The 230,686-nt window shown below is 28.4% G+C and carries 170 protein-coding genes, 2 pseudogenes and 3 riboswitches; of the genes and pseudogenes, 28 read left to right on the plus strand and 144 right to left on the minus strand.

From position 1 onward, the window contains the following. Positions 1 to 110: 110 nt before the first annotated feature. The 20 genes from BN2920_RS19765 to BN2920_RS19860 form a co-directional block, all read right to left on the minus strand. On the minus strand, positions 111 to 1,307 hold the full coding sequence (locus BN2920_RS19765) for a DHHW family protein (protein WP_058296679.1): 1,197 nt from the start codon (positions 1,305 to 1,307) through the stop codon (positions 111 to 113). Between the two features lie 17 nt (positions 1,308 to 1,324). Further along, positions 1,325 to 2,575, minus strand: a complete 1,251-nt coding sequence (locus BN2920_RS19770; RefSeq protein WP_338132750.1) for an MBOAT family O-acyltransferase — start codon at positions 2,573 to 2,575, stop codon at positions 1,325 to 1,327. 180 nt (positions 2,576 to 2,755) lie between these two features. Next, on the minus strand, positions 2,756 to 3,232 hold the full coding sequence (locus BN2920_RS19775) for a DUF4358 domain-containing protein (protein WP_058296681.1): 477 nt from the start codon (positions 3,230 to 3,232) through the stop codon (positions 2,756 to 2,758). 5 nt (positions 3,233 to 3,237) lie between these two features. Beyond that, entirely contained in the window at positions 3,238 to 4,023 is a 786-nt protein-coding gene (locus BN2920_RS19780) for a GDSL-type esterase/lipase family protein (RefSeq protein WP_058296682.1), read from the minus strand. A gap of 711 nt (positions 4,024 to 4,734) precedes the next feature. After that, entirely contained in the window at positions 4,735 to 5,787 is a 1,053-nt protein-coding gene (locus tag BN2920_RS19785; protein ID WP_058296683.1) for a 3D domain-containing protein, read from the minus strand. A gap of 166 nt (positions 5,788 to 5,953) precedes the next feature. Further along, a complete protein-coding gene (locus BN2920_RS19790; RefSeq protein WP_058296684.1) occupies positions 5,954 to 6,370 on the minus strand; it encodes a 3D domain-containing protein in 417 nt (138 codons plus the stop codon). Positions 6,371 to 6,865: 495 nt separating this feature from the next. Beyond that, on the minus strand, positions 6,866 to 9,124 hold the full coding sequence (locus BN2920_RS19795) for an N-acetylmuramoyl-L-alanine amidase family protein (RefSeq protein ID WP_058296685.1): 2,259 nt from the start codon (positions 9,122 to 9,124) through the stop codon (positions 6,866 to 6,868). A gap of 198 nt (positions 9,125 to 9,322) precedes the next feature. Then, positions 9,323 to 10,768, minus strand: a complete 1,446-nt coding sequence (locus BN2920_RS19800) for a cadherin-like beta sandwich domain-containing protein (protein ID WP_058296686.1) — start codon at positions 10,766 to 10,768, stop codon at positions 9,323 to 9,325. 350 nt (positions 10,769 to 11,118) lie between these two features. Beyond that, positions 11,119 to 12,924 (minus strand): PspC-like choline-binding domain-containing protein, encoded by a 1,806-nt coding sequence (locus tag BN2920_RS19805; RefSeq protein ID WP_058296687.1) that lies wholly within the window; start codon positions 12,922 to 12,924, stop codon positions 11,119 to 11,121. Positions 12,925 to 13,344: 420 nt separating this feature from the next. Then, a complete protein-coding gene (locus BN2920_RS19810) occupies positions 13,345 to 15,033 on the minus strand; it encodes an N-acetylmuramoyl-L-alanine amidase family protein (protein WP_058296688.1) in 1,689 nt (562 codons plus the stop codon). Positions 15,034 to 15,366: 333 nt separating this feature from the next. Beyond that, the gene (locus BN2920_RS22450; protein WP_058296689.1) at positions 15,367 to 17,085 is read right to left on the minus strand and encodes an N-acetylmuramoyl-L-alanine amidase family protein; all 1,719 of its coding nucleotides are present in this window, start codon (positions 17,083 to 17,085) and stop codon (positions 15,367 to 15,369) included. Positions 17,086 to 17,334: 249 nt separating this feature from the next. Then, on the minus strand, positions 17,335 to 19,083 hold the full coding sequence (locus tag BN2920_RS19820; RefSeq protein WP_058296690.1) for an N-acetylmuramoyl-L-alanine amidase family protein: 1,749 nt from the start codon (positions 19,081 to 19,083) through the stop codon (positions 17,335 to 17,337). 222 nt (positions 19,084 to 19,305) lie between these two features. Beyond that, positions 19,306 to 19,545 (minus strand): hypothetical protein, encoded by a 240-nt coding sequence (locus BN2920_RS19825; RefSeq protein ID WP_058296691.1) that lies wholly within the window; start codon positions 19,543 to 19,545, stop codon positions 19,306 to 19,308. 262 nt (positions 19,546 to 19,807) lie between these two features. Then, positions 19,808 to 21,604 carry an N-acetylmuramoyl-L-alanine amidase family protein gene (locus tag BN2920_RS19830; protein WP_058296692.1) on the minus strand — a complete coding sequence of 599 codons (1,797 nt, stop codon included), beginning with the start codon at positions 21,602 to 21,604 and terminating at the stop codon, positions 19,808 to 19,810. Between the two features lie 692 nt (positions 21,605 to 22,296). Beyond that, on the minus strand, positions 22,297 to 24,102 hold the full coding sequence (locus tag BN2920_RS19835) for an N-acetylmuramoyl-L-alanine amidase family protein (protein WP_058296693.1): 1,806 nt from the start codon (positions 24,100 to 24,102) through the stop codon (positions 22,297 to 22,299). A 449-nt stretch (positions 24,103 to 24,551) separates the two neighbouring features. Continuing rightward, the gene (locus BN2920_RS19840) at positions 24,552 to 29,348 is read right to left on the minus strand and encodes a starch-binding protein (RefSeq protein ID WP_058296694.1); all 4,797 of its coding nucleotides are present in this window, start codon (positions 29,346 to 29,348) and stop codon (positions 24,552 to 24,554) included. 827 nt (positions 29,349 to 30,175) lie between these two features. Beyond that, complete coding sequence (locus BN2920_RS19845) at positions 30,176 to 30,988, minus strand: Cof-type HAD-IIB family hydrolase (protein WP_058296695.1); 813 nt, start codon at positions 30,986 to 30,988, stop codon at positions 30,176 to 30,178. A 424-nt stretch (positions 30,989 to 31,412) separates the two neighbouring features. Continuing rightward, complete coding sequence (locus BN2920_RS19850) at positions 31,413 to 34,583, minus strand: DEAD/DEAH box helicase (RefSeq protein WP_058296696.1); 3,171 nt, start codon at positions 34,581 to 34,583, stop codon at positions 31,413 to 31,415. A 48-nt stretch (positions 34,584 to 34,631) separates the two neighbouring features. Further along, positions 34,632 to 35,192: a Uma2 family endonuclease gene (locus BN2920_RS19855; protein WP_058296697.1), complete on the minus strand. Its 561-nt coding sequence runs from the start codon at positions 35,190 to 35,192 to the stop codon at positions 34,632 to 34,634. An 846-nt stretch (positions 35,193 to 36,038) separates the two neighbouring features. After that, a complete protein-coding gene (locus BN2920_RS19860) occupies positions 36,039 to 38,075 on the minus strand; it encodes a M13 family metallopeptidase (RefSeq protein WP_058296698.1) in 2,037 nt (678 codons plus the stop codon). A gap of 261 nt (positions 38,076 to 38,336) precedes the next feature. On the opposite strand from BN2920_RS19860, the gene rbr reads away from it, so the two are divergent. After that, positions 38,337 to 38,927, plus strand: a complete 591-nt coding sequence (gene rbr, locus BN2920_RS19865; protein WP_058296699.1) for a rubrerythrin — start codon at positions 38,337 to 38,339, stop codon at positions 38,925 to 38,927. Positions 38,928 to 39,118: 191 nt separating this feature from the next. On the opposite strand, the gene BN2920_RS19870 is transcribed toward rbr, so the two are convergent. From BN2920_RS19870 to BN2920_RS19930, 13 genes are all read right to left on the minus strand, one after another. Then, positions 39,119 to 40,522 (minus strand): glycoside hydrolase family 1 protein, encoded by a 1,404-nt coding sequence (locus BN2920_RS19870; protein ID WP_058296700.1) that lies wholly within the window; start codon positions 40,520 to 40,522, stop codon positions 39,119 to 39,121. 331 nt (positions 40,523 to 40,853) lie between these two features. Further along, on the minus strand, positions 40,854 to 42,230 hold the full coding sequence (locus BN2920_RS19875; RefSeq protein ID WP_083498872.1) for a PTS transporter subunit EIIC: 1,377 nt from the start codon (positions 42,228 to 42,230) through the stop codon (positions 40,854 to 40,856). Positions 42,231 to 42,882: 652 nt separating this feature from the next. Next, entirely contained in the window at positions 42,883 to 43,806 is a 924-nt protein-coding gene (locus BN2920_RS19880) for an ABC transporter ATP-binding protein (RefSeq protein WP_058296701.1), read from the minus strand. 1 nt (position 43,807) lies between these two features. Beyond that, positions 43,808 to 44,875, minus strand: coding sequence for an ABC transporter ATP-binding protein (locus tag BN2920_RS19885; protein WP_058296702.1), 1,068 nt, complete (start codon positions 44,873 to 44,875; stop codon positions 43,808 to 43,810). Positions 44,876 to 44,892: 17 nt separating this feature from the next. Then, a complete protein-coding gene (gene opp3C / locus BN2920_RS19890) occupies positions 44,893 to 45,960 on the minus strand; it encodes an oligopeptide ABC transporter permease (protein WP_058296703.1) in 1,068 nt (355 codons plus the stop codon). After that, a complete protein-coding gene (locus tag BN2920_RS19895) occupies positions 45,953 to 46,894 on the minus strand; it encodes an ABC transporter permease (protein WP_058296704.1) in 942 nt (313 codons plus the stop codon). The genes opp3C and BN2920_RS19895 overlap by 8 nt, the downstream gene beginning before the upstream one ends. Before the next feature lie 139 nt (positions 46,895 to 47,033). Then, complete coding sequence (locus BN2920_RS19900; protein ID WP_058296705.1) at positions 47,034 to 48,689, minus strand: peptide ABC transporter substrate-binding protein; 1,656 nt, start codon at positions 48,687 to 48,689, stop codon at positions 47,034 to 47,036. Between the two features lie 455 nt (positions 48,690 to 49,144). Then, positions 49,145 to 50,809, minus strand: coding sequence for a peptide ABC transporter substrate-binding protein (locus BN2920_RS19905; RefSeq protein ID WP_058296706.1), 1,665 nt, complete (start codon positions 50,807 to 50,809; stop codon positions 49,145 to 49,147). A gap of 234 nt (positions 50,810 to 51,043) precedes the next feature. Further along, positions 51,044 to 51,829 (minus strand): ATP-binding protein, encoded by a 786-nt coding sequence (locus BN2920_RS22220; protein ID WP_410745177.1) that lies wholly within the window; start codon positions 51,827 to 51,829, stop codon positions 51,044 to 51,046. Then, positions 51,720 to 53,387: a phage replisome organizer N-terminal domain-containing protein gene (locus tag BN2920_RS19915; protein WP_058296707.1), complete on the minus strand. Its 1,668-nt coding sequence runs from the start codon at positions 53,385 to 53,387 to the stop codon at positions 51,720 to 51,722. The genes BN2920_RS22220 and BN2920_RS19915 overlap by 110 nt, the downstream gene beginning before the upstream one ends. Positions 53,388 to 53,507: 120 nt before the next feature. Further along, on the minus strand, positions 53,508 to 53,738 hold the full coding sequence (locus BN2920_RS19920) for a transcriptional regulator (RefSeq protein WP_058296708.1): 231 nt from the start codon (positions 53,736 to 53,738) through the stop codon (positions 53,508 to 53,510). A gap of 539 nt (positions 53,739 to 54,277) precedes the next feature. Continuing rightward, positions 54,278 to 54,847, minus strand: a complete 570-nt coding sequence (locus BN2920_RS19925; RefSeq protein ID WP_058296709.1) for a Uma2 family endonuclease — start codon at positions 54,845 to 54,847, stop codon at positions 54,278 to 54,280. A 118-nt stretch (positions 54,848 to 54,965) separates the two neighbouring features. Beyond that, on the minus strand, positions 54,966 to 55,859 hold the full coding sequence (locus BN2920_RS19930) for an N-acetylmuramoyl-L-alanine amidase (protein WP_058296710.1): 894 nt from the start codon (positions 55,857 to 55,859) through the stop codon (positions 54,966 to 54,968). A gap of 155 nt (positions 55,860 to 56,014) precedes the next feature. Between BN2920_RS19930 and BN2920_RS19935 the strand changes: the two genes are divergently transcribed. From BN2920_RS19935 to BN2920_RS19950, 4 genes are all read left to right on the plus strand, one after another. Beyond that, positions 56,015 to 56,587, plus strand: coding sequence for a sigma-70 family RNA polymerase sigma factor (locus BN2920_RS19935; protein WP_058296711.1), 573 nt, complete (start codon positions 56,015 to 56,017; stop codon positions 56,585 to 56,587). A 119-nt stretch (positions 56,588 to 56,706) separates the two neighbouring features. Then, the gene (locus BN2920_RS19940; protein ID WP_058296712.1) at positions 56,707 to 56,886 is read left to right on the plus strand and encodes a YvrJ family protein; all 180 of its coding nucleotides are present in this window, start codon (positions 56,707 to 56,709) and stop codon (positions 56,884 to 56,886) included. Between the two features lie 57 nt (positions 56,887 to 56,943). Further along, positions 56,944 to 57,168 carry a DUF1659 domain-containing protein gene (locus tag BN2920_RS19945; RefSeq protein WP_058296713.1) on the plus strand — a complete coding sequence of 75 codons (225 nt, stop codon included), beginning with the start codon at positions 56,944 to 56,946 and terminating at the stop codon, positions 57,166 to 57,168. Between the two features lie 197 nt (positions 57,169 to 57,365). Next, a complete protein-coding gene (locus BN2920_RS19950; RefSeq protein WP_058296714.1) occupies positions 57,366 to 57,584 on the plus strand; it encodes a DUF2922 domain-containing protein in 219 nt (72 codons plus the stop codon). 68 nt (positions 57,585 to 57,652) lie between these two features. On the opposite strand, the gene BN2920_RS19955 is transcribed toward BN2920_RS19950, so the two are convergent. From BN2920_RS19955 to BN2920_RS19980, 6 genes are all read right to left on the minus strand, one after another. Beyond that, positions 57,653 to 58,123 (minus strand): hypothetical protein, encoded by a 471-nt coding sequence (locus tag BN2920_RS19955; protein WP_058296715.1) that lies wholly within the window; start codon positions 58,121 to 58,123, stop codon positions 57,653 to 57,655. A 10-nt stretch (positions 58,124 to 58,133) separates the two neighbouring features. Then, the gene (locus BN2920_RS19960; protein ID WP_058296716.1) at positions 58,134 to 58,499 is read right to left on the minus strand and encodes a nucleotidyltransferase family protein; all 366 of its coding nucleotides are present in this window, start codon (positions 58,497 to 58,499) and stop codon (positions 58,134 to 58,136) included. A 206-nt stretch (positions 58,500 to 58,705) separates the two neighbouring features. Next, entirely contained in the window at positions 58,706 to 60,118 is a 1,413-nt protein-coding gene (locus tag BN2920_RS19965; RefSeq protein WP_058296717.1) for a glycoside hydrolase family 1 protein, read from the minus strand. Next, positions 60,105 to 61,418 (minus strand): PTS sugar transporter subunit IIC, encoded by a 1,314-nt coding sequence (locus BN2920_RS19970; protein ID WP_058296718.1) that lies wholly within the window; start codon positions 61,416 to 61,418, stop codon positions 60,105 to 60,107. Before BN2920_RS19970 ends, BN2920_RS19965 begins: the two co-directional genes overlap by 14 nt. A 22-nt stretch (positions 61,419 to 61,440) precedes the next feature. Then, positions 61,441 to 62,862: a sucrose phosphorylase gene (gtfA, locus tag BN2920_RS19975; RefSeq protein WP_058296719.1), complete on the minus strand. Its 1,422-nt coding sequence runs from the start codon at positions 62,860 to 62,862 to the stop codon at positions 61,441 to 61,443. A 184-nt stretch (positions 62,863 to 63,046) separates the two neighbouring features. After that, entirely contained in the window at positions 63,047 to 63,775 is a 729-nt protein-coding gene (locus tag BN2920_RS19980) for a MurR/RpiR family transcriptional regulator (protein ID WP_058296720.1), read from the minus strand. Between the two features lie 271 nt (positions 63,776 to 64,046). On the opposite strand from BN2920_RS19980, the gene BN2920_RS19985 reads away from it, so the two are divergent. Beyond that, positions 64,047 to 64,271 carry a DUF1659 domain-containing protein gene (locus BN2920_RS19985; protein WP_058296721.1) on the plus strand — a complete coding sequence of 75 codons (225 nt, stop codon included), beginning with the start codon at positions 64,047 to 64,049 and terminating at the stop codon, positions 64,269 to 64,271. A 31-nt stretch (positions 64,272 to 64,302) separates the two neighbouring features. On the opposite strand, the gene BN2920_RS19990 is transcribed toward BN2920_RS19985, so the two are convergent. From BN2920_RS19990 to BN2920_RS20000, 3 genes are read right to left on the minus strand one after another with little or no spacing between them, the layout of a single operon-like run. Continuing rightward, a complete protein-coding gene (locus tag BN2920_RS19990) occupies positions 64,303 to 64,698 on the minus strand; it encodes an HI0074 family nucleotidyltransferase substrate-binding subunit (RefSeq protein WP_058296722.1) in 396 nt (131 codons plus the stop codon). Further along, positions 64,685 to 64,981, minus strand: coding sequence for a nucleotidyltransferase domain-containing protein (locus BN2920_RS19995; protein WP_242868440.1), 297 nt, complete (start codon positions 64,979 to 64,981; stop codon positions 64,685 to 64,687). Before BN2920_RS19995 ends, BN2920_RS19990 begins: the two co-directional genes overlap by 14 nt. A gap of 48 nt (positions 64,982 to 65,029) precedes the next feature. Then, positions 65,030 to 65,461, minus strand: a complete 432-nt coding sequence (locus tag BN2920_RS20000) for a nucleotidyltransferase domain-containing protein (RefSeq protein ID WP_058296724.1) — start codon at positions 65,459 to 65,461, stop codon at positions 65,030 to 65,032. 1,046 nt (positions 65,462 to 66,507) lie between these two features. Here BN2920_RS20000 and BN2920_RS20005 point away from each other — a divergent pair. Beyond that, complete coding sequence (locus BN2920_RS20005) at positions 66,508 to 67,950, plus strand: DUF2334 domain-containing protein (RefSeq protein WP_058296725.1); 1,443 nt, start codon at positions 66,508 to 66,510, stop codon at positions 67,948 to 67,950. Positions 67,951 to 68,154: 204 nt separating this feature from the next. Here the strand turns inward: BN2920_RS20005 and galU are convergent, their stop codons facing one another. The 18 genes from galU to rfbA form a co-directional block, all read right to left on the minus strand. Then, the gene (gene galU, locus BN2920_RS20010; RefSeq protein WP_058296726.1) at positions 68,155 to 69,030 is read right to left on the minus strand and encodes a UTP--glucose-1-phosphate uridylyltransferase GalU; all 876 of its coding nucleotides are present in this window, start codon (positions 69,028 to 69,030) and stop codon (positions 68,155 to 68,157) included. A 41-nt stretch (positions 69,031 to 69,071) separates the two neighbouring features. Continuing rightward, positions 69,072 to 69,401: an EamA family transporter gene (locus tag BN2920_RS20015; protein WP_083498878.1), complete on the minus strand. Its 330-nt coding sequence runs from the start codon at positions 69,399 to 69,401 to the stop codon at positions 69,072 to 69,074. 1 nt (position 69,402) lies between these two features. After that, the gene (locus BN2920_RS20020; RefSeq protein ID WP_058296727.1) at positions 69,403 to 69,741 is read right to left on the minus strand and encodes an EamA family transporter; all 339 of its coding nucleotides are present in this window, start codon (positions 69,739 to 69,741) and stop codon (positions 69,403 to 69,405) included. An 8-nt stretch (positions 69,742 to 69,749) separates the two neighbouring features. Continuing rightward, positions 69,750 to 70,685, minus strand: coding sequence for a glycosyltransferase (locus tag BN2920_RS20025; RefSeq protein WP_058296728.1), 936 nt, complete (start codon positions 70,683 to 70,685; stop codon positions 69,750 to 69,752). Beyond that, positions 70,672 to 71,802, minus strand: a complete 1,131-nt coding sequence (locus tag BN2920_RS20030) for an FAD-dependent oxidoreductase (RefSeq protein WP_058296729.1) — start codon at positions 71,800 to 71,802, stop codon at positions 70,672 to 70,674. The genes BN2920_RS20025 and BN2920_RS20030 overlap by 14 nt, the downstream gene beginning before the upstream one ends. Positions 71,803 to 71,831: 29 nt before the next feature. Continuing rightward, a complete protein-coding gene (locus BN2920_RS20035; protein WP_058296730.1) occupies positions 71,832 to 72,626 on the minus strand; it encodes a glycosyltransferase family 2 protein in 795 nt (264 codons plus the stop codon). After that, entirely contained in the window at positions 72,623 to 73,411 is a 789-nt protein-coding gene (locus BN2920_RS20040) for a sugar phosphate isomerase/epimerase family protein (protein ID WP_058296731.1), read from the minus strand. Before BN2920_RS20040 ends, BN2920_RS20035 begins: the two co-directional genes overlap by 4 nt. A 32-nt stretch (positions 73,412 to 73,443) precedes the next feature. Continuing rightward, complete coding sequence (locus tag BN2920_RS20045; RefSeq protein WP_058296732.1) at positions 73,444 to 74,364, minus strand: NAD-dependent epimerase/dehydratase family protein; 921 nt, start codon at positions 74,362 to 74,364, stop codon at positions 73,444 to 73,446. Between the two features lie 108 nt (positions 74,365 to 74,472). After that, positions 74,473 to 75,471 carry an acyltransferase family protein gene (locus tag BN2920_RS20050; RefSeq protein ID WP_058296733.1) on the minus strand — a complete coding sequence of 333 codons (999 nt, stop codon included), beginning with the start codon at positions 75,469 to 75,471 and terminating at the stop codon, positions 74,473 to 74,475. A gap of 111 nt (positions 75,472 to 75,582) precedes the next feature. After that, positions 75,583 to 76,977, minus strand: coding sequence for a DUF2142 domain-containing protein (locus tag BN2920_RS20055; RefSeq protein ID WP_058296734.1), 1,395 nt, complete (start codon positions 76,975 to 76,977; stop codon positions 75,583 to 75,585). A gap of 32 nt (positions 76,978 to 77,009) precedes the next feature. Next, positions 77,010 to 79,262: a glycosyltransferase gene (locus tag BN2920_RS20060; protein WP_058296735.1), complete on the minus strand. Its 2,253-nt coding sequence runs from the start codon at positions 79,260 to 79,262 to the stop codon at positions 77,010 to 77,012. A gap of 34 nt (positions 79,263 to 79,296) precedes the next feature. Next, complete coding sequence (locus BN2920_RS21890) at positions 79,297 to 80,016, minus strand: ABC transporter ATP-binding protein (RefSeq protein WP_058296736.1); 720 nt, start codon at positions 80,014 to 80,016, stop codon at positions 79,297 to 79,299. A 12-nt stretch (positions 80,017 to 80,028) separates the two neighbouring features. After that, on the minus strand, positions 80,029 to 81,453 hold the full coding sequence (locus BN2920_RS21895) for an ABC transporter permease (RefSeq protein WP_198157504.1): 1,425 nt from the start codon (positions 81,451 to 81,453) through the stop codon (positions 80,029 to 80,031). Between the two features lie 4 nt (positions 81,454 to 81,457). Then, positions 81,458 to 82,300: a dTDP-4-dehydrorhamnose reductase gene (gene rfbD / locus BN2920_RS20075; RefSeq protein WP_058296737.1), complete on the minus strand. Its 843-nt coding sequence runs from the start codon at positions 82,298 to 82,300 to the stop codon at positions 81,458 to 81,460. Positions 82,301 to 82,312: 12 nt separating this feature from the next. Continuing rightward, positions 82,313 to 83,293 carry a glycosyltransferase gene (locus BN2920_RS20080; protein WP_242868442.1) on the minus strand — a complete coding sequence of 327 codons (981 nt, stop codon included), beginning with the start codon at positions 83,291 to 83,293 and terminating at the stop codon, positions 82,313 to 82,315. Beyond that, positions 83,268 to 84,287, minus strand: a complete 1,020-nt coding sequence (gene rfbB, locus BN2920_RS20085) for a dTDP-glucose 4,6-dehydratase (RefSeq protein ID WP_058296738.1) — start codon at positions 84,285 to 84,287, stop codon at positions 83,268 to 83,270. The genes BN2920_RS20080 and rfbB overlap by 26 nt, the downstream gene beginning before the upstream one ends. A 23-nt stretch (positions 84,288 to 84,310) precedes the next feature. Continuing rightward, positions 84,311 to 84,859 (minus strand): dTDP-4-dehydrorhamnose 3,5-epimerase, encoded by a 549-nt coding sequence (gene rfbC, locus BN2920_RS20090; protein WP_058296739.1) that lies wholly within the window; start codon positions 84,857 to 84,859, stop codon positions 84,311 to 84,313. A gap of 200 nt (positions 84,860 to 85,059) precedes the next feature. Further along, positions 85,060 to 85,941, minus strand: coding sequence for a glucose-1-phosphate thymidylyltransferase RfbA (gene rfbA / locus BN2920_RS20095; protein ID WP_058296740.1), 882 nt, complete (start codon positions 85,939 to 85,941; stop codon positions 85,060 to 85,062). Positions 85,942 to 86,175: 234 nt separating this feature from the next. Here rfbA and BN2920_RS20100 point away from each other — a divergent pair, with 234 nt between their 5' ends. The 3 genes from BN2920_RS20100 to BN2920_RS20110 all read left to right on the plus strand — a co-directional run bounded on the left by BN2920_RS20100 (position 86,176) and on the right by BN2920_RS20110 (position 90,483). Next, positions 86,176 to 87,309 (plus strand): glycosyltransferase, encoded by a 1,134-nt coding sequence (locus BN2920_RS20100; protein WP_058296741.1) that lies wholly within the window; start codon positions 86,176 to 86,178, stop codon positions 87,307 to 87,309. A gap of 68 nt (positions 87,310 to 87,377) precedes the next feature. Next, positions 87,378 to 88,805, plus strand: coding sequence for an undecaprenyl-phosphate glucose phosphotransferase (locus BN2920_RS20105; RefSeq protein WP_058296742.1), 1,428 nt, complete (start codon positions 87,378 to 87,380; stop codon positions 88,803 to 88,805). A 307-nt stretch (positions 88,806 to 89,112) separates the two neighbouring features. Continuing rightward, complete coding sequence (locus tag BN2920_RS20110; protein WP_058296743.1) at positions 89,113 to 90,483, plus strand: amino acid permease; 1,371 nt, start codon at positions 89,113 to 89,115, stop codon at positions 90,481 to 90,483. 223 nt (positions 90,484 to 90,706) lie between these two features. Here BN2920_RS20110 and BN2920_RS21590 read toward each other — a convergent pair whose 3' ends face one another. Beyond that, positions 90,707 to 90,853 carry a hypothetical protein gene (locus BN2920_RS21590; protein ID WP_157065799.1) on the minus strand — a complete coding sequence of 49 codons (147 nt, stop codon included), beginning with the start codon at positions 90,851 to 90,853 and terminating at the stop codon, positions 90,707 to 90,709. A gap of 415 nt (positions 90,854 to 91,268) precedes the next feature. On the opposite strand from BN2920_RS21590, the gene BN2920_RS22225 reads away from it, so the two are divergent. The 3 genes from BN2920_RS22225 (at position 91,269) to BN2920_RS20125 (ending at position 94,210) form a co-directional block, all read left to right on the plus strand. After that, the gene (locus tag BN2920_RS22225; protein WP_479680409.1) at positions 91,269 to 91,670 is read left to right on the plus strand and encodes a sugar transferase; all 402 of its coding nucleotides are present in this window, start codon (positions 91,269 to 91,271) and stop codon (positions 91,668 to 91,670) included. A gap of 128 nt (positions 91,671 to 91,798) precedes the next feature. Then, complete coding sequence (locus BN2920_RS20120) at positions 91,799 to 92,122, plus strand: coiled-coil domain-containing protein (RefSeq protein ID WP_058296744.1); 324 nt, start codon at positions 91,799 to 91,801, stop codon at positions 92,120 to 92,122. Positions 92,123 to 92,368: 246 nt separating this feature from the next. Continuing rightward, positions 92,369 to 94,210, plus strand: a complete 1,842-nt coding sequence (locus BN2920_RS20125) for an O-antigen ligase family protein (RefSeq protein WP_058296745.1) — start codon at positions 92,369 to 92,371, stop codon at positions 94,208 to 94,210. A 152-nt stretch (positions 94,211 to 94,362) separates the two neighbouring features. Here BN2920_RS20125 and BN2920_RS20130 read toward each other — a convergent pair whose 3' ends face one another. The 7 genes from BN2920_RS20130 to BN2920_RS20160 form a co-directional block, all read right to left on the minus strand. Further along, the gene (locus BN2920_RS20130; protein ID WP_058296746.1) at positions 94,363 to 95,541 is read right to left on the minus strand and encodes an N-acetylmuramoyl-L-alanine amidase family protein; all 1,179 of its coding nucleotides are present in this window, start codon (positions 95,539 to 95,541) and stop codon (positions 94,363 to 94,365) included. A gap of 158 nt (positions 95,542 to 95,699) precedes the next feature. Next, positions 95,700 to 96,815, minus strand: a complete 1,116-nt coding sequence (locus BN2920_RS20135; RefSeq protein ID WP_058296747.1) for a cadherin-like beta sandwich domain-containing protein — start codon at positions 96,813 to 96,815, stop codon at positions 95,700 to 95,702. Between the two features lie 131 nt (positions 96,816 to 96,946). Next, positions 96,947 to 98,173, minus strand: a complete 1,227-nt coding sequence (locus BN2920_RS20140) for an N-acetylmuramoyl-L-alanine amidase family protein (RefSeq protein ID WP_058296748.1) — start codon at positions 98,171 to 98,173, stop codon at positions 96,947 to 96,949. A gap of 141 nt (positions 98,174 to 98,314) precedes the next feature. Beyond that, entirely contained in the window at positions 98,315 to 99,124 is an 810-nt protein-coding gene (locus BN2920_RS20145) for a transglutaminase domain-containing protein (RefSeq protein ID WP_058296749.1), read from the minus strand. Between the two features lie 246 nt (positions 99,125 to 99,370). Then, positions 99,371 to 100,651: a cadherin-like beta sandwich domain-containing protein gene (locus tag BN2920_RS20150; protein ID WP_058296750.1), complete on the minus strand. Its 1,281-nt coding sequence runs from the start codon at positions 100,649 to 100,651 to the stop codon at positions 99,371 to 99,373. Positions 100,652 to 100,788: 137 nt separating this feature from the next. Further along, positions 100,789 to 101,721 (minus strand): hypothetical protein, encoded by a 933-nt coding sequence (locus tag BN2920_RS20155; RefSeq protein WP_058296751.1) that lies wholly within the window; start codon positions 101,719 to 101,721, stop codon positions 100,789 to 100,791. Positions 101,722 to 102,395: 674 nt separating this feature from the next. Beyond that, positions 102,396 to 103,646 (minus strand): N-acetylmuramoyl-L-alanine amidase family protein, encoded by a 1,251-nt coding sequence (locus BN2920_RS20160; RefSeq protein WP_058296752.1) that lies wholly within the window; start codon positions 103,644 to 103,646, stop codon positions 102,396 to 102,398. Positions 103,647 to 103,932: 286 nt separating this feature from the next. Between BN2920_RS20160 and BN2920_RS20165 the strand changes: the two genes are divergently transcribed. Then, complete coding sequence (locus BN2920_RS20165; protein WP_058296753.1) at positions 103,933 to 104,172, plus strand: hypothetical protein; 240 nt, start codon at positions 103,933 to 103,935, stop codon at positions 104,170 to 104,172. A 266-nt stretch (positions 104,173 to 104,438) separates the two neighbouring features. Here the strand turns inward: BN2920_RS20165 and BN2920_RS20170 are convergent, their stop codons facing one another. The 5 genes from BN2920_RS20170 to BN2920_RS20190 form a co-directional block, all read right to left on the minus strand. After that, positions 104,439 to 104,741 (minus strand): nucleotidyltransferase family protein, encoded by a 303-nt coding sequence (locus tag BN2920_RS20170; RefSeq protein WP_058296754.1) that lies wholly within the window; start codon positions 104,739 to 104,741, stop codon positions 104,439 to 104,441. Between the two features lie 4 nt (positions 104,742 to 104,745). After that, positions 104,746 to 105,147: a nucleotidyltransferase substrate binding protein gene (locus BN2920_RS20175; protein WP_058296755.1), complete on the minus strand. Its 402-nt coding sequence runs from the start codon at positions 105,145 to 105,147 to the stop codon at positions 104,746 to 104,748. Between the two features lie 868 nt (positions 105,148 to 106,015). Continuing rightward, complete coding sequence (locus tag BN2920_RS20180; RefSeq protein WP_058296756.1) at positions 106,016 to 107,788, minus strand: MBL fold metallo-hydrolase; 1,773 nt, start codon at positions 107,786 to 107,788, stop codon at positions 106,016 to 106,018. A 993-nt stretch (positions 107,789 to 108,781) separates the two neighbouring features. Further along, complete coding sequence (locus BN2920_RS20185) at positions 108,782 to 118,039, minus strand: GH36-type glycosyl hydrolase domain-containing protein (protein WP_058296757.1); 9,258 nt, start codon at positions 118,037 to 118,039, stop codon at positions 108,782 to 108,784. A 575-nt stretch (positions 118,040 to 118,614) separates the two neighbouring features. Next, on the minus strand, positions 118,615 to 119,937 hold the full coding sequence (locus BN2920_RS20190; RefSeq protein WP_058296758.1) for a M18 family aminopeptidase: 1,323 nt from the start codon (positions 119,935 to 119,937) through the stop codon (positions 118,615 to 118,617). A 370-nt stretch (positions 119,938 to 120,307) separates the two neighbouring features. Between BN2920_RS20190 and BN2920_RS21900 the strand changes: the two genes are divergently transcribed. The 4 genes from BN2920_RS21900 to BN2920_RS20210 all read left to right on the plus strand — a co-directional run bounded on the left by BN2920_RS21900 (position 120,308) and on the right by BN2920_RS20210 (position 123,575). Beyond that, complete coding sequence (locus BN2920_RS21900; protein ID WP_159136685.1) at positions 120,308 to 120,493, plus strand: PepSY domain-containing protein; 186 nt, start codon at positions 120,308 to 120,310, stop codon at positions 120,491 to 120,493. Between the two features lie 34 nt (positions 120,494 to 120,527). Next, positions 120,528 to 121,196 (plus strand): response regulator transcription factor, encoded by a 669-nt coding sequence (locus BN2920_RS20200; protein WP_058296760.1) that lies wholly within the window; start codon positions 120,528 to 120,530, stop codon positions 121,194 to 121,196. Between the two features lie 4 nt (positions 121,197 to 121,200). Then, positions 121,201 to 122,553 carry a sensor histidine kinase gene (locus tag BN2920_RS20205; RefSeq protein ID WP_058296761.1) on the plus strand — a complete coding sequence of 451 codons (1,353 nt, stop codon included), beginning with the start codon at positions 121,201 to 121,203 and terminating at the stop codon, positions 122,551 to 122,553. Positions 122,554 to 122,843: 290 nt separating this feature from the next. Next, complete coding sequence (locus BN2920_RS20210) at positions 122,844 to 123,575, plus strand: PepSY domain-containing protein (RefSeq protein WP_058296762.1); 732 nt, start codon at positions 122,844 to 122,846, stop codon at positions 123,573 to 123,575. Between the two features lie 306 nt (positions 123,576 to 123,881). On the opposite strand, the gene dapA is transcribed toward BN2920_RS20210, so the two are convergent. Next, positions 123,882 to 124,766: a 4-hydroxy-tetrahydrodipicolinate synthase gene (gene dapA / locus BN2920_RS20215; RefSeq protein ID WP_058296763.1), complete on the minus strand. Its 885-nt coding sequence runs from the start codon at positions 124,764 to 124,766 to the stop codon at positions 123,882 to 123,884. Between the two features lie 703 nt (positions 124,767 to 125,469). On the opposite strand from dapA, the gene BN2920_RS20220 reads away from it, so the two are divergent. Further along, complete coding sequence (locus tag BN2920_RS20220) at positions 125,470 to 126,645, plus strand: cation diffusion facilitator family transporter (protein WP_058296764.1); 1,176 nt, start codon at positions 125,470 to 125,472, stop codon at positions 126,643 to 126,645. Between the two features lie 884 nt (positions 126,646 to 127,529). Here BN2920_RS20220 and BN2920_RS20225 read toward each other — a convergent pair. The 19 genes from BN2920_RS20225 to BN2920_RS20315 form a co-directional block, all read right to left on the minus strand. Continuing rightward, positions 127,530 to 129,698, minus strand: coding sequence for a M13-type metalloendopeptidase (locus tag BN2920_RS20225; protein ID WP_058296765.1), 2,169 nt, complete (start codon positions 129,696 to 129,698; stop codon positions 127,530 to 127,532). A gap of 295 nt (positions 129,699 to 129,993) precedes the next feature. Next, a complete protein-coding gene (locus BN2920_RS20230; RefSeq protein ID WP_058296766.1) occupies positions 129,994 to 130,311 on the minus strand; it encodes a hypothetical protein in 318 nt (105 codons plus the stop codon). A gap of 199 nt (positions 130,312 to 130,510) precedes the next feature. Next, positions 130,511 to 131,233 carry an amino acid ABC transporter ATP-binding protein gene (locus BN2920_RS20235; RefSeq protein WP_058296767.1) on the minus strand — a complete coding sequence of 241 codons (723 nt, stop codon included), beginning with the start codon at positions 131,231 to 131,233 and terminating at the stop codon, positions 130,511 to 130,513. Beyond that, positions 131,220 to 131,879, minus strand: coding sequence for an amino acid ABC transporter permease (locus BN2920_RS20240; RefSeq protein WP_058296768.1), 660 nt, complete (start codon positions 131,877 to 131,879; stop codon positions 131,220 to 131,222). Before BN2920_RS20240 ends, BN2920_RS20235 begins: the two co-directional genes overlap by 14 nt. A 70-nt stretch (positions 131,880 to 131,949) precedes the next feature. Continuing rightward, a complete protein-coding gene (locus tag BN2920_RS20245; RefSeq protein WP_058296769.1) occupies positions 131,950 to 132,810 on the minus strand; it encodes an ABC transporter substrate-binding protein in 861 nt (286 codons plus the stop codon). Between the two features lie 360 nt (positions 132,811 to 133,170). Further along, a complete protein-coding gene (locus BN2920_RS20250) occupies positions 133,171 to 133,968 on the minus strand; it encodes a sugar phosphate isomerase/epimerase family protein (protein ID WP_058296770.1) in 798 nt (265 codons plus the stop codon). A 2-nt stretch (positions 133,969 to 133,970) separates the two neighbouring features. Beyond that, positions 133,971 to 135,059: an ABC transporter ATP-binding protein gene (locus BN2920_RS20255; RefSeq protein WP_058296771.1), complete on the minus strand. Its 1,089-nt coding sequence runs from the start codon at positions 135,057 to 135,059 to the stop codon at positions 133,971 to 133,973. 9 nt (positions 135,060 to 135,068) lie between these two features. Continuing rightward, positions 135,069 to 135,896: a carbohydrate ABC transporter permease gene (locus BN2920_RS20260; protein WP_058296772.1), complete on the minus strand. Its 828-nt coding sequence runs from the start codon at positions 135,894 to 135,896 to the stop codon at positions 135,069 to 135,071. Next, on the minus strand, positions 135,886 to 136,794 hold the full coding sequence (locus BN2920_RS20265; RefSeq protein WP_058296773.1) for a carbohydrate ABC transporter permease: 909 nt from the start codon (positions 136,792 to 136,794) through the stop codon (positions 135,886 to 135,888). The genes BN2920_RS20260 and BN2920_RS20265 overlap by 11 nt, the downstream gene beginning before the upstream one ends. A 243-nt stretch (positions 136,795 to 137,037) precedes the next feature. Then, the gene (locus BN2920_RS20270) at positions 137,038 to 138,348 is read right to left on the minus strand and encodes an ABC transporter substrate-binding protein (protein WP_058296774.1); all 1,311 of its coding nucleotides are present in this window, start codon (positions 138,346 to 138,348) and stop codon (positions 137,038 to 137,040) included. Next, positions 138,349 to 139,158 (minus strand): Cof-type HAD-IIB family hydrolase, encoded by an 810-nt coding sequence (locus BN2920_RS20275; RefSeq protein ID WP_058296775.1) that lies wholly within the window; start codon positions 139,156 to 139,158, stop codon positions 138,349 to 138,351. Positions 139,159 to 139,402: 244 nt separating this feature from the next. After that, positions 139,403 to 139,966: a glycerol-3-phosphate responsive antiterminator gene (locus tag BN2920_RS20280; RefSeq protein ID WP_058296776.1), complete on the minus strand. Its 564-nt coding sequence runs from the start codon at positions 139,964 to 139,966 to the stop codon at positions 139,403 to 139,405. Positions 139,967 to 140,101: 135 nt separating this feature from the next. Continuing rightward, positions 140,102 to 142,213: a HelD family protein gene (locus tag BN2920_RS20285; protein WP_058296777.1), complete on the minus strand. Its 2,112-nt coding sequence runs from the start codon at positions 142,211 to 142,213 to the stop codon at positions 140,102 to 140,104. A 77-nt stretch (positions 142,214 to 142,290) separates the two neighbouring features. Continuing rightward, the gene (gene ftsH, locus BN2920_RS20290; protein WP_058296778.1) at positions 142,291 to 144,414 is read right to left on the minus strand and encodes an ATP-dependent zinc metalloprotease FtsH; all 2,124 of its coding nucleotides are present in this window, start codon (positions 144,412 to 144,414) and stop codon (positions 142,291 to 142,293) included. 22 nt (positions 144,415 to 144,436) lie between these two features. Continuing rightward, positions 144,437 to 144,652, minus strand: a complete 216-nt coding sequence (locus tag BN2920_RS20295; RefSeq protein ID WP_230132227.1) for a DUF3006 domain-containing protein — start codon at positions 144,650 to 144,652, stop codon at positions 144,437 to 144,439. A gap of 65 nt (positions 144,653 to 144,717) precedes the next feature. Next, positions 144,718 to 145,296, minus strand: coding sequence for a signal peptidase I (lepB, locus tag BN2920_RS20300; RefSeq protein ID WP_083498884.1), 579 nt, complete (start codon positions 145,294 to 145,296; stop codon positions 144,718 to 144,720). A 65-nt stretch (positions 145,297 to 145,361) separates the two neighbouring features. Then, positions 145,362 to 145,910: a signal peptidase I gene (lepB, locus tag BN2920_RS20305; RefSeq protein WP_058296779.1), complete on the minus strand. Its 549-nt coding sequence runs from the start codon at positions 145,908 to 145,910 to the stop codon at positions 145,362 to 145,364. 446 nt (positions 145,911 to 146,356) lie between these two features. Next, positions 146,357 to 147,652: a diaminopimelate decarboxylase gene (lysA, locus tag BN2920_RS20310; RefSeq protein WP_058296780.1), complete on the minus strand. Its 1,296-nt coding sequence runs from the start codon at positions 147,650 to 147,652 to the stop codon at positions 146,357 to 146,359. Between the two features lie 168 nt (positions 147,653 to 147,820). Continuing rightward, a riboswitch (Lysine riboswitch) is annotated at positions 147,821 to 147,989 on the minus strand. A gap of 79 nt (positions 147,990 to 148,068) precedes the next feature. Beyond that, positions 148,069 to 148,746: a hypothetical protein gene (locus tag BN2920_RS20315; RefSeq protein WP_058296781.1), complete on the minus strand. Its 678-nt coding sequence runs from the start codon at positions 148,744 to 148,746 to the stop codon at positions 148,069 to 148,071. A gap of 540 nt (positions 148,747 to 149,286) precedes the next feature. On the opposite strand from BN2920_RS20315, the gene BN2920_RS20320 reads away from it, so the two are divergent. Together BN2920_RS20320 and BN2920_RS20325 are read left to right on the plus strand one after the other, a co-directional pair. Beyond that, positions 149,287 to 150,018, plus strand: coding sequence for an HAAS signaling domain-containing protein (locus BN2920_RS20320; RefSeq protein WP_058296782.1), 732 nt, complete (start codon positions 149,287 to 149,289; stop codon positions 150,016 to 150,018). 14 nt (positions 150,019 to 150,032) lie between these two features. Beyond that, complete coding sequence (locus BN2920_RS20325; protein WP_058296783.1) at positions 150,033 to 150,935, plus strand: DUF4097 family beta strand repeat-containing protein; 903 nt, start codon at positions 150,033 to 150,035, stop codon at positions 150,933 to 150,935. Between the two features lie 233 nt (positions 150,936 to 151,168). On the opposite strand, the gene BN2920_RS20330 is transcribed toward BN2920_RS20325, so the two are convergent. Together BN2920_RS20330 and BN2920_RS20335 are read right to left on the minus strand one after the other, a co-directional pair. Then, positions 151,169 to 152,368, minus strand: a complete 1,200-nt coding sequence (locus tag BN2920_RS20330; protein WP_058293047.1) for an IS110 family RNA-guided transposase — start codon at positions 152,366 to 152,368, stop codon at positions 151,169 to 151,171. A 1,045-nt stretch (positions 152,369 to 153,413) separates the two neighbouring features. Further along, on the minus strand, positions 153,414 to 154,676 hold the full coding sequence (locus BN2920_RS20335) for a methyl-accepting chemotaxis protein (protein ID WP_058296784.1): 1,263 nt from the start codon (positions 154,674 to 154,676) through the stop codon (positions 153,414 to 153,416). Between the two features lie 271 nt (positions 154,677 to 154,947). Here BN2920_RS20335 and BN2920_RS20340 point away from each other — a divergent pair, with 271 nt between their 5' ends. Continuing rightward, positions 154,948 to 156,138 (plus strand): pyridoxal phosphate-dependent aminotransferase, encoded by a 1,191-nt coding sequence (locus tag BN2920_RS20340; protein ID WP_058296785.1) that lies wholly within the window; start codon positions 154,948 to 154,950, stop codon positions 156,136 to 156,138. A gap of 27 nt (positions 156,139 to 156,165) precedes the next feature. On the opposite strand, the gene BN2920_RS20345 is transcribed toward BN2920_RS20340, so the two are convergent. Continuing rightward, positions 156,166 to 156,687 carry a putative ABC transporter permease gene (locus BN2920_RS20345; protein WP_058296786.1) on the minus strand — a complete coding sequence of 174 codons (522 nt, stop codon included), beginning with the start codon at positions 156,685 to 156,687 and terminating at the stop codon, positions 156,166 to 156,168. 130 nt (positions 156,688 to 156,817) lie between these two features. Between BN2920_RS20345 and BN2920_RS20350 the strand changes: the two genes are divergently transcribed. Continuing rightward, complete coding sequence (locus BN2920_RS20350) at positions 156,818 to 158,014, plus strand: alanyl-tRNA editing protein (RefSeq protein WP_058296787.1); 1,197 nt, start codon at positions 156,818 to 156,820, stop codon at positions 158,012 to 158,014. 193 nt (positions 158,015 to 158,207) lie between these two features. On the opposite strand, the gene BN2920_RS20355 is transcribed toward BN2920_RS20350, so the two are convergent. The 5 genes from BN2920_RS20355 to BN2920_RS21905 form a co-directional block, all read right to left on the minus strand. After that, complete coding sequence (locus BN2920_RS20355; protein WP_058296974.1) at positions 158,208 to 158,420, minus strand: heavy-metal-associated domain-containing protein; 213 nt, start codon at positions 158,418 to 158,420, stop codon at positions 158,208 to 158,210. Positions 158,421 to 158,479: 59 nt separating this feature from the next. Next, entirely contained in the window at positions 158,480 to 160,909 is a 2,430-nt protein-coding gene (locus tag BN2920_RS20360; protein ID WP_058296788.1) for a heavy metal translocating P-type ATPase, read from the minus strand. Positions 160,910 to 160,949: 40 nt separating this feature from the next. Next, entirely contained in the window at positions 160,950 to 161,216 is a 267-nt protein-coding gene (locus tag BN2920_RS20365) for a metal-sensing transcriptional repressor (protein ID WP_058296789.1), read from the minus strand. 194 nt (positions 161,217 to 161,410) lie between these two features. Beyond that, the gene (locus BN2920_RS20370) at positions 161,411 to 163,144 is read right to left on the minus strand and encodes a sensor domain-containing diguanylate cyclase/phosphohydrolase (protein WP_058296790.1); all 1,734 of its coding nucleotides are present in this window, start codon (positions 163,142 to 163,144) and stop codon (positions 161,411 to 161,413) included. A 237-nt stretch (positions 163,145 to 163,381) separates the two neighbouring features. Further along, positions 163,382 to 163,549, minus strand: a complete 168-nt coding sequence (locus tag BN2920_RS21905; protein ID WP_172437923.1) for a hypothetical protein — start codon at positions 163,547 to 163,549, stop codon at positions 163,382 to 163,384. Positions 163,550 to 163,845: 296 nt separating this feature from the next. After that, a riboswitch (SAM riboswitch) is annotated at positions 163,846 to 163,956 on the plus strand. Positions 163,957 to 164,064: 108 nt separating this feature from the next. Between BN2920_RS21905 and BN2920_RS20375 the strand changes: the two genes are divergently transcribed. Both BN2920_RS20375 and BN2920_RS20380 read left to right on the plus strand, forming a co-directional pair. Further along, the gene (locus BN2920_RS20375; protein WP_058296791.1) at positions 164,065 to 165,201 is read left to right on the plus strand and encodes a trans-sulfuration enzyme family protein; all 1,137 of its coding nucleotides are present in this window, start codon (positions 164,065 to 164,067) and stop codon (positions 165,199 to 165,201) included. Positions 165,202 to 165,412: 211 nt separating this feature from the next. Beyond that, positions 165,413 to 166,546 (plus strand): trans-sulfuration enzyme family protein, encoded by a 1,134-nt coding sequence (locus BN2920_RS20380; RefSeq protein ID WP_058296792.1) that lies wholly within the window; start codon positions 165,413 to 165,415, stop codon positions 166,544 to 166,546. Positions 166,547 to 167,293: 747 nt separating this feature from the next. Here the strand turns inward: BN2920_RS20380 and BN2920_RS20385 are convergent. The 12 genes from BN2920_RS20385 to BN2920_RS20440 form a co-directional block, all read right to left on the minus strand. Next, a complete protein-coding gene (locus BN2920_RS20385) occupies positions 167,294 to 168,286 on the minus strand; it encodes a CPBP family intramembrane glutamic endopeptidase (protein WP_058296793.1) in 993 nt (330 codons plus the stop codon). Positions 168,287 to 168,476: 190 nt separating this feature from the next. After that, a complete protein-coding gene (locus BN2920_RS20390; RefSeq protein ID WP_058296794.1) occupies positions 168,477 to 171,959 on the minus strand; it encodes an NEAT domain-containing protein in 3,483 nt (1,160 codons plus the stop codon). A gap of 42 nt (positions 171,960 to 172,001) precedes the next feature. Continuing rightward, complete coding sequence (locus BN2920_RS20395) at positions 172,002 to 172,409, minus strand: DUF4405 domain-containing protein (protein ID WP_230132183.1); 408 nt, start codon at positions 172,407 to 172,409, stop codon at positions 172,002 to 172,004. 81 nt (positions 172,410 to 172,490) lie between these two features. After that, positions 172,491 to 172,874: a YbaN family protein gene (locus BN2920_RS20400; RefSeq protein ID WP_058296796.1), complete on the minus strand. Its 384-nt coding sequence runs from the start codon at positions 172,872 to 172,874 to the stop codon at positions 172,491 to 172,493. Positions 172,875 to 172,909: 35 nt separating this feature from the next. Continuing rightward, complete coding sequence (locus BN2920_RS20405; protein ID WP_058296797.1) at positions 172,910 to 173,212, minus strand: nitrous oxide-stimulated promoter family protein; 303 nt, start codon at positions 173,210 to 173,212, stop codon at positions 172,910 to 172,912. A 95-nt stretch (positions 173,213 to 173,307) separates the two neighbouring features. Beyond that, positions 173,308 to 174,978, minus strand: a complete 1,671-nt coding sequence (cydC, locus tag BN2920_RS20410) for a thiol reductant ABC exporter subunit CydC (RefSeq protein ID WP_058296798.1) — start codon at positions 174,976 to 174,978, stop codon at positions 173,308 to 173,310. Between the two features lie 3 nt (positions 174,979 to 174,981). Further along, positions 174,982 to 176,775, minus strand: coding sequence for an ABC transporter ATP-binding protein/permease (locus BN2920_RS20415; protein WP_058296799.1), 1,794 nt, complete (start codon positions 176,773 to 176,775; stop codon positions 174,982 to 174,984). A gap of 312 nt (positions 176,776 to 177,087) precedes the next feature. Next, positions 177,088 to 179,190 (minus strand): methyl-accepting chemotaxis protein, encoded by a 2,103-nt coding sequence (locus BN2920_RS20420; RefSeq protein ID WP_058296800.1) that lies wholly within the window; start codon positions 179,188 to 179,190, stop codon positions 177,088 to 177,090. Positions 179,191 to 179,225: 35 nt separating this feature from the next. Further along, positions 179,226 to 179,957 carry an acyltransferase gene (locus tag BN2920_RS20425; RefSeq protein WP_058296801.1) on the minus strand — a complete coding sequence of 244 codons (732 nt, stop codon included), beginning with the start codon at positions 179,955 to 179,957 and terminating at the stop codon, positions 179,226 to 179,228. 124 nt (positions 179,958 to 180,081) lie between these two features. Further along, positions 180,082 to 180,164, minus strand: a riboswitch (cyclic di-GMP riboswitch). A gap of 205 nt (positions 180,165 to 180,369) precedes the next feature. Next, the gene (locus tag BN2920_RS20430; RefSeq protein ID WP_058296802.1) at positions 180,370 to 180,714 is read right to left on the minus strand and encodes a phenylpyruvate tautomerase MIF-related protein; all 345 of its coding nucleotides are present in this window, start codon (positions 180,712 to 180,714) and stop codon (positions 180,370 to 180,372) included. Between the two features lie 198 nt (positions 180,715 to 180,912). Continuing rightward, positions 180,913 to 181,494: a GNAT family N-acetyltransferase gene (locus tag BN2920_RS20435; RefSeq protein ID WP_058296803.1), complete on the minus strand. Its 582-nt coding sequence runs from the start codon at positions 181,492 to 181,494 to the stop codon at positions 180,913 to 180,915. A 5-nt stretch (positions 181,495 to 181,499) separates the two neighbouring features. Continuing rightward, positions 181,500 to 182,282, minus strand: a complete 783-nt coding sequence (locus tag BN2920_RS20440; RefSeq protein WP_058296804.1) for a nitrilase-related carbon-nitrogen hydrolase — start codon at positions 182,280 to 182,282, stop codon at positions 181,500 to 181,502. Positions 182,283 to 182,691: 409 nt separating this feature from the next. Between BN2920_RS20440 and BN2920_RS20445 the strand changes: the two genes are divergently transcribed. The 3 genes from BN2920_RS20445 to BN2920_RS20455 all read left to right on the plus strand — a co-directional run bounded on the left by BN2920_RS20445 (position 182,692) and on the right by BN2920_RS20455 (position 184,894). After that, positions 182,692 to 183,588, plus strand: a complete 897-nt coding sequence (locus BN2920_RS20445; RefSeq protein WP_058296805.1) for a helix-turn-helix transcriptional regulator — start codon at positions 182,692 to 182,694, stop codon at positions 183,586 to 183,588. An 88-nt stretch (positions 183,589 to 183,676) separates the two neighbouring features. After that, positions 183,677 to 183,940, plus strand: coding sequence for a zinc ribbon domain-containing protein (locus BN2920_RS20450; RefSeq protein WP_058296806.1), 264 nt, complete (start codon positions 183,677 to 183,679; stop codon positions 183,938 to 183,940). A 72-nt stretch (positions 183,941 to 184,012) separates the two neighbouring features. Further along, positions 184,013 to 184,894, plus strand: coding sequence for an SPL family radical SAM protein (locus tag BN2920_RS20455; RefSeq protein ID WP_058296807.1), 882 nt, complete (start codon positions 184,013 to 184,015; stop codon positions 184,892 to 184,894). A gap of 536 nt (positions 184,895 to 185,430) precedes the next feature. Here BN2920_RS20455 and BN2920_RS20460 read toward each other — a convergent pair. The 31 genes and pseudogenes from BN2920_RS20460 to ftsE form a co-directional block, all read right to left on the minus strand. Further along, on the minus strand, positions 185,431 to 186,105 hold the full coding sequence (locus BN2920_RS20460; RefSeq protein WP_058296808.1) for a YoaK family protein: 675 nt from the start codon (positions 186,103 to 186,105) through the stop codon (positions 185,431 to 185,433). A gap of 128 nt (positions 186,106 to 186,233) precedes the next feature. Further along, positions 186,234 to 188,198 (minus strand): type I pullulanase, encoded by a 1,965-nt coding sequence (gene pulA, locus BN2920_RS20465; RefSeq protein ID WP_058296809.1) that lies wholly within the window; start codon positions 188,196 to 188,198, stop codon positions 186,234 to 186,236. A gap of 1 nt (position 188,199) precedes the next feature. Further along, positions 188,200 to 190,152, minus strand: a complete 1,953-nt coding sequence (locus tag BN2920_RS20470; RefSeq protein ID WP_058296810.1) for an amylo-alpha-1,6-glucosidase — start codon at positions 190,150 to 190,152, stop codon at positions 188,200 to 188,202. Between the two features lie 18 nt (positions 190,153 to 190,170). Continuing rightward, a complete protein-coding gene (locus tag BN2920_RS20475) occupies positions 190,171 to 191,871 on the minus strand; it encodes an extracellular solute-binding protein (RefSeq protein ID WP_058296811.1) in 1,701 nt (566 codons plus the stop codon). Between the two features lie 159 nt (positions 191,872 to 192,030). Further along, positions 192,031 to 192,876 carry a sugar ABC transporter permease gene (locus BN2920_RS20480; RefSeq protein WP_058296812.1) on the minus strand — a complete coding sequence of 282 codons (846 nt, stop codon included), beginning with the start codon at positions 192,874 to 192,876 and terminating at the stop codon, positions 192,031 to 192,033. Beyond that, positions 192,876 to 194,276, minus strand: a complete 1,401-nt coding sequence (locus BN2920_RS20485) for a carbohydrate ABC transporter permease (protein WP_338132751.1) — start codon at positions 194,274 to 194,276, stop codon at positions 192,876 to 192,878. Before BN2920_RS20485 ends, BN2920_RS20480 begins: the two co-directional genes overlap by 1 nt. 67 nt (positions 194,277 to 194,343) lie before the next feature. Further along, positions 194,344 to 195,621, minus strand: a complete 1,278-nt coding sequence (locus BN2920_RS20490; protein WP_058296813.1) for an extracellular solute-binding protein — start codon at positions 195,619 to 195,621, stop codon at positions 194,344 to 194,346. Positions 195,622 to 195,848: 227 nt separating this feature from the next. Further along, positions 195,849 to 197,549, minus strand: coding sequence for a sensor histidine kinase (locus BN2920_RS20495; protein ID WP_058296814.1), 1,701 nt, complete (start codon positions 197,547 to 197,549; stop codon positions 195,849 to 195,851). Beyond that, positions 197,533 to 199,071 (minus strand): response regulator transcription factor, encoded by a 1,539-nt coding sequence (locus BN2920_RS20500; RefSeq protein ID WP_058296815.1) that lies wholly within the window; start codon positions 199,069 to 199,071, stop codon positions 197,533 to 197,535. The genes BN2920_RS20495 and BN2920_RS20500 overlap by 17 nt, the downstream gene beginning before the upstream one ends. Before the next feature lie 197 nt (positions 199,072 to 199,268). Next, a complete protein-coding gene (locus BN2920_RS20505) occupies positions 199,269 to 200,177 on the minus strand; it encodes a DMT family transporter (protein ID WP_230140719.1) in 909 nt (302 codons plus the stop codon). A 248-nt stretch (positions 200,178 to 200,425) separates the two neighbouring features. Beyond that, positions 200,426 to 201,238, minus strand: a complete 813-nt coding sequence (gene ygiD, locus BN2920_RS20510) for a 4,5-DOPA-extradiol-dioxygenase (protein ID WP_083498886.1) — start codon at positions 201,236 to 201,238, stop codon at positions 200,426 to 200,428. 146 nt (positions 201,239 to 201,384) lie between these two features. Beyond that, complete coding sequence (gene rlmD / locus BN2920_RS20515; protein ID WP_058296816.1) at positions 201,385 to 202,773, minus strand: 23S rRNA (uracil(1939)-C(5))-methyltransferase RlmD; 1,389 nt, start codon at positions 202,771 to 202,773, stop codon at positions 201,385 to 201,387. Positions 202,774 to 203,195: 422 nt separating this feature from the next. Then, positions 203,196 to 204,617, minus strand: a complete 1,422-nt coding sequence (gene pyk, locus BN2920_RS20520; protein WP_058296817.1) for a pyruvate kinase — start codon at positions 204,615 to 204,617, stop codon at positions 203,196 to 203,198. Positions 204,618 to 204,685: 68 nt separating this feature from the next. Next, the gene (gene pfkA, locus BN2920_RS20525; RefSeq protein WP_058296818.1) at positions 204,686 to 205,645 is read right to left on the minus strand and encodes a 6-phosphofructokinase; all 960 of its coding nucleotides are present in this window, start codon (positions 205,643 to 205,645) and stop codon (positions 204,686 to 204,688) included. A gap of 648 nt (positions 205,646 to 206,293) precedes the next feature. Beyond that, a complete protein-coding gene (locus BN2920_RS20530; protein WP_058296819.1) occupies positions 206,294 to 209,878 on the minus strand; it encodes a DNA polymerase III subunit alpha in 3,585 nt (1,194 codons plus the stop codon). Between the two features lie 769 nt (positions 209,879 to 210,647). Continuing rightward, on the minus strand, positions 210,648 to 210,932 hold the full coding sequence (locus BN2920_RS20535; RefSeq protein ID WP_058296820.1) for a Dabb family protein: 285 nt from the start codon (positions 210,930 to 210,932) through the stop codon (positions 210,648 to 210,650). Positions 210,933 to 211,024: 92 nt separating this feature from the next. Further along, positions 211,025 to 211,972, minus strand: a complete 948-nt coding sequence (whiA, locus tag BN2920_RS20540; protein WP_058296821.1) for a DNA-binding protein WhiA — start codon at positions 211,970 to 211,972, stop codon at positions 211,025 to 211,027. Positions 211,973 to 212,000: 28 nt separating this feature from the next. After that, positions 212,001 to 213,353, minus strand: a complete 1,353-nt coding sequence (locus BN2920_RS20545) for a gluconeogenesis factor YvcK family protein (protein ID WP_058296822.1) — start codon at positions 213,351 to 213,353, stop codon at positions 212,001 to 212,003. After that, positions 213,350 to 214,234 carry an RNase adapter RapZ gene (gene rapZ / locus BN2920_RS20550; protein ID WP_058296823.1) on the minus strand — a complete coding sequence of 295 codons (885 nt, stop codon included), beginning with the start codon at positions 214,232 to 214,234 and terminating at the stop codon, positions 213,350 to 213,352. The genes BN2920_RS20545 and rapZ overlap by 4 nt, the downstream gene beginning before the upstream one ends. A 140-nt stretch (positions 214,235 to 214,374) precedes the next feature. Continuing rightward, on the minus strand, positions 214,375 to 215,289 hold the full coding sequence (murB, locus tag BN2920_RS20555; RefSeq protein ID WP_058296824.1) for a UDP-N-acetylmuramate dehydrogenase: 915 nt from the start codon (positions 215,287 to 215,289) through the stop codon (positions 214,375 to 214,377). Positions 215,290 to 215,401: 112 nt separating this feature from the next. After that, complete coding sequence (gene uvrC / locus BN2920_RS20560) at positions 215,402 to 217,276, minus strand: excinuclease ABC subunit UvrC (RefSeq protein WP_058296825.1); 1,875 nt, start codon at positions 217,274 to 217,276, stop codon at positions 215,402 to 215,404. Between the two features lie 215 nt (positions 217,277 to 217,491). Further along, positions 217,492 to 218,970 carry a peptidoglycan D,D-transpeptidase FtsI family protein gene (locus tag BN2920_RS20565; RefSeq protein WP_058296826.1) on the minus strand — a complete coding sequence of 493 codons (1,479 nt, stop codon included), beginning with the start codon at positions 218,968 to 218,970 and terminating at the stop codon, positions 217,492 to 217,494. A gap of 3 nt (positions 218,971 to 218,973) precedes the next feature. After that, positions 218,974 to 219,516 (minus strand): annotated as a pseudogene (locus BN2920_RS20570) (FtsW/RodA/SpoVE family cell cycle protein); the annotation flags it as partial. A 16-nt stretch (positions 219,517 to 219,532) separates the two neighbouring features. Next, positions 219,533 to 220,384 (minus strand): annotated as a pseudogene (locus tag BN2920_RS20575) (FtsW/RodA/SpoVE family cell cycle protein); the annotation flags it as partial. A gap of 191 nt (positions 220,385 to 220,575) precedes the next feature. Continuing rightward, a complete protein-coding gene (locus tag BN2920_RS20580) occupies positions 220,576 to 221,019 on the minus strand; it encodes an FHA domain-containing protein (RefSeq protein ID WP_058296827.1) in 444 nt (147 codons plus the stop codon). Between the two features lie 252 nt (positions 221,020 to 221,271). Further along, positions 221,272 to 224,097, minus strand: coding sequence for an excinuclease ABC subunit UvrA (gene uvrA, locus BN2920_RS20585; protein WP_058296828.1), 2,826 nt, complete (start codon positions 224,095 to 224,097; stop codon positions 221,272 to 221,274). A 98-nt stretch (positions 224,098 to 224,195) separates the two neighbouring features. After that, positions 224,196 to 226,172, minus strand: a complete 1,977-nt coding sequence (uvrB, locus tag BN2920_RS20590; RefSeq protein WP_058296829.1) for an excinuclease ABC subunit UvrB — start codon at positions 226,170 to 226,172, stop codon at positions 224,196 to 224,198. 215 nt (positions 226,173 to 226,387) lie between these two features. After that, positions 226,388 to 227,680, minus strand: a complete 1,293-nt coding sequence (locus tag BN2920_RS20595; protein WP_058296830.1) for a hypothetical protein — start codon at positions 227,678 to 227,680, stop codon at positions 226,388 to 226,390. 16 nt (positions 227,681 to 227,696) lie between these two features. Beyond that, a complete protein-coding gene (locus BN2920_RS20600; RefSeq protein ID WP_058296831.1) occupies positions 227,697 to 228,956 on the minus strand; it encodes a S41 family peptidase in 1,260 nt (419 codons plus the stop codon). Positions 228,957 to 229,077: 121 nt separating this feature from the next. Continuing rightward, positions 229,078 to 229,968: a permease-like cell division protein FtsX gene (gene ftsX, locus BN2920_RS20605; protein WP_058296832.1), complete on the minus strand. Its 891-nt coding sequence runs from the start codon at positions 229,966 to 229,968 to the stop codon at positions 229,078 to 229,080. Further along, positions 229,958 to 230,644, minus strand: a complete 687-nt coding sequence (gene ftsE / locus BN2920_RS20610; RefSeq protein WP_058296833.1) for a cell division ATP-binding protein FtsE — start codon at positions 230,642 to 230,644, stop codon at positions 229,958 to 229,960. Before ftsE ends, ftsX begins: the two co-directional genes overlap by 11 nt. Positions 230,645 to 230,686: the final 42 nt, after the last annotated feature.

Here is a 230,686-nt window from a genome sequence, read left to right on the forward strand (position 1 = left end):
TAGATTTGTAATACAAATCTAATAAGATTCATTTTATCATATCAACATCTAGTCATTTCTTAATTATAATCTCCTTTATATAATTAAGATTAATCATTCTATATATTTTATTACTCTGAAATATTTAAAATTGAATTATCCTCATCAAATGTATTAACATTAAATAGGAACAACACATCAGTAATACCATCATTCTCTATAAGATAATCTAAATTATCTACATAATATCTTAAGTCTACTACATCTATCTCTCCATAATGAGTTGTTAAAAAAGGAATAAAACTATTTGCATATGAGTCTTTTATAACAAGTAATTTCTTTTTATAATCTCCATCGGTTCTAATATTTATAAGAGGGTGATTTCCATCTGTAAATACTTCATATTTTTCTTTTCCATCTAGCTTTGAATTATTATATAAACTTGCTACTTTTTTTTCTTCATTTACATAATTGACAACTATATTATTTTCATATTTTGGAGCATAAATTTTAATTGTATCTGGCTTTCCTATTCCAGTCCCCATTTTATAATATAAACTTCCATAAAAATCATTAGTAACATCTTCTACATCAAATTTATCTTCAGTTAAATATTTAATTCCTAACTGCTTACACATATGAACATATGCTATATATGCACCTTTAGTGGTCCAATGATGATCTGTCTTATAATAGAGGTCTTCATTTTTATGTTCCTTAAAATCATCAACTACATCAATAAAATTAATATTAGCTGTTAGATTTTTTTTCACATTATTAATATATTCTATTTGACTATCTACTGGTGCATACTTTGGCAATTTATCTTTCAATATCTCAGAGGCTGTAGGTACCAGCATAAAGGATACATTTAAACCATTATTTTTATTTGCAAAATTATTAATGTTATTTATTTTCTCAGTTAATATACTATTATCATTCTTTTTAAAATCTTCAATTAAATAATTGTCCTCTCCTAGGTATACATTATTTATCTTATTTTCACCAACCATAATTTCAGTTTTTGCTTTAAGCTTTATCCAAAAGTCTCTGCCTGGAAATTGATCAGATATATAATTTTCAAATTTACTAGAAAAATCTCCTTCAAAAAAACTACTCATTGAAAACTTTGGCATTTGTTGTAATGTTCTATTTTCCAGTACTGATATTTGTTTATTTTTATGTATAATGTTCATAATTGATATTTGGCTAATTAAAAATAAAAATGTCAAACTCAATGTAATACAATATTTACTCTTCTTTCTTTTCCTTTTTATTACCTTTTTTCTCTTTTTCCTTACAGTTCTTCTTTCATTTGTATATTCCACTTATTAGCCCTCCTTTATTAAAACTTAAAATACAAGAAAGGATTATAACTTGCACCTACTAAATAAGCAGTTGCAATAATTACAATTAATATATAAAAAATAATAGTAATTATTTTTCCAATTCTATTTCTTTTAAAAAGCTTAATAAATACCCCAATTATTGGTGTAGAGCAAATAAAAGCTAATATTAAAAATGTTTTATTAGTACCCAATAAGTATAGTGATAAACTATCATACCACCCTGTCGTATTTGCACCAAACATGGCTCTGATATATGTAAATGCATCTTTTACATTAGTAAATTCAAAAAATACCCAGCCTATTATTACTAAAAACATTGTATAGATATTTCTTATTAATCCCGGAAGTTTTTTTAATATTTTAAGAAAGCCACTCTTTTCTATAAATAAAATTATTCCAAAGTATAACCCCCATATTATATAATTCCAACTAGCACCATGCCAAAGTCCTGTTATTAGCCAAACTATAAATATATTCCTGATTTGTTTTGCCTTGCCAGTCCTATTTCCTCCTAAAGGAATATATATATAATCCTTGAACCAAGTGCCTAAAGATATGTGCCATCTCCTCCAAAAATCAGTAATGCTTTTAGATATATATGGATAATTAAAATTTTCATAAAAATCAAATCCAAACATTTTTCCAAGACCTATAGCCATATCAGAATAACCACTAAAATCAAAATATATCTGAAAGGTGAAAGAAATTATTCCAATCCATGCTGTCAAAATTGAAATTTCAGAAATAGAATTACCTATAACTTGATCCCAAATTAAACCTATGTTATTAGCAATAATAACTTTTTTTCCAAGACCACTTATAAATTTTTCAACCCCATCAGAAAATTTTTGTATTGATTCTTTTCTATTAGTCAATTGATTCTCAATAGTTGAATATTGAACTATTGGTCCTGATAACAGTTGAGGAAACATTGAAACATAGGTCGCAAAATTTATAAAATTCTTTTGAACTTTTACCTTTCTTGTATATACATCAACAACATATGAAATAAGTTTAAATGTATAAAATGAAATTCCTAATGGTAATGGCAATGTCCTAATTTTCAAATTTAATCCAAAAATCAAATTAATATTATCTATCAAAAATCCGTAATATTTGAAAAATATAAGTGTACTTAAAATAATGACAATTGTCGTTACTAATATACATCTCGATTTCTCTTTATCTTCTTTATATTTATCAATAAAAATTGTTCCTATATATCCTATTAAAATTGAAGCCAACATTAGATTAATATATATAGGTTCTCCCCAACTATAAAACAGTAAACTCACTAACAATATTACAAAGTTTCTCATTTTCCTAGGAGAAAAATAATATATAATTAATGTGAATGGGAAAAATACATACATAAATAATAAATTACTAAATACCAAATATAATCACTCCAAAAACACACTTTTACTTTACTTAAATACATAATCTAATGATTGTTTAATTTTTTCATTATCTTTAGAAATCAATAGTATTATATACCCATCTTTTTTTTCTAAAATATGATTTGATAGTATTTCATACTGCTCTTTATTATAATTTCTAAAACTATCCGATTGTGTATTTATTCTATTTGTTATAGCCTTTTCAATTTTTTCTGTATCTGAATCATTTTTAGGTTTTATAATAAGTATTTCATTAGCTTCCATATTACTTTTAGGTCCGTAATAAATAAATTGATCTAAATCATACTTATTTACACCATAAAGTTTCCTTAATTTTGTTCCATCATCTTCATCCATAACACTTACATCAGTTGAATTAATTATTGCATTTCTGATCTCAGATATATTTATATCTTTAACTTCCAAAACTTTATATAAACCCACAAATACAACAACAACCAGAACTGCTAATAAACGATAATATATCTTATATTTAAATTTCATAGTTATCAGCTTTTCTCCTCCTTATTTATTATGGTAGTTAAGTCTTTAAATAATAGCTCATAAAAATTTCTTTTAAAATGTATTCCATCTGTTTCAAAACAATCATTATTTGAAACAATGCCAGTCAAATCTATATAAGTTGAATAAGTTTCATCAGATACTTCTTTAGCAATCTCTCTAAATTGTGATAATCTTTCATTAGTAAATCCATCATTCTTTCTTTCAGCCTTTACTTGAATTGGTGTCGGAGACTCTATATATATTTTTGCATTTGGAACTACTTTCTTCAACTTGTCTATTAATTTTAAATAATTACTTCTAAAATCCTCTTTGTTTTGGAAATATATAACATCATTCATTCCAAATAATAAAATAATTCTTTCTGGATTAGCATATTTAAGCCTCTCAATATCATTGTCTACATCAATAACTGTCTTCCCTTTTTCAGCGTAGACATTATTTTCAGGTAACATTTCAACTACTTTCAGATATTCTGTTATTGAATCTCCAATGAAAACAGTATTTTTAAAAAACTTCTTATAATCAATTTCACCATTATCATTGATATATTCTTGAGATTTCCTAAGTTTATCTGCTTCATTCAATTTATTTTCTACTTCAGTGACATCAATCTGCTCACATTTTATAAGATAATTCCTATTAACATGTCCATCATCAGTCATTGCATGTACAACACCAATATCATTAGTAAATATATTTACCTTATTAAATATACTAGCAGATATATAACTTATAATTAAAAATATCAGTAACTGCCTTCTTTTTATCATGATAATTATATCCCTCCTATTAGTTTTTCCAATACTAATATTTAATCCCTCTATCGTCAATAAATATATCAAAATTTTTATTTATATATTTTTCAATTAATTTTCTACATTGTTATATTCTCATATTTACTTAAACAGCGAATATCTTAAATAATTTCATTCTTGCAACACATATATCATGATAAGTTGAATTTAATCATATTATACAATAATTTAGTTGAGATTATCGACAACTAGATTAAATACGCTATTAAAAAACAATCTTTGCGTATTTTACCATCATTTCTTAGTTCATATTATTTCTTAATTTTATTTTATGAAAAAATTAATCAGTTGAGCTAGGTGCTATACTAACCATCTCACCATTTAACTGCCATTTTATGTTTATTATTTTTTATTTTCATAAAATCACATCATTATTCTTTAATGTTCTGCTAATTTCCCACAAAAAAATAAGTTCCATTATATAGACGATATTCATTTTAAAAAAGTTTGTATTAAAATAAAAAAATAAATATATTTTACAGGCTATATGTCTCTGCTACTTTCAAAAGTTATCCACAGATTTGACTTTATTATAATTTGATAAAAAATAAAAAACGCCCCTCCTTACGATAGACATCTTTATTATTTCATGTCTCTATCATAAGGAAGAGGCTATTACCACTAATCCTACAATCCTTTTTACTGTTTTTTCAATCAGTATTTATTTTACCATTCCCCAGGACCAGCAATTATTGTTACATTTACTTGCTTCAATCCCCAATCACACGACTCTTTATAAGAGTTAAAATAAAGATCTACTTTATTTCCCTTAATTGCTGTCCCAGTATCTGCTGCAACAGCATAACCATAGCCCTCAACATATACTTTACTTCCCATAGGAATAACTGATGGATCTACAGCTATTGTGCTCAATCCACCTTCTACACGCGCAGGCTTTCTTCCAGACGATGTTCCCCATCCTCCACTATATGCAGTAGCAGAACATGAAATTACTCTTCCAGAACTAATTCCTCCTCTGCTAACAGAAAAATTAGTGGTTCCTTTTATAATAACTTCATTTTTTGGATTCACCAATACCTTTGCGCTTTTTTCAGTTCTTGAATATTCTTGTCCATCTTTATATATTACCTCGTATGTCACTTGCTTTTCACCATTTATTCCAGCAGATTTGACTACTTTATAATTAACATCCAAACCGGAATTTTCTTCAATTACCGTGTCATATGCAATGGGCTCATTTTCAGTGACAATACTTTTTTTTACTTTCACTATTTGAACAATTTGATTTTTTTCCAATTTAGAGTCTAAGGCTGGAGTTATTTCATCCATATCTTTGTCAAATTCAATTCCATTAGCATTTAAATCTTTCTTATTATATTCTAACATTTCAAGTACTGATCCTTCCAAAGCGTCAATATTGAATGTTTTACCATTTCCTTTAATTGTAATCGGAATTGATCTTTTTATCTCTATATTTTCATTATTTGATAGTTGTGAATCTAACGATGGTTGCACTTTATCTTTCTTTGACAATTCTATGTTATTTGATTGAAGAACATCTTTGACGGTATTTTTATATGTTACAACGACTTTTTGTTTACCATCTACACTAATTGTTATTCTCTTTCGCATACATCCAATTGTAATTATAGTTGCAACTATAATTGAAAAAGTAATCACAATTATAATCGTTTTATACTTTACCATTTTACTGTTGTGGAAAATCTGTTTAGCAATGTCTTTTAATCTGCTTACCAAAATTTATCCTCCCTTATAAATAGTTTTAGTACATATTATATTTATGATTTAAAATTCTGTCAAATTACTAAAACTTTATGCACAATAATAAATTTAAAATTTTAAAATATCTAGATATCTATACAAGATATTTATTTTGAATAAGTTTAAAACCAACATGAAGTATTTATAAATTAGTAGAGTCACCTAAAATTATAACCTTTACATCCTTTTTCCCCCAGTTGCAGGCTTCACTATAACTATTAAAAAACAAATCAAGTTTATAACCTTTAATAGCAACACCAGTATCTGCTGCAACAGCATATCCATAATCCTCAATATATAAATATGTTCCATACGGAATCATTCTAGGATCTACAGCCACTGTGCTAATGCCATTTTCATTCCTAACTGATTTTATTCCACTAGCTGTCATAGTTCCTGCTGCATAAGCTGTAGCTGAACAAACTATTTCTTTATTCGCTGTAGCAGCTTCTGCCTTGTAACTTGAAAAATTCATAATTAAGATTCCAAATATGCTTAAAGCACCTATGGAAACTCCTAGCTTTTTCATCACTCTTTTCCATTTATAACTTTTTGACATTAAATCTCTCCTTTTCAATTTGCAAACCATCCATGATATTATAGCATAAAAATTATATTATTGGAAATTTATATAACTTTTTATAATTTGACTTAACTTTTTTATAAAAAAATCGCCAAGGCGACTATGATATAGTCTTCTATAAAAATGCAAATCCAATAGAATACAATAGCTTTTATAAAACGTAATCCTTTAAGCCGTCGATTTTTTTACTCATCTGCCCTTTCGAACGCATGTGAGGAAAACCTGGCAGGCGACTAATTTTTATTAGAAAAATAACTATTCACTACATATTTGGTATCCCCTCAATACATCAAGCACTTAAGTAAATAAACGTTAATAATACTTATCGTTGCCACTTTGGTATGGTATTTATAAATAAAATCTCCAAAATATCATTTGATACTTGGGAATATAAGATAAAATGGTTCAAATGCTTATGCATTTGAACCATTTTGTAAACAATCTGAATGAACATACATTATGTCCATTCTACTATACATTATTTAAATTTATCCATCTACCATCTAAGAATATCATTCCTGTTTTCATAGCACCTTTAGCATCAAAATAATATCTCTTACCATTTATAGTCTGCCATCCTCTAACCATTTTTCCTGTAGAATCTAAATAATACCATGTAGTTCCTGTAAATATCCATCCATTTCTCATAGTACCATCATCATTTAAATAATACTTGTTCTTATCATAAGTTATCCAACCCTTTTGCATAACTCCTTTTTCATTTAAGAAATACCATTTTCCTCCGAATAATGTCCATCCTGTTTGCATTTCTCCAAGATCATTAAATAAATACCAATTTCCATTTAGAGTTATCCATGAATTTCTAGCCATAGATCCATCACCATATAGATAATACCAGTATCCTTTTTCATATAGCCAGCCTGTTTGCATGATTCCATATTCATTTAAGAAATACCACTTATCACCTATTTTTAGCCAGCCTTTTTCCATATGACCATTTATATCCAGATGATACCATTTGTTGTCATATTTAACCCATTGATTTTTTACTTGTTGACCATATCCATTATAGAATGTCCATTCCCCAGCAACTAAAATCCAATCATTCTTACCTTCAATATCGCCTCTAATTACACTTATCTTATAAGTAGTTGTTGTCTTATTATCTTCTGCAACAACTTTAACTGTTACTAAGTTTGCTCCAATATCTAGTTTTATAGCATCAGACTCTTGTCCACTTACATATTCCTTACCATTAATAGTAATCTTAGCTTTATCATTTTGGCATGTAAACTTAACTCTTACCTTATCTACGCCTCTGTCTACAGTTGCACTATATGCATATGTTTCCGGATCAAATTTAGGTGAGAGCTTCCCTTCTGTAAGAGATAATGAACTTAAATTTACATTATCCTTACCATACCTTCTACTTACGTTTAATATATATGTAGAAGAATTATCTTTGTCATCAGTTACTTTTATTGTTATTTTATTTGCTCCTTCATCTAAATTAATGTACTTTGAAGGAACCCCACTTGATACTTTTTTATCATTAACTTTAATTGTTGCATTTGCATCTTCAGCAGTTGGAGTAACATAAATTGAAGTAACGCTATTTTCAACAGTTACACTATACTCCAAAAGTTCTTTATTAAAACCTGGATTTAAAGTTCCACTGCTTAAAGTTAATGCACTTAAATATGAACTTCTATTTTTTGGCGTTCTTGTTACCGCAACAGTATAAGTTGAAACTTCACCTTCTTTAGTAGTTACCATTATGTCTATTTTATTCATTCCTTCATCTAAAGAAATATCTTGACTTTTCTTTCCGCTTTTAACTACTATGCCATCTACTTTTATTGTTGAAGAGTTGTCCACTGAAACTGGAGTAAATGCTATCTTTTCTACTGTTGTTGGAACTGTAATATCATAATCATATACATCCTTACTAAATGATGGCGATAGTGTTCCTGTTGACGGAGTTAATGATTGTAAGAACGCTTCACCTCTTTTAGTAACTACTAAATTATAGATTGTTTGTATAGATCCCTTTGTTATAGTAATTTTAATTTGATTATCTCCACCAGTTACATTAACAGTATTACTAGATGAACCATTATAAGTAATTCCTTGGCTTACAATGTATCCATCATTATCATAAACTTCAATCTTTACTTTTGAGGTATCTTTTCCAACTGATGTTTGATAATACCCACCTTCATTAATTGAATCATATTCTACTTTAGTATAATCAGTAATGTTATCTGCATCACTTACTATAATCTTGCTAAATTTCACAGTATTATCTACTTGATAATACATATTTACAACATATTTTTTAGAATCGACAACAGTTCCTGAACTATCTTTCTTTTCAAGCTCTATAGTTAGTGTAAATCCGTTTGCCTTATCAGTTCCCGCATTATATTGATATGATATATTTTCACCACTACCAGTAGTTTTTTGTACCATACTTGAATCTGAACTTATTACATTTTTTATTGACCATGCACCATTATCATAGGTTTTATCCGGCTTAATTGTAAAAGTTTCTGTTCCCATATTAATGTATTGAACCATATGCTTTCCATTGACATAATCTACAGTTAATTCCTTACTATCTGCCATTAATACAACTTCTGGCATAAGTGTTGAGTCTCCATCATCCGCATAAGATGCACTCATATTCCCAAATTGGAAAGTTGAAAATATTAATGCGAACATTAATAAGTATGATATAACCTTCCTTACGTTTGCTTTACCTTTCATTACACTATGTCCTCCCCTTGCTTATATCATAAGTAATCTCGCCTTTAGACAAGCTTTACTTATATAATATCATTTTTTATATGTATTTTCACTATATAGTACAAATTTTGCTTTTCTTCTTAGTACTTTTTCGTAAAAGACCCAAAAGAACTTTATGTTTTCTTTTGGGTCTTTTTATTTTTTATTATTTAATAATTTTTAATCAACATCTACTGAACCATCTTTATTAAATCTACATATATAACCATCTATAATTTTAGTATCTGTATTCATTGTTCCATCACTATTAAGATAATATAATTTATCATCTTTAGATAACCAGCCAGTTCTCATTGTTCCTGAATAGTTTATATAATACCAATTACCTTGATTAAATATCCACTCACCATTTTTCATAGCCCCGTTTTTATTATCCATATAGTACCATTCATTATTATATCTTAACCAGCCTGTCTGCATAGCTCCATCATTATTTAAATAATAATATTCATCATCATATATGATCCATCCAGTTTTCATGCTTCCATCTTTATTTAAAAAGTACCAAGTGCCTCTATCCTGCATCCATCCTGTTTTCATTTCGCCTTTATTACCTAGGAAATACCACTTATTCTTATCTTTAATCCATCCTTTTCGCATTACGCCATTTTCATCTAAGTAATACCATTTACCATTGTCAATAACCCAACCTGTCTGCATAGCTCCATGGTTATCTAGATAGTATGTATTACCATCATCATACTCTAGCCAGCCTGTATGCATATATCCTCTTGAATTTAAATAAAACCATTTGCAGTACTGATTATCATAAAACCATGTGTCTCTTAAATAATCCCCTTTATAATCATTATATCTCCATCGTCCATTTACAAGTATCCATTGATTAGGTTTTAGTATAGCATTAATTGAGCCTGTAACATCTGGTGATATAGGTATTCCCAAATAAAAATTCAAGACATACTTACTTTCTTTTTTTGTGTCATTATCAATTAATGTAACATTTATTACATACTTATTTATGCCATCAAATTTTAATCTTATGGTATTTTTTTCACCCAATAAAGTATTGTTTACTTTTACTGAATAATTTCCTTCTTTAGGAATACAATTTAATCTAATTATTTCTTCATCTTCATCAAGCTCTATATTATAAAATCTTTTATTAGGCTTGAATCCAATATTTCTATCATCTATATTTATATCATCCAAAGTTATATAATCTGATCCACCTCTATATACATACAACACATATCTATAAGTTGTCCCATCATATGAATCCTTAACATCGATATTAAGTATATTTTTCCCATATTCTAAATTTGCAAATATTCTGTACTTGTCCTCTTTAAGAACTTCTACTCCATTAAGATATACTTTATCACTTCGATATTTAGGCTCTAATTTTAATAATATATCTTCATCGTATGCCGAAACATCTAAAGAATAGGTAAATACATCCGGACTAAAATTAATGGAATAATCACCAGCTATATAAATATCTTTTAATAAATAATCAACTTCATCCGTTTCATCTGCGTACACTGTAGAAATAAATAACCCACTTTCATCAAGATATTGGATACTACTAATGGTCAGACCAAGTGTAAAGAATAATATAAATATTTTCAATATTTTTCTCCTCATTTACTTCCCCCTTTACACATTTACAAGTTATATTTTCTCTCATTATATTTATGTTAACACTTTAAAATTTTAGTGTAAACTTTAATTATCTTAAATTTATGTGAAATTTTTAACTTGAATTAATCTAAAATTTATAGAAATGAGCACCCAATATAAATAATGGACGTAGAATCAAAGATTAGTGGATAAAAACCGAAATTCAATATATTATAGGCTCGATTATAGGAAAATTTCAGCAAAAAATATAGCCCTATCAGGAATTTATCCCAATAAGGCTATATATATTATATCATTCTGTCATTACTCTAATGTCAATTATGTCATTACTCTAATGTCATCTATGTTATAGATTATCTGATCCAAGCTCCGTTAGATCCTAATCTGTAACCATCTATTGTAGTGTTTTTAGCCATTGCTCCGTTTGATTGTAAGTAGTACCAAGTTCCGTTATCATTTAACCAACCAGTCTTCATAGCTCCATTTGATTGTAAGTAGTACCAAGTACCATTATCATTTAACCAACCAGTCTTCATAGCTCCGTTTGATTGTAAGTAGTACCAAGTTCCGTTGTCATTTAACCAGCCAGTTTTCATAGCTCCGTTTGATTGTAGGTAGTACCAAGTTCCGTTGTCATTTAACCAACCAGTTTTCATAGCTCCGTTTGATTGTAAGTAGTACCAAGTTCCATTATCTTTGTACCAACCAGTAGCCATGATTCCATCAGCTTTGATGTAGTACCAAACTCCACCTAAGTTTAACCATTGTCCTTTAACTTGGCTTCCATCGTTATTGAAGTAACTCCAAGTTCCATCAGCATTTTGTACCCAACCTGCTTTTACAGTTTCGTCTGCATCATCTTCATCTGTAGCTGATTTTCCTGAAATGATTGAGTAAACTTCATCATCTTCATTCCAAACAACCATGTTGTCAGCATCGTAAACATTTAATTTTTCCATAGCTCCGTCTACTTTGTATGCTTTTACGAATTCTTCATCATTGTTGAATTTGTAAACAAATCCGCTCTTTAATACCCAAAGGTTTCCGTTAGCATCTACATCATAAGCAGAGATATTTTCTAATTCATCTGCATCATTAGTTTCAACAATGTAATTTCCTTTTGTTGTTTTGAATTCAATTGTTTGAGCTGTTACAGTTTCACCTGTTACATCGTAAACTACAACTTTGTTTCCGAATGCACTAACACCTTCAGCATCTTCAAATAATTTTACTTGATCTGCTTCTAATGCATATGTAGTTACAGTTTTTGCATATTTAGCTCCATCTACATCTCCTGAAGCTTGTGCTTTAGATATTTTTTGAATAACTGTTATAGTGTTATCAGAATTTACTTCAACACCATTTACTGTGTTAAATACAACATCACTAGTTGAAGTTAATTGGATAGTTGCAATTCTGTAGATATAGCTAGCATCTTGAGCTACTACTTCTGCAGATTTAACTTCTGCACCTACTTTTGCATCACTCTTCTTAAGTTTTTCTGTATCTTCAGTGTTTGTTAATGTAACACTTTCAGCTGTTGTATCAGCTCCTACTTCTAACTTAAGTTTTCCTAAGTTATAATCAGCATCTATGTAGTTTCCTTTTACATCTGTGTAAACTCTAGATATAGCATCTTCTTTATCTGCTAAGTTATATGAAGTTTCATACCAAGTTTCTGCGAACTTGTTTCCTTTTAATTCTGAAATTGAGTCAGCATCTAATTTAGCGTGATCAGAATATCTGTCATCAGCATTGTTTCTTATAGCTTTTCTTAAAGCTAAAGCAACATCATCTTTTGCATCTGATTCTAAATCTTCGTCTGTTACTTTTCCAGTTGATAAATCTAAGAAGTAATCTCCATTATCAACGTTTAAGTATCTGTCTCCATATACTTTAACGTCAGCACCTGTATCAACATCATCAATTTCAGTGTACTTACCGTTGCTTAATACATAAGCTCCATCAGTTTCACCATCTTTTAAGTTACCATCTATGTAGAAGTTACCATCTTTGTAAGCAACTGCTTCATAAATTATTCCGTCTTTTGATTCTACTCTCTTGTAATCAGCAGCCATAACACCTGTTGCTGGTACTAATGAACTTACAGCAGCAGCAGCTACTAAAAGAGAAGTTACTTTGTTTAATCTTTTTATCATATTCTTTTCCCCCTGTGTAATTATCTTTTGTAAAATTAGAACATAATAGTTTTTACATAAATTACTTATTATGTTTTTTATTAACTTTTCGACCACATTTTTGATTCTAACACACGAGTCGAATTTTGTAAATAGTTTTTTTACTTTAAATTTGTTTTTGTATCAAAACTACTAATATCAATTTATCAGTAGTTTCTTAATATTTGCTTAATGAACTAATTTTTTATAATTAATTTTCTTAAGCTTGAATACATCATATAATACAAAAGCTTTTCTATAACTTGGTACCTTTTTTAAAAAAAATATTATTTTTTTAAATTAAATTAAATTTATTTTATATCAAATTCATATAGCCAAAAATTCCTCATTAAAATACGACAAAAAAGACGAGGTATTTACCTCGTCTAATTTTAAATATTACTATTTGATCCAAGCTCCGTTAGCACCTAAAACATAACCACCAACAGTTGTGTTAGAAAGCATAGCTCCTGAAGCATTTAAGTAGTACCAAGTACCGTTGTCATTTAACCAACCAGTCTTCATAGCACCATTAGCTTGTAAGTAGTACCAAGTTCCTCTATCGTTTAACCAACCAGTTTTCATTGCACCAGTTGAAGTTAAGTAGTACCAAGTACCATTATCGTTGATCCATCCGTTTGACATCATAACACCGTTAGCATCCATGTAGTACCATAATCCTGAAGCTGGGCTTTGTAACCAACCAGTTACTTTGTTTCCTTCAGCATTTAAGTAGTTCCAAGTTCCATCAGCATTTTGAACCCAACCTGTTGAAGTAGTAGTTTCTTCTTCTTTATCTTCTTCATCTGTAGCAGATTTTCCAGTGATTATTGAGTAAACTTCATCATCTTCATTCCAAAGAACCATGTTGTTTGAATCATAAACACTTAATTCTTCCATAGATCCGTCTACTTTATATAGCTTATCCCAGTCATCAGTGTTATCGAATTTGTAAACATATCCGCCATCTAATCTATAAACATTTCCGTTTACATCTGTATCGTAAGCTACTGCGTCTTCTGTTGATTGCTTTTCAGCATCTACATAGTAGAAACCATTCTTAGATTTTAATGTAGCAGCTTGAGCTGTTACTGTACCATCTTCATTATCAATGCTAACTATTATTTTTCCGCCAACAACGCTGAAGTTTGCTTTTTCTTCTTGTGCTAATTTTACTAATTTTTCTGCATCTTCAGATACTTTTCCATCTTCGTCAGCTATAACATAGTTTGTTACAGTCTTAGCATATTTAGCATCATCAATATCATCTGAAGCTTGAGCTTTAGATATCTTTTGGATAACTGTAACTTTAGCTGCTTCACCTGTAGTTATAGCATTTCCATCTTTTCCATATACTTTTGCTATGTTAGCACCTGTAAAGTTGATTGTAGCTAATCTGTAGATGTTGCTGCTATCTTGTCCTAAATATTCTACATCTGATAATGAAGCTTTAACTTTTACTGAACCACTTAATTTTTCTTCATCTTCAGTATTTTTTATAGTAACAGAGTCACCAGTTGTATCAGTAACTTTGATTTTTCCTAAGTTATAGTCAGCATCAATGTAATTACCTTTAGCATCTGTGTAAACATCATATCCATAGAAATCAGTTGAATACCATGTTTCAGCAAACTTAGTTCCTTTGATTTCTGTTAATGTTGGTAAACCAGTTTTGCTATCATATCTATCAACATCTTTTGCTTTCTTTCTTAAAGCAACTTCAGCATCATCTTGAGCATCTTCAGCAACATCATCATCAGTTACTTTTCCAGTTGTTAAATCAACATAATAATCTGCATCATCAACTGATACATATTTATCTCCATATACTTCAAATTCAGCACCTGAATCAATATCTTCTAATTCAGTATATTTTCCATTTGATAAATAATATACTGCATCTGTATCTTCATCTACAATGCTTCCATCAATAATGAAACCATCTTTGTGAGCAACTGCGCTGTATATTACACCGTCTTCTGATTGTATTCTTTTATAATCAGCAGCCATAGCTCCTGTAGCAGGTACTAATGAAGCAACTGCAGCAGCCGCAACTACTAATGATGTAACTTTATTTAATCTTTTTATCATTCTTATATCCTCCTCAAGTCTACCTTTTAAGTTATTGCTAGTTCATTATAACAGGCTTGTCATTACTTGTCCAAACTTGTTATGCTATTTTTGTATTTTTTTGTCATTATTCGTAATGTTTTTTTATTCTATTATATTTATTTTTAAAATTCTTGGGTTTGTTAGTATTTTTCAACATATTTTTATTTTATTTTCATATAATCAAATTTTATTTTAAATATATTAAATTTTTAATATATTTATGAAATTTGAACAAAAAAAGTTATTTTAAAGAGGTCTTTTATCAATCTCTTTAAAATAACTTTAAATTACATAATTTTATATTTATTATTTTTATTTAATCCAAGCTCCTGTAGGACCTAATTTATATCCATTAACTGTAGTATTAGATAGCATAGCACCTGAAGCATTTAAATAATACCATGTACCACCATCATTGATCCATCCAATTGCCATAGCTCCTGATTCTTTTAGATAGTACCAAGCTCCATTAGAATATAACCATCCAGTCTTCATATCACCATTTGCATTTAAATAGTACCATGTAGCTCCATCTTTATACCATCCAACGGCCTTAGTTCCATCTTCTTTATAGTAATACCATTTAGCATCTTGTCCAAATACCCAGCCTTTTAATGCTGTTGTGTTGTTATTATTATTATCAGCATTGGAATTATTATTGCTATCACTATTGTTATTGTCTTTATCTGTAGTAGATTCTTTAGAAGAAACTATAGAATAAACTTCATCATCTTCACTCCATGCAACTATATTGTTCTCATCATATACACTTAATGATACAAAATCTTCATTAACTTTATATACTTTTTTCCATTCATCTTTATTATCAAACTTATATATGTAGTCTTCTGAAATTCCCCAAAGGTTGCCATAACAGTCTTTATCAAAAGATGTTTCTCCATCATTAAGTTCTAAGTCTTCTCCATCTTCAACTTCTACATAATATGTAGATCCTCTAGACTTTAAATTAATAACTTGAACAGATACATTATCACCATCTATTTTATAATTAAGAATCTTATCTTTTCCTACTACAGAAAAACTATTTTCCTCTTCATTTAATAACTTTTCTGCATCTCCATCTTTATCTGCTAAAAAATAATTATTTACTGTCTTAGCATACTTTATTCCATCTATATCACCTGATGCTTGATCCTTTGAAATTGCTTGAATCACTTTAAAGTCAACCTTTTTTCCGCTATCCTCTATCTGGAATAATTCTGTATTACCTGCAACCTCTATTCCATTTACCTCTTCAATTTCTTTACCTGCTTCTGATGAATCTACACACATCATAGCAATTCTATAAATGTATGAAGAGTCTTGTCCTATTTCTTTAGTATCATATACATTTACTCGTACATCATCATCGTCATCACTTGTATTTGCTATTTTTGCAGTAATTCCATCCTTTAATTTTACTTTTACACTTCCTAAATTATGATCAGCATCAACATACTTGCCATTTGCATTAGTGTAAACAGTAAAACTATTTGCATCACCATTGATTGAATTCTTAGCTTTTGATGTTTCATACTCTGTTTTATAATACACTTCTCCAAACTTTGATGTTGGTATTGTAGTTAAAGTCTTATAATTCTTACTATCAGTACTTTGATATCTTCCATCATTATCATCCTTAACTTTTTTTCTTAATGCTTCAGATGCATCATCTGCATTGTCTTCCTCAAGATCATCCTCAGTAAGTTTTCCTGATGATAAATCCAGATAATATTCACCATCTTCAATATTTATATATTTATCTCCATATAAAGATATGTCACTTTCATTATCAATCTTTTTCAATTCAGTATACTTATCATTTTCTAAATAGTAAACAGCTTCATCTTTTTTCTTTGGCTCTCCATCTATATAAAACTTACCATCTTTATAAGCAACTGCATTATAAATAATTCCTTCTACATCATCAATTTTTGTATAACTTGCAGCTGATGCACTAACTGGCATTATTGAAACTACAGATGCTGCCAAAATTAAAAGTGATGTTGCTTTTTTGACTCTTCTAAACATTTTTTCCCTCCATATTTACATGATTATTTATATTATAAGATAATTATACCATATCTTTCATTATAGTATGAACACTTGTTTGATTGAATAATTAAAATTAAGATTATTTTAATTATTCAATTACCAATGTTTAATGATCAATGGTGATTGAAATTCTTTCGGAATTTCTTTAATATATTTTTTTTAATTTTTTCCTATCAAAATTATCACGCATCATCCATTTATATTTTGCACTTTATAATTAGAAGATTATCGCGTCCATGCGCCATTATCTCCTAAATAATATCCATTAACAAATGTATTATGGAGCATTGCTCCACTTTCACTACAATAATACCATGTGCCTTTATCATTGATCCATCCTGTTTTCATTGCTCCACTTTGTTCTAAGCAGTACCAGTTGTTATCAATATAATTCCATCCAGTCTGCATTGCTCCATTTTCATTGAAGTGATACCATTTATCATTATCTTTAATCCAGCAATTAGATACCATAACTCCATCTGCATTCATATAATACCAAAGCTTACTTGATAAACTTTGGACCCATCCAACTTTTTTTGTTCCATCATCATTTAAATAATTCCAGGTTCCATCATCATTTTGAATCCAGTTATCAGTTACTTTATTTTCTTCTTTAATTTCTTCACTTTTATTTAATATATCTTTTGTTATTATTGAATAAATCTCATTATCTTCATTCCAAACTAAGATATTTTCTTTATCATATACTGAAAGTTCATTCATTGACCCATCAACTTTATATACTTTTTCAAAATCATCATCATTATTAAATTTTTTTATGAATCCTGATTCTAAAATCCAAAGCTCACCGTCTGTACTTACATCCATGTCTTTTACATCATCTGAATCAATATCAGCCCCGTCACTAAAATCAGTATAATAATATCCATTTTTTGATTTCAGGGAAATAGAATAAGCTTTTAATTTATCATTTTCAAAACCATAAGTAATTATTTTTCCATCATTAACAGTATAGTTTTCTAATAATTTATCAGTTTCAAGGTTTCCGCCTTCATCTCCAGTAAGAAAATATATCTCTACACTTTTAGGATATTTAGCTCCATCAATATCATCTTCTGCTTGTTCTTTTGATATTTTTTGAATCACTGGAATAGCATAGAGTTCTTCTCCTGCATTTTCTATTTTTACAGTATTTACTTTATTATTGTTTTTATATCCTCCAAAAGTAATACTTGAATCAGTTGTAACGTTACTTATTACATTATTATCATTATATATTATAGATAAATATGCTAATCTATAGATGTAATTTTTATCTTGGCATAAAACTTTTTCATTGTATATATTAACCTTTAAATCTTCTTTTTCATCTTTAGTATTTTCAAAAGATACTCTCCCATTATTCTTACTTATTAATTTCTTAGAATATAATGAAACTTTTCCAATGTTATAGTCAGCATCTATGTAGTTTCCTTCTTTATCTGTAAATACCATAACTTCTTTAGAGTTAGTATCTTTTAAATAAGTATAATACCAAGATTCCAAAAATTTATTGTTTTCAATAATATATATATCATTATTTCTTACATCTTCATCTTCTGAATATCTGCCATCATTATCTTTTCTTATTTCTTTTCTCAAATTTGTTAATGCATCGTCTTTTTCATCTTCTTCTATATTATCATCAATTATTTTTCCTGTATTTAAGTCAACATAATAATCCCCATTTTCAATTTCTAAGTACTTTTCCCCATATAGATTGAAGTTATCCCCAGAATTTATTTTTTTCAATTTTATGTATTTACCATCTGATAAATGGAAGTTTCCTTCCCCTAATTGATTTACTTCACCATCAATATAAAATATTCCATCTTTATAGGCTAGTCCATCATATACTATTCCTTCATTATCTTGTATTCTTTTATAGCTTTCTGCCTCTGCCGGAATTGCTGAAAATACAGATGCAATTACAACTAATGAGCTAGCAGCTTTTGCAGTTTTTTCGTAATTCATTAATTTCCCTCCATCTATAATTATATTAAGTAAATTATACCATATAATAATAATCAATTATAAATATTCAATGCTTAATGCCAATCAAAAGTTCTTTGTAATTTTTAATTTTTTTATCATTACATTCTGTAACTGATAATTAACGATTAAATAAACCTATGATTTATGCAATAAAAAAGAGTACTTTTTTTCAAAATACCCTGTATATAATCAAAATATTATTTATTTTATTGCTTTTAATTTAGTTATATCCTGCCAATTTTTAGCTGTAATTGTTTCAACTGTATTTAAATCAGATTTTATGCCTGTAATATCTTCAGCTGTTCTTGCTACTTTCTCATACGTTATATCAATTTTCTTTTCTATTCTCTTTTGGCCACCTTCTAGTCTTTGTTGACCATTTTCTAGATTATCTACTTTATTTTCTAATCTTTTTAAAATTTCTAAAATTTCTTTATCCAATTATTTCACCTGACATAATAATATTGAGTAGTTAATTATATCATATTTTTTAACTTAATAAAGTCTCTTTCAATGTATATTATTCTTTGTTCATTCACAAGAGACATCAATTAGATATTGTAAATTTCACATACAATCTTTGGTTAACAATATTCTATATATAGAAATTCTATATTTTTCTGTACAAAAAAGGCGAGACATAAGTCTCACCTTTTATATCGCATCTACAACAGATGCTTGTACATATTAATCTTAATTAATACTATTTAATCCAAGCTCCATCTGCTCCTAAAACATAACCACCTACAGTTGTGTTAGAAAGCATAGCTCCTGAAGCGTTGCAGTAGTACCATTTTCCACCAGTTTGAATCCATCCAGTTTGCATAGCACCTAAGTTTCCAGCTGTGTTCTTTAAGAAGTACCAAGCTCCTCCAGTGTAAACCCATCCAGTCTTCATAGCACCAGTTGAATCTAAGAAGTACCAAGAACCACCGTCTTGAATCCATCCGTTTGCTTGCATAACTCCGTTAGCATCCATGTAGTACCATAATCCTGATGTTGGGCTTTGGAACCAACCGATAGCTTTTGTTCCATCAGCTTTTGTATAAGACCATGCTCCAGTTGTAGCATCTTGTACCCAACCAGCTGTTGCAGTTGTTGTATCATCAGTTGTAGTATCATCATTGTCTGCTGCTTCTCCAGATATAATTGAATAAACTTCATCATCTTCACACCAAGCAACTATGTTGTCTTTATCATATACTGATAATTGAGTAAATGACCCATCTACTTTATATACTTTATCCCATGATTCATCATTATCCCATTTTTTTATATATCCGCCATCTAAAGCCCATAGGTTTCCTTCGGCATCTATTGAGATTGCTTGTGTACCATTTTCTTCTTCTATATCTGTATCATCTGAATCACCAATATCAGTATAATAATATCCATTCTTTGATTTTAATGTAATTGTTTCTGCCTTTATGTTATTATCATCAATATTATAGCTAATTATTTTACCATCAGCAATTGTAAAGCCACCATTTCCTTGTAGACCTAATAGATTTTCTGCATTTCCATCATCATCTGTTATCATATAAGTGTTAACAGTTTTTGCAAATTTAGCTCCATCTACATCATCAGAATCTTGTTCTTTTGAAATTTTTTGGATTACAGGCACTACTGTTTTTTCTGTAAATGATACTGATTCTCCTGTAGTTATAGATACACCGTCTGTAGTTGTAGCTTCAAAATTTTTGCTCTTACTTCCAAAAGTTGCATCATTTGCATTTATAGTTAATAAAGCAATTCTGTATATATAATCCTTATCTTGTCCAATTGTTTGAACGTGTCTTATTGCTGCTCTTACATCATCATCATCGTCATTAGTATTTTTTAGATTATAAGTTTTTCCATCAATTACAACATTCACTTTTCCTAAATTGTAATCTGCATCAATATATTTTCCATCTTTATCAGTATATACTGTAAAATGACTAGCACCACCGTTCACTTCAGAATCTGTTCCATCAGCTTCACATTGTGCTTCATAATAAGTTTCTATAAATGAATTTCTATAATCCATATAATCATTATCATCATATATGGCTTTTAAAGAATCATTTAAATCACTTTCTTCATTTTCACTATATCTTCCATCATTATCTTTTTTTATTTTCTTTTTTAATGCAGTTTGTGCATCATCTAAATCATCATCGGCGATTTCATCATCAGTTACTTTTCCTGTTTCTAAATCAAGATAATAATCTCCACTGTCTACTTCAACATATTTTTCTCCATAAGTATTAATAGTATCACCAGAATCAATATCATCTAATTCTGTATATTTACCATTGCTTAAATAATATGCTGCTTCGCTATTATCATCTATTTCTCCATCGATGTAAAATTTTCCATCTTTATAAGCAACAGCATTATAGATAGTTCCATCTTTTGAGTCTATTTTTTCATAATCAGCAGCCATCGCTGGAACCATTGAAGATAGTGAAGCTGCTGTTACTATTAAACTTGTAATCTTAGTCATTCTTTTTATCATATTTTTCCACTTCCTCCTAAATATTTGGGTATAGGATAATTATAGCAATGTGTTTTTTTAGGGTCAACCTGTATCCGCTTCAATGTTAACTAGTAAAAAATACACTTTATCAATATGTATTCGCATCATAAATATAGCCATATTAAATGTTTTCATATATTATCTTGTCTAGTCTAATTTTTAATAATTTGTTAATTTGTTCATATTTATAATTAAGTTGTAACTCAGCTATAATTGTTTGTTCTCAAACATATTTACATAAAAAAAAATAATATATTAACTTTTTATTAACTTATTTAACTTTTTATTATATTTATTAATTCTTATATACTAAATTACTAGATATTATATAATTATATGCTATATTTTAGTTTTTTCTATGATATTATGTTGTATAAAGTTGAATTCTAAATACTTATTAAATTGTATTTAGAATTTTAATCAAGTACGATTTATAATATAACATCTGCTTACTCTTAACTAAGCAATCATAAATAACCATTTAGTATATGACATAAAAATTCACTTATTTTTTAAATGTATCTCTCAAGCTTTTTTAAATAAAAATATTTACTGTTACCCATTAACACACATTTATACTGAGTACACTACGCAAAAAAGGCGAGGTATAAAACCTCACCTTTTTATATTACATCATTACAGATGCTTGTACATATTAACCCTAGTTAATACTATTTAATCCAAGCTCCATCTGCTCCTAAAACATAACCACCTACAGTTGTGTTAGAAAGCATAGCTCCTGAAGCGTTGCAGTAGTACCATTTTCCACCAGTTTGAATCCATCCAGTTTGCATAGCACCTAAGTTTCCAGCTGTGTTCTTTAAGAAGTACCAAGCTCCACCAGTGTAAACCCAGCCAGTCTTCATAGCACCAGTTGAATCTAAGAAGTACCAAGAACCACCATCTTGAATCCATCCGTTTGCTTGCATAACTCCGTTAGCATCCATGTAGTACCATAATCCTGATGTTGGGCTTTGGAACCAACCGATAGCTTTTGTTCCATCAGCTTTTGTATAAGACCATGCTCCAGTTGTAGCATCTTGTACCCATCCTGCTGCTGCAGTAGTTGTATCATCAGTTGTAGTATCATCTTCTGTAGCTTTACCAGCTATTATAGAATAAACTTCATCATCTTCATCCCAAGCAATCATATTATCTTTGTCATAAACTGATAATTGAGTAAATGATCCATCTACCTTATAAACTTTATCCCAATCTTCATCACCATCAAATTTCTTGATATAGCCTCCATCTAAAGCCCATAAATTACCATTCACATCTACTGCATAAGCTGCATCTGAATCTTCAATGTCTGTGTCTCCACCATCGCTTACATCTGTATAGTAATATCCGTTTTTAGATTTTAATGATATAGCTTCAGCTTTAATGTTACCACCTGATTTATTTCCTGTAACTCTATAACTGATAATCTTACCATCTGCTATAGTAAATCCATTATGCGTATCATTTGCTAATCCTAATAAATCTATCTTATCACCATCATCTTCTGATATAACATAAGTATTTACAGTTTTAGCAAATTTAGCTCCGTCAACATCATCTGAATCTTGAGCCTTAGAGATTTTTTGTATTACTGGAATTGAAGTTGTTTTAACATCAGTACCTGCAAATGTAACTGTTGCACCAGTTGTTTCATCTATTAATGCTGCATCTGGTGTTGTTGCTGTAATATCATTTTTAACACTACCAAATTTAGCATTTTCAACATTAACTGTTAATACAGCTACTCTATAAATATAATCTTTATCTTGTCCAATTGTTTTTACGTGTCTTATTGCTGCTCTTACACCATCATCATCATCACTAGTATTTTTTAGGTTATAAGTTTTTCCATTGAATACAACATTTAATTTTCCTAAATTATAGTCTGCATCAATGTAATTTCCATTTTTATCAGTATATACTGTAAAATCTGTTGCTTTACCATTTACGTCAGCATCTCCAGCAGTATCTTCTGATTTGAAAGTTCCTTCATACCACTCTTCATTGAAAGGATTTGATGCAATAGCTTTTAATGAATCATTTATTTCAGTTTCTTCAACTTCTGCATATCTTCCATCATTATCTTTCTTTATTTTCTTTCTTACAGCTGATTTAGCATCATCAAGATTATCATCTGCAACATCATCATCAGTTACTTTACCTGTATCAAGATCTAAATAATAATCTCCATTGTCTACGTTAACGTATTTTTCTCCGTAAACTTCTACTTCATCTCCTGAGTCTATATCATCTAAATCAGAATATTTATCCCCAGTTACATAATAAGCAGCTTCATCTTTATCTTCTAATTCACCATCGATATAGAATTTTCCGTCTTTATATGATACAGCATTATAAACAGTACCATCTTGTGAATCTACTTTTTTAACGTCTGCAGCCATAGCTGGGACCATAGTTGCTACAGAAGCAGCAGCTACTATTAAACTTGTTATTTTTGTTGATCTTCTAAACATAAGTTTTCTTTCCCTCCTAATTTTTCATAATCCAGATAAATTATAACATGCTTGTACTTTTATGTAAACATGTAATATTTATATCTTATATGGATTTAAATAACTTTTATTGAAATCACTATACTATACAAACGTAATTTCTTTTTTGGGTACCTTTTATTAATTTTTATTTAAATTAACTTTAATACCTTAATTATCTAAATCACGTTATATTATACAATATCAAAATAATATTCTGGTACTTTTTTAGAAAATTTATAAAAAATATTTTTATTTGCCTAAAATATTTTTTTATACCTAAAATACCTTTATTAACTAATTACGCTATATAATACAAAGTATATTTTGTTTTTTGGTACTTTTTAACTATTTTTTTATTTACTCTCAAAAATTAAAATGAATTTATTATATAAAAAAGAGAGATTTTTTTAATCCCTCTTTTCATATGACTATTTAATCCATACTCCATCATTTCCAAGTATATATCCATTTATTGTTGTATTAGATAACATCACCCCATTATTAGCCAAATAATACCACTTATCATTAATACATAACCACCCTGTTTCCATTGCACCAGACCCATTTAAGTAATACCATTTAGAATTTATTAAATTCCATCCAGTTCTCATTATCCCATTGGCATCCATAAGATACCATTTATTATCTACTAGTTTCCACCCCTTAACAAGATCACTATTTTCAATAAATATCCATGCATTATTTTCATTTAGATTCCATCCTGATTTGATAACCCCAGGTATTTTTGTTTTGCTTAAAATATAATCTGCACCTCTAAGTACTTCAATATTTATATTATTATTTTTCACTTCTATATTTTCAGATAGCAACTCTAATTTATTTAACTTTTCATTATAAATATATAAATTCATTATTGAATCATTATATTTAGAATCTACATTTATTTGAACACTAGCCTTACCTGGTAATAATCCTTCATAGTCAAAATGTAAAGTTAAAATGTCATTACCTTTTGCCAATTTATTTATTGATTCTTGTTTTGGCGAAACATTACTTATTGTTGTAACAATATCTTCAGACAAAACCATAGAAGAATTGATATCACTACCTTTAAATGTCCACGAATATCCATTCCCTATTAAAGTTATTGTCTTATTTGGATTTTTAGCTAAGAAATCAAATACATCTTTTTCAATATACGGTTTCTTAGAATCTATATTTATATTTCCTTTTATTGCATTTGATAGTGCATCTTCTACTCTAGATATTGTTATAGGCTTTGATGTTTTCTTCTTTGAGCTAGAGCTTGAAGTTGATCCTGAACTACTTGATGAAGATTTCTTTTTAACTGTAACTTCAATTGAAGCTGGTTCTTTGTCTTCTTCGGTAGCAGTTATTGTTATAACAGTACCTTTTTCTTGTTTAGAGATATTAGCTGACCATCTTCCATTTTCATCAGCTTTTGCAGAACCAATTTCTTTCTTTTCTACATCTTTTATAGTCTTTAAGGTAACTCCATCTGATGTTGTAGTTTCCACTATTTCATCTACAGTTAAAATCATCTCTGCATTTGCACCAGCTGTACCAGTTACATTTGTAGTTGTTGTATAAATATCACCATTTATCTTAGGTGCTTTTGATACTTCTTTATTGTCATTATCACCATCATCCGGATCTTCTGGATCTGGATTTGGTTTAACATAATCTCTCCAGATTCCATCTTCAAATATTATTGAACTTCCAAGTTTGACAGGAAACTCACTCTTACCTTCTGAATCTGTTAATTTATTCTTTCCATCATTAATAATTATGCTAACATCTCCAAATGATTCAGGAATTTCACAGCTATATATTCCATTTCCTTCATCTTTCATAGCTTTTCCAGGCCATTCAGTTTGTCCACCTACTACATTCCAATAATGCATATTAGGAATTCCACTCCATCCTTCTGGAAGTTTAACATAGACTGTTGATCCTACTTCCTCATCAGTATCTGGTTCATCTTGATCTGGATTTGTACTTGAATTTGGAATATCACTTTTTTCAAAAACTCTCCATTCACCTTCACGATTATCATCTGAACCAGTTAAAGACGGTATAAAAATTAAAGTTTCTCCTTCTTTAATATTTACAGTTTCACTTTGCATTCCATTATTATTGTTATTAAATATAACGTTAACATTTTGAAAATCATCAGGTAATGTATAGCTATATAAATCATTGCCTTCATACGTCATAGACATACCCGGCCAGGTAGTACTTTCTCCACCATCTATCCAATAATGAACTTTTACTTTATCCCATTTTTCGGTGTTTTTAAAATAAACCTTACTTAAACTCTTTAAAACATCATTTTCTGCATCATATATCATTGTATGACCAGCTTCAGTTTTTAAGTTTTCTGTTTGATTGCCTTCTCCGCCACTGCCATTGTTGAAAATAACTGTAGCAGCTTCAAATCCTTTTGGTAAAGTATAACTATAAAGATTATCACCTTCATCCTTTGCATTTACTCCAGGCCATGCTTTAACCTCATCTGAAGTTCCATCATTATAAGCATATACTTTTACTTTATCCCAGCCAAATGTATTTTCAAAATAGACCTTTGTTACTCCTTCTTCCTCATCATCACTTGGTTGTTCTGGCTCTTCTAAATCATCTAAAGTAAAATCTCTTAATCCATCATTATCATAGATTTTAACATCACCTACTGATAATGCATATCCTTCCTTTGATGGGTATTTATTAGAACCATCATTAAATATTACATTACAATCGCCAAAGTTTTCTGGCAAAGTATAAGAATATAAAGTTTCAGTGGCAGAGACCTTTTCCATCTTTGCACCTGGCCATTTTTCATTTTCTCCACCTGAACTTTTGTAAGCATATACATTAGGTTCTCCCCATTCAGCTGGTTTCCTAAAATAAACCTTTGATGAATTTTCTGTATATTCTTTCCAGCTTTCATCATATATCATTGTAGTATTAGCGGGCGCTTTAAAACCAGTGTCTTTTGGCACTTGAACAGAACCACCATCACAATTAAATAAAACCATTGCACCTTCAAGACCCTTAGGTAAAGTATAAGTATATAAATCATCTTTTCCTTCTACTTTTTCCATTGGTATACCTGGCCAAGCTGGTCCACTTGCACCATTTTTATAGAAGTAAATATATATATCATCTTTTTCCCAGTCTGCTGGTTTTTTTAAATATACTTTTGAAGTACTTTTTTCTTCTACATCAGGTTTAACATTCGGATTAGCTTCTATATCTTCTGTTGCACTCCATTTATCAGATTTACTAGAATCATAAAGCATCTTTCCTGTAGCTGTTAAATCTAGCTCTTCGGTTTTATTTCCACCATAGAACCAATCATTGAACATTACTTTTGAATCCGTAAATCCTTTTAGTTCATATTTATATAAATCATCATCAATCTTTGTCATCTTATTTCCTGGCCATGCACAATCTTCTTCATCAAGTTCATTATAAATATAAACATATGGTGCCATCCATCCATCTGGCTTTCTAAAATAAAGTGTAGCCACAGAATTACTATCTTTCTTTATATAATTATATTCCTCACTAGCTTTTCTATCTTCATTTACTGCTTTAACTACAACTTTTATTTTATCTCCTGCCTCAGCATCTTGCCCTATTGTTATTTGTTGTCCATTTGTGTAGACTATCTCTTGACCATCATTTATTGAATAAGTTGCATTAGTAGAATTTGTTACATTTAAAGTTAAATCTAAAGTTCCTTCAAATGAACAATCTTCTTCAGATATAGAAACTTTAGGAGATGTGGAAGGCTTTTCTGGTACTCCATCTTTGTATAGAACTGTAATCCCTTTTGATAAAGTTCCTGATATTTTTCCACCCTTTACAGAAAAAGTTCCACCAGAAGTAGCACAGTTGTCGTAAATTCCATCTTCTAGATTGATATCTTGATTGATTGAGCAATCGTTTGCAAGATTTACAATAACAACACCATTATTTCCACGTTCTATCATCAAAATTTCTTTGCTTACTTTAACTAAATTTTCATCTTCATCTGCCATATCATTATGGAACTTATTTACTGCTACTACATCTGGGTCCTTCCAATCATCATTACCTGCATCACCAATATTACCTTGAAGTTTTTTTCTGCCTGCAGTTCTGTTAAAATATAATGGTGTTGAGTCAGCACGTGCAGCAATTATTGCCCATCCATCTTTTATCTGCTCACTTGTCATGCCAGTTGATTCTTCTGAATCATTTGCATAAGTATCATGAGATTCTACCCATGTAACTAATCTTGATGGATTCACTTCTGGTGGTACATCATAATCAATAGCATTAGAAACGTTTGCACTGGTTCCCAAACCAACAGCTTTTCTTATATTGTTTCCATAATTACTTGTAGTTACATGCATTATTTTAGTGTATTCAGCATAATTATCAGCTCCACCTTGTAATACTTCACCATATATATAAGGATTAGTTCCATCTGTAGTTTTTAGGCCATCTAATACACTTGGCCAAAAATCACTACTAATACCTTCTTTATCTGTTGGAAGCTCTATATGCTTAGCTGCATCAAATCTAAATCCATCTGCTCCATCCTTTAAACATTCTTCTAAATAATTTCTAACCATTTTTTGAACATCTTTATTTGAAGTATTTAAATCTGGAAGTCCAATTCCACCATGTGTTACTTCTTTTCTATCATCCCAATCTGTAACTCCATGAAGTGGATTATGCCAATAGTCTTCAAACCCCGCCCCTTGGAATTTGACTTGTGGGGCTATAGTAGTATTTCCATCCCCTTCATTATTTCCAGTATGATTTGCTACAACATCTACTATTATTTTAATCCCATATTTATCAGCTTCATCACACATCGCCTTAAATTCTTCTTCTGTTCCAAGCTGCTTATTTCCAATTTCAAATGCAATTGGCTGATATAAAATATACCATTTAGAATTTGTTGTATAATTATCATTTTTGCTTGGTTGTATTGGTGATACTTGCACTGATGTATAGCCTGCTTTAGCTATATCCTCTAGATTATCTTTTACTGTATTAAAAGACCAATCCCATGCATGAAGTATTACCCCATCTTCTGTATTACCAGCAAGTCCATAGTTGCTTGTAACTGTATTATTTACAGTTTCGGCATTCGCTACTATTTTAAAGTTAAGTCCACTTGTTATTATGGTAGTAACAACTAATGTCATTGCAATAATACTTTTAATACGTTTTCTTATTTTTCCCATTTAAATTCATTCCCCCTATTAGATTAGTATAAGTACTTTATAAATATGAAATTCACCTCTTTTCATAAATGTAATCTTTTCAATTTTTGCTTAATAAAGTAATTTATTAAATCTATATTAATCTTTAATGAAATCCATTTCAATACTCTTTCAAAACATCTTTAAATATTGATATGATTCTGAGAAATTTAATATGTTTCAAATAATAAAGAATGTCTCTCATAACATAAATAAGGGACGTACTGAGTTTAAGGAAATACCTACTCACATAAATTCGTAGGTATAAGCGATTCGCAGCAAATATAAAATTGGGGCTCTCTGCTTACGAATGTACACTTATAAGAAGAGCAGCTATGCTGCAATTCGTATCTTTTCTTATTTATTGGTGGATACCGGTGTTTTATAAGTAGCTTCCCAAATTATTACAAATGATTGAAAACTATATTTTTAGACTCGTAATATTCCTAAAAACATAAATTATAACTAAAAAAAGTTAGACATCTATGATTTTAGAGCAAAATAAAGAAATTCAATATATGAATACCCGACTCATATTCATTCGCTAGTTAAGCGATTCACACCAAATCACAGATTTGGGTTCTCTGCTTAGGCGTAGTATTGTATTAAGAAATTTAAACTTTTAACTTCTTAGAGATAGGCTGTTCCAAAATACTTTGTCCAACACTTGCTGTTGGAGCAAATTGTTTTGATCACAGCCTGTGTCTTTAAAAGTTTTAGCTGAAATTTCCTTACAATCGAGCATATCATATATTGAATTTCGGTTATTTCCCACTAAACTCTGATTCTACACAATATATTTATATTGTCTAAATCCATTTAAAATACTTGCATGCATATTCAATTCCTTCTTCTACATCTTTTTTAGTTATAAAAGAAGCTCTATTCTTTATCTCTTTTCTTGCATTTCCCATCGCAATAGAGTTTTTTGCATAATCAAACATCCCTATATCATTTCTTCCATCTCCAAATACAACAATATCATCTAGCTTCAAATTATATTTGTTTCTTATGTATTCTATACCATTTTCCTTAAACTCAAATTCAATTGAGGTACAAAAAATATTATTGTAAATAGTAAAATTTCTAATAGATTCTACCTTTTTAATTTTTCTGTAATTATAAAACATAAGCTTTTGTGTTGGTTTATTTAAAAAACTTTCTTCATCTATATGACTAATGTTTTTATAACTATTAAGTACATTTCCATCTACTGATCCAACTTTAAAAAATCTTGTTTTTTGCAATAACTTCATTAATAAAATGTATGGCTTTAGTTTCAAGCCATTGTATGATGTATAACATTTTTCATTTGAAAGACTAACCATTATTATATTATATTTCTTACATTCATCTAAAATATTCTTCAATTTATATCTATGAAAAAATATCTCTTTTTCTATATTATTATTAATAACAATTGTCCCTCCACCTGAACATACAGCATCAGCTATTTCTAATTCCTTCATTATATTAATAATTTCACTATATCTTCTACCTGTCGCTAAAAATACTTTGTGTCCATTTTCTTTAAGCTTTCTTATAGTATTCTTTGTTGTATCAGATATATGACGTCCATATGGCTTTAGTGTTCCATCAATATCAAAGAAAAAGTATTTCATAGTAACAGCTCCCTTAATTTAACTATCAATTATCAATTTTTAATTATCAATCAATGTAGAAATTCTTTTATAATTTCTTAAAAATTATTTTTAGGGACTGTCACACAAAGAATAAAAACTACAATATATTGTATTCGAACTTTGAATTCTACAACAAAATGTTGTAGCTACATTTCTTAATGCGACAAACCATCCTTCATTGAAAATTGCTTTCCTGTATTTTTTCGAATTCGTCTAAAGATATAAAATGATCAAAGCGTAAATCCATCTTCTCACCTTACCATTATTAATTTATATTAAAATTATACCCCACTTTTAGGTACTCTAAAACAAAATACATATAAAAAATAACCATAAGAATTAAATAATACTCAAAATATTATTTAAATTCCTATGGTTAGATAATCGATAATTAATTAAATTTTTATTCAAACAGCTCAATCAACTCTTCTTTAGAAAGTGACCCTAAAATATTATCATGTTTATAATCACTATCAAGAACATCCTTTATAAGTTGTTTTTTCTTTTCTTGAAGGCTTAGTATTTTATCTTCAACTGTTCCTTCTGAAATAAGTTTAAATACCTGAACAACATTTTCCTGCCCAATTCTATGTGCTCTATCTGTTGCCTGATCTTCTACTGCTGGATTCCACCATGGATCAAAATGTATTACTATATCTGCACTTGTTAGATTTAAACCTGTTCCCCCTGCTTTTAATGATATTAAAAACACTTTAGTTTCATCATTATTGTTAAACTGCTCTACAAGCTCCATTCTTTTACCTGCATTTGTACTTCCATCTAAATAAAAATGTTTAATATTCTTTTCACATAATCTTTTTGAAATATTTTTAAGAACTGATGTAAACTGTGAAAATAACAGTATTTTATGATTATCTAAAACATTATTTTCTATAATAGAAACAGCCTCTTCAATCTTTCCGCTTTTCCCATTATAATCATCCAATACTACAAAAGGATCTAAGCACAATTGTCTAAGCTTTGTTAAGTAAGAGAATATTGTTATTTTATCGTCACTAAATTCATCATTCTCCATTTTTTCTTTTATATCCTTCACATATGATGCATATACTTTTTTCTGCTCTTTAGTAAGCTCAACATAATAATTTTTTTCAATCTTTTCTGGAAGCTCTCTAATTACATCTTTCTTTAATCTTCTAAGCATAAATGGCTTTATATATTTTTGAAGCTCAATTGCTGTATTCTCTTTATTTATAAATCTATTTTTAAAATTATGTACATTGTCTAAATATCCTGGCATTATGAAATCAAAAATACTCCACAATTCTATTAAATTATTTTCAATTGGAGTTCCTGTAAGTATAAATTTATTTTCAGCCTTAATATTCTTAACACTTTTTGTACTTTGAGCTAATGGATTTTTTATATTCTGCCCTTCATCTAATATACAGTAGTCAAATTTTAATTTTTCATATTTGTCTTCATCATTTTTTAATGTTCCATATGTTGTTAAAATAACATCATAAGTTTTCACATCATTTAACATTTCCTGTCTTTCATCTTTATCTCCATGAAGAACGCATATTTTCATAGTTGGAGCAAACTTCTTAAACTCATTTTTCCAATTGTAAATAAGTGAAGTTGGTGCTACTATAAGAGATTTTTTCTTCTTCTCTGAAAGTAAAAATGCTATTGTCTGAACCGTCTTTCCAAGTCCCATCTCATCTGCAAGAACTCCACCAAATCCAAGATAGCTTAAATTTTTAAACCATCTGAATCCAGTAATCTGATAAGGTCTTAATTCTGCCTTTAACTCTTTTGGCAGCTCATAATTTACTTTATCAATATTAATGATTTTTTTTGATATATCATCGATTATTTCCTTACCTTTAACAAATGAAAGCTCTTTTTCTTTTAAATAATCACTTACAATTACAGCTTTATTTTTGCTCAATTTAATATTTCCATCTTTATTTTTAGGATCAATACTGTCAACAAGTTCAAGGAAATCATTAATTTCTTTTTCTTCCAAATTTACAAAACTGTTATTTTTGAGTTTATAATATTTTCTCTTATTTCTTACTGCTTCTAAAATCTGCTTATATTCTGATGGGCTTATATCTTCAATATTAAAGTTAAATTCTAAATAATTATTATCTGTTTCATTTATTCCTGCAGTTATTTTAGGACTATTATAAACTTTTCTTTCTTTGAATTTATCAGAATAATACACTTCTCCAAGTTCTTCAAGATGTTTATATTTTTCTTTCAAAAATAAATATAATTCATCATCATTTCCATTAAATATAAACTTATCTTTATCATAAGAAAAATTTAATTCATTTAATGTATCTAGAATTTTATTTTCCTTTTTAATGTCACGAATAATTATTTTCTCTGTTTTATCAATATTTGAATAGAGTTTTACAGTTTCATTTCCATATTTTAAATATGCATTTAAGATAACAAAATTTTTTCTTACGTCAAGGAAAAACTCTGCCTGCAATTCTTCTTTTACTAAATTTTCTATGCTTTCATCTATTTTAACCTGTGATACAGCACTTTCTAGTTTTGATATTGCAGTATTAAACATTTCGACTTCATTTTCTTTTTTAAATTCTATTCTATTATATTTAGCTATATATCTAAAAAAAATCTCCAATATCTTCATTTGTTTTTTTGATGGAAGATATATCGCTCCATTATATACAAATACATCATTTCTCTGTGTTAATACTACAATATGTTTATCCATCATATCCAAGAGATACTTATCTTCATTCTGCTTTAATTGAAAATTTAATGGAATATCTTCTTCAATAATTTTAAATTTTTCATCATTTAAGATTATTTCCCTGCCTTTTAGGAGTAATAGAAATCTTCTCAAAGACACATCAGAAATAAACAATAATTTTCCTTTTACAAAACTTTTTCTATAGCTTTCAGAATGCTCCTCATTAATTAAACACTCTTCCATGTAATCACATAATGCTTCATCTACTGCATCAAAACAATTTTTATATGGTGAATATGTAAATGCTTTTCCAAAAGTCAAATCATGATAATTGTTTCTAGAATTTATAAAATCTTGTATGCTTTTTAACACATACATTTTTTTATTTCCTATTTTAAAGCTGACTTCGATAAAATCATCATGTTCATATTTTGTTAAATTAGCTTCAAGCTTTATTTTTTCCTTAGGCCTATCCAAATCATTAAGCTCTTTAAGAAGATTCTTCCCCATATTTTCGTATGCTTCTTTTTCTTCTTTTTGTCTTCTTCTTACCTCAGAAATATATAATGTTACTAATGCAGCCACATGCTCACAAATCTGCTCTTTTATTGTTTTCTTGTAAATACTATATGGCTGACATCTGCAATCACATTCTTTTATTTTACTAGTTCTGGAATCCACCAATATACTTGCATAAGTTGGATATCCATATTCTGATAAAACCTTCCCCTCTATTCTAATAAGTTTAGAATTTTCATTATATCTCACATCAGAAATTACTGCCCTATGATTTTTAATAAACTTTTCTGCAACCTTTGCATTAGCTCCTTTTATTTTGCTATTAAGATCTTTTTCTAAAACATCTACGTTAAAAGCCACTTTTTCCTCCATATTTATGTTAAAAATTCTATTTTATTAAACTCATCTCTAGAATAACTCCTCTAGACTTACCGAGAAATCTTCCAAAACTTTTGATTTAATTTTTCCATTCAATGTTTTCATGTCAAACTGCTCATACATTCCATCATTATTTAATGTATATACTATGATAGAATTTAGCATCGGATTTACTATCCAATATTCCTCTACCCCATATTTCATATATAAATTAAATTTAGTTATTAAATCATGGGACTGATTTGATGGACTTAATATTTCTACAATTAATTTTGGAACACCAACATATTTATTTTCTTCAAATCCGCTTTTATCACATATGACACTTAAATCTGGAATTACTATTTTATTTCCTTCTATGTTATCCTTTTTCAATTGTATATCATATGGTGCATCAAATACTTCACATTCTTTCCCATCTAAATATATTCCTATCTTTATTTGAAGCCTGCTTGATATTCTTTGATGCTTTGTTGATGGAGAAGGTGGCATATATACTATTCCATCAATATATTCAATTATATTATTGTTTTCTTTCCTCATATTCTCATATTGCTCTAATGAAATAAATATATTTTCTGCAACTGCCACATCAATTCCACCTTTCAATTAATTTATATCAATATTATACCCTATTTATATCTGGTCTTAAACAATACGATTATTAAAAAATAAGACTTTATATTTTTCATAAATACTTCTAAAGTATCAAAAGCATATTTATTATAATAGGAACTCTGATATCTATATAATTATGTTTTAAATAAATGTTCTTAGGTAAAGTAATATAATACTAATACTTGTTAAAACATTTAATAACAACATTTTCTTAAAACATCTATATATGTATTAAAAAGAATATACTATAATTTATATGAAAATTCATATTACATAAGATAAATAAGGAAAGTAGTAAGTTTATAGTGAAATAACCGAAATCAAGAACTTATGTGGACTCGCTTGCTACAAAAATGAAGCTAAAAATTTAAAAGGTGTAATTTTATAAATGAAGGAAATACCTACTCATATAAATTTATAGGTATAATCGATTCGCACCAAATATAAAATTTTGGCTCTCTACTTACGAATGTGCACTTATAAGAAGAGCATCTATGCTGCAATTAGGATTTTTTCTTATTCTATGCTGGTTAAGGTGATTTTTATAAGTAACTTCATAAGTTACATCTATTTATTAGAAGATATACTTTAAGGCATAGAATATAAAAAAACATTAATCATAATTAAAATAAATTTAGTATATATGATTTTAGAGAAAAACAAAGAAATTCAATATATGAATATGCGTAGTATTGTATTGGAAATTTCAGCTGAAAATTCCCTACAATCGAGCATATCATATATTGAATTTCGGTTGTTATCCACTAAACTCTGATTCTACACACTATATTTATGTTGTAAAACAATTCCTATTTTATATTACCAAATCTGTAATCTCTCTTCTGGCTTTACATACATTTTATCGCCTTCTTTTACCCCATATGTATTATAAAACTCATCAAATTGTGGTAATACTGCATTTACTCTTACCTTATTGGGAGAATGTACATCACTTTGTAATTTTAGTTCCTCATATTCTTTTGTACATATTTCTCTCCATATATTAGCATTCGTTTCAAAGAAAGCTTTATAGTCAACACTCTGAGTATCCTTTAATATGTCTAATACACAAGCCATACCACCAATATCTGATATATTCTCCCCTACAGTAAGTGATCCATTAACATTTTCTCCATTACCTAACTTTACATTATTATAAAATTCTCTAACCTTATTAGTCTTTTCTTCAAACTTTTTATAGTCCTCATCAGTCCACCAATTATTAAAATTACCGTCTCCATCAAATTGTGATCCAGTATTATCAAAAGCATGGCTTATTTCATGGCCTATTACTGCTCCTATTCCACCTAATATCTTTTCTTTATTACCACTTTCATCATAAAAAGGTTTTTGAAGAATTCCTGCTGGAACAGTTATGGTATTTGTTGTTGGATTATAAAAAGCATTTATTGTTTGAGGAGGACATAAAAATTCATTTTTATCTACAGTTTTATTTATTTTTTCTATTTGTTTATTTTCCTCAAACTCAGCTATATTAATTACATTTTCTAATAATGATCCACCTTCTTCAAAAGATCTTATTTCTAATTTTGAATAATCTTCCCACTTATCTGGATATCCTATTTGAACTCCAAGCTTATCTAATTTTTCTTTTGCCTTTGTTTTAGTTTCATTACTCATCCAATCTAGCTTATCTATTCTTTTTTCATAAGTCTTTATTATTTCTTTTGTTATTTCTTCTACATTTTCTTTAGTTTTATCTGAGAAATATTTTTGTATATATATTTCACCAAAAGGCTCTGCTAATAATGAATTAACTGCATTTACAGCTTTTTCTTCCTTAGATATATCCCCGCTTGTTCCTAAATATTGCTTGGAAAACTCTTCCTGAGCTTTTTGAAAATCCTCACCTAAACATCCTGCAATTCCAGCAATATTATTAATTTCAATATAGTCTTTAATTAGTTGTAAATTTTCTTCCTTATATATATCATTTAAAGCTTTTAGCCACTTAGGATCACTTAATATTATTGTATTAGCATTATCTAATTTAGCATCCTTCATTATATCTTTAATCTTTACTTTAGGTGCTAATTCATCTAGCTTGTCTAGTTTATATACATTATATTCATGCTCTATAATGTCTGAATCCTTTGAAGCCTCTTCCTGACCTGTTATATACGGAGCTATCATATTTTCAAGCTTAAATAAATTATCTACTTTTATTTTTGAATCTGCTTCACTGTATCCTGATAATTTCAACATTTTAATATAATAGTCATTAACTAAGCCCTTAACTCTTTTGCTATATTCTGTTGGCTTTGTGTATTTATCTGAATCTCCTAAAGAAAGAGTGCTTGAATTAATATATGCTGCATATCTTGTTGCATCTTTTAAATCCACATCACATCCTACATTTATAAGTGGATTAGCTATATCATCTTCATTTAATTTAGTAAGATCATCTATACTCTTAACTTCATTAACTGCTTTTATTATTTTTTTTATAGGTTCTATTCCCTGTTTATTTCTTGCTGCTGTATTTAGATAGTTTTTATATAAATTGATTATTTTCTTTTCATCACTATTTGATGCATAATTCTTTTCATTTGCTAATAGTTCTGTAATAATTTCTTTCTTTTGCCCATCTAATGCCTTATCAGCTTCATCAAAAGCAGAATTAGAAACTTTCCCGTTTTCAATCTTAGCGCTATTTATCCATGATTTATTGACTGCATCATAAAAATCATCCTGAAGTCTCACATTATCTTGTACTATTTTACTTTGTGAATTTGAAGTTTTTACATCTGCCGCTTTAACCGATACTGATGGTAATAATGTCAATGATACTGCTAATGCACAAGCTAAAGCTTTAATTCTTTTTATTTTTATCAATTTTCCTCACTCCCCAATGCATAATCATAAATACAATTTTACCATTTTATGCCTAAAAATCAAGTTGATTATTGCTTAAATATTTTAAGAGTCTTTGTAATAACGTTGATGGCTAGCGCTGGTGACAGTCACCTATCGAATATGTAGAATAAAGTGAATATGAAAACTTCTATTAAGTATAAAAACTTCTATATTGTATAAAATAATTTTGAGTATTTACTATTACCATTATTAAAAGCACAATGAAAGGATGATATCTTAATGGTTGAATTTAATACAAGTAAAACAAAAGAAAATTTGATGAGAGCTTTTGCTGGAGAAAGCCAAGCTAGAAATAGATATACATTTGCGGCCTCAGCTGCCAAAAAAGAAGGTTATTCAATACTAGAAGATTTATTTAACTATACTGCTAATCAAGAAAAAGCGCATGCTAAACAGTTTATGGGAAAACTAAAAGAATTCTCTGGTGAAGATATAGTTATAAATGCAGGCTATCCAGTTGAAGTTGAAACAAATACACTAAAATTACTAAGATTGGCCGAAAAGCATGAAAATGATGAATTCAGTGCTATTTATGATGAATTTGCAAAAATAGCAAGAGAAGAAGGCTTTAATGATGTTGCTATATTATTTGAGAATATAGGCTCTATTGAAAAAGTACATTCTGATAGATTTAAAAAATATGCTGATAGATTAGAAAATGGTACATTGTTTAAAGATAATACTCAAACTTTGTGGATGTGTACAAATTGTGGATTCATTTATGAAGGTACTGAAGCCCTTAAAGCTTGCCCTGTATGTGCACATCCACAAGGATACTTTATAAAATTTGAAGAATCACCATTTGAATAAACCTAAATTTATAATTCCATCTTGGTAATTAAATTTCTTTAATTTACTCGCTTTTTCTTAGAATATCGTATGCATCTAAATTAAAGTTAATTATTTCTTAAATTTAAGAGCAGATAGGCCCCTATGTCCTACCTGCTCTTACTTATTTGTATAATTAATAAATCTAATAATAAATTATTCCATTTAAAACTTTATAATCCATTATTTTTTATTACATTTTGATACCAATAAAAGCTATCTTTTTTAATTCTTTTTAAATCTAATAATTCATCATCTGTCCTATTTGTATAAACTAATCCATAACGCTTTCTAAAGCCTTGTGCTGAACTTAATAGATCCATAAATGACCAAGGACAATATCCAATCATCTCAACTCCATCTTCTATTGCTAAAGCACATGCTTCAATATGGCTTCTTAAATAATCAATACGATATTCATCATGAACCTTACCATCTTCAGTTAAAATATCTGGTGTTCCAAGTCCATTTTCAGTAATTATAAGTGGAAGATGATATCTCTGCCAATATTCATTAAGTGCAACTCTAAGCCCAGATGGATCTATTGCTGCTCCATATTCTGTTGCTTTTAAATTATGATTCATTGACATCTTAAATAATCCATACATATTAAAATCAACAGTACCTTCTCTACTTCCAAAAGGATGCTCATCATTCGCCTTAAGTGCTTCTGCACAATTAGTTCTATAATAATTTACTGCAATAAAGTCCATTTTAGCTTTCTTTAATATTGACTTATCGCCTTCTTCCATTACTGGCATTATGTTTCTTTCTTTTAAATAGTTCATATAATATCCTGGATATTCTCCATATTGATGCATATCAAGCATATAGTAAACTTTAAAATTATCATTCATGCGTGCTGCATAAACATCTTCTGGCTTGCAAGTTAATGGATATGTTACTGAAGACGATACAGCAGGACCTATTTTGCTATCTGGTATCATTTCATGACATGCATTAACAGCAAGTGCATGTGCAAGGCACATATTGTAATCCATTTGTGCTCTCATTTTATCTATCTTATATTCATCATTCTCATCATAAATATTAATTCTTTCATTAACTCTTACAATTAAGTTTTGCTCATTATGCGGCTGCCAGTACTTTACTCTGTCTCCAAACTCCTTAAAACAGATTTTTGCAAATCTTTCAAAGGCATATACTGTTTCCCTGCCTTCCCATCCATTATATTTTTCAACTAATGCAAATGGCAAATCAAAATGATATAGTGTGACAAATGGCTCAATATTATTTTCAACTAATTTATTTATTACATTATTATAAAAATCTATTCCTTTTTGATTTATTTCACCATCCCCATCAGGAATTATACGTGTCCATGCAATTGAAAATCTATAAGTTTTCATACCAAGCTCTTTCATTAAATCAATATCTTCTTCAAAATTATGATAAAAGTCAGCTGCTACCTTTGTGTCTGCTTGGATATGTGATTTTTTAAATGAATTAAAATCAGCAACGCTTAATCCCTTATTATCTTCATCATAAGCACCTTCAATTTGAAATGCAGAGGAAGAAGCTCCCCATAAAAAGTCATCTGGAAATACTTTTTTCATATATATTCTCCTATCTTTTATCTGTCAGTAATTTTATATCTAATTGAAAATTGGCTCAACATTAAAAACTATTCTCGACAAAATCATGTTCATATATTTAGGACTTAATATGATCGATGTTTATTGGATTCAAAAGTGTCAAGTGCACATTTTGATTATGAGCCTAAAACTTTATATATTAATATCTTAATTATATTCTCTTTTCAATATCTTAATTATATTCTCTTTATAATATAAAATGTTTTATTCACAAATTAAATAAATTATATTTAGTTAGTTTATTGTATCTTTAGTTAAACTATTAACCTACAACCTTTTAAAAAATTATATACTACTCAATTATATCTTCAAATCCAATAATATAAGTCAAAATTGCTGATCCAAAAAATGCAATAGCGCATCCTCCCAAGTAACTTAAAAAGGCAGTCATACCTGCTTCTGCATAAACAGGTATTGTTAAAATTCCTTGGTTAGCAAAAGCATTACCATAAGCTCCACCAAATCCCATTATTCCTCCACCTATTGCTCCACATATTACAGCACATATCATTGGCTTCTTCAATCTAAGATTTGTACCATAAATAGCCGGCTCAGTTATACCAAATAATGCAGTAATAGATGCAGACATAGCTATTGTCTTAAGTGATTTATTTTTTGTTTTAAAGAATACTCCAAGTGCTGATCCTGCTTGAGAGAAGTTAGCCGCACCAGCAAAAGCTAATAAATTTTGTCTTCCTGTTTGTGCTACATCATTAATGCCAATAGGTAGTAATGCCCTATGAGCTCCAAATATAACTAATACACACCAAAGCCCTCCAATAAATGCTCCACATAATGTCGGACTAAATCCATAAATAGATTTATATAACCAGCTTATTGTGTCTCCTAAATATATTCCTATTGGTCCAAATATAAATAATGTTGCTGGAAGCATTATTAATAAACTTAGTGTTGGTACTACAATTATCTTTATTACTTCCGGAATATATTTTATTAAAAATCTTTCTACATATGATAATACCCAAACTGCAATAATAATTGGAATTACAGATGAAGTATATGTAGCTTTTGTCACATTAATTCCTAAGAAACTTACAAGCTCTTCACCTGTCATAAGTGCAGTAAATGCTGGATAGCATAAAGTTCCTCCAATTATCATAGCTATTATTTCATTTGTCTTAAATACTTTTGCAGCTGTATATCCCAAAATAATAGGCATAAAGTAAAATACTGCATCTGAAAGTGCATTTAATATAATGTAGCTTTGAGTTTCTTTTATATTAATCCCATGTTTATTCATATAATACATTGCAAGAACTGATAAAATACCTTTTATCATACCAGAACCTGCTATTGCTGGAATAACTGGTGTAAAGATACCTGCTATTGTTGATAATATCTTATTTCCTAAGTTTGTATTATCTTTCTTATTAGAACTTTTATTTAATTCATTATTTCCTTCTTGTGGTGCAAGCTTTATTATTTCTTCATAAACCTTAGTAACCTTATTTCCAATAACAACTTGAATCTGCCCCATACTTTCAACTACAGTTATTACGCTTTTAATTTTTGATAATTTATCTTTATTTACTTTTGAAGAATCAATTACTTTGATTCTTAATCTTGTCATACAATGTGTTAATTCATTAATATTCTCTTTTCCGCCAAGGTTTTTAAGAATATCTTCTGCTATTCTCTTATAATCCATAAGTTTCTCCTTTCTAGATCAATTAATTACCTATTGTTAACTAATAATCATTATCTATTAAATCATTTTACTAAATAAAAAAAATTAAATCAACTAGATCCAATAAATCTACTAAATCTAATTACACAATTATATAATTAATCCAAAAAGATATCACTATAATAAAATGGTTGGCAAGTCCGATTTAATTACATTATTACATAATTAAACTTGGTTAAATAAATGTTGTTATATATATTCAGTCATAATATCCATGTTGATGTCACACAAATTAGAATTTGAACACTATTAACTGTGAAATATTAACTAACTACAAATTATTATCTACAAAAACCTCATATTTAATAACAACATTTTATTAAAACATTTACATATGTATAAAAAACAAATTAGATGTCTATGATTTTAGATAAAACAAAGAAATTCAATATATGAATAGGCGTAGTATTGTATTAAGAAATTTAAGCTTTTAACTTCTTAGAGATAGGCTGTTCCAAAATAATTTGTCCAATATTTGCTGTTGGAGCAAATTGTTTTGGGCACAGCCTATCTCTTTAGAAGTTTTAGCTTAAATTTCCCTACAATCGAGCCTATCATATATTGAATTTCGGTTGTTATCCACTAAATTCTAATTCTACGTCCCTTATTTATATTATTTCCACTTTTTCAATTCTTCATCAGTAGCCAAAACATAATGTGTTCCATCCACATGCTGTTTTATTCCATCTTCATATTTAATTCCACTTGTAAAATAATCATAGGTTTCTGATTTTCTTGTTTTTTCAACTTTAGGATTTGGATGTGGAATTGCTGATATTAATGATTTTGTATATGGATGAATTGGATTTGAGAATATTTCTTCTGTAGTACCTGTTTCAAGTAAATATCCTAAATGTAATACTCCAATTCTATCTGAAATATACTTAACCATTGATAAATCATGAGCAATAAACAAAAATGCCGTATTAGTCTCTTTTTGAATATCCTTCATTAAGTTTACAACCTGCGCTTGAATTGAAACATCAAGTGCACTTATTGCTTCATCAGCTATAATTAATTTAGGATTCATTATAAGCGCTCTCGCAATACCAATACGTTGTCTTTGTCCACCTGAAAATTGATGAGGATATCTATTTGCATGTTCTTTTGATAATCCTACCTTTTCTAATATATTATATACCTTTTCTTCTCGTTCTTCCTTAGTCTTATATAATTTATGAATATCTAACCCTTGAGCTATAATATCTAAAACTTTCTTACGTGGATTTAAACATGCCATTGGATCTTGGAAAATCATCTGCATATTTGTTCTTAAATGTTTCTTATCCTTTTCTGATAACTTTCCTGATATATCTGAACCATCGAAAATCATCTTTCCAGCAGTTGGATCATAAAGTCTTATTATTGAACGTCCAATTGTAGATTTACCACTACCTGATTCTCCAACTAAACCATATGTTTCTCCTGGATATATTTGAAATGAAACTCCATTTACTGCTTTTACAGTAAACTTTCTGCTCACTTTAAAATGTTGTTTTAAATCTTTGACATCTAATAAAGGCTCTCTATTTTCCATTTTACTCAGCCTCCTTTAACATTCTGTCTATTCTTTGTTTTAATTCAGCAGGCATTTCTACCTTTGGCGCATTTTCATGTAAAAGCCAAGTTGCTGCATAGTGAGTATCACTTATTTTAAACATTGGAGGCTCAAGTCTATTATCTATATTTAAAGCATAGATATTTCTTGGTGCGAAAGCATCTCCTTCTACCTTATTTGCAAGGTTTGGAGGACTTCCTGGTATTGTATAAAGTTTATCATCATTAGTATCTAAATCAGGCATAGCTGATAATAAGCCCCATGTATACGGATGTCTTGGATCATAAAATATTTCATTTATTGTTCCTTTTTCAACTATTTTACCTGCATACATTACAGTAACATAATCAGCAACTTTTGCGACAACACCAAGGTCATGAGTAATATAAATAACTGATATATTTAATTTCTTTTGAATATCTTTTATTAATTCTAATATTTTAGCTTGTATTGTTACATCTAAAGCTGTTGTTGGCTCATCACAAATTAAAAGATCTGGATTACATGCAAGTGCAATAGCTATAACAACTCTTTGTCTCATACCACCTGAAAGCTGATGAGGATAATTCTTCATACGATTTTCAGCATCAGTAATTCCAACAAGTTTTAAAAGTTCAACTGCTTTATCATGTGCTTCCTTTTTAGGTGTCTTATAATGCCATATCATTCCTTCCATTATTTGAGCACCTATTGTCATTGTTGGATTAAGTGATGTCATTGGATCTTGGAATATCATAGCTATTCTCTTTCCATTAATCCTTTGTCTCATTTCCTTCTTTGAAAGCTTTAATATATCAACATCAACCTTTTCTTTATCCCTATAATATGAGAATTTAATATTTCCAGAATTAATTTCTCCATTGCTGCTTAGTATTCCCATAACAGCTTTCATTGTTACTGATTTACCACTTCCACTTTCTCCTACTATCGCAAGTGTTTCACCTTTGTATAAATCCAGGTTTACGCCTCTTATTGTATTTACCTTTCCAGCTGATGTAGTGAAGGATATTGATAAATCTCTTACTTCTAGTACTTTTTCTTTTTTCATCTATCTTAAACCTCCTTCTACATTTCTTTCATCTTAGGATCAAATGCATCACGAAGACCATCTGCAAGCATATTAAATCCAAGCATTAATAGCGCAAGAACCACTACTGGTGGAATTATCATATATGGATGAGTTGTGAAAGATTTAAATGCATCACTTATTAATGTTCCGAGTGATGCCATAGGTGCTGGCACTCCAAGACCTATAAATGCTAAAAATGCTTCAGTGAATATTGCATTAGGTATAGAAAACATTGTATTTGTTATTATCTGTCCAAAAATATTAGGAAGTATCTCTCTAAATATAATGAAGAAATCTTTTGCACCTAATGTTTTTGATGCTAATACAAATTCCTGCTCTTTAAGCTTAAGCACTTGTGCCCTTGCTATACGGCTCATTCCAATCCAGCCTGTAATCATAAGTGAAAAAGTTATTGTAAGTAATCCTGGTTTTAATACTATTATTAATAATGTAACAATTACCAGACTTGGTATACCATTTAATATTTCGGCAAAACGCTGCATTGCATTATCAATTGCTCCGCCAAAATATCCTGATATTAGTCCATAACTTAATCCAAATAAAATATCAATTGCAACCGCAACTAATGATATATATAATGATATTCTTGTTCCCATCCATGTTCTTGTAAAGATATCTCTTCCAAGTACATCTGTTCCAAACCAATAATATGTATCTTCAAGGCCTGTTGTTTTTCCTTCTTGTACATATTTATTTGTTTCTACAGGACCAGCTGTTGTATTCATTGTTTCTGAACCATCCAATATTCCTATGTTCTCTAAACCTGGAACTCTTGGTGCTAAATTTTGATGTGATATTATCTGTGAATCATATGTATGTCCATTTAAATGAATGCCGATCACTGCCATTATTGTGATTAATATTATGAATATTAATCCTATTATTGCACCCTTGTTTTTTATAAATCTAGTTAAAACATCTTTCCAATATGATTGACTAGCATAGTTTTTATCTACATGAGATACATTTTCTTCACCAACTAACTTAAAATCATCAGCTAAGAAATCATAGTGAACATCTTTTTCTACAATATTACTACTCATGGTCATCCCCCTTTGCTAATCTTATTCTTGGATCTATAATTCCATATAATATATCTACAACAAGCATTATTCCTATATACATAGCACTATATATAAATGCTATTGCAACAATAACGTTATAATCATTTGACTGAATTGCAGTAACTAACAAACTACCTATACCTGGAATTGAGAAAATCTTTTCTATTACAAGGCTTCCTGTCATAAGCCCAACAATTAATGGTGCCAAAACTGTTATTATAGGTATCAAAGCATTTCTTAATTGGTGTTTTACTATTAATTGAACACCGCTTATTCCCTTACTTTCTGCAAGAAGTATATAATCAGAACCTAAAACATCAATCATCTCTGTTCGTGTAAAACGTGCTATTGTTGCAATAGTAAACATACATAATGCTATTGTTGGAAGCACTGATGATTTAAACGGAGTGTCCGCTGAATAAAGAAGTGGAAATAATGTTAACTTAAATCCTAATGAATATGATAATGCTAATGCAAATACATATGAAGGCAAGCTTACACCTAAAACTGAAATTATAGTAGTTAATGTATCCCAAATTGTATTATGTTTTAAAGCTGCAATTATTCCTAAAACCAATCCAACTACTGTTCCAAGAAGTACAGCCTGGCCACCTATTCTTATTGATATTGGCAGACGTGTTTGAAGCAAAGTGGAAATTGGTGTATTTTTCGAAATTGTATAAGAAACCCCAAAGTCTCCTGTAAGCATATTTTTCACATAGTTAAAAAATCTTATTAAAATAGGTTTATCTAACCCATATTTTGCATTTAATAATGCAATTTGATCCGCCGTTAACTTCTCATCATTAAATGGAGAACCAGGCATAAACTCTAACATTAAAAATAATATTAATAAAATTGCTAATAATGTCGCGATAGATATTGCTATTCTTTTAAGTAGATATTTTTTCATTCATAATCGCTCCTTATATAATTAACAATTGACAATGAACAATTAACAATTAAGAATTTCTTCCTTCATTGCACTTTGTGTACCCACAATGGGCATCAATTGTTCATCGTCAATTATAATTTAAAAAATTTATATTTTCCTAGTTTTTAGTTGCATTTTTATAAACTCTGTTAATTGCAACTGAGTGGAATTCAATTCCTGAAACATTCTTCTTAATCATAACTGCATTACCCTTTTGATAAACTGGGAATATAACAGCTTCATCCATTACCATTTTTTCTGCTTTCTTTAAAGCATCCCATCTTGCATTTACATCTAACGCAAGTTCACCCTTTTTAGCTGATTGAATAATTTGATCAAATTCAGCATTTGACCAGAAACCATAGTTGTTAGGACTATCAGTTGTCCACATATCTAAGTATGTCATTGGATCTGCATAGTCAGGTCCCCATCTAGTTAATCCAAGTTCAAATGTACCTTCTTGCATTCTTTCAACTCTGTTCTTCTTTGGCATTGTTTCAATATTAATTGTTACACCTGGAAGAGTTTTTTGAATTTCTGCTTGAATAAATTGTGCTACATTTTGAGCTGATTCTGTATCTTCAACAATCATTGTGTATGAGAAAGAATCTTTTCCAAGTTCTTCTTTTGCTTTATCATAATATTCTAAAGCTTTTGCTTTATCTGTTGAAAGATAAGTATCTGTACCGTCTCTAAAGTCTTTTCCATCTGGTCCTGTTGCAAGTAATGTTGGTACTGCAAAATCAGCTTTAATTGAACCATCTTTTAGGATGTTATTTACAATAGCATCTTTATCATATGAAAGTGCTAAAGCCTTACGTAAGTTTTCATTTTCTAAACCTGGTGTTTTTAAGTTTGGTGAAATGTACCATAAGTATCCTGCCATGATGCTTTGGAATTCAGGATCAGCTTGGAATTGTTCTACTTGTTCTCCTGAAAGTGTAGCTACATCTAAATCACCATTTTGGTATGCAAGCATTGCTTGTTGAGAATCTTTAATTACTTGATATTGAATACCTGATAATTGTACTTTATCGGCATCCCAGTAATCTGGATTCTTTTCTAGGTTTATTGTAGTTGCTGCTGGTTCATATGAAGTAACTTTAAATGCCCCATTACAAAGAATTGTATCAACAGTTGTTGCAAACTTGTCCCCACATTTATTATAGAACTCTTCATTAACTGGGAAGAATGAAGGGAACGCCATTAGTGATTCAAAGAATGGAACTGGAGTATCTAATTCAATTACTAAAGTTTTATCATCTTTAGCTGTAACTCCTAATTGGTCTGGTGATACTTTACCTGCTGAAATATCATCGGCATTTTTAAGTCCAGCTATTCCACCCATAAATGCATATTCACTTGCTGTTTTAGGATCAACAAGTCTTCTCCATGCAAATACGAAGTCATTAGCTGTTACTGGTGTACTATTTGACCATTTTGCATCTTTTAAAGTAACAGTATAAGTTAACCCATCTTCGCTTTTCTCAACCTTATCAGCCATAGCTGGGATTGCAGAACCATCTGCATCTAAAGAGTATAACCCTTCTGTAACTGCTGCTAATACTTCAAAAGAAGTACCATCAACTGCTACTTGTGGATCCATTGATGCTACTTCAACATCAATATGAACTTTTAACGAATCCCCAGCTGCTGAAGTGTTTTCTGCAGTAGCTCCCGCATTAGGAGTACTTGTCCCACCACCACAGGCAGTAAAACTAAAAGCTAAAGTCGTTATTGATAACATTGCTAGTATTTTTTTTATGCTTTTCATTAATTATGCCCCCTATATTTTTATAAAAAATGACGAGGCTATAACTTAAGTGATTAATTAAGTTATAACCTCGTTGTTATATTATATATTATAAAGAAATAAATAAATTTGTCAACAAAAGTTATATTTTTATTTCATTTTTATAATATTTTTATCAAAATATTATCTTTTTGTTATATTAATTATGATATTTCTGCATCCATATTGTCATTTTACTAATTACAATATTGCGATTAATACAGTGACAGTCACCTACCGTCTTATGTAGAAAATCATTATTGGCTTTCTTCCATATATATCCTTATAATATTGAAAATAATCTATTGTAGCTCTATAGAAAATCCTATTCATATAGATAGTCATAATGCAGCTTAATTTAAACAACCCCATGAATAATTCATCATTATTCATGGGGTATAAGTAATTTTTTTTATTAATTTTTCTAGAAATATTATTTAATTTTTAGTTGTATTTTTATAAACTCTGTTAATCCCAACTGAGTGGAATTCAATTCCCGAAACATTTTTTTTAATCATTACAGCATTTCCTTGCTGATAAACTGGACAAATAACAGCATCATCCATTACCATTTTTTCTGCTTTCTTTAAAGCTTCCCATCTTTTCTCTGAATCTAATGCAAGTTCTCCCTTTTTAGCAGATTGAATTAATGAATCATATTCAGTATTTGACCAAGCACCATAGTTATTGGGACTACCTGTGATCCACATATCTAAATAAGTCATTGGATCTGCATAGTCAGGTCCCCATCTAGTTAATCCTAGTTCAAAATCATCTGCCCTTAGTCTTTCTAATCTATTTTTCTTTGGTAAAGTTTCAATATTAATCTTCATTCCTGGAAGATTAGTTTGAATTTCTGCTTGAATAAATTGTGCTACATTTTGAGCTGATTCTGCATCATCAATTAACATAGTGTATTCAAATGAGTCTTTTCCAAGTTCAGTTTTTGCTTTATCATAATATTCTAAAGCTTTAGCTTTATCTGTTGAAAGATACGTATCTGTGCCATCTCTAAAATCTTTTCCATCTGGACCTGTCGCAAGTAATGTTGGTACCAAAAAGTCAGCCTTTATAGAACCATCTTTTAATATGTTGTTTACGATAGCTTCTTTATCATAAGAAAGTGATATAGCCTTACGTAAATTTTCATTATCTAAACCTGCAACTTTTTTATTTGATGCAATATACCATAAATATCCTGACATAATATTTTTGAATTCAGGATCAGATTGGAATTGTTCCACTTGTTCTCCTGAAAGGGTAGCTACATCTAAATCACCATTTTGGTATGAAAGCATAGTTTGCTGAGAATCTTTAATTACTTGATATTGAATACCTGATAATTGCACTTTATCAGCATCCCAATAGTTCGTATTCTTTTCTAGGTTGATTGTAGTTGCTGCTGGCTCATATGAAGCAACTTTAAATGCTCCATTACAAAGAATTGTATCAACAGTTGTTGCAAACTTGTCCCCACATTTATTATAAAATTCCTCATTAACTGGGAAGAATGAAGGGAATGCCATTAATGATTCAAAGAATGGCACTGGAGTATCTAGCTCTATAACTAAAGTTTTATCATCTTTAGCTGTAATCCCTAATTGATCTGGAGTCATTTCTCCATTTACAATGGCATCTGCATTTTTTATTCCTGCTATTCCTGCAATAAATGAATATTCGCTTGCAGTTGCTGGATCAACAAGCCTTCTCCACGCAAATACAAAATCTTTCGCTGTTACTGGAGTACCATTCGACCATTTTGTATCTTTTAGTGTTACAGTATAAGTTAAACCATCTTCGCTTTTTTCAACTTTATCTGCTATAGCTTCAACTGCTGAACCATCATCACTTAAAGAATAGAGTCCTTCTGTAACTGCTGCTAATACTTCAAAAGAAATACCATCTGTTGCTATTTGTGGATCCATTGATGCAACCTCCGCATCAATTTGAACCTTTAATAGGCTTCCAGATGTGGATGTATCTTCTACTGATTCATTATTTCCCTCTGCCTTAGAATCTTTTGTTCCTCCACCACAAGCAGTTAAACTAAAAGTTAAAGCTATTATTGATATTATTGCTAATATTTTTCTTGTGATTTTCATTATTTCCCCTCCTACATTTTTATAAAAAAATAACGAGGTTATAACTTAATCACTTAAGTTATAACCTCGTCGTTATGTTATCTATTCTATACTAATCAACAAATTTGTCAATAATATAAATAATAAGTATTTATATTACTTTATTGTATAAAATCTTATTTTTACCATATACTTAGTAAGTTTCTAGGTTACTTGTATAATTTCGCTAAAGTTTTAAAAGCATTTTCTATTCCCTCATTTTAATCTATAATTATTCCTCATATCCTTCTTAATCTCAACAACATAATCCTTACATATTTCATATATTCTTGAACCAACACCTTCATCAAAAGTAAGAAGCTTTTCTATGGTAAATTCACTGCTTACTATTATAGGTAGATAATTTAAGTATCTATAATTTATTATTTCAAAAATTATATTCACATCACTTTCATTTACTCTTCCTTTAAATAGGTCATCAATTAAAAGAACTTCACATGTCTGATACTTTGAAATCATTCTCTGATAATATTCTTCATCAATCATGTTTTGTTTAATTTTAGTTACTATATCTCTATATGGCATATAAAGAACCCTTATATTTTTATTTAATAAGTTTAATGCCAGAGCAATGCTTAAATGACTTTTTCCACTGCCAACTTGTCCACAAAGCAGAATGCTGTTTTTTCTAGTGTTTTTTACTTTCTCAAAATAATTATAATAAGCAATAGCTGTACTTTTAGCCATTTTAGATGATTCATTCCATACTAGATAATTAGAAAACTTATAATTCACCATTTCTGAATTTAAGCCACATGATTTCCATTGCTTCTTTATTCTGCCCATTTTAGTACATTCACAATATAAAGCTAAAGGCTGTGCATTATCTTGTTTTACTAAAATCCATCCTGTATCATGGCATTTTTCACATTTATATGAGATTTTTTTCTGCAGACTTTCGTTCTTCTTCAGTAAGCTTTCTTGGTTCCTTTGGTTTGAATCCTTCAAATTTTCCTGTATCCTGGATATTACCTTTTCCATAGCTGTTTGTTCCATTTATACTTTCCCCCTTACTATCTTCATTTGGATACCCCTCTCTTTTCCAATTCTTAAGTATGCCATTAATATATGCCATATTAAATTTACCTGCTTCCATTGATTTATCTATAGCCATTTTTACATACTTTTCAGTATACGTATTAATAGCATATTTTAATGAATTAAGTGTAATATTTTCTGGGAAATTCTCTGAAACAGTATTGCAATATTTAAAAAGTAATTTGGCACTTTCTTCACTCTTGTATGCAGAATCAGAAGTCTTAAAACCACTTACAGACCCCTCACTGTTATTTACATCATAAAAACCCTCAAATCTATCTACTTCTTGTCCACTATCACTCTTTACATTATAATTATAAAATTCAAGACATTTTATTGACTGTTCCTCTTCACTGCAACTAATACCAGTAATTTTAAACGATGTTACAGACTGCTCATTAATTTCATCACTTTCTGAAGTATCAAAATCATTTACAACTCGTTCATTATTGTCATAGTTTTCTGAAACATCAAAAAAGATTGTTACATTACTATCTGCATCATCATCATTTTCCATATGACCCTCAAAACCTGAGTCTTCACTTATGAAGCTTTCACAAAACAAATCTTCACCATTATCATCACTAATCTCAAAATTATTACTATCACATGAAAATTCTATTAAACTGCTATTATCTTTTTTCTTACTCTCTCTCTTATCTTTTTTCTTACTTCTTTTCTTTCCTCTTCTCTTATTCTGCTGCGTTACTGTAACGTTACATTTTGAATCATTATCATTTGTATTTTCTGCTTTATCTTTACTAAGCATTTGATTATTTGAATCAATATTATCTATTACACTACTTAAATCTCTTATTTCATTTATGTAATGTACTTCATTTTCTGAGTTATTATTATTTATTATGTTGTCTTCTATATTATTAAGCTCCTCACCATTACAAGAAGCATTACTTTCAACATTATTATCACATCCATAATTAAGTTCATCTATACAATCCAATTGATCATCAAGCGTATCTTTTTCGTCCAAACAGCCTTGGTCTTTTATTAATTTCTGTTTACTTCCTTCATAATTTCCTTTACTATCTTCTTTAGATCTTTTAGGAAGTTCAGGTTTCTTTTCTTCTTCAACTAGCTTATTATATTCATTAGCTTTCTTTGCAGCCCTATGTCTTGCTACTCTTTCACTAGTCTGCTTTCTTATTCTTTCAAGTCCCTCAATATTTTGATCTATTTCCCAATCGCTAATTTTTAATACTCTATCTTCTGTTATTTCAATAACTTCAAGACTTTTTAATACCTTGACTGCTTCTTTTACCACTTCAAAATCCCTGTTAAATTCTATTGCTAGAGTTTTAATTGTATATGGCTTTGTTTCTGTCATATATAATTCGCCATTTCTGTTAACCTTTCCAGCAAGTGCATTAAGCCTTCCTCTAATATAATGAATAACATCTCTATCATCACGTGCATCTATCATCTTACTTGGTGTATCATCATAACTATTTACATATGTTTTTATCCACTTACCTTCTCCCATTATTCCCACACTCCCACAAATAGAATTTTCTGAATTTATCTAAGCCTTCAAATGAAGGCTTAGTGTTTAGTTCAATGCATATAATTTTATAAGCTCTAAAAATCTTAAAATTCATATCCTTTAGGCCATAATTTGAGATTTATATCCCATTTTAAATACCATATATACTGTACTTTGCAATGCAAAAGCTATTCTTTCCATTACAGAAAAACTAGGATTTTTTCTTTTGCCTTTAGCTAACTGGCATATATATGCTACAGATACTTTTGCTATCTCTGCTATTTCCCTATACGTCATTTCATTTCTCATTTTTAATTCTTCAATGTTGTTTTTCACAATAATTTTTTTCATATATTATCTTTACCTCCTAAATATTTATGTTATTTAATTTATCTCATATTTGGGAAATATTTTCAATTTGTTTTTCAGCCATATCTGATTATTTTGTTGTATTTTTTACCTTTTTTTCCTTATTCTCTTCAAATATCATAACTATTTATCGTCATTTTTTTACTGTCAGCAAACAAAAGTCTTAAAAGCCTTATATATTCTTTGTTTTCAAAAAAAGTTCACTATAAAAAAATCGCCAAGGCGACTATGATATAACCCCATATAAAATATAAATCCAATAGAATATGGTAACTTAAATTCAAAAAAATCCTTTAGCCGTCGATTTTTTTCAGCGCATTCTGAATTTTCTGAGCTTGCCGAAGAAAAGGTCAGGCGCATATATTTTCTTTTTTATTCTTTAGGTTAAATGATATTAGTTTATTGCAATATTTTTAAAAACAGTTTATACACAGATTGTCCATAAATATAATTTCCTAAAGAATAAAAAATAACCTCTAGTTTAATTCCTAGAGGTTATTTTTTATATCTATAATTATTACTTAATAATTAAATACATCTGATAAATTTATTTCTAAATTTTTTAGTACTTGAACCTTAACTTTATCAACTTCACTATATAACTCTGGTCTTCCATACCTATCGTCTTTATTTAATGTAAAAACACTAAGTAATTTTATATCAGGTTCTATTATCCAATATTCTTTTATTCCAAACTTTTCATACATATTAAATTTATAAAATTTATCACTTCTAGCCGTAGACGGTGATACAATTTCAATCACTAAATCTGGAATTCCACTATACCCTGTTCCTATCAATTTACTGGAATCACAAACTACTAATAAATCTGGTTGAAATACATTTTTGCCATCCATCTTGTCTTCCTCATCAGTTAGTATTAAATCAAAAGGTGACGAAAAAACACTACACTTTTTCCCTTTTAAATAATTTCCAAATTGAATTATTAATTCCCTTGAGATAGCTTGATGTTGCCATGATGGTGCCGCCTGCATATACGGAATTCCTTCTATAAGTTCATATCTTTCATCTTCTGGCCACTGTAAATATTCTCTATAAGTATATTTTTTTTCTTCACTAGGTAATAGCATATATAATCACCTCTCTCATTCTATATAAAATCCTATCTTCATTATATCCCATTTATGTTTATCTTAAAAGAAATAGTAATTAAATCTCATTACAAATCTTAACTTATTAATCTATTAATCACTTAATCCATGCCCCATTTTTATCAACTTCAAATCCATCAGATGTTATGCAGTCATAATACATCTTTCCTTCTTCATCAAATGCATAACAAAATCCATCAATCCAAAGCCATAATGGTTTATCCTTAGTACCTGTAACTCTTTTACATCTTTTATCTAAGTAATACCAAGATTTCTTATTTTCATCAAAATACCACGATAAACATAAAGCATAACCATCTTTATCAAATGTATACCATTCATTATCAATATGCTGCCATCCATTCTTTGATGTGTAATAATATTTATTATTTAAATCTGTGCAGTACCACCATCCAATATTATTTTCATTCCAGCCAAGCTTCCACTCTTTTGTGGTATCATTTGTATTACATAATGCATCACATATAGCATTTGCAATCTTGTCTGGATTGTATTTTGCTGCATCATCACTATCTGCAAAAAGACATTCTACTAAAATTGCTGGAATGATTGTTCTATTTAATACAATAAGACTTCTTATCTTTACACCTCTATTTCTTATTCCTAATGAATTTGATACTCTGCTGCTTACTTTTTCTGCATAAGCTTTAGCATAATCTGACTTTCCACTTATACATACTTCCGTTCCAGTACCTCCCCCTGCATTAATATGGATTTCTACGTAAAGATTAATTTCTTTTGTTTTAAATATTTTATTTGCTTCATTTACTCTGACATAGCAGTCTTCATAATTATAAGTATTCCCATAATCAACTCTTAAAAGATATACATTATGTCCCTTCATCTTCAGATTTTTAAATAAAAGAGCGCAGATTTCTCTTGTACAGTTACTTTCATTAAGCCTTGAAATAATGCCGCACCCCTTAGTTCCACTTACAGTATGACCAACAGCTATAATAAAGTTTTTCATTAAAAATCACCTCCATAAGAGATATACGCGCAAATAAATTTAAACACTAAAAACTTTCACACTAAAATTTTACAGTTTTTTCTATTTCGCGCGTATATACTATATGTAGGGTATTATTTATGTTCTCTACAATATTTTGTATTGGAGGTTTTTATATGGACTATGACTATATTGAAATGTTGGTATTACAGGCAAAAAATCAAGATTATAATGCAAAAGAAAAGTTAGTTGATGAATTTACACCTTTTATTGTAAATCACGCTCTAAAATCATTCATTTATGGATATGAATTTGAAGATATTAAAAGTGAGTGTTATAAAATTTTATTAAAATGTATATCTTCATATAATTCAGAAACACATAGATTTATATCATATGCAACTAATAGCATAAAAAATGGTATCTGCACTATTGCAAGAAAGAGTAAAAGGCGGTGTGTTTGTGATGGAATTGAAGCTCTTTCAATACATGATGATGGTATGGAAAATATGGATTCAAAAGAATTAAACCTTGAAGAGGTTGTTTGCAACAATGCTGAATATGAAGCCTTGAATACTATTATTAACAAACTTAGCTCTGAGGAAAAAGAATTAATTAATTTCATTTTTTTTAATGAAAATACAACCAAAGAGTATGCAAGCCTAAAAAATATTTGTTATTCAACTGCACTTCAAAGAAAAAGTACTGTTTTAAATAAACTTTCTAAAAATTTAAAAATTTATTTTTAACCCGAATCTCCAACTCATATAGGTTTACACAATATCTAAAAATTTTTCCAAAAAATTTTTTAAAAAAATTATGTGTTTTTTTCATTTCGCGCGTATATCTCTAATGGGAGGTGAAATTCATGGAATTTAATGAACTGATTGGGATAATAGGCAATGTTGGTTTTCCTGTTGCAGTAAGCAGCTATCTTTTGATAAAACTTGAAAAACAAATTATTACACTATCCAATTCAATCAATAAATTAAACACTATAATTTCTACTAAAGTAGGTATGGTCATTGATACAAATGATGATCTTTAACTTCTACTAATCCTAAATCTTAAATTAAAATTATAAAAAATGAAGGAGGATTTTATTATGGCAGTAAACAAAATCATCGACTCAACATCACTAAGCATTGAGGTACAAAACGGGACAGATAAGGCAGGAGACGCCACATTCACTAAAAAGACTTTTTCTAATGTAAAAAATGATGCTGATCCAGAAGGAATATATGCAGTAGCTTCAGCTATAAAAGACCTTATGGATACACAGACTCGTGAAATCTTTGTTAATGTAAGCTCAGTCCTTAATAACAATTAACCTTTAACAATTATCAATTGTCAATTTTCAATGAAGGAAAAAAGTCTTCGACTTTTAATTATATTATTGCATCGTTATGGCTCTTAGCCATAACATTCGCCGCTCATTGCACTCTGTATACCTTACAAGGGCAAAAATTGATCATTGATAACAGATAATTTCTAGGCAAATAAATATTTATGAAAGAGGTGTAATTTATGGAGTATATTTTAGCAATGACATTTACAACTGAAGGTGGTAAAAATACAACTTTAAGCATAAGCGGAGTAAAAAGTGACATAACTCCTACTGATGCAAACAGTCTTATGGACTTAATAATTTCAAAAAATATCTTTTCTGTTGATGCTGGTGCTCTTATTGGCAAAGATAGTGCTAAGTTTACTGAAAGAAAAGTTACTAAATTTGATGTAGCTTAAACTAAAAAAATCACCTTAGAGGTAATCTCTTTGGTGATTTTTTAGTTATTCAATAAGTACTTTAACATTTACCTCATTATATTATTGTCAGTTTTTGTTGAATTAATTATTTTTTCTAAATCTTCAATTATAAACTCAATATTAATCTTCTTATTTTCGTAAAAGTTTTTTATATCTTCAACACTTGGCTGCTTATATCTATGACATGCTGAATTTCTATATTTATTAAGTATTATAAAAAATGAATCATCAGTTTTAGTAAAAACCCCATTCTTTCTGCACTCATTTATCATGTCCATATTATTTGAAAACTTATTAACAGATATTCCTGAGCTTTTCAGAATACTTGATACAGCAGAAAAAACTTCTTCTCTTATTTGCACAAAGCTCATTCTTATACCATTGGCTATAATATCTTCAAAACCTGAATCATTTAATGTATCATAAGCTTTAAGTGCCTTCTCCATATCATTTATGCTTTCCTTTAAATTTGCAATTATTCCTTTAAGTCTTCCAAAATTATAATACTCATTAACCATAACTGCCCTCCTACATCATTGAAATCAAATCAGCCGAAATATACATTATTTCATCAATATTGTTATCAAACCATTGACAAAAATGTTTTGATAATCTTCCTATTGGTTTTCCTGCAAGTATTTCATTTAAAATTAGTATTTTGTTTTTATTAGGAAATACAAGATCAACTTCTCTTCCTATTTTTTGTTCTAATTCATATTCTAGAAGTACGCGTTCTTCTTCACTTACATTATTACAAAACCATCCTATATCAATATCAGAATCATCGTGAAAAAACTGAGTATTATAGCTTCCAAAAATATATATAGCTTCTGTTTTATCTTGTGGCAAAGTTTCTAATATGATTTTTTCTATTTTTTCTTTTTCCAAAAACATCACCAGCCTTCTAATACCCTTATCAATTTATTGTTACCTTTATTATACAAGAATATACGCTATTTAACAATAACAGGACTATGGCTTAAAATCTTATACGGTTCTCTTTCTTCTCTATGAATACATCTTTTATTAGCTTCTTTTTCTTTTAATGTAAAATAATCCACAATTCATCAATGAATTGTGGATTATTTCTATTTTAAAATTTATAGTTCTTTTCCATTTGTTTTTATAACATTTTGATACCAGTAAAAACTTTTTTTCTTAATTCTACTCATATCCTTTAAATCAAAATCTTCACGATTTACGTATATAAATCCATAACGCTTTTTAAATCCAGAATGTGTACTTACTAAATCAATAGCTGCCCATGGACAGAATCCAAACAGATCAACACCATCTGTAATAGCCAATTGAGCTTGTTCTATTTGCTTTCTTAAATACTCAATTCTATAATCATCATTTATATTACCTTCTTCATCCATTTCATCATAAACACCTAATCCATTTTCTGTTATGATTATTGGTAAATGATATCTTTCATATACACTTCTTAATGTACTTCTAAATCCTACAGGATCAATTTCCCAATTAAATGGAGTTCTTTCTAAATATTCATTATATACTGCTTTATAGACACCTTTTTCTCCAAGTTCAATTTGTTGATCACCATCATCTGGTCCTACTTTTGCATCTGTAATCAAACTTTCTGCAACTGTAGATGTATTATAATAATTAAATGCTATAAAATCTGGTTTTCCTTCTTTTAATATTTCAAAGTCTCCTTTTTCAATTTCAGGAATTACGCCTTTTTCCTCCATATAGCTCCAAGCAATTGGATTATATCTTCCATAAACTGCAATGTCTAAATACAGCCAATTTCTAATTGCATTTAAATTTTGTGCTGCAATAAAATCTTCTGGACGAGATGTTGCTGGATATACTTCACTAATGTTAGGAGCTGGCCCTATCTTAGCATTTGGACACATTTCATGGCACATTTTCATTACTTTAGCTTGAGCTACAAGCATATAATGGTTTTGCTGATAAAGTTCTTTTTTTATGTTGCTTACCTTAGTATTAACAGTTCCTATTGCTGCTCCATGCAATGTCATCATGTTTTGCTCGTTGATTGTCAGCCAGTACTTTACACGATCTCCATAGCTTTCAAATAATACTTTTGCATATCTGCAAAATGCATTTGCTGTTTCTTTATTTCCCCATCCACCTATCTTATTTAATGTATCTGGTAAATCAAAATGATACATAGTTACTAATGGTTCAATACCGTATTTTAAACATTCATCTATAAGATTGCTGTAAAATTGAACTCCTAACGGATTTACATCCCCAGTACCATCTGGAATTATTCTAGTCCATGCAATTGAAAATCTATATGTTTTAAATCCCATTTCTGCAAATAGTTTTATATCTTCTTTATAACGATGATAATGATCACTTGCTATCTTAAAATCAGTTGTACCTTCAGTAATTTTTTTTGTATCTTGAACTGATAATCCCTTACCATCTTCATTATATGCGCCTTCAACTTGATATGCTGAAGTAGATGCTCCCCATAAAAAATTCTCAGGGAAAGCTTTAAGTTTATTGTAATGCATTTGCGTTCTCCTTCTCTTTTTCTAAATTAATTAAGTCTACTTTTCTTACAAATGGAAAATAAATACAGAATGATATTACTAAAATAACTGCTTGTGATAATGCCATTTTCCATCCACCTAATAAAAATCCTGAAATAATAGCAGGGCATGTCCATGGTACAACTATTCCGCTAAATGGTGGTACAAGGCCACTTCCAACAACTAGATACATTAGTACTCCGACTACTGTTGGTGTTAATACAAATGGTGCTAAAAGGAATGGATTCATAACAATTGGTGTTCCAAAAATAACTGGTTCATTTATATTAAATATTCCTGGTATTAATGCTAATTTACCCATTTGCTTAAACTGTTGACATTTCGCAAAAAACACCATATAAATAACAAGTCCTAATGTTATTCCTGTACCTGTAAGATTAATATAAGCTGATGTAAATTGGTCTGTTACAATATGTGCGCCGTTTTGAATAGTTAATGCATTTCCACTATCTACTATAGCTTGGTTTGTAGATATATTTGATAATAATATTGGTAGCATAATTCCTGTTACAATAGTTCCTCCATGCACTCCAAACCACCAAAGTATAGTTGCAATTAAACAATAAGCAATAACTCCATAAATAGAATCGGTCATTCCTTGTAATGGTGTTTGTATTATTTTATAAATAAATTCAACCATAGTTGTATCCATTACATTTTTAAAGAATATATAAATTATTAAAGCTCCAGTAATTAAAAATGCTCCTGGTATTAAAGATGCAAATGAATTTGCAACGCTAGATGGTACTCCCTCAGGCATTTTTATTGTTATTTCCTTTTTCATGAACCAAGAATATATACTACCAACAACTAATCCAATTATTATAGCAGTAATCATTCCTTGCCCTGATGTCCAGTCTTTTGATATTACATTTTCTACAATTGCTCCATCTGCATTTGTTGCATATGAATTAGTTGTAATTAAAAATACAGCAAAAGCAATAAAACCTGCTGACATTGGTTCATAACCTTCATTTTTAACATAACAATAAGTAACACCAATAACTGCTACTAATGCTATAATTGAGAAAGTAGCACCATTTACTTGTGCTAATGGACCTGTTAAGCCTTTGTCAGAAAGAAATTCTGTAAAAGGAGCATATGGGAAATTGGCTATTAATAAAAATATTGATCCAATCATAAGTAGAGGAAGGGTAAATAATATTCCATCTTTTAAAGCTACTATTGGCTTTATATTAACAAATTTCATCATATTAGGTATTATAATTTCATTCATTATTTTATTAATTTTATCTTTCATAATAAAAACATATCCTTTCTTTTTATGAATGTTCTATTGTAAAATCAAATGTCTTTAAGTTTGCATGTAATATAGCATAATCTTCTTTATATTCTCTTATAATTTTTAATTCATTACTATTTTCTAATTCTACCTTAAATGATCCATCTAAATTAAATGCTGGATGATTATTTCTAAATCTCATTAATTCTAGCAATTTATGAACAACAGGTCTTTTGATTTCCATCTCTACTTCCTCTTTAGTATAGTAGTGACGGTTAATATTTCTTCCAACCTTTGTTTCTTCTAATAGCTCTAAATCATTTTTACCAGCCAACATTCCGACATAATAAACTTGTGGTATTCCTGGCGCAAAAAATTGAATTGCTCTAGCCAACAAATATGCATTATCATTGTCTCCAAGTGCAGAATAATATGTACAATTAATTTGATATATATCTAAATTGTTGTATGCAGATGTATTATATATCTTTTTAACATTTGCTCCAAATTTAAATATATCTTCTTTAGTTTTATTAATTTCTTCATCTGGTAACAAGTCCTTTACATCAACCACACCAATACCATCATGTGTATCAAGTGTTGTAAATTGCTTTCTAGGACATATTTCTAGCCAATTTTTTAAATACTTTCCTTCTCCATAATAAAGAGCATGTATTAATAACATAGGAAGTGCAAAATCATATACAAAGTATCCTTTTTCAGCAATCTTTAATTGCATAGAGTAATGTTCATGTATTTCTGGTAATAGTAATGCTCCATAGTCTTTTAAAACCTCATCACATTGTCCTAAAAGATTCCAAACTCCTGGTTCTATAAAAAAGCAACTTGTTCCTGCTTTTTTAGTGGCATAAGCAAATGCATCTAATCTTATTAATGATGCTCCATTACCAGCTAAAAATTTAAGATTTTCATTAATGAACTTTTTACCTGTTTCAGATTCACAATCAATATCTATTTGCTCTTCATCAAAGGTACACCAAACCTTTTCTTCTGTCCCATCCGCAAACTTAGCTGTTACATAAGGTGCTCTTGGCTTTCTCTTATAGATAGCATCTACCTGTTCTTGATTTGGTTCTCCATTCTCCCAAAAATCCTTATAACGTATAAATAAATCCTTATATTCAGAATTGTCTTTTTTACTTAGGAAATCTTTATAATAAAAACTTTGAGCTGAAATATGATTTATCATATAATCATACATTAAGAAATATTTATTACTTAATTCATTTATATCATTCCAATCTCCAAATGATTTGTCAACTTCTCTGTAAGTCATAGGCGCAAAGCCTCTATCCCCCGAAGACGGGAAAAATGGGAGTACGTGTATACCTCCTATTGCATCACTTATATGTTCATCTAATACATAGCTTAATTCTTTTAAATTTTTCCCTAAAGAATCTGCATAAGTAATTAACATGATCTTATTTTCAAATTTTTTCATAAAGTAATCCCCCTTTCTTTAGTTTCTAAATTCGTTTACATGAATTAGTATATATAATATTATTTTTCTTGTCAGTAATTCAGACACCATATAAATCAATGTAGCCTTCAAAATAATTTATTACAAAATAAAAAATATATTTTTTATTTTGATTCAAAAAAAATTTGTTTAGAATAAAAATATTCTAAACAAATTTTCTCTTAAATAATCGTTTACCTATGCTTTCAATAATGTACATTACAGGCATCTGCGTAGTCATATCATTCATGTTATGCTTGAGATAAGGAACGTAATATGAAATGTTATAATCTGAAATTTTAGCCAATGTACAATTTGTTTTATTGGTAATACTTATAACTTTACAATTTAAAGATTTTAGAGTATTAACGATTCTAATTGTTTGATCTATTTCACCTGAAACTGATAAAGCTATTACGGTACATTTTTCAAAAACATTTCCTTCAATTTGAAAGTATGGATCATCAATTGCTAAACTAAACTTTCCTGTACCAGATAAATATCTTGCACCATATCTACATAATACTCCTGAAGTTCCCAGGCCAACCCACAAGGTTCCATTAGAGTTTTCAATTATATTTACTATATTTTCTATACTTTTCTGAAATTCTACTTCTTTATATTTTTTAAGACTATCGATGATTTCATCTAAGTCATCTTCTATATCTATATCCTTTTGGTCATCTAAATAAAGCTTAAATTTAACTTTAAATTCAGAATAACCATCACATTTCACTTTTTTGCAAAATCTCAATACAGTTGTTGTTGAAACATGTGCATTATTTGCTAAATCCTTTATTGTCATTTTTAGTACTTCATGTGAATTTTGTATTATATAATTATACACCGAAAGTTCTAAATCGTTTAAACTTTGAATCTTTTCATAGTCAAACATAGCCTTATCACCTCTAATACTTGCATTTATTACTAATCTATCACATAAGATTCTTCAAGGCAAGGATAATACTTCCATATTAAAAGATAATACCTCCATGATTAAAAATTTATAAATTCAAAAAATCTCTAGATTTTTTATGTGTTTTTCTATATTAAACCATATATCTTATATGGGAGGTGAAATTTATGGAATTTATAAAATTCATGTGTTTTTTTCTTCTAAACCATATATCTTAATTGAGAGAAAAAATTTAAAGGAGGAATTTATTATGGCAGTAAACAAAATCATCGACTCAACATCACTAAGCATTGAGGTACAAAACGGGACGGATAAAGCGGGGGACGCCACATTTACTAAAAAGACTTTTTCTAATGTAAGAAATGATGCTGATCCAGAGGGAATCTATTCAGTAGCTTCAGCTATTAAAGATCTTATGGATACTCAAACTCGTGAAATCTTTGTTAATGTAAGTTCTTTCCTTAATAACAATTAACAATTTTAACTGCTTTTCTATTTTCACATTTCTATAAAAGCTTTTCTAAATTATTAACCAATTCTCCTATTGCATCAACATATTCATTTACTATCCTATTAGCAATTTCATCTGCTAAATCTTCACTATAAATATGTGATGTAGAATTTCTATCTTCTAACAAACTAATCCAAACTTTATCATTAGATATTAAGTTATTTACATATGCCTTTTTATATATTGAACGTGGAAATGAATTTTCAAGAGTCACACCTAAATATTTCATAAATTCCCTAAGTGTTTTATGAGTAAGTTCATATGTAAATTCAAATCTTTGAATTAAACTATCCCTTATTATATCATCCTTGCCATCATATAACTTGCTTACTTCTAAAAGTCTATCATAAGCTTTTTTTAAGTTCATATATTTAAAATCAATGCTTCTCATAGATAATAATCCCTTCTTTTTCAACCTGGCTTACAAATGTTTCATCATGTATATCTTTCATATCCGAAAAATCAAACTCTAACAAAGTACTCGTATTCATTTCAATATCCTCAATAAATTCTACTATTGAAGTATCACAATATATGGCCAAATCTATATCACTTTTAATTGAATTATCTCCTCGTGCTCTAGATCCAAAAAGAATGACTTTTTTTATTTTATCATGTTTGCGAGATATATCTATTATTTCTTCAACTATTTTTTTCTCTAAATTCAAATTCATCACTCCACTAATAAAAATCATCTTTTCCTAGATAATCAAAATCCAATATTATAATATGGTGACATTTTTATTCCCCTTCATCAACTTCATATCTTCTTTTATAATATTTTCAAGCCACTCATTATTTCTATGATATTTATTTACATACATTCTAAAATCAATTTCACGCTCAAAATCTAGAATTATTTTATTATTACTTAATAAATAACTATCGGCAATTGTATTATCAAATTCATTCATATAAAGAAAAACAATATGAATATTATCAAACTCAAAAAATTTCTGAAGTCCTAAAAGAAGTTCATCTTCAATTTTAAATTCAAATTCAACACCAAGATTTTTGTTAAGCAAAATCAATATATCTATATCACTTCTATTTTCATCCCAAAATTCAGTATTATAACTTCCAAAAACACAAAGTGAAACAATATTTTCAGTATTATCAATTTTGAAATCTTTAATATTCTTTTTATCTGGCATCAAATTTTCACCTCGCTTATTATATTACTAATATTATAGCCTAAATATATTTTATTTAAAACTAAATAGCAGCAAGATTTATTAAAAAATCCTTATGAGTTTTATTATGGAATAAATGCCTGGGAAGTGAACTTTTTAAATGCAAAATCTACTTTTGGATTAATTCTAGCCATGTTTTCCACCACCATTTTTGTCTCATTTTTTCCTTATCTTTAGTTATATTATTTACCTTGATTATACATTATAAACAGCAGTATTTCTATTAGTTTCATGTTAAATTAGAAATACATCATACAAATTTTCAAAATTTAAATATACTGTATTATTAAATGATTCTATCTATAAAAGCTTTTCTAAATTATTAACTAATTCTCCTATTGCATCAACATATTCCTGCACTATTCTATTGGCTATTTCATCTACTATATTTTCATTATTTTTAAGATAATTTATTAATTATATTATACCTATTTATATTTATCTTAGAAAAAATAAAATCACCATTTTGATACATATTATCTAAAGAATATACTAATGAAAAATATTCCCTATAATATAGCTTGGATTCCAAAATACATAAACCCTATCTTAATTAAATATTTATGATGATCTTTTAAGTAAAAATGCCTTCGAATTAACAGAAAGGGTTGGTTGGTATACTTGAAGGTAAAGAATATAGATTTGTTGGAGTTGATGAACTTTAAAATTAGATTACACTAATTTTTCTCACATTAAATATTTGTTTCATTTATACATATTAAAGTATATATTATAGTGCGTTTTACAATATACTTTTGAGTTGCTTTTTCTTTAATTTCATCTAATATAATAATTTCTTGCACCCATATTCTCAACCTCTCTTTTATCTGATTCCAATATTTTTATCATATTCTTTATAATTAACATTCACTTCATTTTCTTTTAGTATTTCACACATATAAAATAATGATTCTAGTACATACTATGTAATGTACTTTGTTCTTACCTTACCCTATAATTACCATTCATATATTTTTATTTTAAAGTACAAAAGAAGGGAACCTTTTATGATAAAAAGAACTTTAATATATTCTTTGTTATTAGTAATTCTATTTATTTTAGGATGTAGTAATAAAATTACAGTTAAACCTGATGACTTGGAGCTTAAAGGAACAAATGAGGATATAAATATAAGTTCAATAAATTATGATAATTTTAAAGAATTAAATTTAGAAAAAGATAATATAATTCTTAAAATAAACGGAAAAACTTTTAATTTTAATTTGCCAATATATATAGATAAGAATAGATATTATCTTCCCTTGAATGAAATCATAGATAATTTTAATGGTGAAATAAAAAAAGTTGAAGATATTTTATATTTAAATATAGATAATATAAAGCATTCTATTGATACATTAGATAATACTGTTAAATGTCCTAATGATGAATTTACACTAAAAGAAAATTTACTAACTAATGATAATAATATATATTATATTGGCTTTTCTGATCTTTCAAATATGCTTAACTTATATACACGATGGGATAAAGATAATAAAGTAGTTAATTGCAGAATGAATTCTAATGAAACTTTGGAAAATAATACTTTTTATAATAGTGATGATAATTCTAATACCAAAAATACTGAAATTAAAGACAATAATATAAAAGAAAATAAGAATAGTACTATATCAGAAAATAAATCACAAATTGCTCTAATAAGATTAGAAGATATCTGTGCTACAGGAGAAAATTATGCTAAAGACTATTTTGAAAATCTCCGTATAATAGGCAGCTATTTAAATAATAAAAATATTCCTTACCATATAGCATGGATTCCACGATACATAAATCCTAGTTTAAATATTGATAATGATCCATTAAGTAAAAATACATTTGAACTAGCAGAAATGGTTTATACATTAGATTATTTAAATAGTCATAATGGTATAATAGGTCTTCATGGATATACTCATCAATTTGGTGAATTTGAATCAGGAGCTGGATTTGAATTTGGAAGATATGAACCATCAACTAAAGTTTTTAGAAAAAAAATAGAAAAAGCTATTGAAACTGCAGAATATTTAGATATACCAATAGATTTTTTTGAAGCTCCACATTATGAAATAACCCCAGAGCAAAATAAAATTGCTGAAGAGTATTTTAAGATACTATATTATCCATTTAATGATTATGGCATAGATAAAGCTGATTTAACTAAGCCACAGATAAGTCCTTATAATGGCACTTCATTGTATATATCTACTCCCCTAGATTATATTGCAGAAGGTATGGAAGAAGAATGTTTGGATAGAATTAGAAATGCAAGTGTAGAAAATATGGGGAGCGTGTTCTTTCATCCTGTATTGGATAAGGAATTCATTTTGTTGAGTGAAGATGAGAATGGATTTCCTGTTTATAGTTATAGTGAAAATTCTTTTTTGAAGAGGTTGGCTGGTATACTTGAGTGGAAAGGGTATGGGTTTGTTGGGGTAGATGAACTTTGAAATTTAATTTTTAAGTAGAAGCTACAAAATCGTATGAATAATCAAATCAATTTCACTTATAAAATTATTATATAATTACACTTCAAAGTTAATTATAATTAAATACTGCACCTTGTACATAACAATAATAACTATTAATAGTTCTAGTATTAAAGCATTACTTTAGATTAAATATTAATCATTTAGTAATGCTCTTATATATACTTATTCTTCAATTATAGTTTTCAAATATTTTATAAAATCATCCTTTAATTCTGGCTTCCTTAATGCATATTCAACAGTCGCTTGTAAAAAGCCCAACTTATCTCCAACATCATATCTTCTACCTTCAAAATTATATGCATACATAGCTTCTTCTTTAATAAGAGTAAGAAGTGCATCTGTAAGCTGAATTTCATTACCTTTTCCTGGCTTTGTATTGTCTAAAATATCAAAAATTCTAGGTGTAACTATATATCTTCCAAGAATTGCTGTATTTGAAGGTGCCTCTTTAACAGAAGGCTTTTCTACTAAGCCTTTTACTTTGCATACTCTATCTTCTACAGCTATTCCATCTACAATTCCATATTTATATACATCGTGTTCCGGAACAGTTTGCACTCCTAAAATAGTTGTTTTATATTCTTCATAACAGTCTATAAGCTGCTTTAAACATGGCTTTTCTGGATTATAAACAACATCATCTCCTAAAAGAATTGCAAATGGTTCATTTCCAACAAATGTTTTTGCACATCTTATTGCGTGACCTAATCCTTTAGGCTCTTTTTGTCTTATATAATGAATATCCACCATATCAGATATATTTCTTACTAATTCTAATAGCTTAATTTTATTATTTTTTTTAAGTTCCATCTCAAGCTCAACAGATTTGTCAAAATGGTCTTCAATACACTTCTTATTTCGGCCTGTTATTATGAGGATCTCTTCTATGCCAGAAACTACAGCCTCTTCTATTATGTATTGTATTGTAGGTTTGTCTACAATAGGCAGCATTTCCTTTGGTTGAGCCTTTGTTGCTGGCAAAAATCTTGTTCCAAGTCCTGCTGCTGGTATTATTGCTTTTTTTATTTTTTTGTTCATAAGTCATTACCTCTATATTTATTTTTTTATAATGATTGTAATTAGACCATGGAAATTGTTATTACACCAATAAGAATTAGAGATAAACCAGCAATCTTTTTCTTGGTTATTTTTTCTTCAAACACCAAATATGCTATTATCATTGTCCATATATATGTTATTGATGTTAATGGTAATACAATTGAATAATCTAAGAAATGTAATATATATATATTTACTACCGCTGATACAAAGTATAAGATTCCACCAATATATAAATTAATATTCCAAATTAATTCTCTAAAATTTTTAAAATATGAAGCCTTTTTTAAAAAGAGTGATGCAAATGCCCCTATTAGTGTCATAATAACTAATAAAATATAATATAGCATATTACTTATCCCCCCCTCCTATTAATATAACACCTAATATTATAATTAATACACCTATAACTTTTAATAATGTTATATCTTCCTTTAATATAGTATGAGCTAATATTATACTTAATACATAATTTAAACTTAACATTGGTTGCAAAACAGACAAGCTTCCAAATTTATATGCAATAATCATTATAAATGCACCTATTCCATATAATGCAAATCCAAATATCAAAAATAAGATTCCTTCTTCTGCCGATATCTTCCATAATAATTGACCAACACAAACACATATAGATGATATCAGCATTAATAGAATACCTTTACTGTTTTTCCTTAATGATTCTAACATATCATCACCTATTTGTTTAACTTTTCTATTGATTCTATCATATATTCTTGCTTTTTAAATATTAGTTCAACAATAATTGATAAATATTTTATTATAACTGCCAAAATAGCAAAAATTGCAAAAAAAGCAATTGATAAAAATAACATAGTAGTAGTCCATCCTTGCACTGGCTTTTTACTTATAAAAATAAAAATTGTATATAATCCAACCAATACTATTCCTAACATCATTAACAATGTAATAAATAATGATGCCCTGTATGTAATATTTGTAAATAGTATTAGCGATTCAATAGCAACTTCTTTCCTGGTATCATTATCTAAATATTTACTATTATTTTTCAAATTACTATTGTAATATATAGTTTCTAATTTCAGTCCACAATTTGCATATACTGCTTTTCTATATGGAATTGTTTTATTTAACGATTGTACTCTATTTATTGCACGCCTTGAAACAACCCTAAATGTTTCTGTTTTTAATTTATTAGAATTATTTGAGTAACTATTAAATAACTTATAAAATAATTTCGATGTTTTTTTCATTTTTCTTTTAGGAGAAGCACTAACTATATCAAAACCTTTTAATGATTTATTATAAACATCCATTATAATTTCATCATTGTAATCCATATCTATATCATCAAACTCAAATATGAAATCACCTATTGCAAAATCTATCCCTGCATTCATTGAAAGTTCCAACCCTTGATGATAACTCATATTTAATATAGTTATTACTGCTTGTTCTGATTTATTTGAAAACTCCTTTATTCTGTCCACACTTTTATCAGTAGAATTATCATTAACACATATTATTTCATATTTCTCAAAATTATCACTTAATTTTCTGTTTATTCTCTCCAATGTATTTTTTATATACATTTCATTGTTATAAATATATATTACAGCTGAAACAAAATTCTTTTCTTTATTTATCACCATTTATAAGCACCTCATCTAAATCATAAACCGTATTTATTTTTCCTGAAAGAACACTTATGAAAGTAGGATTGCTTGAATATTGCTTAATTACAGTTGGTCTTGAATCATCAATTTCAGAAGCCTTTAATATAGGTTTCATAGAAAATAATGACCCTGCATACTCAAATTTCAACTCATCTTTCAAATATTTCTTAGCCATATTAGACATATAAGCCCAAGCACTTTGCGGTTTGGCTGGACAATCATTACAGTTTCCTAACTGTTTTGGCGAACAAAAACCATTACTTTTCTTTTGGCAATCAAAAGTTGGTAAATTTTCATAACTTGTCATATGCGGAGTAAATGTAACTGATGTTAATGAATGATATCCTGTCTTACCAAAAGGCATAATCGAAAAAAAAGGTCCATCCATCACAGTAATTCCAACATCTTTTAACTTATCTGAAACCTTGCACAAAATAATCTCACATAATTCATATTTTATTTTAAATGGCTCATATCCCAATTTATTTAATATCTGATTACATGATGCATATGTAGAATTTAATAAATATTGTGTGGAATAATTTCCCCCATCTTTTAACAATAACTTAAAGCACCCTTCAGTCTTTTTAATTTCTTCTATCCTAGCTTCATATTTAATATCAAAGTTTTTATAATTAGCCAATTCTTTTAAAAAATATTCTTTTAAAATATTAGCATCATAAGTATATTCTGTTGTAAAAAAAGTTCCATCACACATTCCATCTTTAAAATATTTAGAAGGATTAATATCCTCACATCTAATATTAGCCGCTTTACAAAACTTTTTAAACTGCTCAGCATTAGTCCAAGAGAAATTAGAAGATGTTGCATATATTTTGTCAAACTCAGTTAACACACAAAAAGAATAATCCCTCATAAATCTTTCAAAATAATGCGCAGATTTTATAGCTGTTGAATATGAACGCGGATAATGGTATCCCATATGAACACGAGCTTGGTTTATATATGTGGCTCTTTTAAATGGCGCATCATCATATTCTAGCACTAAAACTTTTTCCCCACGTTTAGCACAGAACAAAGCTGAATACAACCCATAAAGACCAGCACCTATTATTATTTTATCATATGTCATTTCAAAGTATATCTCCTTTCTTTAATTAATTATTTGCTATTATAATCTCCTTTTAAATTTTTAAATAATATTTTTAGTAATTCACTATTACCTTTAAAAAAACTTATTTTAGTTGGTATCTTTCCTTTTTCAGGATATTCTCTCGTAACAGGCACTTCACATGCCTTAAGTCCAATTTGTGTACACCTAGTTGATAAGTATGCAAGCAACTCATATGTCATAAATATATTTCTAAATGGCTTCACTCTATCATTTAATAAATACTTTTTAGAATGAGCTCTAAAAGCATTTGTCGTATCTGTAAATCTATGTTTAGCCGTTAAAGATATTATTGGTGCATGTATTAATCTTACTGATATATGACGAATTAATGGCGTATTTATTGCTTTTCCACCTTTAATAAACCTTGAACCTTGTACAAAATCATATCCTTCCTCAAGTTTCTCTATAAATCTAGGTATATCTTCAATACTATCTTTATTGTTCCCATCTATCGTAATTACGCCTTCATATCCACGTTCTAAAGCCCACCAAAATCCCATTCTTAATTGAGCTCCCTGCTTGCCAATATCTTTTTTAACCAATAAAGTATTTACACCTAAACTTTTTAAATTTTCCGAATTTGTACACCCATCAGTAGATCCACCATCACAAATAATTATATCAACCAATTTTGGTATGTTGTATTCATTTGCTCTTTCAAGTTCTTTCTTAATTCTGTCACCCTCATTAATTATAGGTATGCATAGACAATATTTAGACTGCCTAGACTGATATTCCTTACTTTCAAACTTTGGAACTCCACTTATTCCCTCATAAATCATTTAAACACCTCTTTTATATATTCAATAGAATCTTTTACTTGTTGTATATCATCACATTTTCCCATTTCTATTGAAATAAAGTTATTGTATTTTTTTTGTTTTAATATATTAGCAAGTATAACATGTATATTCCTCTTTTTTATTAATACTAAATTAGGTTCGCTAATATGAATATGATTTACCAGTTCTATATTATCCTCAAGAGTTTTAATATCTTCATTATTATAAATTATAGTTCCTAAATCAACATTTACTCTAAAACCGCAACTATTAACTTGTTTTGCCAACGAAAATGCTTCTGATGTATAATTTATAAAATTAGTATTATATATTGTTGGATTTGGCTCTATTGATAGAATTGTATTTTTCTTCTTAGCATACTCTCCTAATTCATAGAAAAAATAGCTTGCAACTTCTTTATCTTCTTTTTTTCTAATAACTCTATTTTTAGGACATCCCATTACAATATTATTACATTCTATTATATTAGCAAAATCAATTGCTTTTTTAGTATAACTTAATAATTCATTTCTTTCTTGTTCGGTTCCAAATATACGCTCAGTTTTTCCATACCAAATTGATTGCATTGATGATATTTGTAAATTGTATTTATTTTTTATATTAATCGCAAAATTTTTTATATCATTTAATTTATCATAAGGATTTTCTTTAATTAGTCTTGTTGGAGCAATCTCAATTCCAGCAAAATTACATTTTTGTAAGTAAGCATACATTTCTAAATCATATTTATCTTCCCAAGCTATATTAGATATTGATAATTTCATTATTTTTATCTCCTTGATAATCCATAAAATAACTATTTTCTTAAAACAAATTGTTTAATATCATTTAAAATAAAATCTTTGTCAAAAATATACCCCATATTTCCTTTAAACATATAATCATATTTTGTTCTATAATCATAGTTAAATGGCTCCTTACTCAACTCATTATTGAATGGTTCTTCTTTTATATAACTATATAATTCGGAAATTAAAATCGGTTCAGTTGCTAAATTTAGCTTCTTTATTCCATTCCCTAAAGCCAAATTAATATGCTCCCATAAATATGATAAATTATAGAATTGAAAAACACTTCTGCTGTCAGTAAAATTTAATGCTGAAAAACCAATTTGATTAAAATATTCTTTTAAATTTTTCCTTTGAGCTTCATTTAAAAACATACATTTATAAAAGCCATTATCTTGCTTTATATAATAATTTTTAATAAAATTATCTTTTTCTAAAATCTCCCTATACTTTTTTTCTGTTAATAAGCTTGGAATAACATTTATTAAATCATATATAAAATTCTTTTTAATATTTTCACCATACAATCCTGGTAAACGTACTATTAAATGATTTTCAAAATTTTCTTCAACTAATCTTTCAAGCTTATATCTGTTTAAACCATATGGCAGCAAACCAGTGATATCGATTTGAGTATCTTCATCAACATTAATTGGATTCTTATATACATCAATTGTTGATATAAGAACTATTTTTTGTGGATTAATCTTTTTTATATTTTCAAATGCATTTTCTATTATTTTAAAATCTCTCTCAGGATTATTATTTGCTAAAAACTTTTCAGCTGGAACGCCTGAATAAACTAATAGATCCGGATTTGTTCCAAACGCTTCTTCAATATTTTTTGAATTATATAAATTATTAAACTTAAAACTTTTAGTCAAATTTGTTCCTACAAAACCAGTATATCCCACTAAGGCTACTAACATTTTTTTATCTACTCCTTTTAATATATATTATTATTTCTACTTTATAGATTTCAAATTTTATTTATTTGCTGCAAAATTATAAAATTTCTTTAAGCATCTATTTTAGTCTTATATTTTGCTATCTTTTATTCTTTTTATTATAATCTTTACTATAAAATTTGTAATATATGAATAAACAATAAGAACAAAAATAAACATTATTTTATATATATATCTATCCAATTTAATATTAGCAAATGTAAATATATGGATTATAAATAAATGATTTAAATATATAGGATAAGATAATCGTCCAAATGAATCTACAATTTTATATATTAATCCCTTTCTGAATATTCGCTCTAATATATTAATTCTATTTAAAATAATGACATTCCCAATGATAAAAATTAATCCTAACCATTGATCTAGTACACTAAATGCACTTAATAAGAATCCAATCAAACAAATTGCTCCAATAAAGTTAGTCAAAAAAGAATTTTTAAATACTAAATTTACTTGAGAAGTAGTTGCTAATTCGTATGTTATTATACCTATGCTAATATTAGCTAATCCCCTTAATAACGGTAAATAAGCAAAAGAAATTAATGCAAAATAATTGTCAGTATTATGTAAGTATGTATAAACACCTATAATAACTAGTGGACAAACTATATTAATAGTTATTTCTTTATTAACTTTTAACATCTGCCATAATAATAATGAACTAAAAATAAGTGCTGTAATATACCATGTTGGAAAATTCACTCCATCCAAAAATATTCCTGTATTTTGTAACATAAAAATTTCTGGAATAAATTTTTTTAGCAATTCTAATAAGACATAAAAATCGCTCTTATTAAATATAACTAACAATAAAAACAAGCTAAATGCACTAAAAATATAATGTGGATATAAACTACATAAGCGTCCATAGACATATTGAGCAGCATTAATCTCTTTAGTATTTGAGAACTTTCTCATCAAATAGTATCCAGAAACTACGAAATAAAAATTCACAATTGCATGCCCATTTATTAATAATGATCCTCCACCATGCCCTAAAGCAATAGCTAATGCGCAAAAAAATTTCAAAAAATCTATACTTAATGATTTTTGTAATAGCATCTTATTACCCCTTATAAAATAATTTAATTATTTATTACATATATTAAAATTATATGCATTTACATTATTAAAAATAAAATCATCTTTTTGCTACACCAATATAAAGTTATATTAAATCCAATATCTTGTTATAAGTGTTATAACCATTATAACTGACATTATGATAATTGAATAAATAGAAATTATTTCATTTATATTAGCTAATTTATTATTTTTAACTTTTATAGCATTAGTTGAAAAAAGCACTGCTGCAAACATACTCAACGGAATGAAATACCTTCCTTGTATACCTGAAACAAAATTTCCATACATATCTTCAACTAAAGGTGTCCAATTTATATACATTGATCTAAATGTAAAATATATAAATACTATTATTGAAATAATAGTAAATACTTTAAATTTTCGTATTATAAGCTTACATTCAATTCCATCCATAATTATTGTATAAATTAATATTAAAGCAAAAATCAAAAGTAATACTAATGGAAAATTAGTATCTAATTGTCCTAAAACACCTATAAAACTAGTAAAATAGAAAAGTTTATATTTTATAAATGAATTTCTAATCAAAGGTATCATTAGGCCTAAATTACTCTCTAAGTATTGCTTTTGTAATTCAATTTTATTGTCATTAACAATAAAACCATTTCCAATGATGCTATTAACTCTTCCAATTATTATTCCAATTATAGCTATTATTGTAGCTAAACAAATTATTTTGCAATACTTTTTACTATTATCAAACATTTTAATTGGTATTGAAAATAACACCAAAACAAATGGCAAATACGCCGATTTTTTCAAACAAGATAACATAAAGATTAAGAAAAATATTCTTACTATATCACTAATATATATTTCTTTTTGATTTCTAATCTTTAAAATCTGAGCAACTAATAAAAATGTAGATGGTATTAGTAAACAATCATAGGATATTGATGCCCCTAAATATATACTCATTGGCATAAGAGCCAACATAAACATAGTATTTTTATAATATGGAGTTATTTTTATTGCATAAAAAATAGAAATAATATAGAATACAAAATTAAATGTTCTCGCAAATATCAATAAATTAAATGGTAATTCATACGAAGATGGTAATAATAATTTCCCAACGAAAATTCCCAATGACGAAAAAATATATGCTATTGGCGTAATATCTTGATTAAAATAACTATAAAAAATTTCTTTTTGTTCTACGCTATTAGGTAAATAGCTATTATAATAATATTCTTTAAATTTATACTTCTCACTATCTAATCCTACATACTTATCAAAATTATCATTTGCAAATTTAACAATATTTTCGGGAAAATATTTACCAATATTCCCATTTTCATTTTTTAATATTATTTGTCCATCCGCTATAGAATATGCGTTTAAAAAATGTGCTTGCTCATCTGGAATTGTCATAGGAGGACCAAATATTATTAATATTAATCCTAAAATAAGTGCAATATTTAAAAACCAGTAATGTAATTTATTATTGATTATACTCATTATTACTTACTTTCCCTTCTAACATTTACTATTTAAATATATAAGTTTATAACACTTTTTTTTATATTATCCCACTCTCTACATAAAGATGTTTTTAGTCCATTCTTTATTAATTGTTCTCTTAACTCATTGTCTGTACATACTTCATTAATAAGTTTAACTGCCATATCAATATTTCCTTGATCATACATTAAACAATTTTCTCTATCAGTAAGATATTCAATATTTCCTTCATTTGGAGCCACTACACATATACCTCCAGTGGCCATCATCTCCAATGGAGGATAAGAAAAACTCTCTAAAATACTAGATTTTATTAAAACATCACACTTTTGGTAAACTTCTGGCACTTTATCATATGGAACTCTATGAAGAAATTTATCAACATAATAAAATTCCTTTGGTTTTCCTTGGTATGACATATACCATATTTCAAATTTATTCTTATCCAATTTATCCACAATTTTAAAACTTTCATCTACATTTTTATAATAATCATCACTATTTCCTTCTACCAATATCCTAATCTTATCTTTATTGAAATCTCTTTTTACAAAATTGAATCTTGTTATGTTCAAACCATTAGGTGCAAACTTACATTCTTTTTCATATTTTTCTTTCAACCATTTTTCGCACCATTTTGAAATAGTAATGAATTTTATGTCATGATCATCACAATATGTTGCGTTAGCTTTCAATTTGAAATATTGTCCATCTTTATAAAAATCTGTTTCAAAATTTTGTACAAGATAATACTTTTCTTTTATATGAGGATATAGTAATAGAAAATCTGTTGTTGCCCATAAAGTCGCTATACACTTATCAAAGCTTCCATGTATTTCTACTTCATGTTTAGAAAAACATAAAATTTCTTTTCCTTCAAATTCTAAATTTTTGTTTTCAAATCCTTCATTTAATATTAATACATCATATCCTGCTTCTTTTAAAATCAAACAATGTTTTAATACAACTAATACTCCACCGCTAGTTTGCACAGATGGCAATACAAACGCCACATTTGGAATCATTTTACTCCTAATATACTTTGCAAATGCATATGCTGTATATGTTGTTATACAATTATTATGTACATATTTATAAGCATTTTCTGCAATTTCTTTTCTATAAGTATTATTTAATATTAATTTTTCTAATGTATCATACCATTCATCATTACTTGAACATAAAAATCCTGTCTCATTATTTGAAATCATTTTTTTCATAGCTCCTACATTACTAGCAACTGTAACAACTTTAACTAGACTTGCTTCAACCCATTTATTTTCTGATTTTGCCTCATTAAATATCGTATCTACTAATGGTGCTATATTAATATCCACTTTAGAAATCAATTCAGGTAATTTTTTCCAGTCAACAAATGGATTGGCAATTATTCTATGCTTAAATGATTCCAATTCCTTAGGAATATCTAATTCTCCAACAATATGAAACTCTACATTCGAATATTTAGTCATTATTTTTGTAATGACAGGTAATATCATATTTATATCATCATTATGAGTTATGCTTCCACTAAAATATCCTATTTTTATAATATCGGTATTTTTTAACATCTTTTTTGCTTGTAATATTTTTTTCTTTTCCTTTTTAGTTTCTGCAAATTTTATATCTTTATAAGGAAGGATATCTCTGTCATATAAAGCTTTATTTGATAATTCAACCATTCGATTACTTGCAACATTTCTATTTATATATACTTCTGGTACATAGTTCTTAAGTTCTTCTGCAAGTCTCTCAGTTGTCGTAATTGCACTATCACACATACGTAATGTTTCTCTCATCCTGTTAACACCTGTGTCATAATTAGCTTTTTCTTCTTTACTTAATGTATTTAGATATTCAATCGTATCTGTATATTTCTTATCAATAACTAAATCATCTATATCAAAAATTACGGTTTTATTATGCTCTTTAGCTTTTTTTATTAATTTCATTACGTCATCTGTTATTGGACATCTAAAAAATATAAATACTCTGTAGTTTCTTACTAAATCACTAGACAAATCTTCATAAAATATTTCATCTGATAAAATCCCCGCTGCCATTAATTGCTCTCTTTGATGAGACACTCTATATCTTGATGGATGTGGTAAAAAACACCCATTTATAAACAAAACATCCAAATAATGCTTGTTGGTAGCTGTTCCTTTTTCTACATTTCTACATTTTTCTATATAATTTATACTTTTTTTAATTAATGTTCCTACCCCATCTTCTTTTAATGTTCTAATGCTTTTTTCAGTTAATAATCTTACTCTTCCCATTAAATCTCACTCACTTCCTCATAATTAACGCTAATCAACTACTTAAATATTCATCACAAAGTTCTTCTACATCTCCAATTCTTTTTACAGTTCCATGGTCTAACCATACAACTTTACTACATAGTTCCCTAATCTGTTCTAAGCTATGTGAAACAAATAATACCGTTGTTCCACCTTCCATAAGTTCTAGCATTCTCGCCTTGCTTTTTTCCTGAAAATTAGCATCTCCAACTGCTAAAATTTCATCAACAATTAAAATTTCTGGGTTTACCACTGTTGCAATTGAAAAAGCTAATCTCATAAGCATTCCTGATGAATAATTTCTAATTGGAACATCAATAAACTTTCCTAACTCTGAAAACTCTACAATTTCATCATACTTCATTGCCAAAAATTCTTTAGAATATCCCAATATTGCTCCATTCAAAAAAATATTTTCTCTGCCAGTTAAATCATAATCAAAACCTGATCCCAATTCTAACATAGGAACTATATTGCCATTCACAACAACTCGTCCTGATGTAGGCTTCAAAATACCTGAAATAACTTTTAATATTGTACTTTTACCTGCACCATTTTTCCCTATTATACCTACAACTTCACCTTTTTTTACTTCAAAACTAACATTACTTAAGGCATTAAATTTTTCATATTTTAGGTTCCCTTTTAAAAATGTCATAATATATTCTTTTAAACTTTTAATTTTATCATATGTCATTTTATATGTCATGCTAACATTTTCAACTTTAATCATTTTTCTTACCTCTTATATATTCAAGACAAATTTATCTTGAGTTTTTTTAAATATAAGTAAACCAACTAATAAACTTAATAGCGAACAAATGATACATATCAAATATGCCTTAGGCTCTGGCGAAACCCCATTCAATATACATGTTCTAACAAATCTTATAAAATGATACATTGGATTCAGTTTTATTATTAAACTAAATTTTTCTGGTATTATACTTTCTGGATAAAATAATGGAGTGGCATACATCCATAATAAACTTACAACATTCCATAAAAATTGAGTATCTCTAAAAAATACCATAGCAGAAGAAAGAATTAATGACATCCCTATGCAAAATATTATTGTACATATTAATCCAAAAGGCACCAGTAAAAGTGGTAATCCAAATCCAGTTTTTGTAATCGCCATTACAATAAGTAAAGGTATTAATGCTAACAATAAATTAATTACTGATGAAAATACTCTTGATACAGGATATATATATTTAGGCATATATACTTTTGTAATTAAAGAAGCATTTCCAACTATCGACATAAGTCCCATTCCACATGCTTCTGTAAAAAAATTAAACACAACTACACCAGACAATAGATATACAGGAAAATTAGGAATATCACTCTTAAATATTGTTGAAAACACCATATATTGAACAAACATTGTTAATAGAGGATTTAAAAAACTCCATAGCACTCCAAGTACAGATCTCTTATATTTTGTTTTAAAATCTCTTTGAACTAATTGTTGCATTAAGAACTTATATTTTTGACAAGTTTTTATAAAGTTAATTCCTTTACTTTCTTTATTATGTTTTTCTCTTAAAATTAAGTTTAATAAATATACTATTAGTGCTAACAATCCAGCAATAAACATATACCAATAATTTTTTCCAAACCATAACTCATCCTTTTCAACAATTGAAAAGGCAAGTTTTTCTTCATTCAAATTATTATTAATATACATATTAGTGTCATCTTTATTGATTTCACTATATAAAGTTATAGCATTATTTTCATCTTTAATATCATTTTGTATTAAAATTGAAAGTTTTTTCCCTTTCATATCCCTTATTTCATCTTTTAGATCAATATATAGTTCACTGTTGTCTTGTAACTTAGAAATATCTAATTTTTGATTAAATAATTTTTTATCATTATCTAAAATACTAACATATAAATTTCCATTGTTCTTTCTTGCATATGTTCCAACTTTAAATTTTATAGCTTTTATATAATCAGTGTCACATAAAAATTCTTGTTTTAACTCTATCTGTTGCGTTATTCCCCCAATTGTAGACTGTGCCTTATAATATGATTCATTAGAATTACTTTCAGAAAATTTTAGTTGTTCTCCACCTACAAAGTAAAATGCTACTCCAATAATAATATATATTAATATTGCAACAATGCCTATTTTTTTTATATTCGTTTTTTCATTCATACTCCTATCCTCTTATTTCCTTTAAATATCTATCTAATGCGTTTTCCCAACTAGGCATTGATTTAAATCCATTCTCAATTAATTTCTTCTTAGACATCCTAGAATTAAAAGGTCTAACAGCCTTAGCATGATATTCACTAGTTGGAATAGGATTGATTTTAGATTTTAATCCAGCCTTATCAATAATTTCTTGTGCAAATTCTGCCCAAGAACAAAATCCATCATTGGTTGCATGATAGACTCCATATTTTTCAGAAACAACCATATCACATAAAAGCGGTGCTAAATCCGCTGTATATGTTGGACTTCCTATTTGGTCACACACAACATTTATACTTTCTTTTTCTTTTCCTAGTCTAATCATAGTTTTAATAAAGTTATTTCCATTAACACCAAATACCCAAGAGATTCTTACTATAAAGTATCTATCTAATATTTCTTTTACTTTTAGCTCACCTTCATATTTTGTTTTTCCATAAACAGAATGTGGCTCTATATGCCCATCTATTTCGAAAGGTTTATCTCCTTTACCATCAAAAACATAATCTGTAGAAATGTAAATCATTTTTGCATTTATTTCTTTACATGCTCTAGCTATATTTTCTGTACCATCTACATTTACTTTTCTGCATAGTTCTTCTTCATCTTCTGCTCTATCGACCGCTGTATATGCTGCACAGTGAACTACACATTCAGGCTTTAAATCTACAATATACTTATTAACTGCGTTTTCATCAGTTATATCTAATTGATCTTTATCTATTCCTAAACATTCCATATTTCTTTCTTTTAATGTTCTAACCACATCGTAACCTAACTGTCCATTAACACCAGTTACTAAAATCATTATCTTTCCTCCTTACAATATTCCTTTTTTAGCTAATTTAATAATGTATTTAAATATAAAATTAGGTATAAAAGGTAATACAATTTCTATTAATATAGACACTTTATGAAAATTCCTATATTTTATCATAATTTTCAAATCCTCAATTGAAACTTTAGTTGAATAGTTCTTTCTCGCTTCAATCCATTTTATACCATTTTCTGTATAATTTCTTAATTCCTCAAAACTCGTAAGTCTTTTTTTATAAGCAATATATCTATCATAAAAATCATTTATTCTTTTTTTATAATAGCTTTCTTTATCATATACATCTTTTAATATACCAGTTTGATTATTGCTATGCTGCCTATATCTCACAAGTCGTTTATCTATAAATTCTATCTTTCCATTTAAACCTGCTATAATAGCAATCCATTGATCATGAACTAATTCATCCAAAAAAGGTATTGCTTTTAATACTACATCTTTTCTTACTATCATGGCGCATCCAGTAACAAAATTGCTTATAAGTAAATCTTTTGCTAATTCATATCCACTTTTATAAACAATTCTTTTTCTAATATCACGTATACTTTCATGTGTCTTTTTACTATTTTCATCAATTATCGAAAGATCACAACACACAAGAGTCACATCTTCTTCATCAAACTTTTCCATCATTAATGAAATTTTATCTTTTTCCCATATATCATCCTGATCACAATATGCAAAGTATTCGCCATTTCCTACTTTCGTAAGCTCTTCAAAAGCAATGTTTGATCCTTTATTTTCTGTTCCTCTAATTATTTTAAAGGAAAAGTTAGTAATATTACTAGTAAATAATTCTTCATTAACTGGATTTTCTGAGCAATCGTCATACACTATTAATTCTAAGTTTTCATAACTTTGCTCATTTAACGAAATGAGCTGTTCTATAAGCCATTTTTCATTTGGCTTATAAACAGCTAATAATATTGAAACTAGTGGCTTATCTGTTTCCATACATTTGCTCATAGTAATTTTGATACTCTCCACTAATTATATTTTCCCACCAAGCTTTATTATCTAAATACCACTTAATAGTCTTTTTAATTCCCTCATCAAATGTTGTAGTCGGTAACCAGCCAAGTTCATTATGAATCTTAGTAGGATCAATAGCATATCTCATATCATGACCTTTTCTATCAGGAACATATTTAATTAAATCTTCTGACTTTCCAAGCTCTCTTAATATTGTTTTAACTACTTCTAGATTACTTTTTTCATTATGTCCACCAATATTATACACTTCACCAATAGTACCTTTATGAATAATCAAATCAATTGCTCTGCAGTGATCTTCAACATAAAGCCAGTCTCTAACATTTTCGCCTGTTCCATACACTGGAAGTTCCTTATCATTCAAAGCATTAGCTATCATTAAAGGTATCAACTTCTCTGGAAAATGATATGGTCCATAGTTATTAGAGCATCTTGAAATTGTTACAGGTAATCCATATGTCCTATAATATGCTCCTACTAAAAGATCAGCAGATGCTTTACTTGAAGAATATGGGCTTGATGTATGTATTGGAGTTTCTTCTGTAAAGAAAAGGTCTGGTCTATCTAATGGTAAATCTCCATATACTTCATCTGTTGATACTTGATGATATCTCTTTATGCCATATTTTCTGCATGCATCCATAAGTATAGCTGTACCTATAATGTTAGTCTGTAAAAATATTTCTGGATTTTCTATTGATCTATCCACATGACTTTCTGCAGCAAAGTTAATAACCATATCTGGATGTTCTTTTTCAAACATATCATATACAGCATCTCTATCAGCAATATCTATTTTATAAAAAGAAAAATTAGGATTATCTTTTACAGGTTCTAATGTTTCCATATTTCCTGCATAAGTTAGGGCATCAACTACTATTATTTTATAATCATTATGTTTCTTAAGCATATAGTGAACAAAATTACCACCTATAAAACCTGCTCCACCAGTTACAACAATTTTCATAAAATATTCTCCTTAATCAATAATTATTTATATATAAAAGTACAATCACTGTCCTTTAATAGTGGTGCATTTTTATCTTTCTCAGATAAAATAGGATTCTCTATTCCCCATTCAACACCAATTTCTGGATCATCAAATTTAATACTTCTGTCGCTTTCATGATTGTAATAATTGTCTGTCTTATAAACAAACTCTACGTCATCACTTAGTGTCACAAATCCATGTCCAAAACCTCTTGGAATAAATAACTGCTTTTTATTTTCTTCTGAAAGTTCAACTGCAACCCACTGCTTATATGTTGGTGAACCTTTTCTTAAATCTACTGCTACATCTAAAACGGCACCTTTCACAACTCTAACCAATTTAGCTTGTGCATGCTCACCATTTTGAAAATGTATTCCACGAAGAATTCCTTTTCCTTTTGAATATGATTGATTGTCTTGTACAAAATCACAAGCTATTTCTGGAGTTTTTCTAGCAGAGTAAGTTTCCATAAACCATCCTCTTTCATCATTAAAAACTTGTGGCTCAACTACATATACACCTTTAATTTTTGTTTCTGTTAACTTCATTATTAAGTTCCTCCTAACTAATATACAATTCAGCGAATTATATTTGCTTGGCATATAAATCTTAGCGGCAAAGGAGCTTAGAGTTATAGTCTATATTCCCTAGGAATATGTTTCCTACAAATATATATTCAAGACTAAACTCTAAGAAACTGTGTAACAGTTTCTTACTCAATTGTTCATTCCTCATTGTCAATTGTACATTAATAAATAACCTTTCCTTCGGCAACATTCTTTAAATGCTGACCATATGGACTTTTTCCATAAGCATTTGCACTTTCAAGCAACGTTTCTTTATCTATCCATCCATTTTTATATGAAATTTCTTCTAAACAAGATATCTTTAGCCCTTGCCTAGTTTCAATAACTTTTATATATTCAGAAGCTTCTGATAAGCTATCCACAGTTCCTGTATCAAGCCAACCATATCCACGTCCTAATGTAATTACATCTAATCTTCCTTCTTCTAAATAAATCTTATTTAAATCTGTTATTTCAAGCTCACCTCTAGCTGATGGCTTTAAACTTTTCGCATATTCACAGACTTTACTATCATAAAAATATAATCCTGTAACTGCATAATTTGACTTTGGATTTTCTGGTTTTTCTTCAAGTGATATTACTTTTCCATCTTTATCAAACTCAACCACTCCAAATCTCTCTGGATCTTCAACATAATATCCAAAAACAGTTGCTCTTCCTTCGTTTTCAACTGCTTTTTTAAGCTGTTTTGTAAGTCCATTTCCATGGAATATATTATCTCCAAGAATCATAGCACAGCTATCATTACCTATAAATTCTTCTCCTAAAATAAAGGCTTGTGCAAGTCCATCTGGAGAAGTCTGAATTTTGTAAGATAAGTTAATTCCATATCTTGAACCGTCACCTAATAATCTTTCAAAGTTAGGCAAATCTTGTGGCGTAGATATTATTAATATATCTCTTATTCCTGCAATCATTAAAGTAGATAATGGATAATATATCATAGGTTTATCATATATAGGCAATAATTGTTTTGACGTTACCATAGTTAATGGATAAAGTCTTGTGCCACTACCACCTGCAAGTATTATACCCTTAGTCAAAATATCTCACTTCTTTCATAATCTATTTTTATACAATTCTTTCTCTATTTTAACATATTTCATTATATAAATAAACTAATATTGCTTATTCACTCATATTTAATAAATCTTTAAGATTATCTTCTACAATGTAAATTGCATATCTATTTACAAACATTTTATATACACGTACAATTAATCTAAGATTCAATTTATAATATATGTAAATTAAAATATATTAGGAGATTTTTAATTATGAAAAAAATACTTTTTGCAGCATCAACTTTATCTCACATAGAAAACTTTCATATTCCATACTTAAAATATTTCAAAGATAATGATTTTGAAGTACATATTATGGGAAAAGGAAATAATAAATCACCTATACCTTATGTAGATAAAGTTATTCCCATAAATTTTGAAAAAAATATGTTTTCTTTAAAAAACTTCATTAGTGCATTTAAAATTTCTAAACTTATTAAAAAAGAAAAATATTCTACTATAAGCACACATACAATATTAGCTTCATTTTTCACTCGCTTAGGTATAATGCTTTCATTAAAAAAGCACCCTTTAGTAATTAATACGGTTCATGGATATTTATTTGATGAAAATAGTAATTTTATAAAAAAAGTAATTATGATTCTAGCCGAAAAATTTGTTCGTCCAGTAACAGATACTATTTTAGTAATGAATTCAACTGATTATGAAATTGCCAAAAAGTATAATCTATATAAGAAGAATTTGTATTCAATAAATGGTATGGGAATAAATGCATCAAAGTTTCCTTTTTCTACAGAAGAAAACAAATCATATTTAAGAGAAAAATATAATATCCCCAAAGATGATTTTTTATTAATTTATGTGGCTGAATTTTCTAAAAGAAAAAATCAAAAATTTCTAATCGAAAGTTTGAAAGTCTTAATTAGTGAAGGATATAATAATGTAAAACTGCTTTTGCTTGGTGATGGGGTTCTTTTAGATGATATGAAACAGTATTCAAAAACTTTAGGCATTGAAGATAATATTATCTTTAAAGGATATATAAAAGAAGTATGTGATTATTATCAAATTTCAGATATCTGCGTTTCTTCCAGCAGAATTGAAGGATTACCTTTTAATATAATGGAAGCTATGTCTACTGGTCTGCCTGTGATAGCATCTAAAATAAAAGGCCATATAGACTTAGTGAATCCTGGAGAAAACGGATTTTTATATGAATATAATAATATTAATGAATTTTGTAACCATGTGAGGGTATTATATAATGATAGAAATTTATTAAATAATATGAAAATTTCTAGTCATGACTTATCAAAAAATTATTCTTTGGAATCTGTGTTTACTGAAATTACTAGAATAATGATAAATGAGATTAATGATATATAATTTACAAAATCTAAATCCACCTTTACAATTAATATTATAAAATCATCAAAGGAGGCTGAATTCAAGAGATGATAAAAGAAAATCAGACATTATTAAACAGAATAAATGCTTTAAGCGATATTTTAATTTTATTTATCTCAATATCTTTAGCGTATTTTATTCGTTTTTTCATTCTTAATCCTGCTCCTGGAGTTGCTTATATAGACTTACATAAATATCTGCAATTTACACTTATAACAATACCAATAAATATTATAATATATTACTTTTTACATCTTTATGATTCCTTTAGAACAAAATCATTTTCAAAAGAACTTTCAAACATTGTTAAAGCAAATACTATATTGATTGTTGCTTTGCTTTCTATACTATTTACTGTTAAGCTGGTACATTTATCTAGATTAGTATTAGTTATATTTTATTTTATAAATATAGCCCTGATCTCAGTTAAAAGATATACTCTTAGAAAAGTCTTATGGAATATACGATCAAAAGGTTTAAATCTAAAACATGTTATTATAATTGGATCAGGCCAAACCGCAAAGGAATATCTTAACATAATAAAAAATAATAAAGAATATGGATACAACTATGTTGGGTATGTTTCTAATAATCTTGATTTTGATGGTGAAAATCTTGGAACTTATTGCGACTTATTAGATATTTTATTAAAACAGAAACCAGATGAGGTTATTTGTGCACTAGATGTTGAAGATGCCAAATATCTAGAAGATATTGTATCTGCATGCGAAAAAAGTGGTACAAAGATTTCTATAGTACCTTTTTGTTATAAATACATACCAAGTCAGCCATACATAGATGTAATTGGACACATGCCATTAATTAATATTAGAAGAATTCCTTTAGACAATTTAGGAAATGCTTTTTTAAAGAGAACTTTAGATATATTCGGGTCATTATTTTTAATTTTAATTACTAGTCCAATTATGTTATTTACAGCAATAGCAATTAAGTTAACTTCTCCAGGCCCAATAATATTCAAGCAGACTCGTGTTGGCTTAAATAAAAATCCTTTTGTTATGTACAAGTTCAGATCAATGAGAATTAATTCTGAATCTAATACAGCATGGAGCACAAATGTTGATCATAGGAAAACTAAGTTTGGTTCATTTATAAGAAAGTTTTCCATAGATGAGCTTCCACAATTTTTTAATGTATTAAAAGGAGATATGAGTTTAGTTGGTCCAAGACCTGAGCTGCCACATTTTGTTGATACATTTAAAGATGAAATTCCTTTATATATGGTTAAGCATCAAGTTAAGCCTGGTATAACAGGACTTGCTCAGGTTAATGGTTATAGAGGAGATACATCAATAAAAAAACGTATTGAATATGACATTTATTATATTGAAAATTGGAGCATTTTTATGGAAATAAGTATTTTGTTTAAAACTGTGTTTAAAGGTATAAAAAACAATGAAAAGCTAGAGCTTACGCATAAAGAAATATCACAAGATAAAACCATTAAAAAATAGAATTTTTCTAATGATCAATTTTCAATGAGTAATATTGATTATTGAAAACTGATAATCATCTCTAAAGATAGAAATTATTTCATGTAAGTAAACTCCAAAAATGTAATAAATATAGTATTTGCTACTTCTTTGCTTCTGAAATGTTTTTACTTGGTAATTTTAGTGGCTTCTGGGGGTATTAGTCATAATTCAATACTAATATTTGCTAATATAGTTTCATTAAGTTAAAATTATAAATAGTTGTTATTGTGATTATATCAGCTTATTAATGATAAATTTTTATCTTTTACTTTAACTAATGAAAGGAATGATACATACTGTGGAAGAAAAATTTAAAGAAGAAAATCTACAAAAGAATTTGAAAAATAGACACATACAAATGATAGCAATTGGAAGTGCCATTGGTGCTGGATTATTTTATGGTAGTGCAAATGCCATAAATCTAGCAGGTCCATCAATATCTTTAGCTTACTTAATTGGAGGAATTTTTATTCTTTTTATTATGAGAGCTCTTGGAGAGCTTGCTGCTGATGATCCAACTTCAGGTTCTTTTAGTGAGTATGCCACTAAATACTTTGGTAAATCTGCAGGATTTTTTACAGGATGGACATATTGGCTTCAATGTACTCTCTCTATTATGGCTGAAATAACTGCAATTGGAATCTACATTCAATTTTGGGCGCCTAACTTTCCAACATGGATAACTGCATTAATTTGTTTAATTGTACTATTATTCATTAACTTATTAGGGGTTAAATATTATGGAGAATTAGAATTTTGGTTTTCAATAATAAAAGTTATAGCAATTATATGCATGATTATTATGGGATTCTTAATGATATTTTTTGGATTTGCTAATGGTGGACAGCCTATAGGAATATCTAACTTATGGAAAAATGGTGGCTTTTTTCCTAATGGAATAAGCGGCTTTTTATTATCATTTATATTTGTTACTTTTGCCTTTGGAGGTGTAGAGCTTATTGGAATAACTGCTGGCGAAGCTAAAAACCCTAAAGAGTCAATTCCTAAAGCAATAAATAATGTATTTTGGCGTATACTTCTTTTTTATGTTGGCTCAATGTTTGTAATGTTATCAATATATAACTGGAATGAAATCGGCGTAAATGGTAGCCCTTTTGTATTCATATTTGATAAAGTTGGAATTCCTTACGCTGCATCACTTATAAATTTTGTTGTAACAACAGCTGCCTTCTCTTCAATGAATAGTAACTTATACGTTGATGGAAGAATGCTTTATAGTTTATCTTTAAACAATAATGCGCCTAAAATATTTAGTAAGATTAGTAAATCAGGAATTCCTTACATAGGAATCTTATTTAGTACTCTATTGCTAGGCATTGTTGTAATCTTAAATTACATTGTACCTGGAAAAGTTTTTACTTATATTTCTTCACTTACTACATTAGCAATTTTAACTACTTGGTCAACTATACTATTAGCTCAATTAAAGTCTAGGAAAGAAAAGATTAAAGGACAAAAAGAGATTACCTTTAAGATGCCTTTTTATCCCTTTTCATCGTATATTACCCTTATTTATTTAGGAATAATATGTATCGCTTTAACATTATTACCTACAACAAGAATAGCCTTTTTAGTAGCACCAATTTGGGTTATATTTTTATGTATTTTGTATAGATGTATTGCTAAATCTAAATAAATTTAATACTAGGAATTTCTGGACCTCCGAGGTGATAATAGAAAAAAAGAACACAAAATCTTTCAATTTATTAAGATTTTGCGTTCTTTTTGATTTTTAACTGGGAATTTTCTAGATCTCTGGGGGTTAGTCAGGAGTTTGCGACTGACTTGTTTTGGGCCTCAGAGGTGCTATGAACCTATGGCCCCCTAAAGTGCTAAAGCAATACCTTTCCCTCTTCATATCAAGCTAGATGATACTCTGGTGCCTCATAATAAAAAGATGAATTATAATTATCCATAATCTCCTCAATCCATGAATTATACACTTCATTTAAATCTTTTAGATAAAGTATTTGATTTTTTAGGCTAATATCAATTTCATCACCCATGTGATACTGACCACCCCTATTAAATCTGATTTCCTTTATTTCTTACTTTAAGTATACCAAAATTACACATTTTCAATAGTTTGTAATCTTATATTTACAAATACTAATTCTGACATTAAAATTAACATAGTATTTAGAAATACGATTTAAAAATAGAAGGGGTTGGACACATCCATGATACGGGAAAATCAAAGCTTATTAAACAGAATAAATGCTTTAAGTGATATTTTTATATTATTTATTTCCATTACCATATCATATTTTATTCGTTTTTTTGTTCTTAATTCTGGCACTGATTATATTGAACTAGATAAGTATTTACAATTTATGATTATAGTAATTCCAACAAACGCTATTATATACTATTTTTTCAATTTATATGATTCATTCAGACAAAATCATTTTCAAAAGAAATATCACGGTTGATCATAGGAAAACTAAGTTTGGATCATTTCTAAGAAAGTTTTCTATAGATGAGCTTCCTCAATTCTTTAATGTATTAAAAGGAGATATGAGTTTAGTTGATCCAAGACCTGAACTACCACATTTCGTTGATACCTTTAAAGATGAAATTCCTTTATATATGGTTAAACATCAAGTTAAGCCTGGTATAACAGTTCTTGCTCAGGTTAATGGTTATAGAGGCGATACTTCAATTAAGAAAAGAATAGAGTATGACATTTATTATATTGAAAATTGGAGCATTTTTATGGAAATAAGTATTTTGTTTAAAACTGTGTTTAAAGGCATAAAAAATAATGAAAAGTTAGAGCTTAAACATAAAGAAATCTCACAAGATAAAACGATTAAAAAATAGAATATTTGTATTTTTTAATGTATATACTATTAACATATTATTTGCTATAATATTCTCATTAGAAATTGTTTTTACAAAAGATAAGCTAGAAATTATTATTAAAATAATGTAAAGTGAGGTTTTTATTTATGGATAATCAAATCTTAGAATTACTACAAGCTATGAATTCAAAATTAGATCAAAATGCTTCATCTATTGAGAGCATGAAATCTGATATTACTGATATGAAATCTGATATCACTGAATTAAAAGCTGATGTCTCTAACATAAAATCCGAAATCAAAATTATGAATACTAAAATTGATAATTTAGAACAAGGTCAAAGGGATATTAAAATCACAGTAGATTCCGTAAAATCTAATATTGAAGAAATGACTCAAGATATGCATAGAGTGGAAGTTGCAACTGCAAAAAACTGGGCAGATATTGCTCAATTAAAAGCTATAAGATAAATTTTAGGATATATGAAATAAAAATTTTTCATATATCCATTTTTATAATCTAAATTATTAATTAAATAACTTTATTAAGAGTATCTTAAAAATATATAAATAAGATAACTATATAATAGTCAAGCTTTACTCAAAATGCTATAATAGAAAATAGTTTAAGCATATTCAATACATGTAATATAATTACTTATTAATGTTGAATATGACTTCTCAAAAATAAAATATAAGAAATAGGATGTGTTGACTTTGGAAAATTTGAAAAAGTATCTTAAAGAAAATCCCATTGGTTTTTTCTTGCCTATATCTTTTGTGCTAGCTATAGTTCCATTAATAGTTCGTGCAAAAGAAGTTAAATTAGATGAATTTTCTCAAACAATATGGGGTGTTTCTACCCAGTATGAATTATTTTCACAAAATAAATTTCTTTTACTAGCTATATTTACCATAATTTTAATCATTATTTCAGCAATTTGTTTTAAACAAATTTTCGAAAAGAAAGATAAAATAATACATATTATATTAGCACTAAGTGTTGTGTTTTTATTATTCTGTCTGCTTTCATCTATTTTTTCTCCTTATAAGCATATAGCATTTTGGGGTGTATATAATAGAGCTGAAGGATTTATAACAATTGCTTGTTATGTATTATTGTTTATATATTCAATTTATACATTTAAAAGTACTGAAAATTATAGATTTATTATAATTCCAATATTGATTGTAGTGTTTATAAATGCATTTTTAGGAATGTTTCAATACGCTGGTCAAGATTTAATAAATACTGAACTAGGAAAGCTAATTTCAGTTCCAAACAGTATTATTGAAAAAACTGGTGGACAGTTTAAGTTACTATACGGTGAAGGCGGTAAACTTTATGGTACATTATTTCACTATAACTATGTAGGAAGCTTTGTTGCCGTTCTACTTCCAGTTATTTTCTGTTCAATGTTTATTGAAGATGATGTTATATATAAAATAGTAATTGGAATAGGCTTTTTAGCTGCACTTTGGTTATTATTTGGTAGTACATCTCGTGGTGGCTTAGTTGGAGTACTAGGAAGTATATTCATTGCCATTATAATGTTTGGGAAATTAATATTTAAAAATAAGAAACAGCTTCTAATAGGTATAGGCTCTATTGCTGTTATCATTATAGGTCTTAACTTTATGACAGGTGGAAGTGTATTTTCAAGAGTTCCTTCGCTTTTTAAAGATGCGTTCAGTATTTTAAGTAATACAAGCGATGTTAACTATAAAGATTTAGTTCCTGTTAAAGATATAACCAATGAAAATGGCGCTGTTCAAGTAGTCTTCCAAAATGAAACATTAAATATTTCATTTGAAGATAATAAATATAAATTTACTGATTCTTCTAATAACAGACTTTCAATCTCTAAAGGTGAGGACTGTTATTTATTAAATAGTGATGCCTTTGCTAATGTTTCATTCAAGCTTTTTAAATCGTCTGAAGCAGTTGATAAAATGGATATACTACAATTATCACCTACAGGTGATAGCAAAATATCATTCTTATTTAAAGTAAAAGAAGATGGTAGCATACATTTAATAAATCCAGCTACTTATGAAGATATGGATATAGAATTTCCTGAAACATTTGGTTTTGCAGGAAAAGAAAAATTAGGTTCTATGAGAGGTTACATTTGGTCAAGATCTATTCCATTACTTAAAGATAATCTAATACTTGGTAAAGGTCCTGATACATTTGTACTTGAATTTCCTCAAAATGACCTTATAGGAAAATATTACGCTTATGATACACCAAATATGACTGTAGATAAACCTCATAACTTATATCTACAAATAGCTCTAAATAACGGATTAATAGCATTAATTGCATTCCTTGGAATAATGCTAATATACATCATTGATAGCTTAAAATTATATGCATTAAAGAAAGAATATAAAACTTCTGAGCTCTTTGGAGCTGCTATATCACTAGGTGTTATAGGATATTTATTAGCTGGAGTATTCAATGATTCAGTCATAAGTGTTGCTCCAATATTCTGGATTCTTTTAGGGGTTGGAGTTGCTGTAAATTATATGAACAGAAAAAATGCTAAAGCTTAATAAAGCTAATTAAGTCAAAATAATGAGCTGAATGAAAATTGGTTAATAGCCTTCATTCAGCTCTATTTTTTATTTGTAACTAAACCTTAAAAATTTTTATTAATTCATGATAATAACTTTCTATTTCTACATTCCATACTGTTTTTCTCTTATTATTTTACCCAAGCACCATCATTTCCTAATCTATATCCATCTACTACAGTATTCTTAGCCATAGATCCTGTATTTGTATTTAGATAATACCATTTATTTTCTAGTTGAATCCACCCTGTTTTCATTGCACCATTTTCATCAAAATAATGCCATTCGTTATTTATATTTTTCCAGCCTTTAGCTAATGTTCCATCAGAATTTCTATATAGCCATGCTGCTTGCTGAACATTTATGGCTTTATTATTACTCTCATTATATTTTATCACTGTATTTTGTGATGAATTATTTACAGTATCAGCCTTAGATACATTATTATTATCATTTTTATTTGTAGTAACATTATTTACAGCTTTACCTCTAACTATGTTTAAAAAGTATTCTCTTTTTACATAATTGTCACCAATTACAGATACCTTAACTACATTTTTCCCTTTTTCAAGATTAACATCCTTTTTATATTTATCATCGCCTTTTTTATCTAATGTATCACCATTTACCTTTACTCTATCCCCATCTGTTTTAGGCACAGCTTTAATTGTAAGATACCCTATACTCTCATCTACATTAATATTATATATAGTTTGATTTTCATCAAATAAAAAGTCAATCTTCTTACCATCATTAAGTAATGATATTCTATCTAAATATACATCATCTTTAGCGCCATCTAATTGATTTTCTTCTTCTTCAACATAAGTGTCATAATCTTCACCTTCATCACGATCAACTACAATCTCATACTCCTTAATATCATCATCATCAGATGCAGCTTTGGAATCATATATTCTTATAAATATTTTTTCTTTACTATCGCTTTTTATATTGATAGCATCATTTATGCTATTTAATTTTTCTTTACCCTCCCCAACAAATACTCTAATATCTGCTGCTCCAGTCTCTATAGTATCAATTTTTATAGTTTTTTGATTACTTGATAAATGACAATATATAAATTCTGGAAGCTTATCATATTGATATATTTTATTTTCACGTTTATAATTACGACTTGAATACAGCCCAACTCCTGATTCCCCTGACTTTAATCTTAATTGAGATATAACATCAGATGATACAGCATATACAGCATTGTTAAAATCCAGTAGATTAATATTAGTCATTACTCCAAATGACATTACTACTGTTATAAATACAGTTATTCTTTTTATATATTTTTTCATTTTCATCACCTCTATTATATAATTATACAATATTCTGTATACGTTTAACAGCGATTCAAATATATTAGTGTATATTCTATAAACTTTTATAGAATATACACTAAATCAATAGCTTCGAAATATTAAACTTTTTTATAACATTTTATTGATCATTGTCACTACTTAACCAATGCACCTCTGCTGTCCAATTGATACCATGTTTTTCCTAAACATATCCACCCAGTTTTTCTTTCGCCACTAACTAAATCAAAATAATATTGATTTCCACCTACATTAGCCCATCCTGTAACCATATTCCCATCAGTACCTAAATAATAACTCTTTCCTCTTGCATCTGTATACCAGCTATTCTTATATAGATTTCCATTTGCATCATAATACTGCCATTTTCCATTTGTATACTTCCATCCAGTGTTCTTAGCTGAGTTAGTGTTACTAGATGTACCTGTTGTGCTTGATGTAGTATTATTTGATGAAGTTCCATTTGTTGAAAGTCTAGTAACATTTATAACATATGTTCTTTCATTTTCTTGATCTTCATCTCTTACTTCTATCTCTATCTTATTCTTTCCTTCATTTAAAGATACCTTAGTTTCCCAATCATCTTCATCCTTAACTCTAACCCCATTAACCTTAACCCTGTCATCATCATCTTCAGGCTCTGCGGCTATTCTAAGGAAGTTTACTTTATTCTCAACTTCTATATTATATTCAGTTGTTTTTTGTTTGAATCCAAGTTTTACAGTATCATAGTTATAAGTTAATGTAATGTCATCTAGATAGATATCATCATCCATGTCGTCATCGTCATCATCATCGTCTTTTTCAATTTTTATGCTGTAAGTCTCTTTAAGAGTATCGCCTTCAAAAACCTTTACTTTTAATGTAGTATTGCTTGAGGCTTTTACTTCTTCATCTAAATCTATCTCATCGCTACCCTTATATATCTTATAAGAATATTTACTGTCATCTGTTAAATCAACTTTTGTTATTTTAAGTTTTTTTACACTATCGGATACTTCTCCATAAAGACTTGTAGGAATTTTATCGTCATCATCTAACTTACTTAATTTATAATCACTCTTACAATTACTCTTAGTGTATAATGTTACATTTTTATCTTTATTTGTTTCTACTTCAATCCCCTCTAAATATCCACTTCTAGTTGCAGCTTGCACTTCTTGTGCACCTATAGATAATGTTGTAGGAACAACTCCTGAAATTATATTAATAGCTATAGCTAGTCCCAATATTTTCTTTAATCCTTTATTCATATTTTCCCCCTCCTAAATTACAAATATATCATAACATTATATGTAATAATATATACATATATTATACTTTAAAATAAAGCTGCTTCAGATTAAGATATTCTCTTTATTGAAACAGCTTTATTAATATTATTTTATCTTATCCATGCTCCACTAGGCCCTAATTTATATCCTTGAACAGTTGTATTTTTAAGCATAGCTCCTGATGCATTTAGATAATAGAATTTTCCATCTTTATCTTTAAACCATCCTGTTTGCATAGCACCAGTACTATCTAAATAGTACCAAGTTCCGCCAACATTTTGCCATCCTGTAGTTTTAGCTCCATTTGTACCTAAGTAGTACCATTTAGAGTTATTGAATAACCATCCTGTTGCCATAGAACCATCTGCTTGTAAATAATATGTTTGTCCATAAGTTCTATCATAGAACCAAGTATTCTTTGTAGGCGAACCATTAGCATCATTATAATACCACTTTCCACCTGATTGAACCCATCCAGTCTTTACATTATTATTTGTTGTACCATTATTTGAAGAATTATTGTTTGTTGAATTATTACTTGTTGAATTTGATGAAGAACTTGATTCTCTAGTAATATTTAATGTATAGTCCCTCTTATCTCCATCATCATTTTTTATTTTAACAACAATTTCATTTTTTCCTTCTTTTAATGAAATCTTCTTACTTTGCCAATCATCATCATCATCTACTGTAGTACCATCTATTTTTACTGTATAATCATCATCTTCTGGCTCTGCAGTTACTTTAACATAACTTACTTTGTTTTTAACTTTTATATCAAAGCTTGACTTATCTTCATCAAAATCAAAATCTATATCATCACCATCATATTCTAAAGATAAATCATCTAAATAAATATCATCATAATCGTCATTATCATCATTATCATCATCACTATCTGCTCTTTTTACTTTTATAGTAACTTTAGATTGTTCTTTTCCATCTTTATCTTTACTTATTACATAAAGAGTTTTTGTTTTTCCTTTTTTGATAGAAATATCCTCTTTATTGATATCTTCATCATCATCATCTTTATCAACGACTTCTACTGTATAGTCACTTTTTGCTGTTGCAGTTATTTTAAATTTGCTTGTACTTTCTGATAACTTTATATAATATTTATCTATACTATCCTTGTAGCTTGTCTTTGAAGAATAGTCTGATTTTTTATACATTGTTCCCTTACTAGATTTAATATCTTTGATACCTTCATTATCAGAAGAAGCATATGCTGCTTTTGTACCAAGATTAAATGGTAGTGTTGTTGGTGCTATTGCAGAAAAAGCGCTTACTGTTAACGCAACAGCAACTATTTTAGTGATATTCTTTCTATTCATTATTTCTTTCCTCCCTTTTCATATCTTAATTATAATTCTATCATTGTACAATATTACTGTAAATCTGGATTTTCTTAAATTATCCTTAAAAAATTCCTTCTACCATATTATACAATATTTTTAAATGCTTTTAGTACTTTTTTATAATTTTTCTTGCCAAATATAGCCTTGTGATTGTAAATAATCTTCAGAAACTAGAAAATATTTATTACTTTTAGTAGTATCATTATTGGTTATATCTAGATAATACCAAATCCCATTAACTTTTACTTTATTCCAAACATGTTCTCCACCCTTTAATGTTCCTTCAATTATTCTACATTCTAGTCCAGCATATTTCATCATTTTATAGGCAGTCATAGAGTAGCCTTGACATACTGTCTTTGATGTTTTTAATGCTGAATATACATTTATTCTATTGTACACTTCCTCAATATAATTTTCATCTGTTACTGCGCCTGAATTTACTTTTGTAACTCTGTCTAAAAGATCATAATCATATTCATATCTATTTACTAAATAATCATTGATAGCCTTAACTTTCTCATAATCACTCATATTATTTGTAATTATAGAATTAGTAATTGCTTGCAGCTCTGCATCAATATAATCTTCTTCTTCTTTTGTTGTCATAAAATCAGTATTAACTGTAACCTTTATATTCTTTCCATAATCGCTTGATGCACTGTATCTTATTCTACTCCATGATTTGTTTAAATAATCATCCTTTGAGTATGCATTTTGTATTTCTTTAATTAAAGATTCTTTTATATCATCTTTATCTCCAGAATAGATAAATGAATACGTTGTCTCCCTATTTAAAGCACTATTATATACCTCATCATCAATTTGAGATAAGTTGTAATATTTATATGTAACAGCATTAGCGCAGAATGATACTGTTTGAGTTATAGTTAAAGCTGCTAATAATATTTTAAATGATTTTTTCATAGCGAATACCTCCTTAATATATATGTAGATTAAAGGCTTCTTAGTTTAAATCTATTATTGTTAACCAAGAAACCTTTAAAAATTAAAGCATTAAATCTTTTCTTATTTCAAATTATTATTCTATCATTTGTCCTTTTGCATTAAGTATATATCCATCAATTGTAGTGCTTTTTGCCAGGCATATAGCCGCTTAACGAAGTATGAGTTTAGCGATATAGCCCGCATTTCTCTTTAGGAAATGCGTTTCTACTCAATCCAATACCCTTTCGAACCAATTCTATATCCATTGACAGTTTCATTACGTGCCATTTCACCAGTGCCTGTAAAGTAATACCACTTTCCATCAGTGTCTTTTACCCATTTATTTGATAACATATATCCTGTCTTATCAAAATAATACCAGCTTCCATCAATGAATCTCCATCCTGTTGTCATATAAGCATTAGTTTGGAAGTAATACCACTTGCCATCAGAATCCTTAAACCATTTATTTCTTAAAGGATTACCACTATTGTCAAAGTACTGCCAATTAACACCATTCTTAACCCATTTATTTTTTGCATCTGCAGTTTTACTAACATATCCAACATATGATGAGTTATTTGTTACATTATCATAAAATGAAGAATTTGCAATATCTATTCCAGTAGCCATTGTTTTACCATCTACTGTTTTTGATGCTGAATTATTTGTAGAGTTAATATTTGTCGATGTGATATTTGAAGTTGCTGTACTTCCTTCTCTTTTTATATTTATTATATATTGTCTCTTTTCATCATCTTTGTTTTCTACTGTAATTTTTATAGTATTATTTCCTATACCTAAATTAACATCTTTTTCATAATCATCATCTTCTTCGTTAACTCTTATTCCATTGATTTTTACTTTATCCTCATCATTCACTGGCTCAGCAACAATTGTTACTTTATCAACTGTATTACCTACATTTACAGAAAACTTTTCTTTGTGACTATCAAAATCAAAATCTATATCTTTGTCATTACTCTTTATCTTTAATTTATCTAAATATATAGCATCATAGTTATCTTCATCATCGTCATCACTGTCTGATGATCCTTCTCCAGCTCTTGTAACATTTATTGTTATTGTGTTAACTAAAGAATCATCTTCATCATCATATACTTTTATTTTTGCATTTATTGAAGATCCCTTTGATATAGGTATTCCATCTTTTGAATTATATCTTTTTCCATCTGCTGTTATCTCAACAGTATATCCGTCATCTTCTTCTACCTCTATATTAAACTTGCTCGTATTTTCAGGAAGTTGAGCATAATATTTAGTTATACTACTTTTTATATTTGTAGAAGATTTAAATTCAGAATCTTTATATAAAGTTAATGAAGATGAACTTTCTCCCTTGCAAACATATAATGACTCAACCCCTGTAAAAAGACTTGATGCCATAACCTCTGATGTACTTATACTTAATGTTGATGGCAACACTGATGATGTTGCACTTATTGTAAGTGTTAACGCTATTATTTTAATTGCATTCCTATTCATGGCACTTTTCCCTTCTTTATGTTTTAATCATAAATTTTCTATATGATAGTAGAATCTTATAAATCATATTTAAAAATATAATGTATTCATATAATTAATCTATATGTTTCAAATAATTTCTATTAAATTATTTATAATTATTTAATATACTCGCCTTTGCTATTTAATTCATATCCATCGATAGTCTCATTACGCGCCATCTTTCCATTTTCCTTTAAATAATACCAAGTACCATCTTCAGTTTTAACCCATCCTGTAGTCATTGCACCACTTTGATTGAAGTAATACCAATCTCCATCTATAAATCTCCATCCAGTTGTCATATATCCATTAGTCTGCATGTAATACCATTTTCCATTAGAATCCTTAAACCATGTGTTTCTAAGCGCTTGTCCTTCTTCATCATAGCGTAACCAATAATCACCTTTTTGTACCCATTGATTTTTAAATTCAGTAGTCTTAGCTATATCTGTTACATTAATTTTAGGTAATACAATACTTGTACTACTATTTGTTATGCCTTCTGTTTCATCTTTGCTTATGCTTCCTTCTCTTTTAACAGTTATTTTATAAGACTCAGCACATTGTGTTACTCTCTCATCATTATATACATCATTAAACTTACTCTTTGATTTATATGTTCTTACATATATAGTCGTACTATCATCTTCAATACTTAAATCATCACCTGCATCATATGCTTTAGCATCACCCTTATCAGATGTAAAAACTTTTACTACATATTTTCCACCATTATCATCATCTTTATCTTCATCACTTTTTACTGCAGCACTTACTCTTATTCCATCACTGTCTTTTGGTAAAATAATTTTATATTCTTTATCTTGGCTATCATATTCTACAACATCATCTTCATCAAAACTGCTTAAAAGATCTAGTTCTTCACCTTCTATAGTTTTAACTGACAAATCTTTTAATTCTCCTACATGAACAACACTTGATATTGCATTTGCCTTTTCAAATAATTTTACTCCTGTAACATTTCCTATACTACAAACTGAAATTAGCGATATAACTAAAGCTATTATCCTCTTTATATTCTTATTCATAAAAATTCCTCCAATTTTATATTAATTCTATTGTATCTTTTAAATGTAATAAAATTATTAACATTTTCTTAATTTAGTATTAATTTGCCATTAATTATAAAATAAATTATTTTATATACTATATATTATATCTCATACTTTACCATATAAATAAATATTTTGTATATATCATAAAATTTAATTATGTTTTTATAACTATTTTAATTTTATAATTAACTCTTTAAATTTATAATACTTTAACTTTAAATATTTATATTTATATGTATAGCTATATTTATATTTTTAATGTTGTATCTACCAATTTATAAAGGCATAGATAAATATTCTAATTCATTAATGTATAAATTAATGATATTAGTATTTACATTAATAGTAAATAAATATTATTAGTAATATAATGATCCATATAAAATTAATCTGAATATTATTTTAGTAAAGATTATACATACCAGTTGATAGTATTAAAAAACAGATAAGATTCTAAACTTCTATCTAGTTTAGAATCTTATCTGTTAAATAATACTTAATTATATGCGTTATTTTATATCTTATCTAATCCCCATTAGAGCCTAATTTATAGCCATTAATAGTAGTATTTTTAGCCAGGCATAGAGTCACTTAACGAAGTATGAGTCTAGCAATATAGCCCACATTTCTGTTTAGAAAATGCGTTCCTATTTAATCCATGCCCCATTCGAACCAAGCTTATATCCATTAATAGTCTCATTACGTGCCATCTTTCCACTTTCTTTTAGGTAGTACCATTTACCATCTAAATCTTTTAACCAGCCTGTTTTCATAACTCCTGTTGAATCTAAATAGTACCATTCGCCTCCAACTAATTGCCATCCAGTTCTTTTAGCTCCACTATTATCAAGATAATACCATTTACTATCTTTATACAGCCATCCAGTAACCATGTTGCCTTGAGCATCTAAATAGTAAGTTTGTCCATATCCTCTATCATAAAACCATGTATTCTTTATTGGATTACCTGATGCATCATTATATTGCCATTTCCCATTTACTGTTACCCATTGATTTACTTTTACAGTGCTTGTTCCATTATTAGAATCAGTTGTATTGTTTGAATTATCATTATCTGTATTGCTTGATGATGAGCTTGCTTTTCTTGTAATATTTAAAGTATATACTCTTTCATCACCATCATATTTTATTTTAACAGTTATTGTATTCTTTCCTTCTTCAAGATTTACTTTCTTTTCCCAGTCATCATCCTCATCAACTGTTGATCCGTTAATTCTAACTGAATAATCTTCATCTTCTGGTTCTGCACATACCTTAACATATGTTACGCTATTTTTTACTTCTATGTTATATGTAGATTTATCTTCTTCAAAATCAAAATCTATATCATCATCCTTATATGTCAATGTTAAATCATCTAAATATATATCATCATAATCGTCATCATCAACTTCCTCATCTAACGATGAAACCTTTTTAACATATACCTTGTACTCTTTTACTACATTATCTTTAACATTATCTTCATCAAATTCACCATCTTTATAAGTTCTTACATATAAAGTAGTTGTCCCAGATTTAATGCTTATTTTTTCTTCTGGATCAAATGCATCTGCACTTGAACTTGAAGTTTTAAATATTTTTGTTTCATATCCATCTTCTTCAGTTACTCTTACATTAACTGAACTTGAATCTGTCTTTGCATAATATTTTGCTTTGCTCTTTTTAAATTTTACTGAATCATCATAATCAGAATCTTCATATAAAGTTATAGTCTTTGAGCCTGACGTTTTGCATAACTTTAGATTAGTTATTCCATATTCTGATGCTGCTTGTACTTCTGTCATCATTAAATTTGAGCTACTTGCAGGAATTATTGCTGATAATGCATTAATTGCAAGGGTTGCTGAAATTATACGCTTTGCATTTTTTTGCATAATTCTACCTCCAATTGTATATTTTTCATTAGTTATAACCTAATTTTTTTAGATTTATTATATTATACAATAAAATTTGGTCATATTGGTATAACTTTTGTGACAATTTTTGAGGTATATTTTACCACATAAATAATACATTTTTTTTATTATAACTGAAATACTAAGAATATAAGAATTTTATCTTAAGCATCTAAAATAATTATTAGTATGATTATTTTAGATGTTAATCTAAAATATTAAGGAGGCTAAATTAGATATTTTATTAATATCTAATGAGAATATTATGAATAAAAAAGATTCTAGTTATTTACCAAAGCAAAGAACTAACTATCATCCAACAGAAAGTGAAGTTGAAAGTGCAACTGGAGTTGACTTTCCTATTAACATGCCCAATCCTGCTGTAGATTCGATTGTTGTCAATAACATTGCTAATCAGGAGTTTGATTATACAGAAAGTATGTTAGATACTGAAGAGTCTTTTATTAATGAAAAAAACTCTGCTAAAAGAAAAAATACATATTAAATTAATTTTATAAAATACAATCAAACAATTTCATGAAAATACTGAAAGAAAAATAGGAATTAATTTAATAATATGAATATTATTAGTTATATATGGTAACAATATTAATGTACCCCATAATACCATATGTATTGAAATTAGATTTTTTTCATTTTTTCTAATTTCTCAAATAGAGTGACTGTTTACAGCACTCATAGGCCTCCCTCTTAGGGAGGCATTTTTTATAATTTAAAATTACTCCAGCCAGTGCATTTTTCAATAGCTCATTATTTTTTATATATTAATTTTCCATATTCATCAATATGTTTCTTTAAATTATCATTTGTTATACTTTCATAATGCAATAGATCAAAAAAATATGGCAATGGACATACTTCATTTAAATAATCATATAAATCATTTAAAATATCCTTAGTTATTTCTACTCCAGATATAGTCAAATCTATATCCGATCCTTTCTTATAATTCCCAAGAGCTCTGCTTCCAAAAATTATAGCTTTATCTATTTCAGTATGCTTTTTTATTCCATCTAGAATATAACACAAATCTTTATTAGTTAAACCGCACATTATTCTATAATTCCTTTTCTAATTTATCATGCATTATTTTTATTTCTGGAAAATATCTATTAACTATTTCCTGAACTATTTTATTTGCTAGCTCTGAATCATAAGTATGAGTAGTTAAATTCCTATTAGCTAATGCTTCTATCCATATATGGCCATCATTTATTAAATCATTTTGAAATGCCTGTTTTATTGCTTCTCTCGGACTTTTTACTATAAATCCATCTTTCTCTAAATAATCTTTTAACACTTTCCATGCAAGTTCAAATGTCATTTCAAAAAATTGTATTATTCCCGCTTGCTCTAGTTCTGATAGATTTTCCCCCTTAGAATATTTCTCCAAAAGAGTATATACTTTATTAAAATTTTCGAATCTCTGCTTCCATCTTATATCTTTTAATTCATCCATCTTAAGACCCTCCATATTTTTATACTATTCATTATATATTATAACCCATGTACATTTTTCTTAAAACCCATTAAACATAAAGTAATTGAGTATATATTACATAGCATAAATAAGGGACGTACAGAGTTTATAGTGAAATAAAGCTAAATTATTAGCACCGCATTATTATTTTTGTAAATAAATGAATTTTTAAATTACGGAATATTTATTTATGCATGTTTAAAGATTTAAGAAGTTAATATTTTATCATTTTTTAAAAGGTATAATTTTATAAATATATGAATATAGATTCTTAAAAATTTGCTTATTTTATGAGGGTTTTATGGAGATAAATATATAATTATTCATATATTTTCTCTGTTTAAGGAAATATCTACTCATAGGCATTTTAAAGAAACATCTTCATCAGTAGATGAAGATGGACTATACTGCTAGGCTCATGCCTCGCCAAGCATTATATGCCAAAGAGTAGATATACTGCAATTCAGATCTTTTCTTATTTATTGGAATATACGAGGCTTTTCTAAGTAGTTCCATAAATTAATACAATTTATGGAATTACATTTTAGATATAGAATATTCCATAAACATAAATTATAGCAAGAAAAATTAAATATCTATGATTTTAGAAAAAACAAAGAAATTCAATATATGAATAGGCGTAGTATTGTATTAAAAATTTGAAGTATTAAATTCTTAGATAGAGGATGTTCCAAAATTGTTTGTCCAAAAACTTGCTTTTTGGAGCAAACATTTTTGGGCACATCCTCTATCTTTAGAATTTTTGCTTCAAATTTTCTTACAATCGAGCCTATCATATATTGAATTTCGGTTGTTATCCACTAAACTTTGATTCTACATCCTATATTTATTTTCCAAAAGTCCAATTTTCTTCAGTTGCATATATTGAAACTCCATCATTAGCACTTGTTTCATATAAGCTTACTCCACCATTTATCAAATCTTTATAAGCTCTGTTTTCAGTAACACTCTCTTTTGCTCTGCTTATTATTCCAATTGGTGCTTTAACATATGCTACAAAATTTCCCGTTGATGAAGTATCATTTCCATGATGTCCAACTTTTAATACATCAACTTGTCTTCCATCTAATAAGTCATTATTTATAAAGTTTGCTTCAGCTGTCCATTCCATATCAGCTGTAAAAAGCATTTGGAAATCTCCATAATTTAAATAAACTATTGCAGAGTTATTATTTATTCCCCAATAATCTGCTGTAAGCTTATCTGGCCCAGCAGGTCCAAAATATGAGTCAGATTGTACAAATTGAAGTATATTTTCTTTATCTATGTACTCACCTTTTACTGGATCAGTAAAGTCAATTCCATATTCATCCATGGCATTTATTGCATCTTTATAAACATTATAATCGTATCTTAACATTTCTAATTGTTCTTTATTTTCATCTGTTTCTTTTACGCCCGCTGCCCAGTTTTGCATTTTTGCTATTTTAGGCATATACACATTCTTTACTTTAAAGTTTTCTAAAACAGCTCGTAATCCTCCAATATGGTCTGAATGTCCATGTGTTATTATTACATGATCTATTACATATTTATCCTTTGATTTTTTAAGATTTTGCTCTTTTAAAAAGTTAACTAATTTTTCAGAAGATTCAGGAGTACCTGTATCAATTAATACAGTTTCACCATTTGGAAGCTTTATAAATGCACAGTCAGCATCCCCAACATCTAATTGTTTTACAAACAAATAATCGTCATCAAGATCTTTAGTGTCTATATGTTTTCCTGATTCATCAAAAATTTCTAACTTATTATCTATTATTACTTTACCAACAGCAAGAGAGCTGTCTGTTTTAACATAATAATCATTTCCATTTATTGAGATCCACTTGTCTGATACCATAACTCCATCTTTGTTAGAATAGTATATTTTTCCATTATCATAGTATCTTCCAACTAAAAGTTTTCCACCTTGACCAAAGCGATACCAATTTCCATCTATGTATTTCTTGCCTACAGCCATGTTTCCTGACTCATATAGATAATATTTGTCACCGTTATCTTCTATCCATCCTTGTTTCATTTCTCCATACTTATCAAAATAATACCAAGAATATTTTATTTGCTGCCATCCTGTCTGCATAACACCATTCTCATCAAAGTAATACCATTTATCTGAAAATTCTTTCCACCCTACAGCTACAGTTCCATCATCTTCTATGTAATACATCTTATTTTCATCAGCTTCTGGATTAATATCATGTTCGTTAAACCATCCTGGCTCATTGTATTGCTTACCATTTACATAATAAAATAGCTTATCATGAACCTTTAACCATTGATATGATGGTACTTCTTCCCCATCCTTATCTTTATCTTCATTTTTATCTTCATCTGTACTTTTTTCATTATTTAAACTTTCTTCTTCGTTATTCTCTTCTTTAACATTTTCTTTATCTTTTGATACCACTTTTTCAGTAGTTTCTTTTTTATTTGATTGTCCACTTTCTGAAGATATCGTATTATCTTCTTTCCCCTGTGATGATGCTACTTGTACACTTTTTTCTTTATCAATAGCCTTTGCCTCTGTAGATACTGTGGAAAAGCTTACAAGTAAAGCCATCGCAATTAAGCTTGACGTCTTTTTTAAGTTGATCATCTATTTAGTATCCTCCTTATTTAATCACATCCTTCATTATACAATAATTGATAATTGCTTTCAAATATTTATGCTTAAATTATTCTTAAATTAAATAAGGGAGGCATTAAGTTTATAGTGAAATAACCGAAATTGGGCTCGCTTGCTACAAAAATGAAGCTAAAAATTTAAACATCAATGATTGTGCCCAAAACCGTTTGCTCCGATACAAAAAGGAAAAATCTTTATAAGTATATGAAGATGACTATACTGCAAGGATAATATCTTACCAAGCATTATATGCATCGGACAAACAATTTTGGAACAATCATTAATGTAAAAATTCTAAAGCTTCATTTTTGAAGGCAACTCTCCGCCCAATATGAGAGCTTTATTTCTTTGTTTCATCTAAACTCATAGTATCTAATACTATTATTGTCGTGAATAGATACATTTTTAAATTAATAAAGTTAATATTTTATCATTTTTTAAAAGGTATAAATTTATAAATATAAGGATATATATTCTTAAAAATGTGCACTTATAAAAGGAACAGCTATGCTGCAATACAGATCTTTTCTTATTTATTGGGGGATACAGGGAGATAAGTAGTTCCATAAATTATTATAAGTGATTGAAAACTATATTTTTAGGCATAGAATATTCCTAAAACATAAATTATAACTAAAAAAGTTAGATGTCTATGATTTTATAGGAAAACAAAGAAATTCAATATATGAATACCCGACTCACATTCGTTCGTTGGGTAAGCGATTCACACCAAATCAAAGATTTGGGTTCTCTGCTTATGTGTAGTATTGTATTGAAAATTTGAGTTATTAAATTCTTAGACAGAGGCTGTTCCAAAATTGTTTGTCAAACACTTGTTGTTGGAGCAAACATTTTTGGTCACAGCCTCTGTCTGTAGAATTTTTAACTCAAATTTTCCTACAATACGAGCATATCATATATTGAATTTCGGGTGTTATCCTCTAAACTCTGATTCTACGTCCCTTATTTAAAATGTACTTCTATTTTAAGTTTACCTAAGTTTCTAGGAATTATCATCTCTTCTTTTACTTCGCCATTTATGATAATCATATTTTTATCACTTCTTATTACTTTTATACTATAATCTTCATTTTCATTTTTTATTTTTAATTCATACTCATTCCAATCGCTTGGTACACATGGATCAATTATATATCCTTTTTCATGATGTTTCTTGAGTCCTAAGATATCTTCTATTCCTACCTTATACATCCAACCTGCTGCTCCAGTATACCAGCTCCAGCCGCCTCTTCCTCCGTGCGGCTCTCTTATATACACATCTGCTGCCATTACATAAGGCTCGAGTTTATAAGTCATACATTCAAGTTCTGTTTTTGCATGATTTATTGGATTTATCATATTATAGTACTTAACAGCTTTATCTCCTAAATTTAATCTAGTTAAGGCTAATATTACCCAAACTGCAGCATGTGTATACTGTCCTCCATTTTCTCTAACTCCAGGTACATATCCTTTTATATATCCTGGTTCTAAATATGAATTATTAAACGGTGGTGCAAGAAGAAGAATCATTGATTTATCTTTTTTAACAAGGTTATTAGTAACAGCATCCATAGCTTCTATTGCACGTTTACTGTAAAACTCTACTCCTCGTTTCTTTGTTTCTTCATATTTCCCATTATCCTTTACTCTTGTAGCATCAGAAATAACAGACCAGCTTTGTGCAAGTGAGTCAATTTGACATTCTGGATTTTCTCTTGATCCAAGCGGAGTACCATCATCAAAGTATGCCCTTCTATACCAGCCGCCATCCCAGGCATTCTTTTCTAAATTTTCTCTAATAAATTCTTTTTGCTTAATAAAATATTCACTGTTTTTAATATCCTCTTTTTCTTTAGCTATAATTGAGAATTTATCTAAAATTGAATACAAGAACCATCCAAGCCATACACTTTCTCCTTTTCCCTTATTTCCAACTGTGCTCATTCCATCGTTCCAGTCACCGCTTCCCATAAGAGGAATGTTATGTTCACCAAATTTTAATGCTTTGTTTATTGCCTTCAAACAATGTTCATAAATACTTCCTTCTTTTGATGAATTATTAACTATTGTGTATCTTTCATCTTCGCCTTCTCTTAAAGGTTCATCTTCAAGATAAGGTGCTTTTTCTTCTAATATTTTATAATCACCAGTATTATTTATGTATTCTGCTGTAACATAAGGTAACCATAATAAATCATCGCTAAAACGCGTTCTTATTCCGGAGTTTACAACAGGATGCCACCAGTGCTGGACATCTCCCTCCAAATACTGTCTTGATGCACTTATTAAGATTTGATTCTTTGTTATTTCAGGAGCTACAACTCCAAGTGCTATAGAATCTTGTAGCTGATCCCTAAATCCATATGCACCTCCACTTTGATAAAATGCCGTTCTGCTTAAATATCTGCAGCTGAATGTCTGATATAAGAGCCATCCATTTAAAAGATAGTTCATTGAGTCATCTGGTGTCTTTACTTGTATATTTCCTAGGAAATTTCTCCAATAGGTCTTTACATTATTTAATTCAATTCTAGAATTTTTTATATTTTTATACTTATTAATTATGATTTCTACATTTTCTTTTTCATCTTCGCCTAAAAGTATAACTATTTCTTTTTTATCACCCTTCTTAAGAGTTATCTTACCTTCCACGACTAAGCAAGGGTCATATATGCTCCCACATCTATTACTTAGAGCACTCTTACTTAAACCTTGTGGTGATGCCAATTCTCCACCCACACCTAAGAACTCTCTTCTATCTCCAGTAAATGAAGTTTCTTCAGTACCAATCATACTTAAATAAGCATTCAGTCTTCCAAAGTATTCACTATATGGATTTACTCCACCTATGAAATCATCTTCTATATATGTTGATATATATCTTTCGCTGTCATAAGCATATACTCCAAGAACTAATTTAGCATAATAGAAAACTGATATTTCTTTATCTTCATCACCTAAATTTTCTAATGTAACAATCTGAATCTTCACTTTTTCATTTTCTGGTGCAAATATTTCAAGTTTACCATTTATATCATAAGCTTTATGCGTAAATTCAGAAAAACCAAAACCATGTCTTATAAAATAATCTCCTTCATCACGAACTGGTTTAGGTGTTATAGAAAAATATTTTCCACTTTTATTTTCCCTAATATACAACGCTTCACCTAATGGATCTCGTATATAATCATTACTCCATGGTGTTATTTTATTCTCTCTTGAATTTCCACACCAAGTATATGATGCTCCACTTTCCGAAATATGAAATCCAAAATCTTTATTTGAAATAACATTAATCCATGGTGCTGGAGTATTTTTAAATTTAGATAACTTAATTAAATATGTTCCATCCTTTTTATCAAATCCACCATAGCCATTATAAAAATCTAAATTATCCTTATTAAATAATCTATCTATACTAAGAAGCTCATTTTCATGTAATACTGACTCTATGTTATCATGTTTTTTCAAATCTGATTTTGCATTGTTAGCTTTAATACTTTGTTTTATACTACCAGTATTATTCATTCCTGCAATAACATCGTCTGTATGGATAACTTCTTCATCATGATCATATTCTTCATAATTTATTTTATTGGAATCACTAACTTTATTTAAATTATTATTTACACCATTATCTAAAATATTTTTTTCTTCAATATCATAATTCTTATGATTTTCTTGTAACTCAGAATCTATTGCTTTCATCTCATCTATAAATAATGTTTCCTCATCTATATCTTCTAAATCAAATTCCTCATCTTCGACAAATTCAATTTCACTCTCATTATTTAGTAGAACATTTTCTTCTTCTGAGCTATTTTCTATTTTCAAATTATCTTTTATTTTCGAATCATCTTCTATGGCATTATTTCGCTCTAGTTTATTAGTTAAAGAAGTACTATTATCTATTAATTCCTCACTATTAAATTGATTTATTAATGATCCTTTTTCACAGTCTATATAAATTCTACATATTCCCATTAATAATTCTTTTACATCATTTATCATAGTAGCTTTATTATGAATAAATATTCCTCCAGCCACATTAATACTATTATTTTCATTATTTAAAGATATCTCTTGCATTATACTTTTTTGCAGTGGCTCATCATAAGATGCAACTTCTTCATTGTATATGACAAGGTCACTCTTTATACCTTTTATCTTTAGATAATGATGAAAGGTTATCACTGAGCTTAAAATATGCACATTCTTTTCATCTCTTATTGTTGTGAATATAATTGGCAAATCTCCTGAAATTCCATATGCCCATAAATCCTTTTGATGCTTCGAAATATTTTTTATACTTTCTTCTCTATCTTTTCTATTATTACTTAAAAATAAAATATTTGAAGCTAATGTCTGATATAGATTTGCTTGAGCACTTTTTATTCTTAAATTCATTAATTCTAATTGAATTGCAATGGAATATTTATTAAACAATTCTTCTAAAGCTGTAACGTTACACTTTTCCTTTGAAATGTTTATAGCTTCATCTCTTGAATCTGTAGTTCCTGTTACAAAATATATTGCTTTCTTTTCTTTACCTTCAAGTCTTACTCTGACTCTTAAACTCATTATAGGATCTAGAACTGTACCTACTGTATTTTCTAAAGTTCTGTCATTATCCATTGCTCTTGGATGTTTAAGCTCTCTATTTCTTCCTATAAAATTTATTCTTGAAGTTTCATATGTTATATCTCCCTCTGATGCTCCATTAACTACTACCTTGTGGAATATATAAGGAACTTTTCCACCCTTAACTCTGCTTCTTCTGCTTCCTATCAATAAATTTTCTTCTTCATCATATTCTGTTTGAACAAATAAGTTTGAAAAGGCTGGATGAACTATATCAGCACTAAATGTTGTTAAAGTAATTTCACCATAACTTGTTACTTCAATGCTTCTGCCTTTATCACTCAAGTTATTTATTGTGATTTTTCTTACTTCATAATTATCTTCATACGAAATAACGCTTTCCATCTTTGTTGCAATATTACCATCTTTTCTTTCAAACTTAGCTTTATCAAGTTCAAGGGTTACTTTATAGTTTTCTCCAAAACTCTTGCAAGGCTCATATGAAGCACTCCAAAAATCATTAGAATTTAGATTTTTTACGTAAAAGAACATACCACTATCATCGGCAGTTGAATCGCCTTTATATCTATATAGCATCATATCCTCTTTTTTAGAATACCCACTTCCAGTGAAAGTTACCATAGATGAATATTCTCCATTGGACATTAAAAGTACCTGTGGATTTTTATAGTTTATGCTGTTAAAGGTTCTTGGTCCCAATTCTTCGCTCTCTATATATCTATATTTTATTGAATAATCCTCTCCTCTTTCATATGTCACACTATGAGATACTTTTTCTTTAAGCAATAACTCAGTCGCCTTAACCTCTGGTAACTTATGAAATCTATTAATTAATATATTATCTAATAAAACATTATCTAAAGCCATAAAGGACATTCCTAAATGATGTACCATATATGTTCTTATAATGTATGGTCTCAAACCATCATTATAAATATATTCACACTGATCATTTACACCTGTGCAATTTTCTCCTTCTTTTTCAGATAATCCACAACCTTTTTCTACACAATCCACAAAGTTATTCACATAATTGTCGTTTGATGAATTATTATTCTCACCCTCATCATTAGAATTATAGAGCATCTTTTTTCTATCATTTTTGTGATTTTTTAAGTTATCCACATTATTTACACAATGAACATCATTAGTTTTATACACTTTTTTATAATTATTCATAGAGTTATGCACACTGTCCACAGAGTTATCCACATTTTTGTACTGTTTATTAACACTATGTGCACATTCATGTACAAGTTGTGTATTATTTTCACTTTGATGTTCTTCATATGTTTTTGAATAATTTTGTAGAATTCTATCTTCCCTTGCTTTTGTAAAATCGACAGATTCTACAAATCCATATCTGCCAACAGCACCTATTTTTTTAAGTCTATTAAGATTCTTTATAGCTATACCTTGATTAAAAGGCAAAATCATAAATGTTGAGTATGGAGAAACAACAACTTCCTCTTCAAGTCCTCGTTTTAATCCTAAGCCAGGTACTCCAAAAGCTTTGTATTGATAATTATCTTCTATATCAAATTTATAAAAAGCTGATTCTGATATTCCAAATGGAATCTTTTTTTGCTTTGCATAAACTCTTTGTGCTTTAATTACACCTTTATAAGTTTCATAAAGTAATGTCTGTGGATAAGCTTTCATAATTAATGAAGGCATAAAGTACTCAAACATTGTACCAGTCCATGAAACAAGAGTATGGGTATGAAAAGCATTTGTTATTGATCTGTTTAAGCTAAACCAGTTTTCTTTAGGAACATCATTTTTAGCTATTGATATAAATGATGCAATTCTTGCTTCTGATGCAAGTAGATCATAATAAGTTTCTCCAAATGAGTCTTCGTCAACATTATATCCAATGTAAAATAGTTTCCTTTCATCGTCATAAAGAAAAGAAAAATCCATTTCATTTGTTATTTCATCTATTTCACTTATTATATTATCTATCTTACTTTCATAATCTTTTAAATATAGTAGTTTAGCATTTAGTTCTCCGCTAATACTTCCATTATTACTTTGTTTATGATCTTCAATTCTTTTAATTATCTCATGAATGTTTGGGACACCTTCAAGAAAATCTTTGCTATAAAGCTTATCTAACCCTTCAAATATGCAATCATAATTATTTATTTTCTTATTTATTTCTTTAATTATTTTATATATCCAATAATTAATTTCAGATTTATTTTTATCATCTTCACATAATTCTTCCTTAAAATTTGTAATTTTAACACATATATCGCTTAATGTTGAAGTATATTCATTAATATTTATATCATCATTAAATCTGCAACTAACACTGGGATTTTCTTCTTCTATTATCCTATATATATCATGAATTGCTTTGACTTCTTCCTTTCTTATAAGCTGATTATTTCTCACTTCCTGCAAAGTAGATTTTACAACCCACAAGTTAGCTAAAAAGTTTCCATTATCAACAGTTGATATATATCTTGGATACAGTGTTTTTTTACTTCTTGTATCATACCAATTTAGATAATGTCCTTTGACTTTTTCTAAATCCCTCATATTATAAAGAGTAATATCTATCTTATCTACAAGATCAAATAATGTTATGTAGCCCATGTCATATGCTATTACATGTGACATAAGTCCCATTCCAATATTAGTTGGTGATGTTCTATATGCTACTCCTTTAAACGGACTCTCCTGATAGTTATCTGGAGCTAAATAATTATTTTCTTCATTAGAAAAATCTTCATAATAAGCATATGTTCTTCTAGCAATTGTTCTTAAATAATTCTTATCATCTTCTCCTATTTCCTCTTGCTTATGTTCAATGTTTTTACTTATGTTGTATGCAAAATAAGGTGAGCATACCCATAGAGTTGCAACAATCACACTATATAGAACTATTGGAACGCTAATATATACTGAAAGATATATTAGAACAGATCCCATTACAGGAGCTATCCACATTTCTTTTAGGTACCCCTTAAATGAATTTCCACTTATGGTTTCTCTTTCACATTCAACTTGAGCAGAACTTTTCCATTCAAGTAAATTCCTTTTAGAAAAAATAACTCTATATAATGTTATTAAAATAGCATCAAGCATTAAAAAAGCCTGATATGGGATAAATGATACTATCAAAACTATTTGTTCTAAGCTTTTAAATGTACCTTGTAATTTATATTTAGGTGTAACAACAAAATCCGTTATTCTAAATACCAATGGAATAATTAAAATTAAAAAACTAAGCAAAACTACTCTGTTACTTCTCAAATAAGTTAATGAAAGTATGATTGTTATAAGCATTATTGGTGCAATTAACGATCTTCTTAAATTATCAAATATCTTCCATTTATATAAAGATGATAATCTTCTAGAAAACAACCATCCTATTAGCTGCCAATCACCTCTTACCCATCTCTTAAGTCTTGAACAACTTGATATATATGTTGATGGATAACCATCTATAAATTCAATATCACTAACCAATGCGCTTCTTGCAAGGCCTCCTTCAAGAAGATCATGACTTAAAATCTTATTTTCTTTTATTGCACCATTTACCATGTTATAGAATTCATCTATATTTATTATACCTTTTCCGGTGAATGAACCTTCTCCAAAAAGATCCTGATATGTATCAGAATAAGCAGTAGAATATTGATCAACTGTATAATCTCCACCAAAAATCTTAGAAAAATAAGTTTTATTTTTTGCTTCTAAAGATATTCCTATTTTAGGCTGCATAATACCATAACCACGTACAACTTTTTTATCTTTTACATATGGTATATTTAATATATGCGCCATGGTACCTATTAGCTTGCTTGCAGTCTCTCTTGGCATAAACGTATCATCATCTAACGTAATCATGAATTTGACATCAGCTAAAATTTTTATATGGCTGCTTATAACATCAAATGTATTATTATCACTGCCTCTTATAAGAGATATAAACTCCATTAACTTTCCACGCTTTCTTTCTCTACCCATATAAACTTTTTGCTTATCATTATATACTCTTTTTCTGCTTAAAAAGAAAAACTTATAATCATCGTGATTTTTCTTACAATATTTCTCATTTAACTTTTTAGCATACTCTACACCATATTGTGTTATTTCTATATCTTCTTTTTCATATTCATTCTTAGAGTCATTAAAATCTACTAAAAGTGCAAAATATAAATTTTTATCTTTATTCCCACAATACATAACTTCTAATTTTTCCATAAGTAACTTAACACGTTCTTTACTATTTAATATTGTTGGAATAACAACTACTGTTTTATTATTTTCTGAAATTCCCTTACTAAAATCTAGTTTAGGAATAAATTTTATTGAAACACTTTTTGAAACAATCCAGTTCACACCACTCGTTATAACTTCGCTCATAGGAATTAAAATAAGTAAAAAGGACACTATAAACTTTGCTTTTGTAAATACTGTTCCAAAAATCATGCTAATAAATAACACAAGAATAGAAAGAAGTATACTTCCAAAAATATTTATACCTAAGTATCCCCCCTGCGATATAACTTCATTTAAGTTATGATAACATCCCTTAAGTTCTTTGACACCTTCATCTATTATATAATAACCAACATGATGCTTGTATTCTGGTTCATTGTTAATTTGTGCATTTATACACTTAGTTAGAATATCCTTAGTAAGATCATATTCACTAAAATTGATTACTTCACACATTTCTTCAATCTTATGCCTATAATAATCTTTTGAGTCAAAATCCATACTGCTATAAGTATTTGATGGATCCATATTTAAAAATTTCTCAATCACGCATGTATTTTCAAAAAAAACTTCCCATGGTATATTTTCAACTTTTCTTATATTAATAAAATACTCACTCATTTTTTGATTAAGAATCTTTTCTTTAAGATCACTTTTAAATAGTTGTTCATTAAACTCACCTTTTATATTAAATCTATCATTTAGGAATTTATATCCAACACTATCACTTATAGAGTTGTTTCTTAAAGTAATAAAAAATTCCTTTAACAAAAAGTCTTTATACTTATCTTCCTCAATATGTTCTTCTACATTTTTATTATCAATTAACTTTTCTGCAATATTTCTCCCTAAAACAATTCTCTTTTGTATAAGAACTAATTCTTCTATATATTTAGATAAATTTAAAATTAAATTTATCTTGAGCATAAGTGGAAAAGCCCATAATTCACTCATATTAAGTAATAAATTTTTATTAGATATATTATAACTAATAGACATAATTTCTTCGGATTTTATTTCCTGAATGTTGTTAATATAATCTGAAACTTCTTTTATATTAAATTCTGCACTACTATTTATATAATTCTGAGCTATATGAAATATACGTGGAACATTATATACTTCTCTATCATTATTCTTTCTAGTTAATGTAGGTAGAGTTTTAAAATATTCATTTCCAATAGATTGCTTTATGTTTTTATATTCTCTTTCAATTAAATATAAATTATCAAGAACCCAGTTAGCAGATTCAATTATCTTATACTTATTTTTAGATAACTTCTTAAAATATTTATAACTCTTATGTATAGATGAATAGCTTTGTGAAAGCTCATTTAAAATATTCCTTTTTAGATTATGTGAATCTTTCTTTTGTGACATAAAAAAACTCCCTTCCCAAGTACAACTATAAATTAACTTATGGAATAGAGTTATTTTAGCCATTTTCTCAAAAAATAATTCATAAAATTAAAACCTAAGATTCTTAGCTTAATGGGGTGCATGAATCTTAGGTCATATTTTAACTAAAATTCGATAAGAACATGTTTCTTTATAAAGTGTAAGAGTTAAATATAAAGAAAAGTATTTTAGGCACATTCATAAAAATAACAAGTCCAAAGTTGTCATTTATTTTCATCTGCCTTAGAACTTAAACAAATCCTACTAAAATCAAAATATTATTATAAAAATATTAACTTATAAAATTTCTCTTTAATTCCTTTATAAAGTTAGTACTAAAAAAGGCACTAAGAATTCCTTAAGAATCTTAGCGCCATTGCTAACTTATCTGATATAAATTTTACATTCTAAATTTCAGAGTATCAACGAATTTTTCTCTACTATATTTACTTATTATTTATATAAGGTTTGATATATATAATCCGCCTATTTACCATAAAAAATATTAAATAAGTTAAGTCTTTAATGTTAAAGATAATTTTATAAAACTTATCTTATTATGATAAGAATTCAGTAAATGCCTTAATTGTATACTCATTATCCTTAACAGATGCTAATTCTCTTATTGAATGCATGCTAAGAAGTGGAGCCCCCATATCAATTACAGGTATATTAAGTTTTCCTGCTGATATTGGCCCTATTGTAGTTCCACCTTTCATATCAGAACGATTTACAAATACCTGGCATGGTACGTTTGCTTTTTCACATACAGCCTTAAATATTGCTGATGCATAGCTGTCTGTTGAATAACTTCCACTTGCAGCTATTTTAAGAACTGGTCCGCCTCCAAGTACAGGTTTATTTGTTGGATCGCACTTTTCTCCGTAATTAGGATGAACTGCATGAGCTAAATCAGCTGAAATCATTATTGAATTTGATACTGCTCTTCTAAACTCTTCTCTTCCTTTACCTAATCCTAAAACTATTCTTTCAAGTATGTTTTCTAATATATTAGAATTTGCACCTTGCTTTGTTAAACTTCCAATTTCCTCATTATCCAATGCAACTAATACTTTTGTTGCATTAATTGTTTTACTTTCAGTAATTGCTTTAAGTCCAGCAAATACCATCCATAAGTCATCTAATCTTCCTACTGAAATTAATTCTTCATTTAATCCTACTAATGAGCCTTTTTCATATTCATATAAAAATAAGTCAAAATCTAATATATCACTTGCTTCAACATTTAATGTTGCTGCTAAAAGGCTTAATAAATATCCATCCTTTTCAAGATCAGCTTTAGCTGCATCTGCAAAAACCTTTCCTGATTCTTCATTTTCGAGGCCTAATAATGGTAATGTATCTTTTTGTGCATTGAAACTATACCCATCATTAACTCCTCTATTCATATGAATAGCTAAGCTTGGAATTATTAAAACTGGTTTTTCAATATCTACTAATCTTACTTCTGGTTTAAATACATTATCGCTCTTTAAAGTTACTCTACCAGCAATTGATAAAGGTCTGTCAAACCAAGTGCTAAGTATTGGCCCACCATAAACTTCAGTATTCAATTTAATATAAGTTCCTTCTGCTTTAATTTCAGCATTAGGCTTTATTCTAAAACCTGGTGAATCTGTATGAGCACCTATTAATCTAAATCCTTCTTCTTCAATTTCACCATTTCCTATTTCAAATCCTATAAGAGCAGAATTATTTTTCATAACATAATACTTTCCACCCTCTTTTAAATCCCAGCTGTCACTTTCTTTTAATTCAGTATAACCATTTCTATCTAATATGTCTTTTACCTCATAAGCAGCTTGAAATGCAGTTTTACTTTTATTTATAAAGTCTAATAATTGTCTTGAGTTACTCATGTGTCATACCTCTTTTCTAATTTTAATATATATATATTATATCCAATCCCTATACTTTATCAAAGAAAAGTGTACTTTTAAATAATACTTATAACCTTACTAAAGAAAATGCCTCATACATTTAAATAATTATTAAAATTTTTTAATAATTATTTAAATGTTAATTAATTATTTAACTTATTATTTATATTATTATATAGATATACTAATAAAAAATATAAAGATTGGTGGTGAATTTATAAATCCAGTGCTTAAAATATTAAAAAACAATCCCCAAAAAATAAAAAAGATATTTATTATCTTCTCAATCATATCATTCTTAATGATTATAATGTCTTTAATATGCTATTATATATTTGTAAAATCTAACTTGAATTACACTGAAAGTCAAGCAGAAAATATTGCACTAGAATTAATAGATGGTGCCATACTTAGAAGAGAAAAAGAAATTGATGATGGAATTTTAGAATACAAATTTGATATTATTGATAAAAACAATATAGTTCGTGAAGTAAGTGTAAGTTCAAAGACAGGTGCAATAATTGATTTTGATTAACAAATTATAATATTCAATCATGTGAGGTGTTATATTGAAAAAAATATTAATTATTGAAGATGAAGCAAATATATCAGATTTCATAAAAATGGAACTTGAATATGAAGGCTATGAGGTATTTATATGTGAAGATGGAAAATCAGGTTTAGAATCTGCACTTAATAATGAATTTGATTTAATAATCTTAGATTTAATGCTTCCAATTATAAGTGGACTTGAAGTATGCAGAAGACTGAAAAGAAAAAAGAATACCCCCATTATAATGCTTAGTGCCAAAGATGACGTTATGGACAAAGTAGCAGGCCTTCAGATTGGAGCTGATGACTATATTACCAAACCTTTTGCAATAGAAGAATTACTTGCAAGAATCCAAGTAGTTTTTAGAAGAGAGAACTCTAAAAAAAGTTATAAAGTAGTTTTTAAAGATATAGTTATTGATTTAAATTCAAGGAAAGTCTGTAGAGCTGGTGAAGTTTTGACTCTAACTAATAAAGAATATGAACTCCTTATTCTTTTAATAAATAATAAAGATACAGTTATGAGCAGATATGATATATTAAACGAAGTATGGGGATATGACTATGATGCAGGTACTAACGTTGTAGATGTGTATGTCAGCTATTTAAGAAATAAATTAGATGAAAAGAATAAGGAACAGTATATCCAAACAGTCAGATCTATAGGATATATTATGAAACTATAGTTCTATGCAAAGAAAAATACATATATTTTTTGAATTCAGTATTATATCATTAGTCATAATAACAGCAATAATTGTAATATATACAATAGCTCAAGTTGCATTAATAACTCTATTTAGTAAAGAGCATCAAAAAGACTCTATTGAAAATAGATATGAAGTTCTATGCTTTCTACTTTCTAATATTAATATTGATGAATATACTATAAATAATATAGCTAGATATGATGAACAAAATATTCGTATGTATAAAGAAGATTTCAGTGAATGTTTTGCAAGTAATTATGATGAAGATATATGGGAAAATATTGATTTTTATTTTGGAAGAGATGTTAAAATTGAAACAGAATATATATCAGATGATATCTATTCTGTACTAAGTGGTCCAATATATATAAATGGAGAAAGATATATTTTACAAATAGTATCGGATGAATATATTGGTGAAGATTTACTAGAATCATACTACCCAACATTTTTTGCCATATTTATATTTGGTATTATTTTAAGTATTTTAGGATCTATTCATTTATCTAAAAAATTTTTAAGAAAGCTCAATAGATTATCTAATGATATAGAAGAAGTAAAGGAATTTGGTATAAGCCATAGGATGAATAAGTCAAATTCAAATGATGAGTTTGATAGAATAGTAACATTATTTAATTCTATGATGGATGAAATAGAATGCTCATTTGAAGAACAAAAAGTCTTTATTTCAAATGCATCACATGAGCTTAGAACTCCACTTACAGCTCTTAAAGGTCATCTTTCAATGATTAAAAGATGGGGAAAAAATGATAAAGAAAGAATGGAAAAATCCATTGATATATGCATTGATGAAACAGATAGGTTAATTAAGATTGTAAATGACTTATTGCTCCTTACAAGATGTGAAAGAGAAATAATTAATTTAGATGAAATAAACGAAATTAAAGTATTGCAAATAATTTTAGATTGTGTTAATCATTATAAAATATTAAATGAAAACATTCAATTTGATATTGATGTAAAAGAAGAAGACTGCATTAAAATCACTCATGAACACTTGAAACAACTTTTAGTTATATTTATTGATAATTCAATTAAATATAATGACAAAGAAATATGTAAAATAAAAATAAGCTTAACCCAAAATAATGGTAGGAAAGAACTTTCTATTACTGATAATGGAATGGGAATCCCCCAAAATGATATTCAATATGTTTTAAATAAATTTTATAAAGTGGACAAATCAAGAGTAAATAATAATTCATATGGTATAGGTCTATCTATCGCCAATCAAATAGTTACTAATTACAAAGGTAAAATTAATATTTTTAGCACTGAAAAAGTGTACACTACAATAAAAATATTATTATAAATTATAATATATATGTTGAAAATTTAAATCTACACTATAACAGCATAATCTATGTCTAATTTTATGAAAGAATGATCTTGTAACATATATATTAAAATTAAGTTTATGATTACTTTATGCTAAGTAAATACCAGAACATAAAGTATATATGTTCTAATTAAGAATCTTCATTAAAATCTGCCCTAAACCCAAAAGGATATATGGTTCATATGAAGTAACTTTATTGGAACTTATATATAAAAAATAATTTCAATATATTATTAAAAAATTTAAGTTTAGAGGTGAATAAAATGAAAAAGAAAAATTTATCAAAATTAATAGCATTATGTTTACTATCATTGTCATTAGCTTCAATATCTCCTAAAGAAGCTGATGCAGCATGGATAAAGGATAAAAATGGATGGTGGTATTCAGAAGGAAATTCATGGGCTACAGGATGGAGATATATAAATGGATCATGGTATTATTTTAATTCACAAGGATATATGGCTCACGATACTGTAATTAACGGATACTATGTAAATGGTAATGGTCAATGGATAACTACAAATGCTAACTCAGCAACAGATATAGGAGAAGAAAAAGCAAAACAAATAGCATTTAATCATGCTGGAGTATATTCAAATGCTGTAAATTATGTTACTGTTGGTGTTGATTATATATTTGGAGCTAAGTCTTATGACATTGAATTTAAATCTGGAAACATTGAATATGATTATGACATTGATGCTTCAACAGGAAAAATTATAAAATATGATAATGAAATAGATGACGATTATATAAATATACCACAAAATAGTACTTCATCAACAGATATTGGTCTAGAAAAAGCAAAACAAACAGCATTTAATCATGCTGAAGTATCTTCAAATTCAATAAGAGATTTAGATTTAGATTATGACTATAAGAATGGAATTAAAGTCTACGAAATAAGTTTTAAAGTTGGAAATATGGAATATGACTATGACATAAATTCATCAACTGGAGCAATAGAAAAATACGATAGCGAGTATGATGATTAATATAAAATATAAATTGAATCCATACATATAAATACTCACAGTGAAATAAAACAATTACCAGAGTGTTATTTAAACAAAGCAAAAAATCTCCTTTAGGATAGTGCATGTAGTATCCTAAAGGAGATTTATATATTAAAAATTATATTATGAAAGAATACTATGTTGAAGGTAATGCAAAAAATGAATTATCAATTCTGTTCTTTTTACATTAAGTATAAAAGAGTATGACTATTGTTTGAATATATTTTATACAAATCATTAACCTAATTCCTACTCTGTTATATATACACAACTTCAATACTTTTTCTAAATTAATCCATATTCCTTTAAGCTATCTTTCAATGTTTCTAAATTTTTACCTTCCATGGCAAATAGAGGCATTCTCAACTTTCCAACATTGTATCCCATAAGTCCTAACGCAGTCTTTACTGGTATAGGATTAACTTCAATAAATAAATTATTTATAAGTTCTAAATAATCAGTCTGCATTTTTGCACTTTCTTCTATCTTTCCTTCAAAGTAAAGGCTGCAAATTTCGTGTGCTTCCTTAGGCATAACATTTGATAATACGGAAATAACTCCTTTACCACCTAATGATAATATAGGAACTATTTGATCATCATTTCCAGAATAAATATCAAGATTATCTCCACACAAAGCTTTAATTTTAGCTACTTGAGATAAATCTCCACTAGCTTCTTTTGCAGCAACTATTCTTGGATGCTTAGCTAATTCTACATATGTTTCTGGAAGAATATTAACACCAGTTCTTGATGGAACATTATATAGAATCATTGGTACATTAACTCTGTCTGCTATATATGTAAAGTGTTTAACTAAACCACTTTGAGTTGCTTTGTTATAGTAAGGTGTCACAACTAATATTCCATCTACCCCAACACTTTCAGCATATTTTGAAAGTTCAACAGCATATGCTGTATCATTTGAACCTGTACCTGCTATTACAGGAATTCTCTTATTTACATATTCTACTGTAAATCTAATGGCTTCTTTGTGCTCTTCATCTGACATAGTTGATGATTCACCTGTAGTTCCAGCAATTACAATTGCATCTGTACCATTATCTATGTTGAAATCTATCAGTCTTTTTAATTCTTCAAAATTAATTCCATTCTCATTAAAAGGTGTAACTATTGCAACTGCTGCACCAGTAAATATTGTTTTCTTCATAAAAACATGCCTCCAAATCGTTAATCCTTATATAATTAATTTATTTTATAAAGAAAAATTATCAATATAGAAAATTTTTCCCCATTTTTTAAATAATTCAATCATTTTCATATATTTTATATTTAAAATTCATAAGTAAATTATATCATAGTAAAATAATATATTGTGATATTTTATGCATATTTATTCTAGTATTTTATATTTATATTATTTTAACATAATGTATATATAAATGTTTTAAAAAATGTTGCTAGTTTAAAAATTAAGAAAAATCGCTTGTATCAAGCTAATGTAAACATCTTGATACAAGAATATGTGAATTTTGAATGCTTAAAAAACATACTAAAAATCTATTAAAATTTTATATTTTAGCATATACTACTGTTATCAAAATTAATTAGATTATGAAATATCCATATGACAAATTGACTTTCTAAGTTAATTAACACAAATATAAAATTTTACTGTTAATCAAATTTCATAAATACAAGATTCTTTTCCAAATTAGCTCATAAGTCAATATGAATTAATTGAACATTCATGATATAATTATGGTTATACTTTAATATACTTTGAACAAAAATAATAAATATTTATAAATATCCTAAATCATAATAATTTTTATATTTAAATTTAATTACCTTTGCAATTTTTTATTAATTATATTTTATATTTAAATTTAGGACTTATATGAGGTGAAAAAATGTTTTTTGAATTACTTATCAACAAATTTATAAAAGACAAAAATAATATTAAAAACGATAAAGTAAGAAACTCTTATGGGCTACTTGGAGGAATAGTAGGCATATTAGTAAACGTACTTCTATTTATAATAAAGTTATCAGTCGGTGTTATTGTATCGAGTATTGCAATTACTGCCGATGCCTTTAATAACCTTTCTGATGCAGCATCATCATTAATAACTATATTGGGATTCAAATTATCCAGTATGCCTGCTGACAAAGAACATCCTTTTGGACATGGTAGATTAGAATATTTATCAGCTCTAATAGTTGCATTTATGGTAATGTTAGTTGGATTACAGTTTATTAAAACTTCATTTAATAAGATAGTTAATCCTGAACCTGTTATATTTGATTTTATTCCATTTATATTATTATTTGTATCTATATTTCTTAAATTGTGGCTTTCAAAATTTAATAAGTATGTAGGCGATAAAATAAATTCTTCTGCATTAAAGGCTGCTTCTGTTGATGCTTTAGGAGATGTATTTACTACAAGCTGTGTTGTACTTTCTTTTCTAGCTTCAAAATTCACCACTCTTCCAATTGATGGATATGTGGGTTTGGCTGTAGCTATATTTATAGTCTATTCCGGATTTAATCTTGTTAAAGATACTATTAATCCTTTACTTGGTGAAGCTCCAGACCCTGAATTAGTTAAATCCATAGAAGAAAAAGTTCTTTCATATGAAAATATATTAGGAACTCATGATTTAATTGTTCATAATTATGGTCCTGGAAAATGTATGGCATCTATTCACGCAGAAATTCCAAGTGACATAAGTGTCGTTGCTATACATGAAATAATAGATAAGGCTGAAAGAGAAATATCTGCTGAACTTAAAATATATCTAGTAATTCATATAGATCCAGTTTGTAATATTGAAGGGGAAGTAAAAGAAGCTTACGATGAGATTCAAAAAGTTATCGATGAATATGATTTTATAGAGTCTATACATGATTTTAGAGTCGTTGGTGAAGGCAAAATAAAAAATTTAATTTTTGATGTAGTTTTAGATGTTACAAAAGATTCTCATTTAAGCAATGAAGCATTAATTGATTTAATTTCTGAAAGAGTTAAAAAAATACACCCATGCTATAATTGTGTAATCACAATTGATAAGCACTATGTATAAAATTATAAATTATCAGTTCTCAATATAAATAAGGGACGTAGTAAGTTTTAGTGAAATAACCGAAATAAAGCTCTCAAATTTGGCTCGCTTGCTACAAAAATGAAACTAAAAATTTAAACATCAATGATTGTACCCAAAACCGTTTGCTCCAAGGCATATAATGCTTAGTAAGGTACGAACTTAGCAGTATAGCCCATCTTTATCTACCGATGAAGATGGTTCCTTTAATATGCCTTAGACAAACAATTTTGGAACAATCATTAATGTAAAAATTCTAAAGCTTCATTTTTGAAGGCAAGTCTCCGCCCAATATGAGAGCTTTATTTCTTTGTTTCATCTAAACACAGAGTTTCAGATATTGTTGTTATACATAAATACATTTTTTAATTAATGAATAGTTATTTATACATGTTAAAGATTTAAAAAGTCAGTATTCTATAATTTTTTTAATGTACTAATTTATAGATGTAGGAAGATAAACTCTTACGGATTTGCTTATTTATTGGTGATATAGTGATTCAATAAGTAACTTTATAAATTACTACAATTTATTGAGACTATATTTTTAGTCATGTAATATTCATAAAACATATATTCTAGCTAAAATAAGTTAGATATCTATAATTTTAGAGGAAAACAAAGAAATTCAATATATGATAAGCGTAGTATTGTATTAAGAAATTTAAGCTGTTAACTTATTAGACAGAGGTTGTTCCAAAATTGTTTGTCCAAAACTTGTTTTTTGGGAGCAAACATTTTTGGGCACAACCTCTGTCTTTATAAGTTTTAGCTTAAATTTCCCTACAATCGAGCTTATATATATTGAATTTCGGTTGCTATCCACTAAATCTTGATTCTACAAAATATATTTATATTGTTGAAAGTTACCATATTTTCAGCCTATCTTCTGGCTTAACATACATTTTATCGCCTTCTTTAATTCCATATGTTTCATAGAACTTTTCATATTGTGATAAAACTGCATTTACTCTGTATTTATATGGTGAATGAGTATCCCAATTTAACATTTGTTGTTCATATTCAGGTGATCTTGCACATCTATATCCTATTGCATAATTTTCAAAGAATTCTTTATAATCTGCATCAGGCATTGTTTCTAATATATCTAATAAACATGCCATTGATGTAACATCTGCAATATTTTCACCTAGTGTGCTTTCACCATTAATAAATTGACCAGGCAACCCTTCTATACTGCTATAAAATTCTTTAAATTTCTCTGCCTTCTCATTAAATTTATTATAATCTTCTATATTCCACCAGTTTTGATAGTTTCCATCTGCATCATATAATGCACCAAGATCATCAAAGGCATGGCTAATTTCATGACCTAAAACAAACCCAACAGTTGCTAATTTTTTTTCCTTAGAATCATTAATATTATAGAAATCTGGCTCTAAAAGACCCGCTGTAACAACTAAGCTATTAGTTTCAAAATGATATTCTGCAAATACTCCTTGTGGCGTAACTGTTCCCGAAAAAATTTCATCGTTTAAAGGCTCGTATAGTTCAGCAAATTCTTTTTTCCTTTGATGTTCAGTAATATTCATCATATTTTCAACTAATGAACCACCTTCAGCAAATGATTTAATTTCTACACCCGAATAATCTTCATAAGTTTCTGGATATCCTATATTAAATTTCAATTTATCCAACTTATTTAATGCATTTTTCTTAGTTAAATCACTTATCCAATCATTATTATTTATTCTCTTTCTATAAGTTGAAACTAATTCCTTTGCTAATAATTCAACATCTCTTTTTTCTTCTTCATTACAGTATTTATCAGTGTACAACTTTCCAAGTGCTTCTGTAAAATTAGCATATATAGTCTCATAAGCATCATTTTCAGCCGATTGTGTACTATTACTTTCAGTTTGGTTTAAATAAGCTATATATTCATCATTTAATCTTACAAAATCATCATCAAGAAATTTACCTAATGCCTGTAGTATTGTAATTTCAATATAATTTTTTATTTGCGGAAGATTTTCTTCTGTATATAAAGCATTTAGACTTTGAAGCCACTTTTTCTGCTGAACTATTATCGTATTCTTACTTTTATCTATACCAAGTCCATTCATAACCTTAGACAATTGTAAATTAGGAGCCATTTTATTTAATTCATCCATAGTCACAGAGACATTAAGTGATTTATAGTCAATTTCTCCTCCATATAACTGATCCATTCCTATCATACTCTTTGCTATATTTTCTTCAAACGATATAAGATCATCAGTTTTCTTCTTAGCTTCATCTTCAGAATATCCACTTAGTTTTAAAGTACTTTCTATATAATTAATATATTTTTCTTTTCTTTCTTTACTTTCTTCAGTATCACTAAAATAATCGTTACTATTAACTAATCCAAGTAAAGTTGGCTGTATATATAGTTGATGACTCTTATTTGTATATAAAGGTGATACTTTAAATCTAAATAAATTATTAAATATATCCATTTCATTAGTACATAAAAGCTCTGTTAACTCATCAATTGAATTCACATTTTTAATTTTATCAACATACTTTTTGGCACCATCTACACCTTGTCTATTTCTTGCTTCTGTATCAAGCATGTTATTATATAAATTAATCATCTTACCTTCAACAGTATCTGATGAATAATTAGACTGTTCCTTCAACATTTCATTAAATATGTCTCTCACGTCTACAGTACTTTTCGCTGTAAGATAGGTATAATAACTGATTTCCTGAAGATCAGGTGTAATATATTGATTTACTCCATTAATCCAATCATTATTGATAGAACCATAAAAATCATCTTGGTATCCTGAACTTGTTTCTTTTCCATTATCTAAAACAGATCTTGTCCTATTACTGCTTGAGCTTGCAGGTGGCTTATATTTACTCCATATGATATCTTCAAAATCATATTGAATTCCTTGCTTATCTGCATAAGAATTATTAATATTCTCATTAGCGGCTTTGGCATCTGTTGAAAATAGCGTAAATGTTGTCATAAAAGCCATGGTAAATGATATTACCTTAACCATTCTCTTTAAATTAATCATAGGCTTTAACCATCTCCCTTCATCTTCTTAAATTAAGCTTGTATATATAGTATAACATCTTTATATTCATAACTTCTATTAAAAAGAACTTAATATTTCTATTATCTATATTTTTATCTTTATAATGCAAAAATCCTAGAGTCTTTTTGCTCTAGGATTTTAGATTATTTATTTGCTCTTTAAATCTTTTACAAATATGTGCTTATAAATTACTAAGTTAATTCATAAAGCTTTTGTTAATAAATAAAAATCAAATATATTATTTGTTTTCATAAGTTACATTAATATTTAAAAATCAGAAGAATATTTTTATAATTCCTAGTATCATTGAAGATACTATAAGAATTTTACTTAACATATAATATTTTTTTACTACAAAATAAAGTACTAATCCAATAATAGCTGGTACTCCCATCAACCAAGCAATACATTTTTCCATAACCCAATTTGTAGGTAAAGATGTTACATTCAATAATGTTATAATAACACTAACTGCTCCTGCAAAAATAAATGCTATATTTTGTTTATTTTTTTCTTTAGTTATAAATAACATTAATGCAGCACAAATACTAATTACAGTCATTGATATAAATAAAATTAAAAGTGCTCCCATGATAATTCTCTCCTTCCATATTTCTTTTATCGTTTTATTTAACTACATAATAGATTATTATTATATCATTAACTTTTACAAGCAAAAATATATATTATAAAATTTCAAAACTATAACTTCTGAACTTATACTTGCAAAAAAACAGAGAGAGTTATATCTAAAATTTAAATATAACTCTCTCTGTTTATAAATCTTTATTTTAAAGCACCTTTGATAAAAAATCTATTGTACGTGGATTCTTAGGATTTTTAAATATTTCATCTGGTGTACCTTGTTCTACGATTTTTCCACCATCCATAAATAATATTCTATCTCCAACTTCTCTTGCAAACCCCATTTCATGAGTAACAACTACCATTGTCATCCCTTCTTTTGCAAGATCCTTCATAACATTTAGAACCTCACCGACCATTTCTGGATCTAATGCTGATGTTGGTTCGTCAAACAACATTACGTCTGGCTCCATAGCTAATGCTCTTGCTATAGCTATTCTTTGCTTTTGACCACCTGAAAGTGATGCTGGATATGCATCTATTTTATCAATTAGCCCTACTTTATTTAATAGCTCTTTTGCTTTTGCTTCTGCTTGTTCATTAGACATCTTTTTAACTCTCATAGGCGCTAGACAGATGTTTTGTTTTACTGTTTTATGTGGGAATAAATTAAACTGTTGAAATACCATTCCCATTTTTTCTCTCATCTTATTTATGTCAGTTGCCTTTGATGTTATATCTTTTCCTTCAAAAGTAATTGTGCCTGATGTAGGAACTTCTAATAGATTAAGGCATCTTAAGAAAGTACTTTTTCCTGAACCTGATGGTCCAATTACAACTACCACTTCCCCTTTAGCGATATGCTCATCAATTCCCTTTAGTACTTCATTTTTTCCAAAACTCTTGTTTAAATCTTTAACGTATATCACTAGCCTTTAATCTCCTTTCAACAAATCCTAAACATCTTGTTAATGTGAATGTAATTACAAAATAAAATACTGCTGCAACAATTACTGGTTCTAATCCAAGTGCTGTATTTCCTCTTACTATTCCAGCATTGTACATAAGCTCTGCAACACCTATTACAGAAACCATTGAAGATTCTTTAATTACTGATATAAATTCATTTCCAAGTGCAGGCAAGATATTTTTAAATGCTTGAGGTATTATAATATCAATCATTGCTTGCCCTTGAGTCATACCTAAACTTCTTGACGCTTCCATTTGCCCCTTATCAACAGCTTCAATACCAGCTCTTATTATCTCTGAAACATATGCAGCTGAATTTAATGATAATGCAACTATACCAACTGCCATATCTGACATATCTAATCCAGTTAAATTAGGTAACCCTATATAGATTATATAAATCTGAACTAAAAGAGGTGTACCTCTTACAAATTCTACATATGCTGTTGCTAAGATGCTTATAGGTTTAATTTTTGAACGCCTAATAAGTGTTAATAACAAACCTAAAATTGTTCCAAATAATACTGCGCATAAAGCCAGTATTATTGTTATTTCTGCACCTTTTATATAGTAACTTGAGTATTTATCTAAAAATGTAAAATTCAAAATACAACCTCCTTAGTCAATTCATCCCTATTAGGAACCCCCTATGGGTAATTTCATTCAATGTTTAATTCTATTGTTCAGCTGCTAAATCACTTGCATCTGAAACAAATTTTGTTATCTTATCTTCTTCTTTTAACTTGCTTATAGTCTTGTTGACTTCTGTTTGTAATTCAGTAGAACCTTTCTTTAAAGCTATTGCAGCTCCACCATTTTCATCTGTTACTACAAAATCAGACATTGCTATATCTTTATTTTTATCACAATTAATCTTTGCAACACCTTCTTCAATTAAAATAGCATCTACTTTATTGTTCTTTAAGTCCAATACTAAGTCTGTAACCTTTGCTAAAGATTTAATGTTTGCTTCATCAAAATTGTCTTTTGCAATTCCTTCTTGAATTGATCCTTTTTGAACTCCAATCTTTTTACCCTTTAAGTCATCAAATGATTTAACTGAACCTTCTTCACCACTTCTTAAAATAAAACGATGAGTTGCAGTATAGTAAATATCTGAAAAATCAGCATTTTCCTTTCTTTCATCTGTAGGAGTCATTCCTGCAAATACCATATCAACTTTTCCTGCTTGAAGAGCTACAAGTAACCCATCAAAATCCATATCCTTTACTTCTAGTTCAACGCCTAACTCTTTAGCAACTTCCTTTGCTATATCAATATCAAACCCTACTATTTCATCTTTTCCATTCGCCATTGTATGGAATTCATATGGTGGATAATCTGCGCTTGTACCTACTACAAGTTTTCCTTTTGATTTTATATCACTTAAATTTCCTCCATCGGCTTTTTGCTCTACAGCCGCACCTTCTGTCTTTTCCCCTTCAGTTTTGCTACTACTTCCACATCCTATTGCACTAATTGCCATTGTAGCTACTGCAACAACTGCGATCATCTTTTTTAATATTCCTTTTTTCATTTATTAATCCCCCTTCTTATTTGCTATACTTCCCTTATTGACCTTTTTCATAATGGCCTGTCTTTCTTTTGATAAACTTATTATAAACACTTATTTATAATTATGCAATAGTTATGTATAAAATTCTTTAATATTTTTTGTCAAATATTAAATTTCAGATCAATATATATTAATATTAGAATATCAATATACTTTATTTTATGTTATTTTTAATATTTTAATGTGCATATTGTATTATTATGCATACATTAAATAATTCATGTATAATAAAAAAATCGCTAAGGCGACTATGATATAATCTTTTAAAGAATAAAAAACGCCAAAGCCCTTTAAGATATTAAGCATTAGCGTTTAACAGTTCTATTTATTTAGTTTATTTTTTATATATTCTATGTCCTCAATAATCCCAAAGACATCTTTGTAACACTGCTTTCCATACTCAAGGACTAAGTCTGCATCACTTGTATATTTTTTATACAAGTCTAAGAATTTATCAAAGCTTAATTTTCCATCATTTATTCTATTATGATTATCCTCAAATCCATCATTATTATGAATATGATATGCAACAATCTTATCTTTTAACTCCATAATAATATTCTCTATATCCCATTTGTTTGCAAATGCATGCCCTATATCTATAAGTATATTATTAGGAATACTTTTTGCCATTTCTATAAATTCTTTTTCATTAAATAACATATTTTCATGTGAAATTACACCACAATTTTCTACTACAATTTTTGAATCATATTCCTTTGCATTTTCATTCAAATCTATTAAGTTCTCAGATGATGCCTCTATCATTCTTTCCTTATTTTCCTGAACAACTTTGCAGTTGTTATGATGATATACGATATATCTACTATTCAATTCTTTTGATATTTCTAACGTACTATTGAAATATTCATTTGTTCTTATATATTCTAAAGATCCTTTTTCTGCCGAATGTTCTGTCTCATAATATGGTCCATGTAATGAAATTTTATAATCTTTAAGCCTATCAATATTATCATCAATAAACTTAATAAATACATCATTCTGCCACTCTACAAAAAGTTCTATTCCAATACTTCTATCATTAATTTTATCTAAAAGACTAAAAATTTCTTCAAGCTGATCTGGATTATATAAATTTGTACTTATATAAATATTCATAATTAAATCTCCTTCGGATATCCAATTGACATTGTTGTTTTTCTATCAAACAAATGAATTTTACTAAAATCCAGTTCAAAATATACAACATCATCAGATTTATATTTATTTTCTTCTAATATAGCAATTACTTCATTTCCTTCTACTTCAATATAAACTCCAACCTTATTACCATAATCTTCAACATATTTAACAAAACCTTTTAGTGAATTTTTTCCCTTTTCAAATTGTAAGTTTATGTGTTCAGGTCGTATACCAATGCATAATTCTGTATTCCCATTATCTTCGACTAACTTAATCCACTCATCTGAAATACTAATTTTTTGATCGCCTACTACTATTTTTCTGTCATTATAATTAACTTCAAAAACATTTGTTGATGGTGAACCAATGAACTTTGCAGTAAATATATTTGCTGGCTTGTTATACACATTGGATGGAGTATCAACCATTTGAAGAGTTCCTTTGTTCATAAGTGCTATTCTATCTCCCATTGTCATAGCCTCTACTTGATCATGTGTTACATATACAAAAGTTTGATTATATAATTCATGAATCTTAACCAATTCTTTTCTTGCATGTCCTCTAAGTTGTGCATCAAGGTTTGAAAGTGGCTCATCCAAAAGAAAATAATCGCTTCTTTTTACTATAGCTCTTGCAAGTGCTACTCTTTGGCGTTGTCCACCAGATAAATCTTTTGGTTTTCTTTTTTCTAACCCATTTAATTGAAGCATATCTATTGCAGAATTTAACCTATCTTTCACCTCTGAAGGTTGAAATTTATGCACCTTTAGACCATAAGTTATATTTTCTTCTACAGTCATATGTGGGAATAATGCATAATTTTGAAATACCATTGCTATATTCCTCTCGCCGCTCTTAACATTATTAACACATTTTCCATTCATATATAACTTTCCACTTGTTATATCTTCCAGCCCTGCAATCATTCTAAGAGTTGTAGACTTACCACATCCAGAAGGTCCAAGTAAAATCAATCTTTCACCTTCTTTTATTGTTAAGTTTAAATTATTAACTATTTGTGTTTTTCCATAAGATTTACATACATTTTCAAATACTATTTCTTTCATTGCTAACTCCTATCCTTTAATTCCTGATGATGTAAAAGTATTAATAATATACTTTTGGAAAATTATATATAGTATTAATGGTATTATCATTGTTATTACAGATACTGCCATGGCAATAGTAAAATCAGTTCCACCTTCTGAGCTTATAAATAATTGAAGAGCTAAAGGAAGTGTAAAATTTTCTTTAGATTTTAATATTAATACTGGCCAAACATATTCATTCCATGAATTAATAAAAAACATTATTCCAGTGGAAATTATTGCCGGCTTAACAAGTGGAATTACAATGTCTCTCATTCTCTTAAAATGCCCTACATTTTCAAGCTCTGCAACTTCAATTAATGCTTTAGGTATAGTTTTCATTGATTGTCTTATTAAAAATATTCCCGTAGCATCGCTTAACTGTGGAAGAATAACTCCAAGTAATTTATCATTAAGTCCAAGCTTTGACACAGTAAGATAATTTGGAATCATCGTAACTGTAAATGGTATAAAGATTGTACTAATTAATATAAAATAAAGTATGTTTTTATATTTAAAATCAAAATAAACAAATGAATATGCTGCGAGTACTGAAGTAATAACCTTAAATACTGTGACAGTAGTGGCTATAAAGAATGTATTTTCTGTAATTTTATAAAAAGGTAGTCTTAAGATTACTTCTTTATAGTTGTTTATTGTAGGATTCTTTGGTACAATTCCAAAAACATTACTATATGCTTCATTTAATTCTTTAAATGAGCTTGATATAGCAAACACTATTGGAAAAAGCGAAACAATTACAAATAAAATTAATAATATATGCCATTTATATTCTGATGTCATTTTAATTTTCATAATACACGCCTCTCTCTACATATTTAAATTCCAATATAAGCAATATTACAAAAAGTAACATTGTAATAATTGCAAAAGCAGATGCACTACCTGTTTTATATAGTACAAATGCTTCTTGATATGCATTATAGATGGCATTTGAACTTGCATAGTTAGGCCCTCCTTGAGTTATAACCTTTATTGGTGTAAATACATATTGAAGTCCTTGAACTATTGTCATTATTAGAACATAAATTCCTGTTGCACTACTCATTGGAATAACAATATCTAAAAATATTTTATACATTGGTATATTATCAAGCTTTGCTGCTTCAATAATTTCAGTTGGTACTCCAGAAACACCAGCAAGAACAACTATAAAATTATATCCGAATATCTTCCATGATGTTATTAAACTTATAACCACAATAACCAGTCCATCAGTTTTGCTCCATATAGGCAATGTGATTCCAAAAAGCTTTGCTATTATTGCTACTGGACCTGATATAGGATTTAGTATCCATAAGTATAGAATTGATCCTACAACTAATGAAATTACACTTGGAAGAAATATTACACTCTTATAAAATCCTTTTGCCTTTGTTATAACCACTGAAAGAATAAAAGAAAGAATGTATGGCGCAACAAAATTTAATAATAGCAGTATTAGTATATATAAAAGCGTATTTCCCATAACTTTGTATGTAATTGGATTTGTAAATATATCAATATAATTTGAAAGTCCTACAAATTCTTTTACTGGTTTTATCATATTCCATGAAAAAAAGCTTAAATAAAATGTTCTAATAAGAGGCCAGAACATAAATACTGAAAAGGCTAAAAATGATGGCAATATTAATAAATATGCAATAAATTTTTGTTTGCTCTTGTAATCTATAAGTTGTTTCTTATTTTGCATTTTAATTCTCCTTAAAATAGTTTCATTAAAAATATTTTTATAAAAGGTAGGAATAAGGCACATGAAAATAAATAAGTCCAAAGCTGCTATGAATATTTTTCATCAGGCAAGGAAGCAAAGTGCCATCATAGCAAGTCTATTATGACATTTTGCTGACGCAGGATGATGGAAAATGAGCTAGCAGATGGACTTGTTATTTATTTGATTGTGCCTAAACCTACCTTCTATACAGTTAATCCAAAACTATTTACTTAACAATACATTGATATCCTCTTGTGCTTTTGTTAATCCATCTCTTGCTGATACGCTACCACTTAATATCTTATCTCTTGTATCTAATAGTATTTGTTCAGCTTCTAAACCAGCATCACCTGGGAATGATGTCCATGATACAACTCCATCCATTTGAGTTGTTGCAGCTTCCATCATCTTATTTTCTTCTAAGAAGCTCTTTAATCCATTTTCAGCTTCAGCAACATCTTTTCTTGGAGGTACATATCCTGTTCCTTTTGTCCATTCTGCCATAGATTCAACACTATATAAATATTTTTCAAATTCCCATGCTGCTTTTTGTTCTTCTTCGCTTTGTGCAGTTATTGCAAGGAAACACCCACCTGCTGGAAGTCTCTTTTCTTTTCCTGACCATGATGGAGAATTAATTGCAGCTACATCAAACGTTGCTCCCTTTTGAACATTTGCTCTTTGTGCAATTGTTGTATAAAGCATTGCTACATTACCATCAATGAAAGATTGAACACCTTCTCCCCAAGATATATGAAGAGCTGATTTTGTATTAACAACCATATCTGCATAAACTTCATATGCTTTTATTCCTTCTTCTGATGCAAAGCTTGCTTTTCCATCAGTAATCATTCTTGCTCCATTACTTTCTAATAATGCTTGTGTAGCCCAGTTATCTGCTGGTTCTTGAATATATAAACCATACTTGCCTGTTTTTTCTTTTACAGTATCAGCAAAACGCTTTACATCTTCCCATGTCTTAGGACCATTTTCATCTAATCCCGCTTCTCTTAAAATATCTTTATTAATGTATAATACAGGTGTACTAAGTGAATATGGTATACCGACTTGTGATCCACTACTGTTTTTTGCAAGACCTAAAACATTGGGTAAAAAGTTATCTTGCAAGAATGTCTTATCTTCTTCATAATATTTATCAATAATTTCTTGTGGTTCAATATAAGCAAAATTATTTGAGAAATAATCTAAAAACGCCCAGCCAATCTGCACTACAGCAGGTGATTTTCCTGTTGCAGCCTCTGCCTGTAAATTCTGCATAAGACCTTTATACATATCTGGATTATACTTAGCAACTACCTCTACAGAATCACTTTGTTCATTAAACTTTTTAACAAGTTCCTCTACAGTCTGCCCCCCTTGAGTTTCTGCATTACAGTGCCAATATTCAATTTTTACTTTCTCACCTTTTGCAGCTTCTGCTCCTGTGTTTTGACTTTTAGTGCTTCCGCATCCTGTAAGACATAATGTTAAAAGTGATACAACTGAAATAAATTTTAATATATTTTTTTGCATTTAAATTTCCCCCTTCAAATATGTTTCTATTACTTCAATAACTCCAGACTCATACTCTCCCTCTGTTACATAATCAGCAATATCTTTTAGACCATCTACTGCATTTGCTACTGCATATCCCAAATGACCTTCTTCTATAAGTTCTTTATCATTCATGTGATTGCCTATTGTTACAACTTGATTATCTTCTATGTCTAAATATTCTTTTAACCTTTTTAACGCATCACCTTTTGAGACATTATTTTTAATTATTTCAAAATAATCATCTTCTGATATTACATACCTAAATTCTTCTCTTATGTTCTTATCTAACCTACTCCATAATTCAGTTATTTTGCTTACATCACCTATTAAAAGAATCTTATTTATTTGTAACTCAGAGTCTGTAATATCTTCTTTCGCTTCAATGCATGTAGTCTTTTCTTTTTTCTCGTATATTAAAATTCTTGATGTATGCTTTAAACAAATGGTTTGTCCATCATCATAAAAGATTACTGATACTCCAAAATTCTGAACATCATTTAAAAATTTTTTAAATGTTTTTAAATCAAATTTTTCAGAATAAAGTTCCTTACCAGTAACATCGACTATTTTTGCTCCATTATAAGCAATATATGGTGATTTAATGCCTATAGTTTTTGCTACTTCGATGCTTGTTTCTACTGGCCTTCCAGTTGCAATAGTGAATATTCCGCCACTCTCTTCAAATTTATGAATTTTTTCTATTAATTCCTTTGATACTTCATATTCCTCTTTGTCACTATTAAATAAAGTTCCGTCTAAATCTGATACAATCATTTTTATGTCCATATAAAACTCCTTTAAAATTAGATATAAAAATAGGAAATTCAATAAACCATAGCTCACCTTCTTTTCAAATACATTTTATATATATGTTGCAATTACTTTTCTACATTTTGTATGCTAGTATTTACTTAGACTGTAAACATCTTAAATGAAATTTTATTATTGCAACATGCATATATTATTTTTACAAAGTTGATTAACGGTTTTCTCAAATCTCCACCACTAATTACCTAATATTAAGTTTTAATTATAAATTCATATTCCACAAATTCTTTTTACCAAATGATACACCATCTGCTCCTGAATTCAATCCATCTAAAATCTGTTTTTCATTTTCTACCAATCCAGCCATTATAACTGGTTTGTTTGTTAATTCTTTTATGCTCTTAGCAATAGAATGCGCTAATGCTGGCATTACTTCTACAATATCAGGATTATTCTCTTTTACGCTTTCTATGGCACTATTTAAAGATTTTGTATCAATAAGAAAAATCCTTTGTATTGCTATTAAACCTTTCTTCTTAGCAGATTTTATTACAGAACTTTTAGTTGAAACAATTCCTGCTGGATTAACATATTTTTTTATAAATTCTATGGCTTCTTTATCATTTGAAAGTCCCTTTAATAAATCAATATGTATGAATATAGGCTTCTTTCTTTTCAATTCCCTAAACTCTTCTTCTAACAGCTCATTTAATTTAGCTTCCATTAATATTACTGCACCTACATTTGAATTTACAGCTTCTCTTAAATCCTGTATTTTAGCAGCTGCAATCAATGGACTGACTTTTAATATATCTTTTACATTCAAATCATTTCATCCCTTAAGATTTATTCTATACTTGTATTTTACTCACTCTTTGTTAAGACTGTATTGATTCAATAATAAATCCATGTTAAAAAACCTTATTTGGATTTTAAGCGATCCAAATAAGGTTTTTTATTTCTATTCTTTATTATTTTTTATAACTGCAAGTCTATGAAGTGCTCTAGTGCACATAATATACTTAATTAATGGTTGTATTTCATCCTCTTCAATAATAATAGCGCCATCAAATTCCAATCCTTTTGCAAGATATGCTGGTATAAGCACTTTTCCTCCCTTATAGATACTTTCTTCGTTATCTAAATTTTGAATACTTATTCTTTCCTTAATAAGAGGAGCATATTTTCTAAGTTCATTTCTGCCTTTAAATATTACAGCTATATTTTCGCAATTATCTTCCTCATAATCTTCAATTATAGAGATAACAGTATCTATAAATTCACTTTCATCAAACACTTCTTCCTCCATTACAGGTTCACCACGTCTAACTAAAGGAACTATTTTTTCTTCCTCTAAGAATTTATTTGCATATTCCATTATCTCTTGAGTTGATCTATAACTTTTATTTAAACTAAAGTTCTTTATATCAAATCCTGCATCAGTAAATACTTTTTGTAAGTTAATCATAGCACATTCTTCATTTGTGTCTATTAATCTTTGATTAGAGTCCCCAACTATAGTATAGCTTTTACAGCCTGTTATTTCTTTAATAACTTCAAATTGTAAATAACTATAATCCTGAGCTTCATCTATGACTATATGTTTTATTTCTCTTTTTAACTTTTTACCTTCTAGCTTAATCATTAAATAAAGAATTGCACTTAAATCCATATACCCAAGAGCTTTAGTATTAGTCATGCTTTTGTACAAATCTAAAATATCTTCATGATTAATCCAGTTATCAAGTTCTTCTCTAGAATTCATAACCATTCTTACAATTTCTCTTATTCTCATTCTTCTTAAGAATTCTAGATTATTGCTTTCTATTTTTAATTCTTCTTCTGATAATTTCTCTTTCTTTTCTTTTATTTCTTTAAGAAGTGCATAATAAAGTTCATCTCTTTTATCTTTAATCTTTGATGTTAATATTCTTTTTATCTTTTCACTTCTTCTAAATAAAGGCATATCTTTATAATATACATCAAATAATTCTTTGATTTCATTTATAGATACAATTTCTTCTCCGTTGAATTTAACACTTTGAATATTAAAATATTCTTTATTCAACAAATTGATTTTTTCATTTAAAAATTCTACAAATTCTTGTGAGCTTTTATATTTATATTCTTCAAGCTCACTAGTGTTTCCATCAATCACATCTTCAACATAGCTTGAAAATCCTTTTATTGGTTCATTAACTATTCCTATTTCCTCTTTTGCAAAATTCTCAAATGTAGTCTGAGCTATATTACTTTCACCAAGAGAAGGTAATACCTGCGCTATATAATCCATAAAAACATCATTTGGTCCAAATATTAATACCTTATCTCCAAATTGCTTTCTAAAATTATAGAGTAAATATGATATTCTATGAAGTGCTATAGTTGTTTTTCCCGATCCAGCTACCCCATTAACTACTACTACCCTATTTTTATCTTCTCTTATTATTTCATCTTGTTCTTTTTGTATTGTCATAACAATATCTTTTAATTTATCAGATGAATTTTCTGTCAAAACCATTTGAAGTATTTCATCTTTAACATCAACTGCTGAATCAAATACACCTTTTAACTGACTCTTTTTTATAATAAGCTGCTTTCTTCCTATTATATCTGCATTCATTTCACCTACTGGAGTGTTGTAAGTCGCCTCACCAAGGCTCCCTTTGTAAAATAGTGATGCAATAGGTGCTCTCCAATCAACAATTACAGGTTCATAAGAATCTTCTAATGTCAAACCATATCTTCCTATGTATATTTCCTCGGGAATATTGTCGTCTTCTTTAAAGGTTACTTTGCCGAAATAAGGATTTTCTTTGAGCTTCGTAAACTCCATTAGTCTTTTATCTATAGTTTTATACGCTTCTTCTTTTACATAGTTTTCATGATCAAAGTAATCAATTACTTGATCTTCATCATCTTTATATTCTTCTATATACTTCTTTCTTGCATCTAATATATATTTAGTTACAACTTTTCTTTTTTCTAAGTATTTAAGCATCTCTCCATTGATAATTTCTAAAGTATTATCTAATTTTGCTTGTTCATTTAAAAAATCTATTTGATTATTCAAAAAACAACTTCCTTTCACTTCATAATACCAAATGAGATGAAAAACTCCCATTGGGAGTTTTTCATATATCTCTATTATTATATATTATCTTTTTTATCTTCTTCATTTTTTTCAGTTTCATCTGAAATTAATTCATCAAATATACTACTTTGATTTTCAATAATAAAATTATCTTCTTGTGTCTCTTGTTTTAATTCTACTCTATCTGTCTTGGACTCTTTCTTTAAATCTAAACTATTTTTATTTTCTTTAGAATTATCTTCCTCAATATCCCTATCTCTTTCTGCACGATTCTTAGCTCTTTGTTCTTCTAATTCTTTAACCTTTTTATCATTTTCATTCTTCTCTTTTTCTTTTTCTTCCTTCATTTCAGGATACTTTTCATATACTAAATTAAAGAATTCATCACCAAAAATAGTTTCCTTTTCTAAAAGAACAGCTGATATTTTATCTAATAAGTCTCTATTTTCTCTAAGTATTTGTCTAGCTTTGCTATGAGCTGCTTTTATTACATTTAATGTCTCTTCATCTAACACAGTTGATGTCTGCTCACTACAGTTTCTAACGGCTCTACCATCTAAATATCTGTTTTGTATTGACTCTAAAGCCATCATGTCAAATCTTTCGCTCATACCATACATAGATATCATGCTTCTAGCTGCTGAAGTAGCTCTTTCTATATCATTTGAAGCGCCAGTTGATACTAAATTAAATACTTCTTCTTCTGCTGATCTACCACCAAGCATAACGGTAATTTGATTCATTAAATCTTCTCTAGATGTTAAGAACTTTTCTTCTTCAGGCACTTGCATAGTATATCCTAAAGCTCCCATTGTTCTCGGAACTATAGTTATTTTATGAACTGGATCTGTTCCTTTAAGCATTGCTGCAACAAGTGCGTGACCAACTTCATGGAATGCAACAACTTCTCTTTCTTTAGGAGAAAGAATTCTGTCTTTCTTTTCCTGACCAGCAATAATCACTTCAACTGCTTCTCTTAAATCTTCTTGAAGAACCATTTTTCTTCTTCTTCTAACAGCTCTTAAAGCACCTTCGTTTATTATATTAGCAAGATCTGCTCCTACAGCACCTGGTGTGCTCTTAGCTATCTCTGCTAAATCAACGTCTTCACCTAAGTTAACATTTTTAGCATGAACTGCTAGTATAGCTTCTCTTCCTTTAAAATCTGGTCTATCAACTATAACTCTTCTATCAAATCTACCTGGTCTTAAAAGTGCTTTATCTAGTATTTCTGGTCTGTTAGTAGCACCAAGAATAACTATACCTTTTGATGAGTCAAATCCATCCATTTCAGAAAGTAACTGATTTAAAGTTTGTTCTCTTTCATCATTACTTTGCATTTGATTATCTCTACTCTTACCAATAGCATCAATTTCATCTATAAATACAATACATGGTGCTTTTGCAACAGCATCTTTAAATAATTCTCTAACTCTTGATGCACCAACACCTACAAACATTTCAACAAAACTTGAACCTGATAATGAGAAAAATGGTACCTTAGCTTCACCTGCTACAGCTTTGGCAATAAGTGTTTTACCTGTTCCTGGAGGTCCAACTAAAAGTACACCTTTAGGAAGCTTAGCCCCAATTTCAGTATATTTAGCAGGACCGTTTAAGAAATCAATAACTTCTTTTAAAGATTCCTTTGCTTCTTCCTGTCCTGCAACATCATCAAATGTAACTTTTATTTCACTTTCCATATAAACCTTGGCATTATTTTTACCGATGCCCATGACACCGCCTCCGCCATTTCCCATTTTAGAGAATAAAAATCTCCACATAAAGAAGATAAGTACCATAGGTAAAATCCATGAAATCATCATATTTAATAGAGGCGTCTGTTTAGGATTTCTTCCTGTAAAATATATTCCTGCTTCTTTAAGCTTTGGAATTAATTCTTCATCATTTATTCTAGCTGTATATAAAGTCTTACCCTTATATTCAGGATTATCACCTTTAGGTGTTATTTCTAAATTATCACTTGTAATAATAACTTTAGAAATCTCCTTATTGTCTAATAATCTGTAAAATTCATCATAACTTATATCTTTAGTTGTAATAGCTCCTTTTGAATAATTGAATGCTATTAAAAACGAAAGAGCTATTATAAAATATGTAAGCGCAATACTAAAAGATTTATTATTTTTCTTTTTATTATTCTTATTGTTATTTTGCATACATTAATCACCTTCCTTGCATTTATTCCCATATATCGTTCATCATATTTTTTATTTTATCTTTTCTTTCTTTTGTAAGGAGTTCACTAACAGTAAATTTTTCTCCTTTTTTAATCAATATATCTCCCTCTCTAAAATTACCATCTATATTATCTATATTTATTTCTATCATATTACCATTTTCATTTTCTAATATAGCATAATTCCCCTCTACTCTATCTAAAATGTATTTTTCCATAATACTCCCTCTCATAGTTATCATAATATAATAATTTATTATTACTTATAAGTCAAATTTTTTAACTATAAAGTGCCCATATTATTAAATGGATAGAATCTAAATCTAGCCTCACCCTTTATTTCTGAAGCATCTATGTATGAATTGATCCATAACCTAGCATCATTTGAATTCGCTCTGTTATCTCCTAAGAAGAAAAACTTACCTTCTGGAACATCAAAAGAACCAGTAAAATCATCATTATTCTTAACGTAATCCTCCTTCAATACTTCCCCATTTACGCTTACAACTCCATCTTTAATATCTATATGATCTCCTGGAAGTCCAATTGCTCTTTTAATTAATGTTTCCTGTAATTCTTCAGAGTAAAATACAATTATATCTCCTCTTTGAATTTTCTCTGGATTATAGATTCTGGTAACTAAAATCTTGTCATTTTCATTTATTGTAGGAATCATTGATCCAGTTGGTACATAAACATTGAAAAATATGAATTTATTAATTAGCACTGCTATAACTAATGCCGCAAATATTGGAACTATCCAATCTTTGAAAAAGTTTTTGATAAATCCATTTTTCTTATTCAAAGATTCATTTGCTTCTATATCTTTTGAATTAATTGTAAAGTCATCATTCTTTTTCATATTTAAATTCTCCTTATATAAAACTTACATTATATTATATCTAATATTTGTGTCACTAAAGTGTCTTAATCTACTTTTCCTATTTCATTAAATGGATAAATTCTTATTTGTACTTTACCTTCAATATCTTTTCTATCCACATATGGGTTCTCCCAATACCTAGAATCATCTGAATTTGCTCTATTATCTCCTAAGAAAAAGTATTTTCCTTCTGGAATCTCAAAATACCCATCATATTCTTCATTATTTTTAACATATGGTTCTTCTAGCTCTGTACCATTTCTAAAAACAACTCCATCTTTTATTTCAATAGTATCACCTGGGAGACCTATTAATCTCTTTATTAATAATTTATCTCCATATTCATCGCATTTAAATGTAACTATATCTCCCTCTTTTAAGTTTTCTGGCTTATACACATTGGATACAATTAACCTATCATTAACTTCTAAAGTTGGAACCATAGACTCACTTGGAATATAAACACCATGGCCTACAAATTTTAATATTAAAAATGCTAAGCCACCTATTATTATAAAATTTAGAATATATTCCTTTATTATTGCCTTTTTATCTAGTTTTTTTTCTTCTTTTAATAAATTATTTTCTTCCAACTTATTATTGCCCCCATTCCAACTATTTTCACTTTATAAGTATACCATAATTTATAGTTTATAATGTTTATAAATTATTAAATTTCTTTACTTTATAATAAACTATCAGTATGTAAAAAAATAGCTATTGCAGTAAATAATATATTCTTATATTATTTACAATAATTAATTATAAATAATTAATTTCCAATCTAGGTTGAAATTTTTTCAGCATTTCTTTAAATATAATTTCAATTATATTTAAAGAAAAATTTTACAAAGCAAAATTTACGAAATATATATTCTTGAGAAATTCTAAAAGAATTTCACCCTAATTGATTATTGAGCATTGAAAATTGAAAATTAAAAAATGGTGTACATGAAGTTCATATACACCATCTTTATATATATAATAATCTTGGGAAAGAATATTAATAAAAAGCTTGTCCTAATTATATAATAAAGAATTATATAACATCATTCCTTATTATATCTTCATAAGTTTCTCTTCTGCATATTAATCTTGCCTTAGAGTCCTTAACCATAACAACTGCTGGTTTTGGTATTCTATTATAATTACTAGACATAGAATATCCATAAGCACCTGTAGTCATAATAGCTAATATATCTCCAGTTTTAACTTCCGGAAGAGTAACATCCTTTAATAAAATATCTCCTGATTCACAACATTTTCCTGCAATAGTAACCTTTTCTGTCACTTCACTATTAACTCTATTTGCTAATATACTTTCATATTCAGCACTATAAAGAGCTGGTCTTATATTGTCAGTCATTCCACCGTCTACAGAAACATATTTTCTAACACCTGGAATATCCTTTATTGCACCTATTGTGTATAAAGTAACGCCCGCATTACCTACTATACTTCTTCCTGGTTCTATAGTAAGTATAGGTCTCTCAATGTTTAATCTTGAAGATACCTCTTCTGCCTTATTTATTATTGCTTCACAATATTCAGAAGTTTCTAGAGGTTTGTCCTCTTTAGTATAGTATATACCAAAACCACCACCAAAATCTACTTCTTTTATTAAATAATCCATATTTTTTTTAATTTTTTTTACTAAATTAAACATTACCTCAACAGCCTCTTCATATGCCTCAAGTCCAAAAGTCTGTGAACCTATATGACAATGAATACCTACAAGGTTTATATTCTCTAGATTTATAGCCATTTCTATAGATTTTTCTATAGTATCTTCTACTGGTGCAAAACCAAATTTAGAATCAATTTGACCTGTTCTAATATATTCATGAGTATGTGCATCGATTCCTGGTGTTATTCTTAAATATATATTTTGAACCTTATTATATTCTTTTGCTATATTATTTAATGCTTCCATTTCATAAAAATTATCAACAACAAATTTACCCACACCAAGCTTTACCCCAAGCTCAATTTCATCTAATGTCTTATTATTTCCATGAAACATTACTTTTTCTAATGGAAAATCTGCTTTATATGCTGTATAAAGCTCTCCACCTGAAACTACATCTAAATTCATATTTTCTTCTTTTAACAATTTGCACATTTGTACATTTAAAAATGCCTTACCAGCAAATGCAACCTTATTATTATTTTCTTCACATTTAAAATATTTTCTATAATCTCTACAATAATTTCTTATAAGTTCCTCATCAAATACATATAAAGGACTTCCATATTCTTTTACTAAATCTGTCGCTCTATTCCCGCCTATTATTAGCTCATTCTCTTCAACTTTCATTGTTCCAAATAGTTCCATAATATTACCCCAATCTTCTTTATTCATACTTCATAATTTAAAACTTATATTATTTCTACCTATAAAATATGTTTATTGCTTATTTTTATAAAAATAAACGTCACAGATATATCTGTGACGAGCTTTTTACTTTGTTAAAATAACAATCAATTATATGATTCATTATTATAACTGTGTAGCTCAACACTTTCGTGACAGTTATTCATATATTTTATGAATACCCAGAAATTGATCTTTGCATAAAAATCCATCTCTTCGGCTATAACACCTTTTATTATATATCCTAACCTGCCAGCTCCATATAATTACTCTTTGTTATAGCACCTCTACATCTGTTAAAACTTATGCTATTATATTATTCAACTTGTTACAATTATGATACCACATTTTTCTTGTATTTCAATGACTATTTTTTATTATCTCATATCATCTCTATATGTGTCCATAAGTCTCCCCATAATACTTGAAGCTGTCGGCGGTGTATATGTTATTGCATTAGCACCAGCCTTAATAGTTTCTTCTATAGTCTCTACTGTCGGTCCACCAGTTGCTATGATTGGAAACTCCGAATACCTTTCTCTTATATTTCTAACTATTTTTGCAGTACTTTTTCCGCCTGATACATTAAATATTGTTGCGCCTGCTTCTATTCTCTTATCTATATCCTCATCCTCAGATATTATTGTAACTATAATAGGAATATCTATTGTATCTCTTACTTGTTTCACTATATCATTTGATATAGGAGCATTCATTACCACACCCATAGCTCCCTTAAATTCTGCATCTAATGCTAAATTGATCACTCTCTTTCCATAAGTTGTTCCTCCACCAACTCCACAGAATACTGGTACATCTGCTGCAGTAACTAAAGCTTGTGTTATTATTGGCTGAGGGGTAAACGGGTATACAGCAATAATTGCATCAGCATTAGTATTTCTTATTATTGCAACGTCCGTTGTGAATAGTAGGGATTTTATTCTTTTCCCAAAAATCTTTATCCCCCCACATTCTCGTATTATTGATGGGACTTCTACCACATGTTTTCTTAATGTACCTTTTATTTCTGGAACAAATTTTTCTCGTTTATTCATTAAACCCTCTCCTTCCCCTTATCTGTAATAATTAATTAAATAATTTAACCCATACATTATCCACATTATCCACAGATTTTATCCACATAATTGTGCATACTGTTCCTAATTTATATATTTAATATTAATTTCTTAATAATTAATCGTCAATATAATATTAACACTGTTTTATTAAGGTAGTAACATTTATTTTATTAATTTTTTGTAACCTAATTAAATAAAAATCCTAGCATATTACTTAAATTATTCAATTCATATTTATTTATCCACAACTTATAATTAGATATAAACAATGATTTAACTAAGCTATATACCAATTTTTCTTAATCCACCATTCAAATATATAAACATTTTCCACATACTTATCCACAGAAATGTTTATATATCCAATTTTCTTAAAAATTTCTTAATAAAAAATAAACATCCTCAAGCAATACCTTAATAAATGATTAAATATCCTTCCAGTATATTGTAGTATCCACCTTCTTACTCTATACTCTATATCAGAACATATAAAGCTAATAAGGAGGTGTAATATTATTGAATAAAAATGAATTCTTTAATATTTTAATGGATGAGTTAAAAGATATTCCTGAAAAGAAACTTCAAGATATAATATGGCACTATGAAAATTTATTTGATTTAGAGATTCAAAATGGTAAATCAGAAGAAGAAATAGTGGAAAGTTTAGGTGATATTGATACTTTAATCAATAAATATAAAGATAGCGCCTTATTGACTGACTATATGAAAGATTCTTTAAATGATTCTTCAGATTCAAGGATATATAATAATGAATCAAACTATAGTGGAAATTATATAGTTTCAACTGAAAGGCATTCAAATACTTCTAATAATAAAAATGACTATACAGATACTAATAAAAATAAAGATGATTCAAAATTTTATAAAAATAATAATACAAAAAAAAGTATTAATATTAATTCAATATTAAAAATATGTATTTTAATTTTATCTATTATAATATTCACACCAATTTTCACTACTATTATAGGAATTATACTAGGTATCTTTGGAACTGCAATTGGAATGTTTTTTGGAAGTATCGGTTTACTAATAGGTGGTACATTTACTAGTTTTGCTGGCATCCCAACTATTCCGAACTTTATTTCTAACTTTCCATATCCAGTATTGGTTTTATTCTGCTTAGGTACAGTAACACTTTCTATTATTTTGTTTATACTTTTTTGCTATGTTTTTAAAGCATCAGTAATTGGAATCAAAAAACTTTATTCCATATTAATGTCTTAAGGAGGTGTATACAATTGAAAAAGAAATTTATGTCTACTAGTATAAAAATATTTCTATTAATTTTAATTTTGTTAACAATAGTCTTTTATTCTTCTGGATGCATTATTTTAGTTAATAGCGGTTATAAACTTTCTGATTATGCAGATGAAATAAATTTAAATGATTTTAATTTTTATTATAGTGACGAATTAGGATTCAACTATAAAACTTCAGAAAAAAGTTATCCTATTAATAATAATATAAAAAACTTTGAAATATCTTTAGAATCACAAAATATAAATGTCAATGAATATGATGGTGATAATATATTAGTTGAAATAAAAAATAATAGAAATTCTAATGCCGAACTTTCTAAAACTGAAAATGGAGATAAAATGATTTTTAATTCAAATCATTCCATTCCTTCACACTCAACTGTAAATATTAGTATCCCTCAAAAAATAATTAAAGATCTTTCCTTGAAATTAACAACTAGCAGTGGGGATGTGAATTTATCAAATTTAAATATAAATTCAATATCTACATTCACATCAAGTGGGGAAATCTATATGTCAAATGTAAATCTAGATTATATCTCATTGAATAGTTCAAGTGGTGATATAAGCCTTAACAACTTATTTGCATCTGATACTAAAATAAATTCTACATCCGGTGAGATAGATTGTATTGGTAATTTTGGTACCCTATATTCAAGCTCTACTTCTGGCGATATGAATTTTTCATTTACTGACTCCTTAAAAAAATCATCTTTTGGAAGTGTGTCTGGAGACATTTCTCTAAATATCCCAACACAATGTGGATATAAGATTAATTATTATACAGTTTCTGGCGATACAAGTTTTTCTACATTATCAAATGGTAATGAAGAAGCACTAATAGACATAAAAACTACAAGTGGAGACATATCTGTAAATTAATTTTTATTTCTTAATAACAGAGAGTATCTCACAACCAAATAATGAATGTAGAATCGAAGTTTAGTGGATAACAACCGAAATTCAATATATGATAGGCTCGATTGTAGGGAAATTTCAGCTAAAACCTGCTAAGAAAAATCAAGTTTTTTTTAGCAGGTTTTTTATATATTTTTTGCATGACAAATAAATTAAACAGAAATTCTGTTTAATTTAGATATAGATACTATCTAAATTTAAGTATTATAGACTTCTTTTACTCTAGCGTAGTATATTCTTAGAAACTTATTTAATGCAGCAATTTTAGCAACTTTTTTAGGTTTTCCTTCTGCTTCTTTTTTTAACATATATAAAAATATAGGATCATCCTTTGGTTTGGCACTTTTGATACATTTCATAATTTCATATCCAGTTTTTCGTAATAATGCAGAACCTCTTTTAGAAATACGACGTTTGTTTGCAACAAACTGTCCCGACTCAAAAGGAGGTGAATCAATACCCGTATAAGCTATCAAAGCCTTTTTATTATAAAAGCGTTTTAAATCACCGATTTCAGCAATTAAGCGTGGAGCCAATGTATCTCCAACTCCAGGCATATTTCTAACAACATTGTATTCCTTTAAACTACTTGCTAATTCTTGCATTTGTGATAATATCATAGATAGAGTTCTATCTATTTCGCTAAGAACTCGAACAGCTTCTAATACTAACATTTTGGTTGATGGGGTACTAGAAGATAGTGTAGGGATGCCTTCTTGTGCTAAAGCATATATCTGTTTTGCTTTTGTTTCACTTTGATGGTATCCTTTATTTTTTGCCCATTTAAAATAACTATTTATAAATTGCTTTTCATTTTTCTTGGTAATATTATCGTAATGCCAGTATTCTTTAACAAAATCATTTAATTTATCTTTCTCTGGCTTATCGGATCTATTTTTTAATAGATTTTTAATTCCTGGCATTGTTCTATCTAATAGATTACTTAGTACAAGTTTGCTCTCTATTCTCATAGCTATATAATGAGAATATTGCCTACCTAATAATTTTAATTCAGAATACACCTCATCTGTTGCTTCATAGTCAGTTAATTTAAACCAATTATCAATTCCATAATTAGCTATTTTGATAGAATCTAATTTATCAGTTTTACCTTTCCTTAATCCTATAGCAGAATATTTTTTCATAATTAATGGATTTATTACGGCTACAAATATACCATGATTTTTAAGATAAGTAAGTAGTGGCAAATGGTATGCACCGGTCGCTTCCATAACAACTCTAGTTTCTTCATTTAATTCAGAAATAGATTCAACTAATGCTTTTAAATCAGCTTCAGTATGATTTATTTCATGTGGTTCACTAATAACCTCACCATATTCTTTCAATATACATACTGTACTTTTTCCTTTTGAAACATCAATTCCAACACTAATCATGTTAATCCTCCTAAAAAATTATTGTAATTTTAATCCACCCACACTTATTACAATTCATTTTGGTTAGTTACACGAAAGCCGTACGGTTTCAACCTGCTTAATCGAATCTTTATAATAAGGGATGGCTGACAGTTTTAGCTACGGATGTTAAAACCCAATTCTAAAGTCGTCATACCAAATTACTCCCTTTATTATAAATTAAAATAAGTGCAGATGTTAAATCATATATTTATGATTTGTATCTACACTTATAGAGTACCAAATTCTAAGGCAGAGGCTGCACCCAAAAATGTTTGCTCCAAAAAGCAAGTTTTTAGACAAACAATTTTGGAACATCCTCTGCCAAAGAATTTTAAAGCTGAAATTTCCAATACAATACTACGCCTATTCATATATTGAATTTCTTTGTTTTCTCTAAAATCATAGACATCTAATTTATTTTAGTTATAATTTATGCGGCTACTTAGAAAAGCCATGTATTCCTAAATATATAAGAAAAATTCTGAATTGTAGCATAGCTGCTCTTTGGCATATAATGCTTGGTGAGGTACGAACTTAGCAGTATAGCCCTATTCATCTAATGATGAATAGTTTTCCTTATAAGTGAACATTCGTAAGAATTTATATTCTGATATTTATAAATTTATATCTTTTAAAAAATGGTAAAATATTAACTTTTTGAACCTTTAACATCTATAAATAACTATTCCTTAATTTAAAAATGTATTTATCTATAGCAACAATAATACCACTACTCTGAATTTAGATGAAACAAAGAAATAAAGCTCTTATGTTGGCGGTGTCTTGCATTAAAAAATGAAGCTTTAGAATTCTTCATGGAAACTTGTTCCACAATTGTTTGTCCAATTTTACATTGGAGCAAACATTTGTGGATGCAAGTTTCCATGTTTGAATTCTTAGCTTCATTTTTGTAGCAAGCGAGCCACACATAAGAGCTTTATTTCGGTTATTCGCACTAAACTCAGTACGTCCCTTATTTATTTTATATACAATAACCACTTTTATATTAAAATTCACTATAAAATTATACTTTAAACTTAGAGATTGCTGTTGTTAAATCTTTTGCACTTTTCGCTTCACCTGCTATTGTTCCTGATAATTGATTCATTGCATCTGAGACGTTATCTATTGATTCCCTAATACTATGTGTACTTTCTGCAATCTCTTCTGAATTTTTGGCAGTTAAAGAAATAGATGCACTCACTTCTTGAATTGATGCACTTACTGAATCTGACATAACTGATATTTGCTCAGACATTTCAGAAATAAAATCACCATCTTCACTATATCTATCTCCCACTTCTCCATAACTGACTAAATCTTGCTTTACATCAGTTTTTATAAAGTTAAGAATTTCTTCACTATTATTAGATAAATTTTTAAATGCTTTTTCTACTTTATCAACAGTATTTTGAATTGTAACTACTGATGCTGATGATTCTTCTGCAAGTTTTCCAACTTCCTCTGCAACAACAGCAAACCCCTTACCTGCTTCACCAGCTCTAGCCGCTTCAATTGCTGCATTCAAAGCAAGAAGATTTGTTTGTTCTGATATACTTGCTATTGATTCAGCCATTATCTTTATCTCTTCAACAACTTTAGATTCTTCTATAGCTTGTCTTATAACATCTTCTTTGTCATGATATATTCTAGTTGTATTTTCAATTGCTCTTTTACTATTAAGTGCAGCATTACTTGCTCGCTCTTGTATTTCTTTTGAGTTAGCGCTTCCAGTTTCCGCTCTTGCTGAAAGCTCTTCAACATTTGCAGTTACTTGTTGAATTGATGCATAAATTTCTTCTACTGTTCCACTATTATTTTGTCCACCTTCATCAATCTTTTCAATTTCTTTATTAATGAACCCTAATGTATTTGCTAATTCTTGAATTGTAGCCAAAATTTCTTCACTTAGTTTATTTACATTGTTTGAATTTTTTTCACATCCAGTTAATAGCTCCTTCATATTATTTTGAGCGCTATTAAGAGAATCTGCTATAACTCCAAACTCATCATCTCTATCTAATATTATTTCTGTAGACAGATCGTAATTACTTAATCTATTTGCTAATTCTTGTATTTGTTTTAATGGCTTTAATATCTTTAAAGTATTTATAAATCCCACAGCAATACATAATGGAATAGCTATCACTAGCCAAATAATAGAATCTTCTATTCCTTTTGTAAAGCTAAATCCGACTATAATTCCTACTAAAAGCATAAGAAAAAATGATATTCTATTGGTTGTTGTAATAGACTTAAATACACTTACTTTTCTTTCTGTCTTCATATGACTTTTCTCCATTTCTATGTATAAAATAAATATATTAAATATCAAATTAAAAATTAGTATAATATAGGATAATATATACTTTTTACCTTTTTAGAATATCATTCTTTTCTAATTTATTCAATGGATATTTTCTTTATAATTACGTGTATAATTTAATGTAAATATTAATTAAATTATTTAAATGTGATAAGATTATAATTAGATATTTAATTCAATATTAATTTATTATTAATTTTAAATAAAATTTATTATTTAAGGGGGCTTATAAATGATTTCAAATAAAATGAAATCTCTAGTTAACAATAGCTCAACAATACGAGCAATGTTTGAAGAAGGAAAAAAATTATCTGATATTTATGGCGAAGAAAATGTTTTTGATTACAGCATAGGTAATCCAAACGTTGAACCTCCAGAAAATATTAAAACTATTATTTCTGATATCTTAAACAAAGAAAAACCAAACCTTGTTCATGGATATATGAATAATTCTGGATATGAAGATGTAAGAGATGATATTAGTTCTTTTCTTAATAAGAAAAATGACTTAAATCTTACCAGAAATAATATTGTTATGACTTGTGGCGCTGCTGGAGGATTAAATATAATATTAAAATCTATATTAAATCCTGGTGAAGAGGTAATCACATTTGCACCATTCTTTGGTGAATATAAAAACTATACTGAAAACTTTAATGGTAAGCTAGTTATTGTACCTACAAATATAGATACATTCGAACCTGATCTAGACGAGCTTAGTAAAGTAATAAATTCAAAAACCAAAGCAATTATAATTAATAATCCAAATAATCCAACAGGCGTTATTTATTCAAAAGAGGCAATTCAAAAGTTAGCAGATCTTTTAAAAGAAAAGCAAAGAGAACTAAATAGCTCTATCTACTTAATTTCTGATGAACCATATAGAGAAATTGTTTATGATGATGCGGAAGTTCCTTGTCTTTTAAAATATTATGATAATACTTTCATAGGATATTCTTATAGCAAATCATTATCGCTTCCTGGCGAACGTATTGGATATGTTGTCGTAAACCCATCCATGACAGATTGTGATGAAATGATGGCTGCATTAAATATTGCAAATAGAATATTGGGATTTGTAAATGCTCCATCATTATTCCAAAGAGTAATTGCAAGGTCTTTAGGAAGTGAAGTTGATGTGAATATATATAAACGAAATAGAGATCTTTTATATAATCATCTAATAAAACTAGGATTCACTTGCATTAAGCCTGAAGGTGCTTTTTACTTATTCCCAAGAACACCTATTGAAGATGATAAAAAATTCTGCCAAGATGCAAAACAATTTAATCTTTTATTAGTTCCTGGTTCTACATTTGGATGTCCAGGTCATGTTAGATTATCTTACTGCATATCTTATGAAAAAATCGAAAAATCTCTTGAAGCTTTTGATAAACTAGCAAAATTATATTCAATGATCTAAATTCAACTAATAAAAAGCAACGTTAAGTTATTGCAGCTTAACGTTGCTTTTTGAATAAGTTCTCAATGTTATGTATGCATCCCATAAAAAAATTATTAAAAATAGTAAAGTTATTTTTGATAATATAGATTCTGAACTTATATAAATCATTCTTATTATTGGCTGAAATAAATATATTCCTATGTATGTTAAAGCAGTCCAATATATAGAAAATTTCAAACATATATAGCTATTGAGATTATATTTTTTTTTAGAATAATCCCAATACTTCTTATTAAATTTATGATCTAGTATATAGCCACTTATATATTCTACTGTTGTTGGTATTAATATTAGAAGAAGCAGCATAGGAAATCCATATATATCAAACACTTCATGAAATATTATTAATAACGTCATTGCTATACCATACATAGGCTTAAACGGAGTCTTTAAAAATCCCTCTTTCTTAAACCTTTTTGTTGTTGCTAATGAATATAAACCTTCTATTATCCAACCTATAAAGCAGTATAATATAAAATTAAAACAAATATATAAACCTAAATTCATAAAATAGCACCTCATTTTTTTAATGCTATTAGTATTTGTAGGACTTATAGTAAATATTCTTTATACTATTAATAATATTTTCTGTTATAATAAATAATTAACAAAATTATAACTAATTGGAGGAAAAATCATGGAACAATTATATTATGAAAATCCATATCTTAAAGAATTCACTGCCAATATTATTGACGCAAAAGAAATTGATGGAAAATTCCATCTTATTTTAGATAATACTGCATTCTTCCCAGGAGGTGGTGGCCAATGGTGCGATACTGGGAAAATTGGAAATCTAGATGTATTAGAAGTTTATGAAAAAGAAAATACAATTTATCATGTAGTCAGCACAGCCCCTTCCCAAATGACAGATTTAAAATGTGTTATTGATTGGAATACAAGAATTGATGGTATGCAGCAGCATTTAGGCCAACACGTCCTTTCAGGCTCTTTCTTTAATCTCTTTAATGCCAATACGTTTGCAATTCATTTAGGTGCTGATATAAGTACAGTTGATATTTTAGGAAACCTTACAGAAGAGCAGGTTAGAGAAGCAGAAAGACTTGCAAACAAAATTATAGGTGATAACGTTCCAGTCTTATCTTTTATTCCTTCTGAAGAAGAACTCAAAAATATAAAACTTAGAAGAGCCCTTCCAAACACTGAAGAAGATATTAGAGTTGTACATATTAAAGGCTTTGATATAAATGCATGTTGCGGATTACATCCTACTTCAACTAAAGATCTAAGATTAATAAAAATAAAAAGATTTACCAAACATAAGGAAGGAACAAGGATAGAATTCTTAGCAGGAAATAGAGCTGTAGAAGATACTCTAAAAAAAGATGAATTATTTAGTTCAATATGTTCATATTTAAGTTGTAATGAAAATGAAGCGTTAAACGGTATTAAAAATTTAAATGCAAGTTTAAAATATGCTAATGATACTAATAAAAGTCTAAATACTCTTCTTGCTAACTATCAAGTTAAAGACCTAATTGATAATGCTGAAAATATAAGTAACTATAAAGTTATAAAACAAATATTTGATGGAGATATGAAATATGTAAATACTCTTACTTCAAAGTTGGTTGAAAATGATAATATTATAGCTTTAATGGCTGTAAAAAATGGTGAAAAAGCTAATTTAATTTTCTGCTGCTCTAAAAATATAAAAGATATCAAAATGAATGAGCTTTTTAAAGATGCAATTGCTGCTATTGATGGTCGTGGTGGCGGAAGTCCTTTTCAAGCTCAAGGAGCTGGTAAAAATAATAAAAATTTAGAAAAAGCTTTAGAAATTGCACTTACAAAAATAAAAAATTTTAATTAAGAAACGTATTTTGTATTATTTAAATATATGTAAAAAGATGGGGATTTTGCACTTAATAATTCGTAATGCTTTATATTTACATTACAAATTCTAGTTTGTGCGACATCCCCATCTTCTTTCTCTTTTTAATGTATAAAAACAATATAGTGAATATTAGAATATCTAAATTAAATACTTCACTTTTATAATATAACTATTCTTCTATTTTAGTAACATCATATCCTGCCTCTTCAATTACAGATTTAATTGCTTCATCTTTAACCTCTAACTTACTTTCAATTGATGCACATTTTTTATCTAAATTAACTTTTACTGAAGTCACTCCCTCTAATCCTTCTAATGCTTCTTTTACATGAGCTACACAGTGGTTACAGCTCATTCCTTCTATTGATATTGTCTTTTTCATTTTATTTCCTCCAAATAAACTCATTTTTATTCCTCCATTTAATTATTATAATTTTTAATTTATGCTTTAAATTTTCTAAGTCTTAAGGCATTAGTTAATACTGAAACTGAGCTTAAGCTCATGGCTGCAGCTGCAATCATTGGGTTTAAAAGTGGTCCTCCAAATATATGAAGAACTCCCATTGCAACTGGAATTCCAAGTACATTGTACCCAAATGCCCAGAATAGATTCTCTTTTATATTTTTAATAGTTGCCTTACTCAATTTAATTGCAGTAGTAACATCCATTAAATCACTTCTCATAAGAACTACATCTGCTGACTCAATTGCAACATCAGTACCTGATCCTATTGCTATTCCTACATCAGCTTGAGCAAGAGCTGGAGCATCATTTATTCCATCTCCGACCATAGCTACTTTTTGATTTTCTCCTTGAAGTTTTTTAACTTCATTTGCTTTATCTTCAGGAAGCACCTCTGCAAGTACTATATCAATTCCTACCTGTTTAGCTATTGCATCTGCTGTCTTTTTATTATCTCCAGTAATCATTGCAACCTTTATTCCCATGTTATGAAGAGTTTCTATTGCATTTTTACTACTTGGTTTAACTGTATCTGCAACCGCAACTATTCCTCTTAAGATTCCATCAATCGCTATATACATCGGTGTCTTTCCTTCACTAGCCAATCTATCTGAATCTTTTGATAAAATATCTATTTCTATATTCTTCTCAGTCATTAATTTTTTATTTCCAAGTAAAATATCTTTTCCATCAATTTTAACTTCTATACCATGACCAGGTATTGCATCAAACGCTTCTATCGCCTTAAGTTCTAAATTCTTCTCTTCTGCATCTCTAACTATAGCTTCGCCTAATGGGTGCTCAGACCCTTTCTCTGCGCTAGCAGCCAAAATAAGAATTTCATCTTTTGAAATGTCATTAGTTATAATATCTGTAACTACTGGCCTTCCTTCTGTTATAGTACCTGTTTTATCAAAAACAATAGTATTAATCTTATAAGTTGTTTCTAAGGCTTCGCCACCTTTTATTAATACTCCATTTTCAGCACCCTTACCAGTACCAACCATTATAGCTGTTGGTGTTGCAAGTCCTAGTGCACATGGGCATGCTATAACGAGAACTGCTATAAATATTGTTAATGCAAATATAGGAGTTTCACCAGCAATTAACCATCCTATAGATGAAATAATAGCTAGAATTATAACAGTTGGTACAAAGTATGAAGATATAACATCAGCAAGCTTTGCTATTGGTGCCTTTGATCCTTGAGCATCTTCAACAAGTTTTACAATTTGAGCAAGTGCTGTATCCTTACCTACTTTTGTAGCCTTATATTTAATAAATCCAGTTTTATTAATGCTTGCCCCAATTACACTACTTCCAATCCCCTTTTCAACTGGAATACTTTCTCCAGTAAGCATTGATTCATCAATTGCAGTACTACCTTCAATCACTTCTCCATCTACAGGTAGCTTTTCTCCTGGCTTAACTAAGATTATATCCCCAACTATAACCTCTTCAATTGGAATTACTACTTCCTTACCATCTCTTATTAATGTTGCAGTTTTAGGTGCTAGTCCCATTAATTTCTTAATAGCTTGTGATGTCTTTCCTTTAGAGATTGCTTCTAAATACTTACCTAATGTTATTAAAGTTAAAATAACAGCCGCTGATTCAAAATATAAATGCATAGCATATTCTGTTTCTCCACTATTTATCTTATAGATTCCAAATAATCCATAGACAAATGCTGCTAAAGTACTAATTGCAATTAAAGAATCCATATTAGGACTTAGTTTGAATAAATTCTTAATTCCTATTTTATAAAACTTATATCCTATTATCATTACAGGTAAAGTTAATACTACTTGTATTATTGCAAAATTTAATGGATTCATCATAGAATCAATAATATGTGGAAGTGGCATACCAACCATGTGACCCATAGTTATAATTAAAAGTGGAACTGTAAAAATTAGTGATACTATAAATCTAATTAATAGCACCTTACTCTCTTCCATCTTTTCTTTTCCTTCTGCTTTTTCCCCTTCTTTAACTAACTTATAGCCAGCTTTATCTACTGCAGCCTTTATTTCTCCATAGCCAACTTGATCTTCATCTATGCTAACAGTAAGCTTTTCAGTTGCAAAATTAACAGATGAACTCTTAACACCTTCTACTTTTTGTGCAGCTTTCTCAACTCTATTTGCACATGCTGAACAAGTCATACCTTCTATTTTAAAAGTATATGTCTTTAGATTTTTCTTTACTCCATATCCAGCTTTAACAACGGCATTTTCTATATCATTATCACTTAGTTTATTTTCATCAAAAGATACATTTAAAGATTCTGTAGCGAAGTTAACATTTGCCTCCTCAACACCATCTAACTTTCCTATAACCTTCTCAATCCTATTTGCACATGCTGAACATGTCATTCCTTCTATTTTTAAAGTTTTCTTATTCATAAATCGCTCCTTTCAGCTAATCGATACTAGTTATCTTACTTTATTTAGATAAGATTTTTTCTAGCACTTTGTTAAACTCTTCAATCTTTTCTTCTGGATTTTCTGACATACATGCATCTTTAACACAGTGTCTTAAATGCCCTTGTAGTATTGTTACATCAGCTTTTTTTATTAACGATTGAACCGCCATCAATTGATTTGCTATGTCAATACAATATCTATCATCTTCTATCATTTTTATTATTCCATCTATTTGCCCTCTGGCCGTTTTTAATGATTGTAATGCTTTCTTTTTTTCATCATTCATATTATACCTCCCCACCCCCCTGAGGGGGTTTATATGAATTATTATAGATCAATTTTTTTATTTGTCAATGATTAGTTTTATCATTAAATTAATCTTTATTCTATTTTTATTAATATTCTGTAAAGTTACACAAAATAAAATAGAGTTAGCTATATATTTTAAAATTTAATATATAAATAACTCTACTTTATTAACTACGCACTCTCTAAACATTCTATGAACACTTTCACTATATTTGGATCAAATTGCTTTCCCGAATTCTTTTTTAACTCTCTAATTGCTTCATCTTTAGATAAGGCATTCTTGTAAACTCTATTAGTAGTCATAACATCATAAGCATCCGCAACGCTCACTATTCTCGCTATAAGAGGTATCTTGTCCTCTTTAAGTTTCAGCGGATATCCATTTCCATCCCATCTTTCATGATGAGTTAATACACCTTTAGCTACACTTTCTAGATGATTTGCAGCTTTAATTATTCTATATCCCTTTTCTGTATGACTTTTTATAATCCCAAATTCTTCTTCTGTTAAATTATCTGATTTTAATAATATCGACTCATTTATTCCTATTTTTCCTATATCATGCAATTTTGCTACTAATATAAGCTCATCCATAACTGAAAGTGGCAATGATAGTCTTTCCCCTATTTTTATGGAATTTTCAACAACCCTCTCTGTATGTGCTTTAGTTTCTAAACTTTTTTCCTGTAATGTAGCCTGTAATGATGATATTACTGAGCTATTAAAACTATTTTTTTCTAATAATTTTTTTCTATACACCATATCTTCGGCTTCTTTTAAAGTATCATATATTGATTTATCTAAATCATAAGTAACTGAATATCCTAAAGCTATACTTATTTTTATTAAATCATGTTTATAATTATTGCAGCTATCTATTATATTCTTTATTAGAGTTTCACACTCATTTTCTTTTGCCTTTGGAATTATAATAGCAAATTCATCTCCACCAATTCTAAAAATTAGTTCATTCCCTTTACAAACATCTTTTAAAACTTTAGTTGTTAATTTTAATAGCTCATCGCCTTCTTCATGACCTAATGTATCATTAACTATTTTGAGGCCATTCGTATCTCCCATTATTATACCCATAGGTAAATTTTCTTCTTTAAATATTTTCTTTGCTTTTTCTTCAAAACATGTCCTGTTGTATACTTTAGTTAAAATATCCGTATAACTTAAATACTTTAATTTTTTTTCTATCTTTTTTCTATCAGTTATATCTAATAATAGCCCTATTATTCCACTTACTTCATTATTATCATTTAAAACTGGTGTCTTAATGATTTCCGTGTATAAATTTTCTCCATTCCCTAATTCTATTTTCTCTTCTTTTTTTACTGTTTTTTTAGTTTCAAAAACTTTTTTATCTTCTTGAATAAATTTATTCTTTGACTCACATATTGATTCATTTAATGAATTCTTATTTTCTATTATGCTTTCCTTATCTTTGCTAAGTAAATCATCAAATTTCTTATTAGTATAAAGATATCCTAATTCTCTGTCTTTATAAAAGATTCCAGCTTGAAGCGAATCTAAAATCATTTCAGTAATACTTTCTTCTTTAGATATTATCGGAATATCTATTCCCGCTATTCCTTCTAATTCTCCATTATCGTCTGTCAATGGAAATACTGTAGAATCTACTTTTATTCCTTCATTTGTGTATCTCTTCTCTTTTACAGTAGACATACTATTCAATGCTTTACTGCACATTTCATTACTTTTATCAGCTATTTCTTTTCTGTATAAATCTTCTTCACATAACCCTATAATATTTCCCTTTTTTATATTATTTATATCTATATATCTCTTATTTGTATATATGAAGCGTAAGTCTTTATCTTTTATCCATATAGGTTGTGGAACTGCATCAACCAAAAGCCTAAATATTTTTATATCCATAAATACCTCCTTCACACTAATTAATATATAATCCATATTATGATTATTAATGTAAATCGTCCCTTAAACAAATCATACCAAACATAATATTTCTCAATAATATCTAATTCTATATTATATAAATTATAACATTATACTATATCAATCAAAACTACTAGATATTACTTATTATAATATACTAAAAATACATAAAACAAATCTTTAATAATAAAGTTTTGTTTTATGTATTTTACATATTTAAATATACATATATTCATTATAATAATCTTTTTTTAATAAAGTTTCAATTTTATCCATGTATTTTTCACATTTTACAATAGTAAATTTATGAATAAACTTACTTTTAATCTCTAATCCCTCTTTTGAATTATCTTTTAACAATCTATATGTAGTCAATGCCAGCATTTTAGCTATAGCTATATATCATCGATTAATTCAATATTTTTTTCTTGAACTTTATCCATAATAAATTTCTCCTATAAATGCTTTAAATTATATCATCAGTTTTAACAGTGTCCAGTATTATCTCTTTTTTTATTTTTTAGATATTAATATATTATTCGGAAGCCACTTAAATAAATTAATAGTATTTATTTTATATATTATTACAATAATTCATATAATTCCTATTATATTTCTATAAATCATTGACAGTAAAAATAATACATGTATAATAGTAAATAACAAATAAATATTTATTACTCTTATTACGAGTGGTGGAGGGACTGGCCCTATGAAACCCAGCAACCTGATAAACTTTCATTTAGTTTATTGTGGTGCTAAATCCTGCAGGTTTACCTGATAGATAAGATTGTCATCGTTATTTATGTACGCATAAGTCACTTCTTATCTTGAAGTGACTTTTTTTAACGTATATGAAAATATAAAATTTTAATTTAATTATTAGGAGATGATATTTTATGAATATAGAAACACTTTCAGTTCAAGGCTCATCAGGTGGAGATGAAAAGACAGGAGCTATAAGCTTTCCTATTTATCAAACTGCTACATTCAAACATTTAGGACTTAATAAAAGTACAGGTTATGATTATTCTCGTGATACAAATCCAACTAGAGAAGAAGTAGAAAAAACTATAGCCAAATTAGAAAATGGTTTAGGTGCAATTGGATTCTCCTCTGGAGTTGCATCTATTGTCTGTTGCATACATCTTTTTAAATGCGGTGATCACATAATATTATCTGAAGATTTATATGGTGGAACTTTTCGATTATTTAATGAAACTTTTAAGGATTTTGGAATCTCCTGTACATTTGTAGATACTACTAATCCTTCTAATATAGAGAATGCATTAACTCAAAACACTAAAGCAATATTTATTGAAACACCATCAAATCCCACTATGAGAGTTACTGATATAAAAGCTGTAAGTAAAATCTCAAAAGATAATAATATATTATTGATTGTTGATAATACCTTTCTAACACCTTACTATCAAAAACCACTAACGCTAGGTGCTGATTTAGTTATACATAGCGGAACAAAATATCTAGGAGGTCATCATGATTTACTAGCCGGATTTATTGTTGGAAATGATGAACAATTACTTAATAAACTAAAAAGAACTCATATGTCAATTGGAGCAACTTTATCACCATTTGATTCTTGGCTACTTCTTAGGGGAATCAAAACACTTCATATAAGGCTAGATAGAGCTCAAGAAAATGCTATTAAATTAGCAGAATTTTTAGAATCTAATCCTAATGTCAGCAAGGTATTTTATGTTGGTTTAAAAGACTTTAATGGACATGATGCTAATTTGAAACAAGCCACTGGCTTTGGTTCTACATTATCATTTAGAGTTAAGGATAAATCCCTAATTCCAAAGATATTAGAGAATGTTAAGATAATTAAATTTGCAGAAAGTCTTGGAGGTGTAGAAACACTTATAACTTATCCATTTACTCAAACTCATGCGGATATTCCTGCAGATATAAGACAACGTCTAGGCGTAGATGAATATTTGCTACGATTATCTGTTGGTATTGAAAATATTTCTGATTTAGTAGAAGATTTACAACAAGCAATTAATTCATAGAAATAAAACAATTAACACTAAAAACTGTGTTTGATAATATTGAGCAAGAATTTTTTATAATGTAATAAACGTGCATTGACATCTTGACTTTGTCAATAGAACATTTTTGTGTTGAATCAAATAAAACACACTTTATTTTACTTACCAAAACTTACTATGTATAAAAGCTAATAAATATATAAAATAAACTATTAATAAATGAGGTGCTAAAATGAATTTTGGAACAAAATTAATACATTCAAGTGGAGATATAGACATTGCTACTGGTTCTGTAAGTACTCCAATATATCAAACATCAACATTTCACCAATTTGATATAAATAACTTTGGAAAATACGATTATTCTCGATCTGGAAATCCAACTCGTGATGTTCTTGAAAATTTAATTTCTGAACTTGAAGGCGGTGTAAGAGGCTTTGCATTTTCTTCAGGAATGGCAGCAATTTGTTCAGTTCTCTCACTTTTTTCTGCTGGAGATCACATTATAATTTGTGGTGATGTATATGGTGGTACATATAGAGCTGCTACTCAGTTATTTTCTAGATTTAATATCGAATTTACATTTGTAGATGCATCAAATATAGATGAAATTGCTAATGCATTTAAAGAAAATACTAAGGGCTTATATTTAGAAACACCGTCAAACCCCTTATTAAAAGTTACAGATTTAAGATTTGCCTCTAATATAGCTAAAACTCATAGATGTATTACAATAGTTGATAATACATTTATGTCTCCTTATCTACAAAGGCCTTTGGAACTTGGTGCAGATATAGTAGTTCATAGTGCAACAAAATTTCTAGGAGGGCATAGTGATGTTATCTCTGGGCTAGTTGTAACAAATAACGATGAACTTGCTAATCAAATATATAAAATACAAAATACTTTTGGTGCTGTCCTTGGACCACAAGACTGCTTCTTGCTAATAAGGGGAATTAAAACATTAAAAGTAAGAATGGATGCACTTCAAAATAACGCCTATAAATTAGCAAAATGGCTTAATGAACAAGATGAAGTCGAAAAAGTATATTATTTAGCTTTAGATTCTGCTGAAGGAAAAGAGCTTCATTTTTCTCAAGCATCTGGTGCTGGCGCCGTTTTGTCATTTAAATTTAAGTCTTTAGAAACAACCACTTATTTTTTAAATCATGTGAAAAATGTAGCTGTAGCTGTAAGTTTAGGAAGTGTTGAAACTATTGTTTCATATCCTGCAAAAATGAGCCATGCTTCAATTCCAGTTGAAAAAAGAAATGATTTAGGTATCACAGATACATTAATAAGAGTATCTGTCGGCCTTGAAGATATTGAAGATTTAATAGCTTCCTTCAAAGAAGCTATTGTTTAGAATATAAATATATTCTGTAGAATCAGAATTTAGTGGATAACAACCGAAATTCAATATATGATAGGCTCGATTGCAGGGAAATTTAAGCTAAAACTTCTAAAGACACAGGCTGTGCCCAAAACAATTTGCTCCAACAGCAAGTGTTGGACAAATTATTTTGGAACAGCCTATATCTAAGAAGTTAAAAGCTTAAATTTCTTAATGCAATACTACGCCTATCATATATTGAATTTCTTTGTTTTGCTCTAAAATCATAGATGTCTAACTTTTTTTAGTTATAATTTATGTTTTTAGGAATATTACAAGTCTAAAAATATAGTTTTCAATCACTTGTAATAATTTAGGAAGCTACTTATAAAACACCGGTATCCACCAATAAATAAGCAAAGATCCGAATTGCAGCATAGCTGCTCTTCTTATAAGTGCACATTTGTAAGAATTTAAATTCATATATTTATAAAAATATATCTGGATACTCAGAGTTTATATGGAACAAAGAAATAAAGCATTTATGTTGGCGGTGTCTTGCATTGAAAAATGAAGCTTTAAAATTTTTCATCAATGATTGTTCCAAAATTGTTTGTCTAAAAACTTGCTTTTTGGAGCAAACATTTTTGGGCACAATCATTGATGGTTAAATTTTTAGCTTCATTTTTGTAGCAAGCGAGCCAACATAAATGCTTTATTTCGGTTGTTATCCACTAAACTTTGATTCTACGTCCTTTATTTATATTTTCAACAATATATTTAAATATTAAAAAATATAAAGTTTATTAATATAAATGCAACATAAAAAATTATATAACCTATTGACCATTTATTAAAAAAACAATATCCTAACCTTTTTTTGAATGAAAATATCTTATTATTTTCCCTCACCATTAATTTAAAATCATTCTTATATTTATTAATAAAAATTATTAATCCTATAACACCACCCATAATAATTATAGTTGAAATTATTGAAGATAATATTTGATTGTATCCTGAAATACAACTTATCACTGTAGCTATTGTATTATTGAACATATGGATTATAATTGCCGGAACTATGGAATCTGTTTTCACAGTAACAAATGCTAATAATATTCCTAGTAATAATGGTGTCATAAATTGAACTAAATTTAAGTGAAACATAGCAAATATTATTGATGTAAAAATAACAGCTGTAAATTCTCCATGTTTTTTCATAGACTTTAGGACTATTCCCCTAAATATTATCTCTTCTAAAAGTGGTCCTAAAATACATATGTACAAAATGTATATTACTTGCATTGACATACTAGATGGGAACGTGAAATCTGGTGCTGGTATTGTTAAACCAATAATTTGTATTATTGTTGAATAAATCAAATAGATCCCTGTGCTTACTAACAGTACTCCCCCAACAGATATCATTCCTAATGGTATTATACTTTTTGAGTATTTTACTTTTTTAAATATATCTCTTTTTATACTTAAGTTAGCTGATTTTAATCCTATTATTATAACTAATATATCTACTAATATACATGGCACTATTCCTAAAACTATATTCAAAAATTCTTTATCTAAAATAAGTGAAGAATTCTTACTTATCATTGAATAAATAACTAATATAATTTGCGATAATATCACCAGAAGCTGAGGTAGTAATCCTAAGATAATCATAAGCCTAGTACACTTGCCTGCTGATTCCTTAATATGATCCTTTAAAATTTCGCTTTTTGTTGCAAGTTGTTCTTGAAAATCATCTATCATTAAATAAATCCCATCCCTTCTTTAGAAGCAATCTTATAATTTATATCTTTATATTATATCACATAGTCCCGATATATTCCTACTAACTCAATTATAGACAAACTTTAATTATATATAATCAAACTTTAAGAGACAGGAATTTATCACAACAAAATTCCTGTCTCTATATCTTACAATTTCTATACTATTTTTATTCAGCAATTACTTTTCTAAGTTTGTTTTTTCTCTTCTTAATTATTAAATAAATTACTCCACCTACGCTAAAGTTCATTATTGTAGAAAGGACTGCTGTAATAATTGCTATTTTCCATACATTTACTTGATTATTTGAGTTATTATTGTTTAAAGATGATAATTTTTCAGATAAATTAGTTACTCCCTCTACAATATCCTCATCTTTTTCTATAGTTCCTTCTTCAACTAATAGTAATGTATCTTCTAATAATTTAATTCCAAAACTAATAGTCATTCTCATAGGTTTTATATATATATATGCTTTTATCTCATCATTAATATCATTTATAGGAAATCTTAAAGATATTAATTCATTTTCAGTATCATTTAATATAACTGAATGAGATACTTCTTGACCATTAACTTCAAATTTAAAGTTTTCCATAGAATTAGATCCACTAAATGTAACTGTTGCGTATAACTTCCCATCAATTTCTTCAACTATACTAGTTTCATTTAAGTATTTTCTTGCCATTGTACGACCCATAGCACTGTCACTCACTACTTCATTGTTTACAGTATATCTCTTAAAGTATTCCTTAGCCTCTAATTCTGATTCATCAACCAAAATATCCTCATAATTTTCATTTTCTGCATTATTTGTACCAGTTTTAAATCCTAAAGTTGACCCTAATATGCTTGATGAATTTCCATTTGATGCATCTCCACTTAATGTACCTGCAACACTTCCACCACTTATTTGTGACTCACTTTCTTCTGTATTAACTAATTCTAATGTTGATTCTAAGAATTTAATACCAAAAGAAGTATCTGTCCCCATTGCCGTAATATATGTCTTTACTGTAAGTTCAGTTGATAAAGCTGGTACTTTAAATCTTATTTCCATAGTATTATTACTTTTATCTTGATTTACAACATCATAATTTATCTGACTTCCATTTATAAAAATTCTTACATTTTGCATTATATTAGTCTGACTTAATCCTAATGTTATATAGTGATCCACATCATTTTCTACTTCATAGTAGGATACTTTATTTATTGCTGCTCTTGCTGCATTATACCCAATTGAACTTTCTGTTAATATTTCATTATTTACTTTATATGTTACTCTTTTATATAAGGAATTATTTCCAGAATTTAAGTTTCCTTGTTGTGCATTATTATTAGATATATTACTATCAACTGCTATATTTTCTGAATCAGATACCGTATTGTCATCTTCGTCATCAGTATCCTCATCATCTTCATCATCATAATCATCTGCATCATCATCTTCTTCTAAAGTACTCTCTCTTAACTGTACTCTAAATTTAACATCATCATGTACACCTAGACTTGCTATTCCAGTATCTATACTTGTAGTCACTAATATTTCATCATCTAATGATCCTATTTTAAATTTTATATAAAGTTTATTTGTAGTTTTATGTACTGTATCATAACTTACTTTTTTACCTTCAACCTTTACAGATATGTTAGACATCATCTTACGTTCTGTAAATTTTAAAGTAAGATATATTTTGCCATTCTTTACAGTAACAACACTTTCCTTATCTACATAATCTCTTGCGTGAGATTCAGAATTCGAATTTTCCTTTAAAACTTTATTTTTTATTGTGTAAGTTCCGTCTTCTAATTCATCACCTTCATCATCATCCTCATCTTCATCTTCTTCATCTTGAGTACCGTTACTATTTCCAGAATCACTTCCTGAATCAATTGTTCCTTCATTTGGAGGAGTAACAGAATTTCCTTGTTCATCTTTTAATGTACTTGTATCCAAAGTAACATTAAAATCTGTATTATTAACATAATTCATTTCAGTCACTGTAATTGTACATGCAATTAATATCTTGCTACTTAATTTATTTATATTAAAAGATACAGTCCCACTTTTGTCATTATTTTTAACAACATCGGCTTCTACTTGTTTACCATCAACAGTTACTGCTAGATTACTTAGAACTGACATATCTTTAATCTTTAAAGTAAATTTATATTTACCATTTTCAACCTTTAAATTTCCTTGCTTTTCAATATAGCCACTTGCATAAGATTGTTCAGTAGTTCCTGTCTTTAATATTTTATTTTCTATCGTATATGATCCATCACTTAAAACTTCTACCTTTGAGTTATTATCAGTACTATCCTCTGTGTCATCGCTTGCATCATCATCCTCACTATACTCTTTTTCAAATATTTTAAAATCAATATTATGATTCATAATATGTCCCATTGCATTTACCGTTACACCCATAACAATTTCATCATATAAAGAATTTATATCAAGTATAATAGTTTTTGTTGAATTAAACCCTTCCCCTTCAGATTCTACTTCATATTCTACTTCATTACCATTTACTGTTACAGTATTAAATGTCATATATGATCCCATACTGAAAGTAATAGCTAAGTTCATTTTCTGATTTTCAACTTCAAGTACACTTTCCTTTATATATTTAGATCCATTTGAAGTCATAAAATCTTCTAATACATATGTACCATCTTTTATTATATTATTTATAACAAAGTCAATATTATGTGTACTGTTATAAAGTCCAGCTTTAACAGCTACTCCTATACTTATATCATCTGAAATAGAAGTGATCTTAAATTCCATTTCAAACCTATCTTTACCTGAATTTTTTATTTTTGCAACTTCATTTCCATTTACAGTGGCAATAGTTTCAGATATCATTGATCCTCCTGTAAATGTGATTACAGCTTTCATTTCTCCATCTTCTACTTCTAATACACTTTTTTCTATAAATTCCTTAGCTTTAGACTCTTCTTTTTTACCTTCTTTAAATATATCTGCATCTAAGCGATAAGTTGTGTGTTGCTCTATAAGTCCATTTATAATAAAATCACCAGAATATTTATTTGTAAAGAAAGCTGATTTAACATATGCTTTAATATTAATTGAATCTGTTACTGATTTTATTTCAAATTCTATTGTAAATTTGTTATCATCAAGTTCGTTTCTTTTCACTGTAACAGAATTATTATTTACTCTCACACCTAGATCAGCTATCTTTGCTGAGTTATTCAATGTAAGAACTACTTTTAAAGTTCCATCGTCACCAACTTGTAGCTTACTTTTTTCTAAATAATTATTTATTTTAGAATATTTCTTTTCATTTTCATTAAATAAACTATAATCCAAAGTATACTCTGATTCTATGCTGAAATATTCTTCTTGCTCTTCATCTATTACTGAGATTTCTTCTTGATTTTCTTCTCCTAAATTAAAGTCTCCTCCTATTATAAAATCTTCTGGCGAGACTTCTTCCCCTTCTGATTCTTCTGTATTTTTACTTTCGTCTTCTTCTATATTAACATGTGAATCTGTTGTTACCTGTGTATCTGATATTAATATATTGTTTATTTCTTCTGCACTAGCCGCTTTTATATTTGGTACTAATCCTACTATTATTAATAACGCCAATAATAATGATAAAAGTCTTTTATTCATTTTTCCCCCTAAATTATATAAAAAATTTTTTAAGTATTTATATTATTTTTTTAAATTACATATTCTCTTACAATGAGATTTAATCATTTTAATGTTCAATAATGCGTGTGCAATTATGAGAATAAACATCAATAGTGCCGCTTTTCTATGAATTATAGCCCAAACAGCTCTGTTAACTGTTGATATATTAGTAAATATAGTTACTGATACTAGTATTCCGCTAACAAAAACAATGAAGACTAGTACAGCTAATATGGCATTAATTATATACATTCTTCTAATTTTATTATTAAGGTTTTTATCAAATATTTTTAAAGTTATATTTTTTACCCATGAAAAATTTAATGCTAAATGTACTATTACAAGTAACGTTACAAAAATGCCTAATACTTCATGCATATGCATACCTGTTATTTTAATCTTAGTTAAGCAAACAAATATTATAGTCATAATTATGTCTACTAATATTTTAAAATATATTTTTTTACTGTGTGCATGCTTCATATTTACTTGTTCCTTTCTCTATAAACATTAATTAGGTTCTTTATCAGCAGTTTTCACTTTAAATACAAGATAATAAAATTTTAAAATCATAACAGCTATTATTATTATTTTTACTATCCATTTATCAACAAAAATCAGTGGAAATAACATCATAAAATATGCAAATAATAGTATTGTCCATTTTTGTTTTAAAGTCATTGACCTAGTCTTTACATAACTCTCTAGATACTTTTTATAAATATTTGTTCCCTTAAACCATTTATCAAATTTATCTGAACCTTTTGCAAAGCAAAAAGATGCTAACAATAAGAAAGGTGTTGTTGGAAATACAGGAAGTATTACTCCCAGCCACCCAAGTCCTAATGCTAGGAAACCTGCTGCTATATATATTTTTTTTGATAGTTTATTCATTTTCTTTCCCCACTTTACTTAAACTTTATAATAAATCAATATAAACAATGCCTTATTAATTCAATTGGATTATAAATAAGAAGTCTTGGTCCTGAGAATTTCATAACCTTTTTGACTTTTTCCTTCATGTCTTTTTTATAACAGTGGATTGGACATTTGCCACAAGTTGTTTTGTCATCTCCAAACTTACAATGAGATAATCTTAAATGAGCATAATTAAGTAACTCTGCACATTCTTCACAAAGTTCATGTTTACATTTATGATTTTTTTTGCAGTAAATTTCTATCATTAACTTAATCACTTTTTTTTCATTTTCAACTCTGCCTAGCTTTCCCATCTATTTATCCTTTCTCGTTTGCTTTCGATAATCATTATCAATAAATATTTTTTAAATATGGAGGATCATAAATTAACCCTCCATATTACTCTCTTTTAAAGATTTATTATTTTTCTATCCTCAATTTTAAATACTTTATCACAAACTGCTGTTGTTGATTTTCTGTGAGATATCAATAGGATCGTTTTTTCCATGCAATTTTCTTTAATTGATTTTAATATCTCTGCTTCATTTAATGTATCTAAATTACTTGTAGGTTCATCTAAAATAAGAACATTACCTTCATTTACAAATGCTCTTGCAAGACCAATTCTCTGCTTTTCACCTGATGAAAGAAGTCCACCAAGCTCTCCTACTTTTGTATTATATCCTTGAGGAAGTGTCTCAATAAAATTATGTATTGAAGCTTTTTTAGCTGCTTTAATTACTTCTTCATTTGTTGCATTTCTATTACCTATTTTAATATTCTCCATTATAGTATCATCAAAAAGGTAAGTTTCCTGGCTTACTAAAGTCTGACTTTCTCTTAATGATTTAGTCGGAATATCTTTTATATTTTTATTATCTATTTTTATACTACCTTCATTAACATCCCAAAATCTCATAAGAAGTTTTACAAATGTACTCTTACCTATTCCACTTTTACCTATAAGTGCAACCTTATCACCCTTTTTTATATCTAATGAAACGTTACTTAGCACATCTTCTATTCTTCCTGGATAAGCAAATGTAACGTTACTATATTCTATAGAATTACTTTCTACAGTTTCTTCTCCACTAATTTCTTCAACATAAGGTTTTTCATCTAATAGATCAAATAATCTTTCTGCACATGCAAATGTGTGAAGCAGATTATTTGATAAATTGCTTAATGCAACTACAGGTCCAAATGATGATGCTATAATAACTATTCCTATTATCATTTCACTAAAGCTTATACTTCCACTTATATATTCTCCAAATCCTACTGCTACAAATGTTAATATTGCTATCATAACCGTTAAGTCTGTTAACGCTCTTATTATTCCTTCATGATCTTTTATTTTGTGCATGCTTTTATTTAAATTAATAGAATTTTCATTTATCTTATCTAGTGTCTTTTTACCATTATTAAATAATAATATTTCCTTTAATCCTCTTAAAGAATCAAGTAAGTATGAATTACTTTCTGCAAAATCTTTTCTATACTCTACACCTGCTTCTTTTGCTATCATAGATGAGACATATGGAATTACAAATCCAACTATTAAGAAAAATACCGCACCTAAAATACCAAACAAAGGATTAATTAGATATAATACAATTGTTATTATTAAGTTTGTTAATATAGCAATTGCTATAGGTGCTATTGTGTGAGCATAAAATACTTCTAACAACTCTATATCTGAAGTTATTAGAGAAATTAAATTGCCTTTTTCCTTGCTTTCTAATTTAGCAGGTGCTAATTTTCTTAGCTTAGTAAAAACTTTATCTCTAAGTATTGCTAATATTTTAAATGCAATATAATGCCCTGATAATTGTTCAGCATATCTTAATAGACCTCTTAATACTGCGCATACAAGCATAACAATAATAGAACTCTTAAATGATATAAATGTAATATCTCCAAGTGTAGTTCCTATTGCAACTGATCCCAAAACTGCAATTGCAATAGCTGCAAGATATCCTAAGACACCCATTGTTATAGTGATTGCCATGATTGGTGCTAAGGAATCTAACTCAACAATTAATCTTCTCATTATAGAAAATCCAGACCTTCTTTTCACTTCCTAGCACCCCTTTCTTATATTTTCTAATTCATTTTGTTTATTAATCATATTTAAATATTCGCCTTTAAGGCTAAGTAGTTCTTCATGATTTCCATGTTCAACTAAATACCCATTTTTCATTACATAAATGCTATCTGCTTTTGTAACATTAGCTAATCTGTGAGAAATAACTAGTATAGTCTTGTTAACTGCTAATTCATAAATAGCTTTCCATATTGCTTCTTCACTTTCAACATCTATGTTGGATGTAGCTTCGTCGAATATAATCATTTCTCTATCTGCAAGTATTGCTCTTGCTAATGATAATCTCTGCTTCTGACCTCCAGATAGTGAATTTCCACCTTCACCAACATTTGTATTAACACCATCTTTTAATGAATTTATAAATTCATCTAATCTAGATTTCTTTAATGCATCATCAATTTCTTCATCTTTTGCATTTCTATTCCCCATTAATAAGTTATCTAATATAGTTCCATTAAATATGTAGCTGTTGGTTGAAACCAATGAAATCTTTTTATATAAATCATCACTGCTTATATTTTCTATGTTGATATCATTAACCTTAATTTTCCCACTTGTAGCACTGTATGAGTTTAATATAAGCGAAGCTATTGTACTCTTACCACTTCCGCTTTCCCCTACTATTGCTACTAACTGACCTTTATTAACTTCAAGATTAATATTATTCAGTACTCTTCTTTTACCATCATAACTGAAAGTTACATCTTCAAATTCAATACTTACATCATCTAATTCATTTGTGATTTCTTTTGTATTCTTTTCTTTTTCTTCACTATCTAATAATTCAAATATTCTATCAGATGCTGTCATACCGTTCATTGCAATATGAAAATACGATCCAAGCAATCTAAGAGGTATAAAGAATTCTGAAGAAAGGAGTATTATAATTAATAAATCACCAGCTAAAAGCTGACCATTTCTAAATTGGTTAAGGGCTACAATTGTTCCAAGTGCAGCTCCCCCAAAAGCAATAAAATCCATTATATTTATAGAATTAAGCTGCATACTTAAAACCTTCATTGTAATTCTTCTAAATCTTTCCGCTTCACTATTCATTTGTTCATGTTTTTCTTCATCTAAATTGAAAACTTTTAATGTAGTTAATCCCTGAAGATTTTCTAAGAATCTTCCTCCAAGATTTGAATAGTTCTTCCAGTATGCTTTTAATATCCTTTTGGCAATCTTCATTATTGCAATTATTGATAATGGTATTAAAGGTACACAAACTATAAATACTAAAGCTGCCTTTAATGAAATGAATGAAATAAAAATAAATAATGTTATTGGTGCAAGCATTGAATAGAAAAATTGAGGAAGGTACTTTCCAAAATAAATCTCTAACTGCTCTACACCTTCTATGCTCATTTGAACTACTGCTGCTGTACTTTCAACATTGCTATAGCCTGGTCCTAATCTTAATAATTTCTTATAAATTAATTCTCTAAGTGTTACCCTTGCATTTGCAGAAGCCAAGTGTGAGAACTTTCCATATAAAATGTTGCTGCTATATCTAATTATAAGTAATATTGCTATACAAATTACTCCATTAAACAATGATATATTATCTGTTATTTTGAAATCTTTCATAGCCTTAATCATGGTTAAATCATTTGCAAATTTTTCTCCTAAATAAAGACTATTTATGAATCCACCAATCAAAATAACAATTAATATGTTACATATAATTGAAATCATATTCGCTATAACTGTTAGAATCATATACTTTTTAGAATCTTTGCATATTCCAATCAGCCTTTTATTAATCATCATGATTGTATTTCTCCTTCATTTGTTGATAATCATTTTCAATTAATCCTGTGTTATATTATCACATAAGTTTAAAATCTGTAAATAAAATATTAATTCTTTCTATCTTTTTATTAAAATAATATTTTTTATGCCAATATAATCACTAATTGCAATTATATATTCCATTTATTTATATAATTATTATGGAAGTATTTTTCTTTATTTCAATTTTAAGAAATATCAAAAAAAGATTCTATCAAACTAAATCTTAAATTTGATAGAATCCTTTTTAAATTTATATTAATTTAATACCATTTTCATGAATTAAGAACATTATATATTTTTTAATTTAAATCTATTAATCATATTCTCTAAATTTTCTGCTTGTGCTGATAGTTCTTCACTAGCTGCAGCGCTTTCTTCAGATATTGCTGAATTTGATTGAACTACGTCTGCTATCTGATCTATTCCACCATTTATTTGTTTTATTGATAAAGCTTGTTCTTCTAATGATTTAGTTATATTATTAACCAACTCTACAACATTCTTTGTATAATCAACTACTTCTACTAGTGACATTGCTGTAGTATCTGCTATCACTTTTCCATTTTCTACTGATTTCATAGAGCCCTCAATTAATTCTGCAGTATTCTTCACCGCTTTTGAACTCTCTTCCGCTAATTTTCTCACTTCTTCAGCAACTACCGCAAATCCTTTTCCTGCTTCACCAGCTCTAGCGGCTTCTATTGCTGCATTAAGTGCTAAGAGATTGGTTTGTTCAGCTATACTATCTATTGTAGTTATAACTTCTTTAATATTTCTAGATGAATTTTCTATTTCATTCATTGCATATAACATTTCTTTCATTTTTTCATTACTTCCTTGTATCTGTTCACCTAAATCATATGCAATTTTGTTAGTATCCTTAGCATTGTTAGCTGAATTTTGAACCTCTTCATTAATTTCGCCAATTGATGCTGTCAACTCTTCAATTCCACTCGCTTGTTCTGCCGCCCCTTGTGATAATGTTTGTGCTGTTGATGCTACTTGTTCTGATCCACCTTTTACTTGTACTGTTGCTTCTTTTATTTCCTTAAAAGTCTCATTCATAGAAGATATTATATTTATCAATGATTTTTTAATATTTATAAAGTCACCTTTATATTCATATTCAATATTAATGTCAAAATTACCTTTTGCCACATTATCTAATGTTTTATCTATTTCTGATATGTAGTCTCTAAGATTCTTTATTGTATTATTAAATGCTTCTGCTACTTTTCCGATTTCATCATCTGATTTTATTTCTATAAGCTCACTTAAGTTTCCTTGAGAAACCTTATCAGCAAATATGCATATATCATCTATAGGATTAAGAAGCTTATTAGATATTTTATATATAGCTCTAGATAGTCCAACAACTAAGATGACAGCAATTATTAAAATAAACATCATAACCTTATTTACTGATGAAAAAAGTTCATTCTGATCAACAATATTAATAACTGTCCATCCTGTTGTCTCAACCTGTTCACAAAAAGCTACTTTTTTATTTAATCCATATCCTAATTCAACTACTTTTGATTTTTCTGAACTAATATTTTCTGCAAGTTTATGAATTTCTTTATCATCAACATCATTTATATTAACCTTTAATGGATACTCACTATTTGGATGAACAATAAATGTTCCATCTTCAGCTATAAGCATGCTATAACCTTTTTTCCCATATTTTAAACTGTTAACTTTTTGTTCTATTGATTCTATTGCTAAGCTTGCTGCTGCTCCTAATTTCACTTGATTTTTATCATCTTTCACCCATGAAACCATCATGACCATATTCTTATCATAAGCTTCAGAATATGAAGGCTTAAAAATAGTGTCATATGGCTCTCCTGTGCTTGAATACTTTGAGAAAGCTTCTTCTATAATTCCTTTTGCCCATGGTGATGTAGCACTCTCACCTTTAGCTACATTGTAATATCTTGCTTCTAATTTATCGCCATTACTTGCATCCTTCCATTGTTCTTTAGATAATGTGGACATTATATGTATTGCTGAATATTCATTGGGATATTCAGCATTAACAAAATTCCAACGTGATAGATTTATCTTATCTATAGTATTAATAGTTTCTTCATCAGATAGATCTAAATCCACTCCACTATTAGCTATATCTTTCAAAATAGGACTATATGTAGTTTCTTGCACTTCTGCAAGTCTTGATTTTAGCCATAAATTTATGCCTTCAGTAGATTCCTTTTGTCTTGCTGACATAGAATCGATTAGTTCACTTTTAACAAAACTATTAATACTTAAATATGTTCCTAACGTAAGTATTACTAATCCTCCTATTATTATTGGTAAAACTATTTTTAATAATTTTCTTTTTATAGACTTCTCATTTTCTATATTAACTTTAAAAAACTTTTTCATATTATTCCCCCATTTTTATAAACAAATTATTTATATTATTCTTGATAGATACCTTCGTTAAGCCAAATATGTTTTAGTTCATCAGAATTTCTTTCTAAAGTAATTCTGTCTCTAACTTTCTTTGCTGGAACTCCTGCCACAAGAGAATTAGCTTCTACATTTTTGTTAACCAAAGCACATGCTGCTACTATACCTTGCTTGTCCACATTGACTCCTGGTAAAATAGTTGCATTTGCATATATTTTTGCATAGTCATCAATTATAACTTCTCCGTATGTTCTTAATGAATGTTCATGCTCAGAATGAGAGTGAGTAAATATATTTACCCCTTCGCCTATTCCAACTGAGTTTCCTATTTTAATTCCTCCCTTTGAATCTATGAATGCCCCTTTATTTATAAAGGCATTATCCCCTATCTCAATATTATCTGGAACATTAAACCTAACATTCTCTTCTGCAATAAAGTTTTTACCACATGATTTAAATAACTTTTTAGCAAGTATTCTTCTGAATGGAATTGCAAAGTTTGCTACAATACACATAGGAGTTTTGTCTAAAATATCCCACAAAAAGTGTAGATATTTTTTTTCTTTATTGTAATTATCTTCTGTATTCTTAGGTAAATATTCTGTGTATAACTCCATCTCCTCTAATACTTCAATTGGAAATGGACACTTTAATATTTCTAGTATTTTCGCTAGCCCTTCTATATTTACTCCATCTTCAACTATTTTTCTTACTTCTACTAATGCTTCTTCTATTGCCATTAATTCATTCCTCCATTTTCCATTTATATTTAATAAAAAATGCTATTTATTCTGTGAATAAATAGCATTACCTTATACAATAAATCTGATTTAAATAACAATATTATTATTTAAAATAATAATTATTAGTAACTGGCTAGCATAGTTTTCACCTTAGCTCCTTTAGTTTTGCGTCATTAAATTTCTTTAATTTTGCCTTTAGTATTATTAATTTTTCTATATATTTTAGATTGGAATATACATAGACTTCTATATTTTTTCTATACTTTTTTACAGCACGAATTATATTCTACTATTTTTTCGTATTTTTCTCAATAAATTTATAACATTATTTTAATATTTTTCTAAATATTAAAAATCCAATGATATAGATTTTATCATTGGATTTCTTAATACTATATATTTCATTATATTAAAAGTTATTACCATTCCATCCCCAATTTTCAACTTCTTCATACTTTACATAAATTTTATTTTGGGGAATTCCAAGTTCTTCTTCATATATTGAACATATTGCTTTTGTTAATTTATCATAAGCTTCCTTACTTGTTTTTCCAAAAATCTTAACTTCAACAAAAGCCCCTTTTTCTAATTCTTCACCTGAGAAAAATAATGAATATTCATCCTCAAAGCCAACCATTAAAAATCTTTCACTCTTACCTGGTACTAACTCTATTGCTTCACCTAATCTTTTCTTTATTATTTCTTTTTTCTCTTTAGAAACTTTTACTGTAATTTTAGATCCTATAAATGGCATACTCCATTCCTCCTTTATTCTCTTAAACAATAATCATCTTGCAATAATTTTATATTAAATCTAATATTATAAAAATCACTCACATATAATAAATATTATTACGACATGTATTAATATTATATTAACACCAATTATTATATTTTTCCAATAACTGCAAGTCTGATTGGTGATTATTAGAACTGAAATTTATTTTATTATCTACTTAGCTTCTTCTAGTATCTCTATAAATTCTTTTGTTTCTTTAATTTCATCAATAGTCTTAGGTTTATATGGTTTGGCATCATGCTTTGCAAACTCTAATTCAAACCACTTTACATCATGCCATTCTCCCATTTTATATCCAACATTTTTACATACTCCAATTTCTTTAAATCCTAAAGATCTATGTATGCTTTCACTTTTAATGTTTGGTGATGTGATCAATGCATATGCATTACAAAATCCCTGTATTTTCAAAGTTTTTAATAATGCATCATATAATGCTTTTCCTATATTTCTTCTTTGATATTCTGGACTTATGTATATAGAAAAGTCAACAGACCAATCATATGCTGCTCTTTCATTAAACTTAGATGCATACGCATATCCAACAATCTTATTATCAAATTCGCATACAAACCATGGATATATGCTTTGAATATTTTCCATTCTATCTTCGAATTCTTCTAATGAAGGTACTTCATATTCAAAAGTTATTGTGGTATCTGTTATAAATGGCTTATAAATACCTAATATTTCTGCACCATCTTCTATAGTAGCAAGTCTAATTAATTTATCCATTATATCTAATTTCCCCCTGACTTGTAATAAAGCTCTTCTCTTCTATCCTTTTTAATATTAAATTGTTTTTTTACTTTATTAATCTTATCTAATTCTATATTTTTTATGATGATTCCTTCTTTAGAATTCACATCATTCAAGAATTCACCAGTAGGTGATACAAAAACAGATGCCCCATTATATTCTAAATCATCTCCTACCCCAATTCTGTTTATTCCAAAAATATAACATTGATTTTCTATTGCACGTGCTTTCAATAATGATATCCAATGATCTTCTCTAGCTTTTGGCCAGCTTGCTCCTACAGTTATAATATGTGCTTCTTTAGATGCAATTTGAAATATTTCTGGAAATCTTAAATCATAGCATATAAATGGAGCAATTTTAAATTCATTTATTTTACAAATATCTATATGGTCACCCTTAGAATATATTTTATCTTCTCCGCCAAAAGTAAATGGGTGAATTTTAGTATAATTAGCTAATACCTCTCCAGACTTTGATATAATAGTATATTTATTTTCGCCTTTTTTATCAACTTTAATTGCAAATCCAAGTCCTATATTTATTTTATTATTAACGGCTATATTTTTTATTGTTTCTATTATTTCATCTTCACTTTTTTCTAATGAACTAATATTATTTGTAAATCCGCTTAAACACATTTCTGGAAATAAAATAAGTTCAACGTTTTTTGAGCTTGCTTCTTTAGTAAATGTCTCCACCCTATTAATATTTGTATTAAAATCTTCCCAAGCTAAATCCATTTGTGCAAGTGCAACTAACATAGCGAATCTCCTTTTTATTAATTTCATTGTGTTTTTTAAAACAATAAAAACTAATATTTGTTTAGTTTCATTGCCTGTTTAATACCATACCTTTTCTTATCTATCAAAATCCAATTAACCATAATATATCAAATATACTAATGTTATTCAATTATATAGAATAGCTTTTTATATGCTAATTATTATATTAATTAGTTTTCTTAATCGTTACATACTACCAATTTAAATTATTTTTTCAAAAATATCTCATAATCACTTTACCCGTCATAGTAATTGTGAGAATATAGTTAATATAACAGGTAAATTAATTTAAATGGAATATGAAATTAATTAGTAGCAATATGATTCGTCAGTTTTGCTTCATTTATACACCTCAATAAAAAGTAATTCTATAAAGTAGGTAAATTATATGCAAATAAATCGACTATTTGAAATAGTATATATTTTATTAAATAAAAAAAGCATAACAGCAAAAGAACTTTCTGAACACTTTGAAGTCTCTCAAAGAACTATATATAGAGATATAGATACTTTATGTGAATGTGGAATTCCTATATACACAAGTAAAGGAAAAGGTGGTGGAATAGGCTTATTAGATAGTTTCATACTAAATAAATCTATCCTTTCAGAAGATGAGCAAAATGAAATATTATGTGCACTTAAAAGCCTTCAAGCCACAAATTATAAGGATAATAATTCTGTTCTTTCTAAACTCAGTAATTTATTTGGTACAACTAATACCAATTGGATTGAAATAGATTTTTCTGGATGGAATTCAAATTCTGAAGAAAATTTTTCTCTCTTAAAACATGCTATTTTAAATACTAAAGTAGTTTCCTTTGATTATTACAGTAGTTATGGTGAAAAAACTACTCGTTCAGTTGAGCCACTTCAATTATGGTTTAAAGATAAAAACTGGTATCTAAAAGCATTTTGTAAATTAAAAGAAAGCTACAGAATATTTAGATTAAGCAGAATCAAAAATCTATTTATATCAGATGAAACTTTCATAAGAAAACTTCCTGAAATTCAACTTGAATCTAGAAGTTTAGAAAAAAATCATGATATTGTAAATTTAAAATTAAATATAAATTCTTCTCAGTCTTATCGTGTTTACGATGAGTTTGATTACGATCAAATAACCGTAAATGATGATAATACATTTACAGTATCTGCATCATATCCTCAAGGTGAATGGATCTATTCATATATTCTTTCTTTTGGCCCTGATGCTACTGTTTTAGAACCTGAATATGTTAGAAATATTATCAAAGGCAGACTAAATAAAATGATTAATAAATACTAAATTAACTTTTTAATATGACATATTGTTGTCATATTAAACCCATTATAATATCTTTAACAAATAAATTTAATTTTGGAGGTTATTATTTATGGAAAATCAAAATGTATCTTATTGTCAAAGCTGTGGAATGCCACTTAACACTGATGTTTTAGGCACAAATTCTGATGGCAGCAAAAATAATGAGTATTGTACTTATTGCTTTAAGGATGGTAAATTTACAGCTGATATATCAATGAACGAAATGATTGAATTTTGCATACCACATATGGTAAATGCTAATAAAGATATTAGTGAAGAAAAAGCTAGAAACATCATGCAGCAATTCTTCCCTAATTTAAAACGTTGGAAGTAGCTGTAGCACTTACAAATATAAAATGGTTGTCGCAGATTATTTAATGCGCAACCTCTTATTATGAGGTGAATTATGAATTATATTCCTGCTAAGACACTATTAACTCGAACAAAAGACTCATCCTGGTTTGGAACAGATTATACTATGAATATCTATAAAGGCTGCTGTCATGGATGTATTTATTGTGATAGTAGAAGTGATTGTTATGGTGTAGATAATTTTGACACTGTTCGTGCAAAAGAAAATTCCTCAATTATTCTTCAAAGAGAACTTCGGCATAAAATCAAAACCGGAGTCATTTTTACCGGCTCCATGAGTGATCCATATAATCCTTTTGAAAAAAAATATGAACTTACTAGAAATGCGCTCAGCCTTATGAATAATTATGGATTTGGAGTTGCTATTGCCACAAAAAGCAGCTTAATCTGCAGAGATATTGATATTTTACAAAGAATAAAGGAACACTCTCCTCTTATTTGCAAGATAACCATCACTACTTTTGATAATAGTTTATCTAGTCAAATTGAGCAAAATGTTAATCCATCATCTGAACGATTTAAAGCAATTGATAAATTATCGCAAGCTGGAATTTATTCAGGAATATTATTAATGCCTATTCTTCCTTTTATCAATGATAATAAAGAAAACATTATTAATATAGTACATAAGGCTAAAGAATGTGGAGCAAAATTTATATTTCCTGCATTTGGAGTTACCCTTAGAAACAATCAACGTGATTACTTTTTTAAGAAATTAGATGAGTCTTTTCCTAATATTAAATTTAAATATATTAATCACTATAAAAATTCATATGCTTGTGGTTCACCTAATGCAAATAACCTTTATTATTCTTTTAAGAATGAATGTGAAAAGCTTGGTATTTTATATGAAATGAATGATATTATATCAGATTATAAATCTAAATATGTACCTAAACAAATTTCCTTATTTTAAATTGCATTTCTCTTACAATGATTTGAAACAATTATGTATCAGAGTTTTAAGATAGTGAGAGTAATTATATTTAAATAATCACCTCTGGTGCACAAAAAAATTATGTATAAAAAAATCGCCAAGGCGACTATGATATAATCCCCTATAAAATATAAATTCAATAGAATACAGTAACTTAAATTCAAGAAAATCCTTTAGCCGTCGATTTTTTTTCAGCGCATTCTGGATTTTCTGAGCTTGCCGAAGAAAAGGCCAAGCGCATATATTTTATTTTTTTATTCTTTAGGTTAAATGACATTAGTTTATTGCAATATTTTTCAAAACAGTTTATACCCTCAATGGGTACCTCATCCACAGATTGTCCATCAATATAATTTCCTAAAGAATAAAAAAATCACTAAGGCAATTATGTCATTACAAATTTTTAAGAATTAGTTCAATAATGAACAACTGCTACTTAATAGAAAATTAGACTTATTGGGACTTGTCTAATTTTCTATAATTTTTTATAGTTATCTTATTTAAAATAATCTTTATTATATTTTGTTTTCTATCTCCTCTTTAAACATTATGGCAAAAGCTACTAACAAAATAATACAACAAAATAACACAGACTTCTCATTAAACAGTTTTGTTACTAAGGCTCCAATAGCAGCTCCTAGTATGAAAAATAGTATTATCCCATAATACTGAAGAGTCCTATGTAACATACTCTTATCCTTAGTTTTTTTATACTTATAAAGTTGCTCTGTTCCACTTCTTAGATTGCCTGTACACATAGTTGTTGCAAATGCATTTCCATGTACTTTACGAAAACTCTCTACCTGCATTGAGCATACAAAAGAAATAGCAACATTCACAATTACATTCATATTACCTGATGGAACAAATCCAACAATAAATAAAATTATTATTTCAATCACTATTATTATCTGTCTCCAATGAATATGATTGCTATCTTTATATTTACTTTTGATAACTTCCGATATTACAACGCCTAAGGCAAAAGACAATATTGGAATCAAATAATATATTGAATTTTTAAAATTTCCTTCTGCAATATTCAATCCTAAAAGTACAATATTACCTGTTTGTGCATTTGCAAATACTTCACCTCTTGATATATAAGTATATGCATCTAAAAATCCACCAACAATAGCCAATAATATTCCTAGTCTAAACGTTTCTGACATCTGCCTCTTTTTATTCATGATACAACTTGCCCCCTTCGTAAAAAATTATACAACATAAAACACAGAAATCAAGGACAAGCTTAATTTCTGTGCTTATATATTTTTCTTAAATTAAGCTATTATTTTAAATACAAATACTAGCTTAGTTATCTTCCTAAAATTAATGCTGATTGAGGCTGTATCTTTATTGTACCTGATACATATTCATCTTTTTCAAATTTAGATGAGCTTTCTGAATCAGCTAATACCTGCCATTTATCATTTGGAAGAGTTACTTCTATATTTTCTACTGTACTATTATATGCTACGTAAACCTCATTCCATAAGTCATCAGTTCCATCATCACTTTGTAGTGTATAAATTACACCCCCCTTATGTGTCACTGGTAGAAACTTTATTCTATCTACATTATCTAATTTTCCATTATAAAACGCAGAGAAGTTATTTCTAATTTTAATAAGTCCTTTGTAATATTCCACAAGATCACTATATTCATATGCTCTAGTCCAATCAAGCTTATTAAGTTCTGGTGATAAATTATAGCTATTATCTTCACCTAATTTTGTACGTGCAAATTCCTCTCCTGCTTGAAAAAACACAGTTCCTTGACAAGTAAATACTATAGCTGCAACTAACTTGTTAATTCTTATTAACTCTTTATCTGTTTTACGATAATCTTTCTCTGTTTTTAAGCACTCCATTAATTTATCATATAGAGTAAAATTATCATGTGCTGATACATAAGAAATAATTTGCTTTGGTGATTTTGGATTCCATTCCTCAACACTATTACACCAAGCCCTTACAGATGATTTAATATCTTCTTCAAAACCTTCTCCGCCATTTACAAAGCCAGGTACTTCACCATAAAATACATGCCCTTTAATGGCATCTCTTGTGCTATCACAAAATATTGCTATTCTTTCATCAAGTTTATCAATATTTTTCTTAAGAGCTGGAATAGCATTTTCCTCCATTGGTGATTCATCTGCAGCCCATGGCTCTCCATACATTAGAATATTCTTTCCATTTGGAAGTTTATCTAACTCTTGCCTAATCTCATTCATTAATTCTACATTGTGAAGTCCCATTAAATCAAATCTAAAACCATCAATGTGATACTCATCAGCCCAATAAAGAATAGAATTCTTCATATAATTACCAAACATTTTTCTCTCACTAGCAGTATCATTACCACAAGCAGAGCCATTGCAAAGTGTTCCATCCTCATTTTGTCTATAGTAATAATACGGAACTGTCTTTTGAAACCATGAATCTAAAGAATAAGTGTGATTATATACAACATCCATAACAACACTTATTCCTGCATTGTGAAGCGCTAATACCATTTCTTTGAATTCTCTAATCCTTACATCTCCTTTAAATGGATTAGTAGAATATGAACCTTCTGGAACATTATAATTAAGAGGATCATACCCCCAATTAAATTGGTTATCATCTTTACTTTCATCAACAGATGCATAATCAAATGCAGGTAAAATATGAACATGAGTAATTCCAAGTTCCTTTAAATAATCAATTCCTGTTTTATGAACATTATCATTATTCAATGTTGTTCCATTCTCAGTAAAAGCAAGATATTTTCCTCGATATTTATCACTTATTCCACTGGCTTTATCATAAGAAAAATCCTTTATATGAAGCTCATATATTATTGGACAGTCGACTTGTGCTCTTGTATGACTATCCTCATTCCATCCAGTAGGATCTGTTTTATTTAAATCTATAACCATACTTCTATTTCCATTTACTCCACATGCAATTGCATATGGATCTGCACTAACAAAGACTTCATTATCTATTTTTATCCTATAATCATAGTACACCCCATCTAAGTCATCCTCTATTTCTTTTTCCCATATTCCATTATCTGATTTCTTCATGTTAAATGAATTAAGTTGTTTAGAGTCTGCTTCTTCATCGCTTCCAGCATTATATAATCTAATAACAACTTCTGCTGCTGTTGGTGCCCATAATTTGAATACAGTCTTGTCTTTCAAATAAGTAATACCTAGGTCTTTTTCATTATATATATACTTGTTTTTAAATTCTTCTGATGAATAGTATCTTTTAAGTTCTAAAGGAGTCATATTAATATATCCCCCTTTCTTCTATTACTTTATATACTCTTAATATTGCAGCTACACTCCATGCCTGTGCGAAACATCCTTTTGAAATAGTAGGATTATTTCCATCATAGATTTCAGGGATTTGACCTATACATCCCTCTCTTAAACATGCTTCCATAACTTCGAGCTGATTTTCAACTATATTTACTGCTTCTTTTGAATAATCATTTACTTTTAAGTATGCAATGTAATATGCTCCAAGTGGAAATGCCCATACGGTTCCTTGATGATATGCCAAATCTCTTTTTAACTGCTCTCCTCCATAAAATCCTTTAAATTCTTTATCATCCATAGATAATGTTCTTAGCCCATATGGAGTATATAATTTTTCAAATACAGTCTGTACAACCTTCTTCTCTTTTTCTCTTTCAAGCATTGTAAATGGCATTGATACTATCCATATTTGATTACATCTAACTTGATTATCTGCATCTGTTCCAGAAATAACATCTTTTAAGCAGTTTTTTCCTGCATTCCAAAATTTCTTTGTAAAACTTTCTTTTACTAAGTCTGCAAGCTTTATATATTCTTGATCTTTTTCTCCTATTAAATTTGATAATTCATTCATAATCATAAGAGAACTATACCAATAAGCATTTATTTCTACTGGCTTGCCATGTCTAGGTGTTGGAAGAATATCATCTATTCTTACATCCATCCATGTAACCTGATCATAACCACTTCCTGCTTGAATTAAACCATCAACATCCATTTTAATATCAAAGTCAGTTCCATTTTTATAGCAATTAATAATTTCTTGCATTACAGGATATGCTTCTTTAATAAATTCTACATCATTAGAACTTTTATAATATTCATAAACAGCATTAATAAATAAAAGTGAAGCATCTGCTGTGTTATACATTGCTTCATTATTACCTTCTGGAAAGATATTAGGCATAATTCCATTTTTACAGTAGTGCATAAATGTTCTAAATATATTTTTTGCATCTTCAAACTGCTTTGTTGCTATGCAGCATCCACTCAATGCAATCATAGTATCTCTTCCCCAGTCTTCAAAAAACGGGTATCCTGCTATAATCGATTTACCTTTTGTTGATTCCCTTTTGACAACAAATTGATTTGCACTTTTAACTAACATATTAGCAATATCATGATTCATATCTGCTGTTTTTATTAATTGTTTTCTATACTCCACTGACTCATCTATTATTTTCTCAGCAGTATCATTTATTTTTTCTGTGCTATACACAATATAAAATTCTTTTGATTCTTTAGGTCTAACATTAAAATGTATTTTATGATTATGTGCAACATTTCCATGTCTTTCCCTTCCATCACGTTCATCGTGTTCAAACAACAAATTTTCTTCATGCTCTGTAGGATAAGTTGATACTTTCCCATTAGTTTTATAATAAAGATTTATGTTATTACTTTTTATTTCATTCTCATTAATATAAAACTGCTGATCTAAAGAAAGAATAGCTCCTTTTTTTATAAATTCCATATATGGTGTTATTTCAGATTCTACTTCATAGTTCGTAAAATTATTTATCTCATAAGTAATTGCTACAGTATTTTTATTTTGCCTCATGGCGACCTTCTTTATTATTTCTACACCATGGATATGATATGTCCATTCTGGTATGTCTTCAAAAGAAAATTTGCTTTGATAATTAAATCCTGATCTATTATTTTTAGAATCTAAATATTTTTGGCTGCTAAAATCAATATAAACATGGTTTATTTTTATTCTTTGTCCTAAATTAGAAATTATATTGTATCTATTATTAGGTGCTTTTAGACATGCCATTAATAGCGCATGATCATTTCTTGCATTAGATCCTATCATTGTTAATGAAGAAAAACCGCCTAACCCGTTTGTTAACAGGTAGCAGTTTTCTTCTCCTCTTTCAATAGTACTCCAATCATTTTTTCCATAAATGAATTTCATATTATATTCCTCTCTAAATTAATTACTTACATTTTTTTGTTCTTTATATGATTTAACTTCTTTATTAACTTCTTCAACTATCTTATCTCCACCTTGCTTGTACCACTCAGCAGAAAATTTATCAAAATAATCTATAGGTTCTTCTCCTGTTATTATCTTAAGATAAGCCTCACTCTCTAATTCTTCTAGTTTCCACCAGATTCTCGTCATAGTATCCGTTTCTCCAAAAAAGACTCCCTTAACCCTCTTTAAATTGGCATTATATAATACAGAGGTTGATGTTATTCTCGAGGTATATGCAGCCCAATCCTCTAAAGAAGCATCATCTGGATTCTCTAAATACCTTTTGCATTGTTCATAATACGAATATTCTATTAGCTGTAAGCTGTATGGCTCTATTTTATCATTTAATGCATTTGTTATATTTTCATAACCTCGTATTAATGCATCTTGATAATCTACATTTATTCCTAATGGTCTAGCTGTCGGGTCCACATTTTCCTTATAATAATCTCCAATTTCTTTTAAAGATTCATCTGTACATCTTAAATAATCAAAAAGCACACTATTTATCTTCATTACAATTTCAGGATGTTTATAGCCCTTTCTAACAACTAAATATTTGCTGCTAGGGTTTTGTGTACAAAAACTTGTACTTCCATCTGCATTAGTTGAAATAAGATATGGCTGCCAATCTGCTTTTTCATTTACTCTCTTTGATTCAATTAACGGATTGTTTGGTGCCCACCATAATCCAAAAAAAGAACCACATTGCCCATTTATAATTAATTCTTCAATATTATTTTGTGCACGCAATAGAAATTGTTTATCTAAAATTCCTTCATTATATAATTTATTCATATGTGCTAAAGCATCTTTTGCTGCTGGTTGTACCGATCCATATACAGCATTTCCATTCTCATCTTCAATCCATTGTTTTGGATAAGAATTAAAATTAGCAAATATAATATCTGCTTGTGTCATATAGCTATACCCATTCTTACTTGTTATTTCAGGAGAACATACTAATCCAATTGTTTTACCCGATCCATTTTCTCCTGGATCTTTTTCTATAAACTGTCTAATTATATTTTCAGCGTCAGTTAATGTCTTTGGTGGCTCTAGTCCAAGCTTGTCCATCCAATCCTTTCTAAGCCATAGTAAGTTAGGTCCATATTCTATATTAGTTTCAGGTAATGCCATCAATTTACCATTAAAAGTTATATTATTAAAAACAGTATCTCCATAACCTGAATAAATTGCTTTAATTCTATCACTAGCACATTCTTTATATACTTCAGTTAAGTCTTCTATCATATCATTCTTAACTAACAATTTTAAGTATTCATAATCATCAATTAACATAACATCTGGAATATTTTTAGAAGATATAGCCATGGTTATCATGTTATTATAATCATTATCCGTAGCCTCAAAAGTATCTATATTTTGAACATTTAATTTTTCTTTTAAATATCTTGTGTATGCATTATTTTCATAAGTATCACCAGCAGGCATATTTGAATTATTTACACCAGTCATTTTACCTAAAGTATAAGTAATAGTTTCTGGATATCTTCCAAAGGGAGTACTACATGCTTCTTCATACTGTTTTGTTTTATCAGCGACTTTCTTTTCCGCATTACTTGTACTAAAGCATCCATTAATACCAGACATAATATAGAAAATAATAATCACTAAGCTAAATTTTTTTCTCATCTTTCTCCCTCCAGAATTCATAGTCTTTACTATTTTCATAATAGACTAAACCACATCTTCTAGCAATATTTATAATTTTTTATTTAATAATCCAAATATGGAAAGCTTAAAAAAAGCCCGAAGGCTTTTTTTAATTTGCTGAATTACACATATTAGAATTTATCCTTTTACTGCACCAGTACTACCTTCCATATAATATTTCTGCATAGAACAGAATAAAATAGCAATTGGAATTGATACAAGTACTGCTCCAGCCGCAAATCTAGTATAATAATTCGTTATATTTTCCTTCTCAAGCATATTCCAAAGCCCTATTGCAACAGTGTAGTATTTAGATTCAGAACCTGCTATTACTTTAGCAAAAATGAAATCCATCCACGGAGCTATAAATGCAGACAAGATTGTTTGTACAATAATAGGCTTTGATAATGGAATAGTTATCTTAGTGAAAACCTGCCATTTTGTACATCCATCAATATATGCTGCCTCATCAATTGATTTTGAAATTGTATCAAAGAATCCTTTGGCAACATAAAATGTAAGCCCAGCTCCTCCTGAATATACAAGCACTAATGCCACTAACTTTAATGCTCCTGTAGTAAGTCCAACTCCCTTTAATATATAGTATACAGCTATCATAGCCATGAATCCTGGGAACATTCCTAATACTAAAGCTATATTCATTAATTTCTTTCTCATCTTAAATCTAATTCTAGACATAACATATGATACAGATAATGTATAGAATGTAGATATTACACAACTAAAACAAGCAACGATAAATGTATTCCTAAACCATAGTGGAAAATTAAACATATCAGTTTCTGTAAATAAACGAACGTAATTATTAATTGTATATGTTTTAGGTAAAACTGTACTTGTATAAGCTCCTTGTTCGCCTCTAAATGAAATTAAAATTATCCATATAATTGGCAGAACCCACACAATAACTAATAATGCTAGAAATAAATGAACAAATATATTGATTAATTTCTTTTTATTCATTATTGGAATCCCTCCTCATTCTTATAAGCATTAGTTCTTCTATATGTTATAATTGATGCTGTTGCTGTAATTATAAATACTAAAATACCAATAACAGCTCCTAAGTTATAGTCCTTATTATCTATTGTTAATTTATATAACCAAGTAACTAATAAATCTGTCTTACCTGCAGTCATCTTATAATAATCCATAGTTGCTGGTAATCCTGCTGTTAGAAGATAAATTACATTGAAGTTATTAATATTACCAACAAATGTTGTTATTAATGATGGTCCAGTGATGAATAACATATATGGTAATGTTATTTTAAAGAATATAGTAACTGAGCTTGCACCATCTATTCTAGCTGCTTCATATAACTCTGTTGGAATATTTTGAAGTATACCAGTCATAGTCAAAATAGTATATGGAATACCAACCCATAGGTTAATTATAATTACAGTAACACGTGCCCATGTTACATTTGTAAGAAATGGAAGTGATTGTCCTGCTGCTAAAACTCCTATATTCCTCAATAGAATATTAACAGCCCCTTCTGGCTGTAGCATTGTTCTCACAACTAATAAACTTACAAATTGAGGAACTGCAATAGATAATATAAATCCAAACCTCCAAAATGATTTAAACTTTGTATCCTTACGATTAATAATAATTGCTAAAATCATTCCTAATATATAATTAAGCCCTGTAGCAAAAATTGCCCAAACTATTGTCCATCCAAGCACTGGCCAGAATGTCTTTCCTAAATCTCCTGTAAAACTTAAAGTTCTTCCGAAGTTTACTAATCCAACCCAATGGAATAGGTTTCCTGGTGGTTGATGATCACGATCATAATTTGTAAATGCCATACTCATCATAAATACTAAAGGCATAACTGTGAATATAATAACTCCCATTATAGGGAAAAACAGCAATGTCTTATGTATACAGCTATCTGAGTAAGTTTTCATTTCTTCTAAAAAAGTAGGAATATGTTTGCTTTGTTCTTTTTTAACCTGTGCCTTGTATGCAGATTTAACACCTGCTCTCCATATAATTATAAATCCAAAAATAGCAAAAAAAGTAATTACTCCATAAAGCAAAATAAGCATGGAGTTATCCCCCATAGCATATTCATAAACTTGAGTTTTTTCATTAAATACTTCACCTGTTACTTTTTCTCCTAAAGAAATCATCATGTATAATGCATGAAATCCTTCTGATACCATAATTCCTATAAATGTAAATTCTGATAATAAAAATAGGATACCTTTTATAAATTCTTTTCTAGCAAAGTTACCTGCTCCAAGAATAATCATTGAAAGCCTTGTAAATATATCTCCTTTTTTTATTGCATTTTGAACAGTATATTCTGTATAGAAATCATTAACTTTAGATTTCTTAACTTTTGCTATATCCACTTTTTCCCCTCCTTTTAGACATAAGGAGTCCATTAAAGGACTCCTTTGCCTATTAGCCTACTTACTTTTACTTATTAACACTATCACCAAATTGCTTTGTAGCTTCTGCTGCATTAGCTTTTGTTACGTCTCCTTGATGTATAGATTTTCCTAATGATTCAGCAGGTGTCCAGTAATCATCCATCTTCTTAACCATTGGTTGTGTTTTTGATGCTTCATTAATTTCTGTAATTTGTGCTGAAACTACTGGATCTGATTTAACATTTTCAAGATCAGCAACTGATTTCCATGTTGGAGCATAACCTCTAACTTCAAAGTGAGCTTTTTGGGATTCTTCTCCACCTAAGTAAGCTGCTAAAGCTACTGCTTGCTCCATGTTTTTGCATTTTGGATTAACACCAACTGCTTTACTACCAGCAAAAGAAAGCAATTGACTTTCTTTTCCGTTCAAGGTTATAGTAGGTAATTTTGTCACTCCAAAATTATCGCCTAAAGCTTCTTTTACTGCTGCTGCATCCCATGAGCCTGATACAAATGCACCTAAAGTACCTTCTTTTATCTTTGTAACAGATGCTGCACCATCTGGATCAGAGAAGAATTTAGGATTGCTCTTTAAGTCAACTAAATATTCTGTAGCTTCTGGATGATCTCCAAAAGTTGTACCTGCGTCTGCATCAGTACCATCTGGTCCAAATAATTCACCACCAGCTGCATAGAAGAATGGTGCTAAATACCAGCTGTTACCCAATTGATATGCGAAATTGTAAACACCATTTCCTAAATCTTTAGCCATCATAGTATCTAAATTCTTTACTTCATCCTCTGTGTATTTGCTCTTATCATAGAACATGAAATAAGTATTAGATGTATATGGAACACCATATACTCCTTCATTATAAGTAACTGAGCCTACCATAGACTCACTATTATTAGCTTTTATATCATCAACAGTTTTGCCACCTAATTTTGCAATAGATCCGGCTTCAACTAACTTAGGTATTTGATCATTTGCATACATAAATACATCTGCCCCAGCATCTAAATCCTTCATTAAACTTGTTGCTGCATCAGCTTCTGACATAACTCCATATTCAAACTCAAGATTCCACTCTGGATGTTGTTCTTTAAATTTTTCACATAAATAAGGAATAACACCATTCGGATATCCTTCTGCTGCTTTCTGATCTTCTTGTGGTGCCCATACTTTTAATGTAATCGGATCACCAGATACTGAATTTGACGATGCTTGTCCATCTCCTTCAGCATTAGAACTACCACAACCTATCATAGTTGCAGATAACATTGATGCTGTTAAAACAAGTGATAGCATTTTTTTAATCTTCATAATTTTCCCTCCATATATCTTTATAAAATCATCTTCTTGAAACCGTATTCTCTTTACTCTTTAATTTTAAATTTTTCACTTTAAAGGGTAAATATAAATAATTTAAGAAACATGCCACTTTTCTTTGTTCTTTTATAAATCTACATAAAAAATAGAGATGAATCTAAAATTACTTAGATTCATCTCTATCAGCATACTAAGCTCTATATTTTATATATTAATTTCATTTATTTACGTATTGGAATTGTCACTTTAACTTTTGTTCCAATGCCTATTTCACTTTCTATCTTAAGCTGATACTGTTCACCATAATATAGTTTAATTCTTTCATTAACATTTTTAACTCCATATCCATTGGATTTATTAGTTAAAATGCTTTCGGCCTGTTCATTAGACATTCCAACTCCATTATCTGAAACTATTAGTACTATTTCATCATTTTGTTTTTCTCCTATTATTTTTATACATCCACGTCCATTTGTCTTTAAATCTATTCCATGATTAATAGCATTTTCAATTAAAGGCTGAAGAATAAGATTAAGTATATTGTAATCTAAAATATCTTCTTCTACCTGTACATCAACATCGAATTCATAATCATGCATCATTAACTGTATATCTAAATATGATCTCATATTTTTTATTTCATCTCTGACTCTCAATATATTTTTTCCTTTATTTAATGCTGTACGATAAAATGTTGATAAACTCAAAGTGATTTTGCTTATATCTTCTTGATCAGTTTCTAAAGCCATCCAGTTTATAAGAGATAAACTGTTATATAAAAAATGTGGGTTAATTTGTGCCTGCAATGCTTTCATCTCATAATCTTTTTGAATTAACCTACTCTCATAAACATCTTCAATTAGTGCTTTTATCTGTATAATCATTTTTTCAAACCCCCGTATTAAAGCACCAACCTCATCTTCATTATTGCTTTTAACTGTTATCTCCATATTTCCTTTTTCTACTTCTTCCATATTTGCTCTTAGCTTTTCAAGTCCGCTCACCATTACTTTAGATAAAACTGATGTTATTATTATTGAAAATACTATAAGTAACATAATTGCTATTACATTACCTGTGATCATAAAATTAGTTGATTCATAAATTAATTTTTGTGGTTTATATAAGCTTACTGTCCAATTATTATTCACAGAATGAGCTGTTACTATTGTATATATATTTTCTTTTCCTATACCTTTATTGAACTCATCAAATGTCATTTTCCTGCTCTTATTAAGATCTTCAAATTGATCAAAATTAAATATATTATCTCCCAGCTCGTCCATTATAAATATTCCATAATTAGAATCATTCATTTGCTTAAATGATTCAAATAGTTTCTCATAATCTACTTGTACATAAAGTACCCCTACTTCATAATTATTTTCTAATGTGGGTATATTTCTTACACAAAATACTTTCTTTTCATCTTGAGATACAAACCAATGAATATCATTATTTCCTTTAATAACCTTGTACCAATCTTCATTCTCTATTTCTGTAATTGGTGCAAGAGTTGTATTATGTTTTACAACATTATTTTTTGTGTATATTGTGATTTGATTTATATCACTATGGAAGTATTTTAGTGAAGCAAGCATCGGGTCAAGCACATTAGAAAATTGATTATACATATCATAGTAGCTATCATATTCATGACTAACAACATGAGATATCTGCTGGTTAAATGCTATATAATCTGATAAATTATTATAAATTCTCAATTGGTTATCCATATTCGAAACCGCTTGAGTTAAATAGTTCTCTATACTACTCTTTTCTTGCTTCATCAATATAGTTCGTGTCTGATTGTACCAAACCAATCCCATTATAGTCATTGGAATAACACCAAGTAATATATAAGTTGTTATTAATTTATATCTAAATTTCATATTACGAAAGAATTTAATCATTCTCTTCATGAATTTCACCTTTATCCCTATATTTTTGAGGAGTTACTCCAAAATACTCTCTGAAGATTTGGCAAAAATAAGATACATTTGGATAACCAACAGCATTACTAATATTAACAATTTTTTCATAAGTATTATCTAACATTTCTTTTGCTTTATTCATTCTATAAGACTTAATAAATTTGCTTAAATTTTCCCCTGTCTCTTTTTTAAAGACAGAACTTAAATAATTTGGTGCTAAACATACCCTCTCTGCTAGTTGTTCAACACTTATATCCTTGTTATAATTTTCATAGATATATTGCTTAATAGATTCTATTTCCCTATGCATCATTACCGGATTATCTAAAAATAGTTTTTCTATTCGTTTTAAGTACATATTTATTATTTCCATCACACCAAAGAAATCATCACATTTATATATCTTATCTATATCTTCTTTTAACTTATTTTCATTAATTTCTGGTATACTTTTAAAAAATTCCTTTAATAAGCTGGAGAATATAAATTTAACGTATACAGGGGAAAAATTTTCATCACTACTATACTTTTCACATAGATAATTAAACTGCTTTTTTATTGAATAAATATTTTTTAATTTAATATCTTGTCTAATTTGTTTTAAAATAGCATCATCATCTAATTTAATTACCATATCGCTATTACTTATTATTTCATCTTCAAAAAAAATATTTTTATCAGTATTATAAAACTTTTTTTCTATTAAGAGTTGAATCTTTTTATAGCATTCTGAAATTTTCTCAATAGTTTCAAATCTATTACTAATAGAAATATATAACTTAATATTTAATTTGTCTATAATGCTATTATGAATTCTATTTACAAGATCATAAATTAAAGTATTTTCATTAAAACTAAATATTAATAAAATTTGTTTAGGATTTAATTTTAAATAGTCAAAAGAACTTTTTATATTTTCTTCAATTACATCTTTTATTCTTTCATATTGATTATCTGTAATTTGATCATTAAAATCTAACAGTATTAATCTATTACTTTTCTTAACAACAGATAAATCTATAAGTTCAGATGCTTTATTTTCAACAATATCTAACGGCATCCCATCTAGTAATGATTTTAAAAGCTGCTCCTTCATAAACTTTAAGTTCTTATTCTTTTTATTTCTTTCATCTACTTCTAAATTCAAATTATTTATAATTTTAAGCACTGTTGCTTCAAATTCTTTTGGATTAACTGGTTTCAATATGTAGTCTTGTACCCCCATCTTTGTTGCAAACTTTGCATATTCAAATTCTTCATATCCACTAAATATGACTATTTTTATGTCAAGATTATTATTCTTAACATTTTCTATAAGTTCAATTCCATCCATAAATGGCATCTTTATATCTGTAAATAAAATATCTATTTCATTTTCTAATAAATATTCCAACGCTTCCTTACCATTCGATGTCTCATGAATCTCTAATTCTATATTAAGTTTTTTAAGTAAAGATTTTATTCCTCTTCTTTCAATTTTTTCGTCATCTACAATTAAAATTTTATACATAATGCTCTCCGCTTTACCTTTATTCACTAAATATATTTTTGTAAACATTTTATTACATATATATTTTATCATGGTAATAAAAAAAAATCAGTAAAATATAGACTACTATCTAATCTATATTACTGATTGTACATTCATTTATAAATATCTTAAAACTACATAAGTTAGCAAACTAAATAGTTTCTTTACTTCTAATTTTAATTTTCTTTCTTAAAGGATAAAAGTGTCACTGTCACTAATATAAATATAAAACCTAATATATCCATAAATTCAAATGGTGATCCTAAAAACACAACTGTTGATATAATCGCAACAACAGGCTCCATGCTTCCAATTAGTGATCCCTTTAATGGACCTATAATGCTGACACCCTTTAAATAGCAAGAAAATGCAATTGCTGTTCCAATAACAATTACTCCTATAAGTGCATTTATCATTCCTAAATCATATACTACATCATATTTCCATGGCTTTACAATTATATTTAATGCAATACCGCTAATTAACATTCCATATCCAACAACTTGATATACTCCATATTTAATTAATATATCTGTAGCAAGTATATTATAAAGTACAGCTCCAATTGCTGCACCTATTCCATATATTAATGCATATTTAGTAATAATTATGTTGTTAATATTTCCATGTGTAGCTAACAGGAACACCCCTATTGATGCTCCTAATATAGCAATAAATTCAATTTTATTAGGTAGCCTCTTTTGTTTAATACATAATATTATTAAAATAATAATTGGTGATGTAGATTGAAGTACTGTTGCTGTACCAGCATTAGAATACTGAATTGCAGCAAAATATGTATATTGGCATACTAACATTCCTAAGAATGAAAATATAATTAACTTCAGTATATCTCTTTTTTCCTTAAATATACTTAAATTATTTTTACCATCTTTAAAAAATCCAATCAAAAGTAGTAAACTGCCTGCTGCTACCAACCTTATTGCTACAAGCCATTCTGCCGTAACAGCCTTTTCTTGAAATAAATATTGCCCAAAGCAACCGGATATTCCCCAACATGATGCCCCAATGATTGTAATTATAATTCCAAATTGCATGCTCTTAGTAAAATTGCTTATTTTCATTTTCTTTTCTCCTAAGTATTTGTATTTAATTTCTTTATAATAATATGTTGCAATAATGAAATTTCATTTAAGATGTCCACAGGCTAAGTAAATACCAGCATACAAAATGTATAAAAGTAATTGCAACATATATATAATTTTACTAACATTTTTATTAGTAATTTATTTTAATTATTCTGCTTTTTTTAATATTAATACAAATCCTTTATTGGCATATGATTAATAACAAAATATTAATTTACCTACATTTATTCAAATAAATAACTAGTCATCGAAAGAGAACCCATTGTGCAAGCTTTGTTAAACACAGTGATTTTATCTTGATTATTTGCTGCTCCTAATACATATAATAGTGGTGCATAATGATCTATAGTTGTAAATGCCATAGATGCAGGATTTCCTGCTTTTTGATAATTTATAACATTTTCGTCCTTTCGCTCCAAGACATTTTTGCAAATATAATTATCAAATTCTTCTGCCCAGGAGTAACCCTCATCTTCCATATTCCAATTGATTCTTGCTAAATTATGGACAACATTTCCACTTCCTAATATTAATACACCTTGTTCTCTAAGCTTATAAACTTCTTGTCCAATTTTATAATGTTGGTCAGCAGATGCATTTCTATCCACACTAAGCTGAAATACTGGAATATCAGCTTCTGGATAAATTCTATGAAGAACAGACCATGTTCCATGGTCAAATCCCCAAGAATTATCTGTGATAACTTCTCTTCTAATCAAAGATTTTACTTCTTCTGCAAAATGCGGTGATCCCTTCGCTCCATATACTATTTTATAAAGTTCCTCTGGAAAACCATACATATCGTAAATTGTTTCTGCTGTCTCAGATGTCATAACCCTAGTACCATCTGTAAACCAATGTGCAGATACAGATAGTATTGCTTCTGGCTTAGGAATTTTATTTCTAAGCTCTTTCCACTCCTTAACAAATTGATTTTCTTCTATTGCATTCATTGGAGAACCATGTCCAATAAATACTGCTGGCATTCTATTCATACTATTACCGGTATAATGAATCATAAAAAATTCATTATACATTTTCCTTTCTTTTTTATTTTATATAATACATTAAACACGATGGTATAGTCTGCCACATAACCATGATAAAAATAATGGCTGAATTTAAGTCTTTTATAACATAATTTCTAATCATTTTTTACTTTAGAGCCAAAATATCTTTGGCTCTATCCATTGTTTTTCTTATCCAAGCAGCAACGTGTTAGCAAAACTACACTCTCAACATGCTTTGTCATAGGAAACATATCTACTGGTTGAACTTTTACAGTCCTATATCCCTTTTCTTCTAAACATTTAAGATCTCTAGCTAAAGTACTCGGATCACAAGATACATATACAACTCTATCCGGCTTAGCTTCTCCTATAGAATCTAGCAGCTTAATATCACACCCTTTTCTTGGTGGATCAACCACAATAACATTTGGTCTTATTCCCTTACCTATTAAATTAGGTATAACTTCTTCTGATTTACCAACAAAGAACTCTGCATTAGCTACATTATTAAGGGTTGCATTAACTTTTGCATTTTCTATTGCTTGTTCTATAACTTCAACTCCATATACTTTCTTAGCTTTTTGCGATAAAAATAAAGTTATAGTTCCTGTACCACAATAAGCATCAAATACAACTTCACTTCCGCTTAAATCAGCATATTCTAAAGCCTTATTATATAATACTTCTGTCTGATAAGGATTCACTTGGAAAAATGATAATGCAGATATATTAAATTTGAAATCACCAATATAATCTGTTATATAATTTTGACCAGCTAAAGTAATACATTCTTCTCCCATTACCCAATTTGTATCCTTATCATTTATATTTTGAATTATGCTCCTAATACCTGTAACGTTACTATTTAATTCTTTTATAAGCTCCTCTATATATGGTATTTCTTTATGTAACGTTACTAAAATCACCATTATTTCATCTGTCTTAAATGCTTTTCTAATCACTATATTTCTAAGAATCCCATCACCAAAAAAAGCACCGTTCTTTTTAGCCGGCATAATAGAATGTTTTTTCATCCATTTTTTTATTATTCTTATTATAATTTCTGATTCTTCATCTTGTATTAAACAGCTGTCTATATCAATTATTTTATGACTTTTTTCACTATAGAATCCGATCTTGACTTCATTATCGACTAAGTCTACCTGAAACTGTCCTTTATTTCTATATCTATATCCATCTTTCATTCCTAAAGTAGGTAGAACAATATCATCATTTAATCCACCTATTTTTCTTATACATTCTTTAACCCTGTTCGTCTTAAATTCTAACTGACAATCATATTTAAGATGTTCTAATGTACATCCACCACATTTTTTAAAATAAATACAATCGGGTATTTTTCTGCCATCTGATTTATCTATTATTTCTAATATTTCTCCAAATGCAAATTTTTTTTTAGATTTTATTATTTTTATTTTTATTCTTTCACCGGTTAATGCCCCTTGAATAAAAACCGGATAACCATTTATTCTTGCAACACCTTCACCTTCATAACCTAAGGTTTCAATAGTAACTATATATTCTTTATTTATTTCTAGCAAATTCACACGTCCTATCTATATTAAATAATAATTTTATTATACCTTATAGTTAAGTAATCATACAGTCTCAAAGATACCAAACTATTTTCAAAATAAATTACTAACATTGCTTTTTCATAATATAATTATATTGAAGATAAAAAAAGAGCACCTTTCGGTGCTAATACAGAATCAGTTGCCATTTAATTCCATACATATTTATAAGTATATCTCACTTGATGCGATAATATACATTATATATTAAGTATACCATAAATAATTGTAAACTTTTTGTAAACTTTTATTTTTTTTAATATTTCATTCAATTTTTTATGACAAAATATGAAAAATTTGATTATTTACTCTTAAAATATTCTATTACTTAGATAAAAATAAAGACCTCTGTAAACACAAAGGTCTTTATCTTATGTTAACTTTTAAAATTATTTAACAACGCCAACTTTTAATAAGTTAGTAGCTCCAACTTCATTTACAGGAACTCCTGCTGCTAATACAACTGTATCTCCTGCTGCAACGAATTCGTTATTCTTAGCGATTTCAACTGATTTTTCTAACATTTCATCAGTAGATACCATCTTATCAGCAACTACTGGGTATACTCCCCAAGAGAATGCTAATTGTCTTGCAACTATTACATCTGGAGTAACAGCTATGATTGGACATTCTGGTCTGCATTGAGAAATTCTCTTAGCAGTAGCTCCAGTTTGAGTTGAAGAAATTATAGCTGCTGCATCTAATTCGTTAGCTGCATTAGCTGCTGCTCTTGATATAACTCCTGATATAGCTGGAGTGTGTGATTTAGCTTGAGAAACTGCTACCTTGTATTCTAAAGTCTTTTCAGTTTCTTCAGCAATCTTAGCCATTGTAGAAACAGCTTCTACTGGATAATCTCCGTTAGCACTTTCACCTGATAACATTATACAATCAGTACCATCTAAGATAGCGTTAGCAACGTCTGAAACTTCAGCTCTTGTTGGTCTTGGGTTTCTGATCATTGAGTCTAACATTTGAGTTGCAGTTACAACTGGTTTACCAGCTTCATTACATTTCTTGATGATCATTTTTTGTACAGCTGGTACGTTTTGTACTGGAATTTCAACACCTAGATCTCCTCTAGCAACCATGATTAAATCTGATTCTGCTAAAATTGAATCGATGTTATCAACACCTTCTTGGTTTTCGATCTTTGAGCAGATTAATATTCTTTCTCCGCCATTTTCATCTAAAACTTTTCTGATAGCTTTAACATCATCTGCTTTTCTAATGAAAGAAGCAGCAATCATGTTAACGCCCATTTCACAACCAAATATTAAATCTGATTTATCTTTTTCAGTTAATGCTGGTAATTTAATTGATACATTTGGAACATTAACACCTTTATAAGTTCCTACAAATCCTGTATTTTGAACTTCACATTTGATTGCATTTCCATCTATTGATTTAACAGTTAATCCTACTAAACCATCATCTATTAATATAGTGTTTCCTGGAACAACATCATTTGCTAATCCTGCATATGTAACACCACATTTAGTTGCATCACCAACTAATTCCATATCTCCTGCATATACTGTAAATTCAGTACCTTTTTGTAATTCAATTTTCTTTGGTTCGAATTTACCAGTTCTTATTTCTGGTCCTTTAGTATCAAGAATAACAGCTACTTCTCTTCCTAATTTCTTAGCTACTTCTCTAACTTTTAAGATTCTACCTTTGTGTTCTTCATGGTCACCATGTGAAAAGTTATGTCTTGAAGCATTCATACCTGCAAGCATTACTTTTTCTAATGTTTCCATATCTTCACTAGCTGGTCCAATAGTACAAATCATTTTAGTTTTTCTCATTAAACTAACACTCCTCTTTTTTGGATTAAATTTATAAAATTTATATAAATAAACTATAAGCTAATTAATTATGATAATACTTTTGCAATTTCATATAATTCAGTATCAAACTTGCTTTCCATATCTAAAGCTTCGTCGATATCTTGATCTATTATCTTATTATCTCTTATTCCTATAACTCTTGATGTCTTTCCTTCTAATAATACTTCAACAGCCTTTGCACCCATTCTTGATGCTAAAACTCTATCTGAAGCACTTGGACTTCCACCTCTTTGAATATGCCCTAAAACAGTTGCTCTAGTTTCAATTCCTGTTATATTTTCAACATATTCTGCTAGTTCAAATGCGCCTCCAATTCCTTCTGCAAGGATTACTAAGTTGTGCATTTTTCCTTTATTTTTGCCTTCTAAAATAGTTTTGCAAAGCTCATCTCTATCAAAAGCTTCTACTTCTGGAACTATTATTGCTTCTGCTCCACCACAAATACCAGCATAAAGAGATAAATCTCCACAATTTCTTCCCATTACTTCTACTATTGAAACTCTTTCATGAGAAGTTGAAGTGTCCCTTATTTTATTTATTGCATCTACAACAGTATTTAATGCTGTATCAAAACCTAATGTAAAGTCAGTGTAAGCTAAGTCATTATCTATAGTTCCTGGAATACCTATTGTCTTTATTCCAAGTTTTGATAATAATTTTGCTCCTGTAAATGATCCATCACCACCAATAACTACTAAAGCTTCAACTCCATATGCTTGTAATATTTTAGCAGCTTTTTTTCTGACTTCCTCATTTTTAAATTCAGGACATCTAGCTGTTCTTAGTATAGTTCCACCTCTTTGAATTATATCAGAAACAGAAGTTCTATCCATAGTGAATAATTCTCCATTTATTAATCCACTATATCCTCTTTGTACTCCCATAACTTCTATTCCATTATGAATAGCAGTTCTTACTACAGCTCTAATTGCAGCATTCATTCCTGGTGCATCTCCACCACTTGTTAACACAGCTATCTTTTTCATAATATATATTTCCTCCTTAAATGTATGGGACTATTAAAGCCCCGTATGTACACTTTATAACCATAATTTATCAATCAAGAATTATTGTACATAACTTTCTGCTAATTATCAATGATATTTCACCAACTTTTACTATTATTCCAAAAGAAATCATTCATTTTTACAATAATAATTTTTTTATTGTGAAACATTATTAATTAGAGTACTCAACTAATATAATATTGTATACTTTTTAGTAAACTTTAAGATAGGTATTACACATTAACAATTTAAATCTGCATAGATAAAATTACATATAATCTTCATATTAAGCCACATTAATAACTTTAATTAATATGAAAATATTTATTCTACTCTATTATAACCAAACTCACGAAAAATAATATGATTTAAAATAAATTTTATAATTTTAATTTTTGTAATATATTTCATTTAATCAATTCATAAAATTGCATTTATAAATCCCTACATTTAATAACAAAAAAATAATAATTTAAAGTATAATCAATCTATTTTACTATAATATTTATAATATAACTTATAATCTTAAGTATTTTTTTGTTAATTTTACAATTTTATTAAGTATATCACATAAAAAAAGGTGATAGCCAATATATTAACTATCACCTTTAATCATAAAATTCAATTTTATCCGTCAACTATTTTTACATTTTCTTCACCAAGTTTTTCAATTAAGATTTCTTTTATATCACTTTCTAATGAAATCCATCTATCTCTTGGTGCTCTGAATTTTTTATTTTCTTTGCTTGCATAAAAGTATATAGGAGTATCACCTTTTCGATCTTCTGTTAGTAATTCTTTTAAATAGAGATTAAATTGTTTTGCTTTTTCAGAATCCTCTAATCGTAAATATAACTTTGAGCTATTTATTTTTTCTAAAGGTTCTATATTTTCGCAAATTAATTTAGGAGCTTCATCTTCTTTTATGCTAAGTCTTCCTTTTACCACCACAAGACTATCAGTAACGCACAATGGTTTTACGCTTTCTAATGTTTTTGGAAAAACAATAACCTCAATACTCCCCGTTAAATCTTCCAGTGTGAGAAATGCCATTATAGCATTATTTCTTGTGATTTTCTGATTAACACTTGAAAGTATTCCTCCAAATATTACTCTATCATTGTCATGAAGGGAATTTCCCTTATTAAAAATTTCAATTCCTGTTATAATTTCATCTGTTTCATTAGTATCTAAAGTCTCAGATGAAGAATATACCTCTGAAATTTCATTAGTAGTCTGAACCTTTAAGCTTTTTACATAATCATCTAGAGGATGCCCCGTAATATAAAGACCTGTCATTTCCTTTTCCATTGCTAAAAGATTTCTCTTATCAAATTCTTTTATTTCTGGGTATCTTACCTCCGGATTTTTTAACTCTTCTGTGGCACCAAATAAGCTAATTTGACCATCAATGTTTCTTCTCTTATCACTTGAAATATTTTCTATAAGTTTTTCGTGCACAGCAAGCATTTTAGATCTGAAAACTTTAAATCCATCCATTGCTCCTGCCTTTATTAAGCATTCCACAGCTCTCTTATTTAATGATGATGGTTCCATCTTATTAATAAAATCAACTAAAGATTCAAATTTCCCTCTATTTTTTCTTGCTTTTACTATTCCCTCTACTACATTTGAGCCAACATTCCTTACTGCTGATAATCCAAATCTAATCTTGTCACCATTAACAGTAAACTTTGAGTAACTTTCATTTATATCGGGTGGTAATACTTGAATACCTAAGCTTTCAGCTATTCCAATATAATGTGCCACCTTCTCACTTATGCCCATTATAGAATTCATCATAGCAGCAAGCATCTCTACTGGATAGTATTTCATTAAGTATGCTGTTTGATAACCTACAACCGCATATGCAGCTGCATGAGATTTATTGAAAGCATATGAAGCAAAATCCATCATGTTATCAAATATCTTATTTGCAATTTCTTCTGAAATTCCATTTCTAATACATCCTGGAACCACAACTTCACCATTTTCTACTATTCCATGAATAAAGTTTTTACGTTCTTCCTCCATGACCTTATGCTTCTTTTTAGACATGGCTCTTCTAACCATATCACTTCGTCCCATTGAATATCCAGCAAGTTTTCTAACAATCTCCATTACTTGTTCCTGATAAACCATTACTCCATATGTAACATTAAGTATTTCTTCTAACTCTGGGGTTTCATACTTTACTTTATCGGGATTTCTTTTACACTCTATATATCTCGGTATCTCTGCCATTGGTCCCGGTCTATATAAAGAAATACCTGCAATAATATCTTCTAATGAATCTGGTTTCAATTCTTTCATAAATGAAGTCATACCCGCTGATTCCAACTGGAATACTCCTGCTGTATTTCCTTCACCAATCATCTTATATACTTCTTGATCCTCCATATCAATCTTATCAAGATCAATATCAATTCCTCTATTTTCTTTCACCATATTTATAGCATCATTCATTACAGTAAGAGTTCTTAATCCTAAGAAGTCCATTTTTAATAGCCCAAGTTCTTCTAGTGTTGTCATTCCAAATTGAGTCACTATCATTTCATCATTTTTTTGAAGTGGTACATACTCAACTAAAGGCTTTGATGCTATAACTACACCTGCTGCATGGGTAGAAGAATGTCTTGGCAATCCTTCTAGATCCATCGAAACATCTATTAGATTTTTAACTCTTTCATCACCATCATAAGCAGCTTTTAACTCTGGATTAATGTCTAGAGCCTTCTCTATAGTGATTCCAAGCATTGTAGGAATCATCTTAGCTATTTTATCTACTTCAGTATAGCTGTAATTCATAGCCCTTCCTACATCCCTTATACATAGCCTAGCAGCCATTGTACCAAATGTTATTATTTGGGATACACACTCTTTTCCATACTTATCAACAACATAATCTATTACTTCCTGTCTTCTTTCGTAACAAAAATCCGAATCTATATCCGGCATACTTACTCTTTCTGGATTTAAGAAACGCTCAAATATCAAACTATACTTAATAGGATCAATCTTAGTTATACCTAAGGTATATGCAACTATAGAACCAGCTGCCGATCCTCTCCCCGGACCCGTTGGTATTCCATTATCATAAGAAAATTTAATAAAATCCCATACGATTAGGAAGTAATCAACATATCCCATTTGATTAATTACGCCAAGTTCATATTCCAATCTATCCACATATTCTTTTGCCTCTTTGGAATTATCCACAATTTTATTAACTTCTTCATAGTTTAATTCCTTTTCTCTAAGACTGTCAAATACGTCATATCTTTCTATAAGCCCTTTATAACATGTATCTTTAAGGTATTCATATGGATCCTGCCCCTCTTCTAAAGGAAACCTTGGAAGTTTTGATTCATGGAACTTATATTCAAAATTACATTCTTCAGCAATTTTAACTGTATTCTCTAATGCCTCTGGTATATACGAAAACATATCCCACATTTCTTCTGCTGATTTTAAGTAAAATTGATCTGATGGATATCTTCTTCTATTTGGATCATCTATAGTTTTAGCTGTTTGAATACACATAAGAACATCATGAGACTTTGAATCTTCTCTTTTTATGTAATGGACATCATTAGTAGCAACAAGCGGTATACCTGTTTCTTCTGACAATTTTATATTTAGTTCATTTACCTTCTGTTGCTCTTCCATACCATGATTTTGTAGTTCTATATAAAATCCATCTTTAAAAATGTCCTTGTATAGTAATGCAACATCTTTTGCTTTCTCATAATTTTCTTTAAGTAAATAAGACTGAACTTCTCCTCCAAGACATGCACTTAATGCAATTAACCCCTCACTATGTTCTCTTAAGTAATCATGATCTATCCTAGGCTTATAATAAAATCCTTCTATAGATGCAACTGATACTATTTTCATTAAGTTCTCATATCCTGTTTCATTTTTAACTAGCAAAACTAAGTGATGAGTTGCATTTTCCTTATCTGGTTGCTTTATATGTCTAGATTTTGCTACAACATATACTTCACAACCTAATATAGCTTTAATTCCATTTTCCTCAGCAGCCTTAAAAAAATCAACGAGACCATACATTACACCATGATCAGTTATAGCTATACTCTTCATCCCCAAATCTTTTGCCTGGCTCATTAGTTTTTTTATTTTCCCTGATCCATCCAATAAACTATATTCAGTGTGAAGATGAAGATGTACAAAATCCTTTTTATTCTCCATACTAATCCTCCCTTCTTTTAATATATTATTTATAATTGACAGTTGTTTATTAAATTTCTTCAAATATATTTTAATTATTATTAACTGTTAATTGTAATTTAGTTTTCTTAATAATTATAACAATCTAAAAGAATATTGTCATTTATGATATTTCAGATTTATACATTGAAATTATATCCAAATTTATCAATAAAAAAATCGCCAAGGCGACTATGATATAATCCCATATAAAATATAAATCCAATAGAATACAGTAACTTAAATTCAAGAAAATCCTTTAGCCGTCGATTTTTTTTCAGCGTATTCTGGATTTTCTGAGCTTGCCAAAGAAAAGACCAGGCGCATATATTTTATTTTTTATTCTTTAGGTTAAATGACATTAGTTTATTGAAATACTTTTCAAAACAGTTTATACACAGATCGCCCTGAATATAATTTCTTAAAGAATAAAAAAGCAAAAGAACTTGGAGTACCCATCTCCAAGTTCTTTTCTCATAATTCTCTTGCCCATATATGTTTTGATTGACTACCATATATCAATCATCTTATGAGATTATTATATCATCTAACCACTCGTTTTGTAAACATTTTCTTGCGAATTTCCATAATATATTTTTATAAAATCTCATTAACATTTCAAAGTTATGACATATAAAAAATAAAAATCTACATATTAAATTTTTAATAATATAAATTTCTCAAACCAAAAAAGCAGCATATGATTTTTTATGTATTATCATATACTGCATATAACACTATTAAGTTTATATTAAAAATCCAATGTTTTGCTACATTCAATATAAGGTCCAATAACCTTTTTAACTTTTTCTACATGGAATTCATCTACATCATAAGCTAAATAATCTTCTTTAGAATCAAATCTTGTTATAATTCCTATATCAAAGCTTCTATCACTTCTTACAACATCTACTCCAACTTCAAGTTCTTTTAATTCTTTTATATTTCCATTCATAGATAAGAATGTGTTTTTTAGAAACTCAAGATTTTCTTTTGTGGGTTCTTTTGCTTTAAATAATACAATATGTGTAAACATAATATTCCTCCTCTTGATTTAAACATAGTTCATAAAATTATCTACTATTTCTTTATTAACTTTAAACTGTCACCATTTCACTGTCAATCAAATTAATTTCCAGTCCTAAGTTCCTCAGCTATTTTTTCAATTTTTCTAAGTCTATGATTAATTCCAGATTTCCCAACAGGAGGATCCAACATCTCTCCTAGTTCTTTTAGTGATTCGTCTGGATAATTAAGCCTAAGTTCAGCAATCTCTCTAAGATTTTGTGGCAATCTTTTTAATCCGATCTTTTCTTGAATTAATTTTATACTTTCTACCTGCCTCACAGCTGCATTAACTGTTTTTGAAAGGTTTGCTGTTTCACAATTAACCAATCTATTAACATTGTTTCTCATTTCTTTCATTATTCTTATATTCTCTACTTCTAATAATGATGTATGAGCACCTATTATGTTTAACAAATCAACTATCTGCTCTCCTTCTTTTATATAAATAATAAAACTATTCTTTCTTTGTATAACTTTAGAGTTTAAAGAAAATGTATTAATTAGATCACGTAAATCATTAGCATATTCTTCGCTATGAGTCACAAATTCCAAATGATATGTCTTTTCCGGATTGCTTATGCTTCCTCCGCCAATAAAAGCACCTCTAATGTATGCTTTCTTTTCTTCTTCATTACTACAGATTTCATTGCCTATTCTATAGTTTAAACTCATTATTCCATCGATATCTTTAAGTATCCCTGTCTTATCTAATAAATCTCTAACTCCCATTTCTTCTGTAATTACAACCATATAGATATTGTTCTTTTTTAATGAGTTGCTTTTTTTGACCATCAACTTAGAATGAATATTAAAATGTTCCTTTAAAAGTGTAAACACTAATCTTGCACTAGCTGGATTTTCTGTAGTCATTTTAAAACTTAATCCACTTCCACTAAAAGCCAATGTTCCACTTACTTTCATTATAGCAGATAATTCCGCTAAGGCCTCTTCACTAGACATTTCAACATATCTACATATTTCTCTTTTAACTTTAGCTGAAAATGACATTACCTTCATTCCTTACATATAAATTTATTTAAAAGCTAGAGTCACCTTTTTCTCCCCTAACTCTTTCTTTAATACGTTGAGATAAATACATATACTCAATTATCTTCTTTTTATCAAATAAAAGTTTCTTTTCCATGATGGTATCAACCAATACCTCAGCAAGCTTATCCGGATCATGTTTTATATATCCCTTTTGAACTTTTACTAAATCCTCTCCAACTATTTTTATACCCAAACTATTTATTTCTTCTTCATCCACTTTTACTAATTTAGAATTTTCTTGCTTATACTTTTCTTTTAATTCTTCTGTTATTTCTCCAGTATTTACAATGGCATAATCAACTATATTTTTCCCACCATATTTAATAAGAACTTTTAAATGGTCTGATACTTTAAAGTCAGTAGTTTCTCCTGGCTGTGTCATTATATTAGATATATATATTTTTATGGCATCACTTTTTCGTACTTCCTTAGCTATATCTTTTACTAATAAATTAGGAGTTATACTTGTATATAAACTACCTGGTCCCATGACTATTGCATCTGCTTCTCTAATAGCTTCTAACGCTTCTTTTAACGGTTTAGCATCCTCTGGATTAATCCTTAATTCTTCAATTCTTGAATTTTGTTTAATTGCTTCTTCTGGAATTTGTGACTCACCTTCTACAACATTACCATTTTGAAATTTAGCGATTAACTGCATATTATCCAAAGTTACAGGTATTACTTTTCCTGTAACAGCAAGTACTGAGCTCATTTTTTGAACAGCTTCTTCAAAGTTATCAGATATTCCAGCCATAGCAGCTAAAAACAAATTGCCAAAACTTTGATCCTTTAATCTTCCATCTTTAAACCTATATTGAAGTAAATCTTCCATTATTGGTTCTGTATCTGCTAATGCTAATATACAGTTTCTTATATCACCTGGTGGAAGCATTCCTAAATCTTCTCTTAACACTCCTGAGCCACCACCATCATCTCCTACAGTTACAATAGCAGTGATATTAGATGTATAGTACTTGAGTCCTCTAAGCATTGTTGATAATCCAGTTCCCCCGCCAATTACAACAATCTTAGGACCTTTAACTAGCAATCTTTTTTCATAAATTAAACTTTCTATTTTTCTGCTATCCAATGATACTTTTATATATCCTTTATTAACTAAAGCTATTATAGATTTCATCACTTCAGTAACTGATATATATAAAACAAAAACCCCAGTTATATTTAAGAAGATATAAAATATCTTATAATATAGATCATAAACTCTATGTGTAACTAATTCTGTAAATCCAAATGCAATTAATAATATTCCAAATACACCAAATGCGAGCCATCTTTTTACCTTAATTCCTACCTTAAGCCAGTCTCGTATCTTCATAGCTTCTTTTCTCCTTTATGAAGATCTTCTGCAACATCTCTATGCTCTATTTTAGCGTTATAATTTTCTTCATTTAATCTTCTATGAATTTCATTTGCTATGGCTACTGAACGATGTCTTCCACCTGTACATCCTATAGATATAATTAATTGTCTCTTTCCTTCTTTTCTATAGTTAGGAATTAGATACTTTAACATATCTATCAATTTATCTATAAAAGTAACTGTTTCAGATTGTTTTAATACATATTCTTTTACAGGTGCATCATTTCCAGAATACTCTTTTAATTCTGGTATATAAAACGGATTTGGTATAAATCTTACATCAAATACTAAATCTGAATCTACTGGTATACCATACTTAAATCCAAAACTTAAAACTGTAATAGATAACTGTCTTTCTGGATTCTTATTGTCACCATATGTCTCATTAATTTTTTCTCTTAAATGTCTTATTTCATATTTAGATGTATCTATAATAATATCTGCAATATTTTTTATTTCTCTTAGCTTCTCTCTTTCTTGAGTTATACCTGTAAGTACTCTTCCATCTGGAGATAGTGGATGACTTCTTCTTGTTTCTTTAAATCTCTTTATTAAAACTTCATCACTAGCATCTAAAAATAGTATCTCATATTTAAATTCATTACGTTTTAAATAATTTAATGTATCAAAGAAATCATCAAAGAATACTCCCCCTCTGATGTCAATAACTAATGCTACTTTTTCAATATTTCCACCACTTTGCATACATGCTTCTGCAAATTTAGATATTAGTGTAGGTGGAAGATTATCCACACAAAAATATCCCAAATCTTCTAAACTTCTAGTTGCTTGAGTTTTTCCTGCTCCTGATAATCCTGTGACTATAACAAATCTCATAATGCACACTCCCTTTGCAAAGATATTTATTGCTTAATAATTATATCATAATATTATTTTAAAATTATATCCATAAATAAATACTATAAAATAAAATAAAACTCAAAAGTATATCCCTCTTGAGTTTTATTTATATTTATTTAGTCTTCACCTAAAATTCTTACTTCAGGATGTAAGTCAACACCAAATTGTTTTTTAACTTCTTCCTGAACATGTTTTATTACAGCTAATACATCCTTTGCTGTACCGTTATTTTTATTTATAACAAAGCCTGCATGTTTTTCAGAAACACATGCGCCTCCTACTGTAAATCCCTTCAGCCCTGCATCTTGTATTAATTTTCCTGCAAAATGTCCCTCTGGCCTTTTAAACGTACTTCCTGCCGAAGGATATTCAAGCGGCTGCCTGTCTTCTCTTCTTGTTGTTAACTCGTTTATTCTATTATCAATTTTTTCTTTATCACCTTTTTTTAATGCAAATGTAGCACTTATTACTATATATCCTTTTTGCATAACAACCGATTGTCTATATCCTAAGTCAAGTTCATCTTTATTTAATGTTATTATTTCTTGATTTTCATTTATTACTTCAGCACTTTCAATTACAAACGAAACTTCTCCATCATAAGCACCAGCATTCATAAATACAGCTCCACCCACACTTCCTGGAATTCCACATGCAAATTCAAATCCAGTTAAGGATTCTTTTGCTGCTGTACTTGAAACATCTTTAAGTAGTGCACCACATTCAGCTGTTATTTTATTTTCTTTAACTACAATATCATTAATATTACTTAATTCTATTACAACACCTCTAATACCACCATCTCTAACCAAAATATTAGATCCATTTCCAATAACATAAAACGGAATATTATTTTCTTTACATATTGATATAGATTTTTTAACTTGTTCAGCATTACTAGGAGTCAAAAGTATATCTACAGGTCCTCCAACCTTAAAATATATATGTTCACTCATTTTTGCATCTAATTGTATTTCTTTATCTTTATATATTCCGTAAAATAAATCCTTATATTTTCCAAATTGATTCATGCCAAAAACTCCTCAAAATCATGATTTAATCACATTTATTCACAACATATAGAATAAGTTATTATATAAATAATTGCAAGTAAATTGTTTATCCGTATTATTATAGCATAGTTTAGTTATTTTGTTCATTTTTTTTAAAATATGAACATATACTCTCAGCAGCCTTCCTATCTATTGAATTTGTTTCCATAAGTTCTTCTAATGTAGCCTTCTTAATATTCTCAATACTTCCAAACTTCATTAGAAGTTCCATTCGCCTTTTTTGACCTATGTTCGGAATATCCTCTAATATTGAATGTAATGTTCGTTTATCTCTTAGGTTCCTGTGATATGTTATTGCAAATCTATGAACTTCATCCTGTATTCGTCTTATTAACTGCATTAAATTAGAGCTTCTATTTATTATAAGTTCTTCATTGCCATATATAATACCTCTTGTTGAATGCTTATCATCTTTTACTAAACCACAAACAGGTATATTTATACCTAATTTTTTTAATACTTCTAAAGCTATATTTATTTGTCCTTTTCCACCATCCATCATAATTAGATCTGGAAAATTCGAAAATTTTCCTCCAGAAAAATTAAGTTTTCTTTCCTGAATTTCTTTAATCTCGTTCAATCCATGTGTGAATCTACGTTCTAATATTTCTCTCATACTATCATAATCATTGGCATTTTTTACAGTTTTTATACGAAATCTTCTATAGTCACTATTTTTAGCTTTTCCATCTTCAAATACAATCATTGATCCAACAGAATCTACACCCTGTATATTAGATATATCATAAGCCTCTATTCTATGCGGAAAACTTTCTAATCCAAGTAATTCTTGTATTTCATTTAAGCAAATTCTATTTATTTCTGATTCCTTCATTATTTTATCTTTAAATTGCTCTAATGTAGCCTTAGCATTATTTTTTACAAGTTCCATCATTTCTTTCTTTTCACCCTTTATTGGAACTTTAACATATACTTTCGATCCTCTTTTAACAGTTAAAAACTGCTCTAGTACATCATTTTCTTCCCCAATTGGAATATAAACTGTCTTCGGAACTTTTGGGGTTCCTCCATAGAATGAAGTTATAAATTGTGATATTATTATTTCATCTTCTTCATAAGCACTATTTTTTATCATAAAATGTTCTCTTCCTGTAATTTTCCCATCTCTTAGGAAGAATACTTGAATGCAGCAATCTGTCTCATCTTTATATAGATTTATGAAATCTTCATCACCTTCTTGAGATTTAAATACCTTCTGTTTCTCTGCAATAACTTCTATTGCTAATATCTTATCCCTATATGAAGCAGCTTTTTCAAACTCTAAATTAGCTGATGCTACCTGCATTTGTTCTTTAAGCTTATGTATAAGAGTCTTATCTTTACCACTTAATACATCCATTATTTCATCTATCATTATTCTATATTCAGCTTTAGATATATGGCCTTCACATGGTGCTGTACATTTTTTTATGTGATAATTAAGACATGGTCTTGTATGCTTTCCACCTTCTTGAATCAATAATTTACATGTTCTTAATGGAAAAATCTTTCGTATCAAATTTATAGTTTCATGAACTGCTCCTGCATTAGGATATGGTCCAAAATACTTGTTACCATCTTTACTATAATTTCTTGTTATAAAAACTCTAGGAAAATCTTCATTAAGTGTTATTTTAATAAAAGGATAAAATTTATCATCTTTTAAAGAAATGTTATATTTAGGACTATATTTTTTTATTAAATTACACTCCAATATTAAAGCTTCCATTTCAGAATCAGTAACTATATATTCAAATTCAGCAATATTCTTAACCATAGCTTTAACTTTTTCAGAATGATTTTTAGAATTTTGGAAATATTGCCTTACTCTATTTTTTAATATCTTAGCTTTACCTACATAAATAATTTCGCCAAGAGAATTCTTCATCAAATACACACCAGGTTTATCCGGAAGAATCTTTAATTGTGCTTTAAAATCAAACATAACACACCCCTCTTTCAATTCATAATTCACAATGCACAATTCACAATTTGGGTTAACTAATCAAAATTATATTAATAAATAATTCGCGATGCACACAACTATAAAAAAAGAGCAAATTATTGTTCTATTAAAAAATATATGCAATACTACAATCAAAGAAATCCCATCCAGGGGATTTCAACCTAAATTGTGAATTATGAATTTTGAACTGTGAATTATCTAAATACTTGATTTCTAATAACCTGCCCTGCAACTCCTGCTGCTGCTACAGATCCATATCCTCCATTTTCTACAATTACAGCAACTGCAATTTCTGGATTATCATATGGTGCAAATCCAATGAACCATGAATGAGGAACGGCATTTTGCCCATTTGGAAGAATATAATCTGCTGTTCCTGTCTTACCAGCTGCATTTGTACCTTGAAAATAACTCCAACTGCTATCAACCTTAGAGTCAACTAAGTTTTTCATATATTCCTTAATAATTGAAGCATTTGATGAGCTTATTACCTCTTTATTTACTTTTGTAGTAATATTTTTAACTAGATTTCCATCCTTATCTATAACTTTGTTAACAAGTGTAGGTTCAACCATATTACCATTATTAGCTATAGTACTTGAAACAAGTGCCATTTGCATAGGTGTAGCCAATATACTACTTTGGCCAATTCCAGTTTGAGCTATACTTCCAACTTCATATGATTTTAATGTAGGAAATTGACTTTTAGCTATAGTAAACCCATTAGCTTTTATAGTATTATTAAAACCAAAATCTTCTGCTGTTGATTTTAATTTATCATTTCCTAATTCCATTGCTAATGTACCAAAGACTACATTACTTGAAACTTTAAATGCATCTTTTAAATCAAGATTGCCAAAAACTGCATTGTTAGCATTACTTAACGAATATTGATCATTAAATACTATTTTTCCATTATCCTCAAAAGTTCTAGTTGTAACACCAGATATATTTTCTAATGAACTTGCTAGCGTAACAGTTTTAAATGTTGAACCTGGTGGATATAATCCATATGTAGCTCTATTAATTAATGGACTATCTTCTCCGCTACCAGAATTAGCTGCCGTTATAGCTGCTTCCAAATCATTTGGATTATATGTTGGTTTTGAAACCATTGCAAGTACTTCTCCTGTTTTAGGATTAAGTGCAACAACGGCCCCCTTATTATTACCTAATGCATCATATGCTACTTTCTGTAAAGTAGGATCTAAAGTTGTAACAACACTATTTCCAATCTTGTTTTCAGATTCTGACCTATTTTTAAACATGTTTTTTAGATTTTCCATATTAAAATCTTTTAATAAATTATTAATGTTAGTTTTAAGAGCACTATATGTTGTAAGCTCACTATCATAAGCTGATTCCAAACCTGTTAATCCATATATAGGACTAACATATCCTAATGCATGAACATATAAATCTCCATTTATATATGTTCTTTTTTGCGTCAACGCATCAACTCTTTCACTGGTAGTTAATGCATTGCCATCCCTATCATATATTGTACCCCTCAGCACCTCATTTCTTTGTGCCCAAAGACGTTTATTTTCCTGATTTTCTGCAATTTCTGGTGCAGAAAAAACTTGAAAATACGCTATATAAGAGATAAGAGCTACAAAGCAAAATAAAAAAACTATCATTACTTGTTTTATGCTATTCGAATTATCCTTCATTTATTAGCCCTCCTCTGATATCTTTTGAAGTATAGCTAATGCAAAAAACATTGTTATCATTGAGGAACCACCATAGCTTATAAGTGGTAATGTTATTCCCGTTAAAGGTATTACTGCAAATACCCCACCTATAATAACTAATACCTGGCACGCTATCATCGCACTTAGTCCAATTGTAGTCAATTGTGAAAATCTATTCTTAACTCTAAAAGCGGCTCTCATTCCTCTATAAAAAAACAAGAAATATATTATCATAATACCTAGACCAAATACCATTCCTAATTCTTCACATATAGCTGCAAAAATAAAGTCTGTCGTATTGATTGGAACAAATCCAGGATATCCTTGACCTAATCCAGATCCAAACATCCCTCCTGACGCAATAGCATAAAGCCCTTGCACCAACTGATAGCTCTCATTTTTAGTATAATCCCATGGGTGCCTCCAAATTAATATTCTTTTTCTTATATGAGGAAACAATTTATATGCTAAGAAGGATCCTATTATAAATAAAATAAAACATATAACAACATATTTTTTCTTTCCTGNCAAATCCAGGATATCCTTGACCTAATCCAGATCCAAACATCCCTCCTGACGCAATAGCATAAAGCCCTTGCACCAACTGATAGCTCTCATTTTTAGTATAATCCCATGGGTGCCTCCAAATTAATATTCTTTTTCTTATATGAGGAAACAATTTATATGCTAAGAAGGATCCTATTATAAATAAAATAAAACATATAACAACATATTTTTTCTTTCCTGTTGATACATATAACATTGTTATTGCGATTCCAAAGAATATTAAAGCCGAGCCTAAATCTTTTTGCATAACAAGACATCCAAGTGAAAACATAACAACTAATGCTGGCTGCCATAACTGATAAAAATCTTCTTTTATATTATTTTTATCTTCATATTCTTTTAATGCAGCTGCTAAATATAATACAAATGTTATCTTACCAAACTCTGATGGTTGGAATCCTATACCTCCAATCATAACCCAGTTCGTTGCTCCATTAAGTTCTGTACCTAATATTAAGGCCATAGGCATAAGTATTATTGTAAGAATAAGAAATATCTTTTTATATTTCTGAAAATCTCTAAAATCAGGTATGGCTACTACTGATATAATAAAAATAATACTTCCTAATCCATACCATATTAACTGCTTAATAGCTACGCCGTTATCTAGCCTATATAGTATAGCTATTCCGATTACAGATAATATTCCTGCAAATGTTATTAAGAATTTATCTCCTTCAGGATAAAACTTCCTAATCAATATTTGACTAATTGTTATAAGTCCACACACTATAAATCCCATTTTTATAGCGCCAGCATCAATTGGATCTTTTAATATGGCCAAATTAGTAAATAACGCCAGACATAAAATATAAGTCAAAAGCAGCAATATCACTTCATCCTTCTTTATCTTAACCTTCAAAATACTCACCTCTTTATTTTTAAAATTACAATGCACAATGCACAACAACACTTAAGAGAAAATAATCAAAACATAATTAATGAAAATAATCTTTTGATTATACATAAGAATCCCCTTATCTGCTCTATAATATTGTGCATTGTGCATTATTAAATTTATAGTACTATCTTAAATATTGATTTTCCTATTGTTATTTCATCTTTATTTGATAATTGCACTTTTCCACTTATCCTTTTTCCATTCAGAAATGTTCCATTTGTACTATGTAAATCTTCTAAATATACTTTATTATTTCTTACAATTATTTCTGCATGATTTCCAGATACATGTTGATCTAAAAGTACAATAGAATTCCCATCTTTTCTCCCTATTGTTAAATCTGATCTAATTGGAATAATTGATCCCCCTTTTAGATCTAAGTTGTCACCAGCACTTATTACTTCTAATCCATAATACTTATTTGAATTTGATGGTCTTCTTTTCTTACCACCATTCTTAACATCTTTATACATTATTTTTAATGCATAGTATATTATTACGTACAATATTACTATGAAAAACAAGCCAAATATTCCAGCCATTGCTTTAGTAAAATCCATATATTCCACCTCTATATATTTTTCGTATATATAATAATGATTATACAATAAATTTAAAAATATGACATACTGAAATATTACTTTTTGATTACAATAACTCTCACTTATATCTTATTTTCCATACAGTATAACTTATCATTATAAACATATAATTCAATTATAAATAAATTCTATTGAAGTTTATATATAATTATATACTAAAAACTCACTTATACAAGTAGCCTAAAACTGGTACTTGTATAAGTAAATAATTTATTTCATATACATTGATAAATATTTTCCTGTATAAGATTTCTTTTCTTTACAAATTTCTTCCGGAGTACCACATTTTATTATTGTGCCACCTTTGTCTCCACCCTCTGGTCCTAAATCTATTATGTAATCAGCACATTTTATCATATCTAAATTATGTTCTATTACAACAACAGTATTACCTGCTTCAACTAATCTTTGTAATATGTATATCAATCTACTTACATCATCAATATGCAACCCTGTTGTTGGTTCATCTAAAATATATAATGTCTTTCCTGTACTCCTCTTTGAAAGTTCATATGCTAATTTTATTCTTTGAGCCTCTCCACCTGATAATTGAGTTGATGGCTGACCTAATCTTATATATCCAAGTCCTACATCATTCAAAGTCTTTAACTTATTTTCTATCCTTGGAATATTCTCAAAGAATTTTAATGCTTCTTCAACAGTCATATTTAAAACATCATCAATATTTTTTCCTTTATATTTTACTTCTAAAGTCTCACGATTGTATCTCTTTCCTTTACATACCTCACAAGGTACATAAACATCTGATAGGAATTGCATTTCAATTCTTATTATACCATCTCCAGAACACGCTTCGCATCTTCCACCTTTTACATTAAAACTAAATCTTCCTGGTTTATATCCTCTCATTTTTGATTCCTGAGTTTGAGAGAACAGTTCTCTAATTATATCAAATGTTCCTGTGTAAGTAGCTGGATTTGAACGTGGTGTTCTTCCAATAGGACTTTGATTAATATCAATTATTTTATCTATATTTTCATATCCTTTTATTTCTTTATGGTTTCCTACTGGATTTTTACTTTTGTTGACTAACTTATTTAATCCCTTATAAAGAATCTCATTTACAAGAGTACTCTTGCCTGATCCTGATACTCCAGTAACCATAGTTAGTGTTCCCAGTGGAATTGATATATTTACATTTTTAAGATTATTTTCTTTTGCTCCAATAACCCTAATTTTTTCTCCATTACCTTTTCTTCTTTCTTTTGGAGTTTCTATTGATTTTTTATTTGTTAAATATTGACCAGTGATTGACTTACCACATGCCTTAATTTCATCAAGCGTACCAGCTACTACAACCTCACCACCATGTTCTCCTGCCCCTGGTCCTATATCAACTATATAATCAGCAGCTTTCATAGTATCTTCATCATGTTCAACTACAATTACAGTATTTCCTACATCTCTTAAATTTTTTAAGGTTTTTATCAATCTATCGTTATCTCTTTGATGAAGTCCTATACTAGGTTCATCCAAAATATACAATACTCCCATGAGTGAAGATCCAATTTGAGTTGCAAGTCTTATCCTTTGAGATTCTCCACCAGATAATGTTCCTGAATTTCTTGCTAAGCTTAAATAATCTAATCCTACATCTAGTAAAAATCTCAGCCTATTTTTTATTTCCTTTACTATTTGTTCACTTATTATTTTATTTTTTTCTGAAAATTCTATTCCTTCAATAAACTCCAGCTCTTCTTTTATAGACATAGTAGTAAATTCATAAATATTTTTTCCACCAACAGTAACAGCTAGGGCCTCACTTTTTAGTCTCGCACCTTTACACTTCGGACATTTATTATCACTCATGTATTGTTCAATTTCACCCTTTATAAGATCCGAATTTGTCTCTCTATATCTACGTTGTAGTCCATTTATTTCACCTTCGTAAGCATAATTATATGTTGACTTAACTCCATCTTTAACATAATCAACCTTTATCCTCTTACCATTTGTTCCATATAAAAGTAGATTCTTTTGTTCCGTAGTAAAATCCTTTATTGGCACATTTAAATCCAAGCCATATTCTCTATTTAATGCTTGAAGAATTGCATATGTCCATGAATCTTCTTTAAGTCTTCCTGATCCCCAGCTAGCAACTGCACCTTCCATAATACTTAATTCTTTATTAGGAATAACCAAGTCCTCATCAATTTCCATTAATGTTCCTAATCCATCACAATAATCACATTTTCCAAAAGGAGCATTAAAAGAAAACATTCTAGGTGCTATTTCCCCTATGCTTATATCGCAATCAGGGCATGCAAAATTTTCACTGAATAAGTGATCCTCTTTTCCAACTACATTAACTATTACAAGACCTTCTGCCATTTTTAATGAAGCCTCTATTGATTCAGTTAGTCTTCCTTCAATGCCTTCTTTAATAACAATTCTATCTATCACTGCTTCAATATTATGTTTCTTGTTTTTATCCAGCTTGATTTCTTCCTCGGTTAGATCATAGATTTCTCCATCAATCCTAGCTCTTATATATCCATTTTTCTTTATATTTTCTAGTAATTTTTCATGAATTCCTTTTCTGCCTCTTATCATAGGAGCTAGTATTTGAATTTTAGTTTTTTCCCCATAAGATAAAACCTTATCCACAATTTGATCAACAGATTGTTGGCTTATTTCTTTTCCACACTTAGGGCAATGTGGAGTTCCAACTCTTGCATATAACAATCTTAAATAATCATAAATTTCAGTAATAGTACCTACTGTTGATCTTGGATTCTTGCTAGTAGTTTTTTGATCAATTGATATTGCTGGAGATAATCCCTCTATATATTCAACATCTGGTTTATCCATTTGTCCAAGAAATTGTCTTGCATATGAAGATAGTGATTCCACATATCTTCTTTGTCCTTCCGCATATAAAGTATCAAAAGCCAATGATGATTTTCCAGAGCCTGAAAGTCCAGTAAATACAACTAGCTTATCTCTTGGAATTTCTAAATTAACATTCTTTAGATTATTAACTTTTGCACCTTTAATTATTATTTTATCGTTCATAAAAACCTCCATTTCTCTTAAACAACTGATTTACACACCGTTCTCTAAATTCAATATAATTACCATCAATTGTTATTTATAAGTATATTAATCAATATTTATTTGCCTTCTTTTAGTGAACTTATAATATCCCTTAATTCAGCAGCTCTCTCAAATTGTAAGTTTTTAGCTGCTGTCATCATTTCATTTGTATATTCTTTGATTAATTTATCTCTTTCCTTCTTTGTAAGCTCTTTCTTTGATTCTCCAGTATTATATTCTTCAGACTCTTCTGCAACCTTAGTAGCTTCTATAACTTCTCTTACATCTTTTATAATTGTTCTTGGAACAATTCCATTCTCTTCGTTATATTCTCGCTGTATTTTTCTTCTTCTTTCAGTTTCTTTAATTGCCTTATCCATAGATTTAGTTATATTATCTGCATACATAATTACTTTACTCTCTGAATTTCTAGCTGCTCTTCCTATTGTTTGTATTAAAGAAGTTTCTGATCTTAAAAATCCTTCTTTATCAGCATCAAGTATAGCAACTAAGGCTACTTCTGGAATATCTAGACCTTCTCTTAAAAGGTTTATTCCTACAAGAACATCGTACTCTCCTAATCTTAGATCTCTTATTATCTTCATTCTTTCTATGGTCTCAATATCTGAATGCATATACGTTGTTTTTACTCCAAGTTCAGTCAAATATTTTGTTAAATCCTCAGCCATACGTTTTGTTAAAGTTGTAATTAATACTCTAAATCCTCTTTCAGTTGTATTCTTTATCTCACCATATAAATCATCTATTTGTCCTTTTACAGGTTTTATTACAATTTGTGGATCTAATAATCCTGTTGGACGTATTATTTGTTCAGCAATTTCTTCTGAATTATCTATTTCATATTGAGATGGTGTAGCACTTACAAATACAACCTGATTTATTTTCTTTTCAAACTCTTGAAACTTTAATGGTCTATTATCATATGCACAAGGAAGCCTAAATCCATATTCAACCAATGTATCCTTTCTAGATCTGTCGCCTGCATACATTGCTCTAACTTGCGGTAATGTAACATGACTTTCATCTATAAACATTAAGAAATCTTCTGGAAAGTAATCTAATAGTGTTTTTGGTGGAGTTCCAGCACCTCTTCCATCAAGTATTCTAGAGTAATTCTCAATTCCACTACAATAACCCATCTCCCTAATCATTTCAATATCAAAGTTGGTTCTTTGCCTTAACCTTTGCGCTTCCAGCAATTTATCTTGTGAATTAAGTTCTTTTAATCTATCCTCTAGCTCTCCTTCAATAGCCCCAATCGATCTTTCTAAAGTTTCTTTTGAGGTAGCAAAGTGAGATGCTGGTGTTATTGCTACATGATTTCTTTCCCCAAGTATAGTCCCAGTTAAAACATCAAACTCTCGTATTCTATCAATTTCATCTCCAAAGAATTCAACTCTTATCCCTTTGTTAGAGTACGATGCAGGAATTATATCTAAAGAATCACCTCTTACTCTAAAAGTACCTCTTGAAAAATCTATGTCATTTCTTTCATATTGTATTTCTATAAGCTTTTTAATTATTTCATCTCTTTCTTTTTCCATTCCGGTTCTTAGACTTATTGTTAACTTTTTATATTCATCCGGATTACCAAGTCCATATATACACGAAACTGATGCTACAATTATTACATCTCTTCTTTCAAAAAGAGCAGATGTGGCCGAATGCCTTAGTTTATCTATTTCATCATTTATAGATGCATCCTTTTCTATAAATGTATCAGTTTGAGGTACATATGCCTCTGGCTGATAATAATCATAATATGATACAAAATATTCAACTATATTTTCTGGAAAAAACTCTTTGAATTCCGAGCATAGTTGCGCTGCTAATGTTTTATTATGAGCTAAAATAATAGTTGGTCTTTGTAATCTCTCTATTATATTGGCCATGGTAAATGTTTTTCCCGATCCAGTTACACCAAGCAAAGTTTGCCCTCTATGGTCAGCATTAATAGAATTAACAAGCTTATCTATAGCTTGTGGCTGATCTCCAGTTGGTTTAAATTTTGAGTGTATTTTAAATTCACCCATGGGTTTCCCTCCATTCGAACAAATATTCGCCTATTCTAAATATATTTTACTTTTCATATCTAGTTAAGTCAATAAATTATATTCTTATTATTGTCATAAATTTTATAATTATATATTTATAATAAAACATATTTTTATTATAAATAATGTTATCCACATAAGTATTATGTAAAATTCATACTAAATAAAAATAGTAACTACTTTAAAAATAGCTACTATTCTTTCTTTTCTTTATTTATGTTTTCTAGCACTTCTTTAAAATTAACATCATTTATTTCTACTATTTCTTCTTTTTTAACAGACTTTGGTACTAATACTACTCCAAGCCTGTTACCTTTTTTATGCCTAAATTTAACTTTTTTTAAGTTTCCATTTTGGTCCATTACATTAAAATCAGCATTATATAAATTTTCTCTTATTATATTATAAAGTTCTGTTTCTGAATTGAATTTTTCATTATTTACATCTAATATTGTACTTCCTGTTCTTATTCCAAACTCATTAAATTTAGACTCTTCTGAAATCTCTAATATCATTAATCCTTGATTATTACTCACATACTTTGGCGTTCCTTTTTCTTCTTTCATTGCTTGAATTCTTAACATAAATTCATGTGCTAATGGAGCAAAAATAACAACTATTATTTCTCCAATCAAGTCAAATCTAGCCATCTGAGATACTACTGTTAATAGTATTCCAAATGACAATATATGTACTCCTGATGAAATCGACTTTTCTCTTTTGCTTTTAGTGAAAGTAACAGATGAATATCCTATTACTCCAAATAAACTTAGCAGACTTATCCCTAAGCTTCCTGCAAAGATCACACTACTAGGTGCTTTTATAATAGGCCACCACATTGGCATATCTGTTATTATATCTGCATTAAATAATCTCACTCCATTACTAGAGAGAACAATAAAAATTGATATTGGCATAATCCAATATCTCTTAAAAGAATATCCCCCTAATATCTTTCCATCTCTTTCTGTGAAAACAGGAATAGCCCCTCTATCCCCATCAACCATAACCAAAATACCTTCAACTATATGCATGATTCCAACAAACATCATTAGATACATCACATTAACTGTCAAAAAAGTTTGTCCATCAAAACCAACTCCAAAATAGTTAAGTAATTTAATAACTATTGATATCATTCCTAGAATCGCTCCTGAATAAGAAAAGCATATATACCTAGGTGATATTACCATAAGGATAAGAGAAATATAAAATATAAGTATTATACTTGAATTTGCATCAAAAACTATTCCAAGCAAACCAAGTAATATACTCGCTATAACTCCACCTATAATTCCTAATACAATTTGAGATAGCGTGAGTTCAATTGCTGAATTCACACTACCTCCTGAAATCATCTTTTGCATAAGTATTATTTTTTTATTTTTATTATAGAAATAAAAAATAATTATTGATAATAATAATAACGTTGAAGGAGTCAATAATGTCTCTGATAATTTCAATAATACTTGCATTATTAAATTCATTAATTTGTCCTCCGACTTATATTTTTTCTTTAATTTTTTCTATTGCAAAATTTAATTGCTCATCTTTGCTTTTGTCATAGTCTGCTTTATTAATATCTTCAGTAATTTCGACTTCAAAGTCTGGGGTTATGCCCTTTTTATGAATATTTTCACCATTTGGAGTATAATATTTAGAAACTGTAACTTTTAGCCCACCAATTCCATTTTTAAATTTGAAAGGCTGCTGAACTATTCCTTTTCCAAAGGTTGTTTTTCCAACTATAGTTGCAGCCTTATAATCTCTTAAAGCTCCTGTAACCACTTCTGAGGCACTAGCACTTCCATTGTCAACCAAAACAACTAACGGCATTCCTTGTGCAATTCCTCCTACCGATAATGATTCGTTTTTATTTTCATATTTGTCTATTGTATATGTTATGACATTATCTTTAGGTATAAATTGGGATGCAACTCCAATAGCTTCTGATAGAAGTCCTCCTGGATTATTTCTTAAATCAAGTATTAATCCTTTCATCCCTTTATCTTCTAATTCTTTAATTTTATCTTTAAAATCACTAGCTGTATTTTCATTCATAAAAGTATCAATTTTTATATACCCAATATTAGAATTAACCATTTCACCTTCTAAGGATTTAATTTTTATCTCTTCTTTTTTCACTTTAACATCAAAAGAATTTTCATCTTTTCTTTTGATAGTCAATTTTACTTGATCTCTTTCTGGTGAAGTTATATATGATACAGCTTCATTTAGCTGTTCTCCTGAATATACAGTACCATCAATCTTCTCAATTATATCCCCAGAAAGCAATCCTGCCTTATCTGATGGAGAATCTTTGATTGGAGCTATTATAACTATTTTATTTTCAATTGCTCCAACTTGAACACCTATTCCATCAAGGGAACCTTGGCTTTCTTTCATTAATTTATCAAACTCTTCTGAATTTAAGAATACTGTATATGGATCTCCTAATGCATTCGTCATTCCTTTTATTGCACCTTCTAGCAATGCATCGTCATTTATCTCTCCATCATACTTTTTTAGTAAAGTATCCCTAACCATAAATAGTGATTCATATTTTTTCGTATCACTCATAAGCTCTGAAGAATTCTCAACTTTATTTGAAACACTGGTAAAATATCTACCTCTACTTGCTAAATAATTTCCCAGTAATAATGATGAACAATTAGTAATAATCAAAATAGCTACAATTATTAGTATTAGTTTACTTTTTGATTTTTTACTATTATTAATTTTATCGTTATTACCTTCACTCACACTTAAAGACTTCCTTTCTTCAATAACCTACGCTGATACCTATTATATTATTGATATTTAAACTTAAATATCTAAATATCAATAATTAATATAATATTAATATTTTCAAAACCAACTAATATTATACCACTAAGAATTTTCTTAATGAAAGTCCACTAGCAATTCCTCCAATTAATAATCCACCAATTGTGAACTGCCATATTATTGTTGTAAGTACGTATGATGCAGGCACTAAACTTACAAAAGCTAATTCTTTTGCTAATAATGAGAAGACTCCATTATACGCAAAGAATAATGCAATACATGATAACAATGCTCCCGAAAGGCCTATTACCATACCTTCAATTATAAACGGCCATCTAATAAACCAATCAGTAGCCCCTACAAATTTCATTATTCCAACTTCTCTTCTTCTTGAATAAACTGTTAACTTAGTTGTATTCATAATTAAGAACACTGAAACTCCTATTAATATAATAAATAAGCCTAATCCAACTGCTCTTATTCCTTTAACAACACTAATAATTTTATCAACAACCTCTTGTTGATTGTTAATTTGATCTACACCTTCCATATCTTTAACTGCATTAGTAACATTTTCAGAATATTCAGGCCCCTTCAATTTAACTGTGAATGAACCAGTAAAAGGATTGTGCTTTAATGAATATCCTTGCATTAATCCATCATTTTCTCCCATACTTTCATTCATTTCTTTAAATTCATCTTCTTTTGATTTGTATATTACTTGATCTACACCTTCAATTTCTTTTAATCTAATTTCTATTTCTCTTTGATCAATAAGTTTAATATCCTCTTTAAGAACAATCTTAAGATCAATCTTATTTTGTACACTGTCTATACCTTTATTTATATTATTAGCTAATAATACAAATATACCCAAAACGAAAAATGTTATAAGCACAGTAATTACTGAAGCGATACTGATAGTTTTGTTTCTCTTTAAACTTTTAAAAGCATCTTTAATATAATATGTAATAGTATTAATTTTCATCTTCGTACTTACCTCTCTTCTCGTCTCTAACGATTTCTCCTTTTTCAATAGCTATAACTCTCTTCTTCATGTAGTCAACAATTTCTTTCGCATGGGTAGCCATTAAAATTGTAGTTCCAGATTTATTTATATCGTCAAGAAGCTCCATTATTTCCATTGCTGTATCTGGATCTAAATTACCAGTTGGTTCATCGGCAATTAAAACTGACGGATTATTTACCAATGCTCTAGCCAATGAAACCCTTTGTTGTTCTCCACCAGACAGCTCATTTGGGAACATTTTATACTTATGTGATAACCCTACTAAGGATAACACCATTGGAACTCTTCTTCTTATTTCTTTTGGTGATGCTTCTACAACTCTCATTGCAAATGCAACATTTTCATATACATTAAGTGTTGGTATTAGCCTAAAGTCTTGAAATACCATACCAATTTTTCTTCTATAGTAAGGTGCTTGCTTTCTTGTTATCTTTGTTAAGTCCTTGTCATTAACAATAACCTTTCCATTTGTTGGTTCAATTTCTTTTAAAATCATTTTTATAAATGTTGATTTTCCTGATCCACTTGGTCCTACTAAGAATACGAATTCTCCTGCTTCTATTTCAACATTAATATCAGATAAAGCTTTTACATTATTATCATAAATTTTAGATATTCCTCTAAATTCAATCATGATTAGACACTCCTTTATTTATGTAGGATTTCTACAATTTCT

The sequence above is a fragment of the Clostridium neonatale genome (assembly GCF_001458595.1).
GTDB lineage: Bacteria > Bacillota > Clostridia > Clostridiales > Clostridiaceae > Clostridium > Clostridium neonatale.

Excerpts from the sequence above, each read along its gene's own strand:
- BN2920_RS20450 (WP_058296806.1), top strand. The coding sequence starts at position 183,677 with ATGGAAAATCAAAATGTATCTTATTGTCAAAGCTGTGGAATGCCACTT.
- BN2920_RS20175 (WP_058296755.1), bottom strand. The coding sequence starts at position 105,147 with ATGGATGAATTAAAAGATATAAGATGGAAGCAGAGATTCGAAAATTTT.
- BN2920_RS19820 (WP_058296690.1), bottom strand. The coding sequence starts at position 19,083 with ATGAATTACGAAAAAACTGCAAAAGCTGCTAGCTCATTAGTTGTAATT.
- BN2920_RS19925 (WP_058296709.1), bottom strand. The coding sequence starts at position 54,847 with ATGCTATTACCTAGTGAAGAAAAAAAATATACTTATAGAGAATATTTA.
- BN2920_RS20265 (WP_058296773.1), bottom strand. The coding sequence starts at position 136,794 with ATGCAAAATAAGAAACAACTTATAGATTACAAGAGCAAACAAAAATTT.
- BN2920_RS20340 (WP_058296785.1), top strand. The coding sequence starts at position 154,948 with ATGATTTCAAATAAAATGAAATCTCTAGTTAACAATAGCTCAACAATA.
- BN2920_RS19840 (WP_058296694.1), bottom strand. The coding sequence starts at position 29,348 with ATGGGAAAAATAAGAAAACGTATTAAAAGTATTATTGCAATGACATTA.
- BN2920_RS19995 (WP_242868440.1), bottom strand. The coding sequence starts at position 64,981 with ATGAATTTGAATTTAGAGAAAAAAATAGTTGAAGAAATAATAGATATA.
- lepB (WP_083498884.1), bottom strand. The coding sequence starts at position 145,296 with ATGAAAAAGAATGATGACTTTACAATTAATTCAAAAGATATAGAAGCA.
- BN2920_RS19795 (WP_058296685.1), bottom strand. The coding sequence starts at position 9,124 with ATGAAAGGTAAAGCAAACGTAAGGAAGGTTATATCATACTTATTAATG.
- BN2920_RS20440 (WP_058296804.1), bottom strand. The coding sequence starts at position 182,282 with ATGTTAGTTGCACTTGCACAAATGGATTTAGCTTGGGAAGATTTTAAT.
- BN2920_RS20435 (WP_058296803.1), bottom strand. The coding sequence starts at position 181,494 with ATGGATAAATTAATTAGACTTGCTACTATAGAAGATGGTGCAGAAATA.
- rfbB (WP_058296738.1), bottom strand. The coding sequence starts at position 84,287 with ATGAAAATTGTTGTAACTGGTGGAGCAGGTTTTATAGGTGGTAATTTT.
- BN2920_RS20045 (WP_058296732.1), bottom strand. The coding sequence starts at position 74,364 with ATGTTAGTAGCCTTAGTGGGATATACTGGTTTTGTAGGAACAAATTTG.
- BN2920_RS20425 (WP_058296801.1), bottom strand. The coding sequence starts at position 179,957 with ATGGCAATAGAAGAAGCATTAGTAGAAGTAAGAAAAATAGTTGAAGAT.
- BN2920_RS20190 (WP_058296758.1), bottom strand. The coding sequence starts at position 119,937 with ATGAGTAACTCAAGACAATTATTAGACTTTATAAATAAAAGTAAAACT.
- BN2920_RS19940 (WP_058296712.1), top strand. The coding sequence starts at position 56,707 with ATGGAATTTAATGAACTGATTGGGATAATAGGCAATGTTGGTTTTCCT.
- BN2920_RS20390 (WP_058296794.1), bottom strand. The coding sequence starts at position 171,959 with ATGAATAAAAGACTTTTATCATTATTATTGGCGTTATTAATAATAGTA.
- BN2920_RS19935 (WP_058296711.1), top strand. The coding sequence starts at position 56,015 with ATGGACTATGACTATATTGAAATGTTGGTATTACAGGCAAAAAATCAA.
- BN2920_RS20270 (WP_058296774.1), bottom strand. The coding sequence starts at position 138,348 with ATGCAAAAAAATATATTAAAATTTATTTCAGTTGTATCACTTTTAACA.
- dapA (WP_058296763.1), bottom strand. The coding sequence starts at position 124,766 with ATGAAGAAAACAATATTTACTGGTGCAGCAGTTGCAATAGTTACACCT.
- BN2920_RS22220 (WP_410745177.1), bottom strand. The coding sequence starts at position 51,829 with ATGGAAAAGGTAATATCCAGGATACAGGAAAATTTGAAGGATTCAAAC.
- BN2920_RS20580 (WP_058296827.1), bottom strand. The coding sequence starts at position 221,019 with ATGGATTTTACTAAAGCAATGGCTGGAATATTTGGCTTGTTTTTCATA.
- BN2920_RS19985 (WP_058296721.1), top strand. The coding sequence starts at position 64,047 with ATGGCAGTAAACAAAATCATCGACTCAACATCACTAAGCATTGAGGTA.
- BN2920_RS20035 (WP_058296730.1), bottom strand. The coding sequence starts at position 72,626 with ATGATTTATGAGGGAATAAGTGGAGTTCCAAAGTTTGAAAGTAAGGAA.
- BN2920_RS20360 (WP_058296788.1), bottom strand. The coding sequence starts at position 160,909 with ATGAATAAGAAAACTTTAAAAATAGAAGGAATGACATGTTCAGCATGT.
- BN2920_RS20255 (WP_058296771.1), bottom strand. The coding sequence starts at position 135,059 with ATGAAAGAAATAGTATTTGAAAATGTATGTAAATCTTATGGAAAAACA.
- BN2920_RS20170 (WP_058296754.1), bottom strand. The coding sequence starts at position 104,741 with ATGTGCGGTTTAACTAATAAAGATTTGTGTTATATTCTAGATGGAATA.
- ygiD (WP_083498886.1), bottom strand. The coding sequence starts at position 201,238 with ATGTATAATGAATTTTTTATGATTCATTATACCGGTAATAGTATGAAT.
- BN2920_RS20395 (WP_230132183.1), bottom strand. The coding sequence starts at position 172,409 with ATGACTATAATATTTGTTTGCTTAACTAAGATTAAAATAACAGGTATG.
- uvrA (WP_058296828.1), bottom strand. The coding sequence starts at position 224,097 with ATGAACGATAAAATAATAATTAAAGGTGCAAAAGTTAATAATCTAAAG.
- BN2920_RS20415 (WP_058296799.1), bottom strand. The coding sequence starts at position 176,775 with ATGATGATTAATAAAAGGCTGATTGGAATATGCAAAGATTCTAAAAAG.
- BN2920_RS20375 (WP_058296791.1), top strand. The coding sequence starts at position 164,065 with ATGAATATAGAAACACTTTCAGTTCAAGGCTCATCAGGTGGAGATGAA.
- BN2920_RS20500 (WP_058296815.1), bottom strand. The coding sequence starts at position 199,071 with ATGTATAAAATTTTAATTGTAGATGACGAAAAAATTGAAAGAAGAGGA.
- BN2920_RS20050 (WP_058296733.1), bottom strand. The coding sequence starts at position 75,471 with ATGCTATTACAAAAATCATTAAGTATAGATTTTTTGAAATTTTTTTGC.
- BN2920_RS20420 (WP_058296800.1), bottom strand. The coding sequence starts at position 179,190 with ATGAAAAAGTTTTTTAAAGTTAATATAGAAAATGAGAAGTCTATAAAA.
- BN2920_RS19905 (WP_058296706.1), bottom strand. The coding sequence starts at position 50,809 with ATGAAAATCACAAGAAAAATATTAGCAATAATATCAATAATAGCTTTA.
- BN2920_RS20470 (WP_058296810.1), bottom strand. The coding sequence starts at position 190,152 with ATGAAATTCATTTATGGAAAAAATGATTGGAGTACTATTGAAAGAGGA.
- BN2920_RS20350 (WP_058296787.1), top strand. The coding sequence starts at position 156,818 with ATGGAACAATTATATTATGAAAATCCATATCTTAAAGAATTCACTGCC.
- BN2920_RS20025 (WP_058296728.1), bottom strand. The coding sequence starts at position 70,685 with ATGGTGATAAATAAAGAAAAGAATTTTGTTTCAGCTGTAATATATATT.
- BN2920_RS19875 (WP_083498872.1), bottom strand. The coding sequence starts at position 42,230 with ATGGATTATAAGAGAATAGCAGAAGATATTCTTAAAAACCTTGGCGGA.
- BN2920_RS20295 (WP_230132227.1), bottom strand. The coding sequence starts at position 144,652 with ATGGAAAAATACATTTTAGATAGAGTAGAGGGGAATTATGCTATATTA.
- pfkA (WP_058296818.1), bottom strand. The coding sequence starts at position 205,645 with ATGAAAAAGATAGCTGTGTTAACAAGTGGTGGAGATGCACCAGGAATG.
- BN2920_RS20210 (WP_058296762.1), top strand. The coding sequence starts at position 122,844 with ATGAAAAAGAAAAATTTATCAAAATTAATAGCATTATGTTTACTATCA.
- BN2920_RS20365 (WP_058296789.1), bottom strand. The coding sequence starts at position 161,216 with ATGAATGATGAAAAAAAGAAAGCATTACAATCATTAAAAACGGCCAGA.
- BN2920_RS19790 (WP_058296684.1), bottom strand. The coding sequence starts at position 6,370 with ATGTCAAAAAGTTATAAATGGAAAAGAGTGATGAAAAAGCTAGGAGTT.
- pyk (WP_058296817.1), bottom strand. The coding sequence starts at position 204,617 with ATGAGAAAAACTAAAATGATTTGTACTATTGGACCAGCTAGTGAAGAT.
- BN2920_RS19900 (WP_058296705.1), bottom strand. The coding sequence starts at position 48,689 with ATGAAAAGCATAAAAAAAATACTAGCAATGTTATCAATAACGACTTTA.
- BN2920_RS21890 (WP_058296736.1), bottom strand. The coding sequence starts at position 80,016 with ATGATTAAAGTTGAAAATGTTAGCATGACATATAAAATGACATATGAT.
- BN2920_RS20040 (WP_058296731.1), bottom strand. The coding sequence starts at position 73,411 with ATGAAATTATCAATATCTAATATAGCTTGGGAAGATAAATATGATTTA.
- BN2920_RS19780 (WP_058296682.1), bottom strand. The coding sequence starts at position 4,023 with ATGATAAAAAGAAGGCAGTTACTGATATTTTTAATTATAAGTTATATA.
- BN2920_RS20505 (WP_230140719.1), bottom strand. The coding sequence starts at position 200,177 with ATGAAAATAAGCAATTTTACTAAGAGCATGCAATTTGGAATTATAATT.
- BN2920_RS20165 (WP_058296753.1), top strand. The coding sequence starts at position 103,933 with ATGAATAAAAAAGATTCTAGTTATTTACCAAAGCAAAGAACTAACTAT.
- BN2920_RS20120 (WP_058296744.1), top strand. The coding sequence starts at position 91,799 with ATGGATAATCAAATCTTAGAATTACTACAAGCTATGAATTCAAAATTA.
- BN2920_RS20015 (WP_083498878.1), bottom strand. The coding sequence starts at position 69,401 with ATGCTATATTATATTTTATTAGTTATTATGACACTAATAGGGGCATTT.
- BN2920_RS19895 (WP_058296704.1), bottom strand. The coding sequence starts at position 46,894 with ATGAAAAAATATCTACTTAAAAGAATAGCAATATCTATCGCGACATTA.
- ftsH (WP_058296778.1), bottom strand. The coding sequence starts at position 144,414 with ATGCAAAATAACAATAAGAATAATAAAAAGAAAAATAATAAATCTTTT.
- BN2920_RS20535 (WP_058296820.1), bottom strand. The coding sequence starts at position 210,932 with ATGTTTACACATATTGTATTATTTAAAGCAAAAGAACCCACAAAAGAA.
- BN2920_RS20445 (WP_058296805.1), top strand. The coding sequence starts at position 182,692 with ATGCAAATAAATCGACTATTTGAAATAGTATATATTTTATTAAATAAA.
- BN2920_RS20260 (WP_058296772.1), bottom strand. The coding sequence starts at position 135,896 with ATGAAAATTAAAATGACATCAGAATATAAATGGCATATATTATTAATT.
- BN2920_RS19960 (WP_058296716.1), bottom strand. The coding sequence starts at position 58,499 with ATGTTTTTGGAAAAAGAAAAAATAGAAAAAATCATATTAGAAACTTTG.
- BN2920_RS20490 (WP_058296813.1), bottom strand. The coding sequence starts at position 195,621 with ATGAAGATTAAAAAAATGCTATCACTTGTTTTAACAGCATCAATGTTA.
- BN2920_RS19845 (WP_058296695.1), bottom strand. The coding sequence starts at position 30,988 with ATGAAATACTTTTTCTTTGATATTGATGGAACACTAAAGCCATATGGA.
- lysA (WP_058296780.1), bottom strand. The coding sequence starts at position 147,652 with ATGGAACTATTTGGAACAATGAAAGTTGAAGAGAATGAGCTAATAATA.
- BN2920_RS20430 (WP_058296802.1), bottom strand. The coding sequence starts at position 180,714 with ATGCCATTTATAGGATCTAAAATTACAGTAAAAGTTTCTAAAGAGAAA.
- BN2920_RS20245 (WP_058296769.1), bottom strand. The coding sequence starts at position 132,810 with ATGAAAAAAGGAATATTAAAAAAGATGATCGCAGTTGTTGCAGTAGCT.
- BN2920_RS20205 (WP_058296761.1), top strand. The coding sequence starts at position 121,201 with ATGCAAAGAAAAATACATATATTTTTTGAATTCAGTATTATATCATTA.
- BN2920_RS19980 (WP_058296720.1), bottom strand. The coding sequence starts at position 63,775 with ATGTTTGACTATGAAAAGATTCAAAGTTTAAACGATTTAGAACTTTCG.
- rfbD (WP_058296737.1), bottom strand. The coding sequence starts at position 82,300 with ATGATTTTAGTAACTGGTGTTAATGGACAGTTAGGTTACGATGTGGTT.
- rfbC (WP_058296739.1), bottom strand. The coding sequence starts at position 84,859 with ATGAAGTTAACAGAAACAAAAATTAAAGGTGTATATGTAGTTGAGCCA.
- BN2920_RS20230 (WP_058296766.1), bottom strand. The coding sequence starts at position 130,311 with ATGGGAGCACTTTTAATTTTATTTATATCAATGACTGTAATTAGTATT.
- BN2920_RS20000 (WP_058296724.1), bottom strand. The coding sequence starts at position 65,461 with ATGCCAGATAAAAAGAATATTAAAGATTTCAAAATTGATAATACTGAA.
- ftsE (WP_058296833.1), bottom strand. The coding sequence starts at position 230,644 with ATGATTGAATTTAGAGGAATATCTAAAATTTATGATAATAATGTAAAA.
- BN2920_RS20130 (WP_058296746.1), bottom strand. The coding sequence starts at position 95,541 with ATGAAAAAATATATAAAAAGAATAACTGTATTTATAACAGTAGTAATG.
- BN2920_RS20110 (WP_058296743.1), top strand. The coding sequence starts at position 89,113 with ATGATACATACTGTGGAAGAAAAATTTAAAGAAGAAAATCTACAAAAG.
- BN2920_RS19810 (WP_058296688.1), bottom strand. The coding sequence starts at position 15,033 with ATGATAAAAAGATTAAATAAAGTTACATCATTAGTAGTTGCGGCTGCT.
- BN2920_RS21895 (WP_198157504.1), bottom strand. The coding sequence starts at position 81,453 with ATGAATGAAAAAACGAATATAAAAAAAATAGGCATTGTTGCAATATTA.
- BN2920_RS20145 (WP_058296749.1), bottom strand. The coding sequence starts at position 99,124 with ATGAAAAAATCATTTAAAATATTATTAGCAGCTTTAACTATAACTCAA.
- BN2920_RS20495 (WP_058296814.1), bottom strand. The coding sequence starts at position 197,549 with ATGAAGAGAATGATTAAATTCTTTCGTAATATGAAATTTAGATATAAA.
- gtfA (WP_058296719.1), bottom strand. The coding sequence starts at position 62,862 with ATGAAAAAATTTGAAAATAAGATCATGTTAATTACTTATGCAGATTCT.
- BN2920_RS20330 (WP_058293047.1), bottom strand. The coding sequence starts at position 152,368 with ATGATTAGTGTTGGAATTGATGTTTCAAAAGGAAAAAGTACAGTATGT.
- BN2920_RS20150 (WP_058296750.1), bottom strand. The coding sequence starts at position 100,651 with ATGAATAGGAATGCAATTAAAATAATAGCGTTAACACTTACAATAAGT.
- whiA (WP_058296821.1), bottom strand. The coding sequence starts at position 211,972 with ATGTCATTTTCAGCTAAAGTTAAAAGAGAAATATGTAGATATGTTGAA.
- BN2920_RS19775 (WP_058296681.1), bottom strand. The coding sequence starts at position 3,232 with ATGAAATTTAAATATAAGATATATTATCGTTTATTAGCAGTTCTGGTT.
- BN2920_RS20030 (WP_058296729.1), bottom strand. The coding sequence starts at position 71,802 with ATGACATATGATAAAATAATAATAGGTGCTGGTCTTTATGGGTTGTAT.
- BN2920_RS19880 (WP_058296701.1), bottom strand. The coding sequence starts at position 43,806 with ATGGAAAATAGAGAGCCTTTATTAGATGTCAAAGATTTAAAACAACAT.
- BN2920_RS20160 (WP_058296752.1), bottom strand. The coding sequence starts at position 103,646 with ATGCAAAAAAATGCAAAGCGTATAATTTCAGCAACCCTTGCAATTAAT.
- BN2920_RS19870 (WP_058296700.1), bottom strand. The coding sequence starts at position 40,522 with ATGAAAAAAGTATTTCCAGATGACTTTTTATGGGGAGCTTCTTCCTCT.
- BN2920_RS20250 (WP_058296770.1), bottom strand. The coding sequence starts at position 133,968 with ATGAATATTTATATAAGTACAAATTTATATAATCCAGATCAGCTTGAA.
- BN2920_RS19885 (WP_058296702.1), bottom strand. The coding sequence starts at position 44,875 with ATGAAAAAAGAAAAAGTACTAGAAGTAAGAGATTTATCAATATCCTTC.
- BN2920_RS21905 (WP_172437923.1), bottom strand. The coding sequence starts at position 163,549 with ATGCTGGCATTGACTACATATAGATTGTTAAAAGATAATTCAAAAGAG.
- BN2920_RS20135 (WP_058296747.1), bottom strand. The coding sequence starts at position 96,815 with ATGAATAAAGGATTAAAGAAAATATTGGGACTAGCTATAGCTATTAAT.
- BN2920_RS20400 (WP_058296796.1), bottom strand. The coding sequence starts at position 172,874 with ATGAATAAACTATCAAAAAAAATATATATAGCAGCAGGTTTCCTAGCA.
- BN2920_RS21590 (WP_157065799.1), bottom strand. The coding sequence starts at position 90,853 with ATGGGTGATGAAATTGATATTAGCCTAAAAAATCAAATACTTTATCTA.
- BN2920_RS20480 (WP_058296812.1), bottom strand. The coding sequence starts at position 192,876 with ATGAATAAAAAGAAATTAATCAATATATTTGTTCATTTATTTCTAGCA.
- BN2920_RS20475 (WP_058296811.1), bottom strand. The coding sequence starts at position 191,871 with ATGAGAAAAAAATTTAGCTTAGTGATTATTATTTTCTATATTATGTCT.
- BN2920_RS20225 (WP_058296765.1), bottom strand. The coding sequence starts at position 129,698 with ATGATTAATTTAAAGAGAATGGTTAAGGTAATATCATTTACCATGGCT.
- BN2920_RS19805 (WP_058296687.1), bottom strand. The coding sequence starts at position 12,924 with ATGATAAAAAGATTAAACAAAGTAACTTCTCTTTTAGTAGCTGCTGCT.
- uvrC (WP_058296825.1), bottom strand. The coding sequence starts at position 217,276 with ATGTTTGATTTTAAAGCACAATTAAAGATTCTTCCGGATAAACCTGGT.
- BN2920_RS19835 (WP_058296693.1), bottom strand. The coding sequence starts at position 24,102 with ATGTTTAGAAGATCAACAAAAATAACAAGTTTAATAGTAGCTGCTGCT.
- BN2920_RS19945 (WP_058296713.1), top strand. The coding sequence starts at position 56,944 with ATGGCAGTAAACAAAATCATCGACTCAACATCACTAAGCATTGAGGTA.
- BN2920_RS20275 (WP_058296775.1), bottom strand. The coding sequence starts at position 139,158 with ATGGACATAAAAATGATTGTATCAGATTTAGACGGAACTTTATTTAAT.
- BN2920_RS19915 (WP_058296707.1), bottom strand. The coding sequence starts at position 53,387 with ATGGGAGAAGGTAAGTGGATAAAAACATATGTAAATAGTTATGATGAT.
- BN2920_RS20335 (WP_058296784.1), bottom strand. The coding sequence starts at position 154,676 with ATGAAGACAGAAAGAAAAGTAAGTGTATTTAAGTCTATTACAACAACC.
- BN2920_RS20355 (WP_058296974.1), bottom strand. The coding sequence starts at position 158,420 with ATGAAAAAGACAATATCAATAGAAGGAATGAGCTGTAACCACTGTGTA.
- BN2920_RS19990 (WP_058296722.1), bottom strand. The coding sequence starts at position 64,698 with ATGAGAAGCATTGATTTTAAATATATGAACTTAAAAAAAGCTTATGAT.
- BN2920_RS19770 (WP_338132750.1), bottom strand. The coding sequence starts at position 2,575 with ATGTTGGCTTCAATTTTAATAGGATATATAGGAACAATTTTTATTGAT.
- BN2920_RS19930 (WP_058296710.1), bottom strand. The coding sequence starts at position 55,859 with ATGAAAAACTTTATTATAGCTGTTGGTCATACTGTAAGTGGAACTAAG.
- BN2920_RS20155 (WP_058296751.1), bottom strand. The coding sequence starts at position 101,721 with ATGAATAAGAATATAAAGAGGATAATAGCTTTAGTTATATCGCTAATT.
- BN2920_RS20530 (WP_058296819.1), bottom strand. The coding sequence starts at position 209,878 with ATGGAGAATAAAAAGGATTTTGTACATCTTCATCTTCACACTGAATAT.
- BN2920_RS20060 (WP_058296735.1), bottom strand. The coding sequence starts at position 79,262 with ATGGGAAGAGTAAGATTATTAACTGAAAAAAGCATTAGAACATTAAAA.
- BN2920_RS20460 (WP_058296808.1), bottom strand. The coding sequence starts at position 186,105 with ATGAATAAAAAGAGGCAGATGTCAGAAACGTTTAGACTAGGAATATTA.
- BN2920_RS20315 (WP_058296781.1), bottom strand. The coding sequence starts at position 148,746 with ATGAATAAACGAGAAAAATTTGTTCCAGAAATAAAAGGTACATTAAGA.
- BN2920_RS20405 (WP_058296797.1), bottom strand. The coding sequence starts at position 173,212 with ATGGGAAAGCTAGGCAGAGTTGAAAATGAAAAAAAAGTGATTAAGTTA.
- pulA (WP_058296809.1), bottom strand. The coding sequence starts at position 188,198 with ATGACTCCTTTAGAACTTAAAAGATACTATTCATCAGAAGAATTTAAA.
- BN2920_RS20455 (WP_058296807.1), top strand. The coding sequence starts at position 184,013 with ATGAATTATATTCCTGCTAAGACACTATTAACTCGAACAAAAGACTCA.
- ftsX (WP_058296832.1), bottom strand. The coding sequence starts at position 229,968 with ATGAAAATTAATACTATTACATATTATATTAAAGATGCTTTTAAAAGT.
- BN2920_RS20080 (WP_242868442.1), bottom strand. The coding sequence starts at position 83,293 with ATGAGCAAATGTATGGAAACAGATAAGCCACTAGTTTCAATATTATTA.
- rbr (WP_058296699.1), top strand. The coding sequence starts at position 38,337 with ATGGTTGAATTTAATACAAGTAAAACAAAAGAAAATTTGATGAGAGCT.
- BN2920_RS19920 (WP_058296708.1), bottom strand. The coding sequence starts at position 53,738 with ATGAAAAAAATTATTGTGAAAAACAACATTGAAGAATTAAAAATGAGA.
- BN2920_RS20595 (WP_058296830.1), bottom strand. The coding sequence starts at position 227,680 with ATGAATTTAATAATGCAAGTATTATTGAAATTATCAGAGACATTATTG.
- BN2920_RS20020 (WP_058296727.1), bottom strand. The coding sequence starts at position 69,741 with ATGTTAGAATCATTAAGGAAAAACAGTAAAGGTATTCTATTAATGCTG.
- BN2920_RS19800 (WP_058296686.1), bottom strand. The coding sequence starts at position 10,768 with ATGAGGAGAAAAATATTGAAAATATTTATATTATTCTTTACACTTGGT.
- BN2920_RS20105 (WP_058296742.1), top strand. The coding sequence starts at position 87,378 with ATGATAAAAGAAAATCAGACATTATTAAACAGAATAAATGCTTTAAGC.
- BN2920_RS20385 (WP_058296793.1), bottom strand. The coding sequence starts at position 168,286 with ATGATAGATGATTTTCAAGAACAACTTGCAACAAAAAGCGAAATTTTA.
- BN2920_RS20185 (WP_058296757.1), bottom strand. The coding sequence starts at position 118,039 with ATGTCACAAAAGAAAGATTCACATAATCTAAAAAGGAATATTTTAAAT.
- murB (WP_058296824.1), bottom strand. The coding sequence starts at position 215,289 with ATGAATCAATTTGGAAAATATAAGGATTTATTTTACGGAATATATAAA.
- BN2920_RS20565 (WP_058296826.1), bottom strand. The coding sequence starts at position 218,970 with ATGAAGGATAATTCGAATAGCATAAAACAAGTAATGATAGTTTTTTTA.
- opp3C (WP_058296703.1), bottom strand. The coding sequence starts at position 45,960 with ATGAGTAGTAATATTGTAGAAAAAGATGTTCACTATGATTTCTTAGCT.
- BN2920_RS19970 (WP_058296718.1), bottom strand. The coding sequence starts at position 61,418 with ATGAAAGATAAAATTAATAAAATAATGAATGAAATTATAATACCTAAT.
- BN2920_RS20100 (WP_058296741.1), top strand. The coding sequence starts at position 86,176 with ATGAAAAAAATACTTTTTGCAGCATCAACTTTATCTCACATAGAAAAC.
- BN2920_RS20140 (WP_058296748.1), bottom strand. The coding sequence starts at position 98,173 with ATGAATAGAAAGAATATCACTAAAATAGTTGCTGTTGCGTTAACAGTA.
- BN2920_RS20545 (WP_058296822.1), bottom strand. The coding sequence starts at position 213,353 with ATGAAGATACGAGACTGGCTTAAGGTAGGAATTAAGGTAAAAAGATGG.
- BN2920_RS19950 (WP_058296714.1), top strand. The coding sequence starts at position 57,366 with ATGGAGTATATTTTAGCAATGACATTTACAACTGAAGGTGGTAAAAAT.
- BN2920_RS22450 (WP_058296689.1), bottom strand. The coding sequence starts at position 17,085 with ATGTTTAGAAGAGTCAAAAAAGCAACATCACTTTTAATTTTGGCAGCA.
- BN2920_RS19965 (WP_058296717.1), bottom strand. The coding sequence starts at position 60,118 with ATGCATTACAATAAACTTAAAGCTTTCCCTGAGAATTTTTTATGGGGA.
- BN2920_RS20380 (WP_058296792.1), top strand. The coding sequence starts at position 165,413 with ATGAATTTTGGAACAAAATTAATACATTCAAGTGGAGATATAGACATT.
- BN2920_RS20005 (WP_058296725.1), top strand. The coding sequence starts at position 66,508 with ATGATAAAAAGAACTTTAATATATTCTTTGTTATTAGTAATTCTATTT.
- BN2920_RS20220 (WP_058296764.1), top strand. The coding sequence starts at position 125,470 with ATGTTTTTTGAATTACTTATCAACAAATTTATAAAAGACAAAAATAAT.
- BN2920_RS19830 (WP_058296692.1), bottom strand. The coding sequence starts at position 21,604 with ATGATAAAAAGAATGACTAAGATTACAAGTTTAATAGTAACAGCAGCT.
- galU (WP_058296726.1), bottom strand. The coding sequence starts at position 69,030 with ATGAACAAAAAAATAAAAAAAGCAATAATACCAGCAGCAGGACTTGGA.
- BN2920_RS20370 (WP_058296790.1), bottom strand. The coding sequence starts at position 163,144 with ATGGATATAAAAATATTTAGGCTTTTGGTTGATGCAGTTCCACAACCT.
- BN2920_RS20055 (WP_058296734.1), bottom strand. The coding sequence starts at position 76,977 with ATGAGTATAATCAATAATAAATTACATTACTGGTTTTTAAATATTGCA.
- uvrB (WP_058296829.1), bottom strand. The coding sequence starts at position 226,172 with ATGGGTGAATTTAAAATACACTCAAAATTTAAACCAACTGGAGATCAG.
- rapZ (WP_058296823.1), bottom strand. The coding sequence starts at position 214,234 with ATGAGATTTGTTATAGTCACAGGATTATCAGGAGCAGGAAAAACTCAA.
- BN2920_RS20345 (WP_058296786.1), bottom strand. The coding sequence starts at position 156,687 with ATGAATTTAGGTTTATATATTTGTTTTAATTTTATATTATACTGCTTT.
- BN2920_RS20180 (WP_058296756.1), bottom strand. The coding sequence starts at position 107,788 with ATGATCAACTTAAAAAAGACGTCAAGCTTAATTGCGATGGCTTTACTT.
- BN2920_RS19955 (WP_058296715.1), bottom strand. The coding sequence starts at position 58,123 with ATGGTTAATGAGTATTATAATTTTGGAAGACTTAAAGGAATAATTGCA.